At 69.7% G+C, this 219140-nt stretch carries 218 protein-coding genes, 4 tRNA genes, 3 pseudogenes and 1 riboswitch; of the genes and pseudogenes, 68 read left to right on the top strand and 157 right to left on the bottom strand.

Annotated features, from left to right (window positions below; all coding sequences use genetic code 11):
• The 8 genes from ACGGCP_RS03405 to ACGGCP_RS03370 form a co-directional block, all read right to left on the bottom strand.
• The coding region (locus ACGGCP_RS03405; RefSeq protein ID WP_392960388.1) for a hypothetical protein at nucleotides 1-645 on the bottom strand (645 nt) is incomplete at its 3' end.
• Nucleotides 646-1075: 430 nt separating this feature from the next.
• The gene (pknB, locus tag ACGGCP_RS03400) at nucleotides 1076-2989 is read right to left on the bottom strand and encodes a Stk1 family PASTA domain-containing Ser/Thr kinase (RefSeq protein WP_392960385.1); all 1914 of its coding nucleotides are present in this window, start codon (nucleotides 2987-2989) and stop codon (nucleotides 1076-1078) included.
• 70 nt (nucleotides 2990-3059) lie between these two features.
• A complete protein-coding gene (locus tag ACGGCP_RS03395) occupies nucleotides 3060-4370 on the bottom strand; it encodes a serine/threonine-protein kinase (protein WP_392960383.1) in 1311 nt (436 codons plus the stop codon).
• A 222-nt stretch (nucleotides 4371-4592) separates the two neighbouring features.
• Nucleotides 4593-6050 (bottom strand): penicillin-binding transpeptidase domain-containing protein, encoded by a 1458-nt coding sequence (locus ACGGCP_RS03390; protein ID WP_392960381.1) that lies wholly within the window; start codon nucleotides 6048-6050, stop codon nucleotides 4593-4595.
• On the bottom strand, nucleotides 6047-8053 hold the full coding sequence (locus tag ACGGCP_RS03385) for an FtsW/RodA/SpoVE family cell cycle protein (RefSeq protein ID WP_392960379.1): 2007 nt from the start codon (nucleotides 8051-8053) through the stop codon (nucleotides 6047-6049). Before ACGGCP_RS03385 ends, ACGGCP_RS03390 begins: the two co-directional genes overlap by 4 nt.
• A 54-nt stretch (nucleotides 8054-8107) precedes the next feature.
• Complete coding sequence (locus tag ACGGCP_RS03380) at nucleotides 8108-9376, bottom strand: protein phosphatase 2C domain-containing protein (protein ID WP_392960376.1); 1269 nt, start codon at nucleotides 9374-9376, stop codon at nucleotides 8108-8110.
• 71 nt (nucleotides 9377-9447) lie between these two features.
• Nucleotides 9448-9930 (bottom strand): FHA domain-containing protein, encoded by a 483-nt coding sequence (locus tag ACGGCP_RS03375; protein WP_392960374.1) that lies wholly within the window; start codon nucleotides 9928-9930, stop codon nucleotides 9448-9450.
• A 200-nt stretch (nucleotides 9931-10130) separates the two neighbouring features.
• Nucleotides 10131-10844, bottom strand: a complete 714-nt coding sequence (locus ACGGCP_RS03370) for a DUF3662 and FHA domain-containing protein (protein ID WP_205325867.1) — start codon at nucleotides 10842-10844, stop codon at nucleotides 10131-10133.
• A gap of 239 nt (nucleotides 10845-11083) precedes the next feature.
• Between ACGGCP_RS03370 and ACGGCP_RS03365 the strand changes: the two genes are divergently transcribed.
• A complete protein-coding gene (locus ACGGCP_RS03365; RefSeq protein ID WP_392960372.1) occupies nucleotides 11084-11422 on the top strand; it encodes a helix-turn-helix domain-containing protein in 339 nt (112 codons plus the stop codon).
• Nucleotides 11423-11464: 42 nt separating this feature from the next.
• On the opposite strand, the gene hisC is transcribed toward ACGGCP_RS03365, so the two are convergent.
• Complete coding sequence (gene hisC / locus ACGGCP_RS03360) at nucleotides 11465-12520, bottom strand: histidinol-phosphate transaminase (RefSeq protein ID WP_392960370.1); 1056 nt, start codon at nucleotides 12518-12520, stop codon at nucleotides 11465-11467.
• Nucleotides 12517-13389 (bottom strand): RDD family protein, encoded by an 873-nt coding sequence (locus ACGGCP_RS03355; RefSeq protein ID WP_392960367.1) that lies wholly within the window; start codon nucleotides 13387-13389, stop codon nucleotides 12517-12519. The genes hisC and ACGGCP_RS03355 overlap by 4 nt, the downstream gene beginning before the upstream one ends.
• Nucleotides 13390-13883: 494 nt before the next feature.
• Between ACGGCP_RS03355 and ACGGCP_RS03350 the strand changes: the two genes are divergently transcribed.
• On the top strand, nucleotides 13884-14561 hold the full coding sequence (locus tag ACGGCP_RS03350) for a DUF4190 domain-containing protein (RefSeq protein ID WP_392960364.1): 678 nt from the start codon (nucleotides 13884-13886) through the stop codon (nucleotides 14559-14561).
• A 54-nt stretch (nucleotides 14562-14615) separates the two neighbouring features.
• On the opposite strand, the gene nagA is transcribed toward ACGGCP_RS03350, so the two are convergent.
• Nucleotides 14616-15731: an N-acetylglucosamine-6-phosphate deacetylase gene (gene nagA, locus ACGGCP_RS03345; protein ID WP_392960361.1), complete on the bottom strand. Its 1116-nt coding sequence runs from the start codon at nucleotides 15729-15731 to the stop codon at nucleotides 14616-14618.
• A gap of 167 nt (nucleotides 15732-15898) precedes the next feature.
• On the opposite strand from nagA, the gene ACGGCP_RS03340 reads away from it, so the two are divergent.
• Nucleotides 15899-16684 carry a DeoR/GlpR family DNA-binding transcription regulator gene (locus ACGGCP_RS03340; RefSeq protein ID WP_208498914.1) on the top strand — a complete coding sequence of 262 codons (786 nt, stop codon included), beginning with the start codon at nucleotides 15899-15901 and terminating at the stop codon, nucleotides 16682-16684.
• Here the strand turns inward: ACGGCP_RS03340 and ACGGCP_RS03335 are convergent, their stop codons facing one another.
• Together ACGGCP_RS03335 and ACGGCP_RS03330 are read right to left on the bottom strand one after the other, a co-directional pair.
• A complete protein-coding gene (locus tag ACGGCP_RS03335; RefSeq protein WP_392960357.1) occupies nucleotides 16685-17014 on the bottom strand; it encodes a nucleoside triphosphate pyrophosphohydrolase family protein in 330 nt (109 codons plus the stop codon).
• A 69-nt stretch (nucleotides 17015-17083) separates the two neighbouring features.
• Complete coding sequence (locus tag ACGGCP_RS03330; RefSeq protein WP_392960354.1) at nucleotides 17084-17485, bottom strand: hypothetical protein; 402 nt, start codon at nucleotides 17483-17485, stop codon at nucleotides 17084-17086.
• Nucleotides 17486-17665: 180 nt separating this feature from the next.
• On the opposite strand from ACGGCP_RS03330, the gene ACGGCP_RS03325 reads away from it, so the two are divergent.
• Entirely contained in the window at nucleotides 17666-18316 is a 651-nt protein-coding gene (locus tag ACGGCP_RS03325; protein ID WP_392960351.1) for a LysE family translocator, read from the top strand.
• Between the two features lie 58 nt (nucleotides 18317-18374).
• On the opposite strand, the gene ACGGCP_RS03320 is transcribed toward ACGGCP_RS03325, so the two are convergent.
• The 6 genes from ACGGCP_RS03320 to ACGGCP_RS03295 all read right to left on the bottom strand — a co-directional run bounded on the left by ACGGCP_RS03320 (nucleotide 18375) and on the right by ACGGCP_RS03295 (nucleotide 23156).
• Nucleotides 18375-19664 carry a hypothetical protein gene (locus ACGGCP_RS03320; protein ID WP_392960348.1) on the bottom strand — a complete coding sequence of 430 codons (1290 nt, stop codon included), beginning with the start codon at nucleotides 19662-19664 and terminating at the stop codon, nucleotides 18375-18377.
• 17 nt (nucleotides 19665-19681) lie between these two features.
• Entirely contained in the window at nucleotides 19682-20980 is a 1299-nt protein-coding gene (locus tag ACGGCP_RS03315) for a hypothetical protein (RefSeq protein ID WP_392960346.1), read from the bottom strand.
• Nucleotides 20981-21044: 64 nt separating this feature from the next.
• Nucleotides 21045-21593 carry a DUF3180 family protein gene (locus ACGGCP_RS03310; protein ID WP_392960343.1) on the bottom strand — a complete coding sequence of 183 codons (549 nt, stop codon included), beginning with the start codon at nucleotides 21591-21593 and terminating at the stop codon, nucleotides 21045-21047.
• Nucleotides 21590-22111 (bottom strand): 2-amino-4-hydroxy-6-hydroxymethyldihydropteridine diphosphokinase, encoded by a 522-nt coding sequence (folK, locus tag ACGGCP_RS03305; RefSeq protein WP_392960341.1) that lies wholly within the window; start codon nucleotides 22109-22111, stop codon nucleotides 21590-21592. Before folK ends, ACGGCP_RS03310 begins: the two co-directional genes overlap by 4 nt.
• The gene (gene folB / locus ACGGCP_RS03300) at nucleotides 22108-22473 is read right to left on the bottom strand and encodes a dihydroneopterin aldolase (RefSeq protein WP_392960338.1); all 366 of its coding nucleotides are present in this window, start codon (nucleotides 22471-22473) and stop codon (nucleotides 22108-22110) included. The genes folK and folB overlap by 4 nt, the downstream gene beginning before the upstream one ends.
• A 53-nt stretch (nucleotides 22474-22526) precedes the next feature.
• Complete coding sequence (locus ACGGCP_RS03295; RefSeq protein WP_392960336.1) at nucleotides 22527-23156, bottom strand: hypothetical protein; 630 nt, start codon at nucleotides 23154-23156, stop codon at nucleotides 22527-22529.
• Nucleotides 23157-23214: 58 nt separating this feature from the next.
• On the opposite strand from ACGGCP_RS03295, the gene ACGGCP_RS03290 reads away from it, so the two are divergent.
• Nucleotides 23215-23287 (top strand) — tRNA-Arg (locus ACGGCP_RS03290).
• A 7-nt stretch (nucleotides 23288-23294) separates the two neighbouring features.
• Here the strand turns inward: ACGGCP_RS03290 and ACGGCP_RS03285 are convergent.
• On the bottom strand, nucleotides 23295-24953 hold the full coding sequence (locus ACGGCP_RS03285) for a peptidoglycan-binding protein (protein ID WP_392960333.1): 1659 nt from the start codon (nucleotides 24951-24953) through the stop codon (nucleotides 23295-23297).
• Between the two features lie 250 nt (nucleotides 24954-25203).
• Between ACGGCP_RS03285 and ACGGCP_RS03280 the strand changes: the two genes are divergently transcribed.
• Both ACGGCP_RS03280 and ACGGCP_RS03275 read left to right on the top strand, forming a co-directional pair.
• Nucleotides 25204-25896: a glycoside hydrolase family 11 protein gene (locus ACGGCP_RS03280; RefSeq protein WP_392960330.1), complete on the top strand. Its 693-nt coding sequence runs from the start codon at nucleotides 25204-25206 to the stop codon at nucleotides 25894-25896.
• Between the two features lie 110 nt (nucleotides 25897-26006).
• On the top strand, nucleotides 26007-26405 hold the full coding sequence (locus tag ACGGCP_RS03275) for a hypothetical protein (RefSeq protein WP_392960328.1): 399 nt from the start codon (nucleotides 26007-26009) through the stop codon (nucleotides 26403-26405).
• Between the two features lie 191 nt (nucleotides 26406-26596).
• Here the strand turns inward: ACGGCP_RS03275 and ACGGCP_RS03270 are convergent, their stop codons facing one another.
• Nucleotides 26597-26908: a hypothetical protein gene (locus ACGGCP_RS03270; protein WP_205325899.1), complete on the bottom strand. Its 312-nt coding sequence runs from the start codon at nucleotides 26906-26908 to the stop codon at nucleotides 26597-26599.
• A gap of 490 nt (nucleotides 26909-27398) precedes the next feature.
• Here ACGGCP_RS03270 and ACGGCP_RS03265 point away from each other — a divergent pair, with 490 nt between their 5' ends.
• Both ACGGCP_RS03265 and ACGGCP_RS03260 read left to right on the top strand, forming a co-directional pair.
• A complete protein-coding gene (locus ACGGCP_RS03265; RefSeq protein WP_392960325.1) occupies nucleotides 27399-27644 on the top strand; it encodes a DUF397 domain-containing protein in 246 nt (81 codons plus the stop codon).
• 119 nt (nucleotides 27645-27763) lie between these two features.
• Nucleotides 27764-28648, top strand: a complete 885-nt coding sequence (locus ACGGCP_RS03260; RefSeq protein WP_392960322.1) for a helix-turn-helix domain-containing protein — start codon at nucleotides 27764-27766, stop codon at nucleotides 28646-28648.
• 126 nt (nucleotides 28649-28774) lie between these two features.
• Here ACGGCP_RS03260 and ACGGCP_RS03255 read toward each other — a convergent pair whose 3' ends face one another.
• The 5 genes from ACGGCP_RS03255 to ACGGCP_RS03235 all read right to left on the bottom strand — a co-directional run bounded on the left by ACGGCP_RS03255 (nucleotide 28775) and on the right by ACGGCP_RS03235 (nucleotide 34472).
• Nucleotides 28775-29596 carry an SAM-dependent methyltransferase gene (locus tag ACGGCP_RS03255; protein WP_392960320.1) on the bottom strand — a complete coding sequence of 274 codons (822 nt, stop codon included), beginning with the start codon at nucleotides 29594-29596 and terminating at the stop codon, nucleotides 28775-28777.
• Between the two features lie 72 nt (nucleotides 29597-29668).
• Nucleotides 29669-30490 (bottom strand): SAM-dependent methyltransferase, encoded by an 822-nt coding sequence (locus tag ACGGCP_RS03250; RefSeq protein WP_392960318.1) that lies wholly within the window; start codon nucleotides 30488-30490, stop codon nucleotides 29669-29671.
• Between the two features lie 225 nt (nucleotides 30491-30715).
• Nucleotides 30716-31846, bottom strand: a complete 1131-nt coding sequence (locus ACGGCP_RS03245) for an LCP family protein (RefSeq protein WP_392960315.1) — start codon at nucleotides 31844-31846, stop codon at nucleotides 30716-30718.
• A 107-nt stretch (nucleotides 31847-31953) separates the two neighbouring features.
• On the bottom strand, nucleotides 31954-32895 hold the full coding sequence (locus tag ACGGCP_RS03240; protein WP_392960312.1) for a UDP-glucuronic acid decarboxylase family protein: 942 nt from the start codon (nucleotides 32893-32895) through the stop codon (nucleotides 31954-31956).
• Nucleotides 32896-32978: 83 nt separating this feature from the next.
• Nucleotides 32979-34472, bottom strand: coding sequence for a sugar transferase (locus ACGGCP_RS03235; RefSeq protein WP_392960310.1), 1494 nt, complete (start codon nucleotides 34470-34472; stop codon nucleotides 32979-32981).
• 277 nt (nucleotides 34473-34749) lie between these two features.
• On the opposite strand from ACGGCP_RS03235, the gene ACGGCP_RS03230 reads away from it, so the two are divergent.
• Complete coding sequence (locus ACGGCP_RS03230) at nucleotides 34750-35910, top strand: glycosyltransferase family 4 protein (RefSeq protein ID WP_392960308.1); 1161 nt, start codon at nucleotides 34750-34752, stop codon at nucleotides 35908-35910.
• On the opposite strand, the gene ACGGCP_RS03225 is transcribed toward ACGGCP_RS03230, so the two are convergent.
• A complete protein-coding gene (locus ACGGCP_RS03225) occupies nucleotides 35907-36608 on the bottom strand; it encodes a CDP-alcohol phosphatidyltransferase family protein (RefSeq protein ID WP_392960305.1) in 702 nt (233 codons plus the stop codon). The two genes, ACGGCP_RS03230 and ACGGCP_RS03225, sit on opposite strands and share 4 nt — an antisense overlap.
• A 261-nt stretch (nucleotides 36609-36869) precedes the next feature.
• On the opposite strand from ACGGCP_RS03225, the gene ACGGCP_RS03220 reads away from it, so the two are divergent.
• Nucleotides 36870-38366, top strand: a complete 1497-nt coding sequence (locus tag ACGGCP_RS03220) for a glutamate--cysteine ligase (RefSeq protein WP_392960302.1) — start codon at nucleotides 36870-36872, stop codon at nucleotides 38364-38366.
• A gap of 129 nt (nucleotides 38367-38495) precedes the next feature.
• Here the strand turns inward: ACGGCP_RS03220 and ACGGCP_RS03215 are convergent, their stop codons facing one another.
• Both ACGGCP_RS03215 and ACGGCP_RS03210 read right to left on the bottom strand, forming a co-directional pair.
• Complete coding sequence (locus tag ACGGCP_RS03215) at nucleotides 38496-38648, bottom strand: hypothetical protein (protein ID WP_392960300.1); 153 nt, start codon at nucleotides 38646-38648, stop codon at nucleotides 38496-38498.
• 79 nt (nucleotides 38649-38727) lie between these two features.
• Nucleotides 38728-39921 (bottom strand): hypothetical protein, encoded by a 1194-nt coding sequence (locus tag ACGGCP_RS03210; RefSeq protein ID WP_392960297.1) that lies wholly within the window; start codon nucleotides 39919-39921, stop codon nucleotides 38728-38730.
• A gap of 201 nt (nucleotides 39922-40122) precedes the next feature.
• On the opposite strand from ACGGCP_RS03210, the gene glyA reads away from it, so the two are divergent.
• Entirely contained in the window at nucleotides 40123-41397 is a 1275-nt protein-coding gene (glyA, locus tag ACGGCP_RS03205) for a serine hydroxymethyltransferase (protein WP_392960294.1), read from the top strand.
• Nucleotides 41398-41622: 225 nt separating this feature from the next.
• Nucleotides 41623-43197, top strand: a complete 1575-nt coding sequence (locus ACGGCP_RS03200) for a hypothetical protein (protein WP_392960292.1) — start codon at nucleotides 41623-41625, stop codon at nucleotides 43195-43197.
• A 230-nt stretch (nucleotides 43198-43427) separates the two neighbouring features.
• On the opposite strand, the gene ACGGCP_RS03195 is transcribed toward ACGGCP_RS03200, so the two are convergent.
• Nucleotides 43428-43646, bottom strand: a complete 219-nt coding sequence (locus tag ACGGCP_RS03195) for a hypothetical protein (RefSeq protein ID WP_208498944.1) — start codon at nucleotides 43644-43646, stop codon at nucleotides 43428-43430.
• Nucleotides 43647-43995: 349 nt separating this feature from the next.
• On the opposite strand from ACGGCP_RS03195, the gene ACGGCP_RS03190 reads away from it, so the two are divergent.
• Entirely contained in the window at nucleotides 43996-44817 is an 822-nt protein-coding gene (locus ACGGCP_RS03190) for a P1 family peptidase (protein ID WP_392960288.1), read from the top strand.
• 14 nt (nucleotides 44818-44831) lie between these two features.
• Nucleotides 44832-45716 carry an endo alpha-1,4 polygalactosaminidase gene (locus tag ACGGCP_RS03185; RefSeq protein WP_392960286.1) on the top strand — a complete coding sequence of 295 codons (885 nt, stop codon included), beginning with the start codon at nucleotides 44832-44834 and terminating at the stop codon, nucleotides 45714-45716.
• On the opposite strand, the gene ACGGCP_RS03180 is transcribed toward ACGGCP_RS03185, so the two are convergent.
• Entirely contained in the window at nucleotides 45698-47188 is a 1491-nt protein-coding gene (locus ACGGCP_RS03180) for a diguanylate cyclase domain-containing protein (RefSeq protein WP_392960283.1), read from the bottom strand. The genes ACGGCP_RS03185 and ACGGCP_RS03180 overlap by 19 nt on opposite strands.
• 233 nt (nucleotides 47189-47421) lie before the next feature.
• On the opposite strand from ACGGCP_RS03180, the gene ACGGCP_RS03175 reads away from it, so the two are divergent.
• From ACGGCP_RS03175 to ACGGCP_RS03160, 4 genes are all read left to right on the top strand, one after another.
• Nucleotides 47422-48561, top strand: coding sequence for a hypothetical protein (locus tag ACGGCP_RS03175; RefSeq protein ID WP_392960280.1), 1140 nt, complete (start codon nucleotides 47422-47424; stop codon nucleotides 48559-48561).
• Nucleotides 48546-49697: an LCP family protein gene (locus ACGGCP_RS03170; protein WP_392960278.1), complete on the top strand. Its 1152-nt coding sequence runs from the start codon at nucleotides 48546-48548 to the stop codon at nucleotides 49695-49697. Before ACGGCP_RS03175 ends, ACGGCP_RS03170 begins: the two co-directional genes overlap by 16 nt.
• Before the next feature lie 92 nt (nucleotides 49698-49789).
• The gene (locus ACGGCP_RS03165) at nucleotides 49790-50899 is read left to right on the top strand and encodes an LCP family protein (protein WP_392960275.1); all 1110 of its coding nucleotides are present in this window, start codon (nucleotides 49790-49792) and stop codon (nucleotides 50897-50899) included.
• A gap of 83 nt (nucleotides 50900-50982) precedes the next feature.
• Nucleotides 50983-52083 (top strand): LCP family protein, encoded by a 1101-nt coding sequence (locus ACGGCP_RS03160; protein WP_392960273.1) that lies wholly within the window; start codon nucleotides 50983-50985, stop codon nucleotides 52081-52083.
• 74 nt (nucleotides 52084-52157) lie between these two features.
• On the opposite strand, the gene ACGGCP_RS03155 is transcribed toward ACGGCP_RS03160, so the two are convergent.
• The 4 genes from ACGGCP_RS03155 to ACGGCP_RS03140 form a co-directional block, all read right to left on the bottom strand.
• A complete protein-coding gene (locus ACGGCP_RS03155) occupies nucleotides 52158-53006 on the bottom strand; it encodes a siderophore-interacting protein (protein WP_392960270.1) in 849 nt (282 codons plus the stop codon).
• A gap of 157 nt (nucleotides 53007-53163) precedes the next feature.
• Nucleotides 53164-55131, bottom strand: coding sequence for an FtsX-like permease family protein (locus tag ACGGCP_RS03150; protein ID WP_392960268.1), 1968 nt, complete (start codon nucleotides 55129-55131; stop codon nucleotides 53164-53166).
• Nucleotides 55128-56213 (bottom strand): ABC transporter ATP-binding protein, encoded by a 1086-nt coding sequence (locus tag ACGGCP_RS03145; protein ID WP_392960266.1) that lies wholly within the window; start codon nucleotides 56211-56213, stop codon nucleotides 55128-55130. The genes ACGGCP_RS03150 and ACGGCP_RS03145 overlap by 4 nt, the downstream gene beginning before the upstream one ends.
• Nucleotides 56210-56338 carry a hypothetical protein gene (locus tag ACGGCP_RS03140; RefSeq protein WP_392960263.1) on the bottom strand — a complete coding sequence of 43 codons (129 nt, stop codon included), beginning with the start codon at nucleotides 56336-56338 and terminating at the stop codon, nucleotides 56210-56212. The genes ACGGCP_RS03145 and ACGGCP_RS03140 overlap by 4 nt, the downstream gene beginning before the upstream one ends.
• Nucleotides 56339-56451: 113 nt before the next feature.
• Between ACGGCP_RS03140 and ACGGCP_RS03135 the strand changes: the two genes are divergently transcribed.
• Entirely contained in the window at nucleotides 56452-57654 is a 1203-nt protein-coding gene (locus ACGGCP_RS03135; RefSeq protein ID WP_392960260.1) for a sensor histidine kinase, read from the top strand.
• Between the two features lie 41 nt (nucleotides 57655-57695).
• Here the strand turns inward: ACGGCP_RS03135 and ACGGCP_RS03130 are convergent.
• Nucleotides 57696-57780, bottom strand: a tRNA-Tyr gene (locus tag ACGGCP_RS03130).
• Between the two features lie 200 nt (nucleotides 57781-57980).
• On the opposite strand from ACGGCP_RS03130, the gene ACGGCP_RS03125 reads away from it, so the two are divergent.
• Entirely contained in the window at nucleotides 57981-58472 is a 492-nt protein-coding gene (locus ACGGCP_RS03125) for a YajQ family cyclic di-GMP-binding protein (RefSeq protein WP_392960257.1), read from the top strand.
• Nucleotides 58472-58672, top strand: a complete 201-nt coding sequence (locus ACGGCP_RS03120; protein ID WP_392960254.1) for a hypothetical protein — start codon at nucleotides 58472-58474, stop codon at nucleotides 58670-58672. Before ACGGCP_RS03125 ends, ACGGCP_RS03120 begins: the two co-directional genes overlap by 1 nt.
• Here the strand turns inward: ACGGCP_RS03120 and ACGGCP_RS03115 are convergent.
• The 3 genes from ACGGCP_RS03115 to ACGGCP_RS03105 form a co-directional block, all read right to left on the bottom strand.
• Nucleotides 58669-59826 carry a DUF418 domain-containing protein gene (locus ACGGCP_RS03115; RefSeq protein WP_392960251.1) on the bottom strand — a complete coding sequence of 386 codons (1158 nt, stop codon included), beginning with the start codon at nucleotides 59824-59826 and terminating at the stop codon, nucleotides 58669-58671. The two genes, ACGGCP_RS03120 and ACGGCP_RS03115, sit on opposite strands and share 4 nt — an antisense overlap.
• A gap of 116 nt (nucleotides 59827-59942) precedes the next feature.
• Nucleotides 59943-62150, bottom strand: coding sequence for an ATP-dependent RecD-like DNA helicase (locus tag ACGGCP_RS03110; protein WP_392960249.1), 2208 nt, complete (start codon nucleotides 62148-62150; stop codon nucleotides 59943-59945).
• A 25-nt stretch (nucleotides 62151-62175) separates the two neighbouring features.
• The gene (locus tag ACGGCP_RS03105) at nucleotides 62176-63726 is read right to left on the bottom strand and encodes an alanine/glycine:cation symporter family protein (protein ID WP_392960247.1); all 1551 of its coding nucleotides are present in this window, start codon (nucleotides 63724-63726) and stop codon (nucleotides 62176-62178) included.
• A gap of 106 nt (nucleotides 63727-63832) precedes the next feature.
• Between ACGGCP_RS03105 and ACGGCP_RS03100 the strand changes: the two genes are divergently transcribed.
• The gene (locus ACGGCP_RS03100; RefSeq protein ID WP_392960245.1) at nucleotides 63833-64525 is read left to right on the top strand and encodes an exonuclease domain-containing protein; all 693 of its coding nucleotides are present in this window, start codon (nucleotides 63833-63835) and stop codon (nucleotides 64523-64525) included.
• A 406-nt stretch (nucleotides 64526-64931) separates the two neighbouring features.
• On the opposite strand, the gene ACGGCP_RS03095 is transcribed toward ACGGCP_RS03100, so the two are convergent.
• Nucleotides 64932-65660, bottom strand: a complete 729-nt coding sequence (locus ACGGCP_RS03095) for a hypothetical protein (RefSeq protein WP_392960243.1) — start codon at nucleotides 65658-65660, stop codon at nucleotides 64932-64934.
• Between the two features lie 429 nt (nucleotides 65661-66089).
• Between ACGGCP_RS03095 and ACGGCP_RS03090 the strand changes: the two genes are divergently transcribed.
• From ACGGCP_RS03090 to ACGGCP_RS03075, 4 genes are all read left to right on the top strand, one after another.
• Nucleotides 66090-66587, top strand: coding sequence for a CarD family transcriptional regulator (locus ACGGCP_RS03090; RefSeq protein ID WP_205325932.1), 498 nt, complete (start codon nucleotides 66090-66092; stop codon nucleotides 66585-66587).
• 106 nt (nucleotides 66588-66693) lie between these two features.
• Nucleotides 66694-67152 carry a 2-C-methyl-D-erythritol 2,4-cyclodiphosphate synthase gene (gene ispF / locus ACGGCP_RS03085; RefSeq protein ID WP_392960436.1) on the top strand — a complete coding sequence of 153 codons (459 nt, stop codon included), beginning with the start codon at nucleotides 66694-66696 and terminating at the stop codon, nucleotides 67150-67152.
• Nucleotides 67153-67173: 21 nt separating this feature from the next.
• On the top strand, nucleotides 67174-68022 hold the full coding sequence (locus tag ACGGCP_RS03080) for a hypothetical protein (protein WP_392960240.1): 849 nt from the start codon (nucleotides 67174-67176) through the stop codon (nucleotides 68020-68022).
• Between the two features lie 55 nt (nucleotides 68023-68077).
• The gene (locus tag ACGGCP_RS03075; protein ID WP_392960237.1) at nucleotides 68078-69172 is read left to right on the top strand and encodes a fumarylacetoacetate hydrolase family protein; all 1095 of its coding nucleotides are present in this window, start codon (nucleotides 68078-68080) and stop codon (nucleotides 69170-69172) included.
• A gap of 51 nt (nucleotides 69173-69223) precedes the next feature.
• Here ACGGCP_RS03075 and ACGGCP_RS03070 read toward each other — a convergent pair whose 3' ends face one another.
• Entirely contained in the window at nucleotides 69224-69706 is a 483-nt protein-coding gene (locus ACGGCP_RS03070) for a RidA family protein (RefSeq protein ID WP_392960234.1), read from the bottom strand.
• A 2-nt stretch (nucleotides 69707-69708) separates the two neighbouring features.
• Nucleotides 69709-69867, bottom strand: coding sequence for a hypothetical protein (locus ACGGCP_RS03065; RefSeq protein ID WP_392960231.1), 159 nt, complete (start codon nucleotides 69865-69867; stop codon nucleotides 69709-69711).
• A gap of 124 nt (nucleotides 69868-69991) precedes the next feature.
• Here ACGGCP_RS03065 and ACGGCP_RS03060 point away from each other — a divergent pair, with 124 nt between their 5' ends.
• Genes ACGGCP_RS03060 through ACGGCP_RS03050 form a run of 3 tightly spaced genes read left to right on the top strand, consistent with a single transcriptional unit; the run spans nucleotide 69992 to nucleotide 72685 of the window.
• Entirely contained in the window at nucleotides 69992-70585 is a 594-nt protein-coding gene (locus ACGGCP_RS03060) for a hypothetical protein (protein WP_392960229.1), read from the top strand.
• A gap of 14 nt (nucleotides 70586-70599) precedes the next feature.
• Nucleotides 70600-71568, top strand: a complete 969-nt coding sequence (locus tag ACGGCP_RS03055) for an ArsA-related P-loop ATPase (RefSeq protein WP_392960226.1) — start codon at nucleotides 70600-70602, stop codon at nucleotides 71566-71568.
• On the top strand, nucleotides 71561-72685 hold the full coding sequence (locus tag ACGGCP_RS03050) for an ArsA family ATPase (protein WP_392960223.1): 1125 nt from the start codon (nucleotides 71561-71563) through the stop codon (nucleotides 72683-72685). The genes ACGGCP_RS03055 and ACGGCP_RS03050 overlap by 8 nt, the downstream gene beginning before the upstream one ends.
• A 440-nt stretch (nucleotides 72686-73125) precedes the next feature.
• Here the strand turns inward: ACGGCP_RS03050 and ACGGCP_RS03045 are convergent, their stop codons facing one another.
• Nucleotides 73126-73452, bottom strand: a complete 327-nt coding sequence (locus tag ACGGCP_RS03045) for a WhiB family transcriptional regulator (protein WP_270123970.1) — start codon at nucleotides 73450-73452, stop codon at nucleotides 73126-73128.
• A gap of 343 nt (nucleotides 73453-73795) precedes the next feature.
• On the opposite strand from ACGGCP_RS03045, the gene ACGGCP_RS03040 reads away from it, so the two are divergent.
• The gene (locus ACGGCP_RS03040; protein WP_392960220.1) at nucleotides 73796-76237 is read left to right on the top strand and encodes a transglycosylase domain-containing protein; all 2442 of its coding nucleotides are present in this window, start codon (nucleotides 73796-73798) and stop codon (nucleotides 76235-76237) included.
• A 98-nt stretch (nucleotides 76238-76335) separates the two neighbouring features.
• Here ACGGCP_RS03040 and ACGGCP_RS03035 read toward each other — a convergent pair whose 3' ends face one another.
• Together ACGGCP_RS03035 and ACGGCP_RS03030 are read right to left on the bottom strand one after the other, a co-directional pair.
• Nucleotides 76336-77052 (bottom strand): ABC transporter ATP-binding protein, encoded by a 717-nt coding sequence (locus ACGGCP_RS03035; protein ID WP_392960434.1) that lies wholly within the window; start codon nucleotides 77050-77052, stop codon nucleotides 76336-76338.
• Nucleotides 77053-77258: 206 nt separating this feature from the next.
• A complete protein-coding gene (locus tag ACGGCP_RS03030; RefSeq protein WP_392960217.1) occupies nucleotides 77259-78197 on the bottom strand; it encodes an endonuclease/exonuclease/phosphatase family protein in 939 nt (312 codons plus the stop codon).
• A gap of 488 nt (nucleotides 78198-78685) precedes the next feature.
• On the opposite strand from ACGGCP_RS03030, the gene ACGGCP_RS03025 reads away from it, so the two are divergent.
• Nucleotides 78686-79348, top strand: coding sequence for a pentapeptide repeat-containing protein (locus ACGGCP_RS03025; RefSeq protein ID WP_392960214.1), 663 nt, complete (start codon nucleotides 78686-78688; stop codon nucleotides 79346-79348).
• Nucleotides 79349-79358: 10 nt separating this feature from the next.
• Here the strand turns inward: ACGGCP_RS03025 and amcA are convergent, their stop codons facing one another.
• The 13 genes from amcA to ACGGCP_RS02960 form a co-directional block, all read right to left on the bottom strand.
• Nucleotides 79359-79571 carry a multiple cyclophane-containing RiPP AmcA gene (gene amcA, locus ACGGCP_RS03020; RefSeq protein WP_392960211.1) on the bottom strand — a complete coding sequence of 71 codons (213 nt, stop codon included), beginning with the start codon at nucleotides 79569-79571 and terminating at the stop codon, nucleotides 79359-79361.
• Nucleotides 79546-80670 carry a cyclophane-forming radical SAM peptide maturase AmcB gene (amcB, locus tag ACGGCP_RS03015; protein WP_392960208.1) on the bottom strand — a complete coding sequence of 375 codons (1125 nt, stop codon included), beginning with the start codon at nucleotides 80668-80670 and terminating at the stop codon, nucleotides 79546-79548. Before amcB ends, amcA begins: the two co-directional genes overlap by 26 nt.
• A gap of 132 nt (nucleotides 80671-80802) precedes the next feature.
• Nucleotides 80803-81609 carry a WbqC family protein gene (locus tag ACGGCP_RS03010; protein ID WP_392960205.1) on the bottom strand — a complete coding sequence of 269 codons (807 nt, stop codon included), beginning with the start codon at nucleotides 81607-81609 and terminating at the stop codon, nucleotides 80803-80805.
• Nucleotides 81554-82243: a YdcF family protein gene (locus ACGGCP_RS03005; protein ID WP_392960202.1), complete on the bottom strand. Its 690-nt coding sequence runs from the start codon at nucleotides 82241-82243 to the stop codon at nucleotides 81554-81556. Before ACGGCP_RS03005 ends, ACGGCP_RS03010 begins: the two co-directional genes overlap by 56 nt.
• Nucleotides 82243-83256: a hypothetical protein gene (locus ACGGCP_RS03000; RefSeq protein ID WP_392960431.1), complete on the bottom strand. Its 1014-nt coding sequence runs from the start codon at nucleotides 83254-83256 to the stop codon at nucleotides 82243-82245. The genes ACGGCP_RS03005 and ACGGCP_RS03000 overlap by 1 nt, the downstream gene beginning before the upstream one ends.
• A gap of 348 nt (nucleotides 83257-83604) precedes the next feature.
• Nucleotides 83605-84471 carry a hypothetical protein gene (locus tag ACGGCP_RS02995; protein ID WP_392960200.1) on the bottom strand — a complete coding sequence of 289 codons (867 nt, stop codon included), beginning with the start codon at nucleotides 84469-84471 and terminating at the stop codon, nucleotides 83605-83607.
• On the bottom strand, nucleotides 84468-85298 hold the full coding sequence (locus ACGGCP_RS02990) for an alpha/beta fold hydrolase (RefSeq protein WP_392960198.1): 831 nt from the start codon (nucleotides 85296-85298) through the stop codon (nucleotides 84468-84470). The genes ACGGCP_RS02995 and ACGGCP_RS02990 overlap by 4 nt, the downstream gene beginning before the upstream one ends.
• The gene (locus ACGGCP_RS02985) at nucleotides 85295-85978 is read right to left on the bottom strand and encodes a hypothetical protein (RefSeq protein WP_392960195.1); all 684 of its coding nucleotides are present in this window, start codon (nucleotides 85976-85978) and stop codon (nucleotides 85295-85297) included. Before ACGGCP_RS02985 ends, ACGGCP_RS02990 begins: the two co-directional genes overlap by 4 nt.
• Entirely contained in the window at nucleotides 85975-86475 is a 501-nt protein-coding gene (locus tag ACGGCP_RS02980; protein ID WP_392960193.1) for a hypothetical protein, read from the bottom strand. The genes ACGGCP_RS02985 and ACGGCP_RS02980 overlap by 4 nt, the downstream gene beginning before the upstream one ends.
• Complete coding sequence (locus tag ACGGCP_RS02975) at nucleotides 86472-87014, bottom strand: hypothetical protein (RefSeq protein WP_392960190.1); 543 nt, start codon at nucleotides 87012-87014, stop codon at nucleotides 86472-86474. Before ACGGCP_RS02975 ends, ACGGCP_RS02980 begins: the two co-directional genes overlap by 4 nt.
• Nucleotides 87011-87406, bottom strand: coding sequence for a hypothetical protein (locus ACGGCP_RS02970; RefSeq protein WP_392960187.1), 396 nt, complete (start codon nucleotides 87404-87406; stop codon nucleotides 87011-87013). The genes ACGGCP_RS02975 and ACGGCP_RS02970 overlap by 4 nt, the downstream gene beginning before the upstream one ends.
• A 64-nt stretch (nucleotides 87407-87470) precedes the next feature.
• Nucleotides 87471-88160: a hypothetical protein gene (locus ACGGCP_RS02965; protein WP_392960184.1), complete on the bottom strand. Its 690-nt coding sequence runs from the start codon at nucleotides 88158-88160 to the stop codon at nucleotides 87471-87473.
• Nucleotides 88123-88728, bottom strand: a complete 606-nt coding sequence (locus ACGGCP_RS02960) for a hypothetical protein (protein WP_392960181.1) — start codon at nucleotides 88726-88728, stop codon at nucleotides 88123-88125. Before ACGGCP_RS02960 ends, ACGGCP_RS02965 begins: the two co-directional genes overlap by 38 nt.
• Nucleotides 88729-88816: 88 nt before the next feature.
• On the opposite strand from ACGGCP_RS02960, the gene ACGGCP_RS02955 reads away from it, so the two are divergent.
• From ACGGCP_RS02955 to ACGGCP_RS02940, 4 genes are all read left to right on the top strand, one after another.
• The gene (locus tag ACGGCP_RS02955; RefSeq protein WP_392960178.1) at nucleotides 88817-89287 is read left to right on the top strand and encodes a hypothetical protein; all 471 of its coding nucleotides are present in this window, start codon (nucleotides 88817-88819) and stop codon (nucleotides 89285-89287) included.
• Between the two features lie 329 nt (nucleotides 89288-89616).
• Nucleotides 89617-90477, top strand: a complete 861-nt coding sequence (locus ACGGCP_RS02950; protein WP_392960177.1) for a helix-turn-helix transcriptional regulator — start codon at nucleotides 89617-89619, stop codon at nucleotides 90475-90477.
• Nucleotides 90474-90674, top strand: coding sequence for a DUF397 domain-containing protein (locus tag ACGGCP_RS02945; RefSeq protein WP_392960175.1), 201 nt, complete (start codon nucleotides 90474-90476; stop codon nucleotides 90672-90674). The genes ACGGCP_RS02950 and ACGGCP_RS02945 overlap by 4 nt, the downstream gene beginning before the upstream one ends.
• Nucleotides 90675-90745: 71 nt before the next feature.
• Complete coding sequence (locus ACGGCP_RS02940) at nucleotides 90746-90991, top strand: DUF397 domain-containing protein (protein WP_392960173.1); 246 nt, start codon at nucleotides 90746-90748, stop codon at nucleotides 90989-90991.
• On the opposite strand, the gene ACGGCP_RS02935 is transcribed toward ACGGCP_RS02940, so the two are convergent.
• Nucleotides 90988-91335, bottom strand: coding sequence for a hypothetical protein (locus ACGGCP_RS02935; protein ID WP_392960171.1), 348 nt, complete (start codon nucleotides 91333-91335; stop codon nucleotides 90988-90990). The two genes, ACGGCP_RS02940 and ACGGCP_RS02935, sit on opposite strands and share 4 nt — an antisense overlap.
• A 196-nt stretch (nucleotides 91336-91531) precedes the next feature.
• On the opposite strand from ACGGCP_RS02935, the gene ACGGCP_RS02930 reads away from it, so the two are divergent.
• Nucleotides 91532-92374 carry a DUF2637 domain-containing protein gene (locus ACGGCP_RS02930; RefSeq protein WP_392960168.1) on the top strand — a complete coding sequence of 281 codons (843 nt, stop codon included), beginning with the start codon at nucleotides 91532-91534 and terminating at the stop codon, nucleotides 92372-92374.
• Between the two features lie 112 nt (nucleotides 92375-92486).
• Here the strand turns inward: ACGGCP_RS02930 and ACGGCP_RS02925 are convergent, their stop codons facing one another.
• The 15 genes from ACGGCP_RS02925 to ACGGCP_RS02855 all read right to left on the bottom strand — a co-directional run bounded on the left by ACGGCP_RS02925 (nucleotide 92487) and on the right by ACGGCP_RS02855 (nucleotide 103339).
• Entirely contained in the window at nucleotides 92487-92966 is a 480-nt protein-coding gene (locus ACGGCP_RS02925) for a hypothetical protein (protein WP_392960166.1), read from the bottom strand.
• A 100-nt stretch (nucleotides 92967-93066) separates the two neighbouring features.
• Entirely contained in the window at nucleotides 93067-93837 is a 771-nt protein-coding gene (locus ACGGCP_RS02920; RefSeq protein WP_392960164.1) for a hypothetical protein, read from the bottom strand.
• Between the two features lie 164 nt (nucleotides 93838-94001).
• Nucleotides 94002-94208, bottom strand: coding sequence for a hypothetical protein (locus ACGGCP_RS02915; protein ID WP_392960162.1), 207 nt, complete (start codon nucleotides 94206-94208; stop codon nucleotides 94002-94004).
• Between the two features lie 73 nt (nucleotides 94209-94281).
• Complete coding sequence (locus ACGGCP_RS02910) at nucleotides 94282-95142, bottom strand: N-acetylmuramoyl-L-alanine amidase (protein ID WP_392960159.1); 861 nt, start codon at nucleotides 95140-95142, stop codon at nucleotides 94282-94284.
• Between the two features lie 105 nt (nucleotides 95143-95247).
• The gene (locus tag ACGGCP_RS02905) at nucleotides 95248-96135 is read right to left on the bottom strand and encodes a hypothetical protein (RefSeq protein WP_392960156.1); all 888 of its coding nucleotides are present in this window, start codon (nucleotides 96133-96135) and stop codon (nucleotides 95248-95250) included.
• 9 nt (nucleotides 96136-96144) lie between these two features.
• Nucleotides 96145-96594: an H-type lectin domain-containing protein gene (locus ACGGCP_RS02900; RefSeq protein ID WP_392960153.1), complete on the bottom strand. Its 450-nt coding sequence runs from the start codon at nucleotides 96592-96594 to the stop codon at nucleotides 96145-96147.
• A complete protein-coding gene (locus tag ACGGCP_RS02895; RefSeq protein WP_392960151.1) occupies nucleotides 96591-97736 on the bottom strand; it encodes a DUF5047 domain-containing protein in 1146 nt (381 codons plus the stop codon). The genes ACGGCP_RS02900 and ACGGCP_RS02895 overlap by 4 nt, the downstream gene beginning before the upstream one ends.
• Nucleotides 97733-98635 (bottom strand): hypothetical protein, encoded by a 903-nt coding sequence (locus ACGGCP_RS02890; protein ID WP_392960149.1) that lies wholly within the window; start codon nucleotides 98633-98635, stop codon nucleotides 97733-97735. Before ACGGCP_RS02890 ends, ACGGCP_RS02895 begins: the two co-directional genes overlap by 4 nt.
• Nucleotides 98635-100788, bottom strand: coding sequence for a phage tail tape measure protein (locus ACGGCP_RS02885; RefSeq protein WP_392960146.1), 2154 nt, complete (start codon nucleotides 100786-100788; stop codon nucleotides 98635-98637). Before ACGGCP_RS02885 ends, ACGGCP_RS02890 begins: the two co-directional genes overlap by 1 nt.
• Nucleotides 100778-101227: a hypothetical protein gene (locus ACGGCP_RS02880; protein WP_392960144.1), complete on the bottom strand. Its 450-nt coding sequence runs from the start codon at nucleotides 101225-101227 to the stop codon at nucleotides 100778-100780. The genes ACGGCP_RS02885 and ACGGCP_RS02880 overlap by 11 nt, the downstream gene beginning before the upstream one ends.
• A complete protein-coding gene (locus ACGGCP_RS02875; protein ID WP_392960142.1) occupies nucleotides 101173-101532 on the bottom strand; it encodes a hypothetical protein in 360 nt (119 codons plus the stop codon). The genes ACGGCP_RS02880 and ACGGCP_RS02875 overlap by 55 nt, the downstream gene beginning before the upstream one ends.
• Nucleotides 101532-102119, bottom strand: a complete 588-nt coding sequence (locus ACGGCP_RS02870; RefSeq protein ID WP_392960139.1) for a hypothetical protein — start codon at nucleotides 102117-102119, stop codon at nucleotides 101532-101534. Before ACGGCP_RS02870 ends, ACGGCP_RS02875 begins: the two co-directional genes overlap by 1 nt.
• A gap of 12 nt (nucleotides 102120-102131) precedes the next feature.
• A complete protein-coding gene (locus ACGGCP_RS02865) occupies nucleotides 102132-102569 on the bottom strand; it encodes a hypothetical protein (RefSeq protein WP_392960137.1) in 438 nt (145 codons plus the stop codon).
• On the bottom strand, nucleotides 102569-102829 hold the full coding sequence (locus ACGGCP_RS02860) for a hypothetical protein (RefSeq protein WP_392960134.1): 261 nt from the start codon (nucleotides 102827-102829) through the stop codon (nucleotides 102569-102571). Before ACGGCP_RS02860 ends, ACGGCP_RS02865 begins: the two co-directional genes overlap by 1 nt.
• Nucleotides 102830-102988: 159 nt before the next feature.
• Nucleotides 102989-103339, bottom strand: coding sequence for a hypothetical protein (locus ACGGCP_RS02855; protein ID WP_392960131.1), 351 nt, complete (start codon nucleotides 103337-103339; stop codon nucleotides 102989-102991).
• Nucleotides 103340-103407: 68 nt separating this feature from the next.
• Between ACGGCP_RS02855 and ACGGCP_RS02850 the strand changes: the two genes are divergently transcribed.
• The gene (locus ACGGCP_RS02850; protein WP_392960129.1) at nucleotides 103408-103968 is read left to right on the top strand and encodes a hypothetical protein; all 561 of its coding nucleotides are present in this window, start codon (nucleotides 103408-103410) and stop codon (nucleotides 103966-103968) included.
• Between the two features lie 3 nt (nucleotides 103969-103971).
• On the opposite strand, the gene ACGGCP_RS02845 is transcribed toward ACGGCP_RS02850, so the two are convergent.
• From ACGGCP_RS02845 to ACGGCP_RS02815, 7 genes are read right to left on the bottom strand one after another with little or no spacing between them, the layout of a single operon-like run.
• Nucleotides 103972-104502, bottom strand: a complete 531-nt coding sequence (locus ACGGCP_RS02845) for a hypothetical protein (protein ID WP_392960127.1) — start codon at nucleotides 104500-104502, stop codon at nucleotides 103972-103974.
• A 4-nt stretch (nucleotides 104503-104506) separates the two neighbouring features.
• On the bottom strand, nucleotides 104507-105349 hold the full coding sequence (locus ACGGCP_RS02840; RefSeq protein WP_392960125.1) for a hypothetical protein: 843 nt from the start codon (nucleotides 105347-105349) through the stop codon (nucleotides 104507-104509).
• A gap of 10 nt (nucleotides 105350-105359) precedes the next feature.
• Nucleotides 105360-105980, bottom strand: coding sequence for a hypothetical protein (locus tag ACGGCP_RS02835; RefSeq protein ID WP_392960123.1), 621 nt, complete (start codon nucleotides 105978-105980; stop codon nucleotides 105360-105362).
• Nucleotides 105981-106037: 57 nt separating this feature from the next.
• Nucleotides 106038-106859, bottom strand: coding sequence for a hypothetical protein (locus ACGGCP_RS02830; RefSeq protein WP_392960120.1), 822 nt, complete (start codon nucleotides 106857-106859; stop codon nucleotides 106038-106040).
• Entirely contained in the window at nucleotides 106849-108276 is a 1428-nt protein-coding gene (locus tag ACGGCP_RS02825) for a phage portal protein (protein ID WP_392960117.1), read from the bottom strand. Before ACGGCP_RS02825 ends, ACGGCP_RS02830 begins: the two co-directional genes overlap by 11 nt.
• Before the next feature lie 17 nt (nucleotides 108277-108293).
• Nucleotides 108294-109982, bottom strand: coding sequence for a terminase (locus ACGGCP_RS02820; RefSeq protein ID WP_392960115.1), 1689 nt, complete (start codon nucleotides 109980-109982; stop codon nucleotides 108294-108296).
• 3 nt (nucleotides 109983-109985) lie between these two features.
• Entirely contained in the window at nucleotides 109986-110432 is a 447-nt protein-coding gene (locus tag ACGGCP_RS02815; RefSeq protein ID WP_392960112.1) for a hypothetical protein, read from the bottom strand.
• 787 nt (nucleotides 110433-111219) lie between these two features.
• Here ACGGCP_RS02815 and ACGGCP_RS02810 point away from each other — a divergent pair.
• Entirely contained in the window at nucleotides 111220-111819 is a 600-nt protein-coding gene (locus ACGGCP_RS02810; RefSeq protein ID WP_392960110.1) for a hypothetical protein, read from the top strand.
• A gap of 31 nt (nucleotides 111820-111850) precedes the next feature.
• Here ACGGCP_RS02810 and ACGGCP_RS02805 read toward each other — a convergent pair whose 3' ends face one another.
• From ACGGCP_RS02805 to ACGGCP_RS02705, 21 genes are all read right to left on the bottom strand, one after another.
• Nucleotides 111851-112144, bottom strand: coding sequence for an HNH endonuclease (locus tag ACGGCP_RS02805; protein WP_392960108.1), 294 nt, complete (start codon nucleotides 112142-112144; stop codon nucleotides 111851-111853).
• Nucleotides 112137-112829 carry a hypothetical protein gene (locus ACGGCP_RS02800; protein WP_392960105.1) on the bottom strand — a complete coding sequence of 231 codons (693 nt, stop codon included), beginning with the start codon at nucleotides 112827-112829 and terminating at the stop codon, nucleotides 112137-112139. The genes ACGGCP_RS02805 and ACGGCP_RS02800 overlap by 8 nt, the downstream gene beginning before the upstream one ends.
• Complete coding sequence (locus ACGGCP_RS02795) at nucleotides 112826-113488, bottom strand: polysaccharide pyruvyl transferase family protein (protein ID WP_392960102.1); 663 nt, start codon at nucleotides 113486-113488, stop codon at nucleotides 112826-112828. Before ACGGCP_RS02795 ends, ACGGCP_RS02800 begins: the two co-directional genes overlap by 4 nt.
• Nucleotides 113485-114096 carry a glycosyltransferase family 32 protein gene (locus ACGGCP_RS02790; RefSeq protein WP_392960099.1) on the bottom strand — a complete coding sequence of 204 codons (612 nt, stop codon included), beginning with the start codon at nucleotides 114094-114096 and terminating at the stop codon, nucleotides 113485-113487. The genes ACGGCP_RS02795 and ACGGCP_RS02790 overlap by 4 nt, the downstream gene beginning before the upstream one ends.
• Before the next feature lie 28 nt (nucleotides 114097-114124).
• Nucleotides 114125-114952 carry a hypothetical protein gene (locus ACGGCP_RS02785; RefSeq protein ID WP_392960097.1) on the bottom strand — a complete coding sequence of 276 codons (828 nt, stop codon included), beginning with the start codon at nucleotides 114950-114952 and terminating at the stop codon, nucleotides 114125-114127.
• On the bottom strand, nucleotides 114942-115856 hold the full coding sequence (locus ACGGCP_RS02780) for a class I SAM-dependent methyltransferase (RefSeq protein WP_392960094.1): 915 nt from the start codon (nucleotides 115854-115856) through the stop codon (nucleotides 114942-114944). Before ACGGCP_RS02780 ends, ACGGCP_RS02785 begins: the two co-directional genes overlap by 11 nt.
• Before the next feature lie 274 nt (nucleotides 115857-116130).
• Nucleotides 116131-116805: a hypothetical protein gene (locus ACGGCP_RS02775; RefSeq protein ID WP_392960091.1), complete on the bottom strand. Its 675-nt coding sequence runs from the start codon at nucleotides 116803-116805 to the stop codon at nucleotides 116131-116133.
• 118 nt (nucleotides 116806-116923) lie between these two features.
• Complete coding sequence (locus ACGGCP_RS02770; protein WP_392960088.1) at nucleotides 116924-117316, bottom strand: hypothetical protein; 393 nt, start codon at nucleotides 117314-117316, stop codon at nucleotides 116924-116926.
• A gap of 61 nt (nucleotides 117317-117377) precedes the next feature.
• Nucleotides 117378-117680, bottom strand: a complete 303-nt coding sequence (locus ACGGCP_RS02765) for a hypothetical protein (RefSeq protein WP_392960086.1) — start codon at nucleotides 117678-117680, stop codon at nucleotides 117378-117380.
• Nucleotides 117681-117769: 89 nt separating this feature from the next.
• Nucleotides 117770-118084: a hypothetical protein gene (locus ACGGCP_RS02760; protein WP_392960083.1), complete on the bottom strand. Its 315-nt coding sequence runs from the start codon at nucleotides 118082-118084 to the stop codon at nucleotides 117770-117772.
• 220 nt (nucleotides 118085-118304) lie between these two features.
• Nucleotides 118305-118523: a hypothetical protein gene (locus ACGGCP_RS02755; protein ID WP_392960081.1), complete on the bottom strand. Its 219-nt coding sequence runs from the start codon at nucleotides 118521-118523 to the stop codon at nucleotides 118305-118307.
• A gap of 67 nt (nucleotides 118524-118590) precedes the next feature.
• On the bottom strand, nucleotides 118591-118878 hold the full coding sequence (locus tag ACGGCP_RS02750) for a hypothetical protein (protein WP_392960078.1): 288 nt from the start codon (nucleotides 118876-118878) through the stop codon (nucleotides 118591-118593).
• Nucleotides 118879-119062: 184 nt separating this feature from the next.
• Nucleotides 119063-119542: a hypothetical protein gene (locus ACGGCP_RS02745; protein ID WP_392960076.1), complete on the bottom strand. Its 480-nt coding sequence runs from the start codon at nucleotides 119540-119542 to the stop codon at nucleotides 119063-119065.
• 63 nt (nucleotides 119543-119605) lie between these two features.
• Nucleotides 119606-119842 carry a hypothetical protein gene (locus ACGGCP_RS02740; protein ID WP_392960073.1) on the bottom strand — a complete coding sequence of 79 codons (237 nt, stop codon included), beginning with the start codon at nucleotides 119840-119842 and terminating at the stop codon, nucleotides 119606-119608.
• Nucleotides 119843-119945: 103 nt separating this feature from the next.
• On the bottom strand, nucleotides 119946-120221 hold the full coding sequence (locus ACGGCP_RS02735; RefSeq protein WP_392960070.1) for a hypothetical protein: 276 nt from the start codon (nucleotides 120219-120221) through the stop codon (nucleotides 119946-119948).
• A gap of 173 nt (nucleotides 120222-120394) precedes the next feature.
• Entirely contained in the window at nucleotides 120395-120667 is a 273-nt protein-coding gene (locus ACGGCP_RS02730) for a hypothetical protein (RefSeq protein ID WP_392960068.1), read from the bottom strand.
• 103 nt (nucleotides 120668-120770) lie between these two features.
• Nucleotides 120771-121043 (bottom strand): hypothetical protein, encoded by a 273-nt coding sequence (locus tag ACGGCP_RS02725; protein ID WP_392960065.1) that lies wholly within the window; start codon nucleotides 121041-121043, stop codon nucleotides 120771-120773.
• Nucleotides 121044-121165: 122 nt separating this feature from the next.
• A complete protein-coding gene (locus ACGGCP_RS02720; RefSeq protein WP_392960062.1) occupies nucleotides 121166-121477 on the bottom strand; it encodes a hypothetical protein in 312 nt (103 codons plus the stop codon).
• 159 nt (nucleotides 121478-121636) lie between these two features.
• Nucleotides 121637-122239, bottom strand: a complete 603-nt coding sequence (locus ACGGCP_RS02715) for a hypothetical protein (RefSeq protein ID WP_392960060.1) — start codon at nucleotides 122237-122239, stop codon at nucleotides 121637-121639.
• Nucleotides 122240-122320: 81 nt separating this feature from the next.
• Nucleotides 122321-122683, bottom strand: a complete 363-nt coding sequence (locus tag ACGGCP_RS02710; RefSeq protein ID WP_392960058.1) for a hypothetical protein — start codon at nucleotides 122681-122683, stop codon at nucleotides 122321-122323.
• 329 nt (nucleotides 122684-123012) lie between these two features.
• On the bottom strand, nucleotides 123013-123288 hold the full coding sequence (locus tag ACGGCP_RS02705; RefSeq protein ID WP_392960056.1) for a hypothetical protein: 276 nt from the start codon (nucleotides 123286-123288) through the stop codon (nucleotides 123013-123015).
• A gap of 187 nt (nucleotides 123289-123475) precedes the next feature.
• Here ACGGCP_RS02705 and ACGGCP_RS02700 point away from each other — a divergent pair, with 187 nt between their 5' ends.
• Nucleotides 123476-123667, top strand: a complete 192-nt coding sequence (locus ACGGCP_RS02700) for a hypothetical protein (protein WP_392960054.1) — start codon at nucleotides 123476-123478, stop codon at nucleotides 123665-123667.
• A 254-nt stretch (nucleotides 123668-123921) separates the two neighbouring features.
• Here the strand turns inward: ACGGCP_RS02700 and ACGGCP_RS02695 are convergent, their stop codons facing one another.
• From ACGGCP_RS02695 to ACGGCP_RS02620, 16 genes are all read right to left on the bottom strand, one after another.
• On the bottom strand, nucleotides 123922-125043 hold the full coding sequence (locus ACGGCP_RS02695; protein ID WP_392960052.1) for a DNA cytosine methyltransferase: 1122 nt from the start codon (nucleotides 125041-125043) through the stop codon (nucleotides 123922-123924).
• Nucleotides 125044-125138: 95 nt separating this feature from the next.
• Complete coding sequence (locus ACGGCP_RS02690; protein ID WP_392960050.1) at nucleotides 125139-125402, bottom strand: hypothetical protein; 264 nt, start codon at nucleotides 125400-125402, stop codon at nucleotides 125139-125141.
• Nucleotides 125390-125926: a hypothetical protein gene (locus ACGGCP_RS02685; RefSeq protein ID WP_392960047.1), complete on the bottom strand. Its 537-nt coding sequence runs from the start codon at nucleotides 125924-125926 to the stop codon at nucleotides 125390-125392. The genes ACGGCP_RS02690 and ACGGCP_RS02685 overlap by 13 nt, the downstream gene beginning before the upstream one ends.
• A complete protein-coding gene (locus ACGGCP_RS02680) occupies nucleotides 125919-126251 on the bottom strand; it encodes a hypothetical protein (protein ID WP_392960045.1) in 333 nt (110 codons plus the stop codon). Before ACGGCP_RS02680 ends, ACGGCP_RS02685 begins: the two co-directional genes overlap by 8 nt.
• Nucleotides 126252-126331: 80 nt before the next feature.
• The gene (locus tag ACGGCP_RS02675) at nucleotides 126332-128041 is read right to left on the bottom strand and encodes a hypothetical protein (RefSeq protein ID WP_392960042.1); all 1710 of its coding nucleotides are present in this window, start codon (nucleotides 128039-128041) and stop codon (nucleotides 126332-126334) included.
• Nucleotide 128042: 1 nt separating this feature from the next.
• Nucleotides 128043-128510: a hypothetical protein gene (locus ACGGCP_RS02670; RefSeq protein ID WP_392960039.1), complete on the bottom strand. Its 468-nt coding sequence runs from the start codon at nucleotides 128508-128510 to the stop codon at nucleotides 128043-128045.
• Nucleotides 128507-128977, bottom strand: coding sequence for an HAD domain-containing protein (locus ACGGCP_RS02665; RefSeq protein ID WP_392960036.1), 471 nt, complete (start codon nucleotides 128975-128977; stop codon nucleotides 128507-128509). Before ACGGCP_RS02665 ends, ACGGCP_RS02670 begins: the two co-directional genes overlap by 4 nt.
• Nucleotides 128970-129596, bottom strand: coding sequence for a hypothetical protein (locus tag ACGGCP_RS02660; protein ID WP_392960034.1), 627 nt, complete (start codon nucleotides 129594-129596; stop codon nucleotides 128970-128972). Before ACGGCP_RS02660 ends, ACGGCP_RS02665 begins: the two co-directional genes overlap by 8 nt.
• Nucleotides 129593-130573 carry a hypothetical protein gene (locus ACGGCP_RS02655; RefSeq protein ID WP_392960032.1) on the bottom strand — a complete coding sequence of 327 codons (981 nt, stop codon included), beginning with the start codon at nucleotides 130571-130573 and terminating at the stop codon, nucleotides 129593-129595. The genes ACGGCP_RS02660 and ACGGCP_RS02655 overlap by 4 nt, the downstream gene beginning before the upstream one ends.
• Nucleotides 130560-131000 carry a hypothetical protein gene (locus ACGGCP_RS02650; RefSeq protein WP_392960030.1) on the bottom strand — a complete coding sequence of 147 codons (441 nt, stop codon included), beginning with the start codon at nucleotides 130998-131000 and terminating at the stop codon, nucleotides 130560-130562. Before ACGGCP_RS02650 ends, ACGGCP_RS02655 begins: the two co-directional genes overlap by 14 nt.
• Nucleotides 130997-131446 (bottom strand): hypothetical protein, encoded by a 450-nt coding sequence (locus tag ACGGCP_RS02645; protein ID WP_392960027.1) that lies wholly within the window; start codon nucleotides 131444-131446, stop codon nucleotides 130997-130999. Before ACGGCP_RS02645 ends, ACGGCP_RS02650 begins: the two co-directional genes overlap by 4 nt.
• Entirely contained in the window at nucleotides 131443-131703 is a 261-nt protein-coding gene (locus ACGGCP_RS02640) for a hypothetical protein (RefSeq protein WP_392960025.1), read from the bottom strand. Before ACGGCP_RS02640 ends, ACGGCP_RS02645 begins: the two co-directional genes overlap by 4 nt.
• A gap of 5 nt (nucleotides 131704-131708) precedes the next feature.
• Complete coding sequence (locus ACGGCP_RS02635; protein WP_392960023.1) at nucleotides 131709-131831, bottom strand: hypothetical protein; 123 nt, start codon at nucleotides 131829-131831, stop codon at nucleotides 131709-131711.
• Complete coding sequence (locus tag ACGGCP_RS02630; protein ID WP_392960021.1) at nucleotides 131821-132072, bottom strand: hypothetical protein; 252 nt, start codon at nucleotides 132070-132072, stop codon at nucleotides 131821-131823. The genes ACGGCP_RS02635 and ACGGCP_RS02630 overlap by 11 nt, the downstream gene beginning before the upstream one ends.
• The gene (locus ACGGCP_RS02625; protein WP_392960019.1) at nucleotides 132069-132266 is read right to left on the bottom strand and encodes a hypothetical protein; all 198 of its coding nucleotides are present in this window, start codon (nucleotides 132264-132266) and stop codon (nucleotides 132069-132071) included. Before ACGGCP_RS02625 ends, ACGGCP_RS02630 begins: the two co-directional genes overlap by 4 nt.
• 214 nt (nucleotides 132267-132480) lie before the next feature.
• Nucleotides 132481-132693, bottom strand: a complete 213-nt coding sequence (locus ACGGCP_RS02620; protein ID WP_392960017.1) for a helix-turn-helix domain-containing protein — start codon at nucleotides 132691-132693, stop codon at nucleotides 132481-132483.
• 314 nt (nucleotides 132694-133007) lie between these two features.
• On the opposite strand from ACGGCP_RS02620, the gene ACGGCP_RS02615 reads away from it, so the two are divergent.
• The 3 genes from ACGGCP_RS02615 (at nucleotide 133008) to ACGGCP_RS02605 (ending at nucleotide 135759) form a co-directional block, all read left to right on the top strand.
• Complete coding sequence (locus ACGGCP_RS02615; protein WP_392960015.1) at nucleotides 133008-133484, top strand: helix-turn-helix domain-containing protein; 477 nt, start codon at nucleotides 133008-133010, stop codon at nucleotides 133482-133484.
• 179 nt (nucleotides 133485-133663) lie between these two features.
• Complete coding sequence (locus ACGGCP_RS02610) at nucleotides 133664-133942, top strand: hypothetical protein (protein WP_392960013.1); 279 nt, start codon at nucleotides 133664-133666, stop codon at nucleotides 133940-133942.
• A gap of 452 nt (nucleotides 133943-134394) precedes the next feature.
• Complete coding sequence (locus ACGGCP_RS02605) at nucleotides 134395-135759, top strand: tyrosine-type recombinase/integrase (protein WP_392960011.1); 1365 nt, start codon at nucleotides 134395-134397, stop codon at nucleotides 135757-135759.
• A gap of 13 nt (nucleotides 135760-135772) precedes the next feature.
• Here ACGGCP_RS02605 and ACGGCP_RS02600 read toward each other — a convergent pair.
• Nucleotides 135773-135863: transfer RNA gene (locus ACGGCP_RS02600), tRNA-Ser, on the bottom strand.
• A 107-nt stretch (nucleotides 135864-135970) separates the two neighbouring features.
• Between ACGGCP_RS02600 and deoD the strand changes: the two genes are divergently transcribed.
• Entirely contained in the window at nucleotides 135971-136678 is a 708-nt protein-coding gene (gene deoD, locus ACGGCP_RS02595) for a purine-nucleoside phosphorylase (RefSeq protein ID WP_392960008.1), read from the top strand.
• Between the two features lie 44 nt (nucleotides 136679-136722).
• Here deoD and ACGGCP_RS02590 read toward each other — a convergent pair whose 3' ends face one another.
• Nucleotides 136723-138879 (bottom strand): acyltransferase family protein, encoded by a 2157-nt coding sequence (locus tag ACGGCP_RS02590; protein WP_392960005.1) that lies wholly within the window; start codon nucleotides 138877-138879, stop codon nucleotides 136723-136725.
• Between the two features lie 397 nt (nucleotides 138880-139276).
• Between ACGGCP_RS02590 and ACGGCP_RS02585 the strand changes: the two genes are divergently transcribed.
• The 3 genes from ACGGCP_RS02585 to ACGGCP_RS02575 all read left to right on the top strand — a co-directional run bounded on the left by ACGGCP_RS02585 (nucleotide 139277) and on the right by ACGGCP_RS02575 (nucleotide 142632).
• On the top strand, nucleotides 139277-140797 hold the full coding sequence (locus ACGGCP_RS02585; RefSeq protein ID WP_392960002.1) for an acyl-CoA carboxylase subunit beta: 1521 nt from the start codon (nucleotides 139277-139279) through the stop codon (nucleotides 140795-140797).
• Nucleotides 140798-140807: 10 nt separating this feature from the next.
• Nucleotides 140808-141935 carry an acyl-CoA dehydrogenase family protein gene (locus tag ACGGCP_RS02580; RefSeq protein WP_392960000.1) on the top strand — a complete coding sequence of 376 codons (1128 nt, stop codon included), beginning with the start codon at nucleotides 140808-140810 and terminating at the stop codon, nucleotides 141933-141935.
• Nucleotides 141936-142137: 202 nt separating this feature from the next.
• Nucleotides 142138-142632 (top strand): Rieske (2Fe-2S) protein, encoded by a 495-nt coding sequence (locus ACGGCP_RS02575; protein WP_392959997.1) that lies wholly within the window; start codon nucleotides 142138-142140, stop codon nucleotides 142630-142632.
• 92 nt (nucleotides 142633-142724) lie between these two features.
• On the opposite strand, the gene ACGGCP_RS02570 is transcribed toward ACGGCP_RS02575, so the two are convergent.
• The 4 genes and pseudogenes from ACGGCP_RS02570 to ACGGCP_RS02555 form a co-directional block, all read right to left on the bottom strand.
• Nucleotides 142725-143114 (bottom strand): DUF3151 domain-containing protein, encoded by a 390-nt coding sequence (locus ACGGCP_RS02570; protein ID WP_392960429.1) that lies wholly within the window; start codon nucleotides 143112-143114, stop codon nucleotides 142725-142727.
• 164 nt (nucleotides 143115-143278) lie between these two features.
• Nucleotides 143279-144586 (bottom strand): annotated as a pseudogene (gene nhaA / locus ACGGCP_RS02565) (Na+/H+ antiporter NhaA); the annotation flags it as partial.
• A gap of 44 nt (nucleotides 144587-144630) precedes the next feature.
• Nucleotides 144631-146076 (bottom strand): alanine/glycine:cation symporter family protein, encoded by a 1446-nt coding sequence (locus ACGGCP_RS02560; protein WP_392959995.1) that lies wholly within the window; start codon nucleotides 146074-146076, stop codon nucleotides 144631-144633.
• A 247-nt stretch (nucleotides 146077-146323) separates the two neighbouring features.
• On the bottom strand, nucleotides 146324-146743 hold the full coding sequence (locus ACGGCP_RS02555) for a Fur family transcriptional regulator (protein WP_392959992.1): 420 nt from the start codon (nucleotides 146741-146743) through the stop codon (nucleotides 146324-146326).
• Nucleotides 146744-146901: 158 nt separating this feature from the next.
• Between ACGGCP_RS02555 and ACGGCP_RS02550 the strand changes: the two genes are divergently transcribed.
• Nucleotides 146902-148371 carry a catalase gene (locus ACGGCP_RS02550; RefSeq protein WP_392959989.1) on the top strand — a complete coding sequence of 490 codons (1470 nt, stop codon included), beginning with the start codon at nucleotides 146902-146904 and terminating at the stop codon, nucleotides 148369-148371.
• Nucleotides 148372-148629: 258 nt separating this feature from the next.
• Here the strand turns inward: ACGGCP_RS02550 and ACGGCP_RS02545 are convergent, their stop codons facing one another.
• Entirely contained in the window at nucleotides 148630-149229 is a 600-nt protein-coding gene (locus ACGGCP_RS02545) for a helix-turn-helix domain-containing protein (RefSeq protein ID WP_392959986.1), read from the bottom strand.
• Nucleotides 149230-149330: 101 nt separating this feature from the next.
• Here ACGGCP_RS02545 and ACGGCP_RS02540 point away from each other — a divergent pair, with 101 nt between their 5' ends.
• Nucleotides 149331-150107, top strand: a complete 777-nt coding sequence (locus tag ACGGCP_RS02540; protein ID WP_392960427.1) for a sulfite exporter TauE/SafE family protein — start codon at nucleotides 149331-149333, stop codon at nucleotides 150105-150107.
• Here ACGGCP_RS02540 and ACGGCP_RS02535 read toward each other — a convergent pair.
• Complete coding sequence (locus tag ACGGCP_RS02535) at nucleotides 150104-151204, bottom strand: calcium:proton antiporter (RefSeq protein WP_392959984.1); 1101 nt, start codon at nucleotides 151202-151204, stop codon at nucleotides 150104-150106. The genes ACGGCP_RS02540 and ACGGCP_RS02535 overlap by 4 nt on opposite strands.
• Before the next feature lie 162 nt (nucleotides 151205-151366).
• Between ACGGCP_RS02535 and ACGGCP_RS02530 the strand changes: the two genes are divergently transcribed.
• A complete protein-coding gene (locus ACGGCP_RS02530) occupies nucleotides 151367-152746 on the top strand; it encodes an aldehyde dehydrogenase family protein (protein ID WP_392959982.1) in 1380 nt (459 codons plus the stop codon).
• 1 nt (nucleotide 152747) lies between these two features.
• Here ACGGCP_RS02530 and ACGGCP_RS02525 read toward each other — a convergent pair whose 3' ends face one another.
• The 4 genes from ACGGCP_RS02525 to ACGGCP_RS02510 form a co-directional block, all read right to left on the bottom strand.
• The gene (locus ACGGCP_RS02525; protein ID WP_392959979.1) at nucleotides 152748-153221 is read right to left on the bottom strand and encodes a MarR family winged helix-turn-helix transcriptional regulator; all 474 of its coding nucleotides are present in this window, start codon (nucleotides 153219-153221) and stop codon (nucleotides 152748-152750) included.
• Between the two features lie 234 nt (nucleotides 153222-153455).
• Nucleotides 153456-155507, bottom strand: a complete 2052-nt coding sequence (locus ACGGCP_RS02520) for a serine/threonine protein kinase (protein WP_392959976.1) — start codon at nucleotides 155505-155507, stop codon at nucleotides 153456-153458.
• A gap of 112 nt (nucleotides 155508-155619) precedes the next feature.
• Nucleotides 155620-156654, bottom strand: a complete 1035-nt coding sequence (locus ACGGCP_RS02515) for an SAM-dependent methyltransferase (protein WP_392959973.1) — start codon at nucleotides 156652-156654, stop codon at nucleotides 155620-155622.
• A gap of 142 nt (nucleotides 156655-156796) precedes the next feature.
• Nucleotides 156797-156873, bottom strand: a tRNA-Phe gene (locus ACGGCP_RS02510).
• A 238-nt stretch (nucleotides 156874-157111) separates the two neighbouring features.
• Here ACGGCP_RS02510 and ACGGCP_RS02505 point away from each other — a divergent pair.
• Entirely contained in the window at nucleotides 157112-158359 is a 1248-nt protein-coding gene (locus ACGGCP_RS02505; protein WP_392959970.1) for a glycoside hydrolase family 27 protein, read from the top strand.
• A 531-nt stretch (nucleotides 158360-158890) separates the two neighbouring features.
• Here ACGGCP_RS02505 and ACGGCP_RS02500 read toward each other — a convergent pair.
• Nucleotides 158891-159292 (bottom strand): VOC family protein, encoded by a 402-nt coding sequence (locus ACGGCP_RS02500; RefSeq protein ID WP_392959967.1) that lies wholly within the window; start codon nucleotides 159290-159292, stop codon nucleotides 158891-158893.
• Nucleotides 159293-159373: 81 nt separating this feature from the next.
• On the opposite strand from ACGGCP_RS02500, the gene ACGGCP_RS02495 reads away from it, so the two are divergent.
• On the top strand, nucleotides 159374-160120 hold the full coding sequence (locus tag ACGGCP_RS02495; RefSeq protein ID WP_392959964.1) for a TetR/AcrR family transcriptional regulator: 747 nt from the start codon (nucleotides 159374-159376) through the stop codon (nucleotides 160118-160120).
• A gap of 74 nt (nucleotides 160121-160194) precedes the next feature.
• Here the strand turns inward: ACGGCP_RS02495 and ACGGCP_RS02490 are convergent, their stop codons facing one another.
• Together ACGGCP_RS02490 and ACGGCP_RS02485 are read right to left on the bottom strand one after the other, a co-directional pair.
• Complete coding sequence (locus ACGGCP_RS02490) at nucleotides 160195-162051, bottom strand: YhgE/Pip family protein (protein ID WP_392959961.1); 1857 nt, start codon at nucleotides 162049-162051, stop codon at nucleotides 160195-160197.
• Nucleotides 162048-162788, bottom strand: coding sequence for an ATP-binding cassette domain-containing protein (locus ACGGCP_RS02485; RefSeq protein ID WP_392959959.1), 741 nt, complete (start codon nucleotides 162786-162788; stop codon nucleotides 162048-162050). The genes ACGGCP_RS02490 and ACGGCP_RS02485 overlap by 4 nt, the downstream gene beginning before the upstream one ends.
• Before the next feature lie 444 nt (nucleotides 162789-163232).
• On the opposite strand from ACGGCP_RS02485, the gene ACGGCP_RS02480 reads away from it, so the two are divergent.
• Nucleotides 163233-165326 (top strand): S9 family peptidase, encoded by a 2094-nt coding sequence (locus tag ACGGCP_RS02480; protein WP_392959956.1) that lies wholly within the window; start codon nucleotides 163233-163235, stop codon nucleotides 165324-165326.
• Between the two features lie 91 nt (nucleotides 165327-165417).
• On the opposite strand, the gene ACGGCP_RS02475 is transcribed toward ACGGCP_RS02480, so the two are convergent.
• Entirely contained in the window at nucleotides 165418-165618 is a 201-nt protein-coding gene (locus ACGGCP_RS02475) for a hypothetical protein (RefSeq protein ID WP_392959954.1), read from the bottom strand.
• Between the two features lie 186 nt (nucleotides 165619-165804).
• Between ACGGCP_RS02475 and fbaA the strand changes: the two genes are divergently transcribed.
• Nucleotides 165805-166827, top strand: coding sequence for a class II fructose-bisphosphate aldolase (gene fbaA / locus ACGGCP_RS02470; protein ID WP_392959951.1), 1023 nt, complete (start codon nucleotides 165805-165807; stop codon nucleotides 166825-166827).
• Nucleotides 166828-167052: 225 nt separating this feature from the next.
• Nucleotides 167053-168057 (top strand): helix-turn-helix domain-containing protein, encoded by a 1005-nt coding sequence (locus ACGGCP_RS02465; RefSeq protein WP_392959948.1) that lies wholly within the window; start codon nucleotides 167053-167055, stop codon nucleotides 168055-168057.
• Here ACGGCP_RS02465 and ACGGCP_RS02460 read toward each other — a convergent pair.
• Both ACGGCP_RS02460 and ACGGCP_RS02455 read right to left on the bottom strand, forming a co-directional pair.
• Nucleotides 168050-168325, bottom strand: a complete 276-nt coding sequence (locus ACGGCP_RS02460; RefSeq protein WP_392959945.1) for a hypothetical protein — start codon at nucleotides 168323-168325, stop codon at nucleotides 168050-168052. The genes ACGGCP_RS02465 and ACGGCP_RS02460 overlap by 8 nt on opposite strands.
• Nucleotides 168326-168385: 60 nt before the next feature.
• Nucleotides 168386-168514, bottom strand: a complete 129-nt coding sequence (locus tag ACGGCP_RS02455; protein ID WP_392959942.1) for a hypothetical protein — start codon at nucleotides 168512-168514, stop codon at nucleotides 168386-168388.
• A 277-nt stretch (nucleotides 168515-168791) separates the two neighbouring features.
• On the opposite strand from ACGGCP_RS02455, the gene ACGGCP_RS02450 reads away from it, so the two are divergent.
• Together ACGGCP_RS02450 and ACGGCP_RS02445 are read left to right on the top strand one after the other, a co-directional pair.
• Entirely contained in the window at nucleotides 168792-170276 is a 1485-nt protein-coding gene (locus ACGGCP_RS02450) for a hypothetical protein (RefSeq protein ID WP_392959939.1), read from the top strand.
• 160 nt (nucleotides 170277-170436) lie between these two features.
• Entirely contained in the window at nucleotides 170437-170856 is a 420-nt protein-coding gene (locus ACGGCP_RS02445; protein ID WP_392959937.1) for a hypothetical protein, read from the top strand.
• A 57-nt stretch (nucleotides 170857-170913) separates the two neighbouring features.
• On the opposite strand, the gene ACGGCP_RS02440 is transcribed toward ACGGCP_RS02445, so the two are convergent.
• Nucleotides 170914-172473 (bottom strand): glycoside hydrolase family 13 protein, encoded by a 1560-nt coding sequence (locus ACGGCP_RS02440; RefSeq protein WP_392959935.1) that lies wholly within the window; start codon nucleotides 172471-172473, stop codon nucleotides 170914-170916.
• Between the two features lie 14 nt (nucleotides 172474-172487).
• Complete coding sequence (locus tag ACGGCP_RS02435) at nucleotides 172488-173489, bottom strand: LacI family DNA-binding transcriptional regulator (protein ID WP_392959932.1); 1002 nt, start codon at nucleotides 173487-173489, stop codon at nucleotides 172488-172490.
• Between the two features lie 153 nt (nucleotides 173490-173642).
• Between ACGGCP_RS02435 and ACGGCP_RS02430 the strand changes: the two genes are divergently transcribed.
• Genes ACGGCP_RS02430 through ACGGCP_RS02420 form a run of 3 tightly spaced genes read left to right on the top strand, consistent with a single transcriptional unit; the run spans nucleotide 173643 to nucleotide 177356 of the window.
• Nucleotides 173643-174881 (top strand): extracellular solute-binding protein, encoded by a 1239-nt coding sequence (locus ACGGCP_RS02430; RefSeq protein WP_392959929.1) that lies wholly within the window; start codon nucleotides 173643-173645, stop codon nucleotides 174879-174881.
• A gap of 37 nt (nucleotides 174882-174918) precedes the next feature.
• The gene (locus ACGGCP_RS02425) at nucleotides 174919-176463 is read left to right on the top strand and encodes an ABC transporter permease subunit (RefSeq protein ID WP_392959926.1); all 1545 of its coding nucleotides are present in this window, start codon (nucleotides 174919-174921) and stop codon (nucleotides 176461-176463) included.
• Nucleotides 176460-177356, top strand: coding sequence for a sugar ABC transporter permease (locus ACGGCP_RS02420; RefSeq protein WP_392959923.1), 897 nt, complete (start codon nucleotides 176460-176462; stop codon nucleotides 177354-177356). Before ACGGCP_RS02425 ends, ACGGCP_RS02420 begins: the two co-directional genes overlap by 4 nt.
• Nucleotides 177357-177474: 118 nt before the next feature.
• Here ACGGCP_RS02420 and ACGGCP_RS02415 read toward each other — a convergent pair whose 3' ends face one another.
• The 3 genes from ACGGCP_RS02415 to ACGGCP_RS02405 form a co-directional block, all read right to left on the bottom strand.
• Nucleotides 177475-177654: a hypothetical protein gene (locus ACGGCP_RS02415; protein WP_392959920.1), complete on the bottom strand. Its 180-nt coding sequence runs from the start codon at nucleotides 177652-177654 to the stop codon at nucleotides 177475-177477.
• Nucleotides 177655-177782: 128 nt separating this feature from the next.
• A complete protein-coding gene (locus tag ACGGCP_RS02410; RefSeq protein WP_392960425.1) occupies nucleotides 177783-178025 on the bottom strand; it encodes a heavy-metal-associated domain-containing protein in 243 nt (80 codons plus the stop codon).
• Nucleotides 178022-178372, bottom strand: coding sequence for a metal-sensitive transcriptional regulator (locus tag ACGGCP_RS02405; RefSeq protein WP_392959917.1), 351 nt, complete (start codon nucleotides 178370-178372; stop codon nucleotides 178022-178024). Before ACGGCP_RS02405 ends, ACGGCP_RS02410 begins: the two co-directional genes overlap by 4 nt.
• Before the next feature lie 190 nt (nucleotides 178373-178562).
• Nucleotides 178563-178734, top strand: a riboswitch (cyclic di-AMP (ydaO/yuaA leader).
• Nucleotides 178735-178742: 8 nt separating this feature from the next.
• On the opposite strand from ACGGCP_RS02405, the gene ACGGCP_RS02400 reads away from it, so the two are divergent.
• Nucleotides 178743-179681 carry an NlpC/P60 family protein gene (locus tag ACGGCP_RS02400; RefSeq protein WP_392959914.1) on the top strand — a complete coding sequence of 313 codons (939 nt, stop codon included), beginning with the start codon at nucleotides 178743-178745 and terminating at the stop codon, nucleotides 179679-179681.
• A gap of 204 nt (nucleotides 179682-179885) precedes the next feature.
• Here ACGGCP_RS02400 and ACGGCP_RS02395 read toward each other — a convergent pair whose 3' ends face one another.
• From ACGGCP_RS02395 to ACGGCP_RS02350, 10 genes are all read right to left on the bottom strand, one after another.
• Nucleotides 179886-181514 carry a beta-N-acetylhexosaminidase gene (locus ACGGCP_RS02395; RefSeq protein ID WP_392959912.1) on the bottom strand — a complete coding sequence of 543 codons (1629 nt, stop codon included), beginning with the start codon at nucleotides 181512-181514 and terminating at the stop codon, nucleotides 179886-179888.
• A 216-nt stretch (nucleotides 181515-181730) separates the two neighbouring features.
• Nucleotides 181731-183074, bottom strand: coding sequence for a cell division protein DivIVA (locus ACGGCP_RS02390; RefSeq protein ID WP_392959909.1), 1344 nt, complete (start codon nucleotides 183072-183074; stop codon nucleotides 181731-181733).
• A gap of 176 nt (nucleotides 183075-183250) precedes the next feature.
• The gene (locus ACGGCP_RS02385) at nucleotides 183251-184270 is read right to left on the bottom strand and encodes a hemolysin family protein (protein ID WP_392959907.1); all 1020 of its coding nucleotides are present in this window, start codon (nucleotides 184268-184270) and stop codon (nucleotides 183251-183253) included.
• Nucleotides 184267-185664 carry a hemolysin family protein gene (locus ACGGCP_RS02380; protein ID WP_392959905.1) on the bottom strand — a complete coding sequence of 466 codons (1398 nt, stop codon included), beginning with the start codon at nucleotides 185662-185664 and terminating at the stop codon, nucleotides 184267-184269. The genes ACGGCP_RS02385 and ACGGCP_RS02380 overlap by 4 nt, the downstream gene beginning before the upstream one ends.
• 176 nt (nucleotides 185665-185840) lie before the next feature.
• Nucleotides 185841-186185 (bottom strand): heat shock protein transcriptional repressor HspR, encoded by a 345-nt coding sequence (locus tag ACGGCP_RS02375; RefSeq protein WP_392960423.1) that lies wholly within the window; start codon nucleotides 186183-186185, stop codon nucleotides 185841-185843.
• Between the two features lie 439 nt (nucleotides 186186-186624).
• Nucleotides 186625-187563 carry a hypothetical protein gene (locus ACGGCP_RS02370; RefSeq protein ID WP_392959903.1) on the bottom strand — a complete coding sequence of 313 codons (939 nt, stop codon included), beginning with the start codon at nucleotides 187561-187563 and terminating at the stop codon, nucleotides 186625-186627.
• Nucleotides 187560-188687: a molecular chaperone DnaJ gene (dnaJ, locus tag ACGGCP_RS02365; RefSeq protein WP_392959902.1), complete on the bottom strand. Its 1128-nt coding sequence runs from the start codon at nucleotides 188685-188687 to the stop codon at nucleotides 187560-187562. Before dnaJ ends, ACGGCP_RS02370 begins: the two co-directional genes overlap by 4 nt.
• Before the next feature lie 38 nt (nucleotides 188688-188725).
• Nucleotides 188726-189481: a nucleotide exchange factor GrpE gene (gene grpE / locus ACGGCP_RS02360; RefSeq protein WP_392959899.1), complete on the bottom strand. Its 756-nt coding sequence runs from the start codon at nucleotides 189479-189481 to the stop codon at nucleotides 188726-188728.
• Nucleotides 189478-191322 (bottom strand): molecular chaperone DnaK, encoded by a 1845-nt coding sequence (dnaK, locus tag ACGGCP_RS02355; protein ID WP_392959897.1) that lies wholly within the window; start codon nucleotides 191320-191322, stop codon nucleotides 189478-189480. The genes grpE and dnaK overlap by 4 nt, the downstream gene beginning before the upstream one ends.
• A 206-nt stretch (nucleotides 191323-191528) precedes the next feature.
• The gene (locus tag ACGGCP_RS02350) at nucleotides 191529-191966 is read right to left on the bottom strand and encodes a hypothetical protein (protein ID WP_392959894.1); all 438 of its coding nucleotides are present in this window, start codon (nucleotides 191964-191966) and stop codon (nucleotides 191529-191531) included.
• 504 nt (nucleotides 191967-192470) lie between these two features.
• Here ACGGCP_RS02350 and ACGGCP_RS02345 point away from each other — a divergent pair.
• Nucleotides 192471-192962, top strand: coding sequence for a DUF1349 domain-containing protein (locus tag ACGGCP_RS02345; RefSeq protein ID WP_392959892.1), 492 nt, complete (start codon nucleotides 192471-192473; stop codon nucleotides 192960-192962).
• Nucleotides 192963-193197: 235 nt separating this feature from the next.
• On the opposite strand, the gene ACGGCP_RS02340 is transcribed toward ACGGCP_RS02345, so the two are convergent.
• Complete coding sequence (locus ACGGCP_RS02340; RefSeq protein WP_392959889.1) at nucleotides 193198-195813, bottom strand: glycoside hydrolase family 48 protein; 2616 nt, start codon at nucleotides 195811-195813, stop codon at nucleotides 193198-193200.
• Between the two features lie 519 nt (nucleotides 195814-196332).
• On the opposite strand from ACGGCP_RS02340, the gene ACGGCP_RS02335 reads away from it, so the two are divergent.
• The 5 genes from ACGGCP_RS02335 to ACGGCP_RS02315 all read left to right on the top strand — a co-directional run bounded on the left by ACGGCP_RS02335 (nucleotide 196333) and on the right by ACGGCP_RS02315 (nucleotide 202396).
• Nucleotides 196333-197676, top strand: a complete 1344-nt coding sequence (locus ACGGCP_RS02335; protein ID WP_392959887.1) for an ABC transporter substrate-binding protein — start codon at nucleotides 196333-196335, stop codon at nucleotides 197674-197676.
• A gap of 334 nt (nucleotides 197677-198010) precedes the next feature.
• On the top strand, nucleotides 198011-198946 hold the full coding sequence (locus ACGGCP_RS02330; RefSeq protein WP_392959884.1) for a carbohydrate ABC transporter permease: 936 nt from the start codon (nucleotides 198011-198013) through the stop codon (nucleotides 198944-198946).
• Nucleotides 198943-199869 (top strand): carbohydrate ABC transporter permease, encoded by a 927-nt coding sequence (locus ACGGCP_RS02325; RefSeq protein WP_392959881.1) that lies wholly within the window; start codon nucleotides 198943-198945, stop codon nucleotides 199867-199869. Before ACGGCP_RS02330 ends, ACGGCP_RS02325 begins: the two co-directional genes overlap by 4 nt.
• Nucleotides 199866-201290, top strand: coding sequence for a GH1 family beta-glucosidase (locus tag ACGGCP_RS02320; protein ID WP_392959879.1), 1425 nt, complete (start codon nucleotides 199866-199868; stop codon nucleotides 201288-201290). Before ACGGCP_RS02325 ends, ACGGCP_RS02320 begins: the two co-directional genes overlap by 4 nt.
• Nucleotides 201291-201322: 32 nt before the next feature.
• Nucleotides 201323-202396, top strand: a complete 1074-nt coding sequence (locus ACGGCP_RS02315) for a LacI family DNA-binding transcriptional regulator (protein WP_392959876.1) — start codon at nucleotides 201323-201325, stop codon at nucleotides 202394-202396.
• A 56-nt stretch (nucleotides 202397-202452) separates the two neighbouring features.
• Here the strand turns inward: ACGGCP_RS02315 and ACGGCP_RS02310 are convergent, their stop codons facing one another.
• The 5 genes and pseudogenes from ACGGCP_RS02310 to ACGGCP_RS02290 form a co-directional block, all read right to left on the bottom strand.
• Nucleotides 202453-206058 (bottom strand): FG-GAP repeat domain-containing protein, encoded by a 3606-nt coding sequence (locus ACGGCP_RS02310; protein WP_392959873.1) that lies wholly within the window; start codon nucleotides 206056-206058, stop codon nucleotides 202453-202455.
• A gap of 201 nt (nucleotides 206059-206259) precedes the next feature.
• Nucleotides 206260-209835, bottom strand: a complete 3576-nt coding sequence (locus tag ACGGCP_RS02305) for an FG-GAP repeat domain-containing protein (RefSeq protein WP_392959871.1) — start codon at nucleotides 209833-209835, stop codon at nucleotides 206260-206262.
• A 161-nt stretch (nucleotides 209836-209996) separates the two neighbouring features.
• Nucleotides 209997-210389 (bottom strand): annotated as a pseudogene (locus ACGGCP_RS02300) (FG-GAP repeat domain-containing protein); the annotation flags it as partial.
• A 141-nt stretch (nucleotides 210390-210530) separates the two neighbouring features.
• A pseudogene (locus ACGGCP_RS02295) lies at nucleotides 210531-211568 on the bottom strand (FG-GAP repeat domain-containing protein); the annotation flags it as partial.
• 2158 nt (nucleotides 211569-213726) lie between these two features.
• Complete coding sequence (locus ACGGCP_RS02290) at nucleotides 213727-216732, bottom strand: FG-GAP repeat domain-containing protein (protein WP_392959868.1); 3006 nt, start codon at nucleotides 216730-216732, stop codon at nucleotides 213727-213729.
• A gap of 213 nt (nucleotides 216733-216945) precedes the next feature.
• Here ACGGCP_RS02290 and ACGGCP_RS02285 point away from each other — a divergent pair, with 213 nt between their 5' ends.
• A complete protein-coding gene (locus ACGGCP_RS02285) occupies nucleotides 216946-219093 on the top strand; it encodes a heterodisulfide reductase-related iron-sulfur binding cluster (RefSeq protein WP_392959865.1) in 2148 nt (715 codons plus the stop codon).
• The last annotated feature ends 47 nt before the right edge of the window (nucleotides 219094-219140 follow it).

The raw sequence follows: 219140 nt of genomic DNA, 5'->3' as shown, positions 1-219140 counted from the left end.
CGCCTCCGACAGGGTGCCCTCCAGGCCCCACATGCCGTTGCCCTGCGGGGTGAGTTCGAGGCGCTGCAGGGACTGCTCGCCCAGTTCGTCGAACAATTCGGCCTCTTCGGCGATCGAGGCCCACAGCTCGTCCAGGTGGCGGCGCAGCTCCTTGAACGAGGCGTGGGCGCAGTACTGGGCCACCATCGCCTCCGGTGTCGCGCAGGACACCTGGGCGTTGAACGGCGAGGGGACCGGGGTGCGGAAGGGGGTGCGGGCGAACAGGCGCATGGCCGGGGTCTGGTCGAGCTGGCGGACAGCGTAGGCGACCTGGTCGATCCTCGCCTTCCCTGTCGTCGCCGCCTGGGCCAGGAGGCGGAACTTGCCTGAGAGGCGGGCGATGGCCGCGATCGATCCTGCCGTGGCGTAGGTGAAGTCGAACTGGGAGAGCAACAGATCCCGCAGCGCCGAGAACCCGAACTCCGAACGGTGCAGACCCGCTTCTTTCATCGCGATCACCGAAGCGAGCACCTGAGCGTACTGGGTGTTGATGAGCGCGGCCGCCTCGTCGAGAGCCGAGCGGATCGCTGCCGCCCGGGAGGGCCGGTCCGAGACCAGGGAAGGAGAGGCGACCGGGGCGCTTGGGGTGGTGATGCTTGCTGCCATTGGTCTCGCCTCCTTGCCTGTTCTCGAATGGTCTACCTGTTTTCGCTTGCTTGTTCGTACCTCAATCATGACATGCGAAGTGTAGTGGTGTCATCACTCAAACGGGTGATTCATCCATTGAGGATGATCGATGTCCCGCCCGCCTCGGCCGAAACCGCCTGGGGCGCAACATCAACCGCGACCGGGACTGCGCTCCGCGCCGCAAGGGACGCGCTGCCACTCGGCCACCCGACACACCCTCAACGGCAATCACCCTTCTGTCACTGCCCGCCTGAACCGCAAGCAAGTCAGACCTACAGAGGCGATCAAGCCCGCATCTCTCTTCCGCTGGGAATTCTTGCGGCTGGCTCCGGACCTGTCTTGCTCGCCCGGGATGCGCACGCCAAGGGCCCGGACGCTTCGCGTCCGGGCCCCTCAGCGCTTGTCTTGGTTAGTTGTTGCCGTTGTTGCAGGTCGGGTCGATCGGGTTGCAGGACTCAGACGGCGAGGTGGACTCGTCGTCGCCGCCCCCGCCGCCGTCCTCGGCCGCAGCCGTGATGGTGACTGCCGAGCCCGGCGCGACGGCCATGCCGCTCGTGATCTGGCCGTCCTCGTTGGTGACGGCCTCGATGGTCGTGGCGGTCGCGTCGCCGTCGAGCGTGACCTGGAGCCCCGCAGCCTGCAGCGTCGCTTGAAGATCGGCCGGAGTCGTCGCAGCGTCCCAAGTGATCACCACGCCTTGGGCAGTGATGACCACCGTGGTGCCCTCGGACTCGGTCGAGTCCGCGCCAGGCGTCTGCGCGTAGACGACACCCGTCGAGGTCCCGTCCTTGGTGCCGTATTCGACCTCGACGGTGAAGTTGTCCCCCTCCAGCGTCTCCCTCGCAAGCTCGACGGTCATCCCGACGACGTTCGGCACCGTGGCCTGGCCTCCCGCCGAGACCGTCAGCGTGACCTCGGTCAGCGGCTCCACCGACTCGCCGGCCTCAGGGTTCTGGGACAGGACCTGGCCGGACGGCTCGGTGCTCTCCTCCTGGACGATCTTGACCTTGAGGTTCTGCGCCTCGAGTTTCTCCTTGGCCTCGGCTTCGTCGTCGCCGACGACGTCCTCGACCGTGACGTTCTCAGGCGGCATCCTCACGGTGATCGTCACCGTGTCGCCCTCTTCGGCCTCGCTGGCGGGCTCGGGGGTCTGCTTGGTGACGGAGCCGATGTTCGTATCGTTCGGGTCGGTCGCGAGCTCCTGTTCGACCTTGAATTCGAGGCCCGCCTCCGTGAGCGTCGCCTCGGCGTCCGCCTGTTTCTGCCCGACCACGTTCGGCACTTCCACCATCGACGAGGATTCGAGCATCTTCATGATCCCCCAGGACGCCGCGGTGACCGCGACGAGCGCAAGGATCACCCCCAGCGCGATCAGCCACGGGCGGCGCTTGCTCGACGAGGTCGCGATCGGCGTGATCGGGGCCGTGTTGTCGGCGTTGGCGAGCATCTGCGTCCGGTCGCCGGCGCTCATCACGGCAGGCGCGAGCACGGCCTGGCCGCGCGCGGCGCGGATCAGGTCCTCGCGCATCTCGCCGGCCGAGTGGTACCGGTTCTCGGGGTTCTTCGCGAGCGCCTTCATGATCACGGCGTCGACGGAGGCCGGCACGTTCGGGTTGAGCTCCGAAGGCGGCCGGGCCTCCTCCCGCACGTGCTGGTAGGCCACGGAGACGGGGTTGTCGCCGGTGAACGGCGGGTGCCCCACGAGCAGTTCGTAGAGGACGCAGCCGACGGCGTACACGTCGGAGCGGGCGTCGACGGTCTCGCCGCGCGCCTGCTCCGGGGAGAGGTACTGGGCGGTGCCGATGACGGCGCTGGTCTGGGTCATGGTCGCCTGGCCGCTCGCGAGCGCGCGGGCGATGCCGAAGTCCATGACCTTGACCTGGTTGGTGTCCGAGAGCATCACGTTGCCGGGTTTGACGTCCCGGTGGATGATGTGGTGCTTGTGGCTGAAGTCCAGGGCCGAGCACATGTCGGCCACGACCTCGCACGCTGTCGCCGGGTCGAACCGGCCCTCGGCGAGCAGGACCTCTTTGAGGGTCCGGCCGTTGACGAACTCCATCACCATGTACGGGATGCCGGCGTCCTCGCCGGTGTCGAAGACCGCGACGATGTTCGGGTGGTTCAGGGACGCCGAGTTCTGGGCCTCGCGCTGGAAGCGGATCAGGAACGACTCGTCGCGAGACAGGTCGGCCCGCAGCAGTTTCACCGCCACGTCGCGGCCGAGTCGGAGGTCCCGGCCACGGTGGACTTCAGCCATCCCCCCGTAGCCGACGACCTCGCCGATCTCGTATCTGCCGCCTAGCAGGCGGGGCTCTGTCGTCATCGCGTTTTACGTCCTCGTGTTCCGTTCATCGCGGCTTGATTCTAATCGCTGCAACAGGCCCGAAAGCCCGCTATTGGTCGTTGCAATTGGGGTTGCCCCCGATGCAGTCGCCCAGGCCCGGACCGTCGTCGGTCTGCTGCCCCGGGTCCTCTGTCGTGGTCTCCTCCTCGGGCTCGCTGCCTTCGGTGGAGGTCTGCTGGGTCGGCTCCGGTGTGGTCCCGTCGTCCTCGGGCGTGCGGCCGCCGTTCAGGGCGAGCAGGAGCCACACGATACCGCCGACCACGACGAGCGCCACGACTCCGGCGAGCACCATCACAAGCTGGCGCTGCTTCGCGGGGTCGGACGCCGGGGGCGGCGCGGCGGCTCCCAGGTTGATCCCGGGGGGCGAGGAGCCGGGCGGGACCTGGCCGCCGTGGGTCATCTGGTGCGGGACCTGCGGGGCGGCGGTCATGGGGTCGGCGACGCCGGCGGGCGGGCCGCCCATGCTGACGACGCCGGCCCGGCGCGGGAGCTGGCCGACGGGCGGCATGACGGAGGTCGACATGGGGTTGGCGTCGACGGCGACGCGGGCGAGCTGGGCCATCTCAGTGGCGCTGGCGAACCGCTGGTGGGGGTCCTTGACGAGGGAGCGCTCGACGAAGGCGCGGACGCCCGGCGGGATGTCCGGGGGGAGGGGCGGGGGCGGGGTGCGCACGTGGTGGAGGGCGAGCTCGATGGGGTTCTCGGCCTGGAAGGGGCGGTGCCCGGTGAGGCCGTGGAAGGCCACGACGCCGAGCGAGTACATGTCGGAGGCGGGCAGGACGCCGGTGCCTTCGGCCTGTTCGGGGGCGATGTAGGAGGCGGTGCCCATGACGGAGCCGGTGGCGGTGAGGTCGCCGGACGCGCCGGAGCGGGCGATGCCGAAGTCGGTGAGGACGGCCTGGCCGTCGCGGTCGCGCACCAGGATGTTGCCGGGCTTGATGTCGCGGTGGATGATGCCGCGCTCGTGGGCCTGCTGGAGGGCTTCGGCGGTGGCGGCGATGATGGGCATGAGCTCGCGGGCGTCGATCCGGCCGCGTTCGGCGATGAGGTCGGCGAGGGACTTGCCCTCGATGAACTCCATGACGAGGTAGGCGGTGGTCTCGCCGCTGGGCAGGTCGGCGTTGCCGAAGTCGTGCACGTTGACGATGTGCGGGTGGGTGAGGGCGGCCACGGTCTTGGCCTCGGCGGCGAAGCGCTTGGCGAATCCGGGCTCGCTCAGGAGCGCGGGGAGCATCGCCTTGACGGCCACGGTGCGTTCGAGGACGGTGTCCTCGGCCCGCCAGACCTCGCCCATGCCGCCCACGGCAATGCGCTCGCGCAGGCGATAGCGTTGCCCGAGGAGCATCTCAGGGCTCAACACGGCGTCTCCTCATTTCTTCGGGAGGGATCAGCTCCGGGGGATCGGCGCTTCAGTCTATAGGCACGCCGCCTGGCGCCAGGCTCGTCGTGCGGCGGCGCTGCCGCGCGACACCCGGGCTGCGACCTCTCCGAACATCCACGTCCGGGCGGGCGGTTCGGTTGCCGTATCAGAGGATCGTGAGGAAACTGTGTCTTCGCCGCGATCATTCCCGGGCCGGGCGGATCATTCCTCCCCGCCTTCGAGGACCTGCTGCATGAGGTCGCCGGAGATCTCGGCGGCCTTCGACGAGGCCCCGTCGCCGTAAGAGTCGAGGAACACGGCGACGGCGACGGCGGGTTCGCTGTCCTTGTCCATGGCCCAGCCGTGGAACCAGCCGTGATCGGGCAGCCGGTTCTCGCTGGAGTCGGAATGCTCGGCGGTGCCGGTCTTGCCGCCGACGGTGTAGCCGTCGATCTGCGCGGTCCGTCCGGTGCCGTCCTCGACGACCGCTTCCATGATGATCTGCAGTTCCTGGGCGGTGTCGAGGTCGATCGAGCGGCCGAGACCCTCCTCGGCGAAGTTCTGGACGGTGTTGCCCTCGGAGTCGGTGAGCTCGGAGACGATCTGCGGGGCCATCCGGTCGCCGCCGTTGGCGATGGTGGCGGCGACGATCGCGTTCTGCAGGACGGTCTCGCGGACCTCCTGCTGGCCGATGCAGGCCTGGGCGCGGAAGGCGTCCTCGGAGATGTCGCCGGTCCGGGAGGCGACGGTGGGCAGCGGGGTCTCGAACTCCTCGCCGAAGCCGAAGGCCTCGGTCATCGCCGTGATCTGCTCGATGCTCAGCTCCTCGACGCACATCCGCGCGAACGTGGTGTTGCACGAGAGCGCGAAGGCCTCTTCGAGCGTGTACTCCGCGTTGGGGCACTGGGCGCTCGAGTTGGTGATCTCGTGGTTGGTGCCGGGGGCGGTGTAGCCGTTCCCGGCGGGGACCATGTCGCTGGCCTTGCCGCCGTTCTCGATGTACGCGGCGGACACGATGGTCTTGAACGTCGAGCCGGGCGGGAAGTACTCCTGGCGGGTCAGGTCGAGCATGTCGCCGGAGTCGTCGAGGGCGATCTTCGCGGCCTCGGCGACCTCGCCGTTGTTCGAGGAGACCTCGGTCGGGTTCCAGCCGGGGTAGGAGGCCTCGGCGAGGATGCGGCCGGTCTGCGGGTCGATGACGACGGCGCCGCCCTTGACGCCGGTGTCGGCGAGCGCGTCGTACGCGGCCTTCTGCAGGTCGGGGTCGATCGTGGTGATGACGTTGCCGCCCGCCTTGCGCTCCTTGAGGAGGGTCGCCCAGAAGTCGTCGAAGGCGACGAGGGAGCTGGTGCCGTTCAGCAGGTCGTTCTCGGTCGCCTCCAGGTTGGACGCGCCGTAGTTGATGGACTTGAAGCCCGTGATGTTCCCGAAGTAGTCGCCTTCGGGGTAGTTCCGCTTGTAGGCGTAGTCCCCGCCGTCGGTCGGGATCGACTCGGCGATGACGAGGTCCCCGGCGAGGATCTGGCCGCGCGGGACCGAGTACTCGGCGACGATGCTGCGGCCCTGGAGCTGGCCCTCGTAGTCCTCGTGGTGGAAGAAGCCCACCCAGGTCGACTGGGCGATGAGGGCGCCCAGCAGGATCAGCGCCAGGACGCCGGTGCGCCGGATGGCCGGGTTCATTGGCCGCCCTCGTTCCTGTTGTCGTCGTTGCCGTTCGGGGGCTGCGGCCACTCGAACGCCGAGGCGGGCGGTTCGGGCTGGCGCTTGTCACGGGTGCTGTCGAACGCGGACGCGGGCGGCGGTGGCGGCGTCTGCGGGGCCGGGCGCGTGGTGTTGCCGGGGGGCGGCGGCGTGCCGAAGGCCGAGCCGGGCGGCGGGGGCGGGGTGCCGTACGCGGAGCCGGGCGGCGGCGGGGGCGGCGGGTGCTGCGGGCCGCGGGCGGCCGGGTTGCCGGGCTGACCGGTGGGTCCGCCGGTCTGGCCTGTGGGGCCTCCGGGCTGACCGGTCGGTCCGCCCGGAGGCGGCGACATCGGCGGGCCGGAGACCGGGCCGCCGGGGGGCGGGCTGAGCACGTCCTCTTCCATGGTGCCCTTGGTCGGGCCGCCGCCTTGCAGGTGGCCGGGGATGATGAGCTCGGTCGGCTGGTCGCCGCCGGGGATCGGACCGGAGTCCATGACCATGGCGGCCTCGGCCTTCGCGGCCTCCTCGGCGGCGCGCTTCGCGGCCTGCTCGGCGAGGAACTCCGGCGGGGCCTCGGTCTTCTGCAGGCCGAACGAGGCCTGCCATGGTTTGCGGGCGTCGTCCGAGACGCGCACGAACAGGCCGATGAGCAGCCACGAGCCGACGAGCGAGGAGCCGCCCGCCGCGAGGAACGTCGTGGTCTGGCCGGTCATGGGGATGAGGCCGGTGACGCCGCCGAACACGACGAACAGCTGGAACGCGAGGAGGAACGCCAGGCCACCGGCCATGAGCGAGCCGAACAGGTCGCGCGACATGATCGCGGTCTTGAAGCCGCGCTCGACGAGGACCGCGTACAGCAGCAGGATCGCGACGAGGCCGATGAGTCCGGCCTCCTCGCCGAGCGCCGCGAGGATGAAGTCGGACTCGGAGGCGGGGATGCGGTTGGGGTTGCCCGAGCCGGGCCCGTTGCCCAGGAGGCCGCCGGAGTTGAGCGCGACCAGGCCCTGCACGAGCTGGTACGAGTCGTTCTCCGGGTCGCCGACATAGGCCCACGGGTCGAGCCAGATCGCCACGCGGGTCTGCAGGTGGCTGAAGAACGGGTAGATCGCGATGCAGCCGCCGATGAACATCGTCAGGCCGATGACGATCCAGGAGGCGCGGCGCGTCGCCATGTACAGCATCGAGAGGAAGATGCTGAACAGCAGCAGCGAGGTGCCGAGGTCTCGCTCCATGACGAGGATGACGAGGCTGGCGGCCCAGACGATGACGATCGGGCCGAGGTCCTTCATGCGCGGCAGCTGCAGGCCGAGGAACTTCTTGCCCGCCACCGAGAGCATGTCCCGCTTGCGCACCAGGTACACGGCGAAGAAGATGAGCAGCATCAGCTTCGCGAACTCGCTGGGCTGCACCGAGAAGCTCCCGAGGCGGATCCAGTTCTTCGAGCCGCCCGAACCGGAGATCGAGTACGGCAGGAAGCCCGGCAGCGCCGCCAGGAAGATGCCCGCGAACAGCAGGATGTACGCGTACCCGCGCAGGACGCGGTGGTTGCGGACCAGGATCAGGAGCACGGTCAGGAGGACGACCCCGGCCATGTAGTACATGAGCTGGCGCCCGCCCTGGCCCGCGAAGATCCCCGCGTCGGCCGGGAGCGGGTCGTCGGTCGCCGCGGTGCGGTCGATGCGTCTGATGTAGACGATGCCGATGCCGGTGAGGAACGCCGCGATCGGCACGAACAGCGGGTCGGCGTACGGGGCGAGGATCTTGACCGAAGTCCAGGCGCACATCGACACGATGAAGATGAGCAGCGGCAGCATGAACGTGACCGAGGTGGTGGTCCCGGTGAGCGCCGTGTCGATGGAGAGCTGCAGGAGGAACACCGCGACGCCGCCCATGACGAGCATGACGATCTCGCGGAAGACGCGCTTGGGCATGCCCGTCAACGGGGTGAGCGGCGGTTCCGAGGGGCCCGTCGCCCGGGCGGTCGCCGACATCGGCTGGGCCATCAGTTCCCCTTGCGTCTCAGTCCGGAATGCGATGTGAGCCTATATCGGCCGCGCTCACTCGTCGCGACAGTCCTTTGCAGCCGCCGGGACCGCCTCACTCCCGCCTTCCGCGGTGGCGCACAGCGGGTCCAGGCTCTCGTTGCCCGCGTCCGGGTCGACCAGCGCGTTCAACTCCTCTTCGGCGGCCGCTTCGCCGCCCACGGTGATCCCCGACTCGAGTTCGGACTCGACGGAGTCCACGGCGTCCGCGGCGGGCCGGTCGGACTCGATGTCGAGCCACGCCAACCGGTATCCCGCCACCTCAAAAGGGAGGCCCCGGTAGAGGCTGATGTTGCCCGCCTCCGAGACCCCGATGAAGTACTGCGTGCGCGCCCACCACACGCCGCCTCCGGCGACGAGCGCGAGCACGATGAACGTGGCGAGGATCGTCCGCCACACGCGGCCCTTCTTGCGGGCCTTCGGCTGGACCTCGGCGTCCGCGGACTCGCCGTCGGCGTCGCCGGGCTCGTCGGGCTCCTTGACGGCGCGGAGCACGGCCGTGTCCGACTCGGCCAGGCGCGCGTCGGCCGCGGCGCCGCCGATGATCTGGCGCTGCTCCCCCGGGTCCTCGGCGACGACGTCGGCCACGAGGACGGTGACGTTGTCGGGGGCCCCGGCGTCGAGCGCCTGCTGCACGAGGGTCTCGGCCGCCTCCTGCGGGGTGGCGGCGTTCTGCAGCGTGCGGGCGATGTCGGCGTCGGAGACGGGCCCGGAGAGGCCGTCCGAGCAGAGCACGAGCCGGTCGCCGGGGACGCCCTTGATGGTCTGGAACGCGGGCTCGACCTCGGCCGCGCCGAGCGCGCGCAGCAGCAGGGAGCGCTGCGGGTGCCGCTCCGCCTCCTCGGCGGTGATGCGGCCCTCGTCGACGAGCATCTGCACGTACGTGTCGTCGACGGTGATCTGCTCGAAGCCGCCCTCGCGGAGGCGGTAGGCCCGCGAGTCGCCGATGTGCACGAGGTTGAACCACTCGCCGTCGAACCACAGGGCCGTGAGCGTGGTGCCCATGCCTTCTTTCTGCGGGTCGTCGGCGACCTGGCGGCGGATGGCGCGGTTCGCGTCCGCGACGGCGTCGGCGAGCTCGTCGACGACCGAGTCGGCGGGCGGGGGCACGTCCAGCCGGGCGACGGTGTTGATGACGATGGCCGAGGCGAGGTCCCCGGCGGCCATGCCGCCCATGCCGTCGGCGACGGCGATGAAGTGGGACCCGGCGAACACCGAGTCCTGGTTGCCTTGCCTCACCACCCCGCGGTCGGAGATGGCCGCGTATCGCAGGTGCAAACTCATGAATCAACCGCCGTAGCGCGGGCACGCCCGCTGTTCGATGTCGACAACGCCGTCTCTCGTTCCCCGCGCTGCTAGGGACGCAGCTCGAAGGAGGAACGCCCGATCCGGATGGGCACCCCTAGCGGGACCGGCGTGGGTGCAGTGACTCTAGCGCGCCCCAGGTAGGTGCCGTTCGTGGAGCCCAGGTCCTCGACGACCCACTGGCCGTTCTGGGGGTGCACCCGGGCGTGCTGGTTGGAGGCGAAGTCGTCGTTGATGACGATCGTCGAAGTGCGGGCGCGGCCGATCGAGATGGGCTGGCCGGTGAGCGGGAACCGGCGGCCCTGGAGCTCGCCGGTCGTCACGACCAGCCACTGCGCCGCCTGCGCCTGCTGCGGGCGCGCGCCGCGCCCGCCCGGGGCCGGCGGGGCCGAGACCGGGCCCGCGCCGCCGGCGGCCGCGGGGCGGCGCTGGGCGAGGAGGTCGCGGGTGATCGTCCGGGCGGCGGCGAACACGAACAGCCACAGCAGCACGAGGAACCCGAACCGGGCGACGGTCTGGACTATCTCAGGCATTCGGCGCTCCCAGCGAATGAACGATCGGTCCCAGACACGGTAGCCCACCGCGGCACGGACGCAGAGACGAGCCGCCGAACCCGCCCGGTCATCCCACCGCTACGGGCAAGGGGCCCTAGACCATTCAGTACGGTCGGGCGTTCCGGACCCGGATGCGACGGCACCCCGGCCCGCGGGCCGGGGTGTGCCGAGATTCCGGGCTAACCCGCCTGGAGCGTAAGCGAAGTGGTGCCGATCTGGATGACGTCGCCGGGCTGCATCGAGACCGTGGCGATGCGCTGGCCGTTGACCAGGGTGCCGTTGGTCGAGCCGAGGTCGGTGACCGAGACCTGGCGGCCGTCGAAGTCGACGCGCACATGGCGGCGGGAGATGCCGACGTCGGGGAGGCGGATCTGGGCCTGCTCGCCGCGGCCGATGATCGTGGCGCCGTGGGCGACGGTGAACTGGCGGCCGTCCGCGGTCACCAGCACCGGGCCCGTGGGGGCCTGCTGCTGCGCGGGGCCGTAGCCGCCGCCGGAGACCGGCTGGTCCATGCCCTCGTTCAGGGCCGCGACCTCGGCGGTGACCCGGAACATGCCGGTGTCGAGGCCTTCGCCGCGCTCGATCTCGACGATGACGTCGCCGTAGACGGTCCAGCCGTTCTCGCCGATGAACTCGGCCTGGGACTGGGCCAGCTCCTGCGCCAGCGCCGCCGCGTACGGGGCGAGGCGGTCGTGGTCGGGCGGGGAGAGGTCGATGACGTAGCGGTTCGGCACCAGCACGCGTCCGCCCGCGAGGACCGCCTTGTGGGTCTCGGCCTCGCGCTGCATGGCGCTGGCGATCTCGACCGGGTGCACAACGCCCTTGAACATCTTGTTGAAGGTGCCCTCGAACAGGCCCTCCAGTTGTTTCTCCAAGCGTTGCAGAACGCTCACCGGTTCTCCTCCTCGTCAGACGCCATCCGGACCGTGACGCTCCCTTGAATAGCCGCGTCGTCTCCCGATGGTATCGGCTGGCTTCCAGCGACGGCGAGCGGTTGAGACGCAACCCTTCCCCGAGTCCGATTCGTATCCTCTGATCGGGTGAGCCCCATGTCGTCCGGTGGTACCAAATGTCGGGAAAGCCAGGCAGGGGCGGGTGGCGGCGAAGGGTGAAGGCGCGTAGGGTGACGCGGGTGACAGATCGCGACTTCAGCTCATTCGTCCGGGACGTGCGCAAACGCGCCCACGTCGCGACTCGTGAGCTCTCCGACTCCGCCGGGGTCTCCAACCCCTACCTCCAGGGCGAGCGCGGCGTGCGCCGTCCCAGCGGCGCGGTCCTGCGGCAGCTGGCCCTCGCGCTCCGGATGACCACCCCGATCATGTACCTGCGGGCGAACCTCGCGCCCGACAACGGCTCCGCGACGCCGCTGGCCATCGCCACCGACCGCGAGCTCACGTCGAAGCAGAAGCAGACCCTCGCCGAGATGTACGAGGCGTTCGTCGACGAGAACGAGCGGACCTCGTCCAAGTAGACCGGAGCCGGGCGCCGGTGGGGCGCCCGGACTCTCAGCTTCCTAGGCTTCGACGAACTCGCGCAGCGCGTCGAGCATCGCGTCGTTCTCCTCCGGCAGGCCGATGGTGACGCGCACCCCGTCTCCCGCGAAGGGCCGCACCAGGATCGAACGCTGCTCGCAGTGGGCGGCGAACGCGACCGCGCGCTCGCCCAAGGGGAGCCAGAAGAAGTTCGCCTGCGAGTCCGGCACGTCCGGCACCAGGTCCCGGGCGGCCATCACGATGCGCTTGCGCTCGGAGGTCACCAGCGCGACCCGGCGGCGCATCTCGCCTTCCGCCTCCAGTGCGGCCAGGGCCGCGCGCTGCGCGGCGGCGTTGACGGCGAACGGGATCACGCAGCGGCTGACGGCGTCGGCCACGTCGGGCCGGGCGACCATGTAGCCCACGCGAAGGCCCGCGAGGCCCCACGCCTTCGAGAAGGTCCGGAAGACGACCGCGTTGCGCCGTGAGGCGTAGCGCTCGATCGCGTCCGGGCAGGCCGGGTCGGTCACGAACTCCCGGTACGCCTCGTCGATGACGACGAGCACGTCCTCGGGGACGGAGGCGAAGACCCGGTCGAGCTCCTCGGCCGTGACGGCAGGGCCCGTGGGGTTGTTGGGGCTGCAGATCACGATCGCGCGCGTGGCGGGCGTGACGGCGGCGATCATCGCGTCGATGTCGTGGCGGTGGTCGGGCGTGTTCGGCACCTGGACGCTGCGGAGCCCGGCGACCGTGGCCGCGATCGGGTAGGCCTCGAAGGAGCGCCACGAGTAGACGACCTCGCTGCCGGGCTTGGCGACGGCCTGCATGAGGTGGCCGATGAGGGCGACCGAGCCGGTGCCGGTGACGATGCGCTCGGCGGGCAGCCCGAGGCGCTTCGCGAGGACGCCGCGGAGTTCGACGACGCCGAGGTCGGGGTAGCGGTGGACGTGCTCGGCCGCGTCGGCGACCGCTTCGACGACGCCGGGGAGCGGGCCGTACGGCACCTCGTTGCTGGAGAGCTTCACGGCGTCAGGGATCGCCTTGCCGGGAACGTAGCGGGGGATGGACTCGAGGTCTTCACGCAGAGGATCGCTCATCGTGAGGGCTCCTTCTCAGGGTCGGCCTTCGCGCTGCCCACCTCGACGACGGCGGTGCCAGGGGATTTGTCGTGCAGGCATTGGCGGAAGGGTTGGTCTCGGATGCACCATATCCCGTCGAGGATCCACAGCACCGCGCCGAAGGGGAAGCAGATGAGCGGCAGCGCCGCGTAGGACCACCGCAGCAGGAGCCGGCCCCAGCCGAGGTCGACGGGCGCGAGCGAGACGACCTTGATGCCCATGAGCCGCTTGCCGAGCGTCTGCCCGGTGTTCAGGGTCGCGGGGACCTCGTAGGCGAACCACAGGCCGAGGGCGATGAGGAGGACGACCCACAGCTGGTCGGACAGGCGCGAGGGGACGGTGACGTCGCTGGCGTCAGTCGCGGCGGCGACGTCGAGGAAGTACGGCCAGAACGTCTGCCACATCTGGTAGATGAAGTAGCCGTTGACGACCGCGTTGAGCGCGAGCATGCACAGGACGTCGACGATGCGGGCGACGAAGCGCTGGCCGGGGTGGGCGAGGACGCGGCCGCCGAGGATGCGGTGGATGTCGTGGCGGGTGATCCAGCCGACGGTGACCCCTAGGGAGCGGATGGGGACGGTGTCGGGCGGCTGCACCGCGCCGGGGACGCGCTGGATGACGCGCGGGGGCGGGCCGTCGCCGTAGCTGCGGTCCATGGGGAGGGTCTCGACCGGAGTGTCTACTGTGGTCGGAGGGAGCGGTTCCGGTTCGGGGTCGACCGGTTCGGGTTCGGCGGGGGGCTCGGCGTCGGCGGGGACGGGCTTGCCGATCCAGGCGCCGCCGTCCCAGTAGCGCTGCGTGGCCGGGTCGGCGGGGTCCGGGTACCAGCCGGGTTCGATCGTGGTCATCGAGGCCATTCTTGCAGCCTCGCCCGCGCATTCCCAGTCAGTTCGGCCACAGCGGGTTCGCACCCGGCTGAAGACAACGACACGGCCCAGTCGGTTACTGCCTCGACTGGGCCGCTCGCAACGTACTGCACTTCCGACCGAGTTACCAAGCGTGAAGTCTTTTATAGCGGTGACTGGCCCCTAGGTGGCTGGTCCCGCTGTGCCTCCCGACGGCTCAGGTCGCACGTGGGTGCTCGGCGGCGGTGCCCGAATCCTTCCGATCTGCGGAGAGCTTGTCCCCGGGAAGTCCTTCCGGATCCGTAACTCATTTCTACCCGCCTACTGACGGGTAGTAAACCCCTAAGCGCAAAAAATCCGAGCAGACTTCTCGAACCGGCTCATCCGCGTGACAGCGGGAGCCTGCCGGTACCCGTGAATCCCCACGGGACCGGTGGGATCTGGTCTACCTTGCGGGACATCGGGGCCGCGCGCCCGCACGAGACGAGGAGGCCGCCATGACGACGTACCCGCCTACCCCGGGGCCGCCCGAACCCGAACCGCCCGAACCGGAGAAGCCCGGTCGGACCGAGGAGGGCGGGACCCCGTTCTCGGGGAACCAGCCGGGCCCGGACCCGGCCGGACCGCAGCCGGGATGGAGCCCGCCGGGAACCGAGCCCGACCACGTGCCGCACCCGACCCACGGCGAGACGCCCGGCGAGACCCCGCGCGCGCCCTCCGACCAGCCGTTCGGCGGCATGCCGCCTGCTCCCCCGCCGCCCGGCGCCGGACCGGGCCAGCCGCCGCCCACGGGCGGCGGGTACAGCCCCTATGCGGGCGGGGCAGTCCCGCCGCCGCCTCCCCCGCCTCCGGCCTACAACGGCGGCGGGCCGCTGCGGGGCCAGGAGCCGAAGAACGGCCTCGGCACGGCGGCCCTCATCTGCGGGCTCATCGCCATCGTCCTGTCGTTCATCCCCGTGCTCAACACGTTCACGTGGCCGCTGGGCGTCCTCGCGATCGTCTTCGGCGCGATCGGCTGGGCCCGCGCGAACAAGGGGCTCGCCACGAACAAGCCGATCGCCATCACCGGCCTGGTGCTCGGCATCGTCTCGTTCTTCACGTTCTGCCTCATCTACGTCCTCATCGGCGCGGCCGGCGGCGGCATGGAGTACGACGCGATCGGACCGATGCTGTAGCGGCGCATACGGAAACGGGCCGGGTGCTGACGCGCCCGGCCCTTTCGTCTGCTCTCAGACCTGGAGCCAGGCCCCGCGGCGCATCACCGAGACGAGGTTGAAGTCGTCGTCGAGGACGACCGCGTCGGCGTACTTCCCGGCTTCGATCGCGCCGACGTCGGTGAGGCCCAACAGCTCCGCGGGGGTCGCGGAGGCCATCTGCGAGGCGGCCTCCACGGACTGGCCCGCGAGGCGCACCGCGTTGCGGAACGCGTCCAGGAGCGTGATCGTCGAGCCCGCGATGATGTCGGTCCCGGCCACCGTGGCGACGCCGTCGGCGACCTCGACCTCGTGGCGGCCGAGCATGTAGCGGCCGTCGGCCAGGCCCGCCGCGTCCATCGCGTCCGAGACCAGCAGCGTCCACGCCGGAAGGGACGTGTCGAACGCGAAGCGCATCGTGCCCGGGTGCAGGTGGACCGGGTCGGCGACGATCTCGGAGAAGATCCGCTCGTCGTCCAGCAGCGCCGGGATCGGGCCCGGCTCGCGGTGGTTGAACGCCCGCATCGCGTTGAACAGGTGCGTGGCGGCCTGCGCGCCCGCGTCGATCCCGGCGGCGGTCTGCTCGTAGCTGGCGTTCGTGTGCCCGATCGCGGGCACGACCCCGCGCTGGTCGAGGAACTCGATGGCCTCCAGCGCGCCGTTCAGCTCGGGCGCGATCGTCACCATCTTCACCGCGCCGCCGCCCGCCTCGATGAGCTCGGTCAGCTCCGACAGGTCCGGGTCGCGCAGGACCTCGACGCGGTGCGCGCCGCACTTCGCGGCCGAGATGTAGGGGCCTTCGTAGTGGACCCCGGCGAGGGTCCCGTCCGCCCACAGGGGTTTGAGCGCCCGGGTCGCGTCGAGGAGGAAGCCGTGGGTCGAGGAGACGAGCGAGGCCACGAGCGTGGTCGTGCCGCGCGAGGCGTGGAAGGCCGCGGCCCCCCGGGCCGACTCGGGGTCGCCGTTCGCGAGCGAGAACCCGCCGCCGCCGTGGCAGTGGACGTCGACGAAACCGGGCAGGACCCACCCCGTGGGCTCGCCGTCCCGCTCGAGGATCCCCTCGAAACGGTCGCCGTCGACGATGAGGGTCCCGTTGACGATCCCGTCAGGGGTGACGATTCGGCCCACGGCCGGCAGCAAGACGCCGTCCACGGCGCTCCTTCCAATCGATCCGGCGTGTATGGGCCCACCCCGGTGCGGCACAATGATCGTGAGCGCGCGAGCATGACTTGAGCACCGCCCGAGCGCCAGAAGACGTTCAACGAACACTATCGCGCAGACCGCGGCCCGCCCGCCGCGATCCCGACCCGAGGAGCGACGTGGACCGCTATGCCCGGTGGAACACCCTGCTGGAGATCCTCGCAGAGACCGGACGCATCACCGTGGAGGAAGCGGCCGAACGGCTCGGCGTCTCCCAGGCCACCATCCGGCGCGACTTCGACCAGCTCTCGCAGCAGCAGATGATCACGCGCACCCGCGGCGGCGCCGTCGCGGGCGGCATCTCCTACGACCTGCCGCTGCGGTACAAGACCGCGCGGCACGTGGAGGAGAAGCACCGCATCGGCACGGCCGCCGCCGGGCTCGTCAGCCCCGGCCAGGTCATCGCCCTCAACGGCGGCACCACGATCACCGAGGTCGCCAGGGCGCTCGCGACCCGCACCGACCTCGTCGCCACCCCAGGCTCGACCGGGCTGACGATCGTCACCAACGCGCTCAACATCGCGAACGAGCTCATCGTCCGGCCGCACCTGAAAGTGGTCGTGGTCGGCGGCGTCGTGCGCCCGCAGTCGTACGAGCTCATCGGCCCGCTCGCCGCGCCGATCCTGCGCGAGATCACGCTCGACATCGCGTTCCTCGGCGTCGACGCCATCGACATGAAGCTCGGCGCGACCAGCCACCACGAGGGCGAGGCGGCCATCAACGCGCTCATGGCCGCCCGGGCCCGCAAGGTGGTCGTCATCGCGGACGGCTCCAAGATCGGCGGGCACGCCTTCGCGCGGATCTGCCCGACCGACCGCGTCCACACCCTCGTCACCGACGGCAACGCCCCGCCCGAGCAGCTGCGCGGCTTCGAGGAAGCGGGCATCCGCGTCATCGTCGTCTGATCAGCGGTCGTCGCCGCTGCCGCCGATCACGCCGCGCTGCCGGCGGTCGGCGAGCTTGGTGATGTTGTGCTTCGCGACGTCCTCGAGCGGCAGACCGAAATGGTCGGCGAGGACGGCGAGGTACCAGAGGACGTCGCCCAGTTCCTTCTTGAGGTCCTCGGTGTCCCACCGAGAGAAGTCGCTGTCCTGGTCGCGGATGATCTTCTTCGCCTTCTCGGCGATCTCGCCCGTCTCGCCGACGAGGCCGAGCAGGAGGTCGAACAGCACGTTCGGCTTGTCGTGCGGCGCGGCGGTGCGCAGGGCCAGCCGCTGGTACTCGTCCATGTCCATCCCGCCAGCCTAGGGACGGGTTACGCCGCCGTGCCCGTGGGCACGGCGGCGTGAGTGCGGTTGCGGCGCTTAGGCGTCGAGCGCCCGGTTGATCTTCTCGGTCATCGCGGCCAGGGCCGGGCCGGGCTCGCCCTTGTGGGCGCGGGCCGCGGCGGCGAGGGCGACGTTCACGGTGGTGCGGAAGTTCTCGGCCTCGGCCGGGTCCTGCGCCCGCAGCAGCCGCACCGACTCCGAGAGCGCGGGCAGCACCTGCTCGGCGAGGGCCGCGCTGGACTTCGCGTCGAGCTTGACGTCGTTCGTCTTCTCGGCCAGGACGTAGCCGACGGGGCCGGTCGCCGCGTTGAGGGCCAGCGAGCCGTCGGTCGACATCCGGTGGGCCGACTTCGGTCCGGCCCAGGCGAGGAGGGTGACGGCGCCGTAGGCGGCGGTGCGGACGGTGGTCTTCTCCTGGGCGGTGAGGGCGATGCTCATGTTCTTGCTCCATCTTCGTTCGGTGAGGTGTTCCTCGTTGATGAAGCAACTATGGGGCGCGGGACTTGCACCGGGCTGACACTGGCCTGACAGCGCCGCTGACACGGCTCTCAGCGGGCGGGAACCCGGTGGCCGGAACCGGGAGCGCGGGATGTAATCGGGTGGGAGAAGGAGGCCGGAATGGTCGAATGGACCGCGATAGCGGGGATCGGGCTGGTCGCGCTCGGCATGGTGCTGACGCCGGGGCCGAACATGATCTACCTCGTGTCGAGGACGATCGCGCAGGGACGGCGCGCCGGATACGTCTCGCTCCTGGGCGTCGCGGCCGGGTTCGCCGTCTACCTCGTGGCGGCGGCCGCGGGGCTCAGCGCGGTCTTCGTGCTCGTGCCGGTCCTGTACACGGCGTTGAAGATCGCCGGTGCGGCGTACCTGCTGTGGCTGGCCTGGCAGGCCTTCAGGCCCGGCGGCACCTCGGTGTTCGCGCCGAAGGAGCTCCCGGCCGATCCGCCCCGGAAGCTCTTCACGATGGGCCTGGTGACGAGCCTGCTCAACCCGAAGATCGCGATCCTCTACGTCTCGCTGCTGCCGCAGTTCATCGACCCGGCGGGCGGGCCCGTCGCGGTCCAGAGCCTCGTCCTGGGCCTGACGCAGATCGCCGTCGGCGTGACCTTCAACGGCCTCTTCGTCTTCGGCGCGGGCGGCATCGCCGCGTTCCTCGGGCGGCGGCCGCTCTGGCTCAAGACCCAGCGGTACTTCATGGGCACGGTCCTCGCCGGGCTCGCCTTCCACCTCGCCCTCGGCAAGGGCCGCCCAGCCGCCGCGCTTCCGTAGCAGTGCAAGCGAAACGGCCGGTCGTCTTCGCAGACGACCGGCCGTTTTCCCTTGGTGCTCAGCGCTGCTGCGCGGTCGCGTCGGGGAGGGTCGGCTCGAACAGGCCGGTGCCTTCGGGGGCGCCGGTGTGGGGCTCGAACGGGGTCATCTCCTGCGTGTAGACGCCGTCGTCCGGTTCGGGCGCCTCCTTGGGGCGGCCGAGGCGGTCGAGGGCGAACGAGATGAACAGGGCGACGAGGAGGATGCCCGCGTCGATCGCCTGGGAGTAGGAGGCCTGCCAGGAGTTCACGCCCGCGTCGAAGACGATCTGGCCCCACAGGACCAGGCCCGCCCAGACGGCGACGAGCGCGAAGACGACGCCGAACACGCCGCCGCGGCGGCCCCACAGGCTCGTCCCGGCCAGGAGCACCACCGCGAACGCGATGAGCTGCAGCTCGATCGCGGTCGGGTAGGTCCCGTACGGGCCGAAGTTGAGGCTGCTCTGGCCCTCGATCGGGCCGAGCCCGTACATGTACACGAGGTAGCCGGACCCCGCCGCCAGGAGCATCGACAGGACCGTGCCGCCCAGGAGGAGGAACACGGACGAAGCGGAGCGCTCGCCCTCGCCGTCGGCGAGGCGCTTGACCGCGCTGAAGCCGTCGCGCATGCCCGGGGCGAGGCCGATGAAGCCGCCCGCGACCGCGAGCACGGCCGCGCCGCCGAGCAGGTAGAGGCCGTTCGGCTGACCGGGCAGGGTGTACGGGTCGGGGGTGGCGAACTCGAAGCTCGCCGGGACGGCCGCGAGGACCGCCGCGCCGACCGCGAGCCCGGCGAACCAGGCCGGGACGCGGAAGGCCGCCACCAGGAGCACGTAGAGGAGCCCGGCAACGGCGGCCGCGCCCGCGACATAGCCCATGTAGAGCCACACGTCGGTCTCGAACGGCACCGCCGCCGTGACCGCGAACGCCAGCGCCGGGACCGCCAGGTTCACCGCGCCCAGCCGGAGCGACAAGCCGATGGCCAAGGCGGCCAGGAGGATCGGCGTCAGGTAGAGGGCGTGGGCGCCGAGGGCGTCCACGAGGCCGTCGAACTCGTCGCCGAACAGGTCGTCGCGGCGGCGGTAGACCAGGAACAGGGCGTTCAGGGTCAGGAGCAGGAGGATGGCCTCCCAGACGAACTGGAAGACGACCCGGTCGCGCGGCTCCTTCGGTTCGACCGGTTCGACGGGCGCCAGCACTTGGCCCGCGAAGGGGTCGACGGGCCCGGCGTCCAGGCCCGGCTGGCTCGGGATCGGCGGCGGGGGCGTGATCTCGAGTTGGCGGGTCTGGTCGAGGGAGGGTTCGTCGCGTTCAGGGGGGACGTAGGTCATGCGTCAGTCCTTTGTGGTCATCGGCCGTGGCGCGGCGAGCCGTAGCCGTCGCGAGGGGAGTCGCGCAGGTCGTCGAAGACGCCGGAGGCGCCGAAGGGGTCGGCGTTCGCGGTCTGCTTGGGGATGCCGCCGGTGGTGCGGAAGCCGCCCGTGTTCGTCCACGGGTCGCCCGAGCCCAGGCCCGCGAAGTCCTCGTCGTACTCGCCCGTGGCGTCGAGGTCGGAGCGCTCGCGGTCGCCGGGCGGGTCGTCCTCGCGCAGGTCGGCGAGCGACCCGGCGCGGCGGGTGGAGGCCGTCTCGGTCTCGTCGGCGACGTTCATGACCTCGACGAGGCGGGTCACCAGGAACCCGGCGACGATGGCGCCCAAGGCGATCCAGCTCGGGTCGAAGGACCAGCCGCGTCCTTCGGCCAGCCACATCAGGCCGAGCACGAGCGCCGACGCGAACACCGTGCCGCACACGCCGCCGCGGCGGCCCATGAGGCTCGTGCCGCCCACGAGCGCCGCGCCGAGCGCGACCACCGTGAGCAGGATCGGGTCCGGCAGTGCGGCAGCGCCGCCGTCGGGGACGGCCGTCCACGCCGCGACCACGCCTGCCGCACCGGCGAGGGTCGAGGAGAGGAGCACGCCGAAGAACACGAGCCCGCCCCTGCCGTGGCGTTCGCCCGAGGGGGTCTCGCGGATCGGCGCGAGGCGGGCGCGCACGCCCGAGAACGCGCCGACCAGGCCGAGGAACAGGGAGACGCCGATCGCGCCGCCGAGCGCGGCCAGGACGGCCGTGTTCGGGAGCTCGGCGAGCATGAACGCCGACGGGTCGCCCGCGGAACCGGCCCACAGGCCGATCGCGCCGCCGACCGCGCCGCTCGCGGCCCAGCCGGGGGCGCGGAGCCAGGCCGTCAGGGTCGCCAGGACGATGCCGACGAACGCCGCCACGCCGAGGCCGACGCCGAGCGCCATGGCCGAGCCGGAACCGGAGGCGTCGGTGAACATCCAGGCCGCCAGCAGTGCAATGGGGCCGACCGCCAGGTTGACCGCGCCGACCCGCAGGGAGACCGCCATCGCGGAGGCCAGCATGATCACGGGTGCCAGGGCCGCGAAGAGGCCGGACCAGGAGCCTTCGGCGAACGGGCCGCCGCTGGACTGGGTGAGGGCGAACAGGACGCCGCCCGCCAGGAGCAGCAGGCCGATCTCCCACACCACGTGGACGGCCATGCGGTCGGACGGGGTCTCGTCGCCGCCCGAAGGCGCCGACTTCCCAGCGTCAGTTCTTATCAGCGTCGTCGAATCGTCGTTTCGACTTGAAGAGTCAAACTTCATGGGGCGCACCTCTAAACGCGCAGAATATTGGGGATATGGGGATGGGTTCAGCAATCGGGGTCGGTCAGGGACGGGTCGAGGAGTCGGATTCCCGCTCGTCGTCCTGCGGGGGGATGCGGCAGGAGTGTTCGAGCCAGAGCGCGGCCGCGGTGAGCGCGGCGCACGCGGCGGTGCCGAGGACCCCTTCGGGCAGGTCGTCGGCGGCGGCGGTCAGGCGTCCGGCGTTGGCGGCGAGCCACACGGTGAACCCCAGGTAGGCGCCGAAGAAAGCGGCTCCGGCGATCGCGGCGGCCTTGGCCAGCACCGCGGAGCGGGCGATCTGGAGCGCGTGCTCCGGACTCTCCACCCCGCCCGGTGCGGCCGTGCCGCCCGCGCCCGCCGTCAGCTTTCCGCTGGGGCGCAGCGTCTTCCGGGTGTTCCACGCCATCCACGCCAGCAGCAGTGCCAGCGCGAACAGGACCGCGGAGTTGTACCAGGCCAGGCTGGGGGCCTGCTGGTAGTAGCGGGCGGCGAGCAGCAGGGTCAGTGCCGCCCCGGCCAACCCGACCACCGCGAGGGTGGACGGCGCTGTCGGCCTGAGGCTCGGTCGGGGACCGTGCTCGTCGTCACTCATGATGGGTTCGACCATATCGGGTGGAGCCTGCGGAGTGCGCGCGCGTCCGCCGCGACGGACTCGTCGCGTAGCAGCTCCCTCACTCTGCCTTTGCCGGGGAGCTCGGCGTCGCGGTCGATCGCGAACCACGGGACCAGCACGAACGCCCGCAGATGGGCGAGCGGGTGGGGCAGCGTGAGGCGCTCCTCGTCGGAGCGGACGGGGGCGCCGTCGTCGCCGGTGACGGCGATGAGGTCGACGTCGAGGGTGCGCGGCCCGTAGGGGCGCTCGGGGTCGCGGACGCGCCCGGCCTCGGCCTCGAGGCGCTGGCCGAGGGCGAGCCAGTCGTGGGCGCTCTTGTCGGGGTCGGAGGCGATGACGGCGATGTTGTAGTAGGTGGGCTGCTCGTCGTCGCCGCCCCACGGCGGGGTCTCGTAGACCTCGGAGACGGCGTCGGGGCGGACGGCGGCGATGGCGGTGGTGAGCGCGGCTTCGCGGTCGCCGAGGTTGGAGCCCATGCTGAAGACGACGCGGGTCATCGTTTCGGCCTTTCGATGGTGACGGAGACGTCGGCGAAGTGCTGGTTGATGGGCGCCTGCGGTTTGTGGACGGTGACGACGGCGGAGTCGACGCGGTCGAGGGCGAGGCAGGCGTCGGCGAGCCGTCCGGCGAGGGTCTCGATGAGGTTCACGGGTTCCCCGGCGACGATGTCGGCGAGGGTGTCGGCGAGCGCGCCGTAGTCGACGGTGTCCATAAGGTCGTCGCTGGCGGCCGCGGCAGTGGTCGAGGTGCGGAGGGCGACGTCGACGACGAAGTCCTGCCCGGCTTCGCGTTCGTGGGCGAACACGCCGTGGCGACCGTGCACCCGCAGGCCGGTCAAGGTGATCAGGTCGGTATCCACGCGCCCGAGCCTACTCGAACGGGCGGGTGCGTCGAGGAAGGACGGAGCTGGGGCTACTCGGGCTCGTCGTCCTCTCTGACGCGCACGACGAGCCAGGTGGCGACGGCGAGGATGACCCCGGCGGCGAGGATCGGGATGAGGCGGAGGTTGCCTTCGAGCCAGTCGAGGAGCTCGAGGTACTGGGAGGTGGGGTCGACGAGGACGAGCGCGGTGAAGAGGGCCGCGACGCCGCCGATGCCCATGACGAGCCAGGAGCGCCAGCCGCCCGCGACGCCGAAGCGGCGGCCGAGGACCTGGGCGGCGTTGAAGATGCGTTTGGCGCGCAGGACCCGGATGGAGCCGACGAGGGTGACCAGGCGCAGGACCTGGGCGCCTCCGGCGGCGAGGACGAGGCTGACGAGGGTGAGGAGGCAGACCAGGAGCATCCACTTGTGCCGCCAGAGCCAGTCGCGCTTGCGTTCGGCGGCGAGGAGGAGGATGACGGACTCGGCCCACAGGACGATCCCGGCGGCCCAGCCGATCACCTTGCCCGCCAGGGCCATCTCGCCGTCGGCGGTGAGGGTGAGGAAGACGGCGGGCACGGAGGCGCAGACGGCGACGATGACCGGGAGCCGCAGTTTGTACTGCAGGAACCGGGCTACGACGGTGAGTTTGTCGGGGCGCCAGAAGGGGGTGGGAGGCACTGTTCCAAACTACCGCTCGGGCGCGCCGCCGCGCGGATCGGCTAGACTCTGCTCTCGCGCCCCCGTAGCTCAGGGGATAGAGCGTCGGTTTCCTAAACCGTGCGTCGCAGGTTCGAATCCTGCCGGGGGCACCGCTTTCTAGAAGTCGAGCATGCCGAAGCGCACCCGCTGGTCGAGCTGGGCCCGGTAGAGGGATGCCGGGACGAGGCCCGGGCCCTTGTTCGCCTCGATGTAGCCGGCCGGGTTGCCGGTGTACCAGTTGACGTTGTTGGCGATCCCGGTCGTGGCGATGGCGAAGTTCTGCGAGGTCGGCGGCCGCTGGACGCATGCCCAGGAGGCGTCGTCGATCCGGTTGACGGTGCAGTTCCACAGCACGCTGTACACCGACGACCAGCCCTGCTCGTCGGACTCGCCGGCGGTCTCGCGGTTGTGCAGGTTCAGGATCCACGGGTTGGGGCTCTGGCTCGACAGCTCCTGGACGTTGTCGTAGAGCAGGCCCTGGCTCCATTTGGCGTGGCCGCCCGACTCGGCGTGGCCGAAGTCGGAGCGGCAGTCCACCCAGACGTTGCCTGAGGAGGTGGCCTGGCCGCCGGAGACGAACGCGTGCCTGGCCTCGGAGGCCCACAGGTTCTCGAACAGGATGAGCTGCGCCATGTACCCGGCGTTGAAGTTGTAGCGGCGCTTGCCGATGATCTGCGAGCGCGGATCGCGGGCGCGCACGTCCCGGACGGTGACCCGGGTGCTCCGCCGCACGATGACCCCGGCATGCGCGAAGTGCAGGGCCGCGACGTCGCGGATCCAGGAGTCCTCGGTGCGGACCACGGCGATGCAGCTGTCGGCGTGGGCTTCGTCCTGCTGGAACCGGTCCCCCGCGGTCATGTCGACCCGCAGGCTCTCGACGCCCAGATTGCGCACCAGGCCGTCCTGGTCCCACACGTACACGAAGGTCTGCGAGAGCGAGCGGTCGAGGTCGTTGAAGACCGGGGCGTCGAGGACGATGACGTCCCCCTCGATCTTCTTGATGTACCGGTTGTAGACGATCGGCAGGCTGTCCGGCTGCCACGGCTCGCCGCCGCCGCCGTCGATCTCGTCGAGCCACTCCTGGGTGCACGGGTGGTGGACGATGACGTTGTCGCCGACCTTGAACGGTTCGGTCGAGGCCATGGTGAGCCGCCGCGTCCCGGCCTTCACGAGGTCGGCGACGACCTCGGTCTTCACCGCCGTCTCCAACCCGTCCTCCCAGCCTTTGGCCTTGCCGCCGACCCAGAGCGGGCATTCGACGCCGTTCTCCGGGTCCTCGAGGTTGCCCTTGGCCGCGGTCGACCTGATGACCGTGCCGGTGTCGAGCTGGCGGCCCGAACCGCGCAGCACCACGCCGCTCCTGGTCATCCACACCGTCGTCGCGACCGGGTACACGCCGGGGAGCAGCAGCAGGGCGCCGCGGAACCCGGTCACGGGATCCTTGGGCAGGGCGCCCACCTCGTCGAGCGCCGCCTGGAGGTGCGCGGTGGCGTCCTGCTCCGGGTCCGCGAGCGGGCCGATCGTCTTGACGACGGGGACGTCCGGGATCGCCTCCTCGCCGTTGCGGTACCCGGCCCAGCTGAAGTCGGGGATCCGCTTGTCGCTCACCGGGTCCGCGGGGTAGCGCAGCCTCCCGTCCGCGTCCTCCTGCACGAGCGCGGAGTACCAGGTCCCCTCCTGGGCCAGTGCCTCCCGCGGGACGGCGACCCCGATCCCCGCGGCGGCCGCGGCTCCGCCGATCTTGAACAGGTTTCGGCGCGACAGTGCTCCGGTCATGGCGACGCGGGTTCCTTCCCTCGGCATACGGTGATGAAGATACTTCACGCCGTCGCGCCGCCTCCGAAAGCGACTGGCCGAATCCTTTGCGCGAGAACGGAGTCGACCGCGACGTGCCTGCGGTCGCGTCATGCGTTGATTTCGGAACTTCCGGAGAAAGTTCCGATAGTTCTCCGAAACTTATTGACGCGCGTCGATGCACCTCGCATACTTCTCAGATCGATAGTTATCTATGCGAACCGGAGGACGCATGACCGAAGAACAGCAGCGCCAGACCCCGTTCAGCCGCAGGGGACTCCTGCTCGGAGGCGGGGCGCTCGCGCTCGGGGCCGCCTCGGCGCTCGCCGTGCCCGGGGCCGCGAACGCGCAGACCCTGACGCAGAACGCGACGGGCACCCACAACGGGTACTACTACTCGTTCTGGACCGACTCCCCCGGCAAGGCCTCGATGACCCTCGGCTCGGGCGGGAACTACAGCTCGCAGTGGAACGGCGCCAACAACTGGGTCGGCGGCAAGGGCTGGGCCAACGGCGGGCGCCGCACCGTCAACTACAACGGCTGGGTCCTCCACGGCAGCAACGGCTACCTGGCGCTCTACGGCTGGACCTCGAACCCGCTGGTGGAGTACTACATCGTCGAATCGCACGGCCCGTACAACCCCAGCAGCGGGGCCGCCCACCGCGGCAACGCCACCATCAACGGCAGCAACTACTGGCTCGGCCAGTCCACCCGCTACAACGCGCCTTCAGTGGAGGGCACCAAGACCTTCCAGCAGTACTGGAGCGTCCGCCAGAACCTCCGCAGCTCCGGCACGATCGACACCGGCGCGCACTTCGACGCCTGGGCCCGCGCGGGCATGAACCTGGGGGCCTTCAGCTACTACATGATCATGGCGACCGAGGGCTACCAGTCCAGCGGCAGCTCCAACATCACCGTCAGCTGACGGAGTCGAGAAGGGAGGCGCGCGAGGCGCCTCCCTTCTCGCCGCCTTGACAAGGCATCCGGAGCCCCGATACAGTATTTGTTCTGATGACAATATGTGCGGGAGCCGTGATGGACGAGGAAGAGCAGGGCGGGTACGTGTTCAAGGGGAACGTGCAGACCGGGGCCGTCGGGACCGGGGCCTCGGCCACGGTGGGGGCCATCGGGGACGGGGCCCGAGGGTACGTGTTCACCGGCGGGGACGGGGTCGACGCGCAGCTGCGGGCCGAGCTGCTGCGGCTCGTCGGCGAGCTCCGGGCGGCGCTGCGCGAGCAGCGGGAGCAGGTCGGCGAGGAGTACGCGCTCATCGCGGATACCATCGACGACCTCGAGGAGTCGGTCGCCGAGGCGAAGCCGCCCGCGCGCCTGCGCAGCAAGCTGAAAGCCATGGAGCGGCTGGTGAGCCCGTTCGCGGCGCTCGCCGAGCTGGTGTCGAAGCTCTTGGACCTGGTGCAGCGCAACCAGCCCTAAAGGACGCGGAAGCGGGCGGGGCCCGAGGTCCCGCCCGCCGTTCTCAGTGTGTCAGCACTGTTCGCGAATATCGAGTTCTTGCAGAGCTCGGGGAGGCCCCCACCGGCCTCCCCGAGGCTCTATCCCACCAAACAGAACAAAGTCTCGGGGCGGCGCTTCACCTGCCAGTTCAGCGCCGTCTTCTTGCGGCTCTAGCGGAACCGCGCGGTATAGATGTCCCCGTCGCGGATCCAGGCGAGCTGGAGCGACGCGAACATGTCGTCGACGATCTCCTCATCAGGGAGCCCGTAGTGCTCGCCGAGGCTCCTCCCGCGGTAGTGCCACAGGAGTCCTGCCTGGACCTGGGCGGCATCCGCGGTGTGCTTCCCGCACGAGCGGGCGCAGCGGTAGAGGACGTGCCCGCTGCGGTCGTACTCGATCGCCATCACCTGCTGGCACATCGAGCTCCGCAGCTTGCCTGCCGCGGCCGCCCCCAGCAACGTCTGGGCCTCAAGACGTTCCATGGCACCCAACCTCTCTCCGGCGACGATCGGACCTCGCCGGAACGAGTCCCGGCCAGGCTCTGCAAAACCACTGGCGTGTCCGGTTGTGCGATGCGGGTCGCCGCGAGGCGAAGGCGATTGCCGGGCCGTGGGATTTTCGCCCCATTGGCCGACGATGCGCCGTCGCGCACACGAGCGCCGGTTTGACGGCTTTTCGAGTCCGTGACCACGGTCGCACACTTTGCGCGTCCGTGTCTATGTGCATTCTCACATGAATCTTAACATGCATCAACACCGGGCAGATGCACGTGCATCCGCTCAGGCATCCTCATGTGCACTCACCCTGTGTAATGTGGGACACTTGATCCGACCAGCTATGGGGATGTCGGAAAACTCCTCCGCGCGGCCGCTCTGGTAGGGCCGCGCCCCGGAACCCTCCGGCCGACCCGGATGCCGGTCGTATGGCGAAAGATCCGGTCGGACACGCCGGCCACTGGTGGAAGGATCTCGAATGGACAAGGCACGCAACGGCGTCCTCGCAACGGAACTGCCCTCGGACCTGCGCTGGCGCAAGAGCGTCCGCAGCGGCCCGAACGGCGGCAACTGCGTCGAGCTGGCGACCCTTCCTGGTGGGGAAGAGATCGCAGTGCGAAACTCGCGTTTCCCCGAGGGCCCGGCCCTCGTCTACACGATCGCCGAGATCCGCGCGCTCGTCGAAGGCGCCAAGGACGGCGAGTTCGACGACATGATCGCTTAAACGGCCTCCGGGCGAGAGCCCAAGGGCTGCACACTCACCCTGACGGGACCGGCCGAGCGGCTACCCTGTCAGGGTGAGTTTTTCGTCCACTGCGACTTGATCTCGGAGGGAGGTGAGCAATGGCGAAGGTGAACCCCGACGACCTGCCGAGCGGCACTACGACGCTCCGGCTCATGATCGGCGGCAAGCTCAGGCAGCTGCGCCAGGACGCCGACATCTCCCGCGAGAAGGCGGCCTACGAGATCCGGGCCGACGCCTCCAAGATCAGCCGCCTCGAACTGGGCCGCGTCTCGTTCCGGCTGCGCGACGTCGAAGACCTGATGATCATGTACGGCGTCACGGACGAGGACGAGATCGCGCGCGTCGTCGAGATGGCCCGCGAGGCCAACCGGCCGAGCAAGTGGAAGCGGTACAACGACTTCCTGCCCGACTGGTTCAGCAACTACCTGGAGATGGAGGGCGCCGCCTCCATGATCCGCACCTACGAGGTGCAGGTCATCCCCGGTCTGCTGCAGCACGAGGCGTACGCCCGCGCCGTCATGATGCTCGGCTACGGCCACACCCCGCTCACCGAGATCGACAAGCGCATCGAGGTGCGCATCAAGCGCCAGGAGATCCTGGACCGCTCCGAGAAGCGGCCCGAGCTGTGGGCCGTCATCGACGAGGCCGCCCTGCACCGCCCCTTCGGCGGCGCGAACGTCATGCACGGGCAGATCAAGGCCCTCATCGAGTACTGCGACAAGCCGAACGTGCGCATCCAGATCGTGCCGTTCACCGCGGGCGCCCACTCCGGTGCGGGCGCGCCCTTCACGTGGCTGCGGTTCGCGTACGAGGAGCTCAGCGACGTCATCTACCTGGAGCACCTCACCGGCGGTCTGTACCTCGAGCGCGACAACGAGATCGACGCCTACCAGGCGGCCATGGAGCACCTGTGCATCCAGGCCACGCAGCCGCACAAGACCCAGGACTTCCTCAACCAGATCCTCAAGGACCGTTACAGCTAGTAACCGCCGCGGGGTCTGGACGTTTCTGCAGCGATTTCACGATTTCACCCGATCGGGTGAGCATCGCTCGCTCGTGGAACGGCGAAGGCGCGCGCCGTACGGCGCGCGCCCGCAATCGTCCCGGGTCTAGGCCTTGTAGCCGAGCCCGGCCATCATGATCCGCAGGTGCGGCTCGAGGTCCTCGGCGGCCGGGACCTCGCGGTCGGGCTCGCCTGGGAACCAGCGCGACACCCAGTCCAGGCCCGGCTCGACGAGCGGCAGGCCGTGGAAGTGCGCGAGGATCTTCTCGGGCTTGCGGACCCAGCCGTTGCCGAGCGATTCGAGCCCGGCCTTCTCGATGGCCTTCTGCTGCTCCTCACCGGTGTCGGCGAAGTCCGTCATGAGCAGGTAGGAGCCGCTCGGGCAGGCGTCGAGCAGGTGCTTCACCCACTCCCCCGGCTCCTCCGAGTCGTGGAAGTGCATGAACAGGCCCACGACCATGAGGCCGATCGGGCGGGTGAAGTCGATGAACCCGTTGACCTCCTCGTGGTCGAGGATGCTCTGCGGGTTGCGCAGGTCGGCCGTGACGATCGTCGTGGACTTGTTGTCCGCCAATAGGGCCCGGCCGTGCGCGAGCACGATCGGGTCGTTGTCGACGTAGCAGACCTTCGCCTCGGGGTTGATCTCCTGGGCGACCTGGTGCGTGTTCCGCATCGTCGGCAGGCCCGCGCCGATGTCGAGGAACTGGTCGATGCCGTGCCTCGCCATGTAGGCGACGCCCTTCTCCAGGCCCTTGCGGTTGTCGATCGCGACCTCGCGGGAGTTCGGCACGTGGTTCATGTACGCGGCCGCGCCCTCCCGGTCGGCCTTGAAGTTGTCCTTGCCGCCGAGGATCGCGTCGTAGACGCGGGCGATCGTGGGGCGGGAGATGTCGAAGTCGGGCACGTACTGTTCCGAGTTGTCTGCCATGGCTGCCTCTTCGTCGATGGAACGTGGGGACGCGGCGCGCACCCCTGCCGGCGCGCGCCCGGAAACTTCGGGTCAGGCCTTGTAGCCGATGCCGGCCATGATGATCCGCTGGTGCTCTTCCAGGTCGGCCTCGGCCGGGGCCTCGCGGTCGGGCTCGCCGGGGAACCAGCGGGTCGGGTAGTCCAGGCCCGGGGGCACCAGCGGCAGGCCCTGGAAGTGCGCCTCGATCTGCTCGGGCGTGCGGATCCAGCCGTTGCCGAGGGCCTGGATGCAGGACTTCTCCATCGCCTTCTGCTCGGGGAAGCCGGTGTTCGCGAAGTCGGTGATGTGCAGGTACGACCCGCTCGGGCACGCGTCGAGCAGCGTCTTGATCCAGCTGCCCGGGTCCTCGTCGGGGTGGAAGTGCATCATCAGGCCCACGACCATGAGGCCGACCGGGCGGGTGAAGTCGATGAACTTGTTGACCTCGGGGTGGTCCAGGATGCTCTGCGGGTCGCGCAGGTCGGCCGTGACGATCGTCGTCGACTCGTTGTCCGCCAGCAGGGCCCGGCCGTGCGCGAGCACGATCGGGTCGTTGTCCACATAGCAGACCTTCGCGTCGGGGTTGATGCGCTGCGCGACCTGGTGCGTGTTCTCCATCGTCGGCAGGCCCGCGCCGATGTCGAGGAACTGGTCGATGCCCTGCTTCGCGACGTACTCGACGCCCTTGGTGAGGCCGAGCCGGTTGTCCTGGCTGGCCTCCTTGATCTTCGGCACGTACTTCGCGATCATCTCGGCGCCTTCGCGGTCGACCGCGAAGTTGTCCTTGCCGCCGAGGGTCGCGTCGTAGACGCGGGCGATGGAGGGCTTGGAGATGTCGAAGTCGGGGACGTAGTCGTCTGCGTTCTCTGCCATCGGTGCAGCCTCTTCGTCGAAGGAACGGTGAAAATATCCTACGACCTTGATCACACCGCGAAATCTCGGGATCACCCCATCGGGCCACAGTGCTCACATTTGCTTCAAACGAATCACTAGGCACACCAAGCACTTCAGATGACAACGGTCCACAACGGCCGCTGGAACGCGAGGGAACGACGAAGGGCCCGAACGCATCCGTCCGGGCCCTTCGGTCAGGTCTGGCTATTCCTCTTCGTCCTCGGGGTTCGCCGCGATCCAGTCGGCGACCTTGTCGTCCCGCACGGCCTCCCACAGGCTCACGGCCTCGGGGTTGCTCGCTTCCGGGTTCTCCGGGTCGTCGGCGTAGATGACGACCGACTGGCCGCCCTGCTCGCCGGTGCCGAGGTTCGGCGTGGTCATGAAGACCAGGTCGTCGCTGCGCATGTCCATCAGGTTGATCGCGGTGGCGACCGCGTTGAACTCGGTGTCCACCTTCACCGCGTCCGAAGTGGACGAGATGAAGGAGGTCAGCTTGTCCTCGTCGGTCAGCACGCCCGCGCTCAGCGCGGAGTCCATGATGGCCTTGATCAGCTCCTGCTGGTGGCGCATGCGGGCGAAGTCGCCCTCGTTGTACTGGTAGCGCTGGCGCACGTAGTCGAGCGCCTCGTCGCCGTAGAGCTTGTTCGGGCCCGCTTCGAAGAACCGGTGCTCGCCGTGGATCGACTCGATGCCGGGCGGGTCGGTGATGTAGCCGTCCGCGTCCGCGGCCTCGACGTCCATCGTGACGCCGCCGAGCGCGTCGACGACCGCGACGAGCCCGTTGAAGTCGATCTCGATGATGTGGTCGATGCGCACGCCGGTGAGGTTCTCGAGCGTGCGCACGGTGAGGTTCACGCCGCCCCAAGCGTAGGCCGCGTTGAACTTGTCGAGGGTGTCCGAGACCTCGGCGTCGGGGTCCTCGGGGATGTAGACGTAGAGGTCGCGCGGGATCGAGATGCCGTACGCGGCGTTCCCGTCCTCGTTGACGTGCATGAGGATCGTCGTGTCCGAGCGCGCGTCGGCCTCGTCGTTGCCCTCGCGGTGGTCGGAGCCGATCACGAGGAGGTTCATGGCCGAGTTGAGGCGCTCGGGGCGGTCCTCCTCGGGGATGGCGTCGAGGTCGAACGCCCGGTCGAGGTCCTCGTTGGTGCTGTCCGCGGTGGACCAGACGGCGAAGCCCCCGCCGGCCGCCGCGATGGAGGCCACCAGGCCGATCCCGGAGCCGATGAGGCCCCGGCGGGTGGGGCCGCCGGCCGCAGCCGCGGCAACACGGGCACCGCCACCGGAGGGCGGCACCGAGGCGCTGCCGCGGTAATTGGAGCCATATTGGGTCATGTCCCCAGCTTACGTGGTGGCCGCCAGGGACCTCGGGCGTGCAAGCCCCGGTCGTGTCTCAGAATCCTCGAAGATGACGGTGAGTCCGAACACCTTCCGGACCAGCGCTAGCGCGTGGCGAAGTAGTCGATCGTGGTCTTGAGGCCCGACTCGTAGTGGACCTGCGGCTCGTAGCCGAGCAGTTCGCGGGCCTTGGTGAGGTCGGGGCGGCGGCGCTCGGGGTCGTCCGACGGGCGGTCCTTGTACTCGATCGTCGAGGACGAGCCGGTCAGGCGCAGGATGATCTCGGCCATCTCGCCGACGGTGAGCTCGAACTCGGTGCCGAGGTTGACCGGGCCGTACTCCCCCGATTCGAGGAGCATGACGAGGCCGCGCACCAGGTCGTCGACGTAGCAGAGCGAGCGTGTCTGCGTGCCGTCGCCGTAGATGGTCAGCGGCTCGCCCGCGAGGGCCTGCGAGATGAAGTTCGGGATGACGCGGCCGTCGTCGGGGCGCATGCGCGGGCCGTACGTGTTGAAGATCCGCACGATCGCCGCGTCGAGGCCCTTGTGGCGGTGGTAGGCCGCGACGGCGGCCTCGCTGAAGCGCTTCGCCTCGTCGTAGCAGGAGCGGATCCCGACCGGGTTCACGTTGCCCCAGTAGGACTCCGGCTGCGGGTGCACGAGCGGGTCGCCGTAGACCTCGGAGGTGGAGGCCATGAGGAAGCGGGCGCCGTCCGCGAGCGCGCGGTCGAGCGCGTGGAACGTCCCGATCGAGTCGACGCGGAGGATCTCCAGCGGGATGGTCTCGAAGTCGACCGGGCTGGCCGGGCACGCGAAGTGCAGGACCGCGTCGAAGGGCTCGTCGCCGACGGGCAGGCCCTCGGTGACGTCGGCCTCGACGACGGTCAGGTTCGGGTGCTCCGCCAGGTTCTCGCGAGTCCCGGTGACGAAGTTGTCGACGGCGGTCACGTCGCAGCCCTTCGCGAGGAGCGCGTCGACCAGGTGGCTGCCCACCAGGCCCGCGCCGCCCGTCACGAGGATGCGGCTGCCGGTTCCGTAAGTAGTCATCAAGATCCAAGATTATCAGGGTTGGCCTGGCGTTCACCTGGGCGCAAGCTGAGTGTTCCCTCAACGCACGTCGATGTGCCCGTCTAGTACGCGCCCTTTCGGCGCAACACTACAGCGACAGTGCGGAACAGGATCTGAAGGTCGGTCGTGAGCGACCAGTTGTCGACGTAGTACAGGTCGAGGCGGACCGCGTCGTCCCAGGACAGGTCGGAGCGGCCCGAGACCTGCCAGAGGCCGGTGATGCCGGGGCGCACGAGGAGGCGGCGGCGCACGTCGCCGAGGAAGTCGCCGTTCTCGGCCGGGAGCGGGCGGGGGCCGACGAGGCTCATCTCGCCGCGGACCACGTTGACGAGCTGCGGGAACTCGTCGATGGAGGTCCGGCGCAGCCACTTGCCGACGTTGGTGATGCGCGGGTCGTCCTTCATCTTGAACAGCAGGCCGTCGGTCTCGTTGTGCATCATGAGCGCGGCCTGGCGCTCCTCCGCGTCGATGTACATCGTGCGGAACTTCCAGCAGCTGAAGGTCTCGCCGTCGCGGCCGACCCGGTTCTGGCGGAAGAACACCGGCCCGGGGCTGTCCATCTTGATGGCGATCGCGACGCCGAGGAACAGCGGCGAGAGCAGGATGAGGCCGAACACCGAGGAGGAGATGTCGAGGACGTTCTTGACCAGCCAGCCGATGCCGGAGATCTTCGGCTCCTCGACGTGCAGGAGCGGCAGGCCCTCGACGGGGCGGATGTGCACGCGCGGGCCCGCGATGTCGGTCAGCTGCGGCGCGACCACGAGGTCGCGGCCGGTGCCCTCGAGCTGCCAGGCGAGGCGGCGCAGGTCGGACGCGTCGGCCGAGGCCGAGCCGCAGACCGCGAGCGTGTCGGCCTCCAGCTGCTCGGCGCACGTCACGACATCGGTCCCGGCGAAGACCGGGACCGGGGTGTCGAGGTTGCGGACCGAGGACGCACCCTCGGTCACGTATATGCCGACCGGGACGAGCCCGGCGGCGGAGGCGCGGCGCACCGTCCGGTACACCTCGAGGGCCTCGGGGTAGGAGCCGATGAGCAGGACGCGCTGCACGCCGCGGCCGGAGGCGCGCATCCGGTGCAGGCCGTACCGGGCGCCGTAGCGGAACGCCGAGACGAGCACGGCCGCCGCGAGCAGGATCACCGCGACCGCGACACGGGAGACGTCGGCCTTGAAGGTGAGCGCGGCGAAGGAGACGAGGGCCAGCATGAACATGGAGGCGCGGATGACGCGCTTGAACTCCTCGTTGCCCATGCCGAAGTAGCGGCGGTCGTAGGAGCCGGTGCCCCACAGGGCGAGCAGCCACGCGAGCGGCAGCAGCAGCCAGACCGTGAGGTAGAAGAAGTGCCGCTGGTCGTTCGTGTCGAACCCGGCGTCGGGGGACGCGGTCAGGTTCACCGTGATGACGGTCGCGAGCACGGCGGCGGTCAGGTCCGCGCCCACGAGCGCGGCCTGGTAGTACCGGTGCCAGTTCGAGGCCCGGACGAGGCGTCGCCAGGTGGACCGGGTGACCCCGTTGGTGACGAGCTGCGGGTCACCGGTCTCGCGAGTCCTGGCCACCGGCGTCCCCGTCCGTCCGTACGGAGCACCCCCACTTCCGTGGAGATCCTTTGCTGGGCGTTCCAGGCTCGTAGCCACTGCACATCCCTGCGGTCGTCAGCTTACGGTGGAGGTGAGTGTCCGCGGGTGGAGATGAGCGCGGCGTCTTCGTCTGCGCTCTCTCGGCCGGGCGGCCCGCCGACACGGTACCCGACAACCTACACCTATTCCGCCGCTGCGGTATGTTCGGCCGAGCTGAAAGCCGTCCGCGCCACCCCCAGAGCACCCGAGGGACCCCGTGAAGATCGTCATCGCCCACAACAGGTACTCCTCGGCGCAGCCGTCGGGCGAGAACACGATCGTGGACTACGAGATCGGGGCGCTGCGCGAGGCGGGCGTCGAGGTCGTGCCGTTCCTGCGGTCCTCCGACGAGATCGCTTCGCTTCCCGCGCATAAGAAAGCAGTACTCGCCGCGTCACCGGTCCACGCGGCCGGGACGCAGCGGGAGCTCGCCGCGCTGCTGGAGCGCGAGCGGCCGGACCTGATGCACCTGCACAACCCGTACCCGCTGCTGTCCCCTTCGGTGGTCGGCACCGCCCACAGGCACGGCGTCAAAGTGGTGCAGACCATTCACAACTACCGGCACGACTGCGTCAACGGGCTCTACTTCAGGGACGGGCACGACTGCCGCGACTGCCACGGGAAGCGCTGGAACGGGCCGGGGGTGCTGCACGCCTGCTACCGGGGGTCGCGCGCGCAGAGCGCCGTGATGGCCGTCGCACTCGGGGTGCACCAGGGGACGTGGCGCGGGGTGGACCGCTTCATCGCGCTCACCGACGCGATGGCCGAGTACCTGCGGAGCATCGGCATCGAGGACCGGCAGATCCGGGTCAAGCCGAACGCCGTGGCCGACCCGGGGGGGGTGCCGCTGGGCGAGGGGTTCCTGTTCGGGGCGCGGCTCGTGCCCGAGAAGGGCGTGGCGCTGCTGCTCGACGCGTGGCGGCGGGCGGACCTGCCCGGCCAGGTGCTGCGCATCGCCGGGGACGGGCCACTGCGGTCCCTTGTAGAGGAAGCGGCGGCCGGACGCGACGACGTGGAATACCTCGGGCAGCTCGACTCGGACGGCATGCGTGCGGCCGTGGCCGCCTCGGCGGCGGTCGTCGTGCCCTCGATCTGGCAGGACATTTTGCCGACCAGCGGCATCGAGGCGCTCGCGGCGGGCCGCGCTGTCGTCGCGACCCGCATGGGCGGGGCGCCGTTCATCGCGGGGGCCGACACCGACGCGCCCGCGGGCGTGGCGGTCGAGCCGACGCCGGAGGCCCTGGCGCGCGGGCTCGAGGCCGTCGCGAAGGACCCGTCGTTCGCCGCGAACGCAAGGGCCCGTTACGAATCGGTCTTCGCGCCGGAGGTCACGCTGCGGCGGCTCGTCGAGATCTACGAGGAGCTGATCGCGTCCTAGCGCAGTGACGCGCGGGCGTTGCTCGCGATGCTCGCCAGCAGGAACAGCGCGTTCACCGCGCCGAAGCCGACGAGGACCAGCCACATGAGGCCGGGCCAGATCAGGGCGAGGGCGATCACCACGATGATGAAGCCGTAGTCGCGAACGAGCTTGATGAGGCGCACGACGATGCTGGTGCTCTTGACCATCGAGACGCCGTCGTCCTCTTTGGCCATCACGGCGGTCACGAGGTTCGTCATCCACAGCGCCGCGAACGCCGCGCCGGCCCAGGCGGGGACCTCGGGCGTGTAGGCGTCCGCGACGGCCACGACCACCGCGACCACCGAGGCCTGGATCGCGATGTCGCACAGGATGTCGACGCGCGCTCCGGCGTCGGAGCCGGTGCGGGTGACGCGGGCGAGCTGGCCGTCGGCGCAGTCGAGCATGTAGGCGACCTGCCAGAGCACCAGCGCGGCGATCGCGACCGGCCACCACGGCGCGCCGTCCTTCGCGGCCGGGATGTAGGCGATGACGGCGGCGCTCGTGCCCAGGCCGAGGAACAGGTTCACGAACGAGATGTGCGTGGGCTTGAGTCCCATTCGCCATGCGGCGTAAGCGAAGTGGGCGGCTCCGCGCTGGTCGAGGAGGGTCGCGAGGCCGCCGCCGCGGTGGGCGGCGAGGAAGTCGGCGGGCCGGTGGGACGGACGCTGTGCAGTCACGCGGGCATCCTATAGCGCGCACGGAGCGTCCCCACAAGGCAGCGGAACGTGTCGTGCACAACGACGGCGGTGAGCTGCCCTGATACAGATAGTGAACTTCCGAAACCCTGTTGTGTCAAGATCCCGACACTACGACCGAACGCCTGTCCCTAATATGAGCGCGATCCACACCATTTGGGACGAAAGTGCTTCTCCCTTGGTAGCCAGCACATGACCGAAAGTCTTAAGGTTGATGGACCTTTCATTCCTGGGGAGGAAAATATGGGGGACGAGGTGACCGGTTCTGCCCTGCGGCACTGGGATCATCCCGCGTACACGGCGAGACTCCAGGCGGGTCGGACGGCCCTCGCGCAGCTGCTGGCCGACCGGCGGCTCGACCGGGACCGGCCCATGACGGGCCTGGAACTCGAGCTCGACCTCGTTGAGCCGAACGGCGATCCGGCCTTCGCGAACGACGCGGTGCTGGAGCACCTGCACACGTCAGGCGAGGAGGACGCGCTCTACGGCGCGCAGCATGAGCTGGGCGCCTTCAACATCGAGCTGAACCTGCCGCCCCGGCTCCTGGACGGGGCCGGGATCTCCTGGTACGAAAGCGATCTGGCGGCGGTGCTGTCGGAGGTGCGGGAGGCGGGCGACAAGGCCGGCGTGCGCGTGTGTCCTATCGGGACGATGCCGACGCTGTGGACCGACCACATGAGCGTCGAGGCGCTGTCGCGGACGAAGCGGTACCGCATCCTCAACGACGAGATCATGGCGCAGCGCGGCGAGCACCTGCGCATCGACATCCACGGCGCGGAGTCGGTGGACTTCACGTCCTCGTCGATCGCCCCCGAGGCCGCGAACACCTCCGTCCAGTTCCACCTGCAGGTGTCCCCGGAGGACTTCGCGCGGTACTGGAACGCGGCGCAGGCGATCGCAGGCGCGCAGGTCGCGACGGGCGCGAACTCGCCGTACCTGTTCGGGCGGCAGCTGTGGGCCGAGACGCGGGTGATCCTGTTCGAGCAGGGCACCGACACGCGGCGCGCGAACCAGCGCGAGTCGGGGGCGAAGCCCCGGGCGTGGTTCGGGGAGCGCTGGATCGACGGCGTCCTGGAGCTGTTCGACGAGAACTACCGTCACTTCGCGCCGCTTTTACCGCTGTGCGACGAGGAGGACCCGCTCGCGGTGACCGCGGCCGGAGGGGTCCCGTCGCTTCGGGAGCTGCGGTACCACAACGGGACGGTGTACCGGTGGAACCGCCCGGTCTACGACGTCAACTCGGGCCGCCCGCACGTGCGGGTGGAGAACCGGGTGGTCGCGGCGGGGCCGACGGCGGCGGACATCTGCGCGAACATGGCGTTCTTCTACGGCCTGGTCGCGTACTACGCGAACGCGCCGGTCCCGTTGCACGAGCGGATGGACTTCGCGCAGGCCGCGGCGAACTTCCGCTCGGCGGCGCGGCACGGCATCCAGGCCGACCAGTGGTGGCCGGGCCGGGGCCTCGTCCCGGCGCGCCAGCTGGTGCTGGACGAGCTGCTGCCCGCCGCGGCCGACGGATTGGCGTCGATGGGCGTGGTCAGCCGCGACATCGGGCGGTTCCTCGGGATCGTCGAGGCGCGGTGCCGCCGGGGCGTGAACGGCGCGACCTGGCAGGTCGCGCGCGTCCAGGTCGCCGAGCACCGGCAGCGGCTGGAACGGCGGGACGCGCTGCGGGCCATGGTGCTCGAATACGCGGCCCGGTCGGCCGACGGCAGGCCGGTGCACGAGTGGGAAGTGTGAGCGCGCGCTCTTGAGACGGCGGCGGCCGGGACCCTTCGGGTCCCGGCCGTTGCCGTGTTGCGGGTCAGTGTCGGGGTGCGGTGCTGGTCGGCGCCGCGGTGCGGTCGCCGCACTGCGCGCTGCGGCGCGCTAGTCGCCGCGGCGCTGCGGTGGGATGCGCTGCGACGCGCGGGCGTGGGTCGCGCGGCGTTCTTCGGCACCGAGTTGGTCGACGATGCGCGGGTCGTCGCCGCGCCTCGCGCGCTGCGGCGCGGGCCGGGCGTAGGGCGTGCCCCGTCCCACCCGCTAACCACCTCCGACCAACCGAAGAAATGAGACGACTCTCCCACACGGGTCCGACATCGCCCTGTGCGCGGCTTCGTCAGGCGGGGTCGTCGGCCGCGGGTTCGTCTGCGCTGAGCTTGCGGCGGCTGCGCGTGGTCTTCTTGGCGCGGCGGGCCGGTTTCTTCGTCTCCGGTTCGGGCTCGGCCTTCGGCTCGGCAGTGAGCGTCGCGCCCGGTTCCACGGGCTTGAGCTCCTGGACCCAGTCGAGCTCGGGGTCGTCCTTCGCCGGGAGGTCCTTGGTGTCGCCCTTGCCGGTGTCGTCGTAGGCGGAGGCCGGCTCGGGGACGGTCCAGCCGGGCGCGGTCTCGATGAGGCCGGTGCGGTCCTCGCGTTCGGGCTCCGGGGTGTCGTCGATCTGGCCGCCCGACTTCGGGAGCGCGCAGACGATGAGCGACCCGAGGAGCCCGGCGATCGCCGCGTACGGGCCGACCAGGAGCACCGACATCGACTCGACGTCGTCGGCCCGGGACGGCCCGGCGACCAGGTGGGCCACGGTGACGATGAGCGGCCCGGCGATGCCGGAGGCCGCCGCGATGCGGTAGCCGGAGCTGGAGATCGGGCCGCGCCGGGCGAGGACCGCGACGACGACACCGATGAGCGCCGAGCCGACCACGAACGGCACCGCGATCGACAGGCCCCGGTAGCCGAGGGCCGTGCCGGGTTCGGCCCACGAGCCCCAGACGCCCAGTTCGGTGACCGGCGACGACAGGTCGCCGACCTCCCAGAACTCCGAGAGCACGGCGAGCAGCCACACGAGGGCGACCGAGGCGCCCACGTTGACGGCGACCGAGCGCGAGCTCAGGCCGATGAGCGCCAGCGCGAACCCGACGGCCGCGCCGAGTCCGGCGGCGATGAGCGGCTCGGTCGCGAACGCGTCGAAGACCGCGCCCTCCTCGGCCGAGAGCGACACGAGCGGGCCGACCGCGAACGCGCCGAGGGCGCTCGCGAACACGGCGGTGACGCGGATCGCGGGGCCGAGCCGGGAGGAGGCGCGGGAGCCGATCGCGCCGGAGGCGAGCCCGCCGACCACGCACGAGGCGGCCGAGAACCAGGCCACCCAAGCGAGGTTCGCGTTCGAGCGGTAGTCGAGGACGGGGTCGGCGGCGCCGGGAGCGGCGTCCGCCCAGGAGAGGAGTCCGAAGCCGTAGGCCAGCCCGAGCTGCGCGAGGGCGGCGAGCGCCGCGACCGCGAACCCGGCGCCGACGGTCTTCGCGGCGTATCTAGGTGACATACGTCGCACCGTACTGCGTGTACGCAATGGAGTCTCGTATGCCCGATCGGGTGAGGTGGGCGCCGCCGGGACCGGCGGGCCCGTCTCACAGGGGAGGAAACGGATGGCGCCCAGCTCAGCGGTCCCGGCTATGCTCGGGACATCAAGGCCACCTGCCCGGTCGCCGTGCGAGATCATGCCGATCCAGCGAGGAGCATTGTCATGTCCGACGCCTACGAGGCTCTCACCGCGTCGCTCGCGGCCGTCGACCCCGAGATCGAACAGGCCATCGAGAACGAGGGGCGCCGCGAGTCCGAGAAGATCCGCCTCATCGCGTCCGAGAACTACGTTTCCCAGGCGGTCATGGAGGCGACCGGGTCGATCCTGACCAACAAGTACTCCGAGGGCTACGCCGGGAAGCGCTACTACGAGGGCCAGCAGTTCATCGACGTCGTCGAGCAGCTGGCGATCGACCGGGCGAAGTCCCTGTTCGGGGCCGACCACGCGAACGTGCAGCCGTACTCCGGCTCCCCCGCCAACCTCGCCGTCTACATGGCGTTCCTGAACCCGGGCGACAAGGTCCTCGGCATGGGGCTCCCCGCGGGCGGGCACCTGACGCACGGCGCGAAGGTCTCGGCGACGGGCAAGTGGTTCGACGCCGTGCACTACGGGGTCCGCCGCGACACCGGCCGCATCGACCTCGACGAGGTCGCCGAGATCGCGCGAGCCGAGCGCCCGAAGATGATCATCTGCGGCGGCACCGCGATCCCCCGCACCGTCGACTTCGCGGGCTTCAAGGCCATCGCGGACGAGGTCGGGGCGGTCCTCATGGCCGACATCGCGCACATCGCGGGCCTCGTCGCGGGCGGCGCGCACCCGACCCCGGTCGGGCTGGCGGACGTCGTCACCACGACCACCCACAAGACCCTGCGCGGCCCGCGCGGCGCGATGATCCTCACCAAGGAGGAGCACGCGAAGGCCATCGACAAGGCGGTCTTCCCGGGTCTCCAGGGCGGCCCGCACAACCACACCACGGCGGCGATCGCGGTGGCGCTGAAGGAGGCCGCGAAGGACTCCTTCAAGGAGTACGCGGGGCAGATCGTCAAGAACGCGAAGGCGCTCGCGGCGGGCCTGACCGCGCGCGGGTTCGACCTGGTCTCGGGCGGCACCGACAACCACCTGATCCTGGTGGACCTGACGAGCAAGGACATCGCCGGGAAGCCCGCGGCGAAGGCGCTGGACGCGGCCGGCATCGAGCTGAACTTCAACTCGGTCCCGTTCGACCAGCGCAAGCCGTTCGACCCGTCGGGCCTGCGCATCGGCACCGCCTCGGTGACGACCCGCGGCATGCTCGAGGCCGACATGGACCTCATCGCGGGCTGGATCGACCGGGCCGTGGCCGCCGCCAAGGACGGCAAGGACAACGAGCTCGACGTGATCGCCGGTGAGATCCGCGAGCACACGAAGTCCTTCCCGATCCCTGGCTGGAAGGCCTAGGCATCCGCTGCTGACAGCGGCCTCATAAGGACACAGCCGCAACAGGGGCGCTCGACCGCGACGGTCGGTCGCCCCTGTTCGCTGCGCCCGCAACCGGTCTCGGGAAGAATTTCAGGCGACATTGCAACCGGTGATCGAGCGGATGCGTCTTGCTGATAAGAGACCACCCGCCTCGCGGTACCCCTGACCACGGCATCGCAATGAATCCTCAAAGGACAACACCCCATGAGACCCTCATACCCCCGGAACACCGGAAGGCGCCTGCTCACGGCGGCCGCCGCCGCGGCGCTCGGCGCGGGCGCCTTCGCGCTCCCGGCCGCCGCGCAGGACGCCGAGCCCGTCATCGACGTCGCTATTGAGAACCCGATCTACTTCGACGGGGAGTTCTCCGACTTCTCGGCGTCGATCGACTTCGGCGACGGCTTCGACCCCGCGGGCAAGGACGTCGCCGTCACGCTCGAGTTCGTCGGGACGCTCAACGGCGACTTCGAATTCGACGCCGGAGCCGAGGAGGGCTGCACCCTGGGGCAGACCTCGGCGATGACCTGCCCCAAGGTGCCCACCGGGCCCGTGACCGAGTTCGCCTTCCAGTACAGGGCGGCGGACGTGGTCCCCGTGGGCCAGTACCCGTACCGGGTCGAGTTCGCGCTCAACGGCGAGACCGTCGCCGAGACCTCCGGCACCATGGAGGTCGACAGCGAGCCTGTCGGCTCTGAAGAGCCGTTCCTGTACGACACCACCCAGATCGAGCTCGACCCCGGCGAGACCGCCGGGGTGGACCCCGGGTACTACCAGGACGGCGCGCTTCCGTCCGACACCGAGGCCTTGGCCTTCAGCTTCACCGGGAGCTCCTACATCCTGACCGGCGCGGTGACCGCGGCCGCCGAGTACGACAACTGCGTCGACGGCGGCAGCGGGTCCAGCGTCACCTGTGTCGTCACTGATTTCGAGGACGTCCCCGGCGGGGTCTTCGTCCCGAGCCCGGTCGACTACACGCTCGACGCGGAGATCCCCGGCAGCTTCGAGGTCTGCGGCTGCGAGTTCGCCGTCCGACCGCTCGACGCCGAGACCCTCGCGTCCGAGTTCGGGGACCTCTCGTGGGACGAAGGCTCGGACCGCCTGTTCGCGACGACGCTGGCGGACCCCGACGGGAACCCCGACCACTTCGACGACACCGGCTACATCGACGTCCGCAGCACCGGCCAGCTGTACGACCTCTCGGTCGGCAAGGCGAACGCCAGCGGGGCCAAGAACACCGAGACCACCGTCAAGGTCAAGGTCGGCAACGGCGGTCCGGCCGGGGCCATCGCGTTCTTCGACGGCCCGGGCAGCTACGCCCTCTTCGGGACCCTGCCGACCGGGCTCGACCTCGTCAAGGTCTCCGGTGACGGCTGGAACTGCCTCGACAAGGCCGACTGGGCGAGCTACCTGTCCCAGGTGGATCCCGCGAAGCTGGAGAAGCTCGACTTCGTGTGCTTCTTCAGCAGCCTCGCCGACGACAAGTCGCTCACCCTCGACGTGAAGGTCAAGGTCACGAGCACAGCCAAGGCGTCGGACGGATCGCTGGAGGTCGTCGCGCTCGAGCACGACGAGTACCCGGGCCAGTTCGACAGCGATCTGAAGAACAACAAGGCCGAATTCACCGTGAACGCCACCGGCAACGGGTCCAGCACGCCGAAGCTGCCGAAGACCGGCACGTCGCTCGGGATGATCGTCGGCGGCGCCGCCCTGGTGCTCGTCGTCGGTGTCGTGCTCATGGTCGTCACCGCCCGCCGCCGCAAGGCCGGCGCCGAGGAGTAGCCGGAAACGGCTGGCACGCAAGGGAACATGAAGGGCCCCGGCCTGCGGCCGGGGCCCTTTCGCGTGTCCGGGACGCCGGAGGCGGGCCCCGTCTTCCGACTGGGCCCGCCTCCGGGAGAGCGAAACGCGCCGGGCTCTTGGGAGACAGCCGCAGCGCGTCGCGTTCTAGTGGGATTGTTGAGTTTTGCAGTCTTGCGGCCGGCGCCTTGTGGGCGCGCTCGCCTCGGTCCTTAGCGGGCCAGGCCGGCGAGGGCGCGGCCCTCGACGCGGTCGGCCGCCCGGCGCAGGACGCCGGCGGTCGAGAGGCGGACCTTCTCCGGGCGGGTGACGCCGAAAGCGTAAGGCTTGTCGGCACGCCCGTCGTCAACGACCGGGGCGTTCGGCAGGGCCGAGTTGGCAACGGTGTTGGCGGCGTCGACTGCGAGGAATGCACCTACGAACTCGTACATGATCTTTCCTTCCCGGCTGGGTAAGCCGGTTTGTATTTCTTGGGAGAACCGCTCGTCGATGACGCCATTGTCGACGGCGGGAATCGGATGCGGTCTGACCGCGTCCGGGCCGGGGGCAATACCAATTTACGACTTCGCAAGCTCCGTCATGGCCGAACGTTTGCGGGTTCACCGTTCCGTTCCTGCTCCTTCGGCTTCGTCTTCAATGCTAAGGCGTGCGCGCCCGGGAAATCCAGGGATTTCGCGTGGGTCACAGGTGTCCCCCGACACTGTCCACAAAGAGCTTAGTTACCGTTCGGTTATCGAATTTCAGAGGCAGCCGGAGGGCCCGTGACGGTACTCTGTCCGGATGCGGGACATGGGAGTTCGCGTCGGCCACTGGACCGGCGAGCACACCGGTTGCACGGTGCTGCTGTTCGAGAAGGCCACGACCGCTTCGGGCGAGGTGCGGGGCGGGGCCCCGGCCAGCCGCGAGATCGAGCTGCTCGACCCGCTCAGGGCGAACACCGGAGTCGACGCGGTGCTGCTCACCGGCGGGTCCGCGTTCGGGCTCGCGGCGGCGGACGGGGTGATGCGGTGGCTGGCCGAGCACGGCCGCGGTGTCGTCACGCCGGGCGGGAAGGTCCCGATCGTGCCGACGCTCGGGCTCTACGACCTCGACGGGTCCGGGACGGTTCCCGGTGCGGCCCAAGGCTATGAGGCGTGCGACGCGGCGATGGCGCCGTTCGAGCCCGCACTGGACGGCCCGATCGGCGCGGGCCGGGGCGCGACCGTGGGCCAGTGGCGGGGCGTGACGCTCCCGTCGGGCCTGCGGACGGCCACCGTCTGGGCCGGGCCCGTGGCCGTGAGCGCGCTCGCGGCGGTGAACGCGTTCGGCGAACCGGGTCCGCTCGACCGGGAGCTGCTGCGGCCCGAGGGCTTCGCGGTCGAAGGCTTCGGGCGCAACACGACCATCGGCGTCGTCGTCACGAACGCGCGGCTCGACAAGGTCGAATGTGCGCTGGTCGCGCAGGGCGCGCACGACGGCCTCGCGAAGGCGATCAGCCCCGTGCACACCCGGATGGACGGCGACGCGTTCATCGCGGCCTCCACCGGGCGGCTCGCGGCGTCGGTCGACGTGGTGCGGGCCCTAGCGGTCGAAGCGGTCGCCGAGGCCATCAGCGCCGAGTGACTATCCTGCGCAGCATGAGACTTCGTGCCGCGCTGCTGGTGCTCCCCCTGGTCCTCGCCGGATGCACCCAGGAGACCGGCGAGTCGGACGCGACCGCCGAGGCGGCGTCCGCGGACTGGATCTACCAGCTCTCCGGGTACGAGGACGACCGGCTCGACGCGCTCGCGGCCGCGCCGTTCGGCACGGCCGTCATCGACCTCGCCCGCGACGGCGGCGAGGACTACTTCACCGCCGACGAGATCGGCGCCCTCCAGGACTCCGGCAAAAGCGTCTACGCGTACTTCACCATGGGCTCCATCGAGACCTACCGGCCCGAGTACGACGCCGTCGCCGCCGCCGACATCGTCTTGAACCTGTGGGGCGACTGGCCCGACGAGCACTTCGTCGAGTACTGGGACCAGCAGTGGTGGGACCTGGTCATGCGGCCGCGCCTGGACCAGGCGACCGCGGCCGGGTTCGACGGCGTGTACCTCGACGTGCCGAACGCGTACGAGGAGATCGACCTCGCGCTCGTGCCCGGCGAGACCCGGGAGTCCTTGGCGCAGAAGATGGTCGACCTCGTCATCAGAGCCGACGAGCACGCCGGGGACGACCTCGAGATCCTCGTCCAGAACTCCCCCGAGCTGCGCGAGTACCCCGGCTACCTCGACGCGATCGACGGGATCGGCGTCGAAGAGCTGTTCTTCCTCAACCCCGACGAGCCGTGCGCCGAGGAGTGGTGCGCCGAGAACCTCGCGAACACGCGCGCGATCCGCGACGCCGGGAAGCTCATCCTGGCCGTCGACTACGCCGCCGAACCCGCGAATGTCGCCGCCGCGTGCGAGCGCTACGACGAAGAGGGCTTCCACGGCGCCGTCGCCGGGATCGACCTCGACGCGGTCTACGAACCGTGCCCCTGACGCGGCGCCAGTAAGGCGTTCCCCTCCCAGAAGTTCTTGCGGGACCGCTTCATCTGGTACATCGCCTGGTCGGCCGCCCACAGCGTCTGCGACGGGTTGCCGCCCGCCGCCAGGCGCGCCCAGCCGATCGACACGTCCACCGGGGTCCCCGGCACCGAGTACTCCCAGTTCTCGCTCGACACCGCCACCCGGATGCGCTGCGAGACCGCGTCCGCGTCGTACTCCGTGGCGCCCGGCAGGACGAGGATGAACTCGTCGCCTCCCGTGCGCGCCAACAGGTCCCCGGTGCGCACCACGCTCGACAGGAGCGCCGCGACCCGCTGCAGGATCGCGTCCCCCGCCTGGTGGCCGTGGGTGTCGTTGACGGCCTTGAAGCCGTCGAGGTCGAGCACCGCGATCATCCCGTCGCCGTCCACATCGGACAGGAACTCGTCGAGGCGGCGGCGGTTCGGCAGGCCCGTCAGATCGTCCGTGTTCGCCCGGTCCGCCCAGCCCGCGACCGCCCGCCGCAGCTGGTCCCGGTCCACCAGGGCCCCGGCCGAGTCCAGGTAGATCGTGTGGAACTCGTTGATCTGCTTGTACAGCGCGTACGTCGTCGCGTGCGCCGCCAGGATCGACGCCGCGTGGTCGCCCTTCGCCACCAGCGCCAGCGAACGCAGGTGCTGCGGCTCCATCACCCCCAGCGTCTCGTCGCCGATCTCCCGCGCCTCCAGCACCTCGAGGGCCTCCAGGCCCCGCGCCTGCGCGATCAGCCGCGACGCGCGCGCCAGCGTGCGCAGGTCCATCGCCTCCACCGACGACGTCTCCTCCGGCAGGAGGTGCTCCACCGTCCAGTTCTCGGTCACCGCGCCCAGCAGCCCCACCCGCGCCAGCGCGTAGTGGATCCACTCGACCTCGCGCGTGTCCAGCTCGTGCAGGCTCGGCTTGACCCGGCGGAGCTCCTTGAGCAGCAGGTAGTTGCAGGCCCGCGCGTCACCGGTGTAGTAGCGCAGGAGCGCGTCCCGCACCCGCACCTCGACGCCCTCCACAGAGGAGCGCCCGACGCCGGTGCCCTCGGCGAGGGTGTGGCACTCGTCGAGCGCCTGCGAGGCCTGCTGCTGGTAGCCGCAGTTGGAGAGGATCACGGCCAGGTCGTACCAGGCGTCGACCGCGGCCTGGCTCTCCTCCGTCATCGCCTGGAGCGCGCGACGCGACAGCACCAGCTGCTCGGCCGTGAGGCCCAGGGCCTTGATGTAGTGGTGGTAGTACCAGGCCGCGAGCGCGTGGTACTTCCCGGTGAGGCGGGCGTCCTGGCAGCGGGAGACGGCGGCCCCGGCCTGGTCGATCGTGCCGGGGATCCTGTCGGTCGCCCGCTGCGAGATCTGGCCCTGGAGGATGAACAGCCACGCCTGCGCGCGCTGGTGCACGGTCTCGGAGTTGTAGACGATCCACGTGGCCTCCGCGACGGCCTCGGCGACCTGCCCGGACCGCATGAGGGCACGCAGACGCCGGTACTGATCGGCATAATCACGCGCAGACGTGATCCCCCTCCGTGGCGTCACGCGCTCTATCCTGCCACCGCGGAGCCGATATATCCAGTGGCGCACGTCGTGGGCCCGATATGCCTTGCGTTCGCGAATGGGCAAGCGCCCGAACCGTTTTCCTCCGTGCGCTGCGCCCGGCGCATACAGTGGGAGCAGTGCCCGAAATGGAAGGATGGTGGGCTTTGCTCCCTCGAAGTCCGCACAGTGTGCGCCCGTGCAGCAGCTGCGGCGAACCGCTGCCCTCCGACCCCGACGCGCACGTCCTCTCCTGCGGCGCGTGCGGCACCGAGCTGCACGGCCGTCCGGCCGTCAAACGGCTCGTCGACCCCGACTGGACCGCGTTGCCCCCCAAGGCGACACTGCGGTACGCCGACGACACCCCGCTGCCGCTGACGGCCCCGGAGGGCATCGTGCCGTTCCGCGTCGAGCGGGCCACCGCGCGGCGGCTCCTGCGGGACTGGGCGCGGCGGGGCCACCTCGCGCCGCGGGACTTCCGCAAGATCGACGAGTCGGAGTCGTTCCGGGGCGCCTACCTGCCGTTCTGGGTGTGGGAGGCGCGCACCAGCTCGCGGTACAAGGCGGCGCGCGGCGAGTACGAGTGGGCGAAGGGCGGCTCGGGCCGGGTGCGCGGCGTCCGGTGGTTCCCGGCGGCGGGCCGGGTGGACCGGGACTTCGCGGCGGTGCCGGTGGCGGCGACGGTGCGGCTGGAGGGGACGGCGCTGGCGGACCTGCTGCGGGACTGGTCGCTGGGGGACGCGGTGGCGTTCGCGCCGGAGATGCTCGAGGGGTACTGGACGCAGGGCTTCGACCTGGAGCCGGAGGTGGGGCTGGAGCTGGCGAAGGCCCGGATGGCGGCCGAGGTGGAGCGGGAGGTGCGGGCACGGGTCGGCGGGGACGAGCAGCACGTGCCGAGCATCGAGACGGTGTACGCGGGGCTGGCGTACCGGCTGGTGCTGCTGCCGGTGTGGCTGGTGTCGTACGCGCACCGGGGGCGGCGGCGGATGGTCGCGGTGCACGGGGAGACCGGCCGGGTGGTGGGCGAGCGCCCCCTGAGCGGTCTGAAACTGGCTTTTGCAACGGTCCTCATGTTGGGTGTGGCAGGGGCCATACTGTATTTCGGCCTTTTATCCCTTTCGTCCGGTGGTTCGATCCCGCCGGGCGGTAGAGGAAACAACCACGTGACGTACATGCTCTATGGTTCCTGGGACGCTGCGCGCCTGCTCAGCCGGGCGCGCTCCCCCCCGAGCGCGCCGGCCTTCCCCCATCGGGCGCCTCGACACCCCCACGACCAGTTCCGGGAGACGCAATGGGCAGCCCGATGAAGCACGCCGTCGCCAAGGCATCGTCGCCGTGGTGGGCGAAGGCCATGGTCGTCTCCGGCTCCATGGTCATGGTGATCTCCGGCGGCGGCGCGATCGCGGCCCAGGTGGGCGTCACCGTCCTCGAGGACTCGGTGAACCAGGCGGACCTCCTCGGCGACCAGCGGGTCGAGGCCGAGGAGGGCGAGAAGATCACCGGGCCGCTCAACTTCCTGGTGCTCGGCACCGACGAGCGCGTGGGCGCCGGGGGCGAGGCCCGCACGGACGCCGACATCATCGTGCACGTCAACGAGGACCTGACGCAGGTCAGCATGATCTCGCTGCCGCGCGACCTGCTCGTGGAGATCCCCTCCGGCGTCCCGGAGTCGGAGACGAAGCTGACCGAGGCGTTCGCGTACTCCGAGGACTGGGGCGAGTCGTTCCAGAACACGGCCGAGACGATCACGAACCTGACCGGGATCGAGTTCGACGGCGGCGCGATCGCGAACTTCGAGGGCTTCCTGGAGATGGTCGACGTGCTCGGCACGATCGAGCTGTGCCCGTGGCACGAGATCACGTCGATCCACGGCGACAAGAAGACCTACCCCGAGGGCTGCGCCGAGTACAACAAGGAGGACGCCCTCGACCTGGTGCGCCAGCGCTACGGGTGGGACTCCGAAGAGGACTACGCGAACGGCACGTGGGGCGACTTCGGCCGCCAGAAGATGCAGCAGCAGGCGATCAAGAAGATCCTGGAGCGGGCCAAGGAGAAGGGGTACGCCACGGACCCGACGAAGGCCGTGGAGCTCCTCAACAGCTTCGGCGACGCGCTCACCCTGGACGTGGGCAACTACAGCCTGGTCGACATGATCACACAGATGCGCGACGTGGACCCGAACGGGATCGTCTCGATCGGCACGCCGTCCTCCGAGGGCGAGATGTACGGGACGTCGTACGTCATGATCCACGAGGGCACCGAGGAGGAGGTCGCCGCGGACTCGCTGTGGGAGGCGATCGCGAACGACACCATCAACGAATGGGCGTGCCAGAACGACAAATGGCTCTCGGGCGATTCGCAACCCGATTGCGCCGCAGTGCCGGTCGACGGCGGGACCGCCGCCGAAGACGCCACGGCGAGCGACGAGCCAACCGCGAACTGAGGTCCGGCCGCAGGTCCGACGAGCATGCAACCCCTCGCGTTTATCAAAGCGTTATGCATAGGGAATAATGCTGACCTGACCATTGGAGTTGCATGGCTGGCAAAAGCGGCGCGCCCTGGTGGGCGCACATGATGCTGTACGCGGGCGGTCTGACCATGGTCGTCGCCGGGGGTGCGGCGGCGGTGGCGCAGATCGGCTACAACACCGCGAACGGGGCGGTGGAGAACGAGGACATCCTCGGCGACCGGGCCGAGATGGACGTGGAGAACATCTCGGGCCCCCTGAACATCCTGGTCCTCGGCGTCGACAAGCAGGGCGGGTCGACCCGCTCCGACACGATGATCATGGTGCACGTCAACAAGGACCTGACCGACGTGTCGATGGTGTCGCTCCCGCGCGACCTGTACGTCGAGATCCCCGACTGCGGGCCCGGTTACAGCGGCAACACGTGCATGAACAAGCTCAACCACGCGGCGTCGATCAGCGACGACTGGGAGGGCGAGACCCTCCCGAACGTGGTGGAGACGATCGACAACCTCACCGGCGTCGAGTTCCACATGGGCGCCACCGTCGACTTCAACGGGTTCATGGACCTGGTGGACCTCGTCGGCGAGATCGAGCTGTGCCCGTGGCAGGAGATCCAGTCGATCCACGGCGACAAGCGGGTCTTCCCCGAGGGCTGCGCCATGTACGACAAGGAGGAGTCGCTCGACCTCATCCGCCAGCGCTACGGCTGGACCGACTGGGAGAGCGGCCTCGGCGGCGACTACGGGCGCCAGGCCATGCAGCAGCAGGCGATCAAGTCGCTCATCAAGGAGCTCAAGGCCGACGGTTACCACAAGGACGTCGGGAAGCTCACCGACCTGTTCGAGGGCCTGCAGGGCAAGCTGACGCTCGACCTGCCCGACGGCCTGACCGCCGTCGACCTGGCGATGAACCTGCGCGACCTCAACCCCGAGGACATCACGTCGATCCGGGTGCCGGCGACCTCGCAGGAGACCGAGGTGGGCTCCTCGGAGGTCATCATGGAGGGCGAGCAGCAGATCGCGGCCGACGCCCTGTGGTCGGCGCTGCAAACCGACACCATGGACCAGTGGATCGCCCAGTACCCGGAATGGGTCAAGCAGACCGGGAACGCCGCGACGACGCCGCCTGAGACCGAGGGGACCGCGGACGAGACGTCCACCGGGACGACCGACTGAGAAGACCTCGCACTCCGGATGCAACTGCGGGCCCGGTTCGAACGTGACTCCTACGGCATTCGCAGCCGAACCCTGGAGTGACGATGGCCGGCAAGAGCGGCGCGCCCTGGTGGGCGCACCTGATGACGTACGCGGGCGCCCTGACGATGGTCGTCGCGGGCGGCACGGCGGGCGTGGCGCAGTTCGCGTCGACGACCGCCGAGAACGCCGTGCCGACCGAGAACATCCTCGGCGACGCGCAGGCGGAGGTCGAGGAGATCAAGGGCCCGCTGAACATCCTCGTGCTCGGCGTCGACAAGCAGGGCGACTCGACCCGCTCGGACACGATGATCCTCGTGCACATCAACGAGGACCTGACCGAGACGACGATGGTGTCGCTCCCCCGCGACCTGTGGGTCGAGATCCCCGACTGCGGGCCCGGGTACAGCAACAACCCGTGCGAGAACAAGATCAACCACTCGGCGTCGATCAGCGGCGACTGGGAGGTGACGCGCCCGAACGTGGTGCAGACGATCTACGACCTGACGGGCGTCGAGTTCCACATGGGCGCCACGGTCGACTTCGAGGGCTTCCTGGGCCTGGTCGACCTGGTCGGCGAGATCGAGCTGTGCCCGTGGCACGAGATCCAGTCGATCCACGGCGACAAGCGCGTGTTCCCCGAGGGCTGCGCGATGTACGACAAGGACGAGTCGCTCGACCTCATCCGGCAGCGCTACGGCTGGTCGTGGGACTCGGACTGGCAGGAGGGCCGCGGCGGCGACTACGGCCGCCAGGCGATGCAGCAACAGGCGATCAAGTCGCTGCTCAAGGCGTTCAAGGCGAAGGGCTACCTGACCGACCCGGGCAAGCTCACCGAGATCCTCGAGGGCTTCGGCGACTCGCTGACGATCGACAAGCCCGAGGAGTGGAGCATCACCGACCTCGCGGTGAACCTGCGCGACATCGACCCCGAGAGCATCACGAGCGTCCAGGTGCCGTCGTCGACCGACCAGACGTACCTGGGCGGCGAGGAGATCTCGATCGTCATGACCCACGAGGGCGACGAGCAGGTCGCGGCCGACGCCCTGTGGGACGCGCTGCAGCACGACACGCTCGACCAGTGGATGGCGCAGTACCCCGAGTGGGTCAAGACCCCGGGGAAGACGCCGACCGAGACGGCGACGGAGACCGCCACGACGGACTAGGACGACGAAAGGGAAGGGCCCCTCCACGGATTGACGGCTCGCGAGCCACGCCGAGGCAGCAGGCCCCTTTTCGCTTACGCCGCTGCGGCTCTGGCCTCGTCCTCGTCGTCGACCTTGCGCCACTCCGTCTTGCTGGACTGCCAGCCGTCCTCGTCGTGGCCGAGGCGCCAGTAGCCGGAGACCGACAGGCGCTCCTTGGGGACCTCGTGCTCGAAGCGGAGGAGGCGGCGCAGGTCGCGGACGAAACCGGCCTCGCCGTGGACGAAGGCCTGCACGTCCCCGGCGGGGAAGTCGAAGGCGCGCACGGCCTCGACGAGGCGCTCGCCGACGCGGGCGCCGCCGCGGTGGAGCCAGGTGACCTGGACGTCCCCGGCGGACTTGAACTGCTGCTCCTCTTCAGGCCCTTCGACCTCGAGGAAGACGTGGGCGCGCGTGCCGGGGTCGAGGCGTTCGACGGCGGCCGAGATCGCCGGGACCGCGGACTCGTCGCCCGCGAGGAGGTGCCAGTCGGCGTCGTGCGCCGGGGCGTACGCGCCGCCGGGACCGGCGAAGCGCACGAGCGCGCCGGGCTCGACCGTCGCGGCCCACGGGCCGGCGACGCCCTCGTCCCCGTGGTAGACGAAGTCGATCGAGAGCTCGCGGGCGGCCCTGTCCCACTTGCGCACGGTGTAGGTGCGGGTGACCGGCCACTGCTCGCGCGGGTACTCCTCGCGGATGCGGGCCAGGTCGAACGGCTCGGGGTAGTCGACGCCCGGGGCCGGGAACTGGAGCTTCAGGTAGTGGTCGGTGTAGTCGCCGCAGTCGAACTCCGCCAGGCCCTCGCCGCCGAGCACGACTCGGATCATGTGCGGGGTGACCCGCTCGGTGCGCAGCACTTCGGCGGTGGTGACCCTGGGGGTCCGGCGTCCTCGGCCTTCAGCCATCTCGGCTCCTCCGGTACACGGCTCGTGTGCCCACATCCCAGCACGGGCAACTTAGGTTTCCCTAACTATCACACTTGGAAACTCGGCGCCGCCAGTGGGATCGGACACGGACCGGGGCCGCCACACCCCCAGCATGGCGGCCCCGGAGCTTCCCTGGCTAGTCCGGACGCGGGCTCACGTCGTGCATGACCGAGCGCAGGAGCGGGCGCGACAGGGCCCCGGCCGCGATCACGGCGGCGACCCCGGCCGCCACCGTGGCGCCGAGGATGAGCGCGCCGCTCGCGTCGAAGCCCATGCCGCCGATCACGGGCGAGGTCAGGACCATCCCGGCGAGGATCGACGCGCCGCCGATGATCCCGAGCGGCAGCAGCGTCTCCTGGCGGCGGGCCCGGTCGAGGACCCGCTGCTCCGTCCCGGCCAGGTGCAGGAGCCGGTAGGTGCGGCGGCGGTCGAGGACCGACCCGATCGCGCTGATCGCCGCCGAGACCGCCGCGGTCGCGAACACGACCGCGAGGACCACGGTGACGCCGGTGCGCACGGACGCGACGAGCCGGTTCGACATGATGCTCGAATCGACCTCCCGCTCGGGCGGGTCGCCGGGCAGGGCGGCGGTCATCACCGTCCGCACCGCCTCCAGGTCCGCGCCAGACGTCGTCGCCTCGATCACGGCGCTCTCGGCGTCGGCCGTCAGGTACCCGCTGGAGTCGACGACCGCGACCTCGGCGGTGCCGCCGAGCCGCTCGGCGAGGTCGGCCGCGAGAACGTCCGCCTCGTCCGCCGGGACCATCGCCGCCACCGACTCCGTGCCCTGCGCGCTCGTGTCCGTCTGCAGCATCGGGAACATCGCGACCGACCCGGCCACGAACCCCGCGATCGCGACCCCGGCCACCGCGCGCCACGCGGCCTTCGGGTCGTCCGCGAGCCGCCGGGCCGCCAGCAGCCGCTCCGGGCCCCGCGCGGTCCGCGCCAGGATCCGGCCGAGCCTCTGACAGATCCACGGCCCGACCAGGTTCACCGCCGCGAGCGTCGCCGCGAACAGGCCGATGAGGATCGCCACGGCGACCATGTCGCCGCCGACCAGGTTCGAGCCGACCATGAACGCGATCGCCAACACGGCGAACACGACCAGGCGGATCGCCTTGAGGCCCTTGGTCTTCACGCGCCGCGCCACCCCGAGCGGGCTGATCACGACGCTGCGCAGGCCGATGAGCGCCGACACGGCCACCAGGACCGGCACCGCGGCCGCCACGGCGAGCATCCACGGGGCGCCGGCCCACAGGTCGCTCACGTACCAGCGTCCGCCGTCGATCGGGATGAGCGCGGCCAGAGGCGTCACGAGCATCCACGCGAGCGTGCCCGCGACCGCCCCGGCGACCGCCGCCAGCGTCGTCTCGATCAAGGTGAGGCGCACGACCTGCCCCGGAGTCGCGCCGACCAGGCGCAGCGTCGCGAGCCGCTCGTCGCGGCGGGACACCGTGAGGCGCGCGGCGGCCGCGCCGAACACGGCGGCGGGCACGGCCATGAGGATCGCGGCCAGGACCATGAGGATCATGTAGAAGCCGTACACGGTGTCCGCGTTCCCGACGGCGAACGAGTCGATCTCCCTGGGGGACACGCCGTCCGCGCTCGTGCGCTCGGCGGTCATGGCCGGGTCGGCGGCGTCGCGGCCGACGACGGCGACGAGCTCGTTCGGGTGCGCGAGCGCTTCAGCGCCCAGTTCGCCCGCGACGCGCACGTCGCCGTAACGGTCGAGGAAGTCCGATGCCGGGACGCCTTCGAGGAGGTCGGCGGCGGCAGGAGAGAGCCAGACCTCGCCGGGCGCGGGGAACGCGTCCATGCCCGGCGGCACGGGCGCGTCGCCGCCCAGGGCCGCGAGGTCGACGCGGGTGATCGAGTCGCCGCCGAAATGGTCTGCGGCCGTGGCGATCACGGCCGCGCCGGTGCCGGACGCCTCCGACGGGTCGCGCCAGTCGGTGCGGTCGGCCCGCTCGGCGAACGCGAAGTTCCCGGCGACCGCGAACTGCAGCAGGAGGGTCGCGACGGCGACCGCGAGCGCGGTCAGGCCCGTGCTCAGCAGGGCGCTGCGCCCGCCCAGCCGGGTCAGCCGCCAGGCAAGCTCGGTCATCGCCACACCTCGACCACGGATTCGGGACCGAAGTCCGGACCGGGAGCGGGACGCGAAGCGCCCGAACCGAAGACCGGGCGGCCCGTGAACCGCGCCGTCGGCGCGCCGACGCCCGGCGCGGGCGACCCGTCCCCTGCGTCCGCCGCGGCCCGGCCGCCGCGCGGGCCCGCGCCGTCGCCGCGGGCGAACGCGTCGCTGCCGCGCCCCACCGCGCCCGCGGCCTGGACCGTCCCGGCGGCGAACGCCACCGGTGCCGCATCGGAACCCCCGCCGCGCACCGGGAGCGAGACCGCGCCCTGCGGCGCCGAACCGGCCCGCAGGCCCGCCCCGACCTGCTCGTCCGCGACAGGACCCTCTGCCGCGGGACCCTCTGCGAACCCGCCGAAGCCGCCCGCCGCGCCGTCCCCGGTCCGCGGCGTGCCTGAGAGGCGGCCGTCGCGGATCTCGATCGTCCGCGTGCAGCGCGAAGCGATCCGCGGGTCGTGCGTGACCACGACCAGCGCCGCGTCCAGCTCCCGCACCGTGTCGAGCAGGACCCCCATCACCTGGTCGCCCGTGGCCCGGTCGAGCGCGCCGGTCGGCTCGTCCGCGAACACCACCGCCGGACGCACCACGAGCGCCCGCGCCAGCGCCACCCGCTGCGCCTCGCCGCCGGAGAGTTCGCCGGGACGCCGGTCCTCCTTGCCCTCCAAGCCGAGCCGCTTGAGCTCGGCGCGGGCCGGGCCGAGCGCGGCCTTGCGGGACGTGCCGCCGAGCATGAGCGGCAGCGCCACGTTCTCGTCGGCCGGGAGCTCCGGCAGGAGCTGCCCGAACTGGAACAGGAACGCGAACCGGGTGCGCCGCAGATGGCTGCGCTGGCGCTCGGAGAGGGTGTCGATGCGCTCGTCGAACAGGCGCACCTCCCCCGAGTCGGGCCGCATGATCCCGGCCAGGCAGTGCAGGAGGGTCGACTTGCCGGAGCCGCTGGGCCCGGTCACGGCCACGGACTCGCCGGGGCCGACGTGGAAGTCCACGCCGTCGAGGGCGGGGGCGGTGCCGAAGCGCTTGGCGAGGGCGCGGGCGGTGAGCATCGGGGGCCTCATCGGCGGGCCTTCCTCTCGGTCGGGACGAAGGGGAGGGCCGTGCCCGCGATGAGGAACGCGAGGGTGAGCACCAGGCTCACGACCATGCTGATCTCCAGGCTGAGCTCAAAAAGGAAGTCGTTCATGGAGCCAGCTTGTCCCGCGACAGGGGTCCCCCACTTCGGCTCGGCGGCCGGTTTCGGGCGGCGCGGGTCGGCCGTTCGACCGAGGGGCCGTGAAACACGGTTACGGTCGTGGCATGACGTCCACCTCCGCCGTGCGCTCGATGCACGGCCGCTTCAACCGGCTGCTGATGCGGCTGCTCAAGATCGGCATCGTCGGCACCCTGCTGCTGATGCTCGCCGCCGAGACGTTCTCGAGCAGCGCGGACGACCGGCCGCCGATGGTCTCCTGGCTCTCCTGGGTGCAGGTGGCGGTCTCGCTGTTCGTGATCGGCGTGTACGTCTGGTACCGGCCCGGCCGCAAGCGGTGGATCGCCGCCGCCGCGGTCGCGTCGCTCGCCATGACCGGTCTCGACATGGTCTACGACCAGGGTGTGCGCGGGGTGGGCACCGCCGAGCTGTTCGCGCTGGGCCTGCTCATGCTCTTCGCGGTCCGCCACTGGGACGCGCCTCCCGGGCGGTGGGTCGCGTTCGCGACCGGCACCGCCGTGATGCTCATCGGGTTCCGGCTGTTCGACGAGGAGCTCGAGTCCGCGGCGGTCGGCGGCACCGTCCTGATCTTCATGACGATGACCACCGTGATCGGCTTCGGGGCGTACCTGCGCAGCATGGACAAGCTGCGGCGCGAGACGCAGGAGGAGGTGCGGCAGGCCGAGCGGCTCGAGCTCGCCCGGGAGATGCACGACTTCGTCGCGCACCACGTCACGGGCATGGTCGTGCTCGCGCAGGCCGCGCAGGTGACGAACACCGATCCCAAGAAGGCGTTCGCGGACATCGAGGAGGCCGGGCTCGCGGCGCTGACCTCCATGCGGCGCATGGTGAAGATGCTCCGCAACGACGCCGAAGGCGCGGGCACGAACCCGCTCGGGGACCTCGCGCAGATCGAGGACCTGGTGGAGCGGTTCAGCCGCGAGGGCACGGACGCGACGTGCTTCATCTCGCCCGAGCTCGCCGGGAACACGGTCGCGCCGGAGATCGCGGCGACGGCGCACCGGGTCGTGCGGGAGGCGCTGACGAACGTGCGGAAGCACGCGCGCGGGGCGACGCGCGTGCGCGTGGTCGTGGCGGCCGCGAGCGGGAACGGCCTCGAAGTTTCGGTGCGGGACGACGGCCGGGCGGCGCGCGGGAAACTCTCGGACTCGGGCGGCGGCATGGGTCTGCTGGGCCTCGGTGAGCGCATCGAGGCGGTCGGGGGCCAGCTCAGGGCCCAGGCGAGGCCCGAGGGCGGGTGGGAGACGGCCGCGTGGCTGCCGCGCGAGTCGGCGGTCCCGGCGGAATGAACGGGAAAGGCCCCGACCTGGTGGTCGGGGCCTTCCGCTACTGGTGGCAGGTGCAGGATTCGAACCTGCGAAGTCGATGACGGCTGATTTACAGTCAGCTCCCTTTGGCCACTTGGGTAACCTGCCGTGGCTTGTAGCGAGAGCAAGAATAACCTCCCGCCCGAGGGGGCCCGCAAGCGGGTTATCCCCAGTTGAGACGGCGTTCACTGCGCCCGGGCCGCAATGCGCCCGCCCGGGCCGGTGCGGCAGGACTAAGCTTGGCGGTCGCGCCCCTCGCGCCGCCCCTCGTACTGCGCCTTGCACCTGCACGGAAGGACCGGACTGCCATGGCCGACGCCTCGTTCGACATCGTCTCCGAGATCGACCTCGCCGAACTCGACAACGCGATCAACCAGACCCAGCGCGAGCTGGCCACCCGGTTCGACTTCCGGGGGACCGGCGCGAGCGTCGAGCGCTCCGGCGACGAGGCGGCGCTCATCACGGCCGAGACCGAGGACCGCGTGAAGGCGGCCCTCGAGGTGCTCAAGGAGAAGCTGATCAAGCGCGGGATCTCCCTGAAGGCCCTGGACGCGGGCGAGCCGCGCGCGTCGGGCAAGGAGACCAAGATCGACGTGACCTTCAAGCAGGGCATCTCGACCGAGGACGCCAAGAAGATCGGCAAGATCATCCGCGACGAGGGCCCCAAGGGCGTCAAGCCGCAGGTCCAGGGCGACAAGCTGCGCGTCACGGGCAAGAAGCGCGACGACCTGCAGGAGGTCATCGCGCTCCTCAAGGGCAAGGACCTCGAGGTGGCGCTCCAGTTCACCAACTACCGCTGATGGACGTCACCTGGATCAACGTCCTGGTCCTCGCCCTGTTCGTCGTGGGCGGGGGCCTGGTCGCGCTGATGGTGACGATCACGCAGCGCAGCTACAAGCAGGACGAGAAGTCGGAGTTCTGGGTCGTGTACCCGTCTGCCGAGCGCGGCGAGCGCCGGGCCCGCGGGGAGGACGCGGACCCGGCGGCCGAAGAGGCCTAGCGCTTTTCAGAAAGGCGCCGCAGCAGCGTCTCGAAGGGGCCGCGCCGTCCGGCGCGGCGCATCCACTCGGCGATGAGCAGCGTGGCCAGCCAGATCGCGAACGCGACGGCGAAGGAGCCCGCCATGCTCACGTCCCCGGCGAGGTCGAGTGTGAACGGGTAGAACAGCACCAGGATCGCGGCTGACTGGAACAGGTAGAACGTCATCGAGCGCTGCCCGAGGGCGGCGACGGCGGTGGCGACCGGGCCGGGGCGGGTCATGCGGGAGGCGACGAGCCCGATGAGGGCGGCCCCGCCGACGCCTCCGGCGTAGCCGCCGGCGGAGTGCAGGACGGCCGAGAGCCACCACATGGTCCCGGGTTCGGCGTCCCAGTGGCCGGTCTGGACGAGTGCGTAGGGGAGCCGGGCGGCGAGCGCGAAGCCGAGCGCGCCGAAGGCGAGGCCGCGCAGCAGCCCGAGGTGGGCTGCCGGGTCGTCGAGGACGTGGCGGCGCGCGGCCCACAGGCCCAGGAGCATCCCCGGCACGACGCCGAAGACCGAGAGCACCACTTTGAACGAGGCGACGCCGAGGCCGAGGACCACGTGCTCGCCGTAGCTTCCGGTGAACATCATCTCCAGGGAGAGCTCGCCCGCGGCGTAGCGGCGCAGCAGGTCCACTTCGGTCCAGGCGGTGAAGCCGACCGCGAGGACGAGGGTCGCGAGCGCGGTCCACAGGATCGCCTTGTCGCCGCGGCGCACGAGCCCGGCGAAGAGCAGCAGGGTGAGGCCGTACGTGGAGATGAAGTCGATCGGGACGAGCAGCACCATGTGCAGCAGGCCGATGACGAGGAGCCAGAAGCCCCTGCGGCGCATGAGCTTGCGTACGTCGGTCCATTCGGCGCCCTGGGCGGCGCGGCGGTAGGCGAGCTGGCCGAGGCCGTAGCCGAACAGCACGATGAACATGACGCGGGCCTGGTTGTCGAGCAGGTACACGCCCGCGAACTCGGCGGTCGCGTTCACCGCCCCGGTGCCCCAGTCGGTGATGAAGCCGCGCACGTGGGCGAGGCAGATCGCCAGCAGCATGAGGCCGCGGGCGAGGTCGGGGGCGAGCGACCGCGTCCTCGCGGCGGCGAAGTCGGGAGGGGCGAGGAGGCCCGCGGCGGCGGGGTGGGACATGGGTGCTCCTTGGTGAGGCGGTGGAACGTTCGTGGCGCGCAATCGCCATGAGCATAATATACATATACGTATAGTCGTTCGCAAGGCGCTGCCGCGGGCGGCCGGTCCGGCGCGTTCTAGGCGTCCAGGCGGTGCGCGAGTCCCGTGTGGCGCTTGCCGGTGCCCTTGGTACGCACGGCGACAGCGAGCGCCTGCTTGGAGCCGACGAGGACGACGAGGCGCTTGGCGCGGGTGATGGCGGTGTAGACGAGGTTGCGCTGCAGCATGGTCCATGCGCTCGTGGTCACCGGGATGACTACGGCGGGGTACTCCGAGCCCTGCGAGCGGTGGACGGTGATCGCGTAGGCGTGCACGAGCTCGTCGAGTTCGGCGAACTCGTACTCGACGTCCTCGTCCTCGTCGGTGTGGACGGTCATGGTCTGGGCGACCGCGTCGATCGCCTGGACGAGCCCGACGGTGCCGTTGAAGACCCCGGCCTTGCCCTTCGTGTAGTTGTTGCGGATCTGGATCACCTTGTCGCCCAGGCGGAAGACGCGTCCGCCGTGGCGGCGCTCGGGCAGGCCGTCCTTCGCGGGCGTGAGGGCCTCCTGCAGGCGGGCGTTGAGGTTCCCGGCGCCGGGGCCGCCGCGGTGCATGGGGGCGAGGACCTGGACGTCGCGGACGGGGTGGATGCCGAACCGCCGGGGGATGCGGTGGGCGACGATCTCGACGACGCGGTCGGCGACCTGCTCGTTGTCGTCGCACGCGAACCAGAAGAAGTCGGGGAAGCCGTCGAGCTCGGGCATCTGCCCCTGGTTCACCTTGTGGGCGTTGGCGACCACGCCGGACTCGGCGGCCTGCCGGAAGATCCGCGTCAGGCGCACGCGCGGGATCGCGGGCGCGGCGAGGAGGTCGCGCAGGACCTCGCCCGCGCCGACGCTCGGCAGCTGGTCGACGTCGCCGACGAGCAGCAGGTGCGCGCCGGGCGGCACGGCCTTCACGAGCTTGTTCGCGAGGATCGTGTCGAGCATCGAGGACTCGTCGACGACGAGGAGGTCCACGTCCAGGGGGTTGTCGCGGTCGTAGGCGGCGTCGCCGCCGGGCCGCAGCTCCAGCATCCGGTGCAGGGTGCGGGCCTCGAAGCCGGTGAGCTCGGCGAGGCGCTTCGCGGCGCGGCCGGTGGGGGCCGCGAGCATGACCTTGGCGCCCTTGGCTTTCGCGAGGGCCACGATCGAGGAGACGGTGAAGCTCTTGCCGCAGCCGGGGCCGCCCGTGAGGACCGCCACCTTCTCGGTGAGCGCGAGCTTCACCGCTTCGGCCTGCTCGGGGGCGAGCTCGGCTTCGGTGCGGCGGCCCAGCCACGCGAACGCCTTGTCCCAGTCGACGTCCCGGAACGCCGGGAGCCGCTCCTCGCCGGTGCGCAGGAGCCCGGTGAGCCCGGATGCGAGTCCGCGCTCGGCGTGGAAGAACGGCGCGAGGTACCGGGCGGGCACGGTGCTGTCCTTCGCGGGCACCTCGTCGGCGATGACGTGCTGTCCTTCTGCCGCAAGCTCGTCGAGGGCCCTGGCGACCGGCCCGGGTTCGAGGCCGAGGAGTTCGACGGTGTCGGCCACGAGGTTCGGGGCGGGCAGGAAGCAGTGCCCGGCGTCCGACGCCTGCGACAGCGTGTACTGCAGGGCGGCCTTGACCCGCTCGGGGGCGTCGTGCGGGATGCCGACCGCGCGGGCGATCGCATCGGCCGTGCGGAACCCGATGCCCCACACCTCGTTCGCGAGGCGGTACGGCTCGTTCTTGACCACCCCGATCGCGGCGTCCCCGTACTGCTTGTAGACGCGCACGGCCAGGGACGTGGAGACCTCCACGGACTGGAGGAAGACCATGACCTCCTTGACGGCCCGCTGCTCCTCCCAGGCGGCCGCGATCAGCTTGGTGCGCTTGGGGCCGAGCCCGGGGACCTCGACGAGCCGGGACGCGTCCGCGTCGATCACGTTCAGCGTCTCGACGCCGAAGTGCGCCACGATCTTCCCGGCGGTCTTGGGCCCGACCCCCTTGATGAGGCCGGACCCCAGATACCGCTCGATGCCCTGGACGGTGGCCGGGAGGACCGTCCGGTACGACCAGACCTCGAACTGGCGGCCGTACTTCGGGTGGCTCGACCAGCGGCCCGTCAGCGACAGCGACTCGCCGACCTGCGCGCCCAGGAGCGGGCCGACGATCGTGACGAGGTCGCCGCCGCCGCGCGCGGGGCTGGCCCGGGCGATCGTGTACCCGGTCTCCTCGTTGGCGTAGGTGACGCGCTCCAGGACTGCCGCTAGCTCCGTGCCGCCGGTTCGGGGTTCCGCCATGCGCCAACGGTAGAGGAGGGGTGTGTCACTCCCTGTCCGGTTCGCCGGCGAGCACCAGCTTGTGGGTGGGCTCCGGCGGGTCGTCGGTGGCGCCCTCGACGGCGTTCGTGGGCAGCAGCCGCCAGTCCGGGCGCGCGAAGAACGCCTGCGTCTCGCGGTACACCAGCGGCGTCAGCATCATCAGGCCGATGAGGTTCGGCAGCGCCATGAGGCCGTTCGCGATGTCCGAGAGCCCCCACAGCAGGTCGAGGCTGGTGACCGCGCCCAGGTAGGAGACGAGCACGTACACGATCCGGTAAGGCAGGATCAGGGCCCGGCCGGTGTACCGCTCCAGGCACTTCTCGCCGTAGTAGGACCAGCCGATGATCGTCGAGAACGCGAACGTGGCCAGGCCGACCGCGACGATGAACCCGCCGATCGCGCCGCCCACGGTCCCGGGGCCGCCCAGGCCCTCCTCGAACGCGAGCCGCGTCAGCGCCGACGAGGTGACGAGGTCGCCGTTCGCGTCGACCGAGCCGAGCACGCCCGTGACGACGATGACCAGGCCCGTCATGGTGACCACGATGATCGTGTCGATGAACGTCTGCGTCATCGACACCATCGCCTGCCGCACCGGCTGGTCGGTCTTGGCCGCGGCCGCCGCGAAACCGCCCGTGCCCAGGCCCGACTCGTTCGAGAAGATGCCGCGCGCGAAACCGATCTGGATCGTCAGCATGATCGCCGACCCGGTGAACCCCCCGACGGCCGCGCCGCCGGTGAACGCCTGCTCGAAGACCTGGACGAGCGCCGCGCCGAGCGCGTCCCAGTTGAGCGCGAGGACCAGCAGCGCCCCGGCCACGTAGAACACGATCATGAACGGCACCAGCGCGGCCGAGACGTGCCCGATCCACTTGATGCCGCCGAGGATCGTCACGCCGGTCAGGACGAAGATGACCAGGCCCGTCAGCTGCGGCGTCCACCAGGAGCCGTCGGGCAGCTGCGCGTCGATCGCGCTCGTGACGTTCCCGGACTGGACCGCGTTGCCGATGCCGAACGACGCGATCACGCCGAACACCGCGAACAGGAGCGCCAGCACCTTCCCGATCGGGCCGGGGATGCCGTCGGAGAGGTACCGCTGCGGACCGCCGGACTGCTCGCCGTGCTTGTTCACCGTCCGGAACTTGACGCCCAGCAGCGCCTCGGAGTACTTGGTGGCCATGCCGAGGAAGCCGGTCACCCACATCCAGAACAGTGCGCCCGGGCCGCCGATCGCGATCGCCGCGCCCACGCCGCCGATGTTGCCCACGCCGACCGTGGCCGCGAGCGCCACCGACAGGGCCTGGTAGTGGCTCAGGTCGCCTTCGGAACCCGCGTTCTCCTTGCGTTTGAACAGGGCCAGCCAGAGCGCGTAGCCCAGGCGCCGGAACTGGATGCCCTTGAGCTGGATCGTGAAGATCAGGCCCACCCCGAACAGGGTGAAGACGAGCAGCGGGCCCCACACGACCGCGCCGACGGCCGCGATCTCGGCGCCGAACTCCTCGTTCAGGCCGTCGGCCCAGGACTGGATGGCGTCCGTCACGGGATTCAGGAAGTCCATGAAGTCCACATGCTCCTTTCAGGGGAGGTATGCGCGGAAAGTCGGGGTGCTCCCGCGCCCGCAGAGCATATAGGGGAATGTCGGACCCTCCCGGTACGGTGTGGCCATGAGCGAACGATGGTTTGAAGGCCCCCTCCTGGGCTTCGACACCGAGACCACCGGCGTCGCGGTCGACCGCGACCGGATCGTCCAGGCCGCCCTCGTCGACGGCGCGCGGCCGGGCACCGAGACGCCCCGCACCTGGCTGATCGACCCCGGCGTGCCGATCCCGCCCGGCGCGACCCGCGTCCACGGGATCACCGACGCGATGGTCCAGGCCGACGGCCTCGCCCCCGTCGAGGCGCTCGCCGACGTCGCGGCGGCGCTGCGCGGCGCCGTCGACGCCGGAGTCCCCGTCGTGGCGTTCCGGGCCGGGTTCGACTGCACGCTCCTGTCATGGGAGCTGGAGCGGCACGGCATCGAGCAGCCCGACTGGACCAATATGGCGATCATCGACCCGTCAGTGCTCGACAAGCGCGTCGACCGCTACCGCAAGGGCAAGCGGACCCTCGGCGTGACGGCCGCGCATTACGGTGTGGCGCACTCGGACGCGCACTCGGCGGCGGGCGACGCGGTCGCCACGGTGGCGCTGGCGCGCGCGATCGGCGCGATGTACCCGGAGGTCGGGGGTCTCACGCCCTTGGACCTCCGTGCGGCGCAGGTGCTGTGGCACGCCGAGGACGCCGCAAGCCTGGAGGCATACTTCCGCCGCAAGGGCCGCGACGAGGCCGTGGACCGCCGCTGGCCGCTGTGCCGTTGACGGGTGCGGTTTGGTTCAAGACTGCTGTGCGGCGCTGCTCTTGACGGCCGCCGTGCATTGACGACTGCCGTCCGGCCCTACTTTTGACGGCCGCGGTGCGTTGACGACCGCTGTGCGGCGCTGCTCTTGACGGCCGCCGTGCGGCGCCGCTCTTGACGGCCGCCGTGCATTGACGACGGGGCCGCGATGACCGGCCGCTGTGCCGCCGCTCCGCTGCCCCTCGGCCGCGTCTCGCGCCGTGCGTCCGGCCTTAGCCCGACTACCGTCCACAAACCCCCACCCACCACTAGAGGGGAAGGACGCACCCCGATCGTGGCAGGGGGGTCCGACAGAAAACCGGCCCGAACGACGGCTGAGGGCCCCGATTCACTCGATCGGGGCCCTCAGTGCAAGTCGGGTTCGCGTTCTAGTGGCCTTCGGCTTCGCCTTCGGGCTCGTAGTACTCGCGCTCGGCCGGGTCGAGGGCCTGGCCGACCGGGAGGCTGGCCGGGACCTCGGTGCCGTCGGAGAAGTGGAAGACCACGTCGATGGTGCCGCCGGAGACAAGCGGCTCCTGCAGGTTCTCGATGAGGAAGTACACGCCGGACTCGGCGCCCTGGTCGAGGCGCACGTAACCGGCGGGGGCGATGGCGATGGGCTCGTAGGCCTCCTCGCCGTCGAGCTCGTCGACCGCGGGCTCCTCGGCGGCCCCGCTGGGCTCCTCCGTGGACTCGGCGGTCGCGGTGTCGCCGGTCGCCTCGCCCGAGGGCGTCTCGGCGTCGGCCTCGCCCGTGGACTCGCGGGCTTCCTCCATGGCCTCGGCGGCCTGGGCGGCAGGGTCGACGAAGGTGACCGTGCCGGCGGCGGTCTCGATGGACTCGAGGCTGATCTCCTCTTGGCCTTCGTTGCCGATCCACAGCCGCAGGGCGGCGTCGTCACCGGCTCCGTAGCCTTCAGCGGAGTCGAACTCGACCTGGAGGTCGCGCAGCGCGATGTCGCCCTTGTCGATGTTGACGCCGGCGATCGCGCTCTGCTTGACCTCGGTCTGCGAGCCGAGGCTGGCACCGCACGCGGACAGAACGGTCGCAGCGGCCCCCGCGATCGCGATAGCGGCCGCGCGGCGGACCGTGACCGCCGTGCTGATTCCCCTGACCACTGCTGGTCCTCCCTGAGTTCCGACAGGCATGCTGACGACAGCGTAGACGACGAGCCCTCGTCGTTTCCCTTGGCCGGGAGGGAGGCGAGCCCTGGATCTCACCCGGGCCGGTGGAACAGGCCCTTTCCTTGCGGCGCAACGGCATCGACGTGATATCGAGCCATCGAAGCAGGTAGCCGCCGCTATGCGTGGGACGGTCTCGGGCGGGCCGGCACCACTGAGGAGCAGCCAGGAGGCCGGATCGGTCGGGGCCGGACACGAAAGAGGGACGCAGGCCTCATTTGTCTCCTCTGCTCGCCGCCCGAGAGCCCAAGGTGCCGTAGAGTAATCAGTCACATACCAATTGACCAGGGAATTCGCGGCGATCCGCTGTCGGGGAAACCCCCGATCCCGTGTTAAGCTGGACACAGCGAAAGGGGTTTCGATCCTATGGGTTTTAGTGTCGGCGAGACCGTTGTCTACCCCCACCACGGGGCCGCACTCGTTGAAGCTGTAGAGACTCGCACCATCGGCGGTATCGAACAGGAATACCTCGTGCTGCGCGTCGAGCAGGGTGACCTCACGGTCAAGGTTCCAGCAAAGAACGTCGAGCTCGTCGGCGTCCGGGAAGTCGTCGGCGCCGAGGGCCTCGAAGAGGTCTTCGAGGTGCTGCGCGCCCCCCACACCGAGGAGCCCACCAACTGGTCGCGGCGGTACAAGGCGAACGTCGAGAAGCTCGCGTCCGGTTCCCCGCTGAAGATCGCCGAGGTCGTCCGCGACCTGTGGCGGCGCGACCGCGAGCGCGGACTCTCCGCCGGGGAGAAGCGCATGCTCTCCAAGGCCCGCGAGATCCTCACCGGCGAGATCGCCCTCGCCGAGGACTGCGTGAAGGACGAGGCCGACAACATCCTCGACAAGGTCCTGCTCTCGGAGGCCCCGGTCAAGTAGCCGGTCCCCCGTCCAGAACCGCAACAGCGTGACCATCAACGAGCGTGCGCTCCCCGAGCACACCGCGGACTCCCGCGAACGCGTGAGTCCTCATACGCCCTTCGTCATCGGGCACGGCAGCGACGTGCACCGCTTCGACGACGGCCAGCCATGCCGCCTCGCCTGCCTCTCCTGGCCCGGCGAGGCGGGCCTGGCCGGGCACTCCGACGGCGACGTGGCCGCGCACGCGGCCTGCGACGCACTGCTCTCCGCCGCCGGTCTCGGCGATCTCGGCTCCAACTTCGGCACGTCCCGCCCCGAGTGGGCCGGCGCCTCCGGGGCCGCGCTCCTCCACGAATCGGCCCGCCGCGTCCGCGACGCCGGATGGGCCATCGGCAACGTGTCCGTGCAGGTCATCGGCAACCGTCCCAAGATCGGCCCGCGCCGGGCCGAGGCCGAGGCCGCCATGGGCGACGCGATCGGCGCCCCGGTGCGCCTCTCGGCGACCACCACCGACGGCCTGGGCTTCACCGGACGAGGCGAGGGTCTCGCCGCGACCGCGGTAGCGTTGCTGTACACGCTCTGACCGCCGTTCGGAAGTTATCCCATGGACGCAGACCCCACCCGCCGCACTGTCGCGGAGTACCTCGAGCGCGCCGAGATGCTGTACGAGCTCGGCCAGGTCGTCGACGCCCGCGCCGAAGCCGACGCCGCCCTGCGCGTCGACCCGCTCGACCCCGACGCGAACGCCATGGCCGCCGCGTGCGCCCTCGCCGACCACGACCCCGACGAGGCCCTGACCTACGCCGGGGCCGCCCTGGCGCACCGGCCCGCGCACTCCCGGGCGATGATCACGCGCGGGTACGCGCTCGCCGACACCGGCAGGCGCGACGAGGCCCTCCAGGCGGCCGCGAGCATGCTCGACCTCGACCGCGCGTCCTGGCAGCACCACGTGCACTACGCGCTCATCACCCGCCGCGCCGGAGCCGGGCAGCCCGCGCTCGACGCCGCGTGGAACGCCGTCAACCTCGCCCCCGACCAGCCGCGCACGCACCTCGCGCTCGCGGCGATCGCCGAGAGCCTCGAGATGGACGACCTCGCGAAGCGCTCGCGGCAGGCCGCCGCCGACCTCGAACCCGAATCCGCGCCGGACATGAGCGGGCTTCGCGACTTCGACCCTGCGGGCGGACTCCCACCGGAGACGCAGCGGACCCGCCGCCGCTGGGTCGACGCCGACGCCGCCGACCCGGCCTGGCGCGGCAAGATCTTCGGCCCCGGCCTGTTCCGAGGCGCGCTCGGCCGATCAGTACTGCTCGGCATCGCCGTCGTCTTCGCCGTCCCGGCCCTGCTCGGCACCGAGATCGAGACCGGCCCGCGGGTGTTCTTCGCCGTCGTCGCCGCAGCAGCATGGGTGGGATGGTTCACAGTTCTGCGCAGGCACCGCAACCCCGAGTGACCTTTCCGGCGCGGCGCTCGTTAGTCCTTCACCACGATCTTTGGAGGACGAGCAAGTGACGACAAGCTGGGTTCCCGGGGCCGACGAAAGCCCCTACAACATCCACAACCTGCCGTACGGGGTCTTCTCGACCGCCGAGGAGACGCTGCCGCGCATCGGCGTGCGCATCGGGGACCAGATCCTCGACATGCACAAGGCGGTCCTCTCCGGCGACTGCCAGACCTGCGCCGCCTGCACCGCCCTGCGCGAGCCCGCCCTCAACCGGCTGCTGTCGCTCGGCAAGGAGGCGTGGAAGCAGATCCGGGTCCAGGCCCAGGAAGCGCTGACCGAGACGAGCATCCAGGACATCGCGAGCAACTGGCTCACGCCGCTCAGCGACGCGATCATGCACGCCCCGCTGCTCGTCACCGACTTCGTCGACTTCACGATGCGCACGCCCGACGCCGCCCGCGTCCACCCGCGCGCGTCCAACGGCCGGGCCTCGACCCTCATCCCCTCCGGGATGGACCTCGTGCGCCCGTCCGGGCACCGCCGCGGCGACGACGGCCAGCCCGCCTTCGGGCCCACCCGGGCCCTCGACATCGAAGCCGAGGTCGGGTTCCTCATCGGCGGCGAATCCGAGATCGGGCGGCCGGTGTCCCCCGACGCGTTCGAAGACCACGTGTTCGGCGCGGTCCTCCTCAACGACTGGACCGCCCGCGACTTCGCCGAGATGGAGACCGACGGGCTCGGCCCGTTCACGTCCAAGTCGTTCGCGACGTCCATGAGCGCCTGGGTCACCCCGATCGAAGCGCTCGGCGCCGCCCGCACCGCCGCGCCCGAGCCGACCGGCGACATGGCGTCCTACCTCAAGGAGTCCGACCGGTACGGGTTCGACCTGCGACTGGACATCGAGGTGAACGGCGTCGCCGTCGCCGGAGCCGACTTCGCCGAGTCCTACTGGACCCCCGCGCAGCAGCTCGCGCAGCTCACCGCCAACGGCGCGCTCCTGCGCTCAGGGCTCCTGTACGGCTCCGGCGAGGCCGTCACCGGCCAGTTCAACCTCGAGAACGGCGACACCGTGCGCGTCACCGCGACCGCCCCCGGCCCGCGCGGCACCACCATCGCCCTCGGCGAGGTCGAAGCCCGCGTCCTGCCGTCCATCTCCTAGAACGCGAACCGGCCGGTACCGCGGTGCGGTACCGGCCGGGAAGCCCGAGGATCAGACCAGGACGGTCTTCCCGCTCGGGGCGAGCCGGGCGACCAGCTCGACCTCGACCGGAGCGCCCAGCGGCAGCTCGGCGACGCCGACCGCACTGCGAGCGTGCGTCCCCGCTTCACCGAAGACCTCCCCCAGCAGCTCCGACGCGCCGTTGAGCACCTTCGGCTGCCCGGTGAACCCGGGCGCCGAGGCCACGAACCCGACGACCTTCACGATCTGCACGACCTGGTCGAGCGGCGCGATCGAAGCCACCGCCGCCAGCGCGTTCAACGCGCAGACCCGGGCCAGGTCGTAGGCCTGCTCGGGGTCGACCTCGGCGCCGACCTTCCCGGTCGCGACGAGCGCGCCGTCGACCATCGGCAGCTGCCCCGAGGTGTACACGTAGTCCTCGGAGCGGACGGCCGGCTGGTAGGCGGCCAGCGGCGGCACCACCGTCGGCAGGGCGAGTCCCAGGCGCGCCAGCGCCTTGTCCACATCGGTCACCGCTACTGCTCCTTCTTGCGCTTGAAGTACGCCACGAGCTGCTCCGAGTTCTGCCCGGGCAGGACCTGCACCAGTTCCCAGCCCTCGTCACCGAAGTTGTCGAGGATCATCTTGGTGTTGTGGATCAGCAGCGGCGCGGTGAGGTACTCCCATTTCTCCATGCGCCCACAGTACGGCGTCTTGATCCGACGGCGTCGCACCGCTACGCTCAGAGTGCGTCGCCTCCCCCGAAGTCCTTACGGTGCGCCGCCCGCGGGCCGCACCAGTCGAACCAGGGAGTTCCCCGTGTCGTCAGACACCAGTGCGCCGTCCTCGACCGCGCCATCTTCGGCTGCGCCTTCCTCCGAAACCGCGCCCCGCCACGAGACCGCGGACGCATCCGCCGATGCCCGCCCGACCGCGGCCGCCCGTACCGGGCACGGCCGCCACGAACCGCCGCGCGACCGGTCGAACCGCTTGTGGACGTGGGTGATCGCCGCGGCCTCGGTCGCGTTCTGCGTCGCGCTCGTCCTCGGCGCGACCCGCCTGTTCGTCGACACCGGCGGCGGCGACGTCACCGACACCCCCGAGCGGACGGTGGACGCGTTCCTCGAAGCGCTCCTGGACCAGCGGGACGCCGACGCAGCCGCGACGTGGCTGTGCGCCGACAAGGCCGACCGGGACCTGAGCGAGGCCGTCGCGGCCCTGTCGTTCATCGACGGGCCCGGCGAGTTCGCGTGGGGCGCGGTCGAGGAGACCGGCCGCTCGGTCGGGGCGGCCACGGTCACCGCCGAGATCAGCGTGAGCGGCGACGACGCCGCCCCGACGACGTGGGCGTTCTCGCTCGTGGCCGAGGAGGGCGAGCCGCAATGGCTCATCTGCGGGATCACGGCGGAATGACTAGACTCCGTTGAATGACTGCCTCAGCGCTCCCGGTGCCGCGACTGCACATCGTCACCGGGAAGGGCGGCACGGGGAAGACCTCGGTCGCGGCGGCGCTGGCACTGGCGCTGGCCGGGTCCGGCAGGCGGGTCCTGCTGGTGGAGGTCGAAGGGCGCCAAGGGATCGCGCCGCTGTTCGACGCGCCGTCGATGGGTTACGAGGAGCGGCATCTGGCCTCGGGCCTGGACGGCGGGGAGGTGTTCGGGCAGTCGGTGGACGCCGACGAGGCGCTGCTGGACTACCTGACCCTGTTCTACCGGCTGGGGTCGGCCGGGAAGGTGCTGCAGAAGTTCGGCGCGATCGACTTCGCGACGACGATCGCCCCGGGGCTGCGGGACATCCTGCTCACCGGGAAGCTCAAGGAGGCGGTGTCGCGCGCCGAGTCGGGGCGGATGGCCTATGACGCGGTGGTGCTGGACGCGCCGCCGACGGGCCGGGTCGTCAAGTTCCTGAACGTGACAGTGGAGTCGGGGCGGCTGGCGAAGACGGGGCCGATCGGGAAGCACTCGCGGTCGGTGGCGCGGATGCTGCACTCGTCGCAGACGGCCGTGCACCTGGTGACGACGCCGGCGGCGATGCCGGTGCAGGAGACGTTGGACGCGCACCGTGAGCTCATGGCCGCCGACCTCCCCGTCGGCCACGTGGTGCTCAACAAGGTGGCGGGCGCGAAGGCCGTCGAGGTCGGTGAGGACGAAATTCGGGCGGGCCTGGAGCGGTCGGGGCTGAACCCCGACGACGCCCTGGTCGCGGGTCTGATGGAGGAGTACCGGGGGGCGCGCGCCGAGATCGAGGCGGTCGACGCGTACCGGGACCGGCTCGAGGAGCTCGGGCGGCCGGTGGAGGAGCTGCCGCTGATCCCCGAGGGGGTCGATCTGTCGGGGCTGTACCAGCTCGCCCGGGTGCTGCGGCCCGGTTTCTCGGAGGAGCGCCGCCATGGCTGAGGTTCCCGGTCTCGACGTCGACGCCCTTTTGGGCGACGAAGGCAAGCATGTGATCGCCTGCTGCGGTTCGGGGGGCGTCGGCAAGACGACGACTGCCGCCGCGCTGGCGCTGCGTGCGGCGGAGGTGCACGGGCGGCGCACGGTGGTGCTGACGATCGACCCGGCGCGGCGGCTCGCGCAGTCGCTGGGGATGGACGCGCTCGACAACGCCCCGAAGGCAGTCGAAGCGGTGCGCGGCGGCTCGCTCGACGCGATGATGCTCGACATGAAGCGCACGTTCGACGAGGTCGTGGCTTCGCACACGACGCCGGAGCGGGCGGCTGAGATCTTCGCGAACCCGTTCTACCAGGCGGTGTCCTCGACGTTCTCGGGCACGCAGGAGTACATGGCGATGGAAAAGCTCGGGCAGCTGCGCGCGACGGGCCAGTGGGACCTGATCGTGCTCGACACGCCGCCCTCGCGGTCGGCCCTGGACTTCCTGGACGCCCCGGCGCGGCTGGCCCGCCTGCTCGACGGGCGCGTCATCCGGCTCCTCTCGGCGTCGACCCCGGGCGCGCGGCGGTCGATGCTGTCGCTCATGGGCGCGAGCGCGGCGGTGTTCACGCGCGTGTTCAACAAGGTCCTCGGCGGGCATCTGCTCACCGATGTCGCGGAGTTCACGGCGAGCCTGGAGGACACGTTCGGCGGCTTCCGCAAGCGGGCGGAGGCGACGTTCCGGGCGCTGCAGGACGACCAGACATCGTTCCTGGTGGTCGCGGCCCCCGAGCCGGCGGCGGTGGGCGAGGCCGTGTACTTCACGCGGCGGCTCACCGAGGAGCGGATGCCTCTCGACGGGATGATCCTGAACCGGCTCACGCCCGTGGCCGCCGATCTGACGGCGGAGCGGGCGCTGGGGGCGGCGGCTTCGCTCGAGGAGGCCGACCCGGAGGACCCGGTGGCGGCGGTGCTGCGCACGCACGCGGATCTGGCCCGGCGGCGGGCCGCCGAGGAGCGGGTCGCGGCCCGGTACGCGGCGGCGTGCCCGGAGGTGCCGCAGCGGTGGCTGCCCGCGTTGGGTGTGGAGGTCGTGGACCTGGACGACCTGCGGGCGTTCGGCAAGGCGGCCGCGGGCGCGTAGTCCGCGTGTTTCGTCACGGTGGGCGTAGGCGCTTGGCTCGTGTGTGTGGTGCGGGCGCACCGGCACCTTGCCGGTGCGCCCGCGTTCTTCCTCGCGAGGTGTCCTGGCAGGAGCCGCGCGGGAGTGCACTCCCGCGCGGTCTTCGGGGGCGGCCCCCGGGGTTCCCACTTCGCCGCCGGTCCTGCCAGGACCAGGTCTCCGCTCCGCACTTCCACCACCACCGGCGGAACGACCGTTTTTTATCTATCAACAATCACATGTCCGGCAACACCTGCCAAGAACTATTTTTCTGCCTGTGGATAACTATGCGAGTGTTTGTTATTTTGCCTGATGGGGTGCGATGAAGTTATCCACAGGGGTGTTTCGGGGCATGAAAAACGCGCCCGGACGGTGTCGCCGTCCAGGCGCGGTCTTCAAGCCTTTCATGAGAGGCTCGCCGGTCAGAAGTTGACGTCCACCGGTATCCGGCGCCGGTTGCCCTTGCGGGCGCTTCGCTGCTCCTCCTCAAGTGCGACCTCGAAGACCGCCCTCCAGGAGCGGACGTCGGCGTGCCTGCGCAGCAATGCTCTCCGTTCCCGCTCGGTCATGCCGCCCCAGACGCCGAACTCGATGCGATTGTCGAGCGCGTCGGCGAGGCATTCCAGCCGTACCGGACAGCCGCGGCACACTTTCTTCGCGTTGTTCTGCTCTGCTCCTTGTACGAACAGGGCGTCAGGGTCACCTTCCTGACACAGCGCCTTGGTCGTCCAGTCGATCAGCAGTCCCATCCGCATGACCTCCCCGTGAGATCTTTCCCTTCATACCCCCCGACGACTACATTCGAGTGATCTCTCGATCACACAATGTGGCCGTCAGAACGGACCTTACACCTTTCGTAAGGGTTTGACTACTCTCCGAGACGAAAATCGGACTCCATGGGACGGCTTCACCCCTACGGTTCACTATGCGATGGCAGCTCGCGATAATAACGATTCCGATACGAGCGCATCTCCCTTTCCCGATTGGGGCGTATCAATTGCGGGCATACATGTCGACCCGCATGCGAGACGCCTTCCGGTAACCGGATGCCTGCCGTGCCGCACTTCCCGACGTTCGTTCTAATCTGAGGCGGTGGAGACCTTGAAACGCGACCGGAGTCCCCTGAGGGACGGCATCGCGCTGCTGATCTGCGGCGTGCTCGCCGGCGTGCTCGCGGCCGCGGCCGCCTTCCCCCTCGTCGGGCTCGGCGGCCTCGTTGCCGAGAACAGCGTCAACTCGTTCGAGTCGCTGCCGACTGAGCTCACGCAGCCCACCTTGCCGCAGACGACCTATGTGTACGCCGCCGACGGCGAGACGCTCATCACCTCCTTCTACGAGGAGAACCGGCGCGAGGTGGCCCTCGACGAGGTCTCCCCGGTCATGATCGACGCACTGCTGTCCGCCGAAGACTCGAAGTTCTACGAGCACAACGGGGTCGACTGGGTCGGCATCGTGCGCGCCGCCGTGGCGAACCAGGGCGGCGACTCGCAGGGGGCGTCGACCCTCACCATGCAGTTCGTACGCAATACCCTGATCTACTCGGCTTCAACCATCGACGAGGTCATCGCCGCGTCCGAGGACTCGTACGACCGGAAACTGCGAGAAGCCCGATACGCCATGGGTGTTGAAGAGACGATGTCCAAAGAGGAGATCCTCGAGGGCTACCTGAACGTGATCTACCTCGGCAACCAGGCCTACGGGGTCCACGCCGGGGCGTACACGTACTTCAACAAGTCCCCGGCCGACCTCACCCTGGCCGAGGCCGCCACCCTCGCGTCGCTGCCGAAGTTCCCCTCCCTCGCCGACGGACTACTCGACGGCGAAGGCGACGACCAGCCCATTGTGGACCGACGCGACTGGGTCCTGCAGCGCATGGCCGACCTCGGCAAGATCACCCAGGCCGAGGCCGACGAGGCACAGGAACTGCCGCTGGGCCTGAACCCGCGCCCGGTCCGCAGCGAGTGCGTCGACGTCGCCACCTCCAACTGGGGCTTCTTCTGCGACTTCTTCAAGTCCTGGTGGATCGAGCAGGAGGCCTTCGGCGCCGACGAGCGCGAGCGCATGAGCCTGCTCAAGCGCGGCGGCTTCAAGATCGTCACCAGCCTCGACCCGGCCCTGCAGAACCATGCGACCGAGAAGCTCGCCGACGAGGTGAGCGTCAACAACTCCGCGACCCTCGGCTCCGTCACGATCACCCCCGGGACCGGCCACGTGCGGGCGATGGCGGTGAACCGCAACTACAGCCTCGACCAGACCGAGAACAAGCCGCGCACCGACGGCGACGACTCCAAGCCCTCGAACTATCCGAATACGACCGTTCCGCTGCTCAGCGGCAACGACGAAGTGATCGGGTACCCGGCGGGCTCGACGTTCAAGATGTTCGTCATGCTCGCCGCCCTCGAGGAGGGCTGGCCGCTCAAGACCCGCATCCCCTCGCCCTCGGAGTACCAGTCGCGGATCTACGGCTCCTACGAGCGGGAGCCCGCGTCCTGCGGCTTCCAGCGCGGCAACGGCTTCTGGCCGTGGTGCCCCACGAACGACGGCGGCTGGTCGTCGGGCCCGATGACCATGTGGGGCATGTTCGGCCGGTCCTCGAACACCGCGTTCGTGCAGCTGCAGGAGCTCGTGGGCACCAGCAAGGCCGTCGACATCGCCGAGCGCTCGGGGATCACCTTCCGCGAGGGCACCGGCGTCGCCGAGGCCAGGAAGGACGACAACCTCGACGGCTACGGCACCTTCACCCTCGGGTTCGACGCGACCACGCCGATGGACATGGCCGAGGCGTACGCCACCGTCGCGGCGGGCGGCAAGCACTGCAACCCGCTGCCGGTCATGCAGATCGTCGGCGCCGACGGCACCGAGTGGACCGATGCCGTTGCGCCGCAGTGCGATGAGGCCTACTCCAAGGACGTCGCGAACGCGGCCGTCAGCGCCGGGCGCTGCGTCATGGGCCAGAGCGCCAGCGGCACCCAGTGCGAGGGCGGCACCGCCTCGTCGTACTTCGGCGACTGGGACCGCCCGGTGTTCGGCAAGACCGGTACCTCCGACTCCAACCGCTCCTACTGGCTGCTCGCGTCGACCTCGAACGCGACCACGGCGACGTTCGTGGGCGACACCGACGCGACCTACCGCGACAACGTCGCGACCCAGAGCCTGAAGGACGCGGTCAAGATCGCGGGCGAGGCGATCCTGAAGGAAGCGGTGAAGGACCTCGAGGACGGCGGCTGGAGCAAGCCGTCGGACGCCATGAGCAACGGCAAGAACCTCGTGTCGATCCCGTCCATCGACTGCATGGACCCCGACGACGCCGTCTCGCGCGTCGCCAACGCCGGGTTCGACGCCTCCATCGCGCCGGGCAAGTTCGACTCGGACTGCAAGGAGGGCGAGGCGTTCTCGACCTCGATGACCGGGTCCGCGCCCAGCGGCAGTCCGATCTACGTCCTCGTCTCGAACGGCAAGGACTACAAGGAGGACGAGGACAAGCCCGGGGACGGCGAGACGCCCGACCCGAGCACGCCGCCGGACCGGGACTGACCCGGAAGGACCGCAAGCGAACTGCGGGCCCGTGCCTTTCGGCGCGGGCCCGCAGTCCTTTTTGGGAGGAAGGAAGGTCTGTTCGGGGGAAGGAAGGTCTACTCGGCCTTGGGCATCACGAGGGTGCCGGGGGCGGCGCGGTCGACCGGGACCGTGCCGTGGTCGTCGTGGAGGTGGTTGCCCTCGCGCAGCTGGCCGTCGCGGATGGTGACGGCCCGCTGGGCCCGTTCGGCCACTTCGTGGTCGTGGGTGATGATGAGGATCGTCAGTCCCTCGTCGTGCAGTTCGTCCAATGTGGCCATGATGGAGTCGGCGGTCTTGGAGTCGAGGTTGCCGGTGGGCTCGTCGCACAGGAGCAGGCTCGGCCCGGCCGCGAGGGCGCGGGCGATCGCGACGCGCTGGCGCTCGCCGCCCGACAGCGTGGTCGGGAGGGCGTCGAGCCGGTGGGACAGGCCCACGAGCTCGAGCTTCTCGCGGGCGATCTGGCGGCGCCTGCGCTTGGGGATCCCCTGGTACACCAGGGACATCGCGACGTTCTCGGTCGCGGTGCGGTGGGCCATGAGGTGGAACGCCTGGAAGATGAAGCCGATCTTGTCGGCGCGCAGCTGCGTGCGGTGCGCCTCCTTCATCATCGACGTGTCGTGCCCGTCGAGCCAGTACGTGCCCGCGGTGGGGGCGTCGAGGAGGCCCAGGAGGTTGAGGAGGGTCGACTTGCCCGAGCCGGAGGGGCCGACGATCGCGACGTACTCGCCGTCCTCGATGCGCAGCTCGACCGGTTTCAGGGCCTCGACGGGCGGCGGGCCGGGGTAGGTCATGCCCACGCCGTCGAGCTCGATCAGCGCCCGGCCGCCGGCCGGCCCCGCAGGCCCGGCGTCGACGCGCGCGAACACCGCGGTGTCGTCGGCGTCAGCGGCGCTGACGGCAGGCAGGATCATGGTCGCGTCGTCTTCGGTCACGTCTCCAAGACGCCCGAGCCGTCGCGGGAGGTTGCACGGACGCGACGGCCGCGTCGGAACGGCCCCTACTGGAACGCGAAGTCGGCCATCACCGGGCGGTGGTCGGAAGCGGTCGCGTCGAGCACGTCCGAGCCCGTGGCCTCCAGGCCGCGGTACAGGACCTGGTCGATCCGCGCCAGCGGCGTGTCGGCGGGCCAGGTGAACCCGAAGCCCTTCCCGGCGTCGGCCTGCGCCGAGGACAGCTGGTACGTGATCGGCGCGAGCGCCCGGTCCTGCGAGGTGCCGTTCAGGTCCCCGGCGAGCACGACCCGGTCGAGCTCCTCGTCGGCGATCGCCTCGCCCAGCAGCAGCGCGGTCTCGTTGCGCTGCGCCGACGTGAACCCCTCGGTGTTGACGCGCACCGAGAGCAGGTGCGCGACATAGAAGGCGACGGCCTCGCCGTCGATCTCGACGGCCGCGCGGAACGCGCGCGCCCAGCCGAGATTGAGGTCGACCTCGTAGGAGTCGACCACGGGGTAGGCCGACCAGAGCGCGACCGTGCCGTAGGAGACCGAGTACTCGTACGTGTCGTCAAGGACCTCGCTCCACTCGTACCGCTGCTCCTCGGTGAGCTCGACGAGGACGATCACGTCCGGGTCGGCCGCGAGGAGCGTCGCGGCGGTCGCCTCGGTCTCGGTGTTGTTCGCGTTGACGTTGTGGGAGACGATCCGGAAGTCGCCCTCGCCCTTGTGCTTGTCGGGGATGAGCCCGGCGTACATCTGGAACCAGACCAGGCCCGGCAGGAGCGCGCACACGATCGCGAGCGGCCTGCGGCGGATCGCGGCGAGCAGGACCAGGACGGGCACGGCCAGGCCGAACCAGGGCAGGAACGTCTCGATGAGGCTGCCGAGGTTCAGCCAGCGGTTGGGGATGAACCGGTGGAGGAGCAGGACCGCGGCGACGAGCAGCGACAGGGCGATGACCGCCCCGCTGAAGATCTTCCCGCCCGTCGAGGATCGGCTCACCCTGCCGCCTTTCTCCGTGTGAGCGGCGCTTGACGCGCCGTCCGCGCCCGCCCGGCGGCGCGGTCCCGACAGGTTAGCCGCCCGATGCGAGAAACGACGAACGCCGGGCCTTGGCAGACCCGGCGTTCGGAACGTTGGCGGTGGCGGTGGGATTTGAACCCACTGACCATCGCCCAAATTCTAGCCCCACTGCTGCTCAAACCTAGCAGTCTGGTCCATGTGGGACCTGCGTGGGGAATAGATGGGGAACTCACCTTGAGTTCTCAATCAATCACTCTTAGACATGGCGGCTCGGAATCCTCCCTGATCCGGGATGGTGGGCCACGAGCACGGAGAAGGGCGGGAGCTTGACGCTCCCGCCCTTCTCCGTGCCGCTAATGCTTGGGCCACGCCCGAGGCGCCTGAAGGTACCGCCACCCCTGCGATGTCTCTGAACCGAACCGCGGCTCACTACACTGCGGAGAAGGCGAACGCAGGGGGCATGTCTGATGGAGTTTCGGGAGATCAGCGATAACCGGCGCGTGCAGCGGCCGTCGATCGAAGACGAGGACCTGGAGTCGGCGTCGGTTGGCTTGAAGGGCGAGTTCTCTTTCGAGGAGGTCCACGTCGAGGGAGGCGACTTCTCGGGCACGACTGGTGAGGGCCGTTTGACCCGGTCGGTGTTGGAAGCCGTGGACTTGTCGGAGACGGTGGTCGAGCCGTTGGCGCTGGCCGATGTGCGTTTGTCGGGGTGCGTCTTGTCGAACGCACGCTGGAGCCAAGTCGATGGGCGCCGCGTCGAGGTCGTCGGTTCGCAGCTTGTCGGGTGGCGGGTGGAGTTCGAGCTCGCGCAGGACATCTACGTCGGAGACTGTAGGGCGGACTTCGCTTCATTCGATTTCGACACGGTCAAGGGCCTGGTGGTGTTCGAGCGCTGCCGGTTCAAGGAGTCCTCGTTCACCGGCAACCTCTCGAAAGTGGCATTCATCGACTGCGATCTGGCTGACGCGGACTTCTCGGCGGTGGCGGATGCGCGGGGCCTGGATCTGCGCGAGTCGAAGCTGGTCGGTGCCAAGGGGTTGCTGTCGCTGCGAGGCGCGCGGGTCACCGACGACCAGGTGCTCCAGATCGCCGGTGACCTCGCACGGGAAACGGGGCTAGTGGTCGACTAGGTCGCGACCGCTATCTCCTCTTCCCTCGGTCTTTCCAGTCTTTTTTGTCCCAGTTGTCCCAGGTGCGGCGGTTGTCGAATTTCTTGGTGGCGTTGTCCCAGGTGCGGCGGTTGTCGAACTTTCCGAGCGGGATATGAGCGCCTGGATCGGTGTTGCCGAACAGCTCGGCGAGTTCGTCTTCGGACTCGGCGATGCGGTCAGCGAGGGTTGCGGTGCCTGGCATGGGCGAGGACTCCTTCCATGAGGGTGATCTTTGCTCCGGTGCAGTAGTCGGTGCGGGTGATGTCGAGGCAGCCGTGCTCCCAGTACTTGTTGGAGGCCTGTCCACCGCCGCAGAATGCGAAGTACTCGCAGGCTCTTGCGCACTCCGCGATGCCTGCGGCGAACTCGCGCACCCACGGCGCCTGGGCGGCGCGGTCGAGGATCTCGTCGAATCCGCGCGCGAGGATGTTCCCGGAGGCGAACTTGCCGAGGCGGGGGTCGGTGTACCCGGCGAGTTCGGGTGAGAGCACGGTGACTTCGCCGTTCCATGCGACGGTCGGGATCGGGTCCTGCCTGGTGATGTCTTCGACGTCGGGCCGGAACCGGAGGTAGTCGGCGACGCGGTCGAGTTCGCGCACTTCCAGGACTGGGTTGCGGTCCCATGCGGCTGTGACGGCTTCCCAGAATCTGGTGGTGCGTTCGAGGTGAAGCGAGCGCCCGGCGGTGTTGACTCCTTCGGTCTCCTCGATGTTGATCCCCAGGCTGACGCAGCCCAGCGACGCGAAGAACTCGTAAAACTCAGGCACGCCAGCGGGGTCGGGATCGCGGACGACCGCGATGGCGCTGAACTCGATGTCGGCCTCGCTCAGCCGCTCGATGCCGCGCATGGTCCGGGTCCAGGTTTCCTTGCCCGCCAGGTCGATACGTGAGGCGTTCGAACTCATCGTGCCGTCGATGCTGACGCCGATCTTGATGTCGTGCTCGCCGATAAAGTCGATCCACTCCTGGTTGATGAGGGTGGCGTTCGTCTGGAGCACGTGGACGACCTCGAGATCGGCGAAGGCGTCGACCAGGCGGCGCATCGCGGGCAGGCCAGCGGCGGTGGGTTCGCCTCCGTGCCACACGATCTCGACCGGACCCCGGACGCGCTCGGAGGCGGCGAGAGCACGGGCGACGGCCTTCGCCACGCCCGGGGCCATGGCGAGCCGTTCACGGCGCTGCGGCAGGTAGCAGTAAGTGCAGTCGAGGTTGCACAAGGTCGTCGGCTGCATGATGACGTTGGTGACTGGCGCGAACACCATTTCGGGTGCGCCGCTTGCGGTGGCGGTGGGTGGGGGCATGGGTCCTCCCAGTGCGGGTGCCGCCCGAATGAGGCGGCGGTGGACTTGGTCCCTCAATTCTCGATTCGGATGCTTTGGCCCACAATGCACTCGTACGGCAGTGGTGTTGCAGTCGCGCTGCAACGGTGCAGGTCAGAGAGCGATGGGCGGGCGGAGGCCCCGGACGGTCGCGAGGTTCGCGAGGGCGCGGGCGACGGTGTCGGGGCCGTGGGCGGCCAGGGCCCACAGTCCGGTGATCTGGCGTGCGCCGCGCCAGACGGGGCCAGCGTCTGCGTTCGCGGCGGGGAAGGGCACGAGGTCGATGTCGGCTTGCGCGAAGCGGTCGGGGTCGACGTAGCGCAGGCCGCCGGTGCCGCACAGGTACGTCCGGGCGCCGACGGCGGCGCATAGGTCGATAAGCCGGTCGGTGCGCTCGGTCCCGGCGGTGAGGGTGCTGGCGCGGATGATGGTGCCGTGCCAGCCGATGGCGTCGAGCATCGCGGCGGTTGAGGCGGTGGCGATGTCGGTGAGCGCCGCGCTGGCGGTCAGGGCGTCGAGGGTACGGCGACGGATCTGGTCGACGGTGGCCCAGTGGGGGCTGGTGCGGTAGGCGGCGGCGAGCATCTCGCCCAGGCGACGCGCGGCTTTGGCCGGGTCAGTGGCGGCGGTGTCGCGGATGAGGGTGGCGCGCCCGGCGGGGCGGCGGGTCTCGATGGACAGCCACTGGCGCCGCTCGGGGTCGTTGAGGTCGGCGAGGCGGGTGCGGTGCTGCCAGTCGCGGCGGGCGGCCTGGACGGTGTCGAGGACGATCCAGGTGTCGGCGGCGGCGATCTTGGCGAGGGTGGCCATGCGCGGCAGCAGGTTCGGCTGGTGGATGGCACAGACGGCACTGCGGCTGGCGGGGTCAGGTGCGGAGGAGTTTGGTGCCGTATCCGGCGGCGACGAGGGTGTCGAAGGCATGGCGAAGCTCCGGGGTTTGGGGCTGTTCGATGGCGTAACCCAGTGTGGGGTAGCGGAATACGCGGTCGAGGTCGCCCACCGTGTTCGCGATGATCTCCGCCGCGGGGATGGCGTCGCGGCGCCACATCAGGTCGAGGTAGTCGCTGAGCGAGGCCCGGGAGGAGATGCAGGTGAGGTCGACCTCGGGCCACTGCGACCGGCAGGTGGCGAACGCGCGGCGCTCCATGTAGGGCATGCAGGCGACGAGGATCTGGGCCGGTTTGATGCCCTCGGCCGCAAGGAGGTCGCGGGAGTTAGTGACGTTCTCGCCGGTGTGGCGGGCGTCCTCCTCGGTGAGGATCGCTTCGGCAGGGATACCTCTCACGATCATCCTGGCGCGGTAGGCACGGGCCTCTCCATCGCCGAGGTAGGCGCGGGTGGCGGGGTGGTCGCCGCCGGTCGCGACGATGAGCGGGGCGAGGCCCTGGGCGTAGAGGTCGGCGGCGACATCGGCGACGCCGATGTCGTGGCAGCCGAGCGCGATGATGACCTCGGCCGCAATGGGTTCGTGCCCGAGCTGGTGGTAGTCCCATACGGTTTCGGCGGCCTGCCAGACCTTGGTGTCGTCGCCCGGCCGGGTCGGGTCCTCGGTCATCACCGTCGCGTCCTCCGTCCTGCGCCGGCGCGGATCGCTTCGATGCTCCGGCGTTGATGGCCCAGACCATACCGGGCGGTGACCGCCAGCGCCTCGTCCAGGATCGCCTCGCCCTCGTCCTGGGTGGCCCTGTCGGAGATCAGGACGTGGCCTCTGGCGGTCCACAGCCTGACCTGCTGGAGCGGGGTGGCGGCGGCGCCGGTGGCTTCGGCGGCGGACAGTGCGGCGTGTGCCTGGTCGAGCCTGCCGGCGGCGCGGTGGACGAGTCCGAGCTTCTGTTGGGCCACTGACCAGTCCTCGACTTCGCCGAGGCGGTCGAATGCGATGGTGGCCGCGCTCATCCATTCGGCGGCGCTCTCGTGCTGGCCTTGCTTGGTGAGGGCGGTGCCGACCCACAGGCGCGCCCTGGCCTGGTCCCGGTGGCTGAGGCGGTCGTCGTCGCTGAGGGTCTGGTAGGCGGCGGTAGCGACTTCGAGGTTCCCGCACATTTCGGCGACGACGCCGAGGACGAGTTCGGTCTGGGCGTGGCGGCGGGCGAGCCCGAGTGAGGCGAACAGGCTCGCGGCGGCGCGGTAGCAATGTTCGGCTGAGCCGGGCCCGATCACCTGGCCCTGATCGCGGCGCAGGTCTCCAGCGAGCAGGAGCGAGAGTGCGAACAGTTCAGCGCCCATGCCTTCGGTGGTCGGCGGCGCCGCGAGCCACCGCTCGGTCAGTCGGGCGGCGAGTGTGAAGTTCTGGCGGGCGACCGCTTCTCGGGCGCGTTCGAGGTCTTCGGACCAGTCGCTCAGCCCCGCACCGTCATATGGGGCAGCTCCGAGGGCTTCTCTTGTGGCAGTTGCTGCCTGGTTGTGGAAACGCTGCTGTGCGGCGGGCGAGGCTGTTTCGAGGGCGGTGTCGAGGATTTCCTGGGTCTCGGGCAGTGGCGTGATGGCGGCGCCTCGTGCCTCCCAGTAGGACACGGTGCGGGGCGCAATTCCGAGCTTGTGGGCGAAGTCCCTGACGGACAAGCGCATCGCTCGGCGCAGGCGTGCAGCCTCGGCCCCGGTCCACACCTCCACCATCGAGCACCCCCAGTTACGAAGTCCTCTCCCATTGAAGCAGGTGGGTCAAATCGGTTGCGTCCGAGCGGGAGAGGCGGGGCAGCCGCCCACCCTGGGCTCCACATCGCTGATGTGGTCCGCGGCTGCCCCGCAGAGCCGGCCACCCGATGCCGACTCGCTGGTCCGCCGTCGTTGACGGCGGTAACTAGTGGTGAGGCCGCCGCACGGGAGTCGGCGACGGCCCCACGATGGAGCGGCTGGGTCCGCTCCAGCTCATTCCCGTCGTTGCGGCGGGTGCCCCGCCACCGGGTTTCTAGGGGTTCATAGGCGTAGACCGGAGGCGCGGGCGTCGGCGAGGATCTGTGCGAGCGCGCTGGCGACTGCTTCAGGAACGGGTTCGGCGTCTTCGGCCGGTATGAGGCTTTGGAATTCGCCGCTTTCGTGGAGGATGTGGGCGGCGAGACGGTCCCGGCCGCGGGAGACGCGGGCGAGTTCGGCGAAGCCGAGTGCCTTGCCGGGCCGGATCATCCAGGTGCACCCGGCCAGCTCGAAACCCACCAGGTCGAACTCGCCTTCGCCGAGTGGACGCGCTCGGTACTGCCCCGGCTGGGGGATGCCGCGGCTGAGCATGAGCGGGATCGGCTCCGCGTCGTGCAGGCCCCGGATATCGGCCTCCAAATGCGCGAGCTCCAGGCCCTGTTGCGCCTGTTCCTGCATCCCCGGTTGCACCAGGTCGATCATTGCCATACCCCGGGCGGTCTCCTCGTCGGTCCATTCCCGGTTCGGGTCGAGGTCGGCGTAGTCGAGCAGTGCGCTGGCCCTTCCAAGGGCTTCAACGTCCAGGTCGGCCGCCTGCCGGTCCGATAGGTGTCGGAGTGCGTTGTAGATCGCGGACTGGTAGCCGATCTCGGCGGCGAGCGCCTTACCTCCGGTGTTCAGGTAGGACAGATGCTCGACAACCACATCCGACCACGCGCACACTTCGACGGCGTCGAGCTCACCGGCGAGGCAGGCACCGAGCGCACCGTGGACGTGGTCACGGGTAAGCACCGCGACCGGGACCTGCGGGACGCCGCCGATCTTCTCGGCTTCGCGGCGCAGCGCCCGGATCGCATGCCGCGGCGGGGTGCGACGCTCGATCAAGTTGGTCAGCACGGCGGTATAGCGGCGAAGGTCGTTTCGTTTCATTCTGCTCCGGCTCCCCGTTCGATCGCGGCCGTGATCGTGTCGGAGAGGACGATCGGGTTGTCCACCATCGGGAAATGGCCCGCGCCGCCGATTTGGACGACTTCGACGCCGGCGAGCAGCGCACCGAGGTGTTCGGGGTAGCCCGACCGCTCGCCCCGCAGATAGGTGCGGCGGCCCATGTTGGACCAACGTGCGGCAACGCCGCCGGAGTCGCACCAGGTGACCAGCGAAGCGCTGGCCTGCCAGAGTGTCCCCGGGTCGGCTCGTTCGATCCAGTTCCCCCAGATGCGCATGTCGGTCTGGTCGGAGCCGAGCAGTTGATCGCGGAGCACGGCGTGGCCCGCGTGCATGAACGCCGACTCGGGCATTTCGGCGATGGACCGGGAGACGAGCCCGCAGTCCTCTCCGGTGAGGTTGCCCTCGATCGCCACAAGCGCACCCACCGGCAGCGAGGGGGCCGCGATCAGCGCGACCGCCAACCCCATCGAATGGGCGACGAGGTGGACGGTCCGCGGCGCGAGCTGGGTGACTAGCTCGATCACCACGTCCGCGTAGTGCCCCATGAGGTCGCCACCGTGGCCGATCGGGGACGAGTCGCCGTGGCCGGGCAGGTCGATCGCGAGCCAGCGTCGCTGCTCGTCGCCGGTGTAGACCGGACCGAATGACTCGCGGGAGCAGCCGAGGCCGTGCAAGAGCAGCACGAGTTCGTCGGATTCGCTGGTGTTGCTGGAGGCGGCGATGGCGACCTGGGTGCCGCGGACCTGGATGCTCATGCGCGATTGCGAGGTGAATCCGGTGTGCTGGCCGGCCGGTTCGATCGAGTTCATTGGGTGCCTCCCAAGGCGAAGGTCGCGCCGAGGACGGCGGCGGCGAGGAGCGCGGCGGGCAGGTAGGTCTGGAATCGCTCGATGGCGGCGTCAGCGCCCTGCACGAGGCGCACGACGGTGAGGCTGACCGTCATGGCGCCGAACGTCCCGAGCGACGCGCTCATGGGCGAGTCGGGCAGATGCGGGACGAGCAACTTGGCGGCCAGGAACGTCCATGCGGCAATCGCCGCGATTTCTACGAATGGTGCGGCCCAGGGCTTGCGGGCGATCCAAGTCCAATCGGTGTGGTTGAGGTCTGCGTCGATCTGGTCGAGCAATTCGTCCGTCACGCCGTTCTCGCCGGCTTCCATGAGACGGTGCAGGTGGTGATGGAGAATCCGTCTCGCGCGCGATTCCCATCCCAGCAACGAGTCGCGGGCGAGGGGGCCGGGCGGGGCGGTGAGCTCCATATGGACCACGAGCGCCCAGTGCCGCAGTTCCCTGGTGGACACCGCCCCGGACCGACACGCGCCGATCGCGTTCCGCATCGCCGCCCGGTCCAACAGGACCAGCGGCGCGCCCCGGTGATGGCGAAGCACGTACGGCACGACGGCCTCGGCAGCTTCGTCGAACGGTTTTCGCAGCAGCACAAGGTCGAGCAGCACCGCCCGGATCTCGGCGTCGATATCGTTGCCGCTCATGGCATCACCGGCCCGTCGACGCGGTCGTGTTCTGCTGCAGATGCCGTCTCGGTCGAGTCGTCGGCCGCGCCGAACGGGAAGACGGCGCGGAGGACGCAGATCTCCCCTTCGTCGAACTTGTCGCTGTCGAGCGCCACGTGGCCGTGGCTGCCGTCAGCGGCGACCACCGTCCACAGGTAGTCCTCGGCCGCTTCGGGTTCGAAGATCGCCCGTCGCCCCATGCGGCTGGTGAGAGCAATGGCGACCTCGAGAGTCTCGGGCGCGCCCGTGTGTTCGGCGAAGGCCTCGAAGCCAACGAATTCAGCGAAGGCCCCAGGCCCGGAGCCGGTGGCGATCTGCGCGATGACCGGCTCGGCCGCAGCGGGGTTGGTGAAGGTGTCGCCGTCCCAGACCTCGATCCGCTCACGGGGAATCGCGAAGGCCTCGACGACCGCCGTCGCGAGGACGGCCAGGTCCACCGGTTCGATGAACACGATCGTGTATGAACGTCCCCTCACGCGACCACCCCAGTCGCCACAGTGACGATGACGCCCGCGAGCGCGGTCAGCGCCACGGCCGTGCCGCGGACGGTCTTGGCCTCGGCGTCCCGGCCGCAGGCGATGAACCAGACCGAGAGCACGGCCAGGAGCGGGACGGCGATCACGACCCAGACCGGCGGGAGCGCCGCCGCCGCGCCGGTCGTGGTGGTGTCGATCGAGGTCGCGACGTTCCCGGCCGCCTGCCCGGCCTCGGTCTTGGCCTGGTCCAACAGGACCGGGCCGAAGTACGGGATCGCGCCCGCCAAGACGAGCGCGCCGATACCGGCGGCGATGATCTTCGGCATCCGCTTCCCGACCCGTTTGTCGTGCTCGGCGTTCGCCGCGTCCCCGCTCTGCTTGAGGAACATCAGATAGAACAGGTAGGAGACGCTCAGTCCGACGATCGGCAATCCGAGGACCGTCGCCCACGGGACCGAAGCGGCCTCCCCGCCGAGGCGGTCGGCCGCGAACAGCAGTCCCAGCACCACGAGGCCGGCGAAGATGAGCTTGCCCTTCATGCGGATGCCTCCTGCACGGTCGGCAGGAAGAACCGGCCCGCAATGTCGAGGCGCAGGCCGTGCTCGTCGCAGTCGATCGGGGTGCCGTCGCGGGCCGCGTCGATCGCAAGCATGGTCCGGATCAGGCCCTTCTCGAACATCGAGCCCTTTTCCAGGCGGATGTCCGCCGCGGGGTCCTCCCACAGCGGGCTCGCTTGCTTGTCGCAGCAGACGACCTCGCCCAGGACCGTGCCGCCCGAGCCGGGGAGGGTGGCGAGTCGGTAGATCCGTCCGATGTCTTCTTCATGGATGAGGCTGATCGCGATCGAGTGCCCGTAGCGGCGGACGGTGCCGAGCCGGTCCGGGTCCCTTGGCTGGTCGGTGTTCCCGCTCCTGCGGGGCAGAGTGCTCATCGTGTGGTGCTTTCTGTACAGAGGTGTGGTGTAAAAAGTCGCTGCTGCGGGGCGGCGGGTACGGCTAGGACACGTGCATCCATGTGCGCCACGCGGCCGCGCGCAGTCGCGTCCGCGCCACGACACCGGCGCTGCTGTCGCCATCGAACTGGCCGAGCCAGTCCCGGCAGGCCCAACTGATGCGCATCAAGAACCCGTGGCGGCGTGCCGAAGCGGGGCCGCGGTCGAGCCGGTAGAACGTCGCGATCCAAGCGGGGTCGCGGCCGTCGTGATGGATCAGTTCAGCGGTGATGACCGAACGCAGGGGCCGACGAACGAGGTGAACGCGGCGGTCGCCGATGTAGATCGGCAGCACCGTCTCCCAGTTGTCGGTGACCATGGGCGAGCGCCAGTCGGAACGCCACGCCCGCAGGATTTCAGGACCTGCCGCCTCCTGCTCGTCCTCGCTCCAGTCGTTCGGGAACCCGAAATTCGGGCAGGGCCTGTCCAGGCCCTTCGGGACCATGACGGCCTTGCCGTGAGCTGGGTCGGGATGTACGCGCGAGACCGTGACGCTGTCGTCCGACGAGTCCCAGTCCGGGTGGGCATAGACCCGGTACCGGCGTCCGTCGAGGTCGAAACTGCCGATGTTCAGCTGCGCACGCTGCTGCGCCCCCATCATGACGCCGCGCCAGCGGCTGGCCGCAGACTGAAGCGTCGCGCGTGGAACATGCTCGTCATGGCCGTTCCCCGCTTCCTGCGGCGGCTTCGGCATACCAGATATGACTGGCCGCGCTCGCCACATCCGCGCCCACATCGGCGAATCCGAACACCTGGAGCCACACGCCCGTCAGCCACAACCTGACCGAGTCCCCATCGACCTCCACGACCTCACCCAGCAACCGGGCAGATGTCTCGGTGTGGAGGGAAACCGAGCGCCGTTTCAAGTCGGGTGTGAACAGAACCCGCTGGTCGTTGATCGTCAGCGCTTTCGACCAGGGCCCCGGCGGCATCGGCACCGGCAACGCGCGCGGGCGCAGGGCGCCGGGCAGGTCTACCAAGGTGCAGTAGAACGCCAGCGCCTCGTACCGAAGCGCGGCAATGCGGTACTTGCTCAAGGTGTCTCGGTGCTTGCCCTTGAGCACGCACTGCGGTTCCCCGGAGGCCAGCCGGATGACTCGCCCGAGCTTCCGGTGCGGCTTGTCGGGCGTATGGACATCGACCGCGTCGGCATCGAGATCGAACCGGAGAAGGAGAGTGACCGGATTGTGGACCCCGATTGTCACGAGCTTCTCGGGCGATGTGGGCTCGGCGGCCCCGTAGCCACTCAGGAGCGTGTTCATCGCTTCACCTCGGTGCGGCTCATGGGGCCACCACTTTCGCCACGCCGATCGCCCGGGGCGTGGCCGCCGGGACCGGTCGGGGTCTCGAATGAGGCTGCCGCGCCCGCCAGCGGCGGGCGCCGCGTTTGTGTCGTGGCGCTGCTACCTGGATTCCCCGCTCGGCCTCAGCCTGGGTGATCAGGCCCTGGTCGACCAAGGCTCGCCGCAGTTCAGTGCGGCCCACCGTCAGCGACAGGATCATTTTCAGATTCCGAAGTCGCGCTGCGCAGCCGTGCGGGGTGGAATCCCACCGCTCGTCCTCGGCGTGATGCGGGCAGACCGGCCGCCCGAGTCCCCCGCGGCGGCGGATGACCTGACCTGGGTGATGAACGCCGAGCCCGAGACGGGCCGATGTGTAGGCGGCCTGAACTCCCTCGTCCTGGACGCCGATGAGCACGCTGGATACGATCGTTACGGCCACGAGGCTTCTCCTTTCGTGTGCCTGACCGCCCGCGTCGAGAGCTCCGCCAAGAACTTCCTCGACGCGGGCGGCGTCTATGTGCGATCCGTGTCTGTGTAGCCCGCCCGCCCCACCGTCTTGTGACCAACGTCAGCAGCGGGCGGGCCGTGGGCCGCTCTTGCGGCGGGGCACGTCAGCCGGTACCTCTCGCTACTGGCTGGCGCTGTCACCACCGTTCCGGTCTCGCAGCCCTGATTGAAGATGTGATGCCCAGCTATGAGGCCAAGCACAGCCACAGCATTGCACAATTTGAGCATTGATGCAACACTTGGTCGTGCGCAACCGTGGCGTTGATTCAACGTGCAGGGTCATACCGTGCCTGCGACGGTCGTCATCGACAGGGGCGCCGCCGGTCGGTAAGATCCCGTCAACACCCGCAAGGAGGGGAAATGGCCAGAAGGTACATACCGGTTCAGGCCCTCTATATCGGTAAGTTCATCCAAGAGCGGATGGCTGAGCAGGACATCTCCCCCAAACACCTCAGCGAGCAGATCGGGAAATCGGTCTCGATGATCAGCCGCTACCTGTCGGGCGAGTACGCGATCCCTGCCGAGGTCTTCCTTGAGATCCTGGATTTCCTGGACATCACGCAGGAGGAGGAACGACAGCAGCTGATCGCCCTAAACCGCGATGCAAGGGATTTCGGGTGGGTCGAGGGCTTCGGTTCCTACGTAGGCAAGAACGCCAACAGCGCCAAACTCGAAGGTGACGCCGAGGCGATACGGGAATTCGAGCTGAGCGTCATGCCGGGAATCCTCCAGACCGAGGAGTTCGCAACGGCGCTGATGAGCGCGGGCCCCAAGCGTGACGACCCGGTCGCCGTCAAGCGCCAGGTCGAGGTGCGGATGACGCGAGCGAAGGTGCTGTCCAAGGATGAGGCGCCGTCCGCACAATTTCTCCTCCATGAATCGATCCTCCGACAGAGGGTCGGAGGTGATGGGGTGACGGCTCGTCAGTTCGAGCATCTGCTGAACCTCAGCAAGCGGCCGAACGTCGAGATTCGAGTCCTGCCGGAGGAAACTTGGAGCCACATCGCCGAGGGCATCGTTACCGGTTTCACCCTTTATCACCTGCCGAGTCCCCTCCCTGTGGTCGTTTACATCGACAACTCGACCGGCGCAATGTACAGCCAAGACCCTGACATAGACTTGTTTAAGAAGGCCTTCGATGCGCTCTGGGCCGGCGAAGCACTTACACCTGAAGCCAGCCTGGCGCGGATCGCTCAAGAGTTGAAGGACGTGACGAAGTGAGCCCGAATCGCCGGGACGGATGGCGCAAGAGCACCCGGAGCAACAACTCCGGCAACGGTCAGGACTGCGTGGAAGCACGTGCGACCGGCGCTGCGTTCGAGGTCAGGGACTCCAAGCTCGGAGAACAGTCCCCGATCTTCGACTTGTCCTCCAGTGACTTTGCCGCCCTCCTGGATCACGGCCGCCGGAACGGCTAGCCCATACGAAGCCTGAAGCGCGTCCCCTCCGTGGGGGCGCGCTTGACTATTTTCCGGGAGTACCACGAGACATGCCAGCCCACAACCATCCGCTCAAGGGCGAGTTCGACAGCAGCACGGCACGCTGGGAACGCACGCAGCATCCGGACGGCACACCGGCCGCGCTGGAGATCGGCTACGCCGACAACGGACTCGTCGCCCTCCGGATGGCCGCAGACCCTGAGGGCGACCTCCTCATCTACACCCCCTCGGAGTGGGAGGCGTTCATCGAGGGCGTCCGCGACGGCGAGTTCGACCTCGAAACTTGGGCGGCCTAGTCGTCCGTGCCAGTGAGTCCGCGGTCCAGTGCCTGCAAGGCTCGTTCGAGCTCGGTCGTGACGATCTCGGGAAGATGTGCGTTCGGCTGCACCAGTTGGGCCACGTCTGCGAACAGCTTGAGGTTGTCGTGCGCGCCGGTCGCTCGCCACACCGTCACAACGTCGTCGCAAATCTCCACGAACCGTTCGCGAGGCAGCCTCGCACTCGGAAAGGCCCTGCTGACTCTCAGCAGCGCCTCGCGCATCGCAATGGCGCAGGCCCGCTCGGTCTCGTCCCCGGTGGGTTGCCAGAGGTCCAAGCGGGCGCGGATGCCGTCAACATTCAGTCCGATTTCTTCGATCACATGTTCGAGTATGTCACTGGCGCGGAGTCCTCCCCAACGGGCCCGCCAACCAAGCGTTGCCACGTCACGGCAAATCCGGACGACCTCTGACCTGGGCAGTTAGCCTGCCTACTGAGGCTGCCTCTCGTATATACAAGGCCCCTGGCCTGGAGCTACGGTCCTGGACACACAAACGTCCTGAACCGGAGTTATCAGCATGAACCTGACAATCCCCCGCCGCGCGGTCCTGGTAGCCGCCACCATCCCGGTCGCCGGCGTCGCCGCCGCAGCCTCGTACCACCACATCCACACCCTCGCCGCCGCTCACGGGCAGCCTGAGTTCATCGCCGCGACGCTGCCGCTGAGCGTTGACGGGATGATCCTCTCCGGCTCGTACGCCATGACCGATGGCCGTACGCACCGCGGCGCGGCCTGGGCGACGTTCATGGTGGGCGTGGTGTTCTCCCTGGCAGCGAACATCCTGGTCGCCGATCCCGACCTCATCAGCCGGGTCATCAGCGCGTTCCCCTCGATCAGCCTCCTGCTGACCGTGGAGGTCCTCATCCGGTCCAACAAGGTCGGTGCCGTCGACGCCGCAGCCGCGGCCGTTCGGCGGGCGGCCGAGGACGGTGCGATGCCGGAACTGGTCGCCGAACTCGAAGCGCAGATGCCGGTCGAGGCGCACGCGATGGCCGCCCTCCTAGCCGCGAACGACACGGCGGTCAAACCCGAGGCGCACCTGCCCGAGGGCATGTTCTGGATCGCGATCCAAGACGCCGAGCCCCTGGCCGACGCGGTCCCTGAGGCCCCCGCCGAGGACCACGCGAAGAAGACGCGCGAGCGCCAGCGGAGCCTGTCGCCCGAGATCCTGGCGCAGGTCCGCGACCTTCTCAACGAGGACCCGGAGATGAGCGACGAGGAGATCGGCGAGCGCATCGGCCGCGCGCCCCGAACCGTGACCGGCTACCGCAAGGCCGTGCAGCAGGAGCGCCCGACGTCGGGAGCGAGCGAGGAGGCCGCCGCTACCTCGGCGGCCGACCCGATCCCGCGCGTCGCATAAGGATCGAGACCCCGGGGTGACGATTCACCCCGGGGCCTCGTCGGATTCGGCTGCGGCACGACGAAAGCGCCCGGCCGCCCCTGACGGGGTGGCCGGGCACGCCGTTGGTGCCTCAGCCGAGATCGACTGCGACCGCGGCGAGGAAAACGGCGCCTGCGAGGGCGATGAGTGCGAACCGGAGCAGCTTCCACTTGAGGTTATTGATGGCCCTAAGGCGGGCGCCTTCCTCGGCGCGTGCCTTCAGATCGGCTTCGGGATCGGCGCTGGCGTATTGGGCCTGGGCGAGCAGGTCCTCGGCAGTCGGGTTCCGATCGGATGGTCGCCGGGGCCAGATGACTGCGACGAGCAGTGCGACCGAGGCGAGCGCGATCCCCAGTGCAGTTTGTGCAACGTGTGTGGCCGTCTTGGGCAGGTCAGCCAGAACGGTGAAGGCGATGGCGGTACCGGCTGTGGGGATGACGAGCACGATGGAGGCTTTCGCGTCGGTCCGTTCAGACTGGTGCCGCTCTGCGGCGACGTACTGGTCGAGCCAGGCTCGGTGCCGCTCATCGTCGTTGTCAGGCTCACGTGGGTCGTTGTCGTTGGGGTGCAACAATGCTCCTTCGGACGCGTCCAGGGCCTCAGAGCCTGGCCTGAGAGGACGACGACCGCTGCCCCCTCGGCGTCCACCCACACCCGGACTTCGGGACCGCCTAGCTTTGCGGGCGCTCATCCAGCCATTCGAGTCCCTGTCGGAGTTCAGTAACGTCGAGCCCACCGTCCCACGAAACAGCCTTCACAGGAGCATCTGGATGCGATTCGAGGATCGGGATTTGGGCATAGTCCGGCATCGGGTAGTTGGTCACCAGCAAGACTCCCGAGAAGGCTCCGAGATACCAATCCAGCCGCATCCGACTTACCGTGCGCATCACATGCCGAGGATCAGCGTTAGTGAAGTACTTCGCCAAGACAGCGATGCGGTGGCCGGACGGAGTCTGGACCACGTAGTCGGCACCCCCGTCCAAGGGGCCACGCCACCGCGTGTGTTCGGGGACGATGATGGCCAGCGCGAGACCAAGTTTCACCTCATAGTCAAGCCCTCGGATCACTGGTGATTCGTTGATGCGCGGGTGGAGTGCCTTCGCCGTTTCGATGACCGCCTTCGCCTCATCAGGTTCGCCCTCATCAAGCTTCTCCTCCGCCAGTTGCTTCGTTCGCTCAACCTGCTGCCGGGTCCCGAAGCTCGCGCCGCCTCCTGCGGTAATGCCGGTCAGCGGAGTGTTCTGAAGTCCCATAACGAGCAGCACTAGCCCGGCGCCAAAGACGCCGACCGTGCCGGCTTGGTTTCCTGAGTCGGTCACCACTGCCCAGCATCCGATTACGGCGAGCACTGCCCCAAGGCCCATTGCAGCAAAGCGCGCCCAAGGCTCCAGTCTCGCGAGCACGCGCTCGGCCTCCTCCTCGGGAGCGCCGTTTTCATCCATCGGTCCACTGTACGGGTTGACATCGATGCGTGCATGACGAGAAAGTCGCCCGAGAACCGGCTCCGTGACAAGCTGCACCACAACGGAAGAGCGCCCGGCCACCCTGTGAGGGGTGACCGGGCGCTTGGGTCGGGCTCCCCGGGGCGAGCGGGGCGAGTGGGCGGTTAGGTGCGGATGCGGGTGGGGGTGTTGATGGCGGCGAGCGCGGAGGTGACGAAGCCGGGGACGGTGGCCGCGAGTTCGGTCCACAGGTCTGTGGAGACCTCGTAGATACCGGCGACGAGCAGGCCGGCGGTGGCGATGCGGTAGACCCAGGCGCGGACCTTCTGGGAGAGGTCGGCAGGCTCGGGCGGGAGGGCTGCGGTTGCCATGTGGCGCTTCCTATCTGGGGCGCGGGGCCCCGGTGGTGGGTGTGGTGAGGGGTGGCCTGCGGCGGGGGGCGGGTCAGTCGGTGACGGGGTTGCGGTACGCGGCGGCCCAGGTCTTGGGGCCGATGAGCCCGTCCGGCACGAGCCCCTGGTCGTTCTGGAAGGCGATGGCGAGGGCGCGGTACTCCGAGCCGTAGCGGCCGTCGTTGCCGTACACGGGAAGCCAGCGCTTCCCGCGGCCGATGCTCCAGCCGCGGCGTTCGAGCTGGCGGGCCCATTCCTGGAGCCACTCGGTGTCGGTGCGGCCGTTGAAGGTCCGCCCGTGGTGCCCGGAGACGGAGGCGGCGCCGCCGGTGCGGGGCCCGAAGTAGTAGTGCTGCGGGAGCGGGAAGGCGATCTCGGGGCCTGGGGCCGGGCTGCCGGTCGGGGGCACGTCCGGCTTCGGGCCGGTGCCACCGCCGCCGCCGTTGTGGTCGGCGAGGTGGTCGGTGACCCAGTCGGCCAGGCGTTCGCCGGGGCAGGCGGTGGAGGCGAGCTGGCCGTGGGTGCGGATGCGCAGGGTCTTGCCAGCGCGGCGGTTGGCCTCGTCGTAGAGCCAGGCCAAAGCGTCCTTGACGGGTTCGGGGACGGCGCGGCTGACGTAGTTGCCGATGACGCAGACACCGACGCATTCGGTGTTGTGGCCGGCGATGTGCGCGCCGACCGTGAGCCAGCCCCGGCCGTGGTAGATGGTGCCGTCGTCGCCGACGAGGAAGTTGTATCCGATGTCGGACCATCCGCGCGAGTTCATGTGGAAGTCCTGGATCTCGCGCGGGGTCTGGTCGGCGCTGGCGCCGGAGTGGTGGACGGCGAAGGTGGTCCGCTTGGACCAGGTGGTGCGCGTGGTGCCGGTGGCGCTGCGTGCGCCCCAGGCGGAGCGGGAGACGATGCGGGACACGGACCCTCCAAAGTGGTCACTAGGGTGGTGCGGGGTGCGGAGCGGGCCCGGCGCGCGGTTGTGTGCCGGGCCCGTCGAGGGGTGCGAGAGGTGCGGTGGAGTGGTTCAGGCGCTGGCGAGGGTGTGGGCGCGGACGGCTTGGAGCCATAGCCGTCCGGGGCCGCTCGTCCAGCCGTAAAGGGTGAATTCGCCCGTCTCCCCGGGGGCCCGTCCGTCGCCCCAGCCGGGGACGGTGGCGAAGGCCTCGCCGGTCCCGGTCTGCTCGCTGATGACGGTGCGGCCGTTGAAGTCGAGGCGCCAGTGGGCGCGAGTCGCGAGGCCGCTGGTTTCGGTCTGTACGCCGATGGCGATGCGGCCCTGCCAGATCGGGGTGGTGCCGGTCAGGAGTGGGACGGGGTCGCCTGCGCTGGTGGAGGGCCAGAGGGCGGGGCCGTCCGGGTCGGTCTCGGCCTCGGCGGTCGGGACGAGGTGCAGGGGCAGGGTGGGGCGGGCGAGTCCGCCGGCGGGGTCGGTGGCGACGACCGGGGTGCCGCGGTCGTCGAGGAGCGCGATGGCGGCACGGGCGCCCTGGCCGGTGCCGGTGGTGGCGGCGCGGATGGCGGGCGATCCGTTGCCGTAGTTGAGTCGCCAGAGCGCGCCGTCGGTGTCGGGTTCGCCGAACGTCGCGATGGGGATGCCGTCGTCGGTGCGGAAGCTCAGCGCTCCGGTGACGGTGGTCGAGGAGCCGGGCGGGATGACGCGGCCGAGAATCCACCAGGTGCCGGGGCCTTGCCCTGGGGCCCAGCCGAGCAGGGCGACGAGGTCGCCGACGCCGAGGCTCATCGAGGTCCCCGGCGCGATGACGGGCAGGTCGTGGAGGTCGGTCTCGCGCCAGCGGATGGTGTTGGTGCGGGCGCGCGAGTCCCAGGCGACGACGCGGCCCTGTCCGAAGCGGACCGCGGAGGCCGGGGCGGTGTCGAGCAGGGCGGCGAGGTCAGCGGCGGGCCGGGGCATGCGCGCGTCCTAGTTGTGGTGGAGGGCCATCCAATGCACTGCCCGGTTCTCCCAGGTCGAGAGTCGCCCGCCGTCCGAGGCGAACACGAAGAGCGTGAAGCCCGTATTCGAGATGTAGAAGGCTCGGGAGTGCCATCTTGCTGTTTCTCCGGCGGCCGAATTGATGTTGGTGAAGACGACCGGCTGACTGGGAAACGGCCTGCTGTACGAGACTTCGACGGTGAAGTTGTCGCGGTTCTCGAAGCTCACCCGGACCTCGGAGGTCTCGATCGAGGCGAACATGAGGTCCACGCGGCGCCGGAGGTTCTGGAGGCCATCGGCGGTGGTGGCGGCCCGATCGTCGATGGGCGCCAGGGCGGCCTCGGTGTCGTCGGCGAGCTGCTCGAACGCCACCCAGCCTTCGGCGGGGTCGGTGCGTTCGGGGTGGCGCAGGCCGTAGCGGGGCGTGGTGGCGGTCATGCGAGTACCTCCGGGGCGGTGGTGAGGGCGGTCTGGTCGCGCGTCGAGGCCGACATGGCGGCGTCGATCGTGAGGGGGACGGTGAGGCGTTCGAGCTGGTGGACCTCGAATCCGCCGTTCGCGCCGGTGACACGGACGCGGTCCCAGGGGCGCAGGCCCGGGTGGACGATCGAGCCGAAATCGATCGCGCTCGGGCGGCCCCGGCCGCGCCGGAGCATGGCCGCGGCCGCGCGCGCGGCCTGGTCCACGGTGAGGATCGCGGCCGACTCGAACACGAACGGCACCATGCCCATCGGCCCGCCCCACCGTGCGGGCGAGGCGGGGTCGGTGTCGTAGGCGACGGCCTGGACGGGCTCGCTGGTCCCAGCGGTCTCGCCGCGGGCGACGACGGCTCCGGCGGCTCCGGCCCGGGTGAGGCGGCGGCGCGTCTCGACCAGGACGCCGCCGGGTCCGGCGTCGACCGTCCACACCGGTTCGGGTGCGTCCGGGATGTCTCTGACGCGCAGGACGCCTTCGCCGTCCCACCAGGGGATCTGGCCGTGCGCGGCGGCGAGCTGGGCGAGGGTGGCGTACCGGTCGTCTTCGCAGACGATGGCGCGGCCGAGCGGGGCGGCGCCGGTGCCGGAGTCGAAGCGGATCAAGGCATCGGGGATGAGTTCGCCGATGAGATCGGCGAAGACTTCCGCGAGGGTGACCTGGGGCCCGTACTGGCGGGGTGCGATGAGGGTCGAGTCGCGGACGGTGGCCATGCGGTCGGAGCCGGTGAGGGCGATCTGGCCGCGACGCCGGGTCTGCTCGACCGTGTCGATCCGGTAGTAGCCCAACGGGGACCACCAGGTGCCGGAGGGGGTGCGCAGGCCCCGGCGGACGAAGACCTCACCACCCCAAGGGGAGAGCAGGCTGTCGGTGCCCGCGCCGGGCCAGTGGGTCCGGGCCCCTCCCCCGCCAGCGGTGCCGGACACGGTGAGACGGAGGGTGCCGTGGACGGCGGCGGTCGCGTCGAGTTCGACGTCTCCGTCGATGATGTCGAGCGCCGTCCCCGGCGGGTTGGCGCCAGTGGGGTGGCCGGTGACGGCGCGGGCTTCGATGAGCGCGGTGTGCGAGCCGCGCAGGACCGCGTCGAGCACCGCCGGGCCGCTCACCGGCCCGGCTCCAGGTCCTCGGGCACGCCGAACCGGTCGGCGACATCAGCCCAGGTTCCGTTGTCGGCCGCGAGCGCGGCCCAGGTGGTCCAGGCGCGTGCGGCACCGGCCCAGGTGAACTGGGCGCCGGGCAGCTCGGGCGCGGGCGCCGCTGCGGTGCGGCACGGCAGCTCGAAGATGCGAGGCCCTTGGACGTGCCCGTCCTGGAGGTCCCGGACGGCGTCACCGATGTGGACGTACCCGCCGGGGACCGGCCATCCGGCCGGGACGTGCAGGAGCATGACCTCGCCGGGCGCGAGGGCGGCCTCGATGCGGTCCGCCTGCGCTTCGGCGTCGGCCGCCGGGTCGCGGCGCAGGTCGTCGGTGACGAGGGTGAGCGTCCACTCCCGGGAGGAGCGCGGCGCGGTGACCACGACCGGCTCGGCCCGACCGACGACCTCGAACACGCCAGCGCGGGCAGCACGGGTCACGGTGCCCCAGGTGAGGACATCCACCGGCAGGTTCAGGAACGGGAGCACGGGGCACTTGAGCCACACCGCGTCCAGCTCGGGCGTGATCGCGGCCCCGGCGAGGGGGCGCCCGAGCTCGTCCACGATGCGGTACCGGTTCTCGACGCCGGGGGTGAACTCGAAGTCGTTGCAGCGCACGCCTCCGGCCAGGGCGATGCGGTCGGCGCCGCGGACGGACTGCCAGGTACGGCCGGTGTCGGTCGAGCGCAGCACCGCACCATTAGTGAAGCGGTCGGCGAGGTCGCCCCAGGTCGGGTTGTCGGCCGCGAGCGCGTCCCAGGTCGGCCAGATCCGGGCGGCATCGCCCCAGGAGGGATCGGCGCCGGGGAGTCCGGTCGCTTCGATGCGCACCCGCGAGAAGTCGCCGTGATAGGTGAGGGTCAGCGCCATCAGCGGACCCGCCCGGTACCGGCCAGCGCGCTACGGGCGAGGCGCGCGTCGTGGCGTTCGAGTTCGACCTCGATGACCTCGCGGACACCGTCGCCGAGGTCGATGGGGATGCGGGCGATCATGGTTCCGTCGCCGCGGGTGAGCAGTTCGCGGTCGGCGGCGGCCAGGCGCACGGTCGGCCCCTCCAGGTCGGCGCGGACCATGCCGGGCATGTCGGCGGTCAGGCCCTCCAGTTTCGTTCGGACCGTGGGGATGCGGGCGTCGAAGCCGGTCAGGAGCGAGTCGATGATCGAGCGTCCGGCCGGGGTGAACAGGCGCCGGTCCCGCTTCGGGGGGCCCTTCCAGTCGGTCATGGACGAGGTCAGGCCCTGGAGTGAGTCGCGGACGGAGTCGTAGCTGTCCTCCAGGCCCTCCAGCAGGCCGTTCACGAGGTCGCGTCCGGCGTCGACGAGGAGGCCGCCGAGGTCGCCGAGCGCCGAGGTGATCCAGTCCGGTATCCCCCCGGCCCAGTCGAGGAGGCGCTGGCCCTGCTCGATCGCGGAGTCGGCAAGGTCGCCGAACCAGCCCGCGACCCGACCGGGCAGCGCTTGGAGCCACCCGTAGGCGGCGAGGATCTCCAGGGCGTGGCTCTCGACCCACGCGACGATCCGGTCGCCGATCCCGGCCACGAAATCCACAATGGCCGACCAAATCGCGGTCGTCTGGTCCTTGATCCACTGCCAGGCGCTGCCCAGGGCCGCGACCACGGTGTCCCAGTTCTTGACCAGGGCCACGATGCCGACGATGAGCCCCACGATGATGGCGATGAGCACGATGATCGCGGCGACCACGAGCCCGATCGGGTTGAGCATCAACGCGATGTTCCATGCGATCTGGACCGCCGTGGCGATCACGACGGCCGCGCGCCAGATCGCCATGATGACCGTCGCGGCGATGACCGCGACGCGCCACAGGCCCATCGCGACCGCGGCGATGCCGATGGCGATGGCGAGCCCGACGAGGACCGGCGTCAACGGCAGCAGTTTGTCCACTAGGGAATCGAGGTATGGGAGGAGCGGGGCGATGTGCTCGGCGAGGCCGGTGGTGAAGGTCCGGCCGAACTCGGCGAGCGACGCGCGCGCGGATTCCCCGGTCGCTCCGGCGACTTCGCTTGCGGCCCCGGTGAAGTCCCCGAGCGCACTCGTGGCGGTGGAGGGGTCGACGGCCAGGAGCGCCGACTGCATCGCCGTCGCCTCTTCGCCGAACAGCTCGACCATGACGCGGGAGCGCTCGGCGGGGTCCTCGATCGCGCTGATCGCGGCCAGGAGCTGATCGAGCGCGGCCTTCGCCTGGTCGCCGCCGCCGGCGAGCTGCGCCGCGAACGCGGCCCCGCCGAGGCCGAGGGCGTCGAACGTCTCGATCCCGTCGCTCGCGTTGCCGATCAGTTCCTCGAGCGCGCCGGTGAGGGCGTCGGCCGAGGGCGCACCGGCTTCCAGGCCCTGGACGAGCATCCCGATCGCCGAGGCGCCGTCGAATCCGAACTGGCGCAGGTTCACCGCCGAGGTGGAGAGGGTGTCGAGGAAGTCCTGGCCCCGGTCTGCGCCGCCCTGGAACCCGGCGGCGATGAGGTCGAACGCCTCGTCCATCGATCCGGCGAGGCCGGTGCGGACCAGCTGCGCGGCGGTGTCGATGGTCTGGGTGACGTCCTGGCCGAACATGTTCGCCAGCGCGGCGGCATCGGAGGTCAGCGCCGCCACGTCGCCGGTCTGCCCGAGCTCGTCGAGCGAGCGGGTGACCTCGCCGACGGCGGTGCCGACTTCGGCGAGGGAGTTGCCGAGCCCGGCGGCGTAGACCTCGCCGGCGATCTGCGCCGACTCGGCGGCGGCGTCCTCGGCCAGGCCGAACTGGGCGCCGAGGACGGCGGGCAGGTCGGCTTGAGTGAGGGCCTGGTCGAACGCGGTCGCGAACAGGGCCGCGGAGCCGAAGAGGAGCCCGGCGCCGAGAAGGTTCTCCACGGTGCCGCCGAAGCCGCTGCCGAAGCCCTCCCCGGCCCGCTCCCCCGCGTCACGTCCGGCGGACTCAGCCGGGCCAGACAGTTCGCGAGCGATCGCGGCGGACCCGCCCTGAAACGACGGGATGAGGCTGACGTAGGCCGCTGCGATCTCACCGGCCATCGCGTCGACCTTCCTTGCGGGGTTGGTGGCCGCGGGCCGCGAGCGCGGCACGGACGGCGTCTTGGCTGACCTGGGGCTTGGTCGAACGGGCCTTGTCGCGCAAGGGGAACGGCCGGACGTAGCGCTCGGCCTTGCCGCGCTTGCGCTTGTCGGTGTTGACCGCGACCGTGAGGTCCCACAGGTCGGCGAGCGCGAGCGCCTCCCGGGAGGCGGGGTAGTCCCACCCGGCGAGTGCCGCCGCGAGATGGCTCGTGGGGTCGGCAAGGAGCTGCTCGGTCAGCAGCCACGCCTCATGCCAGGAGACCGTCCCGTCGAACGGTGCCGACAGGGGTAGGCCGAACCGGGCCCGCCAGTCGTAGGCCAGGGGCCCGGGGTGCTCCTCGATCAGGTCGAGGAGCCCGGCGATTCCCCCGGGGCGGCTCCGGTCTGGCGCATCCACCGGCCGATGACCCGCCCGAACTCCTCGATATTCATGGCGCGCAACGCCTTCAGCGCGGCCGGGTCGGGGTCGGCGGCGTGGAGCATGGCGATCCCCAGGCGCAGCTCGCCGACGCCCGAGGTGTCGGTGACGGCGTCGATGAGCGCCCCGGCCTCCATGCGCGCGGGCGCGGTCGCGGCGGGCGGGAGCGTGTAGCGCTGGCCGCCGTGGGTGAAGTTGAATGGGCGGGGTGCTCCGGCGGCGGCGCGGGCCTCGGTTCCGGCGGGCGTCTGGCGTGCGCGGTTGCGGTTTCGGTTGCGGGCCATCAGGTCGCCTCGCCTTCGCCCGCGTCGCCCTCGTCGCCGGTGTCGGTGTCGGTGGCGAGCGCGGAGTACCACTTCTTCGCGGCGTAGCGCGCGGATCGGTTGCGGTAGGCGGTGATGGTGTTGGTGTAGCCGACCGGGTCGGAGCTGTTGACCGTCTGCGTGTCGACCTCGGTTACCTGGACCTCGGGCATGTGGAGGCGGCAGAAGGCGTCGCCGTCGACATAGTCGACGATCATCGCCCGCCGCGGCCCGGTCTCGCCGGGGTCGATGACGATCGAGCCGTCCGCTGCGACGGGCCTGCCGTAGTACAGCTCCAGGCTGTTGCGGTTGGTCTCGATCATCGTGAACACGGTGGTGAAGCTCGCCGAGGTGACCGAGACGCGCACGACATCGGCGTTCTGCCAGGCCGTGGTCTCCTGGAGCGAGCGGGTGCGCTCCTCTTCGATGCCGTCCTCGGAGAGGTAGCCGACATCCCTCCAGATCTCGGGGAGCGGGTCGGTCGCGTTCTGCGGTGCCCGGGTGCCTACGGGTGCGAAGCAGATCGCGCCGGAGATGCCGACGCGCACGTCGGCGGAGTTCAGCGCCATCGAGTCCTCCTGTCAAGTTGTGGTCGGGGTGGCGGGGGCGGGGAGGGCGCGGCCGCGGAGATGCACGGCGGCGGTGAGGGCGTAGCGGGCCTGGCCCGAGACCGGATCGGGCAGGTTGACCGGGCCGCCGAGTTCTTCGACCCGGTAGACGGGGGTGCCGTCGAGGACCCGACCGGGCAGGGCGGCGAGGAGGCCGCGCACGAGCTGGGCGAGGCGGTGCGCGTCGGTCTCGCTGGTGCCCCAGCATTCGGCGCCGATGGTGGCGGCGTCGACCACGAGACCCCGGCGGGCGCCGCCCAGGCGCGGCACGAGGACGCACCGGTCAGGGCGCGGGTTCGGCATCGTCACGGCCACATGCACATCGGCTTCGCCGTGGGCGGCGAGTTCGGCGGTGAGGTAGTCGACCAGGAGCGCCTCGGCGTCGCGGAAGACGATCACCTCGGAGCGCATCAGCCGCGCCCGGCGTCGAGGGCGCGGGTGAGATTGCGGGTCTCGGCTTCGGCTCGCGCGGCCTCGGGGGTCGCGGTGCGCACCGAGACGCGGTAGCGGTTCCGGGCGGTCTCGGCGTCGGCTTCCATGCCCTCCCCAGCGGCGTCAGCGATTGCCTCGCCGCGCCGCTCCAGATCGTCGGCGATGCCGCTGTAGTCGCCCTCAGCGCGCAGGAGCTTGCGGACTTCCTTGCGGTTGAGGCGTACTCGAGGTCGCGCCACGGTCGTCACCTCCGTCGAGTTCGTCGGCGAACTCGCGCAGGAACAGTGCGAGCGCGGTGCGAAGGTCGCCCGAGCGAGCGATGGTGGCGACGATGTCGGCGTGGACGTTCCCGACGTTGATGCGCACGGGTATGCCGTTGCGGGCCAATGGGGGTCTCCTCATCCCTCCGCGCGGCGGAGTTCGGCTTCGAGGTGGGCGAGTGCGCCGGTCGGTGAGGGCCAGCGCCGGGGTGGGCCGGCCAGGTCGTAGACGACGCCCTGGTAGCGGACGCGGTCGCGGACATCGAGGTCGGCGCTGGCGGGGGCGAACAGGCGCAGGGTCGAGACCGCAGCGTCGCGGGCCTGGCCGGTACTGGTGAACAGGACCCGCTCACTGCTCGCGGGCTGGAGGCGGCAGCCGGTGACCTCGTGCTCGGTCGCGTTCGCCCAGTCGGGAACCGGGGTGCCGCGTTCGATGCGCGAGCCGGGTCGAAGCACCGTGATCGCCTCGGTTTTGAACGAGATTGGCACTCTGGACCCCTTGTCACTCAAGGTCTCTGCGAACACCAGCGAGCCCCGAAACCCCTACACTCAGGGTCATGTGGGAGTTTCTTGGCGGTCTTGCGCCGGCCGGAATCTGGCAGATGATTGGTGCGGTTGTGACCGCAGGAGCGGCAAGTTGGTTTGGGTACAAGCTGGGCCACAAGACCGCGCACCGGAGCGAATACCGCCAGATCCTGCGGGAGCTGCTCGAAGCGCTTTCAGAATTGCGCGATCTAGAGCTTTCGCCGCCCGATCGCTCCTCCCGGAGCCATGAGGAGCTCATCGACCTTCATCTTGGCCTGTTCCGCAAGATCGAGAACCTGGGAGAACAGCTTCCCGACCCCCTGCTCCGGATGAGAATCGAGAACATCCCCGCTCTTCTCTCGACCAATTACGAGCAACTCCGTGCAACACCCAACGGATCGCTGTTGGAAGGGAACGAAGTCGAGTTTCGACTCATGGTTATCCATGACGCGTACAGAGCCGTGGGGAAGGTTCTGCGCGGAGAATCAGTGCCTGCCCCCACCAGATTGACGCTGGTCGGTTTTGCCCAACGCAAGAATCTACAGTTCAGCGCGGAGGATATTGCGCTCATGAAGCGCGGTGTTCCGTTGTAGCCGCTAGTACAGCCGAGTGCTCCGCGGCAGGGTGGGGAACAGCGCGTCGAGTGCGTCCGCTTCGGCGCTGGTGAGTCCGGTGGTGCCTGCGTAGGCGTCGGTGCCCCAGGTGACGGACTCGCCGCCGGCCTGTTCGGTGCGGGCGCCGGTGAGCATTGCGTCGGGGATTGCGGCCAGGCGCGCGGCGATCGAGCATACGAGTTCGGCGAGCTCGTCGGGCAGTTCGGGCCAGCCGTGCTCGTAGACCACGACGAGCGGCCCGCACGCCGTCGCAGTCAGGTGGGAGCCGTTGCGGGTGAAGGGCACCGGGGTGCCGTCCGCGTCGGTGAGCGAGGTGATGGCGCGGACGGGCCGCTGCGGGAGCCGCCACGGCCCGGGCCCGGCCAGGGTGAGTCGGGAGGTTCCGGCGGTGATCTGCTGGCGGGTGTGGCGGCGGACCCGCGCCGAGGCCGCCGCCGCCTTGGTTGCGGCGGCGGCCTCGTACCCGAACCGGGCCAGGTCGGCTGGACCAATCAGGTCGGGCAGGCGCGGCACGGTGCTAGGATCCGGGGTAGGTGTAGACCTGGACGGCCTGGTTGTAGCCGGGCAGGCCCAAGACGCGTGCGCCGTATACGTGCAGGCCGCGCAGCCTGTCTGCGAATTTGGTGTGGCTGCGCATCGCTTCGACGGTGTCGATCTGCGACACGTACGCCACGGCCGGGGCCCAGAACGCGACCGCCTGCGGCACATCGGCCTCGGGCAGCGAGTTGGTCGGCACCAGGGTGAAACCGAGGTATCGGCCGATGATCGCCTCGCGCAGGCCCGCCGGGGAACCGGAGGTGTCCACGCTGGTGATCTTCGCGTCCGAGCCGAGTAGCAGGGCCTCGAACTCGGGGTTCATGAGGAAATACCGGTCGGCGGCGTCGATGGACGCTTTGGACAGGGCCTTGCGCATGTCGCGCATGACGTCGTGGGTCGAGTCGCCGTCCTCGGCGTGCACGGTCACGGTGCTGGTGGCGTCGGTGCCTTCGGCGACCATGCGGGAGGTGATGTATCGGTCGGCGTCGAGGGCGACCGAGCGGCCGGCGGCGGTGGTCCAGTCGCCGAAGCCGCCTGCGGCCTGGGTCCGGTCGATGTCGTCTACCAGGAAGTCGAAACTTTTCTCCTGGTCGATGAGGACTTGCGTGGCCGCGTCCTCGATCTCCTCGGCCTCGGTGGTGCGCCCGGCGGCCTTGTAGTCCTTGACTTCGGGCGGGATGACGCCGGTGATGTTGACGGCGTTCCCGCGTCGGGCTTCGCCCTCATAGCCCCGGTTGCACAGGGCTGCGACGACGGCGTGGTCCTGGATCGCGGCGAGCGTGGCCGCGGCCCAGATTTCGGGGATGAAGTTGTCTACGGACAAGCGGGGTCTCCTATGAGGTCTTGCCCATCAGCTGGTCGAGGTGCCCGGCCTGGCGCGCGGCGTCGATCTGGGCCGGGGTCTTCCCGTCGAGGTCGGCGCGGGTCCACTGCGCTTTACCCCCCACGTCGGAGCCGCGGTGGCCGCCGCCGAAGTCGGTGCGCTTCGCCTTGTCGGTCTCGGCGCCCTTGAGTCGCTTGGCGAGTCGTTCGGCGCGGTCGGCGATCTCCTCGGGGGTGCCGGTGCCGAGGAGGGCGAGGTCGTCCTCGGACAGGCCGTGTTTGAGGGCGGCCTGGTGGCGGGCGAGGTCGGCTTGGGCCTGTGCCGCAGCGGTCTCGGCGGCGGTGACCTGCTCGGTCAGCTTCTGGGTCTCGGTCTTGTTGGCGTCTTCGATCGCGTCGAGCTGCTTCGCCTTGGCGGCGTTGGTCTTCGCGTTCGTCTCGTGCTTGCGCGCCAGCGCCTTCCACTTCTCGGCTTCGGCCTGTGCCTGCGCGAGCAGGTCGTCGGCGTCGGCGTTCTCGTCCGTGTCGGTCGAGGCGCCCGTGTCCGTCGCGGTGTCGGGTTCGGTTCCGGCGGTGCCGGTCTCGGACTCCGGTCCAGCGGTTGGGGCGTTCGCGTTGGTGGGCTTGGACATGGCGGTGTCTCCCGTGTCGGGTTGGGTCCCGCCCCGTGTCGGGGCGGGCAGGTCAGGTCAGGAAAGGTCCGCAGGCCCGGTGAAGTCGTGGGCGGCCAGGGTGAGGACCGGGCCGAGTTCGCCGTGCTCGCGGATGGCGATCTGCGGCCAGTAGGCGGCGGCGCGGGCGGTGGCGTCGACGGCGTCGGCGCCGAAGCGCTCGGCGATGGCGTCGTGGGCGCGGTCGAGCCCGTCGGGGTCGATGACCTGGCCGGGGTCTCGGCCGCCGTAGATCGGTTGGACGCCGCAGTCGCAGCCGCCGTGGATCGCGGCGAGGTCGGCCTTGCGGTACCGCTGGGTGGCGGCGACCGCGCAGATGCCGCAGTCCTCCCGGCCGGTCAGGACCCGCCGGTAGCCGACGACCCTGTCGTCGCGGCCGAGCACGCCCCGGCTGGTGTGGGTCTTCGCGAGCTGCAGATCGGTGACGGCGAGGGATTGGGCTCGTGCCCGCCCGGCGGCGACGGCGTCGGTGAGGCGCTTGCCTTCGGACAGCGCTGTCCACAGGGTGTGGAAGGGCCGCATGTAGACCTCGGCTGGGTCGACGCCGCGGAGCGCCGTCCCGGTGACGGCGTCGAGGTCGAGCCTGGCGGGGCGGAACGGGCCGCCGTGGAGGTGCGCGGCGTACTGGGCGAGGTAAGCGCTGGTCAGGTTGGCGATGTGGCGCTCGCCGGCCTGGACGATCGGGGCAACCGCGCGGACGAACCGGGTGGCGTCGGCGTCCCTCCAGGAATCGAGTGCGGCCCAGGCGTGTTCGACGCGGGCGAGGGTCTGTGTGCGGGCCCTGGCGTCGGCGTCGAGGTAGGCGCCCACTATCCGAGCGGTCTGCGCGTCAACGGCCATCGGCGTCCGGCTCGGGCGACTGCTCCGGGGCTGGGCGACCCGGTGCAGTCGCCAGCGGCGGGGCGGGGGCGGTAGTGAGAAGGTCTTCGGCGCGTTCAATGGCCATGCGGTCGATCTCGTCGCCGTCGAACTGCATGATGCGCGCCATCTTGGTGCGCCACGGGATGTCCGAGCCCGCCTTGGAGAGGGCGTCGAGCCGCTCGGTCAGGGACTGACGTTCGGGCGGGCGCCACTGGACATCGACCTCGGGGACCTCGTTGAGGCCCTGCTCGATCTGGAGGGCCAGGCCCATCCCGAGGGACCAGGACGGCCCGGCCCGCTCCAGACGGTCGCCGGTTTTGAAGACCAGGCCCTCGCGGGCCGCGGCGGCGCCCTCAGCACTTTGGTTCGTGTTGTCGGGCAAGAGCATCGACATGGGGGTGCGGGTGAGCGCGGCAAGGTCGCGGACATCGTCGCGGGAGGCGGTGAGAATGCCCGACACGTCGGTGACCCCGGACTCCCACAGCTCCACGCCTTCGGGCAGATGCCAGAGCGCGCCGGGGCCGGGGCGAAACAGGGCGGCGTAGTCGATCGGGGTGCCGGTCTCATCGGTCTCGGGCAGGTCGCCCTTGGTCGCGCGCTGCTTGTACGCCTGCATGGCGGTGATGACCAGCCGCTGGAGCACGCCCCAGTTGATGCGGTCGATGAGGTCGAGATGGGACCCGAACTCACTGCGACCAGAGCGGTTGACGAACGGCACCAACGGGACATGGCGCAGGCCGGTCGGCTGCGGGCCGAGCCGGAAGCCCTCGGCGTCGAGCGCGGGCGCCCACTGGCCGGCAACGGTCTGGATCGGCTGCGGGATGCCGTCGCGGTTGACCGGGGTGGCCCGCTCGAACCGCTCGACGTACGCCAGGCCGTCGTCACCGAGGACGTGGACGTAGGCAGCATCCAACCCGCTTACGTCGTCGCGGTAGACCTTGAGGCCGGCGCGGACCCGGTCGGGACGGGCCGGGTCATGGTCGCAGGCGACCTGCTCGGGCCGCTCGTAGACGATCTCGGCGCGGTCGGGATCGCGGGCGTCGCGCTGGACGCACACATACCCGGCGCCGAGGCCGATCATGTCGCGGTGGACATCGGCCGCCCACATACCGAGCCGGTTGCGTTTCCAGACCGCGCGAGCCGCGTCGTCGTCCTCGTTCAAGTCGCCAACCCGCCAGCCGGAAACGATCATGCGCTCGGCGACGGCCTCCACGATCAGCTCGGCCCAGTTCGACCGGGACTTGCGCTGGAACTCCTTATAGGAGTCGCGGCAGCCTTCGGCGCCCTCAGGTAGCGGGGCGTCGCCGTCGAGGTAGCGGCGCAGCAGTGTCAGGGCCGGGCGGCGCCGGTCGAGGGTGTGCGCGAGCCGGTCGAGCCACCAGTCGGTCGGGGACAACGCGGGGCCTCCGGGAGTCAGCGGGAGCGGCGGACGGGCGAAGTGCGGCGGGTGCCGATGCCGCGGGCGAGCGCGTCAAGGCGGGCCTGCCACGCGAGGATCGCGCCGACACAGGCGTCGATCTTGTTCGGGGAGTACTCGTGTTCTTTGCCCACGGTCAGCCGCTGGTGTCGGATGCGCCTGCGCGCGTTGAGGACGTGGCGGGTCAGTGCGAACCCCGCGTCATGGGTGAGGTCGCCGTTGCGCACGGCCGCGGCGAATGCCTCCACGGCGCGCTCGACCAGGATCGATCTGCCGCCGGTCATCCACCATTCGATGGGGTGGTCAGCGCGCACCCTGACTTTCAACCTGCGGCCCCATTTGGCTTCCCAGTTGTTGACGTAGGAGCGCCAGTCGCGGGCCGGGTCGGCGTAGAAGGCCACGACCTTGTAGCGGCGGAAGGCATCCGACACGGCCGCCTCGATCTCTGGGAGCGGCGGGGTCCAATGCTCTTGGCCGGGGCCGTCCGGTGCCTCCCAGACGCCGAGGGCGACGAGGTGCCCGTCCATCGTGCAGGCCACCAGCGCGGTGGCGTCGGGCTTCGCGCGGCGCCCGCCGCGGCGGCCGCGGGAGCCGTCGAACCCCAGGGTGATGACTTCGCCGGGAAGGAGACCCCGGTCGGGGTCGGCGCGTCCGGCCCATTCGTGGTGGCGCAGGTACGCGTCCCCCGCGCTTTCGCGCACGTTGAGGAAGTACCGGCGGGAGTCGGCGGGGTCCGCGCGGATGTCGTAGAACTCGTCAACGAGCGCGTCGAGGTCGTTCCAGGCGAGGGCATCGCCGAAGGCTTCGGCGATCCCTTTGCGGAGGGCTTCCTCGTCGGAGAGGTCCTCGCACTCGCCCCACCGGTGGTCGTACAGGAGCCGGGCGCGGCGGGAGCGGCCGGACTTGATGAGCTCGCCCAGCGCGTAGGTCTGCTCGGCGACCGACTCCTCGCCGGCGGCGTACATCGTCGTGGTCTCCAAGAACCACGTCTCGGCGATTTTCTTTCGCTTGCGGAGGTTGCGCGTGACGGTGCGGTACATGTTCCGCAGCTCGGCGGTTGTATAGAGGTGGGTCTCGTCGAAGACGACGAACGTCTCCTTGCCGCCGTCTTTCGAGGCGGAGGAGGCGGTGGATGGGGTGATCTCGCCGCCGCCGGGCAGGTTGACGCGGGTGAGCCCGGCGTCGATACCGGGGACGTGGGCGAGCGGGCACTCGTCGTCGGTGAGGTTGTAGTAGACCGAGTCGAACGTGTTCCCGGCCTGGCCCTCCTCGGTGGCCATGATCCGGATGTATGGGACCGAGACGGGGCGGCCCATCGGCTCGCCGGGCTGGTAGACGTACTCGAACCCGAGGCCCCAGGGGTCGGTGTAGACCTCGCCGCCCTCGGCGAACCCGTCGAACCGGCACGGCCCCAACGCCTCGAACAACGCGAGGCGGGCGGCGAGTCCGGACTTGTCGCAGCCCTTGGGGCGGGACAGGAACGCCGAGTCGTAGAGGCGGCGGCCGTTCGCGTCGAGCCCGTAGGCGTCGACGATGAAGGCGGTGTACTCGTCGCCGTGGGCGACGGGCTCGCCCTGGACGTCGCCGGGGCCGTGGCGGGCGAAATGCTCGATCCAGGCGACGCCCAGCCAGCCGAGCGAACGGGCCCGGTCGTGCGCGGGGGCGCGCACCAGTGTGCGCGGCACTGGCTACTCCAGGAGCCGGCGGCGGCGGGCGTCGAGGTCGGTCACGACCGCGAGCCCTTGGGGTGCAGCGCCTTCGGCTTCACCCGGTACCTGCACGGTCATTCGCAGTCGGTTGCGGTCCTCGAAGGTGGCGCCGAACTTCGCGGCGCGGAGCCGGATCTCGGCGGCGTCGCCCTTCCCGGTCTCCCAGAGCCGGTGATGCAACAGGGCGGTGTCAAGCAGGAACGCCCAGTCGGTGTCAAGAAAGGTCTGCGCCATAGGTGACCGCCGCCAGTGCTCCCACCACGCCACCGTGACCGGGTGCCACTCCTGTCCCTCGGGGAGCACGTCCTCGGGGAGCGCGGGGCCGCGAACCTCGTCGTCGGCTTCGAGAATGGTGGGAGCGATGGTGTCAGCGTTGCGGCGACGGCGGTGCGCGGGGTCCTTGGGCTGGGGTCCACGTCCGGCCACAGCATCCTCCGCTCAATCGATTCCGCGCCGCCGTTAAGAAGCCCTGACCTGCGTCAACGCCTTAAGCAAAAAAATCTCTGAGAAACCCGTAACCGGGGATCGCTGAGCTCGTTCTTAATATTGAACTTGTATTGGGCTTTGATGGTCACGGACAGTGTCCGGAAGACATCTTCAGTTCTGAAGTTCCCAGTCCCCCGCAACGTCCGCGCCAGTGGCACTGCTTTTACGTGCCTCCGTTTGGTCACGGGCCGAACATCGAACGGAGAACGGCGTCGTGAACCTCTATTCCCTTGGCTCCTGGATCACGGTGGTACTTGCCGCGCCAGCGATATGCGCTGCCCTGGTTGCAATCGCCGCGCTGCGCGGAACTCGCCCAGAGGAACGCCCAGAAATTCTGCGAGCGTTGGCGGACTTCACCACTGCGCTTCAGCTTCGTCGCGTGCCATCTGCGACCACCAAGCGCCGAGTTCCCAAGGGAACAACGCCTCCCGATCAGGATTGACCAAATCCCCAGACCCGTACGGAGGCCGGACCGCAGCACCTACCCGTCGCGCTGCCGGCCCCTGGGGGTCCCGCCCCTGGGGCGGCCGTGTTAATCGCGGGCGCTTGGCCGATGCTCTGTCGTGACACCGTCCGATACCTGACCTTGCGCGCCTGTTAGAGGCTTCAAGGCCGTCGCCTGTGCCGTGCTCCAGTACCCTCGAAAGGGTGCCCCTACCCCTTGGAGCTGATACCCGTGCACGCCAAACGCTTCGGATACTGGATCTCACAAGGACCTGCGGCCAGCATGCCTGCAACCCAGCGATGGATCGAGTCAAGGATGCTCGGGCCCAGGGGATGGACCATCTACCTTGGCGTGATAGCTACTGCGGTCGTCGTGCTCGTGCTGTTCGCGACCGGCACACTGGACAGCGGCACGATTGCAACTCCGGGTCAGGGACTCTTGCTTTGCCTGCTAATCCTTGCAGTGCTCGTATGCCTCTGGGCGATCCTCGGCGGGCCCCTGTACGCGTACTTCGGTCGGCGGATCCAAGCACGGCTCCGACGGCACCCGTGGCAGGCGTGGCCCGTCCTCGCCGAGCGGCAAGGCGTCGTGGAGCTTCTTGATCCCGAGGGACAAGTGTTCAAGACGTTCGTCAACTCGACACCGATGCCCCGACCGGTCTGGGAGGGACTGACCGATGGGCTGGGGGTGTTGTGGATCTGCGGCGATCTGCGAGAGGAGATCACGATGGCGGCGCCAGGAGGTGGTCAGATCTGGACGGCGAAGGTGTTGCAGCAAGCGCAGGCTCCAGCAAGCGCCACCGCCGATCCTGGCCTGCTGGAGTCGACCATCAGCTCGGCCGCCTCGGACTTCGTGCAGGCGTGGTTGAAAGAGCACCTCTAACTCGTTCCGGCGCACGCCGATACCTGCATGCCTAGAGCTCCAGGCGTCCCGGATGCGCTTCAGGATTGCGTCGCAGGCGAGGTCTCCGTTCCAGACTCCATCGCTTGTATCCGCGCCGAATCTCCCCCGCGGTCTTGGCGTCGTGGCATGGTTCGCAGACGCCCTGCCCGTTCGCGAGCGTGTGTGCGCCACCTTCGGCGACGGGCGTGCGGTGGTCGGCGATGGTCGCCGGGCGCCCGCCGCAGATGCGGCAGACGCGGTCGCGGCGTAGGATCGCGGCCCGGATGGCGCGAGGGAAGTGCTCGCGCCGGGGCCAGTCACCCACCCTGGTGCTCGGCGATGATGGCCTTGATGGCGTCGGCGTTGCCGCGCTTGAGCTTGTACCGGCCGAGGAGCTGGAGGGATTCGGCCGAGCCCACGCCGCGGGTGGCGCGTGGCTGGGGCGGGTGCCACAGGTGCCAGAGTGGATCGGTGCCGCGCCAAGCCTTCCCGGCGAGCGTGGCCCAGGCGATGCCGGCTGCGGAGTCTTCGCCGCCCCACCCTTTGAAGCGGGGGTCGAGGGGTGCGGCTTCGTAGAGGGCGCGGTCGATGACGACGAGTCCGCCGCCGGGCATGCCGGTGTACGGCCGCTGGGCAAGGGAGGCCGTCCCGATGTCCTCCCACGCAAGGCGCCCGCCGAGCAGCCGGCGGGTGGGTAGGGGCCCGAGTCGGCGGACCTGGCGGTGCGGAATCGCCCACCTCGCGTCCCCGAGTTGGACGGCTTCGACGGCGCGGCGGGCCCCCTCGCACCACACGTCAGCGTCGGCGATGACGAGCACCTCGGCGTCGGTCTTGGCGAGGGCGGCGCCGATCGCGTGCGCTTTGATCCACGGCTCGCCCTCGAAGAGTCCTTCGTGGAGTTCCCAGTCGGGGTGGGCGGCCTGCCAGCGCGGGCGCAGGTGGCGCCAGGCGCGGGATCGGTGGGAGTGGTCGGGGCGCCAGGGGATGAGGACGGCGGTGCGTCGGGTCATAGGGGCAGGGCCTCCGCGAGGGTGGTCTGGATCTGGTCGAGGGGCCGGTCCAGGGCGCTGGCGTAGTCGAGGTATTTGGTGTCGCCGCCGCCGATCCTTTGGTGGTGCAGGCGGATCGAGGGGATGCCGAAGGCGTCGGCGACGATGAGGCCGTGGAGTGATGAGGCGGCGATGACCGCGCATGAGCCGATCTGGGCGATGACCTCGTCGACGGGTGCAGTCACGTCGATGACGAGGTCGGCGTCGGGCCAGGTGCGGGTGTCGATGTAATGGGGGACGACGCCGAGGCGGTGGCGGGTGGTCGGTTTGTCCCAGAGGGCGGAGACGAGGAGGCCGGGGTCGCCGAGCGGCACCGTGTCGGGCAGGCCGAGGTGGGCGGCGGTGGTGCGGCCGCGGACGGCGGCGACGCGGCGGTACTCGACAGGGCGGGTGCGTCGGCGGCCGGGGGCGGTGCGCATGGCCCCGGAGCCCCACACGATGGTGTCAGTGTTGGTGACCATGTGGAGGATGGAGCCGCAGGCGACGAGTTCGGCCCGTTCGGGTTCGACGCGGCGGACGGTGTGCCCGAGCCGTTCGACGATGGCGGGGCCGAGTTCGTCCCCGAAGTTGGTGGTGCGGCCGTCGCGGGGCCGCCACCACCACATGTCCACGTTCGTCATTCGGTGTAGAGCCCCTTGGTGGTGCCGTAGTGGTGGATACCCCAGGTGACGGGGCCGATCTGCCTGCGGCGCATGTTGTACGGCAGCCACGTGTACGCGGGAAGGACCGGGACGTAGGCATGGGTGCGGTGCAGGCGGGTCATGAGTTCGCCGCCGGTCGTGCGCCAGGAGGGGTGGAGGTCGGAGACTTCAGCGAGGGCGTCCTGGTAAGCGGCGAGATAGGGGTGGCCGGCGGTGAAGGCCATGACCGCGTTCGTCAAGCGGGCAGGGCGGCCGTCCGGGAGCGGGTCGAGGTTCGGGGAGTGCACGACCCAGCCGTCGAAGTCCATGAACGGCGCGGCCGCGGGGTCGGCGACCAGCTCGGTGTCGGCGTCGATGTAGACCCCGCCGAAGCGGTTGAGGATCTCGACACGCGCGATGTTCGCGGCGCCGTTCCAGCAGCCCTCGGCGGTATAGCAGTCGTAGAGCCAGCGGTGGCGCAGCCCGAGTTCGGCGATGGCGGCCTCGTCCCACAGCCGGTACGTCCAGCCGTCGAGCTCAGCCCAGGTGTCCATCCACTCGGGTCGCTTGGCGGGGCCGATCCAGATCTGGTGAATGAGCCGTTCCACGGGGTCCTTCCGGTTGCGGTGCAGTCGATCAGCGGGGGGCGGCGTGGACGGGGCAGGCGTCCCAGCCGGGCGGGCGCGCGCAATAGGGGCAGGGGTCGGCGCTGGCGCGTCGGCCCACGGCCCACAGCAGGTCGCCCTCGGCGAGGTGCGGGAGGCACTTCGCTTCGTAGTGCGGATCGAGGACGAGGCCGCCGAGGTCGGCGCGGACGGGCTTCTCGTAGGCGACCGCCGCCCGGACGAGTGCAGTCCGGTTGCGCCACTTGGGATATCGGGTATTGAGGAGGCCGGTAGGCTCGGCACCGACGACGACGCCGACAACCGGGATCGGGTTGTCGGCGTCGTCGAGGCCGCAGCAGATCGCTGCGAGGGTCGAGCCCGAGCCCACGGGCACGATGATCCGCCTGAATTCGCGGTGTTCGAGCGCGTGGGCTTGGGCGGCGACCTGGTCTCGGTACACGGGCAGGTCCATGCCGAAGGGGACGTGTGCCCAGTCGGGGTGGGCGGCGGCATCGGTGCGGTACCGGGCCCGAATGACTGAGAGGCGCCCCGGCCGGTGACGCAGCAGGGTCGCCCCGGCGGCGAGGGCGGTGCGGGTCTCGTCGGTGTCGTTGCCCCAGCCGGTGTGGAGCCGGGCGGGGATGCCGAGGGCGGCGGCGACGAGCGCGGCGCGCTCCAGTTGCGGAGAGATGCGCGCCCCCGCACTCATCAGGCCCGGCGCGCCCTCGGCGGCGGTGAACATCGCGCGGGACTTCGCGCCGGAGGCCCCACCCCGAGACCAGGCATCCTCGCGCTTGACCCAAACGCCGCCGAGCAGCTCGACCGGCGTCACGGCGGGGGTGAAGTCGCTACCGCTCATCGGGGTTGCCGATGACCTCGGTCGCGAGCTTCGGGTCGCCCTTGACGAACGTCAGCACCCACTGGTGGTGCCGCCCTGCTTTCCGCGACGCTTTCCACTGCTTCGGGGTGCGGGCCGGGACCGACCCGAGGACGTTCATCAACAGCTGGTCGTTGTAGTAGTCGGCGCCGGCGGCCACGAACGCGCTCACGGTGAGCTCGGGGAGGGCGCGCAGGCGCCCGGCCGAGTCGCGCAGGTCGCCCACGACGTAGGTCGCGAACCGGTTGGGGCGCAGCCGCTCGACGGCCAGCGCGATCGTCTCGCGGTAGGCGGCGGCGAAGTCGCCCCAGGTCATGTTCGAGATGTCGCGCGCGTCGTCGGTGTACTTCTCGAGGTTGTGGTACGGCGGGCAGCTGAACAGGAAGTCGTACTCGGCTTCGGGGAGTTCGGCGAGGGTCTCGGCCGCGTCGCCGCAAAACCAGGTGGGTTCGGTGGCGAGGAGTCCGGCGGCGGCCCAGTCGGCGGCGGCGTCGAGGTCGGCCTCGATCTGCGCGGGAGAAAGGTCGATGCCGGTGTAGTCGTAGCCGAGGTTGGCGGCGACGAGTCCGCGGGGCGGTCCGCCCGCGTAGGGGTCGAGGATGCGTCCGCCGCTGGGGCAGTACCAGGTGTAGGCGAGTTCGGCGAGGACCGGGTCGAACGTACTCAGCGTGCCGAGCCCCGGTTTGTTGAAGACCTCGCGGGCCCAGAGGGATCGGGGGTCGAAGGTCTCAACCTCTTCGCGTCCGGCGCGCCCGGCGTCGCGGGTGAGCCCCAGGTCGTTCCAGTAGCGGCGGCGTTCCTGCCAGGGGCCGCGGTCGGTGCGCAGGATCGAGTAGGGGTAGATGCCGTGCAGGTCGATCTTGTGCTTGCGGGGCTCAGTGGGCATAGGGGTTCCCTCGGCGTCGGGGTCAGGGTGGGCCGGGGGAGGCATGGGGGCTCGACCGCCGACGCGGTGGGTTCGCGCGCGGGCCCTCCCCCGATGGCGTCGGCGCGGCACGCCGGCGGTCGAGCAGCTTGCGGGGGGGAAGGAAAGAGGAGGGGTCTCGCGGCCGGGCTCTGGGCACACCGGTGGCGAGCCAGAAGAACATATCCATACAAGTGTTCGATATGCCAGTGCGAGTGACGCATTCCACGTCCCGAACCGACTGGGGCGCTTGGGATCAGGGAGTGGCGGCAGCGAGCGCAGGAGGCCGGGCAACGGTGTCGGCGGGAGCGGCGGGGGTGGCGCCGGGGGCGGGGAGGCCGCGTTTCCAACCGCAGTTGGTGCAGGAGAGCCACAGGAGTGCGTGGGCCGGGTCGGGGGCGAGGGTGATGGCGGGGACGCGGACGCGCTGGCCATCGCGGTCGTATTCGGTGACGGACTGGGTCTGACAGTGCGGGCAGGCGGCGCCCCAGATGCGGCGGCGGCGCAGCAGCGGCGGGGCGAGCAGCTCGGTGATCCGCGCGGCCCACCGTTCGGCATCGGCGGCGAGGCGCTGGAGGCGGCGCTCGTCGCCGCGGGCGGTGAGGGCGTCAGCGACGCGGCGCAGGAGCCGGGCAGGCACAGGCCGGGGGTCGGGAACGGCGTGGACGGGGCCGGGGTCGATGTCGCACGATGCGGCCCAGTCGAGGGCGGCCTCGGCGATCTCGTTCCACAGGTCGAGGGCGCCGATGTCGAGCGGGGGCGTCGAGGAGGGGACGCGGCGGACGCCCTCGGAGCGTTCGCCGGAGTTGCCGACCGAGTCTCGCAGTTGGGCAAGTAGGGGCGGGATGGTGACGGTGCGGTCGTCGAGGGTTTCGCGGGTGGCCTCGGTGAGGGCGTCGAGGGCGGCGAGCCGGGTCTGGTTGGCGCTCATGGCACTCCAGGTTTCTAGAACAGGTGTTCGAGATAGTGGAGTGTAGGCGGCCGAGGCGGTTTCGGCCAGCACGGTGCGCCCGACCCCGCGCGGGGCGGGGCCGGGCGAAGGGTTCGCTCTACCCTTCCCGGGCGGCTTCGGCGATGGCATCGCTGAGGACCGCGCGGAAGACCGCGTCCATCTCCGCGTGGGAAAGTACGTGGCCCCGGTAAGCGCCGCCGGGACCGGTGTTGCGTTGCGCGTGGCGCTGACGGCAGGTCTCGTCGATGTCGGCGAACCAGATCGAGGTGCCGTGCAATTCGAGGTGGTAAGGGTCGCCGTCGCGGGTAGCGAACAAGTGCCCGGCGGGCCGGGCCGGGAGGTCCCAGATTTCGGCGATGTAGTGGATGCGGCGGACCTCGTAGCCGCGTTCGGTGAGGACGGCCTCGATGCGGTCGTCGCCTTCCTCGTTGAACACGGTGACGATGGTGGCAGGGCCGGCTTCGGGGCCGGGATTCCGGGTGGTGGTCATGGTCGTACTTTCCTTTCGCGGCAAGGGTGGGGCCGGGCCCGCCGGGGCGGGCCCGGACTGCTTAATGCGGGTAGTCGAAGTCCTCGGCGTCGGCGCAGTAGCGGCCTGGGTCGGGATTGACGTTGTCGGCGTAGGCGTAGGCGGCGCTGGTGGCGTCTTCGATCAGGCGCAGCAGGTCGTCGGTCGCCTCGTTCTTGCCGAGGATGACGGGCGCGGACACGTTGAGGTATTCGAGGGTGTCGGCGATGGCAGCGGCGCGCTGGTAGTGGGTCTGGGGCCCGGTGGGGGCGCTGTCCAGATTGGGGTGTTCGCTGACGGCGCGGGCCACCCTGACGAGGTGGCGGAGGTGTCCGGTCAGGTCCATGTCTCCCTGCTTTCCTTGTAGGCAATGGGTCGGGTACGGGCCTGGGGTGGCGCGCCGGGCCCGTCCTAGTGGGCCCGGCGCGCGCCGCGCTAGGCGGCGAGTGCTTCCTCTTCTTCGCCTTCCTCGGGGGCGGTTTCGGCTTCGACGGCCTCCCAGAACCGGTTGGCCTCGGAGGCGGCGACGCCGAGGGCGGCGATCAGGCCCTCGGCTTCGGGGTTCGCGCCGAAGAGGGCGGGGGCGGCTGCGGCGATCTCGCCGAGGGCCTCGGAAAAGGAGTAGGCCCTCCATTCGGCCTCGGTCTCCTCCCGGCCCGCCTTCGCGGTCCGCGCCAGGGCCGCTGCGGCTTCCTCGAACTCGCCGACCGTGATCGTCTTCTCTGCTTTCCGGGTCTTCTTGGTAGCCATCGTGTTTGCCCTTTCGCTATTGCCGTTCGCTTTGTCCTGGACGACGATAGGCGTTCGTATATACGAATACGAGCCGAGAAATAGGAGAATGCGAGTTGTCCTGAGCACTCGGATAAGGCTGGGGCAGAATGCTTTGTCCAGCGGACGTTGCCCTTCGGGAATAGCGAAGCCGCGCTGGCAGTCGGGGACTGCCAGCGCGGCGGGATGGTTGGCGAACGGGTTATCCGCCCTCGAAGCGGCGGAGGACCCAGCGGGGCACCAGGTCCCCCTCGGGGGCGTCGGCGGGTCGCCCGTGTTCGCGAATCAGTTGGTACATGTACAGGTAGTACACGTCTTCGCATTCGAGGTCCAGGACTGGTTCTCCGCGGGCTTCCATGTCGGCGGCGAGGCCGTCGGCTTCCGTCTGCGCGAGGTCGCGGATTTCTTTCCAGGTCAGCATGGTGTCGGCTCCGTTCGATCAAGGGTTACCTGGTGGGGGCGGGGCCTTGCGGCCCCGCCCTGCTGCGTCACTTCCGGGGGTCGTTGATGGCGTGGGCGAAGCGCTCGACCTCGTAGACCGCGCTGTTGAGTCGGCTCTGCGCCTCCTGGTAGCGGTAGGCGACAAGGCTGTCTTCGGGGTAGCCCGCGTTGTCGCCGAACGCCTCTTTCATACGGTCGGCTACGAAGTCGAGGAGGCGGAAGTACTGCACCGCTTCGGCCGCGAGGTCGCGCTCGCCTTCCGGGCTGGCCTCGGCCGCTTCGGCGGCAATCGCGGTCGCGTTGACCAGGTTTCCCAGGGCGTCGGTGTAGCTCATGCTTTTCCTTCTCTCACAATCGCTTTCGCATTCCCTTACCTGGACGACCATAGGCGTTCGTATATACGAAAACGAGCCCTGAAGGCATGGAATACGAGTAGCCTCCAACACTCCTCAAGAGACTTTCGAGCGGAGACGTGCGGCGGGGCGCGCTGGCTGTTGCGGGCCAGCGCGCCCCGGGCGGTCAGGCGATCGAGGCGCGCCATTCGTCCTCGGGAAGGGTGACCGCCCGCCCCTCCCGGATCACGATCACTTCGGTAGCCGACTCGTACTTGTGAGGGGGACCGAGATAGGTGTTGGCCTCGTAGGCGACGACGTTGCCGAAGCTCCGGACTTGGCCGTCCTTGGCGTCGCGGAAGTCGGTCAGGAGCTGGTTGACTTCGGCGGCAATGTCGGCGCTGGTCCGGTCCTTCTCGGTGAACTCGATGTGCCAGTCGGATTCGATCGTGCCCGCCGCTTTGGCGTCGGGGTCGTCGCTGGCGTAGTCGGCGCACACGAAAACGCCCATGACCGCGTCGGGCCGCCGGGCGAGGTAGCCGGGTTCGCCTCGGGGGTCGTCGTTCTCAATCCGGACGTAGGTGCCGTTGGCGATCAGGGGCGCGATTTCAGCTTCGGGGATCGGGGGCGTGATGTGCAGGGCGTCGTAGACGTCGACGTGGTCCATGCGTGTTCCTTCGGTGTCTCGGGGTGGGGGGGCGGGCCTGGGGCCCGCCCCTTCTGGGTCGGGTTAGGGCCTGCGGAGGAGGCAGCCGCAGTCGCCGTAGTCGATGCGGTGGGCGTCGACCTCGTTGGCGTAGAAGGTCGCGAAGTGCCGCAGCCAGTCGTCGACCTCGTCGGCGTCGGGGAGATCGACGGCCCGGCCGCCCTCGCCCCGGGGGCAGGTCGCGGCGTGGGCCTCGGCGAGGTAGACCTTCCGGTAGTTGTCGTCGCGGTAGGTCCGGCCGAGCGCTTTGATGGTGAACATGGAGGATTCCTCCTGGTAATCTCGTTGTGGTTGAACGGCTTCGCCCCAGTGGCGGGGCTGGGCGGGCGGCCCCGGTGCTAGCGGGGCCGCCCGTTTCGTCTTGCTAGGCGTCCTCGGTGAAGTGCCAGTCGGGCGCGTAGGCGATGAAGCCCGGGTCGTGAAGCTCGTACCGGAGGGCCTTCACGAAGTCCTCGGTCTCTTGGGCGCTGGTGTAGCGGCCGAGGTGGTGGGCGTAGCGCATGAGGTCGCGGAGGGTGCCGGAGAACGCCAGGCAGGTCTTGCCGTACATGCCGCGACCCGAATAGGCCTCGTGGTACGTGATCTCGGCTCCGGAGAAGGCTTCTCCCTCTTCGAGAATGTGTCGATCAATAGTCGGCATTTGCTTTTCCCTTCATCCTTTGGTCGCTCGACCATAGCCAGGTCGTATATACGAGAGCGAGCCCTGAAAGGCGATAGATCGAGTGATCCTGCCCGCTCGAACCAGGACACGAAAAAGGGAGGCGATGTAAATCGACTCCCTTATCCGATCTCACTCCTGTGAATTTCGTCCCGTTATTCGATCGGGTATTCGGAAGCTACTTCGATGGTCATTCGCGCGATGGCGAGGTGGGCCAAGACGCGGTCCCCTGCCGCCCGCCCGTCGACGTCGGCGAGATGGTCCTGATAGTTGCGGGTCCGCTCGGAGGCCGTCTCGATGATCTTGCCGATGGCCCAGAGCGCATCACCGGGAGTGGTTTCACCCGGGTCGGTCACACGCTCGATGGCGGTGCGGATGAGGTTGACGGCATCCTCGAAGTTGGCGGAATTGAACGTGCGGTTGGTCATTTCTACTTGTCCTATCGGTCGTGGTTGAACGGCTTCGCCCTTGCGCGGGCCTGGCATGGGGGGCGGCCCCGGTGCTAGCGGGGCCGCCCGTGTTCAAGTGCGGCTAGTCGTCGTCTTCGGCGAGTTCCCACCCGGGGTAATACGCGATGTAGTCCGTGCCGAACTGGTCGATCCGGACGTCCTCCGCGAGGTCGCGCCAGTCGCCCAGGGAGGCCCCGAGGTAGAGGTGGAACGCGAGGAGGTTGGTGATCGATCCGTAAACCGCGAGGCACCGCTCACCGAACATGGCCCGCCCGGAGTAGTGCCCGTGCAGTTTGACTTTCTCGCCGCTTTCTTCGATGGCCTCCTCGAAAAGGAGCCGGTTGATGTACTGCATGGTCTTTCCTTTCTCTCTTGGGTGGCTCGACCATAGCCAGTTCGTATATACGAAAGCGAGCCCAGAAAGGCGAAATTGCGAGTGATCCGAGCCGCTCGGAATCCGGCTTCGGAATCGGGCGTTCACGCGCGCTTGCGTCGCCGGGATCGTTGGAATCGCACCGAGATGAGATCCTTGAAATCGATGCCGAACTCGCATCGGCTGTACTCCTTGCCATCCAGTGCGTTGTCGTGGACGTCGTACACCTTGCCCGTCAGGCTCATCTTCTGCATGGTGTCCGCCGCGTCGATGTACCAGATTGCGACGCCTTCCGCCAGACCGTATTCCTGAATTTCGGCCTTGATCGCCGCCAGTGCGGCGACGGATTCGGCGTCAAGGTGGCGGGTACTGGCATCGTCGGACGTCGAGCCGGCGTCGTTGCTCTCGGAATGCATTGTTCTTCCTTTCGGTCGTTTGCGTGGCTCGACCATAGGAGGCTCGTATATACGAATGCGAGTCCAGAGGCGGAATGATTCGAGTGTTCCGACCCGCTCCGATGTGGGCACGGAAAAGGGGGAGGCGATTGGTGATCGCCTCCCCCCTCTTGTGTTCGGTTATGCGTCGACGGCGGGCGCGTCGTTCTCAGGACCGTGGTCCTTGACCTCGAACCGCTTCAGCCATGCGGCGGCGGCTACCTGGAACGCGGCGTGCCACGTCTCCCAGGGCTCCCACTCGCCCACGTGCCAAAGCGGCCTCCGCCCGCCCCAGGCCATGTAGGCGGCGGCGGGCTCGGGCGTGGGGATCGCCGGGTGATCGGCCGGGAACCGGCGCAGCCAGTTCGACACCGTCGTCTGGCGGACGCCGAAGTGGCGCGCGACCTCGGCCGTGCCCATGTAGCGGGGGCCCTGCTCGCGGTTCCCGGTCACCGCCGGTCGCGCCGGGCGGCCCCCGGCGCGTTCGGCCGCGTTGTTGAGCGCGAGTTCGGTGTTGAACAGGCTGCCCGGAACCCAGAACTCTCGGGCTTCGCCCGCGCCGTCAAGGAAGGCGAATTCAAAGGGTCGCAGGCGGACGCGGGCGGCACCGAGGATCTGGCTGACGGCCCAGAGTGCTTGCGCGGGGCTCGCCTCGGCCGGGTCGGTCAGTCGCCGCATGATGGTTTCGATGGTGGCGATGTCCGCTTCCTGGGCGGTGGTGAGGTTGGCGTCGTGATCGGACATGGTCCGTCCCTTTCGGTTCGGGCGATCACGGCTCGGAGGCGGGGCGGGGGCTCGGCCGGGTTGCCGAGCCCCCGCGTGGGGCTATTCCTCCTTGTAGGTCACCGTCTCGGTCCGCTCGTCCCAGGCGGCGGGCGTCGCGCAGAGGTGGGTTTCTCCGCGCAGGCACGCGCCGACCAGGTAGGTCGCGATGCGGTCTGATCCGAGGTCGGTTTCGTTGCTGAGTTCAACGATTCCGGCCGCGTCGATCTTCGCCCAGATCGTGTTGGGCACGATCCGCGAGAGGGTGATCTGGCCGAGGCGGCGGCGCGCGTCGATCCGGTTGCACTTGGCTTCGTGCAGTTCCAGGACGTTCACGCACCGTCCGGCCAGGGCGTCCCACACGGGCGTCGTGAACCACCCGTAATGGATGTTCGTGTCGCCGCGCGGGTTGAGGTTGTGGCCCATCGGGCCTCCTTGCTATGATCGCTGTGCTAACAGTTGCGGCGGTCCTGCCGGGTTTTCCCGGCCGGACCGCCGTTTTTCGTCATAGCGGGCCGCTCATACACTGTTGAATTGATTTACAACGTGTCTCGCGGTGTCCCGCTTTGACTGCTCGACCATAGGCGGTTCGTATATACGACGGCGAGTCTCTGAAGCGAGAATTTCCAGGTTTTTCGATAACGTATTGGCGACTCCGTGACGCTCTTTTCGGGGAGCGGAAAAGGCGGCGCTGGCTGCGCCGCCTTCCTTGTATTCACCGGTTTCTGTGGACGCCCGGCTGGTCGTCGTGTCCGCTACCCGCGTGCGCGCAGGTGTTCCATGAGCGCCTGGTAGTGGTTCCAGGCGTCCTCGCCTTCGATGTCGTTGCCGCAGGTCATCTGGATGGTGACTTCGACTTCGTGCAGGACCTCGGCGAGGTCGCGGGCGGCCTGGGGCAGGTCGAGGGCCTCGGTGCGGCCCGTTTCCGCGTCCTCTTCGCCCGCGAGAAGCCGCTCGTAGGCCGCTCGGGCGTCGCTGCCTTCACGGGCACGGAGCGCTTCGACAAAGCGGATGTCCCGGTCGCTGTTCATTTGAATACCTCCTGGTTTCGGTCCGGGAGGCTTACAACCCGCCGGGGCGGCAGGTTGCTTTCCCGGTACTGCTCGACCATAGGTTTCGTATATACGAACCAGCCAGCCTGAATAGCGGAGTATTCGAGTCGAGTAGTTCACTCGCCGAGGTCTGGCGTGGTATATACGAACGGGTTAGAGTCGCGGTATGGCAAACAAAGACCCGTACACGACCCCGAGGGCAGTGCGCATTCCCGACGACGAGTGGCAGGCACTCGACGCGGTCGCGCGGGCCCACGCCACGAACCGAACGGCTGCGATCAGGGCGCTGATCCGCTGGTATGTGGGCGCTCCCGGCGCGACCCTGCCGGCCCGCATCGAGACGAGGGTGGGCGCATGAGCACCGAAGAGACATCGACCGGGCTCGACGCGCGCCAGCGCGAACTGGCCGTCCTCCTGGCCGCGGCCGGAATCTACCCGCGCACGGCCACGTTCGGCGAGGCCGCCGACGCGCTGGCCAAGCCCGGAGGCCGCGCCCGCCCGTCGAGCGCGGTACGCGACACCGGGCGGCGCCTTCCCGTCCCGTCCGCGCTGGCCGCCGCCCTCGCGACGCACCGCTTCGCCGACGCGGGCCCGGTGTTCGGGACCCGGCCGTCAGTGGCGACTTTCGAGGAGTTCCGCGAGCAGTGGATCGCCCTCGCTCCGAAGGAGACCCGCCCGACCCAGCAGCGCGTGCATCGCGGCGGCGGCTTGGCGGACGACGACGCCGTTGCCGAGCAGCCGTAGCGCGGCAACACGGCCGAGTCCAAGCCCGGTGACGTGGGCGGGCGGGGCGTCCATCATCCACTCGACGAACTCCGGGCGCAGTTGCGGCAGCCCGCCCGCGCTCAAGGCGGCCGGGGCCGGGGCCGCGCGGCCGGTCACGTGCTCCCACCGTTCGATGGCGGCTCGGTAGCGCCCCCAATCAGGGTGATGGCGCTGGGCAGGGTGTAGTCCCTGCGGCTGCCCCGCGACTGGTTCGCACTCCCCTTCTTCGCATCCGATGCCAGGGGCGTCGGTAGGAGCACCGCCGAGAGCGGGGGCCGCCAGCCCCGGCCCGGCCTGCGCCCGGCCGTCCCCGTGTCCGAGGCCCGGGGCGTCGGCAGCAGCGAGGCGACCTCGGCCGCGAGACTCAGCCCGTGGGTGCCGGCCTCCTGCGAGGGGGTGCGGCGGTAGACCCGCTGCTCGTTCGGCGACGCGCGCGGCGTGGGCAGCAGCCCGCCACCGGCCGACGTGTTCGGCGATGTCGCCTGCGCGCTGGCGGTCCCAGGCGAGGAGGAACCATCGTTCGCGGCGGTGCGGGGCGCCCAGACCGGACGCTGCCAGGACCGTCCACTCCGTGTCATACCCGAGCGCGGCCAGATCACCGGCGACGGCGCCCATGCCGGATCGAGTGATGGCTGCGACGTTCTCCAGGAAGACGAGTCCGGGTCGAAGTACGCCGAGGGCAGCGGCGATGTCGGGCCAGATCCATCGCTCGTCGGCCTCGCCGAGGCGCCGCCCGGCGAGGGAGACCGGCTGGCAGGGGAACCCGGCGGCGACGAGGTCGACCGGTTCGACTCGGCTCCAGTCGCATCGGGTGAGGTCCCCGACATTGGGAACGCCCGGCCAGTGCGCAGCGAGGACGGCACTGGCGTCGCGGTCGGTTTCGGCGTGCCAGGCGGGTGCGCCGCCGAGCACGGCCTGCACGGCGAGGTCCATGCCCCCGTATCCGGAGCACATGCTCCCGATCCGCATGGGCCGGAGGGGAAGAGGGGTAGGGGTGGTTGGCACAAGAGCGGCCCTCCTGTCGGCGGACAGGGAGGGCCGCCACGGAATCTAGCACATCTGTTCTATGAATCCTTGCGGTTGGTGTCTACGTCACTGAGGATGGCGTCGCCGATGGCGTAGGCGGTGAGGGCGGCCAGGCGCATCCGGTCGTGGGTGAGGTACAGGCCGGAGGTCAGGTCGATGGTGAACTCGGCGGCGCCCTTGTCGGCGGTGAGCGCGCGCATTTCGGGGTCGGCGACGTAGGACTGGAAGTCGGCGCGGATGTAGTCGTAGCCGCGCGCGAGCCGGGCGGCGGGGTCGATGGTGGAGGTGGTCAGGATGAACATAGGGATACCTCTTTCTTGAGTGCTGGTTTCGGTTCGGTTCGGGGGGCCGGGCACGGCGGTGCGGTGGGTCCGGTGGCGGCGAGCCGGCGGCCGTCCGGCCACGTCCAATAGGGGACGGGTTCGGGCCGTCCGCCGCTGATGTAGGCCAGGGCGAGGCCGCAGTGCTCGCATTGCTCGTCGAAGCGGCGGGCGGGGTCGTCGATGTCCTCGCTTTCCCAGTGCTCGCGCCATCGGTGCCCCGAGCGGGTGCCGGGGGCCGGGAGTTGGGAATCGCGCCAGGCGGCGAGCGCGGCTGCGGCGCGGTCGTGTCCGGCGTCGGCGAGAGCGGCCGCGGCGGCGGTGACGGCCTTACGGGAGGCGCCGGGCCCTGAGAATCGTTCGGGCGCTGGCAGGTTCGCCTTTCGCCAGCGGTGGAGCGTCTCGGCGCTGCCCCAGTGCGCGCCTTCGCGGAGGAAAGCGAAGGCAGCGGCGAGGGCCTCCCAGGGGGTGGCGGCGGCAGGTACGGGGCGGTTCGTTTCACGCATCGGCGGCGCCGTTCGCGGGTGCGGGTTCCGCGCTGTGGAACTCCCTGAGGAGGCGATCGGCGGTGGCGAGCGCGGCGCGGGCGTCGGCGAGGCGTTTGGTCTGCGCCGGTTCGAGCCGCCGCGGGGTGTTGGCGGCCATGTCGCGGACGCCTGCATCGACCAGGCTGGCGACGGAGAGCAGGCGCCACGCGGTATGCCGCAGGAGACTGCCGTCGCTGACGGTGCGCAGTTCGTCTTGGAGTTCCTTGGCGGTCTTGGCGATGAAGTGGCCGCGGAGGGCGAGCTCATCGCGGAAGCGGTCGGTGGCGGTCGGTGGGTGGTACACGGTGTGGCTGCTTTCAGTACGGAGTGGAGGGTGGCGGGTCGGGCGCGGCCCCGGTCGGGCCGGGGCCGCGCGGTGTTCGGTCACGACGTGGCGGGTTCGCTGGCGAGCTTGGCCAGCTCGTTGGCGTCGAGACGTTCGAGTGGGTTGGCACATTGGCCGGAGAAGCCGACGCCTTCGCGTTGGAGGAGGTCGCGCGCGGCTTCGTGTCCTTCCCGGTTGCCGCGTGGGCGGCCGGAGGCGGCGAGGACGCGGTGTCGGCCGGGGACCGCTTCGGCGTCGAGGTACGGGCTGATGACGGAGTGGCGGATGCCGGTCAGCTCGGTGAGGGTGGACATCGCGGTCCACTTTCCGACTGGGATCGCCGCGACCAGCCGCTTGACCTGTTGATGCCATTCGGGCGCAGGGCGTCGCGTCCGATCGAGGCCGCCCGGTTGGGGGCGCGGCGCGGCGATGGCTGCGCGCAGTTCATCGGCGCGCATCCGCTGGTTCGGATCGGCGACGCCTGCCCGGCTGAACCGCACCCCTTCGCGGCGTAGTCGCTTTCGGACGGTGTCGGGTTCGAGGCCGGACGTCTCCTTGCGGCGGGTCCGCCCGTTGGCCAGGAGGACTCGGTGGTCACCTGGGAGGGAGTCCGCCGCGAGGAACGAGGTGATCTCGCGGGGATGGTGTCCTGTCAGGTCCGTGAGTTCCTTGATCGCGATCCAGCGGCCCTCGGGGATCGCCGCGAGCGCGGCACGGACCGTCGCCTGCCACGTGTCGGCCAGCGAGCCCGCGCGCCGGACCTCGTCGGTGACCGACAGACGGGGCCGGACGGCCGTCAGCTCCTCCAGGTAGTCGGGGAAGCGGCGGCGCGGGCACGGCCAGTCCTCGTATCGCAGGTCCGGGGTCGCTTCGCCCGCAACCCAGTCGAGGACGAACCGGGTGTCGCCGCAGACGGCTCGGAGCGTCATCGACTTGCCGCTGGGCCCGGTTATGAATGCCGCGTGCGCGGCCCCGGCGAGGTCGTCGCGGTCGCCGCCCCGGATCAGGTCCCGGTATTCGTCTTGGCTGGGGGCGGTGATGGTGACGGTCGCGGTGTCGTCGTCGATGACGAAGGTCTCGGCGTCGTGCTCGAATGGCCGGTGCAGGTATTCGGCGGCGAGGCTTTCGAGAAGGGCGCCGATACGGACGCGGTAGTCCGAACGCCACGGATCGACGCCCGCAGGGCGGTCGGCGAGGCCGGTTGCGGCGGCGTGGTTGTCGGGGATGACCGCGCGCAGGCCCGGCGCTTCGGGGGCGTGGAGTTCGAGGGCGATGCGGGCCCCGCACACCCGCAGCGTTTGGGCCTCGCGCAGCCATCCGAGCCGGGGGTCGGTCCAGGCCGGGCGGACGCCGACGGCGATGTCGGTCTCGGCGCCGGTCGCGGCCTCGGTGAAGGCGACGCCGTAACCGAGGTCGATCACGTCGCCGGGGACGCCGGGCGGCCAGCCGGAGGTGGGCCGACCGGGCAGGTGGCCGGGTGCGGCGTCAAGGACGCGGGCGCGCAGGATGCCGCGCAGACCGGTCATGCCGGTCTCGATGCCGACGCGCTGGCCGTGGGTTCCGGTGAGGGTCAGGGTGCCCCACCGGTCGCTCATGATCTCGGCGGCCGGGATGGCGGCGGTGCCGATGCCGAGGAGGACGTGTTCACCGCCGGTCAGGTCGCGGACCGGGGTCTCCCACCATGCCGTCTGGCATTCGGGGCCGCAGAACCGGTGTCCCGGTATCGGTTTGAAGGGGGTGCGACATCGCCAGCACAGGTTGAATCCCATGTCAGGCCCCAACCGCGAGGGCTTGGGCGAGGGTGGGCCGGAACGGGCGCGGCGGCATGGTGGCCGATCGGGCGATGACGCCGACGGCAACGACCAGGTGCCCGATGTTGTCGGCGTCGAGGGCAAGGAGGGTCGCGCCGAGGTCGATCTTCAGTCCTGCGGCCAGCGATACGGCGGCCCCGGCGAGGGCCTTCTCGCCCCCGGCCAGAGGCGCTTTCGGCAGGTCCCGGCGCATCGCTCGGAAGTCGATGCACACCAGGCCGTCATAGGCGTCGATGAACCGGAGCGTCCATGCGTGGTCGAGGAGCCCGGTGTCGTCCAGGAGGCGGACGGCGGACATGAGGCCGAGGTCGCCGTTAGCCCAGGCGTGCAGGTCGGCCGGGTGAAGTACGTTCAGGTCGGCGGCGGCCGGGCAGGTCTCGGCAGCGGCGGTGTCGTGGCTGGCGCGGCAGATGGTCGGGGTGTTCATCGGGTCTCCTTGCTCAGGTCGGGGGTGTAGCGGTCGATGAACTGCTCGATCCGGTTCATGTCGGGCCGGGTGAGCCCGGTGGAGGTCGCCGGGCGGATGCCGAGGAGTTCGCGGTCGTGGTTGTCGATCTCTTCGGCGCACTCGTCGTCGGTCCAGATGACCGGGCGCGGCGATGCCTGCGCCTCCTGCCAGGCCCGCCACTTGTAGACGCGGAGGGTGGTGGGTGACATCGGGTGGGTCCAGGCCCGCACCAACTTCGGCAGGTCCCAGAGGTCTTCGAGTTTGTCGGCGACCGGGCACCAGGCGCTCGCCCACACCAGATCGACGCTCCGGTTCTCGGCGAGGGCCCTGATCCGCTTGACCAGTGTCGGCGCCCAGGTGATCGAGACGCCTACGCGGTCGACCATGACCGCGCGTCCGGTCTGGGAGGGCCAGTCGCCGTCGACGGGGTAGTTCGCGTTAATCACGCCGCCGACGCCTAGCAGCCAGACCGGCCGCCGATCGGCGTTCAACAAGTCTATGTATTCGCTGGTCAACACCAGGTTTCGTCCTCTCTTGTGGGTGGAAGTCTGCGAGACCATAGGGCTCTAAGGCGGTCCTCCCAGTCGCCGACCCCGAGACCTCCGAACGGCCGATCCCCCTGCCCGCCAGCGCTTCTCGGACCCGGGCCGCGCCGCGCCGGGCGCGGTCAGCCCGTGCCTGGCCGGTCCCGAGTTCGGGCCGTGTTCCGGTAAGTGCGCGGCCGCGGGCGGCGTCGGCCCGCCCGGCGCGCAGGACCGCGAGGACTTGCGCGTCGTAGTCGGCGGCGTCGGGGTCGAGGCCGCGCAGCAGTTCCTGTTCGGACATGCCACTGCGAGCGAGAGACCGTCGGCGCTCGCGCTTGACGCGCTGGACGACGTGGCCGACTTGCAGCCAGGTGTCGGGGGCCTCGGCGATGTGCTCGACCACGGCCCGCAGCGCCTCGTCGCGTTCGACGCCGGCGAGGGTCAAGACCATCGCCCACAGCCGGATGTCGTCGGCCGCGACCGTGCGCCGGTCGGCACGCGCGACCATCCGCAGCACCTCGGCGGCCTCCTCGGCGGTCACGGGTCACCGCCTTCGCCGAGGACTTCGGCGAGCGCGGCGTCGACCTGCCGCATCCGCACGTCGGTGGTCGCTTCGCGAGCCGGGGCCCGCTGGCGGGCGGCGGCCAGGCGCAGCCGGTCGTACTGCTTCCGCAGCGTGGTCATGCTGAGCACGTTCGCCCGCCAGAACTCATCGCCTTGGCACCAGTCGATGGCGGCGCGGATCTGCTCGACCGTGCGGCCGTCCCGGTCGAGCATGAGCCGGGCCGCGTCCTTCCAGCCCTTCGTGATCGTCGGCCGGCGCGATCCGTTCTGCTCGACGCGGTCGGCCAGGTAGGTGCACAGCTCCTCGACCTCGGGGCGCACCTGCTCGGCGGCGTCGGCGCGCGAGCGCCGACGAGAAGAAGAACCTTGAGGTGGCACGACCTTGAGGTGTCCCCCTGAACCCTTACCCCTTACCCCCGGCCCATTCGCCTGGCCATCGGCGAAGGGTTCGCCGGAGCCATCGCCGGAGGGATCGGTGGCGGGTTGCTCGATGGCGTCGGCGAGGTCGGCGATCATGCCCGCCAACGGTTCACGCGACCCGCCCGGCATCACCGCTGCCGGGTCGTCGCGCAAGCGCACCAGCTCGACCGCGAGCGCGGCGCGCAGCAGCGGCGAGGTCACCGCCGCCAGCGCCGAGCGGGCGGCGCGCAGCAGGTTCGGCTGCTTATACACACGATCATTGCGTATGTGCGTGCGCACGAGCAGCTCCTCGCGCTCGAAGTCCACGACGACGAAGCGCGCCTTCGCGAGCTGGGCGAGGTCGCCCTCGATCGCGGCGACGGCGGCGCGGAGGTTGTCGGCCCAGCGGCGCACCCGCAGCGCAACGGACCCGCAGTGGGTGAGGTCCCGTTGGGAGAGCAGGTAGACGTACATGCGCTGGGCGCTCGCCTCCAGGGCGAGGAAGTCGGCGTCGTCCCACAGGTCGGCGTAGATGCGTGCTTCAGTGCGCGCCACGGCCCACCTCCGGGACGGTGGGCCGGAGCTGGTCGTTGTCGTGGAGCAGGACCGTGGCGACGGGGATGTCGAGGTAGCCGGCGATGGCGGCGGGTGCGTGGCCGCGGGCAGCGAGCTCGTCGACCATCCGGCGGCGGCCGGGGCCGCGGCGGCGCCGCCACGCGGTCCGGTCGGCTTCGCGCTCGATGGGGCTCGCCCAGCGTCGCCAGTCGGCCGAGGCGTGCGCGCGCATCACGGGGGCGGTCGCGACCATGACCACCGTGGCGGGGGAATCGGAGTCTTCGACGTCCCAGTGGGGCGGCCCGTCGAGGAGGAATCCCGCTTCGGTGACCAGGGCGCCGAGCCAGGTGGTGGCCTGTCCGATCGCTCGGGAGCGGGGCAGGTCGGCATCGACGGGGATGCGCCAGGAGCGGACGAGCGGGGTCACGGCGTCCACACCTCGGCGCGGGCGACGAGATCGTCGGCGACAGTCTGGGCGCGGTCGGGCTCGGCCAGGTGCTGACCGACCAGGTACTCCCCCAGCGTCTTTCGGGCGGCGGCAGCGCGGGCGAGGGCTTCGGCAAGGAAGGGGCATCCCGTCTTCGCGCAGCCGGTGGCCTTGCACCGGTCGGTCGCCTCGGCTACCGCCCGGTCGGCGGCGAGCACGTCGCCGGCGAGGTCGCCTAGGGCGATCTCCTCGTCGCGGACTAGTACTTCGCCTGCGAGTGGTCCGAGTCGGTGGCGCCGTTCGGCTTCGGCCAGTTCGTTCATCGCCGCGTCGAGCCGCTTGACGGCTTCGGCGGCGATGTCGCGGGCGAGCCGGGCGTCGGTGGCGGCGCGGTCGAGTCCGGTGCGGACGGCCGCGAGGAGGCGCAGGCACTCCTGGTGGGTCATGTGTTCGGTCCTTTCGGGTCGGGGGTGTCGCCGCGGCCGCGGTCGGTGGTGTCGTCGGGGCGGTCGAGGGCGCCGGGGTCGAGTTCGCGCAGGCGCCGCGCGAGTCCTTCGGCGGCGAGCGTTGCGAGGTCGGCGCGGTCTTCGGCTTCGGCGGTGCGGCCGTGGCGGTCGGCGCGGCCGACGAGGAGCCCAAGCCCGAACATCGCTGAGGGCAGCACCAGGGCGCAGGCGCATCCGGCGCCGATCGCCCAGCCCACCCAGGTCACCGGACGGCCCCGGCGGCGAGGACGACCAGTGCGGCGGCCAGTCCGACCGCGCCGAGGGTGAGGGCGCCGATGATGACCAGGGCCCAGCCGATGACGGCGCCGAGATGCTTATGCGGCATGCGGGCCCCCGGGGGTCGGCCGGGCGTCGGTCATGAAGCGTGCGAGGAGGTCGTCGGCGCCGCCGGGGTCCGCTTCGGTCAGGTCCCAGCGCAGGCCTGCGGCGTAGACCTCGATGGCGCGCAGTGCTTCGGCTTCGCGTTCGGCGTTCTGGTCTTTCTCGGCCTGGCGGGCGACGCCGAGCTGCATGGCGATGAGCGCCAGCACGTCGGCGCCCGGCGCGGGGGCGGCGATGACGCTCATACCAGCACCGCCGCGGCTGAGGGTCCAGTCTCGCCGCACCGGTAGAGGCCGATGGGAATCTCGTGCAGCGTCGGGGCGGCCCCGGCGCGGAAGTGCTCGGCGAAGACGCCGCGCTGGTGGTGGGCGCACACGAAGTACGCGCGCGCCTCGGTTTGGATGCGGTAGGCCGCAGGGGCGGCGCAGACCGGTGTCATGGGAACTCCTGTCGCAGTGGGGGATCGGAGGCCGTGCGGTGCGTGCGCTCGCTCACTTCGGTATTGCGTTCGAGCGCACTCGAAGCGGTAGCGTCCGGGCATGTCCATGCCCGAGGGCCGCGCCCGGCGGCAAACCTGTACGCGCCGCACTCAGTTGCGGCTTGCACATGCAGAAAGTGAGGAACGTCGCACCTGATCGAGCAAGGTCGATGTGCTAGTCGGGGGCCACGACGGGAACCTCGCCGCTTTCGTGGATTTCCCGCAGGTGGTCGGCGGTGAATCGGGCGTGTCTGCCCACTTTGGTGAATGGGATCGCCCGCGCACTCACCTTGTCGCGGACCCATGATGCGGGGACGTTCAGCCAGGCTGCCGCGCCGGCGATGTCGACCAGCCCATCGGGGTAACGGATCTTGGAATCGACGCTCACTTGCCCCGCCTAGAGCGCGCGAGCTGGGGAAACCGCAGCACGTAGCCGTCGAACCTGGACAGTGGCGGCACCGCCGCTCGCGTGAACTTGGTTGCAATCATGCTATGAAACTAGCAGTCTCATAGCAATGTTGCAACCAACAGAGTAGGGTACGGGGCAGTAATATCCCCACTACCCGTGCATAGCACCGGAAACCGGTGTGATGAGGAGGTTCTCCATGCCGGAGATTGCGCTCATCGGCCCCAGCTTGAGGCCGCCGCTTGCAGCGTGCCTGCAACCACTGCGACCCAGCCGTTTCGCGTACCCTGTTGCGCATGACACCGGAGCAACAGAGCGACACCGCGGGGGCATGGCCGTACAAGGAGTTCACGGTCTACCTCGACGACGTCCTCCGCGCGGCCGGAATCCCCGACTCGAAGCGGACCGGCCGCCCGAACATCGCCGAGTTCGCCGAGCGCACCGGCATCGATGCCGCCCGGCCGGGCAAATGGGCCTCGGGCAAGCTCCGCCCGACTGCGGACGCACTCCGCAAGATCGCCGACGCCTTCGCCGACGACCTGGACATGCCCGTGGACGAGCTCTATTCCCGGCTGATGACCGCAGCCGGATTCGGCGCGAGCAGCTCCAGCTCGACCCCTCCGATCGAATGGGGCGCAATGGCCGCGATCAAGCGGCTGTACATCAGAGCAGGCGAAGAGGATCGCGAGTGGATTCGCGGCAAGCTCGCGGATCTGCAAGAGCAGATCGAGATGCGGATGACGCTCTCGCAGCAGACCAAACGCGGTAGTTGACCGAAAAACCAAGCGGCACTTCACAAGCCAGGGATCTAGTGTGGCCTACGTCAACTGTCGGCTAGTAGACAAACGGCGGTCGCACCGTTAAGTTAAGTAATCCCCCCCAAACGGGGAGTTATTACACCAAAGTTAACAATTCCCATCAAATGTCCATCCCCCCAGTGGAGCGACTGCTCATGACCAGACAGTTCAAGCGAATACTGGAGGCCGCCGCGGTCCTCTTGACTCTTGTGAACACGGCTTACTTCGCGGCGAGTTGGGAGCGCAGCCACATGCCCTTCCTTCTGGTATCACTCCTCGTGATCACGGTTATCGCCGTGGTCATCGTCCGGTGCATCCCCATCACCATGCGGGACGAAGTCCGGCGGGAGTTCGCGCGTCAACGCGTGCTCAACGGTGTCGAGAACACCACCACGAGCTCCACCGAGCTCGGCGACGACGACCCCTCCTCGTAGCGACGAGGATTCCGGCCCTCGTTAGCCGGACCCCACCTTTCCCCATCAACGCTTCACCACCGGCAGACACAAGGTGAAGACTCACGGCCACTGACCGCGCAAGGGACACGGACAGCCGCACCCAGCGGCCCCGAGCGCGGCGCCTGGACCAGTGGCCCCACACCCGCCGCCTTCGGGTCGATTAGGGCCGCAGCCAGCGGCACTCGAACGCGGCAGCCAATCAGCAACTCCCCTCAGGTGTTCCACCCGAGTCTGATGCCGTCTCTGATCAGGACGGCGTCCCCAAAAGCTCCCTTTGCGACGAACGCTTGTTCGCTCGCTGGTGCCCGCATGTCGGCGTACGGTCCTCGACCACCGCCGGCAGGCTCACTGTTTGTCGGCGTGACCGAGTGGCGCAGCCTCCCCCGAAGCCGCTGCGCCCCAACCGATCCGACAATAGGAGAGCAAGCGCTATGTGGGTTGAGCCGTACAACGGCGGCAAGCTGTACCGCATCCGCGACATGGTGAACGGGAAGAAAGTCCCCATCGAGAGCGGGTTCCCGAACAAGACCACGGCTGAAAACCGGCTGCTGCGCCTCAAGGTCGAGAAGATGGACGGCGGCCTCCTCGCCACCGGGGCCGACAAGAAACTCCTCGGCGTCTGGGTGAACGAGTGGTGGGCCAGCCACGGCAAGAAGGTCGCACACTCCACCACCCGCACCGAGGGCGGGCGCATCCGCAAACACATCGTGAGCCGCATCGGACACCTTCCGCTCAAGACCTTCGGCCCGCGCGACATCCGCGAGTGGCTCGACCAGTTGATGGAGCCCGACGACGCCGATTACGACCCGCTCGGTGCGAAGTCCATCCTGAATATCCACGGCTACTTGAGCATGGCGCTCGATGCCGCTGTCGCCGAGCGCCTGATCCGGGTCAACCCGTGCACGGTCTCCGACCTTCCGAAGTGGGAGCGGGCCGAACCACGGTTCCTCACCGAGGGCGAGCTCGCGCGCGTCATCGAGCTGACCCCGGCGTACTGGAAGCCCGTGGTGGTTTTCCTCGCCGCCTCCGGGGCGCGGATCTCCGAAGCGTTGGGGCTCCAGTGGAAGAACGTCGACCTGCTCACCGGCCGCATCACGTTCGCCACCCAGCTCGTCGACCGGGATGGCACCTTCGTAGATGCCCCACTTAAGACGAAGTACTCGCGGCGGACCATCACGGTCCCGCCCTCGGTGTGCCAGGTGCTCGCCCTGCTCTGGTCAGCTGACCGGCGCGACAGCGACTACGTGTTCCGATCGCAGAACGGCGGGCCGACCCGTTACGCCGTGGTGCGCCGGGCCTGGCGCAACGCCCTCGAAAAGACCGAGTTCAAGGGCTTGGGCTTCCACGCCTTCCGCCACACCCTCGCCTCGCAGCTCATCAAGCGCAACAAGTCGCTCACCTCGATCCAGAAGCGGCTCGGCCACTCCTCGATCAAGGTCACGTCCGACCTCTACGGCCACCTCTACCCGGAGGTGGACGAGAGCATCGCGGTTGCCGTGGAGGAGATCCTCGAAGGCGCCCACCTGGCGGGCATCGTCGAACAGGCAACCGAGGAAGCCGAGCGGGAGAGATCACTCCAAGGCCAGCCCTGGCGGCCGGGAGCTGTCCCAGACTCTGGCGACGAGCGGGAGGGATCACTCCCAGATCGGCCCTGGAAGCCCGGAGAAGCCGGAATCCGGTGGGGAAGTGATGGGGAATCGGTGGGGAATTCAACCTTGAGCAGCCCGGACGTACCCGGAATACCAGGTCAGCGGGCAAAGAAAAATCCCAGCTCATCGGCCCTCTCGGGCGTCTGAACTGGGATTACGTTGGCGGTGGCGGTGGGATTTGAACCCACGGTTGAGGGTTACCCAACACTCGCTTTCGAGGCGAGCTCCTTCGGCCGCTCGGACACGCCACCGCCGAGAACACTACCGGACCCGGGCGGCGGGCGCTGAACCGGGCTCGGCGATCCAGCTCACAGCCAGTCCCCGCAAATTCATGGGATGTTTATGAGAAGCTGGCGTCATGACTGCACACATCTCCGCCAAGCCGGGCGACATCGCCGAGAGCGTCCTCCTTCCCGGGGACCCGCTGCGCGCGAAGTGGATCGCCGAGAACTTCCTCACGGACGCGACCCGCTACACCGAGGTCCGGAACATGTACGGCTACACCGGAACCTACAAGGGCAAGCGCGTGTCAGTGCAGGGAACGGGGATGGGCCAGCCGTCCGCGTCGATCTACACCCACGAGCTCCTCGACGTCTACGGCGTCAAGACCGTCGTCCGGGTCGGCTCCGCCGGGGCGATCCACAACGACATCGAGCTGCGCGACGTCGTCGCGGGCATCGGCGCGTCCACGAACTCGTCGATGAACCGCATCCGCTTCAACGGCGTCGTCGACTACGCGCCCGTCGCCGACTTCGGCCTGCTGCGCGCCTCCGTCGACGCCGCCGCCGCGCGCGGGATCAACCTGCACGTCGGCCAGCTGTACTCCTCGGACACGTTCTACACCGACGCCCCCGAGGTCGAGGCCAAGCTCGCCGACTACGGCATCCTCGCCATCGAGATGGAGGCCGCGGCGATCTACACGCTCGCCGCGAAGTTCAAGGCGCGCGCGCTGGCGCTGTGCACGATCTCCGACCACATCCTCAAGGGCACGGAGCTGCCCGCGGCCGACCGGCAGGAGTCGTTCTCCGAGATGGTCGAGATCGCCCTCGATGCGGTTACCGCTTAAGGATTCGCCTGCGAGGCCCGGCTCTTCGGAGCCGGGCCTTTCGGCTATCCGAGGACCGCGGCGAGCTCCGCTTCGAGGTAGGGGCCGAGGGTCCGGGCGTAGGTGTTGGTGAGGTGGGCGTCGTCGCGGTAGACGAGGACGTTGCCGACCACGGGCGGACAGGCGTCGGCCTCGCAGATGTAGTCGGTGAGGTCGATCTTGCTGACGCCTTCGGGGACCTGGAGGGCTTCGAACGCGCCTTCGTCGTAGTAGGAAGTGCGGTCCACAGTGCATTCGCCTGCGTCAGGGCCGTTGAGGTCCACGCAGAGCGGGATGTCGAAGCGGGGGCTCGGGGTGTCGCGGAGGACGGCGACGGCCGCGCCGGTGTCGAGCAGCTGCTCGTAGCGGTCGGTGTAGTCGGGGAAGGTCTCGTAGGCCTCGTAGCCGACCCGGGAGCCGTAGGTGAGGACGAGGTCGGGCGCGAGATCGCCGATCTCGGCGACGACCGCGTCGTTCCAGGCGGCGCAGGACCGGTAGCGCTCCTCGCCGAGGGCCTCCTGACCGGTCTCGATGATGCAGGCGTTCTTGGTGTACGCGACGACGTGCCAGTCCTGCGACTCGGCGGCGTCGAGCACGGCCGGGAGCCACTGCCAGATCTTGGAGCCGCCGTACATGACCACGGTGGCGGTGGCCTCCTCTGCGGCGGTAGCGCTGTGCACAAGTTCGCCTCCGGCGAAGTCGCACCGGACCGGCTCGTAGCCCTCCATGGTCTGGTTGCAGCGGCCCGAGAGCGCGGGGTCGTAGTCCTCTGCGGCGTCCAGTGTGGAGGGTGCAAAGGGGGCGTCGGGGACGTCGAGGCCTTCGGCGAGGGCGGCCGCGCCCGGGTACACCGAACTGTCGGCGACGGCTGCGGCGAGCCGGTCGCGTTCGAAGGAGACGTACCAGGTCAAGGCCGCGTACGAGGCGAGGACGAGGGCGAGGCAGGCCGCGCCGAGCGCGAACGCGCCGCGCTTGGTCCGGCCGAGCCCGGTCGCCGGGAGGCGCAGTTCGAGGGCCCAGCGGGTGGCCCAGGCGAGGAGGGTCGCGGCGGCGAGGACGCCGAGACCGCCTAGGAGCGTGGCCGTGTCGCGTCCGGTCGCGGTGAGATAGCAGATCAGGACGGGCCAGTGCCACAGGTAGAGCGTGTAGGAGAGGTCGCCGAGCCACTGCACGGGCCGCGTGTTCAGCAGGCGCCCGGCGCCGCCGCCGGGGCGCAGGGACGCGGCGGCGACGACCGCGCAGGCGGCGCCGACGGGCCAGAGCGCGGCGAGCCCGGGGAACTGGGTGCTGTCGAGGACGAACCCGGCGCCGAGGAGCACGGCGACGCCCGCCCAGCCGAGGAGCGCCGCAGTCCATTTCGCCTGCGGCGCATCGGGTTCCTTGAACGCGGTGCGCAGGCGCGGGAGGGCCAGCGCGAGGAGGCCGCCGGCGGCGAACTGCCAGAGGCGGGCGCGCAGGTCGAAGTAGGCGAAGGCTTGGTTGTGGGCGGTTTCCCACAGCGCGAACGCGAATGAGGCGGTGAAGACGAGGGCGAGGGCGGCGGTGAGGACGCGGGTGCGGCTTCGGCGGGTGCGGGCGGCGGTCCAGACGGCGGCGGCGATGAGGGCGGGCCAGAGGACGTAGAACTGGGCTTGGACGCCCATGGACCAGTAGTGCTGGACGATGCTCGCGCCGTTGTTGGAGGAGAGGTAGTCGACGGAGTGGAGTGCGAGGTTCCAGTTGCCGTAGTAGAGGGCGGAGGCGAGGATGTCGCCGAGCTGCTGGTTCCAGGTGGCGCGGGGGAGCCAGAGGACGGTGAGGAGGACGGTTGCGGCGGCGACGACGAGTGCGGGCGGGAAGATGCGGCGGACGATGCGGGCGGCGAAGGCGAGGGGTTGGACGGAGCCGGTGCGGTCGACTGAGCGGAGGAGGCTCGCGGTGATGAAGAAGCCGGAGAGGAGGAGGAAGACGTCGACGCCGCCGGAGACGCGGTCGAACCAGACGTGGTAGGCGGCGATGACGGCGATGGCGAGGCCGCGGAGGCCGTCGATCTCGCGCAGGCGCGGCGGGCGGGGGGCCGTGGCGGCGGGGCCGGGAGACGGAGGGGCGGTGGGCGCGGGGCCGGTGGCAGCGGTGGTGGGGGCCGCGGGGTCGGGGGCGGCGGCCGGGGCGGCGGCGGCTGAGGTGCTCGCGGGGTTGCTCATCGAACTCCGGGGAGGCGTGCGGGGGCGCGGCGTGAGGAGCGCCGTGCGGTGGTGCATCGAGGGTAGCCGCGGCGGGTTGCGGGGCGGCGGGAGGCAGGCGGCGGGGAGGGGAACGCGGCGGGTTGCGGATGCGGCGGGTCTCGGCGGTTCTTCGCATTTCGGGCATCCGCGGGCACCCCCGAACCGAGGGTCTCATGCGGGTGCGACACGGGGATCGGTGTCGTGGGCGCGGCGGGCCGGGCGGCTGACTGTCTGCCCGGCCGGGGGCGAACGCTCTTGCCGGTAAGTCAGTGAATGACCGGGGGCGGGAATGCGTTGACAGGCGGGGGTCGGCGGGACACAATATGCTTACCTTAACGATCGTTAAGGAACACTGTTCCGGCAAGGAGGCCGTGCCGTGGAATTCGGGGACTACCCGGCGGAGCGCGAGCGGATCGAGCGCGGCGGGGCCGACAAGTACCACCAGGCCGCGGCCGCCGCGGGCAAGTACCACGCGCGCGAACGCATCCGCCGCCTCTGCGACCCCGACTCCTTCCGCGAGGACAACCTCTGGGCCAACCCCGACCCGTCCCTCCCCGCGGACGGCGTCGTCGTCGGCACCGCGACCGTCCAGGGCCGCCCGATCCGCCTCGTCGCCAACGACTCCACCGTCAAGGCCGGGTCCTGGGGCGCCCGCACCGTGGAGAAGATCATCCGCACCGTCGAGGCCGCCCAGCTCGAGCAGCACCCGATCGTCTACCTCGTCGACTCCGCGGGCGCCCGCATCACCGACCAGGTCCAGCTCTTCCCCGGCCGCCGCGGCGCCGGGCGGATCTTCCACGAGCAGGTCCGCGCCTCCGGCCGCATCCCGCAGGCCTGCGCCCTGTTCGGCCCCAGCGCCGCGGGCGGCGCGTACATCCCGGCGTTCTGCGACATCGTCGCCATGGTCGACGGCAACGCCTCCATGTACCTCGGCAGCCCCCGCATGGTCGAGATGGTCACCGGCGAGAAGACCACCCTGGAGGACATGGGCGGCGCCCGCGTCCACTGCGAGCAGTCCGGCGTCGGGCACTTCCTGTGCCGCAACGAGGACGAGGCGATCGCGTCGGTCCGGCGCTGGCTGTCCTACCTGCCGTCGAACTGGACGCAGCCCGCGCCGGTGCGCGCGGCCCGGCCGCCGCTGCCGGTGGACCTCGCCTCGGTGGTCCCGGCGAGCGAGTCCGCGCCGTTCGACATGCACGCCTTCGTCGACGGCCTCGTCGACCGCGACTCGGTCCTGGAAGTCCAGGCCCGCTGGGCCGGGGAGCTCGTCACCGCGTTCGCCCGGCTCGACGGCAGGCCCCTCGGCATCGTCGCGAACAACTCGGCCGTGCGCGGCGGCGTCCTCTTCTCCGACTCCGCCGACAAGGCCGCCCGGTTCGTCGCCACCTGCGACGCGTTCAACGTGCCGCTGCTGTTCCTCGCCGACGTCCCCGGCTTCATGGTCGGCTCGGCCGTCGAGCACGGCGGCATCATCCGCCACGGCGCGAAGATGATCGCAGCCGTAGCCGAGGCGACGGTGCCGAAGCTGTGCGTCGTCGTCCGCAAGGCCTACGGCGCGGGCCTGTACGCCATGGCCGGACCCGCGTTCGGCTCCGACGCCACCCTCGCCCTCCCGACGGCGCGCATCGCCGTCATGGGCGCCGAAGCGGCCGTGAACGCCGTGTACGCCAACAAGATCGCCCAGATCGACGACCCCGCCCAGCGCGAGCAGTTCGTCGCCGACAAGCGGGCCGAGTACGAAGCCGACGTCGACCTGCGCAGGCTCGCAGGGGAACTCGTCGTCGACGACATCGTCGAGCCCGCACACCTCCGCGACGACCTCATCGCCCGATACCGCCGGCTGACCCACAAGGACCGCCGGTTCGCAGAACGCAGACACCCGATCACACCGGTGTAGGAGCACAGCCATGAAACTCGACCTCGAGCAGACCGAATTCGCCGCCGCCGTCCGCGCGTACGCCCAGGAGCACATCAAGCCCGTCATCGGCGACTTCTACGAACGCGGCGAGTTCCCCGCCGACCTCGTCCGCGGGCTCGGCAAACTCGGCGTCCTCGGCGTCACCCTCCCCGAGGAGCACGGCGGCGCCGGCGCCGGACTGTTCATGCTCGGCCTCGCCCTCGAGGAGATCGCCCGCATCGACGCCTCCGTCGCCGTCACCGTCGAAGCGTCGGTGACCCTCGGCGCCGAGGGCATCGCCCGCTACGGCACCCCCGAGCAGCAGACCAAATGGCTCCCGCGCCTCGCCGCGGGCCAGGGCCTGGTCGCGTTCGCGCTCACCGAGCCCGGCGGCGGCACCGACGCCGGGCACACCGACACCAAGGCCCGCCTGGAAGGCGGCGAATGGGTCATCGACGGCGCGAAGTGCTTCATCACCAACGCGGGCACCGAGATGACCGACCTCATCATCGCCACCGCCCAGACCGGCCCCGGCGAGGTCTCCTGCATCGCCGTCGAACCGGGCACCCCCGGGCTCGAGATCGGACCCGAGTACTCGAAGGTCGGCTGGCGCGCCTCCGACACCAGGCCCGTCTACTTCGACGGCTGCCGCGTCCCCGAGGCGAACCTCGTCGGCCAGCGCGGCCGCGGCTTCGTCCAGTTCCTGGAGCTGCTCGACGCGGGGCGGGTGGCGCTCGCGGCGCTGGCGACGGGTTCGGCGCAGGGCTGCCTGGACGAGGCGCTGGTGCACGCGAAGGAGCGGGAGGCGTTCGGGCGGCCGATCGCGGAGAACCAGTCGATCGCGTTCATGCTCGCGGACATGCGGCTGCGCGCGCACACGTCGCGGCTGGCGTGGCAGGACGCGGCGGTGAAGGCGGACGCGGGCGAGCCGTTCGGGACGGACGCGGCGCTGGCGAAGCTGCACGCGTCGCAGGCGGCGGTGGAGAACGCGCGGGAGGCGACGCAGATCTTCGGCGGGTACGGGTTCATGAACGAGACGCCGGTGGCGCGGGCGTGGCGCGACTGCAAGGTGCTGGAGATCGGGGAGGGCACGAACGAGGTGCAGCGCATGCTCATCGCGCGTTCGCTGGGGCTGTAGCGGCCGGGGTGGGCGCGGGGGTCTGTGAGCTTCCTGAGAACTTGATGAAGCTTCAACTAAAATCCTTGCTTTCCGCGCCCAACGCGTGACAAGCTCGGCATTCGGGCGTTAGCGTTGCGGCCGCAGGCGTCGCGACGCACGGCACCGGCTCGCAGGCAGCCAGGACCGGGCACGGCGCCCCTCAGCGCTAAGGAGCTTGACAATGACCGACACCAGGGCCGGATCCGATCTGGCGAAGCACGTGCTGGCCAAGGGCGTCAGCTCGCGGCGCGGCGTGATGTGCGGGCTGGCCGGGCTGGGGGCGGCGGGCGCGCTCGCGGCCTGCGGCACTGCCGAGTCCCCCAACGGCACCGAGTCGACGACGGGTTCGACCGACGCCGGGACCTCCGCGGAGGGCTCGACGGGCGGGACGGGGAGCACGGGGATCGCGGCGACCGCGGACGTGCCGGTGGGCGGCGGGATCGTCGTGGACGAGACGGTGATCGTGCAGCCGACCGCCGACGAGTTCCTGGCGTTCTCGGCGGTCTGCCCGCACCAGGGCGCGATCGTGGACGCCCCGGACGCGGACGGCAACATCGTCTGCCCCCGGCACCAGTCGACGTGGACGATCGACGGCGAGCTGGAGGAGGGCCCGGCGGAGACCGGTCTGTCCGCAGTGGAGATCACCGTGGAGGACGGCCAGATCTCGCTGGCTTAGGCATATGAGCGGCGGCGGCCGGGGAGCTTTCGCTTCCCGGCCGCTTTCGCGTCCGCGGCCCGCCTCTCCGGCGGGTCACTGTGGACGGTCTGCTACGTCAGGGCGTCGGCCGCGGCCGGGTCCGAGTCGCGCAGGAACTGGGCGCAGCGGGCGGCCTCGTCGGCCTCGCCGATCGCGGCCGCGGCGCGCGAGAGCTGGTGCAGGGACTTGAGGAACCCGCGGTTCGGCTTGTGGTCCCAGGGGATCGGGCCGTGGCCCTTCCAGCCGCTGCGGCGCAGCTGGTCGAGGCCGCGGTGGTAGCCGGTGCGCGCGAAGGCGTACGCGGCGACGTCGTCGCCCGACTCCAGGGCGTTCTTCGCCAGGCGCGCCCAGGCGGCGCAGAACCACGGGAAGCGGCGGACCGTGTCCTCGGGCGTGTGCTCGTCGAGGAACTTCCTGGCCTCGTCGTCCTCGGGCAGCTTCGTCGCCGGAGGCTGGGACATGAGATTCTGCGGAGCCAATACGCTGTCCTCACTCTAGGGTCGAGTCGCTGTGAAAAGCAGTCGGCCAAGCCTAACCCCGCGTTCGCGGCGTCCTCCACAGCCTGGTCGTCGTCGGCCTCCTGCGCGGCCTTGGGCGCGGTGAGGTGGACGGCGAGGGCGCCGAGGATCGCGGCGAGGAACGACGCGCAAAGGACGCCGATCTTGCCCTCGTCGGTGAGGAGCTGGGCGTCGCCGCCGCCGAACGCGAGCTCGGTGATGAACAGCGCCACCGTGAAGCCGATGCCGGCGACCATCGCGATCGCGGCGAGCAGCGGCCAGGTGGTGCCGGTGGGCATGCGGCCCCACCCGAGCTTGACGACGACCCACGTGACGGCGGTGATGCCGACGAGTTTGCCGACGACCAGGCCGAGGATGATGCCGAGCGTGACGGTGGAGGTGAGCGCGGTCGCGAACAGGTCGGAGGAGAGCGCGACGCCCGCGTTGGCGAGGGCGAACAGGGGGAGCACGACGAACGAGGAGAACCGGTGGTTGCGGGCCTGGATGCGCTCGGTCGGGGGCACGGCGTCGCGCGCGTACTTGACGAGCTGCTCGGTCTCCTCGGCGCTGAGGTGCCGGTCCTCGGCCATCTCCTGGGCTTTGGCGGTCGCCACCTGCGGGTCGAGGAGGGGCTTGGCGGAGATGATGAGGCCCATGACGACGCCCGCGATGGTCGCGTGGACGCCCGATTCGAGCATCGCGACCCACAGGAGCACGCCGATGACCAGGTAGACGGGCCCGGACCAGACGTTGAGGATCCGCAGGAGGATCGCGACGGCGACGAGGCCCCCGGCGACGGCGAGCCAGGACATCGACAGGTCGTCGGTGTAGAAGACGGCGATGACGGCGATCGCGCCGAGGTCGTCGACGATCGCGAGGGTGAGCAGGAAGATCCTTGCGGCCGAGGGGATGCGGGAGCCGAAGAGGGCGAGGACGCCGACGGCGAAGGCGATGTCGGTGGCCATGGGGATGCCCCAGCCGCCCGCTCCTTCGCCGCCCGCGTTCAGGGCCGCGTAGAGGAGCGCGGGGGCGGCCATGCCGCCGAGCGCGGCGGCGATCGGCGGGACCGCGTTGCGCGGGTTGGAGAGCTCCCCGGAGACGATCTCGCTCTTGATCTCGACGCCGACGACGAAGAAGAAGATGGCCATGAGGCCGTCGTTGATCCAGTCCTGCAGCGTGTGGTGGAGTTCGAAGTCCCCGAACGCGAACGTGATGTCGAGGCCCCACACGGCCTCGTAGGAGTCGGCCCACGGCGAGTTCGCCCACAGCATCGCGAGGACGGCGCAGACGACGAGCACGACGCCGGCGGCGGGTTCGATCTTGAGGAACTCGGCGGCGGGGCGGCCGACGTAGCGGGCGAGCGGGCGGCGCGAGTACAGGAATGCGGGCTCGTCCCGCCAGATCGGCGACTTCCAGGGTTCCTTCGACTGCGTCATGCGGGTGAGCCTATCGATGCGTCACGCAAAGCCGAGTCGGGTCGTCACTTTTCGGAGGCCCCGGCCACCGGCGCCGCCGCCTGCTCCGGCTCCCACACCTGGAGCCCGGTCAGGCCGGGCACCGAGTCGCGGGTGAACACCGGGTCGAGCCCGGCCTTGCGCTGCCGGTCGTAGTCGCGCAGCACCTTCACGGTGACGCCGGTGAGGCCGAGGACGGCGACGAGGTTGACGGTGGCCATGACGCCCATGGTCACGTCGGCGATGCTCCACACCGTCTGGAGGGACGCGACCGAGCCGACCAGGACCAGGCCCACGACGGCGACGCGCAGCGCCCCGACGGTCCAGCGGCTGTCGCGCAGGTACCGGACGCTCGTCTCGCCGTAGAAGTAGTTGCCGATCACCGACGTGAACGTGAAGAGCACCAGGATGAGCGCCATGACCTGCAGCGCCCAGCCGCCGAGCGCCGCGTCGACGCCGCGGGTGACGAGGTTGACGTCCGGGTCGCCGTACACCGGGTTCGTGGTGAGGATGATGAACGCCGAGATCGAGCAGATGAGGATCGTGTCGAAGTAGACGCCGAACGCCTGCGTCAGGCCCTGCTTCACCGGGTGGCTGACCGTGGCGGTCGCGCCCGCGTTCGGCGCCGAGCCCATGCCGCCCTCGTTGGAGAACATGCCGCGGCGCACGCCCTGGATGATCACGGTGCCGAGCGCGGCCCCGGCGAACTCCTCGATGCCGAACGCGGAGTTGAAGATGCTCGCGATCGCGCCGGGCAGCTCGTCGGCGTTGATGATGACGATCGCGGTGCCGAGCCCGAGGTAGACCAGGGCCATGACCGGGACGGCGAGCTGCGCGAAGTGCGCGATGCGCTGGAGCCCGCCGAAGACGACGACGGCGGTGACCGCGGCGAGGACCACCGCGATGACCCACGTGGTCGTCGAGCCGGTGTCGACGCCCATCCCGTCGAGGGAGTCGTTCACCGCGCCGGTGAACGTGTTGGCCTGCACCATGTTGAAGGAGAACGGGTACGTGAAGATGAGGACGACGGCGAAGACCGCGCCGAGCCAGGGCGCCTTCAGGCCGTGCTTCATGTAGTAGGACGGCCCGCCCTTGAAGCCCTCGGGGGTGCGCTCCTTGTAGACCTGCGCGAGCGTCGACTCCGCGAACGCGGTGGCGGCCACGGTGATCGCCATGATCCACATCCAGAAGACCGCGCCCGGCCCGCCGACGGCGATCGCCGTCGAGACGCCCACGATGTTGCCGGTGCCCACGCGGGCCGCCGAGGAGATCGCGAACGCCTGGAACGGGGAGACCTTCCGGTGGCCCTCGGTGCCCTCGCCCGGGTCCTCGCGCAGGCCCCGGATCATCTGCCCGAACAGCCGGAACTGCACGCCCCTGGTCAACACCAGGTAGAGCAGGCTCGTGGCGACGATGAGCGGGATGACCACCCAGGCCCAGTACCGGTCGTTCCAGGACAGCAGCAGGTCCACTTCGGGCTCCTTCGGTCAGGCGCGCAGGCGGGGCCTGCGGTCGGGCGGTCAGGCTCGTGGCCTGAACCTAGCGGTCCGCCGAGGGTGCTCGCTGGGATTCGCAGGCGAGGCGGCCCGATGACGATAACGGAGCAGAACAGGACAAGGCAAGGCAAAGCGATGGCCGTGACCGTATCGTCGCCGAAGCGCGACTAGAGCGCGACAGTCGCCGACCGCGCCGACGCCGCCGGGAGAGGGCTTGCGCCCCTTACGAACCCGCCTGACACTCGGGGCACAGGCCCCGGTAGGTGATCGAGGCGCGGGTGACGCTGAAGCCGTGGCGCTCGTCGCCGGGCAGCCAGTCGACCGGGTCGGCCATGGCGTGCACGTCCTTCATGAGACCGCAGCCCTCGCAGATGAGGTGGTGGTGCTCGTGGTCGGCGTTCGGGTCGTACCGCTTCGAACGGCCGTCGAGGGTGAGCTCAAGGACCTCGCCGAGCGCGACCATCTCGTTGAGCGTGTTGTAGACCGTGGCGCGGGAGAGCTCGGGCATGCGCTCGACGGCGCGCTCGAGGATCTCCTCGGCGGTGAAGTGCACGTGGGAGCCCTCAAGGGTCTCGGCGATGACACGTCGCTGAGGCGTGATGCGCCAGTTGTGGCGCCGTAGGCGGGTAACGAGGTCGCTCATGCTGTTCTCTCACGCGGTCGGGGCATTGGAATCCACTCTAGCAGGCGAAACGCTGTGGCACTCCTTACCTGGGACTGGTTCTTAGTTTAGAACTAGTCTAAGCTAGGATCCAGTCTCAGAACAAGTACAGCCGTGAACAGCTAGAGAGGGCCTGAGCCATGAGCGAGCAGTTCGACAACACTGCTGGGCCGCTGACCACCGAGTCCGGCGCGCCGATCTCCAACAACAACCAGAGCGAGGCCGCCGGCGTCGGCGGGCCCCTGCTCATCCAGGACCAGGTGCTGCTGGAGAAGCTCGCGCACTTCAACCGCGAGCGCATCCCCGAGCGCGTCGTCCACGCGCGCGGCGCGGGCGCCTACGGCACCTTCACCGTGACCGCCGACGTCACGAAGTACACGAAGGCGAAGTTCCTCTCCCAGGTGGGCAAGGAGACCGAGACGTTCCTGCGGTTCTCCACCGTCGCCGACTCCCTCGGCGGCGCCGACGCCCGCCGCGACCCGCGCGGCTGGGCCCTGAAGTTCTACACCGAAGAGGGCAACTACGACCTCGTCGGCAACAACACCCCGGTGTTCTTCATCCGCGACGCCATCAAGTTCCCCGACTTCATCCACACCCAGAAGCGCGACCCGTACACCGGTTCGCAGGAGGCCGACAACGTCTGGGACTTCTGGAGCCTCTCCCCCGAGTCGACCCACCAGGTCACCTGGCTGTTCGGCGACCGCGGCATCCCCGCGTCCTACCGCCACATGGACGGCTTCGGCTCCCACACCTTCCAGTGGGTCAACGAGGCCGGCGAGCAGTTCTGGGTGAAGTACCACTTCAAGACCGACCAGGGCATCAAGAACCTCACCCAGGACGAGGCCAACAAGCTCGCGGGCGAGGACCCCGACTCCCACCAGCGCGACCTGCGCGAGTCGATCGAGCGCGGCGAGTTCCCGTCCTGGACCGTGCAGGTGCAGATCATGCCCGCCGCCGAGGCCGCCGCCTACCGGTACAACCCGTTCGACCTCACCAAGGTGTGGCTCAACGAGGACTACCCGCGCATCACCATCGGCAAGCTCGAGCTCAACCGCAACCCGCAGAACATCTTCGCCGAGGTCGAGCAGTCGATCTTCTCCCCCGCGCACTTCGTGCCGGGCATCGGCCCCTCGCCCGACAAGATGCTCCAGGGCCGCCTGTTCGCCTACGGCGACGCGCACCGCTACCGCGTCGGCATCAACGCCGACCACCTGCCGGTGAACCGCCCGCACGCCACCGAGGCGCGCAACGGCAACCGCGACGGGCTGGGCTACGACGGCCGCCACGGCGGGCAGAAGAACTACGAGCCGAACTCGTTCGGCGGCCCGTACGAGACCGGCCAGCCCCTGTGGGGCCCGTCGCAGCTCAGCGGCCAGACCGGCGAGTGGGAGACCCCCAAGCACGCCGAGGACGACGACTACGTCCAGGCCGGCAAGCTCTACCGCCTCATGAGCGAGGACGAGCAGGACCGCCTCATCGCCAACCTCTCCGGGTTCATCGCGAAGGTCAGCCGCGACGACATCGCCGAGCGCGCCATCGCGAACTTCGCGAAGGCCGACGAGAACTACGGCAAGCGCCTCGCCGCCGCCGTGGCGGAGCTGCGCAAGTAAGAGCGTGGCGGAGCTGCGCAAGTAAGACGCCGAGAGCCTCGGGCCCACAGAAAGAAGCCGCCGGGCCCGCGGTTTTTCGACAACGACCCGCGCGCCGGCAGCCCCCTGTCGGAAGCGCCGGAGCACGGGTCACGCGCCCGGCCGGGGCCTTGGGAAGGGCACCCCGGCCGGGCCGCTTCGCGTTCCGGGCCCGAAGGCGGCCCGGAACGCGAAGCGGCCCGGCGGTGGTGCACCGCCGGGCCCGTCCGCTTCGCGGGGCTAGTCCTCCAGGACCCGCCCGCACTCGCCGCATTCCGGCGGCTTCTGCCGGGGCACCTCGATGAACTCCTCGGCCACGATCCACAGCATCCAGCGCCCGTCACTCTCGCGGTTGACGGTGATCGAGGTGATGTCGTCGCGGCTGGGCCGCTCCAGGCCCCACATGATGTCCAAGGGCGCCTTGTGCTTCGCGAGCTTCACCTCCCGGCCCTTCAGGTAGTACCCGGCGCGCGAGTACACCAGCTGCGTCTGCTCGCCGTGCTCCTTCGGCACCGGTTCACGGCTGCGGCCGTTGAGGAACGAGTGGTACTCGGTGTGGAGCTGCCGGGCGATCTGCTGCAGCGGCACCGACGAATAGACCTTGACCCAGCGGTTCGCGGGCTGGTTCTTCCACTTGGTGAGACGGGCCGAGATCTCGGCGTACGAGATCTTCTCCCCCTTCGCGCGCCATTCGCGCTGGAACACCGACAGCGACCAGTTGTACACGGCCCGAACCGCTTCGAGCGTCTCCTCCAGGTTCCGCCGCTGCTGCTCATCGGGGTCGAACGTATACTCGTAGCCGCGTTTCACCAAGTGGGTCATAGGCTTCGTCATGTCCATGACCTGTTGATATCAGACGATTACACACCGACACGTGTTCCTCACCTCATCGGCGTGTCTGCCAGCCGCGCGGCAAGTAACTTGGCGTGGTGCCCTTCGACATCGACCCCGGCCTGTTCGCCCTGCTCATCGCCGCGGCGATCTTCGCCGGATGGGTCGACGCGGTCGTCGGCGGCGGCGGCCTCATCCAACTCCCCGTGCTCCTGGTGGCCTTCCCCACAGCCCCCACCGCGCTCATGCTGGGCACGAACAAGATGGCGTCGGTCTTCGGGACCGCGACCTCCGCGATCGCCTACGCCCGCAAGATCAAACTCGAGCACCGGCTCCTGTGGCCCACCGTCGGCCTCGCCCTCCTCGGCTCCGGCGCCGGCGCGTTCGCGGCCCTCGCCGTCTCCTCGGAGGCGCTGAAACCCGTCATCATCGCCGTCCTCCTCGCCGTGCTCGTCCTCGTCGCCGCCAAACCCCAGCTCGGCCTCGAGGCACGCCCGGAACTGCGCACACGCTGGCGCGGCGTCGCCGTCCTCGTCGTCTGCGGCCTGCTCATCGCGTTCTACGACGGCATCATCGGCCCCGGCACCGGGATCTTCCTCGCCGTCGCGTTCACCACGATCTACGGCATGGACTTCCTCGCCGCGGCCGCCCACACGAAAGTGGTCAACGTGACCACCAACCTCGGCGCGCTCGTCGTCTTCGCGCTGCAGGACAACATCTGGTGGCTCCTGGGCGCCGTCATGGGCCTGGGCACCATGCTCGGCGCCTGGTTCGGCGCCCACACCGCGATGTCCAAGGGCAGCAAGTTCGTGCGCGCCGTCCTCGTCGTCGTCGTCCTCGCGCTCCTGGCCCGGCTGAGCTGGGACGTCTGGAAAGCCTGGAACTAAGGGTTCACGGCCAGGAACAGGTACGCCGCCAGCAACACCAGGTGCACCCCGCCCTGCAGGCGCGTCGCCCGCCCCGGCACCACCGTCAGGACGCTCACGACCACAGTGAGGCCCAGCAGCACGATCTCCGTCGAACCCAGGCCCAGCAGCAGCGGGCCGTCCATCCAGAACGACGCCACCGCGATCACCGGGATCGTCAAACCGATCGAGGCGATCGCCGAACCGTAGCCCAGGTTGATGCTCGTCTGGATGCGCTGGCGCGTCGCCGCCCGGATCGCCGCGATCGACTCCGGCAGCAGCACCAGCAGCGCGATCGCCACGCCCACCGACGAGGCCGGGAACCCGGCCGCGAGCACGCCCGCCTTGATCGCCGGGGACTCCATCTTCGCCAGGCCGACCACGCCCACCAGCGCGACCAGCAGCATGATCAAGCTCAGCAGGGCGGTCCTCCCGCTCGGCGGGTCCGCGTGGTCGTCCTCGCGGATCGCACGGCCCTCCTCGGTGACCGGGAGGAAGAAGTCGCGGTGCCGCAGCGTCTGCGTGAACACGAACAGGCCGTACAGCGACAACGACGCCAGCGCCGCGAACACCAGCTGGGACGTGGAGTACTCCGGGCCCGACTCGCTCGTCGTGAACGTCGGCAGGACCAGGCCGAGGGTCGCGAGCGTCGCCACCGTCGCGAGCGCCGCGCCCGAGCCCTCCGGGTTGAAGTGCGTGAACCCGAACTTGAGCGCGCCCACCAGGAGCGCGATGCCGATGATGCCGTTCGTGGTGATCATGACCGCCGCGAACACGGTGTCGCGGGCGAGCGTCGAGGCGTCGTCGCCGCCAGCGGCCATCACCGTGACGATCAACGCCACCTCGATGACCGTGACCGCGACGGCCAGCACGAGCGACCCGTACGGTTCGCCGACGCGGTGGGCGACGACCTCCGCGTGGTGCACGGCCGCGAGCACCGTCGCGATGAGCGCCACCGCCGCGAGGACGACCCAGAACGCGCCGAGGTCCCGGCCCCAGACCGCGGCCAGCACCGCCATCCCCAGGATCGGTGCGATGACGGTCCAGGAGAGCAGCGGGTTTCTCGTGACGGCGGCCATGGGCGCATGGTTTCACAAACGGGCGGCCCGACAGTGCATGTTCACAGATCGGATGGAACCGCCCACAAACCGTTGATCGTCCCCATTGTCCCTGGCAGCATTGGAGGGTCGCGCCGCCGGACGGTACTCCCGCCCGGAACCGGTGCCCGCTAGGCTCATGTCATGACCGGCAACGACATCCGCGCCGCCGTCGAACGGCTCCGCGCCCACTACGCCACCGGCCGCACCAAGCCCCTCCCGTGGCGGCTGGAGCAGCTCAAGGGCCTCGACAGGATGGTGCGCGAAGCCGGGGACGAACTCGCCGACGCGCTGCGCGCCGACCTCGGCAAAGCCGCCCCCGAGTCGTTCCTCGCCGAGATCGACTTCGTCGCCGCCGAAGTGCGGGCCCTGCGCAAGCACCTGCGGACCTGGTTCCGGCCCAAGCGGGTCTACACGCCCCCGCACCTGCAGCCCGCGAAGGCGTACGTGCTGCGCGAACCGCTCGGCGTCGTCACCGTCATCGGGCCGTTCAACTACCCCGTGCAGCTGCTCCTGGCGCCGCTCGCGGGCGCGCTGGCCTGCGGGAACGCGGTCGTCGTGAAGCCGAGCGAGGCCGCGAACACGACCGCGGCCGTCCTCGAGCGGCTCATCGGCGAGTACCTCGACCCCGACGCAGTCGCCGTCGTCCAGGGCGGGCCCAAGGCGACCGAGGCGCTCCTGGCCGAACGGGTCGACCACATCTTCTTCACAGGGTCGGCGCGCGTGGGGCGGATCGTCGCCAAGGCCGCGGCCGAGCACCTGACGCCCGTCACGCTCGAACTGGGCGGCAAGAGCCCCGCGATCGTCGAACCCGGCGCGGACCTGGCGACCGCGGCGCGGCGCATCGCCTGGGGCAAGTTCATGAACGCCGGGCAGACGTGCATCGCCCCCGACTACGTGCTCGCCGTCGACGGCACCGGCCCCGAGCTGGAGAAGCACCTCGCCGAGGCCGTCCGGGAGATGTACGGGCACGCGCCCGCCGACAGCCCCGACTACGGCCGCATCATCGACCACCGCGCGTACGACCGGCTCGCGCCGTTCCTCGACGAGGGCCGCCTCGTGTGCGGCGGCGGGCGCAACCGGGACGAGAAATACATCGCGCCGACCGTGCTCGCCGACATCACCCCCGACGACGCGGTCATGGGCGAGGAGGTGTTCGGGCCGATCCTGCCGATCCTCGCCGTCGACACCCTCGACGACGCGATCGCGTTCGTCAACAAGGGCGAGAAGCCGCTCGCGCTGTACGCGTTCACCGGCTCGGACCTGACGCGCCGCAAGATCCTCACGCGCACCTCCTCCGGCGCCGTCGGGTTCAACGTCCCGATGGCGCACATCGACGTCCCGGGCCTGCCGTTCGGCGGGGTCGGGCACTCCGGGCTCGGCGCGTACCACGGGAAGGCGTCCATCGAGACGTTCAGCCACGCGAAGTCGGTACTGGACAAGCCGCTCGCGCCCGACACGCTGAAGGTCGTGTACCCGCCGTTCACCGCGATCAAGGAGCAGGTGCTGCGGCGCCTGCGCTGACTCAGCCGCTCGCGAGGTGCGCGTTGACGACGCCGAGCAGCCGGAACAGCTCCCGGCGCTCGGCCCCGCTCAGCGGCGCCAGGATCCGCTCGTTGACCCCTTCGAGGACCGCGTCCAGTTCGGCGAGGCGCTTCCCGCCCGGGCCGGTGATCGTGATGACGTTGCGGCGCTTGTCGGCCGGGTCCGGGTCGCGGCGGATCAGGCCCGCACCCTCGAGCTCGTTGAGGACCGCGACGAGGTCGCTGCGGTAGACGCGGGTGCGGTCCGACAGCTGCGACTGGCTCGCCGGGCCCAGCTCGGCCAGCGCGGCGAGCACGACGTAGTGGTCCTTGCGGGCGCCGACGTCGGCGAGGGCGCCGCCGGAGACCTTGCCCATCTGCGCGCTCGTCATGCCCGTGAGGCGCTGGATCTGGCGTTTGAGGCGCTCGGGCGTCGCGTCGCCCTGGTCGAACCGCAGTTCAGCGTCGGTGTCCATGGGACCACCCTACCCGAGCGGCGTTAGCGCCACTAACGATGCGGTTCCCCGGCCGGGGACGGAAAAGAGCCCTGGCCGGTGTCGCCACCGGCCAGGGCCCATACCCCTCGAAGACAAGTCTGCAAAGATCATACCAACCCGCTTGCGCGCGCTAGCGCAGGGCCGGTTCGCACTGAACACGCACGCTCCCAAGCGAACTGTGGGAAACAGCCAACCTCTTGAATCCACTGAGGACTAGAGGTACCGCCAGCAGACCGTGTACGCGTGATCCGGGAAATCCGAGTTCTCCCACGTACTCCACCCGTCGTCACCGCACCACTCCAGGTTCTCGTACTCGTTCACCCGGCCCGTCACATACGTGTTCGCACTCCCGCAGTCAGCGAAGTAGAACAGCGCCGTCCCCGCATCCGGATCCCCCGACATCGACATGCAGTCGTCCTGCACCGCATACCCCATGTCGTCCGGATAGATCATCTTCAGACACAGCACCACGTCCAGATACTCATACCCGGTCGTGAACGTGTAGTTCTGGTTGTAGTACACCGACTCCGAGCACGACGCCGGATCACTCACGCCCTCAAGGCGCTCCAGCACCTCGAACGCGCCCTCCTGGCAGTCCAGCGGATACCACTCCGAAACCGAGTCGTTCGGGCCGTACACGCACTCGCCGACCTCAGCGTGGTACGCGTCCCCGTTCGGGTGCAGGTAACTCAGGCACAGCACCAGGTTCCCCGCCGACGACGACACACTCGTCGTCATGTCGTCCACCGCATCGCACGACGCCAGATCCGTGGTGTCGTAATAGATGTCGACGACCTCGAAACTCCCGTCCTCGCAATCCGAAGGCTCCAGGTCAGCGGTCGTCGCATCCCCGTAGTCCCAGAAGCAGTCGCCCACCACCGCGCCGGCCACCGGATCCGTCTCCGTCTCGACCGGGTCCGTCTCCGGATCGGTCTCCTCGCCGCCCAGACCCGAATCCTCACCGTCGGAGGACTCGTCCGACGAGACGCCCTCGCTCAGGGCCGCATCCGGATCCTCCCCGCCTTCACCACCCAGGTTCGGCAGGATCACGATCAGCGCGATCACCACGACCGCCACCACCGCGAGCGCCGCGTACAGCATCGTCCGGTCCGGCTGCCGCCCCTGCGGCGGCAGATACGGGCCCCCCGGAGGCAGCACCGGCCCGCCCGCCGGAGCGAACCCCGGACCAGCAGGCGCATACCCCGGCGCGACCGGCGAATACTGCTGCGGCGCAGACGGATACCCGCCGGGAGGCACCGGCGAATAGGCGACCGTCGACGGCTCAGAAAGCCCCGCCTGCGGCTGCGCCGCGACGAAACCGGGACCGAACACCACGACCGTCCGGTTCGGACGCACCTGCGTGTCCCAGCCGTGGCGGCGCGCCAGGTCGGCGACCTCGGCGCGCTGGCGCTGCTCGACCGCGGCGATCGCGGGCGGCCAGGGCGCGGCGAGGGGCTCCCCGATGCGCAGGACCAGCTCGGCGGCGGTGACGCGCTCCTGCGGCTGCTTGCGGACGCACGGCTCGACGAGATAGCGCAGGGCCTCCGGCAACCGGTCCAGGCCGGGATCGCCGTTCACGACCCGGTTCATGATCTCGTACAGCGCCTCGGCGTCGAAGGGGTTCGCGCCGGTGGCCGCGGTGATCACGGTGGTGCCCAAGGAGAACAGGTCGGACGCGGGACCGATGTCCTGGCGTGCGATCTGCTCGGGCGACATGAACGCGGGCGCGCCGATGAGCGCGCCTGTCTGGGTGATCGAGGCCTCGCCGCCCGCCTCCTCCATGGCGCGGGCGATCCCGAAGTCGATGAGGCGCACGCCGTCGTCGGTGAGGATCACGTTGGAGGGCTTGAGGTCCCGGTGCACGACGCCGAAGGAGTGGATCTCGGCGAGCGCGGAGGCGAGCCCGTGCATCAACCGCCGCGCCGACGCTTCGTCCAAGGGTCCGTTGGCGCTCAGGGCCTCCGCGAGGGTCGGCCCGTGGAAGAACTCGGAAGCGAGCCAAGGCGAGGGGGCGTGCTCGTCGGAGGCCAGCACCCCTGCCGTCCAGCGGCTCGCGGCCACCTCCCGGGAGGTGATGACCTCGCGGCGGAACCGGTACCGGAACTGCGGGTCGTGCATGAGGTGGGGGCGCATGACCTTGAGCGCCACCAGCTGCCCGTCGCCGGCGGCGGCGAGGAGGACGCGGCCCATGCCGCCCTCGCCGAGTTCGGCGAGTACCCGGTACGGCCCGACCTCCCGCGGGTCGTCGGCGCGGAGTGGCTTCATGCGACGGCTCCTGAATTCGGCGGTTCCCAATGATGCGCAACGCTAGAACCCCCCGTCACAACTCTGTCATGACGAGCCGACGCCTATATCCCCGTTTCAGGCCAGGTCGCGGTCACCCGAACCGGCGGAGCACGACCGTGATCTCGTTCCGGTTGTGCCGCAGCTGCCTCGCGAACTCGATGTCGTACTCGGCGCCGAGGATCGCGAAGGCCTCGTCGATCTGCTCGAGCACGCGGTGGCTGCCGGTCTTCAGCGTCGTGACGGCGACGCCGAAGGACTTGAGGAGCCGCGCGGAGTCGACCATGAGGCGGCTGGAGCGGTCGGGGCTCATCTTCATGTCGTTGACGATCAGATCGAACCGCTCATCGCTCTCCCGCAGGAAGTTCCCGGCAGTGGTCCGGACATGGACCACCCCGGGCAGCTCCAGGACCCGCGCATCGAGGTCCCCTGGGTCCACGGCGGTGGTCCGATACCCCCGCCCGGCAAGAATCCGAGTCCACCCGCCGGGAGCGGCCCCGTAGTCGAGAGCGGCGCCCTTCGGGTCGATCCCCTCGTCGATCGGGAAGACCTTGAACAGCTCCTCGAGCTTGAACTCCGCGCGGGAGACCTGCTCGGGCGACTTCGAAAGCCGCACCTCCCCGCCGGGCCAGGAGGAAAGGCTGTCCGACACACGGTTCACCCCGACGATCGCGGTCTTAGGCGTAAAGCAAACTGAGACGACGACCGAACCCCCCGCCCGGGTGACGGAATACCCCCGCTCGGAAAGCACCCGTGAAGCCCCGGCCCAGGCGTCCTGCTGGCTGAACTTGTACGACGTCTTGCCGCTCAACCAGATCTGCAGCGAGACCTCGTCACCGACCGCCTGCTCCCGAAGCGCCGAGTCGACCAGGTCGACGACCGCCTCCAAACCCTCGGCGGCATGGTCGTATTCAGCTACGACATCCGTCAGATGCCGGGGAAAGACAAGGGGCACCCGCCGAGCAAGCAGAGCCAGATCCCTGACACCAGTGCGTTCGGCCTCCAGAACCGCCGACTCCTCACCGACCCGCCGGACCTCGACGACGTCCTCGACATGACGGAGCAGCTCGTCCTTGGCGACCGGCCAGGAATCGGCCGCCATCGAAAGCAGCGTCTTACGTGTCGCCATGCGGGCAGCCCCTCGAGGTCGCGCGGACGCCCGCCGCGTCTGGGGACGTTCGCGAACAGTGTATTCATCGGCCCGCCGGCGCCGGCCGAGCAAAAAGAATCCCCGCCACCGGGACGCGAGTCCTGGTAAACGGGGATCGATCTGGTGGCCAGGGCCGGGATCGAACCGGCGACCTACCGCTTTTCAGGCGGTCGCTCGTACCAACTGAGCTACCTGGCCAGGAGGCGCGTCATGTGCGCACCGCCGTGAACACTGTACAGCACCCCCGGTCACACGCTCCATGCGGTATTGCCGCCGACGTGACCCCGGCCCCTGCCCGCCCCCGGTCCTGCCGCCGCCCCCGCGCCACGCCCCTGAACAGGCCGAACCCAAGGGCCGCAACCCCTTCCGGAGGCGTGATCACGGCCACTGGAGGACGCGGGTAGCGTAATGGGACCCGACCCCCGAGGAGGTTTCTGTGACCCGACTCGCTGCCATCCCACCCATGGGCTGGAACTCATGGGACGTGTTCGGAACCTCGGTCACCGAGGCCGAGACCCGCGCCAACGCCGCCTTCATCGCCGAGCACATGGCCGGGCACGGCTGGGAGTACGTGGTCGTCGACATCCAGTGGTACGACCCCGCGGCCCGCGCCGGCGGCTACAACCTCGGAACCCGCCTCACCCTCGACGAGTACGGCCTCCCCCAGCCCGCCCCCAACCGCTTCCCCTCCGCCGCGGGCGGCGCCGGGTTCAAACCCCTCGCCGACTACGTCCACTCCCTGGGCCTGAAGTTCGGCGTCCACATCCTCCGCGGAGTCCCCCGCCAGGCCGTCGCCGCCGACACCCCCATCAAGGGCAGCGAGTACTCAGCCGCGCAGATCCCCGACCGCGAGCGGGTCTCCTCCTGGATCGACGACAACTGGGGCATCGACCACTCCCACCCCGGCGGCCAGGCCTACTACGACGCGCTCGTCCGCCAGTTCGCCGACTGGGGCGTCGACTACATCAAGGCCGACGACATGATCGCCCCCTACTGGGAGGACGAGGTCGAGGCCTTCTGGCACGCGGTCGACCGCGCCGACCGCGACATCGTGCTCAGCCTCTCCCCCGGCATGAGCCTCTCCACCGAACACGCCCAGCACCTCCAGGCCCACTCCCACCTGTGGCGCATCTCCGCGGACCTGTGGGACCGCTGGCGCGACATCGACGCCCAGTTCGACCTCCTCCGCGACTGGGCCCCCTTCGCGGGCCCCGGCCACTGGCCCGACGCCGACATGCTCCCCCTGGGCCACATGGGCATCCGCGCCGAAGTCGGCGAGCCCCGCCAGAGCCTGCTCACCCCCGACGAGCAGCAGACCATGCTCACCCTGTGGTGCATCGCCCGCTCGCCGCTCATGGTCGGCGCCGACCTGCCCACGTCGAGCGCTGAAACGATCGAACTGCTCACCAACCCCGAAGTCCTCGCGGCCCAACGGCACCCCGCCGGGGCCCGGGAGGTCTGGCGCGAGGGGCGGCACGTGGCCTGGGCCTCGGAGGACGGCGCCTTCGCGGCCGTCTTCAACCGGGGCGCCGAGGCTGCCGAGCTGCAGCTGCCGTGGGCCTCACTGGGACTGGACCAGCCGGCCGAGGTGCGGGACTGCTGGAGCCGCTCGGACATCGTGCCCGGCGATCACCTGCGGGCGAAGCTCCAGCCCCATAGCGCGGCGCTGTTCCGCCTGTCCTGAGCGGCCGTCGGCCCGGGGCCGTTGCGCCCCAGCGGTAGTCGTGCTGCGACCGCCGCGTCGGCGGCCGGTGTGCAGTGGTTGCAGTAGTCGTGCTGCGGGCGGCCGGTGTGCGGTGGTTGCGGTACTCGTGTTGCGGGCGGCCGGGCTGGTGTGCCCGGCCGCCCGCTGGCGTTCCTCCATGGAGGAGGTGTGGCCCGTGCGGGGACCGCGCGCGGGTGGGTTCCCGCGCGCGGTCTCGGTATGGCGACGTTCGCGATACCCTTTGTGTCGCCGCCATCCCGCAAGGCCAGATGGCTTTTTTGTATCAAGGCTGACACTCTCCGTGAGCTACCCGCAACAAGAAGTTTTTGCCTGTGGATAACTTTCGCCCGAACCGCGTCCACACCGCACACAGCCTTGTGGATCGAGGCGGCGGTGCTGGTCTCACGGTTCATTCGGCGCATGTACCAACGGTGTCACGGCCCGTAGCCATCTGTCGACTGCGAGTTTCCTTCGTGTGGATAACTTTGTGGATCGCGGTCGCGCCGCAGGTCAGGCACTTGCAGCCGCTTCCGGTTCGGTCATCCACTGGACCAGCTGGATGATGACGCCGTTCGGGTCCGCGGTCTGGAAGTAGCGCTCTCCCCATTCCTCGGTCTCGATGGGCGTGGTGATCGCGACACCCTCGGACTTGACGCGCTCGTACTCGGCGTCGATGTCGTCGACGACGAAGGCGAGGAGGAGGCCGTCGGCGTGGCCCTTCGCGCTTTCGGGCTTGAAGGTGGGCAGGCCGGTCTTTAGGAAGATGACATTGAAGCCGGCGTCTGGGCGGGAGAGCGAGACGAAGCCTTCGGCGGCCATGTCCTCCTCGAAGCCGTAGTGGCGCTTGAGGAACTCGGCCGAGGCGGTCGGGTCGGCGACATTGAGCGAGACGGCGGACGAGGTGATGCGCATGTGCGGCTCCTTTTCTTCGTACGTTGTATATTGTACAACGTACGTCGTACGGCGTACAAGTTCGTCGGATAGGATTCTTCCGTGACTGCCGCCACTGACGCACCGAAACCGAACCTGCTCGAACTGCTCTGGAGGGCCGCCCCGGAGACCGGGCGCGGGCCCCGCAAGCAGCTGACCGTCGACGAGGTCGTCGCCGCGGCGATCGGGCTCGCAGATGCCGAAGGGCTGGAAGCGGTCACGGTGCGCCGCCTCGCGCAGGAGCTGGGCAAGGCCCCGATGACGCTCTATACGTACGTGCCGGGGAAGAGCGAGCTCGTCGCCCTCATGCTCGACTCGCTGTTCGAGCGGATGGAGCAGACGGCCGAAGACGGGCCCTGGCGGTCCCGGCTCGCCTCCGTGGCGCGGGACAACTACACGCTCTACCGGTCGCATCCGTGGGCGGCGGCCGCCTCGCCGAGCAGGCCGCCGCTCGGGCCCGGCCAGTGCGCCAAGTACGAGCATGAGCTGCGGGCGCTGGAGGGCCTGGGGCTCAGCGACGTCGAGATGGACGACGCCCTGGCCTACCTGCTCGCCTTCGTGCGCACCGCCGCGCAGGACGCCGCCCAGTCCGACGCCGAGCGCGCGGCCAGCGGCATCGACGACCAGGAGTGGTGGGAGGCCAACGGGCCGCTCCTCGCGAAGGTCCTCGACACCGAGCGCTTCCCGACCGCCGTGCGCGTCGGCCAAGCCGCGGGCGAGGCCCACGACGCCGCTTACAACGCTGAGCACGCGTTCGAGTTCGGGCTCGCCCGGACCCTCGACGGGCTCGCGGTGATCATCGAGCGGTAGCCGAAGCGCGAGCCGAACGGTGAGCCTGAGAACGAACGGCGCGGATGCCCGACGGGCATCCGCGCCGTTCGTTCTCAGACTTGCAGCGGTTCGTTCAGGCGGTCCGGCTTCCAGCTTCTGCGCGCTGCGACGACGAGTGAGGAGAGGGCCAGGGAGCCGATCAGGTAGGCCGCCAGGACGAGCAGCGCCCTCACCACGTGGGCGGTTTCGCCGCCGCTGATGGTGACGCGGAGCGCGTCCACTACGTAGCTCATCGGCAGTAGCGGGTGCAGGACCTGGAAGAACTTCGGCGTCGTCTCGACCGGGTACAGGCCGCCCGCGCTCGTCAGCTGCAGCATCAGCAGCACGACGAGGAGAAGGCTCCCGGCGGTGCCGAACGCCAGCTTGAACAGGTGCGCCATGGCCGTGAACGTCAGGATCACCAGGATCGACAGGCCCACCGTGTCGAGGGCGTCCTTCGGGTCGAGGCCCAGACCGAGCTCGACCGCCAGGTAGAGGACGAGCGCCGAGAGGATCCCGAGGAACGCGCCCGGCAGCCAGCCGCCGAGCGCGATCGGGACGGAGCGCAGCGGCCCGGCCAGCGCCCGGCTGTTCACCGTACGCAGTACGAGGTAGCCCATGAGGCCGAAGACCCACAGTGCGATGGCGATGAAGAACGGTGCGAGGCCGCGGCCGTAGGTGCCTGCGGGGTTGAGGTTCTCCTCGTCGATGGTGACGGGGCTGCCGTAGGCCTCGGCGTTGTCGGCGTCGTCGGCCGGGTTGGTGCTGGGGACGGATTGGGCGGCGGTGGTGAGGGAGTTGGCGAGGGTGTCGGCGCCGTCTTTGAGGTCGCCGAGGCCGTCGGCGAGGTCGCCGGCGCCGGTTTGGGCGGTGGCGGCGCCGGTGGCGACCTGGTCGGCGCCGGCGGCGACGTCGGCGGCTCCGGTCTGGAGGGTGGTGAGGTCGGCGGAGGCTTGGTCGAGGGTGTCGGTGGAGGTGCCTTGGACGGTGGTGTTGGCGTTTTGGATGTCGTCGTTGACCTGGTCGGCGTCGTCGATGTAGGTCTGGAGTCGGGCGCAGGCGTCGGGGTCGGCGGTGTCGGCGCCGCAGAGGGTGCTGTAGACGGTGTCGAGGTCGGTGTTGGCGCGGTCGGCGAGGTCGGCGGCGGAGGCGGCGCCGGTCTGGATCTGGGTCCAGTTGTCGGCGAGGGTTTCGACGACGGGTTGGGCGACGCCGACGGCCTGGTCGACGCCGTCGCTGACTTGTTCGGTGCCGTCGGCGACTTGCTGTGCGCCGGTGGTGAGGTCGGCGAGGCCGGTTTCGAGGTCCGCTGCGCCGGTCTGGGCGGTGCCGATGCCTTCGGAGAGCTGGTTCGCGCCGTCGGCGGCCTGGGTGAGGCCTTGGTTGAGTTCGGTGAGGTCGCCGAAGATGGTGGTGGCGAAGGTGACGTAGACGGCGGTGTTGATCTGGTTGCGGAGTTCGGCTTCGACGGTGGAGGCCATGATGCCGGCGACGTAGCCGTTGGCGTCGTTGAGGTCGAATTCGACGGTGGCTTGTTCGGGGTCGGTGCCGGAGAGGCTGGCGAGGCGGGCGGAGAAGTCTTCGGGGACGGTGATGACCATGTAGTAGTCGCCGTCTTCGAGGCCTTGGCGGGCTTGGGCGGCGTTGACGAACTGCCAGTCGAAGATGGGGTCGGCTTTGAGTTGTTCGACGAGTTGGTCGCCGCCGTTGATGGCGGTGGTCTGGCCGTCGGTGTCGACGGTGGCGCCGGTGTCCTCGTTGACGACGGCGACGGGCATGTGCTCGAGCTTGCCGTAGGGGTCCCAGGCGAACCAGAGGTAGAGGCCGCCGTAGACGAGTGGGATGAGGACGATGGCGACGAGGGCGGCGGTGCGGATGGGGTGGCCGCGGAAGCGGCCGAGTTCGGCTGCGGCGAGTTTGAACGGGCTCATTGCTGCGGGTCTCCGTTTCGGCCGCGGCCGTGGCGGCGGGCGTCGGGTGCGGGTGCGGGTTGGGCGCGGAGGTCGACGACGGTGTCGGCGGGCGGGTCGGGTCGGGTGCAGACGGCGAGGACGAGTTGTCCGGCGTCGGCGACGGTGCGGAGGGCGTCGAAGACGCGTTCGGCGCCGCGGGTGTCGAGTCCGGTGTCGGTGTCGTCGACGGCGATGGCGGGGGTGCGGCTGGCGGCGGCGCAGGCGATGGCGAGGCGGATCTGGTCGATGCGGGGGAGGAAGCCGTAGGTGTCGCCGGTGTCGATGTCGACGGCGAGGCGGTCGAGCCAGGCGTTGATGTTGGCGCGGGTGGCGGTGCCTTTGGAGACGGTGGTGGTCTCTTTGATGCAGGTGGCGACGGTGGCGTAGGGGTCGAAGCGGATGGGGGGTCCGGCTTGGGCGATGGTGAAGCGGCGGCGGATCTGGCCGGGTCTGGTCTGGCCGTCGACGCGGAGTTCGCCGCTGCGGAAGGGGAAGCGGCCGGTGAGGGCGAGGAGGAGTGAGGAGCGGCCTTCGCCGCCGTCGCCGCAGAGGGCGACGATCTGGCCGAGTTCGGCGGTGAGGTTGATGTCGGTGAAGACGGGGCCTTGGCGTCCTGCGGCGGTGAGGGCGGTGGCGGTGAGGAAGGGGGTGCGGTCGGGGACGACGGGTTGGATCCGGGTGGGGGTTTCGGCGGGGGTGGCGGGAGTGGTCGGCATGACGGCGGTGTCGCCGGTGGACTGGGCAGCGTCGGGTCCGGGCGGTGGGGTGGTGTCGCCGTCGGCGGGGCGGGTTTCGTCGTGGGGTGCTTCGGGTGCTGGCGCGTTCAGCGAGGTTTGCGAGCCGGCGGGTAGGGCTGCGGGCGGTGCCTGCGGGCCGTCGGTCGGAACGGCGGGTGGTGCCTGCGGGCCGTCGCTTGGCTTCTGCGGTGCTGCTTGCGAGCCGTCAATTGGCCTCTTCGGCGCTGCTTGCGAGCCGTCGGTTGGCACTGCCTCGTCACTCCTGTCGCTCATGGACACTATCCTCACAGGCCGGTGCGCCCGGTTTCGGGCGATTTCGCGGGTTGGTGAACACAAGTATGTTACTCATGAGTAACTTATGTGCGGAGCGAGGCGGCCGTGCTGTGACCGGCGCGTCCCGCGCGCGGCCCTTACAGTTGAGGCATGTCGGAAACGCAAGCAGCGAAACCAGCGGCTCCCCGCCGCGACCACCCGCGAACCCACCACGGCGACACCGTGAACGACCCGTACGCCTGGCTCAAGGACCCCGAGGACGCCGCCACGGTCGAGTACCTCAAGGCCGAGAACGTCCACACCGAAGCGCGCACCGCCCACCTCGCGGCGCTGCGCAAGAGCATCTTCGGCGAGATCAAGTCGCGCACGCAGGAGACCGACCTCTCGGTCCCCGTCCGCAAGCGCGGCTGGTGGTACTACGGCCGCACCGAGGAAGGCAAGCAGTACGGCATCCAGTGCCGCCTCAAGGCCGACGGCGACACGCCGCCCGAGATCGAGCCGGGGACCGCGATCGAGGGCGAGGAGATCCTCGTCGACGGCAACGAGCTCGCCGAGGGCCACGACTTCTTCTCCCTCGGGACCTGCGACGTCTCCCCTGACGGGAACCTGCTGGCCTACGCCGTGAACTACTCCGGCGACGAGCGGTTCACCCTGCGGTTCAAGGACCTGCGGACGGGCGAGGACTTCCCCGACGACATCCCGAACGTGTTCTACGGCGGGTCCTGGTCGCTCGACGGCTCCGTCTTCTTCTACACCAAAGTGGACGACGCGTGGCGGCCGTACCAGGTGTGGCGGCACGTCCTCGGCGAGCACGAGGACAAGGACGTCCTGGTCCACCAGGAGGACGACGAGCGGTTCTGGACCGGGATCGATCTGACCCGCTCCGAGCAGTACCTGTTCATCGTCTCCGGCTCCAAGATCACCACCGAGGTCCGCTACCTCGACGCGGCCGACCCGACCGGCGACTTCCAGGTCTTCGGGAACGGGCGCGTCCAAGGCGTCGAGCTGTCGGTCGACCACCAGGGCGACCGGTTCTGGGTGCTGCACAACAAAGACGCCGAGAACTTCACCCTCGGGTGGACCCCGGTCGACGACACGACCCAGTTCAACGAGGTCATCGCCCACGACGAAGCCGTCCGGCTCGAGTCGGCGGACGCGTTCGCCGACCACGTGGTGGTGTCGATGCGCCGGGCCGGGCTGTCGCAGGTGGCCATCCTCGATAACGGTCGGTTGACCGAAATCCAGTTCGACGAGCCGCTCTACGCCGTCGGGCTCGGGGACAACCCCGACTACGACTCGCGGCAGATCCGGCTCGGCTACACGTCGCTCGTCACGCCGTCCTCGGTGTACGACTACGACATCGACGCCGCCGAACTGCACCTGCGCAAGCAGACCCCCGTCCTCGGCGACTTCGACCCCGCCGACTACGTCCAGTACCGGGAGTGGGCGACGGCGGCGGACGGCACGAAGGTGCCGATCTCGATCGTCGCCAAGCAGGGCGTCACCGCCGACGGCACCGCCCCCTGCCTGCTGTACGGGTACGGCTCCTACGAGCACTCCATCGACCCGTACTTCTCGATCGCGCGGCTGAGCCTCCTCGACCGCGGCGTGGTCTTCGCGATCGCGCACATCCGCGGCGGCGGCGAGATGGGCCGGCACTGGTACGAGCAGGGCAAGCTGCTCCACAAGCGCAACACGTTCACCGACTTCGTCGACTGCGCCGAGCACCTCGTCGACGTCGGCTGGGCCGCGCCCGACCGGATCGTCGCCCGCGGCGGGTCCGCCGGCGGCCTCCTCATGGGCGCCGTCGCCAACCTCGCCCCCGAGCGGTTCGCGGGCGTCCTCGCCGATGTCCCGTTCGTCGACGCGCTCAACACGATCCTCGACCCGACGATGCCGCTCACCGTCATCGAATGGGAGGAGTGGGGCAACCCGCTCGAGTCCGCCGAGGTCTACGAGTACATGAAGTCGTACTCGCCCTACGAGAACGTCAGCGACGTGCGGTACCCGTCGATCCTGGCCGTGACCAGCCTCAACGACACCCGCGTCGGCTTCCACGAGCCCGCCAAGTGGATCGCGAAGCTCCGGTACGAGAGCCCGGAGTCCGACGTGCTGCTCAAGACCGAGATGGAGGCCGGCCACGGCGGGCGCTCCGGACGGTACGACGCGTGGGAGGAAGAGGCGTTCAACCTCGCCTGGGTGCTTGACAAGCTGGGCGCAGCCCAGATTGCCTTGGCAGAGTAGCTGGGCGCAGCCCAGCCTGCATTGGCGCAGTAGCGGCCCTATCAGGCAGTGAGGCCCGGTCCCGTGAGCGTTCACGGGGCCGGGCCTTCCGCTATTCGGGGTGCTCGTCGTCCTCCTGCGGGACCTCGCGGCGCTGCTCGGCCGCGTCCGCCGGATCGACCTCGTCCGGCAGCGCCTCCGGCTCCTCGACGGCCGCCTCCGGATCGTCCTCGGCCGGGGGCTCCGCCGAGTCCGCCAGGTCGAACTCGGACAACTCGCCGGACTCGTCCGCCCATTCCTGGTGATAGTTCATATAACCCACGGTAGACGCGCCCGAAGCCGCCCGGCCAGTGAACCACCAGGTAGCCTGAGTTATGCCTTCACACGGCTGTGGGCAATACTTCATCTCGACGCAATAGTTCGAGGCCATCAGACAGCGGCGTCTGGGCACCGCCCCCGGTCGGGGAGCAATCAACGACTTGTCTAAGGAGCAGGCAGCATGCCTATCGCAACACCCGAGGAATACAACGAGATGCTCGACCGGGCGAAGGCTGGCTCCTTCGCCTACCCGGCCATCAACGTGACCTCGACCCAGACGCTCAACGCCGCGCTCGCCGCGTTCGCCGAGGCCGAGTCCGACGGCATCGTCCAGGTCTCCACCGGCGGCGCCGAGTACCTCTCCGGCCCCACCATCAAGGACAAGGTGACCGGCTCCGTGGCTCTCGCCGCCGCCGCGCACGAGATCGCCAAGAACTACCCGGTCAAGGTCGCCCTCCACACCGACCACTGCCCGAAGAACAACCTCGACTCGTTCGTGCGCCCCCTCCTCGCCATCAGCGAAGAGCGCGTCGCCCGCGGCGAGCTCCCCCTCTTCCAGTCCCACATGTGGGACGGCTCCGCCGTGCCGATGGCCGAGAACCTGGAGATCGCCCAGGAGCTCCTCGCCCGCACCGCCAAGGCCAACATCATCCTCGAGATCGAGATCGGCGTCGTCGGCGGCGAAGAGGACGGCGTCGAAGCCGAGATCAACGAGAAGCTCTACACCACCGTCGAAGACGGCCTCGCCACCGTCGAAGCGCTCGGCGCCGGCGAGAAGGGCCGCTACATGACGGCCCTGACCTTCGGCAACGTCCACGGCGTCTACAAGCCCGGCAACGTGCACCTGCGCCCGGAGATCCTCAAGGAGATCCAGGACGCCGTCGGCGCCAAGGTCGGCAAGGACAAGCCCTTCGACCTCGTCTTCCACGGCGGCTCCGGCTCCACCGCGCAGGAGATCTCCGACGCGGTCGACCACGGCGTCATCAAGATGAACATCGACACCGACGCCCAGTACGCGTTCACGCGCCCCGTCGTCGACCACATCTTCAAGAACTACGACGGCGTGCTCAAGGTCGAGGGCGAGGTCGGCAACAAGAAGGCCTACGACCCGCGCGCCTACGGCAAGCTCGCCGAGGCCGGCATGGCCGCCCGCATCGTCGAAGCCTGCCAGCAGCTCCGCTCCGCCGGCAACAAGATCAAGTAAGACGAAGCACGGCTTCACGAGCCCGGACCGTTCTCACGGTCCGGGCTCGGTCCTTTCCGCGGATCCACATCCCGCTACGTCGCCGTATCACTTCATGTGTCCAAATTGTTCTTGAGCGGACCAGGAACTCGCAGGTCAACGATGTGAGACTTCTGTTGACTCGACCGTGTCGAAGTCGTTACGATGCAGGCCCCTGTTCTCACACCGGCCTCCACAGGAACATACATGCTCTCGCCCCTCGGGATCGACACAGAAACACAGCGGCTCTACCTCGCCATGCTCGCGTACCCCGACCGCGGCGTGGACGACCTGACCCGGATGCTCGGCATCGACCGGTCCGCTGTCACCAACGCACTCGAGACCCTCGCCAGGGCCCGACTGGTGGAGACCGGCTCCGAGGACACAGGAGGCTGGCGAGCCGTCGACCCGCGGGTCGGACTCCTGACGTTGATGGACTCGCAGCAGGCGGTGCTGGAGGCACAGCAGAACCAGCTCGCGGAGGCCCGCACCGAAGTCACCGAACTGCTACTCGATCTTAACGCCCACAAGGACTTCGCACCGCTCACCATCGGTGTCGACCGGGTCATCGGAGTCCCGGCGGTGCGTGAACGCATCGCGCAGATATCGCAGTCGTGCCAGATCGAGGTGTGGTCGTTCAACCCTGGAGGTCCGCAGACCGAAGCCGGGCTGACCGCCGCCCGCACCCTGTCGCAGGAGACCCTCGACCGCGGTATCGACATGCGCTGCGTCTACTTGGAGAGCGCCCAGAACGAGGAACTGACGCGCCAGCACGTGCAGTGGATCGCCGAGCAGGGCGCACAGGTGCGGCTCGCGCCTTCGCTGCCGAACCGGATGCTGATCGTCGACCGGCGGATCGCAGTGGTGCCCATCGACAACGAGGACTCCGCCTACGGAGCGCTGATCATCTCCGAGCCGGGCCTCGTCGCGAATCTCGTCGCCCTCTACGGCTGCTACTGGAAAAGCGCTCGGCCGCTCGGCGCGCGCAAGCGGCGCGACGAGAACGGCCTCTCGAAGCAGGACCTCGACGCGGTTCGACTGTGGGCGCAGGGCCACACCGACGGATCGGTGGCCAGGAAACTCGGAGTCTCCGAACGCACCGTCCGCCGCCTGCACGACCGCTTGACGGCGTACCTCGGCTCATCAAGCCGATTCCAGACCGGGGCACTGGCCGTGACGGAAGGGCTCGTCGAACCGAGTGACCTCATCTAGCCTCGCGGATGCGGGTGATCGTCCAGCCGCTTGCGGGAGCCGCGGCGACCAGGGCCCGCCGGATGAGCAGCGCGGTGTCCGCGGCGGGCGCGCACGGCTCGGTATGGCTCATGTAACAGCAGATCGCCATCGCATCAGAGCTGGTCCGCTCGATGAAGACATGTTCCACCTCTGTCGTGGAGGAACTCTCGGAGACGACTGCGCCGACCACTGCCTCCATTTCCGGAGACCGGTCGGCGAATTGCACATCGATGACCCACAGTTTCATGGAACATCCACCGCACGGCCTATCCTGAGCCGGGCTGAGAACGCTGCGCGACGCGCACGGCTACTCCCAAATCCAGTCACCCGCGGTCGATACAGCAGCGGCGTCGACCGTAGCGGCCTCGACGACGGTGGCCTGGGCCAGCGCGAACAGGGCTGCGAGAGCGATCACGGAGGCGGCGATCTGGCGCATCGGGGTTTCCCTTCAAAGGTTCGAATCCGCTTTTCGGATTCAATTCGTTCTGTAGGAACCTTCTCGCGAAAACTGCATCGGCGACAGTGGCCAAAACTGTCCATGGCCGGTTCAGGACACCTCGGAATTTCTTGTCATGAATCGGCCAAGACCTTTATGAGGCCGAAAGTGACCACTAGCGAAGACGGTTTCAGTGGGACAAGATTTCGTCATCGAACACCGCGATCGAAGTCAATTCATTTCGCGTATCTCCCTCGAAGACGAAAAGGAAACGGTCATGAAGTCGCTCAGCCGCCGCCAGATCAACAAGTCCCTCCTCGCGATCCCCGGTGTCGCATTGGTCGGTTCGGCCGCCGCCGCCTTGGTGGCTTCTCCTGCCGCAGCGGCATCCACTAAGGGAGGTTCTATCGGCACGACGGAAATCGTGAACCGCGCCAAGAACTGGCTCTCCCGCGATATCCAGTACAGCCAGACGAACTACGCCACGGATGTCGAGGGGAACGACTCGTACCGTACGGACTGCTCGGGCATGATCTCGATGGCATGGCATGCCACCGACAACTCCTTTTGGACCGGCAGCAACTGGGGTTCCATCGCGAGCACGGTCAGCAAGGGCTCGATGCGTCCCGGCGACGCGCTCATCACGACTTCGAACGGCCACGCGGTCATGTTCATGAACTGGATCGACAAGGCCGCGGGCAAGTTCAAGTTCATCCACATGTCGAACCCCAATACCGACATGGTCACCGGCACCGGCTACACCGGCGGCAACATCTCGAGCTACTCGGCCGGCTCGTACACGGCCTGGCGCTACGACAAGTCGTTCGACGACACCGTGGCTGTGGCGCGCGACTGGAACATGCAGATGCTGGTGAACTCCGTTTCCGGGTCCTTGGAGCACAAGATGCGTTTCAACAGCGGTTCCTGGGGGGAGGGGTTCGGCTATGTGGAGGGCCAGTCCGGCGACCAGGGCGTGCCCGCCGCGATCGCGGCGGCGGGAATGTACGACGATCTGCATGTGGTCATCGCCAACGGCGACGACACCGTAACCCACTGCGTGCGTGACGCGGACGGCTCGTGGACGCCCTTCCGCAACGTCGAAGGGCAGGTCGGCTCGATCTCCTCGATCACCAGCATCGCGGCCACCTCTGCCGGGTCGCAACTGCACGTCGTGGCCGTCTGCGCGGAGGGGCTTCGCCACACCTTCCGCAACCATGACGGGTCCTGGCAGGAGAGCGGCTGGGGGAACGTCGAGAACGCGGCGGGCACGCTGCCCGGTACCAAGACGAAGGTCGCCGCGACCCGGATCGGCACGACGCTCCACGTCGTGGTCGTCGCCGGCGGCTACGTCCGCCACTGCTCTCGGACCGAAGGCGGCGACTGGAGTGCGTGGGGCAATGTCGAGAACGTCGCCGGCGAGATCGGGACGATCACCGACGTGGCCGTTGCGGGCGTCAACGGCGAGATCCAGATCATCGCCCAGACCTCCGCGAACGCGCTCTACCACACCCTCCGCAACGCAGCAGGCTCCTGGCAGAACTTCATCAAGCTCTCGGACTTCTCGTCGTTCGTCCCCGAGTCGATCTCCATGACTGAAGTGGACGACGACATGCAGTTCGCCATCGTCACGTCCAGTGGTTCCATCAAGCACACGATCCGGTACGCCAACGGCTCGTGGCAGGAGAGCCCCGGCACGGTCAGCCTGTCGGGCCTTTCGGGGGGCGCCGCCGCGCAGCTCGCCATCACCGGTGCGCTCGACTAGCACCGAACACGCATGAGCGGGCCCGGCGCAGATCGCCGGGCCCGCTTGCCGTTCAGGTCCTGCTGTCTGATCGGACCGTGAGCCCACCCGCGGGCCACTTCGAAAGCGACCTCGAACAGCGGGGACACATGGAGACCGCACGGCCTGGTAGATGTGGACGATGACGTTCAACGTGCGAATCGCCCTCTGGTTCCCGCTGCTCATCGGCAGCGTCCTCGGCACCGCCGGCGTCGCCAGCGCGGTCTCCGGTTACCGCAGCGGCGACCGGTTCGACCTGGTGTGGGGTGTCAGCGCGGTGTGCTGCGTGGCCGTGATGCTGGTGGTCGTGTTCCGCGGCTTCTCGCTCGTCACGATCACGCCCGAGCGCTTGCGCAGCCGCACGCGCATGGGCGTCCACTCCGTCGCCCTCCACCCGACCGACCGGCTGTACATCTGGGACGACCGGCTGTTCGTCTTGCACGCCAACGGGCACTCGAGCGAGATCCCCGTCTACCGGATCCTCTTGCGTGACGCCGACTGGCAGCGGTTCAACGCCGAAGTCGCCCGCCGCTGGGCGCCGCCGCCCCACATGCCGCGGTGAGACGCGGAAGCGGGGCGGCAGTCGAAAGACTGCCGCCCCGCTTCGGTTTGCCTTGGGTTACTTGGCGAACCAGACGGTCGCGCCCGCGGGGAGGGTGCCGTTCTCCAGGGGGGTGCTGGCGAGGAGGACCTCGGTGCCGTAGCCGGCGACCGGGACGGGTTCGTCGCTGAAGTTGGTGACGCAGACGAGGGCGCCGTTGTCGAACGCGAACGCGTCGTCGCCGGGGTCGGCGAGCCAGGTCAGGTCCGTGACGGAGCCGCGCAAGGTCTTGCGGAGGTTGATGGCGGCCCGGTAGAACTCGAGCGTGGAGCCGTCGACGCCGTCCTCGGCCTCGACCGAGCGGTCCGCCCAGTCGGCCGGCTGGGGCAGCCAGGAGCCGCCGGTGCCGAAGCCGAGGGAGTCGCCTTCGCGGGTCCACGGGAGCGGGACGCGGCAGCCGTCGCGGCCGATCTGCTCGCCGTTGGTGCGGAAGAACGTCGGGTCTTCGCGGACCTCTGCCGGGAGGTCGAGCACTTCGTTGAGGCCCAGTTCCTCGCCCTGGTAGACGTACACGACGCCGGGGAGGGAGAGGAGGAGCTGCGTGGCGGCCTTCGCGCGGGCCAGGCCGACCTCGCCGCCGCCGTAGCGGGTGACGTGGCGCTGGACGTCGTGGTTGGAGAGGACCCAGGTGCAGGGGGCGCCGACGCCGGCGTTGTTGGCGATCTCCGCGTCGATGGCCTTGCGGAAGTCCGCGGCCTTGAACGGGGCCAGGACGAGGTCGAAGTTGAACGCCTGGTGGAGCTCGTCGGGGCGCAGGTAGAGGGCCCGGCGCTCGGCCGAGTCCGTCCACGCCTCGGCGACGAAGATCCGGTCGCCCTCGTACTCCTCGATGATCGGGCGCCAGGTGCGGTAGATGTCGTGCACGCCGTCCTGGTCGAAGAACGGGGCCAGGGTGGTGCCGATCATCTCGATCGTGCCGTCCCCGCCCGTGTCGGGCAGGCCGTCGGCCTTGACCATGCCGTGGGCGACGTCGATGCGGAAGCCGTCGACGCCCCGGTCGAGCCAGAAGCGGAGGATCGACTTGAACTCCTCGTGGACTTCCGGGTTCTCCCAGTTCAGGTCGGGCTGGGTGGCGTCGAAGAGGTGCAGGTACCACTGCTGGCCGTCGTCGGTCTTGGTCCAGGCCGGGCCGCCGAAGATCGACTGCCAGTTGTTCGGCGGGGTGTCCGGCTGCGCGGGGTCGACGTCGCGGAACCAGTACCGGGCGCGCTCAGGTGAGCCGGGGGCCGCGGCGAGGGCGGCCTTGAACCAGGCGTGCTCGGAGGAGGTGTGGTTCGGGACGAGGTCGGCGATGAGGCGGATGCCGTGCTCGTGGGCGGTCTCCAGCATCCGGTCGAAGTCCTCGAGGTTCCCGAAGCGCGGCTCGATGGCCCGGTAGTCCGAGACGTCGTAGCCGGCGTCGTTCTGGGGCGAGGCGAAGAACGGCGAGAGCCAGATGGCGTCGACGCCGAGCTCGGCGAGGTAGGGGATGCGGGAGCGGATGCCCTCCAGGTCGCCCATGCCGTCGCCGTTCGCGTCGGCGAAGGAGCGCGGGTACACCTGGTAGATGACCGCGTCGCGCCACCATTGTTGGCTCATCGGTTGGTTCCCTTTCAGTCTTCTCGGGGCGCCGCACCGGTGGAACCGCGTACGACGAGTTCGGGTCGGAAGAGGTATTCCGAGTTCGGGGTGGGTTGCCCGGCGATCTCGTCGAGCAGTGCCCGGGCGGCGGCGGTGGCGATGTCGCGCACCGGCTGCCGCACGGTCGTGAGCGGGGGGTTGGTGTGGGCGATGAGGGGCGAGTCGTCGTAGCCGACGACGGAAAAGTCTTGCGGGACGTTGAGGCCGCGCTCCTCGGCGGCGCGGATCGCTCCCAGCGCCATCATGTCGGAGCCGCAGACGACGGCGGTCGCGCCGCGGTCGATGAGGCGCGACGCGGCGGCGTGCCCGCCCTGCTCGCCGAAGAGGGTGAGCTCGATGAGCTCGGGGCCGACGCCCTGCATCGCGGCGCGGTAGCCGGAGATCTTGCGCCGCACGGGCCAGTACCGGTCGGGGCCGGAGACCAGGCCGATCTTCTTGTGGCCGAGCCCGGCGAGGTGCTCCACGGCGATGCGCGCGGCGACGGAGTCGTCGCAGGAGAAGGACGCCGCCTCGACGCCCTCGGGGTGGCCGGTCACGAACGCGACCGGGAGGCGCTTGTCCTTCAGCTCCTGGTAGCGCTCGGTGCTCGCGGTGGTGTCGGCGTGGAGGCCGGACACGAAGATGATCCCCGCGACAGCCCTTTCACGGAGCATCTCGACGAACTCGTCCTCCGAGACCCCGCCGGGGGTCTGCGTGCAGAGCACGGGGGTGTAGCCGGAACCGGCGAGCACATTGGAGATCGTCTGCGCGTAGAGCGGGAAGATGGGGTTCTCGAGCTCGGGCACGACGAGGCCGATGAGGCCGATTGCGTGCTTCCGCAGGGCCTGGGGGCGTTCATAACCGAGCACGTCGAGGGCAGTGAGGACGGACTGTCTGGTCTGCTGACCGACCCCGGGTTTGTCGTTGAGGACCCGGGACACCGTAGCCTCACTGACCCCGGCCTGCCGGGCGATGTCAGAGAGTCGAAGCCGCATGATGACAGCGTAGCCTATCTGAAATTTGGCAACAGTTTGGTTGCAAGGGTTTCCTGTTTCTGAAACATCTTGCTAACCTTCTAGGGAGTTCGGGGCGCGAGCCCCCGGTCACCGGCCCCCGCCCCGGGGCCCCTCAATGAGGAGAGAACAGACATGCGTAGAAGGACCCTGGGTATCACCGCCGTCTCGGCCGCCGCCCTCGGCGCGGCCGCCGCCTGCGGTTCCGACGACGGCGACTCGTCGTCCGAGGAGACCACCGCGTTCTCCGGCGAACTGGTCATCTGGGCCGACGAGACCCGCACCCCCGTCCTCAAGGAGTTCGTCAAGAACTTCGAGAAGGAGGTCGGCGTCAAGGTCACCGTCGAAGAGCACGTGGAGACCCTCCGCGAGGACTTCCTCGCCGCCGCCGAACAGGGACAGGGCCCCGACATCGTCGTGGGCGCGCACGACTGGTCCGGCCAGCTCGCCGCCGACGGCGTCATCGCCCCCATCACCCTCGCCGAGGACAAGAAGGCCGCCCTCAACGAGACCGCCGTCAAGGCGTTCACCGTCGACGGCCAGGTCTACGGCGTCGCCTACGCGATCGAGAACATCGGCCTCATCCGCAACACCGACCTGGTCCCGACCGCCCCCGCCACCTTCGAAGAGCTCGTCGAGCTCGGCAAGGCCGCCGGCACCCAGGAAGTCCTCACCGTCGAGACCGGCGTGGACGGCAACGCCTACAACGCCTACCCGCTGTTCGCCTCCATGGGCGGCTACCTGTTCAAGGACGACGGCACCGGCACCCTCGACCCGAACGACGTCGGCGTCGACTCCGAAGGCGGCATCGCCGCGTTCGAGAAGTTCGCCCAGCTCGGCAAGGACGGCGTCCTCAAGACCACCATCGACGCCACCAACACCATCCCGTTCTTCGTCGACGGCAAGACCGCCCTCATGATCTCCGGCCCGTGGGCGCTCACCGACGTCCAGACCGCCGGCCTCAACTACGAGGTCACCGCGATCCCCGGCTTCGAGGGCCAGGGCCCGGCCTCCCCGTTCCTGGGCGTCCAGGGCTTCTACGTCTCCAAGACCGCCGCGAACGCCGTCTTCGCCCAGGAGTTCGTCACCAACTACGTCCTCACCGAGGACCTGCAGCTCGCCCTCGCCGAGGCCGGAGGCCGCCTCCCGGCGCTCACCGCCGCCGCCGAGGCCTTCTCGGCCGACAACGCCGACGTCCAGGGCTTCGCCGCCGCCGGCGAGAACGGCGTCCCGATGCCGAACATCCCCGCGATGAACTCCGTCTGGGAGCCCTTCGGCCGCGCGCAGGCCGACGCGATCGACCAGGTCATGCCGGGCGAAGAGGCCGCCAAGACCGCCGCCCAGGCGATCCGCGACGCCGTCGCCGCCTCCTAACCAGCCGGAAAGCCTCGACGAGCGAAGGAACGCATACGTGCTCGACCAACGTTCCCGGACGGCCGGCTCTGCCACCGCCGCGGGTCTGATCATCAAGATCGCAGTGCTCGCGGTGGTCGCGGCGCTGGCCGTCTGGGCGGCGTTGCCGCTCATCGCCGCCGAGGCCTGGTGGGGCCTCGCCCTGGAGGCTCTCGTAGCCGCCGTCCTCTTCTACGTCTACCTCCAGAAGCGGGCCATCCAGCTCAAGTACCTCATCCCCGGCACCCTGCTGCTCCTGGCCTTCCAGATCCTCCCGGTCGTCATGACCGTCGGCACCTCCTTCACCAACTACGGGGACGGGCACCGCGTCGACAAGGAGCAGGCGATCGAGGCGATCGTCGCCGCGGGCGTCCAGCCGACCGGCGGCGCCACCTACCTCTTCTCCGTCGGCGAGTCCTCCACCGGCGAGCTGACCCTCCTGCTCACCGACCAGGAGGACGGCAGCACCTGGGCCGGAACCGAAGAGGGCCTCACCGAGCTCGACGGCGCCACCCTCGACGCCGCCGGGCGCGTCACCGCCGCCCCCGGCTACACCGTCTGGACCCTCCAGGACCTCAACGAGCGCCAGGCCGAACTCGCCGAACTCGCCGTCCCCACCGGGCCCGAGTCCGGCATCAAGGTCCAGGGCCTCTCCGCCTTCGAAGGCACCTCCACCAGGTCCTACTCCGAGGCCTGCGACTGCATCACCGACTCCGCCACCGGCACCGTCTGGACCGCCGACAACGAGACCGGCACCTTCCTCACCGAGGACGGCGACGCCGCGCTCGTCGGCTGGCGCGTCAACATCGGCGCCGACAACTACCTCGACGTCCTCACCGACCCCGACATCCGCGGCCCCTTCCTCGGGGTCTTCACCTGGAACATCATGTTCGCGGCCGCGTCGGTCCTGTTCACGTTCGCGATCGGCCTCGGCACCGCCATGGCCCTCAACAAGCCCTCGATGCGCGGCACGAAGCTCTACCGGACCTTCATGATCCTGCCGTACGCCATGCCGTCCTTCGCGATGCTGCTGGTTTGGGCGCAGATGTTCAACCGCGACTTCGGCCTCATCAACGAGCTGTTCAACCTCAACGTGAACTGGTACGGCGGCACCTGGTCGGCCAGGGCGATGGTCATCATCGCCAACACCTGGCTCGGCTGGCCCTACATGTTCCTCATCTGCCTCGGCGCGCTCCAGGCGCTCCCGTCCGACTCGCTCGAGGCCGCGAAGATCGACGGCGCGACGGGCGTGACCGCCTTCCGCAAGATCACGCTGCCGCTGCTGCTCATCGCCCTCACGCCGCTCCTGATCTCCTCGTTCGCGTTCAACTTCAACAACTTCAACGCGATCGAGCTGCTCTCGGGCGGCAACCCGTTCACCGCCGGCGACGCCGTCGGCGGCACCGACATCCTCATCACCTACGCGTTCCGGCAGGCCTTCGGCGCCTCCAGCGCCGACTACGGCTTCGCCAGCGCGATCAGCGTGTTCATCTTCCTCATCGTCGCCACCATCTCGGCGTTCATGTTCCGCTTCACCCGCAACCAGGAGGACGTGTACTCATGACGGACAACGTTCCCTTGCAGCGCAAAGGCAGGCACCCGTTCCTGAAGTGGGCGGGAGACACCGGCTGGCGGCACGTCGTCGCCATCGCGGTCCTGGTGTTCGGGCTGGTCCCGATCGTCTACGTGGTGTCGGCGGCGTTCAACCCGAACGGCACCATGTCCTCGACGAGCCTGCTGCCGACCGAGTTCGGGCTGAACAACTTCCAGAAACTGTTCACCGACGACAACGTGCCGTTCGCGTCGTGGTTCATGAACTCGCTGGTGATCGCGATCCCGGCGGCGTTCATCTCGATCTTCATCTCGTCGCTCGCGGCGTACGCGTTCAGCCGGTTCCGGTTCAGGGGCCGCCGCCCGATGCTCTTGTTCCTCCTGCTCATCCAGATGTTCCCGGCGTTCCTGGCCGTGGTGGCGCTGTACCTGATCTTCGGCAGCCTCGGCGAGTACTACCCGATCGTCGGCCTGAACACGAAGCTCGGCCTGATGCTGGTGTACATGGGCGGGGCGCTGGGCGTCTCGACGTGGCTGATGAAGGGCTTCTTCGACACGATCCCGAAGGAGCTGGACGAGGCGGCGACGATCGACGGCGCGACGCACGCGCAGATCTTCTTCGGCATGATCCTGCCGCTGGCGGCGCCGATCATCGCGATCTCGGGGATCCTGGCGTTCGTGGGCACGATGAACGACTTCGTGCTGGCGAGCCTGTTCCTGACCGACCGGCCGGAGATGACCCTCGCGGTGGGGTTGAAGACGCTGACGGCGGACAACTCGCCGGCGAGCTACTTCGGGATCTTCGCGGCGGGGACGCTGCTGACCTCGGTGCTCACGGTGGGCGTGTTCATGAGCCTGCAGCGCTATATCGTCTCCGGCCTGACGGGCGGAGCGGTGAAGGGCTAGCGGCTACGAGAGACCAACTGCTCGACACAACAAATCCTGTCCCCCAGGGCAGGTGAACGAAGGCCCGGATTCTGGAGAGCCTCCCTCTCCGGGGTCCGGGCCTTTTTCGTGCCTGGGGCTACCAGTGCGGGGGGCGTTCGGCGAGGAGGTCGAGGTCGCGGGCCGAGAACTCGGACTTGCGGGGGCGGCGTACGGGGGTCTCGCCCCAGCCACGGTCGGTGTCGTCGGAGGTCTGGTCCGGGAGCACGGAGAAGTCCTCGTCGAGCTCTACGGAGCGTTCGTCGTCGGAGACTGCCATGTCACCGACTGTACTTCAGGGACACCCGGCCGCGGCAACGAAGAGGCGGCCTTGGCGAAGCTTGCGAGCCATAAATTTGCCCTGAACACCCGGTGAACGGGTGTTCAGGGCCTTTCCGGGTGTGCAGGCTAGGCCTGGCCGACGAGTTCGTACCCGGCCTCGTCGACGGCTTCGCGGACGGCGTCGTCGGTGAGGGGGGTCTCGCTGGTGACGGTGACCTTGCCGGTCTCGAGGACGACGGCGACGTTCTGGACGCCGGGGAGGGCGGTGAGCTCCTGGGTGACGCTGCCGACGCAGTGGCCGCAGGTCATGCCCTTGACTTCGTAGACGGTCTCCATTGGTTCTCCTTCGGTGGGCGCGGTGGTGTTCAGGTTCTGAGCAGTCGGGCCACCGCGTCCGAGGCCTCTTTGACCTTGGCTTCGGCGGCGGTCGGGTCACCCGAGGTCTGCGCTTCGGCGACGCAGTGGGCCAGGTGGCCTTCGAGGAGGTTGAGCGCGACGGCCTGGAGCCCCTTGGTGGAGGCGGAGATCTGGGTCAGGATGTCGATGCAGTACTGGTCGTCGTCGACCATCCGCTGGATGCCCCGGATCTGGCCTTCGATGCGCTTGAGGCGGCGGGTGATGGCCGCCTTGTCGCCGTGGTACCAGTAGTGGTCGTGGCCGTCGTGCGCGGGCGAACCCTCGGTCGGCTCCGCTGTGTCGGTCGGTTCGTTCGCCATGTTCGTTTCCCTCCGGTCGCCAGTCTATACCCCTTAGGGGTATCTCGGCAACTGCTCGTCAGCTCAGTGCAGCGGCCCGTAGTATTCCGTGCCATTGTGTGAAAAATTCTCCCCCCGCCCTTGTCAAGGGCCACAAGGGCCTCTAACGTGAACCCGTCGCGTCGGAAACTCGGGGGCACCCCGCACCCGCCGAGCGGCACCGCCGAGTCGGAGGGGCACCCCAGTCCCACTGAACCGGGGAACCAGCAGTCGGCGTCCAACGCAGAGCCGACGGGGTGAATCGCGTCCCCGGGCGCGTAGGGCGACCCTTCCTTCCGCCCGAACCCGACAGCTAACCCGGTAGGCGGCCAAAGGAAGGAGCGCCTCCCTGGTGCGTACCCGGCGAATCACTGCCGCCGTCATGGCCGCAGCACTGATCCCCGTGACCGCCTCGCTGTTCACGACCTCTTCGGCGAACGCGCAGACGAGCGAGGAGATCCAGGCCGAGATCGACGAGCGCCACTCCGAGCTCGAGAAGGTCATCGAGGACTACAACGCCAAGCGCGAAGAGCTCGACGACGCCAACCGGCTCATCGCCGAGATCGAGGCCCAGCTGCCCGACCTCGAAGCGTCCACCGCCGCCGCGAACGAGGCCCTCGCCGAATACGCCGCCTCGGCGTACACCGCGGGCGACTTCGCCATGGTCAACTCCGTGCTCGCCGGCGACCCCGCCGACTTCGCCGACCGCCTGATGTACCTCGACAACCTCACCGCCGCCGAGAACGAGGCGCTGCAGGCGAACCTGACCCAGGTCCAGGAGCTCGAGACCCGCAGGACGGAACTGGAGACGCTCAAGGCGAGCGCCGACGAGATCCTCGGGGACATCGAGAAGCAGCAGGAGGAGATCGAGGACGAGATCGCCGCCCTCGAGGAGGAGTACGACGACGCGTACGCCGAGGAGAACCCCGAGCCCGACTGGGGCGACTACACCGGTTCCTCCGGCGTCGTCGACTTCGCGTACGACCAGCTCGGCGACCCGTACGTGTACGGCGCGGCCGGGCCGGACGAGTGGGACTGCTCCGGCCTCACCCAGGGCGCGTGGGGCGCGGTCGGCGTCTCGCTCTCGCACAACACCGAGATGCAGTGGAACGAGACCGCGCGTATCTCCCGCGACGAGCTCCAGGAAGGCGACCTCGTCTTCTACAACGGCCTGAGCCACGTCGCCATCTACATCGGCGGCGACCAGATCATCCACGCCCCCAACTCGACCACCGTCGTCAAGATCGCCGACATCGACATCATGGGCATCGACGGGTACGGGCGCCCCTAGCGGCAGCGGAAGCTCCCCCGGGCCCGGCGGGGCCCGGGACGCAGACTCCCCGGCGGCGGCACCGGCGGTCCCGATTGCTGACCCTGCTGCTGACCCGCAATGCGCCGATACCGCCGTCGGGGACTGATTTCATAGTAGAGAAACCCGTGCGGGCCGATCCTTCGGCCCGCACGGGTTTCGTTTCATACCAAGACGTTTCGGGGGCTACTCGACCTCGGGCGCGGTGAACTCCCAGTCGAAGCGCTCGTACCGGCCCGTGCCGCCCTTCTGCCACGGCTTCGGGCCCGTCAGCGGACGGTAGCCGATGCCCATGGCGTGCAGGCGGTCCAGATGCGCCTCGAGCCGGTCCAGGACCGGGTTCGCCTCGCGCACCTGCTGACCGGTCCACGCGACCTCGGCGAACACCGCCAGGCGCGGGAACGCCGCGTACTCCACGTCGCGCGGCTCGGGCAGGTACTCCGACCACAGCTGCGCCTGGACGCCGAGGATCCTGGAGGCGTCGATGCCCGGCGGGACCGGGTCCCACTCGGCGACCTTCGCGATCGGGGTCAGGCCGTGGATGCGAAGGCGCTCTTCGGGATCGTCGCTCTCGTAGTGGTCGAAGTACACGTGCGTCTGCGGGCTCACCAGCACCTCGTGCCCGGCCTCCAGGGCCTTCTCCACGTAGGCCTCGTTGCGCCACACCTGCACCGCGGCGTCCGCGGGCGCGCCGCCGTCGAGGATCTCGTCCCAGCCGATCACCCGCTTGCCCATGCCCGTGAGGTGGTCGCAGAACGCCTTCGTGAACCACGCCTGCACGCCGCGCACGTCGGTGATGCCCTCGCGCTCCATGAGCTCGCGCGCGACCGGCGACGACTCCCACTGCGTCATCGGCACCTCGTCGCCGCCGATGTGCACGAACGGGCCGTCGAAGACCTCCCCGATCGCCGTGTACGCCTCCAGCGCGAAGTCCAGCGCGGCCTGCGTCGGCTCCAGGACCTCCTCGAACACGCCGAACGTCCCGGAGACCGACTGGTCCTGCCCCGCCCCGAGCTCGGGGTAGGCGGCGAGCACCGCGCGGGCGTGGCCCGGCAGGTTCACCTCGGGGACGATCATGATGTGGCGCTCGCGCGCGTACGACGCGATCTCGCGCAGGTCCGAGACCGAGAAGTGGCCGCCGTGCGGCGTCCCGTCGTAACCCGCCTCGGTGCGGGCGTGGCCGAGCTTCGTCTCCGGCCGCCACGACCCGACCTCGATGAGCTTCGGGCGCGAGGGCACCTCGAAACGCCACCCCTGGTCGTCGTTGAGGTGCAGGTGCACGACGTTGAGCCGGTGCAGCCACGCCCGGTCGATCATCTTCAGCACGAAGTCCTTCGGCTGGAAGTGCCGCACCACGTCGAGCATGACGCCGCGCCAGCGCAGGCGCGGCTCGTCCCGGATCGCGACGAACGGGAGCACGGGCTCGGCGGCGGGGGCCTCGCGGAGCGCGTCTGCGGGGAGGAGCTGGCGCAGGGTGGCGATGCCGCGGGCGATCCCGGCGGGGTGGGCGGCGACGAGGTCGACGCCGTCGGCCGTGACGTCGAGGCGGTAGGCCTCGGCGGCGGTCGTGAAGTCCTCGGGGCGGTCGCCTTCGAGGGCGAGGCGCAGGACGCGGCCTCCGGCGGCGTCTTCCGCGGCGGCCTGCACGACCGGGAGGCGCAGGCCGGTGCCCCGGTTGAGGAGGTCGGAGAGGAGCCAGGCCAGGGGGTGCAGCCCGGGGTCGGCGCTGATGGCGCTGAGGATGCTCAAGTCGAGGTCGCCGTCTGCGGCGTTGAGCTGCTGCGGCTGCGGGATCAGCGAGATGCGGCGCTGCATGTGCGGGGGCTCCTGTGCTGGTTGTGGCGCTGTTCGGCTCGCGCGGCTTCGCGGGCCCGGGGGGTGTGCGGGGGCGGTGCGCCGCCCCCACCGAATTAGTTCAGTTTATTTATAATATAGGGCCGCGCCGCGGTCGGCCAGTGCTGAGAGCGTTTTCGCTCCCTTCCCGGCCGACCGCGGCGCGCGGCCTTGCTCTTCTTTTTGCGGTACTGCGGCCTAACGGACCACCGGCAGCTGCTGCGTGCGGTCGATGTCCGAACCGTCCCGCTGCTTGTTGATCGGCAGCGGCGCCGACTCCGACTCGAAGACCCCCAGCGACGCCGGGGACTCGTAGCCGCTACCTGCCGAAGGCAGGTCGAAGCTCGACCCGCTCGACGACGACCCGGCGGACGACCCCGCGAGCGTCGGCTCCTCCTCGCCCGAGACCAGGCCCAGCTGGCGGCGCAGGTCCGTCAGGTTCGAGCCCGCACTGTCGCGCTGGCGCGAGAGCGCCTCGACCTCTTCGGCGAGCGGCTGCACGCGCTCGGCGGCGCGCTCCTCCGCGTTGCGGCGCAGGCGGTCCGCCTCCTTCACCGCGTCGGCCTTGACGACCTTCGACTGCTCGACGGCGCGCTGCAGCGCGTCCTTCGCCTGCTGGTCGGCCTCCTCGCGGCGCTCCACCGAGCGGTTCTCGGAGCTGCGGGCCCGCTCCTCGGCGAGCGCGAGCCGATCCTCGGCCTCCGAGACGATCCGCTGCGCGGTCGCGATGGCCTGCTGGTGCCGGTCGGCCTCCTCCTTCTGGGCGCGCTCGCGCCGGTCGGCCTCGGCCAGGATGAGCTCCTGGGTCTTCTTCTTGCGGTGCTCGGCGGCCTCGGCGAGGAGCCGCTGCGCGGCGTTGCGCTGCTCGTCCGACTCGCGGGCGGCGTGCGCCTTGAGCTCGGTGACCTCGCGCTCGGCCGTGGCCCGCTGGACCGCGATCTCGCGTTCGGCCTGCGAACGGGTCTTCTCGGCCTCGGCCCGCGACTGGCTCTGCGCGGTCTGCGCCTCGCGGTGGGCGTCGGCCAGGGCCAGGTCGTGGTTGCGGCGGGCGTTCTCGCGCAGCTCGGTCGTCTCGTTCACCGCGCGGGCGCGGATCTCGGTGACGTCCTGGTCGGTCGTGGCGGTGATGTCGGCGGCCTCGGCGTGGGCGGTGCGCATCATCGACTCGGCCTCGGCGCGGGCCTCGTTCAGCATCGCGGCGGCCTGGCGCTTCGCGTCGGCCTTCTGGACGCCCGCGTCCTGCTCGGCGGCGCGCAGGATCTTCTCGACGCGCGCGCCGAGCCCGGCCAGGGTCGGGGCCTCGGCCTCGGCGATCTGCGTGGCGCGGTCGGCGACGCGCCGCTCCAGGGCGGTGATGCGCTCCTCGGCGCGGCGCAGCTGCGTCTCAGCGGCCTCCAATGCCCGCGACGCCTCGTCGCGGTGCTGCTCGTGGGTCTTGATGTTCTGGTACAGCCGGGAAGTGAACTCTTCGACCTGATTGCGGTCGTAGCCGCGCATGGCGACAGCGAATTCGGGCCCGGATTCCTCGAAGAATTTCGACATGGTCTTCCAGAGTCACAGGAAACGGTTGATGAATCATGATCACGCCTGAAGGGCCCGAAACCGGAGACGAACACGCCCGCGCCGCGTGTCGCGCCGAAAACGTCTAGAAGTAGAAAAATGAAAGGGCCTCAACCAGAGTCGCAACCCTGGCGAGGCCCTCTACTGTGTTCGACGCGTTAGCGGAGCTTGTCGGTCTCGTCGTAGAAGTCGCCCATGATCTCCTCGAGCAGGTCCTCCATGGCGACCAGGCCCGTGACCTCGCGGTCCGCGCCCGTCACGAGCGCGAGCTGCGCCCGCTGGCGGCGCATGAGCGCCACCGCCGCGGCAACGGTCGTCTCCGCGCCCACCAGCAGCGGCGCGGCGGCCAGGTCGGCGACCGCGGCCCCCGGCTCGGCCTGCACGGCCTCGCGCACGTGGACGAGGCCGACCGGGCGCTCCTGCGCGTCGACCACGACCAGGCGCGAACGGCCCGTGTCGCGGCTGCGCTCCTCCGCCTGCACCGCAGTGGAACCGGCCTTGATCGTCACGACCTCAGGCCACGGGATCGACAGCTCGCCGACCGGACGGCGCTGCACTTCGATGGCGTGCGTGAGCATCTGGTGCTCAGGCTCGCCGAGCACGCCCGCCTCGGCCGAGGACCGCAGCAGGTACCGCAGCTCCTCCGGCGAGTGCGCCTGCGCCTTCTCGTCGGCCGGCTCGACCTTGAACGCCCTCAGGATCGCGTTCGCGCCGTGGTTGAGGCCCAGCAGGATCGGCTTCGTCAGCCACACGTAGCCGGTGAACGGCCAGATCAGCGCCATCGCCGACGACTCGGGGTGGGTGATCGCCCACGACTTCGGCATCATCTCGCCCACGACCATGTGCAGGAACACGACGACGAGCAGCGCGATCGCGAACGCGATCGGGTGCGCCGCCGACTCGAGCCCGACGGCCTCCAACGGGACCTCGATCGCGTGCGCCAGCGCCGGTTCGGCGAGCGCGCCGAGGCCGACGGTGCACGCGGTGATGCCCAACTGGGCGCCCGCGAGCATGAGCGACAGGTTCCTGGTGCCGCGCAGGGCGGCGCGGGCGGCGCGGGAGCCGTCCTGTTCGAGCCGGTGCTGCCGGGAGGCCACGAGGGCGAACTCGGCGGCGACGAAGAACGCGTTGGCGGCCAGGAGGAGTACGGAGATCAGCAGTGCGGGTCCGGTGCTCACGCGTCCACCTCCGCCGAGGCTTCGCCCACGGGCGCGGGCCGGAGCTCGATCGCCTGCGGCACATGACGTGCGCAGGAGACGACCACGAGTTTCACGGTGCGCGGGGCCGGGTCGGCCAGGCCGTCGCCGTCCGCGTCGTAGATGCGGTCGCCCGGGACGGTGTCCACTTCGACCGTGTCCCCGGGGTGGGCGATGCGGCCGAGCAGGGCCATCACGAGGCCCGCGATCGTCTCGTAGTGCTCGCCTTCGGGGAGTTCGATGCCGGTGGCGTCGGCGACCTCGTCGATGCGCCAGCGCCCGGGGATGAGCCAGGCGCCGCCCGCGAGCGAGACCGGGACGGCTTCGAAGCGGTCCTGCTCGTCGCGGATCTCGCCGACGAGCTCCTCGGCGAGGTCTTCGAGGGTGACGATCCCGGCGAAGCCGCCGAACTCGTCGACGACGCACGCGAGCTGGCGGTGCTGGCTGCGCATGCGCTCCAACAGGGTGGGGAGCGGCAGGGACGCGGGGACGAGCAGGGCCGGGTCGGCGACCTGGCCGACGGTCACGGTGCCGCGGTCCTCGCGGGGGACGCCGATGATCTGGCTGATGCCGACGACGCCGCGCAGGTCGTCGACGTCGTCGCCGACGACCGGGAAGCGCGAGTGGCCTCCGGCGAGCGCCTCGACGGCGTCGGCGACGGTGGCGTCGGCGGGGAGGGTGTGGACGTTGACGCGCGGGGTCATGGCCTGGTCGGCGACGGTGGTGGTGAAGTCGAGGCCGCGGTCGAGCAGTTCGGACAGGCCCCGGTCGAGGGCGCCCTCGTCGCGGGAGACGTCGATGATGCGGTGGAGGTCCTCGGGGGTGGCGTTGTGCTCGAGCTCTTCGACGGCGTGGATGCCGATGAGCTTGAGGAGCTTGACGGAGGTGACGTCGAAGAAGCGGATGACGGGCCCGAACACGGTCATGTAGGCGCGGGTGGGGGCCGCGAGGGCGAGCGCGAGCGCTTCGGTGCGGGCGATCGCGAGGTTCTTCGGGCCGAGTTCGCCGAGGATCATCTGGACGACGTTGGCGAACACGAACGCGATGGTGACGCCGAGGGTGACCGAGAGCGCGGCGGGGACTCCGGCGACGCCGAGGAGGTCCGCGAGTCCTTGGCCCAGATACGGTTCGGCGAAGAAGCCGACGAAGAGGGCGGTGACGGTGATGCCCAGCTGCGCGCCAGAGAGGACGAAGGAGAGCTGGGAGCAGATCTGGAGGGCCCGGCGGGCGCGGGCGGCGCGGCGGGCGTCGGGGCCGTCGGCGATGTCGTGGAGCTTGGCCCGGTCGACGGCGGTGTAGGCGAATTCGAGCGCCACGAAGAAGCCGGTGGCGGCGGTGACGGCCAGGATGATGACCAGTCCGATGGCTATGAGCATTGCTCACGCCCCTGGTGCCGTGCGGCGGCACTGTTCGGTTCCGTTGCCCGGAGCGGGTCGCCGCTTCCGGGCCGGGGACTTCGATGTCGGGCTCGGCGCGGCTTGCCTGCCGCGATGGAGCGTCGTTTTCGTCGCATGGGCCCGATCTTAACGGGACGGAGCAGGGAGGCAAGCGGTCATCGTTGTTCGCCGCGCCACAAGACGATGTCGGTGGTGCGGCCGAACGGACCGGCCATCGCCTGCAGTTCGGCGAGCTGCGCGCGGGCGCGCTGGAGTTCGCGGGCGAGCTCCTCGACGGCGGCCCCAGCCTCGGCGCGCACGGCCTGGACCTCGCGTTCGAGGTCCATGATCCGCTTGATCCCGGCGAGGTTCACGCCCTCGTCCTGGGACAGGCGCTGGATCTCGCGCAGGCGCGTGACGTCGCGGACGGAGTAGCGGCGGCCGCCGCCCGGTGTGCGGGCGGGTTCGACGAGGCCGAGCCGGTCGTACTGGCGGAGGGTCTGCGGGTGCATCCCGGCCATCTCGGCGGCGGCCGAGATCGCGAGGATCTTGGCGTCGTAGTCGATCTCGTCGCCGCTGCCGCCGGGGAGGCGCTGGTGGTAGGCGATCTCGATGCGCACGTGGTGGCGGGCGCTCATGTCGGCGGGCCGGTCGGCCGGACGGCGCGCGGCGGTCTCGCCGGAGCGCGCGGCGGTGCGGTCGGTGTCGTGCGGCCCGGGGCCGTGCTGGTCCGAAGCGGTCACTGTTCCCTCCCTCGCTCGTTCCTCGCCTGCCGCGCCGCGGCATCCCGGCGGTTGCCGGGACGCAGCACGCCGGTGCGGCGTCTGCCGGTCGCGGCGGGGTTCCCGTCGCGGGTGCCGGGCACGGCGGCCCGGTCTGCGCCGGGCACGGACGGCTCCGCCGTCCACGGGAGACGGGCGAGTCGGAAGCGCACCTTCTGCATCATCACCGGTTGCAACATCATCGGGCCGCCAAGTCTTCCGGGTTCGCGCCATCGTTCGCCTGAACGGGAACGGGCGTCGGGCGGGCAGGCCTGGGGCGGTAGGCCGCCGGGTTCGCGAACCGGGCGGGGTCCGGCTCGCCGCGGCCGCCCGCGGGCGGCGTGGAGCCGAGCGCAAAGCCGTTGCCCGCGTTGGCGGTCCCGGCGTCTGCGGCGGGGGCGCGGAACGCCGAGACGACTCCTGCGGCCTTGTCCTTCGCCCGGATGACGCGATGCGCCACGGAGATGGCGCTGGTCGCGGCTACCGCGACCTTCACGTACGGGCGCAGCACCGGAACGGCGCTCGCAGCGGTGAGCCCGGCCCGCAGGATGCCCTGGTTCTCGGCGACGACCACGGCGACGGCGGTGCCCACGCGCACGGCCCGGGACCGGGGCAGCGCGCTCGCGGCGGAGCCGACCGCCCGCGCCACGCGGTAGCGCACCGGCACCCGCTCGGCGGCGGCGGCCTCGCGCGGCGCGCGGACGAAACGCGGCCGCAGGCGCAGCAGGCCTCGGCGGGTCGTCGTCTCGGGCTGCGGCTCGGACGGTTCCAGTCGCTCGCGGCGCTCGACCGTCTGCACGGGGACGACCGCCACCGGGTCGGTGGCGGCGCGGCGGCGCACCCGCCGCAGCAGCGCCGAGTCGCCGATCGCGTGTTTCGCCTTGGCGGCCAAGGACGACCCGGCAGGGTCCGTCAGCGGCGCGGGCGGGACTGCCGCGTTCACGGCTTTGCCGCGCGATCGGCGCAGCAGCGCCGAGTCGCCGATCGCGTGTTTCGCCTTCGCGATCACCGACCGCGGCTCGCGCTCGCTCGGCGGCGCAGGGGCGAACGCCGCCGGGCGTGCCGCTATCGCGGCGTCCCGGCGTGCCCGGCGCAGGAGCGCCGAGTCGCGGATCGCGTTCCCCGCCAAGGCGATCATTGGCCCGTCAGCTCTTCCAGCTTCGAGCGGTCGGCCGCCGGGGACGCGGCCGCGTACTTCTCCAGGGCCTCGCGGGCCTCGGGCGAGAGCACTTGGGGCACTTCGACGTCGACGGTGACGAGCAGGTCGCCCTTGCCGGGGACGCCGCGGCCCTTGACGCGCAGCACGCGCCCGGTCGGGGTCCCCTCGGGGATCTTCAAGGTCACGGGGCCGTCCAGGGTAGGCACCTTCACCTTCGCGCCCATCGCGGCCTCCGGGAAGGAGACGGGCAGGCGCACGGTGACGTTGTCGCCGTCGCGGGCGAACAGCGGGTGCGTGCGGACGGCGACCTTCACGAGGAGGTCGCCCGCGGGACCGCCGCGTTCGCCGGGCGCGCCGCGCCCGGCCAGGCGGATCGACTGGCCGTCGCCGATGCCCACCGGGACGCGCACGGTGATGACGCGGTCCTTCGTGGTCGCGCCCGTGCCGCCGCAGTCGGCGCACGGGTCGGTGACGACGGTGCCCGTGCCCTCGCACTCGGGGCAGGGCTGGGCGAAGCTGAACGCGCCCTGGTTCTCGGTGACCAGGCCCCGGCCGTTGCAGCGGGGGCAGGTGCTCGGGGCCGTACCGGGCTTCGCGCCCGAGCCGTGGCAGGTCTCGCACTCGCCCGGCGCGCGCATCCGCAGCTCGGTCGTGGTGCCCTTGACCGCGTCGGCGAAGTCGAGCGTGATGTGGGTGCGCAGGTCGTTGCCGCGCTGCGCGCCGCTGCGGCGCCGGTGGGCGCCGCCGCCACCGCCGCCGAACAGGCCGCCGAAGAGGTCGGAGAACCCGCCTGAGCCGCCCGAATTGGCGAACAGGTCCTCGAGGTTGACGCCGCCGCCGCCCGGCATGCCGCCGAAGCCGCCGCGACCCGACTTCATCAGCTGGATCTGGTCGTACTCCTTGCGGGCCTTGTCGTCGTGGAGCACCGAGTAGGCCTCCGAGATGCCCTTGAAGCGCTCCTCGGCGGCCGGGTCCGGGTTGTGGTCGGGGTGGAGCTCGCGCGCGAGCTTGCGGTACGCCCGCTCGATGTCCTTCTTGGAGGCGTCCTGCGGCACGCCGAGTATGGCGTAGAAGTCCTTCTCAAGCCATTCCTGCGATGCCACCGGACGCCTCCTTTACTCGCTCATCGGTAGGGCGGGACCTAGGAGTCCTTGCCGCCCTTGTCCTTCTTCTTCGCCTTGTCGGACCGCTCGTCCTCCGACGGCTCGGCTTCGGCCGCGGGGGCCTCCGCCGGCTCCTCGGACCCGTCGCCCTCGGCCTCGTCGGCTTCCGCCTCCAGGACCTCGGCCTCGGCGACCTCAGGCTCCGCTTCCGCTTCGGCCGCAGGCGCTTCCGAGTCGTCGTCGGCGGGCTCGGCGACCGCCACGAGGGCGGGGCGCAGGAGCTTGTCGCCGAGGCGGTAGCCCGAGCGCATCACGTCGATGCAGGTCGGTCCGTCGACCCCCGGCATCTGCATGTGCGCGACGGCCTCGTGGACCTGCGGGTCGAACGCGTCGCCCTTCGTGCCGAAGGACTCCAGCCCGTGCTTGGCGAGCGCGTTGACCAGCTGTTCGGCCACGGAACCGAAGGGGCCGTTGAGGTCCCCGTGGTCCCGCGCCCGGTCCATGTCGTCGAGCACCGGCAGCAGGCTCTGCAGCACCGCGGCCGTGGCGAGCTCGCCGGAGCGGGCCTTGTCCCGCTCGACGCGCTTGCGGTAGTTCTGGAACTCGGCGGTGATCCGCTGGAGGTCCCGTGTGCGCTCCTCGACCGTGGACTGGAGGACGGCCACCGCGTCGTCGGCGGCCTGCCCGTCGTCCGAAGCGGCCGCGAGGATGTCGTCCACGGTCAGCTCGTCCCCGCCGTTCTCGGCGTCGGGCTGCTGGCTGTCGTCGGCTTCCTTGTTGCCTTCGTCCGTCACTTCTGGTCCTTGTCGTCGTCGACGATCTCGGCGTCGACGATCGTCTCGGAGTCACCGGCCGCGTCAGCGGTCGGCGCGGACGGGGCCTGCGAGCCCTGCTCGGCCTGCGCCGCCGCGTACATCGCCTGACCGGCCTCCTGGCTGACCTTCGACAGCTCCTCGGTGGCGGTCTTGATCGCCTCGATGTCGCTGCCGCCCAGGGCGCCCTTGAGGGAGCCGGTGGCGTCGTTGATGCGGCCCTTGAGGTCCTCGGGGATCTTGTCGCCGTTCTCGGCCAGCAGCTTCTCGGTCTGGTAGACCAGCGACTCGCCCATGTTGCGGGCCTCGGCCTCCTCCTTGCGCTGCCGGTCCTCCTCGGCGTGCTCCTGGGCCTCGGCCATCATCCGCTGGATGTCGTCCTGGGCCAGGCTGGAACCGCCCGAGATGGTCATCGACTGGGCCTTGCCCGTCGCGGAGTCCTTCGCGGAGACGTTCACGATGCCGTTCGCGTCGATGTCGAAGGTGACCTCGATCTGCGGGACGCCGCGCGGCGCCGGCGGCAGGCCGGTGAGCTCGAAGGTGCCGAGCTTCTTGTTGTAGGCCGCGATCTCGCGCTCGCCCTGGAAGACCTGGATGAGCACCGAGGGCTGGTTGTCGTCGGCGGTCGTGAAGACCTCCGAGCGCTTGGTCGGGATCGTCGTGTTGCGCTCGATGAGCTTGGTGAAGATCCCGCCCTTGGTCTCGATGCCGAGGGACAGCGGCGTGACGTCCAGGAGCAGCACGTCCTTGACCTCGCCCTTGAGGACGCCGGCCTGCAGGGTCGCGCCGATCGCGACGACCTCGTCGGGGTTGACGCCCTTGTGCGCGTCACGGCCGATGAGGCGCTTGACCAGGTCGGAGACCGCGGGCATGCGGGTCGAGCCGCCGACGAGGATGACGTGGTCGACCTCGGAGACGTTGATCCCGGCGTCCTTCACGGCCTGCTCGAACGGCTTCTTGCAGCGGTCGAGGAGGTCGGAGGTCATCTGCTCGAACTCGGCGCGCGAGAGCGAGACGTCCAGGTGCAGCGGCCCGTCGGGGCCCGCGGTGATGTACGGCAGGTTGATCGAGGTGTTCATCGCGGACGACAGCTCGATCTTGGCCTTCTCGGCGGCCTCCTTGAGGCGCTGCATGGCCATCTTGTCCTTGGACAGGTCCACGCCGTACTGGCCGTTGAAGGTCTTGACCAGGTGCTGGATGACCCGGTCGTCCCAGTCGTCGCCGCCGAGGTGGTTGTCGCCCGAGGTGGCCTTGACCTGGATGACGCCGTCGGCGATCTCCAGCAGGGACACGTCGAAGGTGCCGCCGCCGAGGTCGAAGACGAGGATGGTCTGCTCGTCCTCGCCCTTGTCGAGGCCGTAGGACAGCGCCGCCGAGGTGGGCTCGTTGATGATGCGCAGGACGTTGAGGCCCGCGATCTCGCCCGCCTCCTTGGTGGCGGTGCGCTGCGCGTCCGAGAAGTAGGCCGGGACGGTGACGACCGCGTCGGTCACGTTCTCGCCCAGGTAGGCCTCGGCGTCGCGCTTGAGCTTCATGAGGATGCGCGCGCTGATCTCCTGCGCGGTGTACGACTTGCCGTCGATGTCGACGGTCCAGTCGGTGCCCATGTAGCGCTTGACGGAGCGGATGGTGCGGTCCGGGTTCGTGACCGCCTGGCGCTTGGCCACTTCGCCGACCAGCACTTCACCGTTCTTCGCGAAAGCGACGATGGACGGGGTGGTCCGCGCCCCCTCAGCGTTGGTGATGACCGTGGCTTCCCCGCCTTCGAGGACGCTGACCACGGAGTTCGTCGTGCCGAGGTCGATACCGACCGCACGTGCCATGTTGATCTCCTGACGTAGTCGAACAGATGTCTCCGAGTCCGGAGACCAGTCTCTGTCTCAAGCGGCCGGGCGGGAACCCCGAACCAAGTTGAGCCGGATAGACTCAATGTTCGAACGACAGGTTTCGGCTGTCAAGCCGATCTCGGGAATTGTGATGAATCGCACGAAAGTTGAGTCGGGTCGACTCAACTCTGCGACCGGTGGGGCTAGCGGGCTCCGGCGGGGGCCTCGCCCGCGGCTTCGCAGCACTCGGTGAGGAGGTCGTCGGCGATCTTCCACGTGTCGCACGGCCAGGCCTGCTTGCACGAGGCGCAGTCGATGCCGAGCAACTGCTCGGGCAGGTGGTCGCGCCACATCGCCGAGGCGAGCGACCAGCCGGTGATCTCGGTGATCCCCAGGGGCGCATCGAGCGGCGGCGGCTGCTCCAGGGAGAAGAGCTTCGAGGGGCCCTCGCGGCGGGAGCGGCGCGAGCGGGCCGGGATCGGCACCACCATCGACGGCGAGTCGACCGGGGCGGCGACGGATTCCGCGGTGTGGCGCGAGCGGCGGGGCGGCGGCGTGCGCTCCTGGCGCGGCAGGCCGCGGCCCGTCTCCGGCGCGTCGGCGTCGTGCGGCGCCTGCCTCGCTGAATGCTGCATGCTCACGCTATCCCCTCATTCGCCTTCGCTTCCGTGCACTGCGTACGCCTCTTACCGGATTAACGGTCGAGCGGGCCGCGAGGACACGGGTATGAGCACTCGGCACTCTAGTCCGTCCGAGACGGATAGGTACAGAGGCGAACTCGCGAGACATTCCGGATCACACGCAACACGAATTTCACTTGTGTTTCGGCGTTTGCATTCGGGCGGCCGCGGAGTAGCCTGGTGCGCATCGCCCCGGAAATCGCGCGGCACGCGAACTATTGGGCGGCAAGCGTTTCGGCGTACGGCCGGAGGGCTCGGACCGCGCTCTCCAAGAAGCGTAACGGAAGCCGCACTCTGCGGTGCATATCCTGGTTGAGCTGGCATTACAGGTTTGTGACGGACCCGAAGACTGGATTAACTTTGGGTTACCATGCCCGTTTTGCCGGAAAACGTCCCAATCACGTGTGGCATCATGGGATCATGCAGTCTCCTTCTGAAGAAGTACAATGGACGGTTGACGGTGGATTGATCACTCCCTACTTCGAGATCAAGACCACCTTCAACCGCAGCGCCGGATCAGAGCAGCTGACCGAGCACGTCTACATCTACGGCCTCGAACTCCAGGGCGACGGCGAGATCGCCATGCGGTTCCGCCCCGAGCACCGCCACCAGCACGCCGAGGCCTCGCTCACCATCCGCGTCGACGAGTCCAACTGGATCAAGACCGGCGCCGAATACCTTGGGGGCCAGCACCTCGTCTCCACCGTGACCACGCGCGAGCACACCAACTGGTCCCTGTCTCCTGTGGACACCGAGGCCGACGAGATCTGGCTGCGGCTCATCCGCGCCGGAGGCACCGTCACCGTCGCCCACGCCGACGACGGCGTCGACTACACCACGATCGCCTCCACCTACCTCCCCGGCGGCGTCCCGGTCATGGCCGGCATCGCCAGCGCCCGCCCCGTCTCCGAGAGCTTCTGGGACGCCGCGCAGGACCTCGACATCGACGTCGACTAGCTGCTGAACCTCTTGCAGCGCACTGGCGGTGGGGCCAGGAAGCGCTGAGCATAGAGGTCGGGCCCGGTGGCGATCCCCTCGGACCCGACCTGTGTGCTCAGCTTGAGACCCCAACGGGTGCAGGCATGAAGGCAGGAGAACGGCGCGGCCGGAAGCTGATGCAACCGATCGCGCCGTTCAGTGCGTATTGAGGTGTGCGGCGCCCGGTTTGGTCACCGGGCGCCGCTTCACGGGTCTACTCGAAGAGCGAGGCGTAGGTCTGGAAGGCCGTCGCGACCTCGACCTGGTGCCAGTACCGGTGGTACTGGAACTCCGGCGCGGGGCCGGTGCAGCCGCCGTCGATGTACGCCTGGACCTGGTCCCAGCCCTCGAACTCCTTCATGAAGGAGCGGGTCTCGATGAACGTGACCCCGTTCTCCAGCACGTCGCCGTTCGGCATGGTGCCGGTGAAGCCCGGCGGGATGTAGACCTCGTCGCCGAAGCGGCAGTAGTCCGCCCGGCCCTCGGTCTGCGTCACGCCGACGCCGTCGTTGACCGCCCAGAGGCCGTCGAGCAGGTTCGCGGCCGCCGTCTGCGAGGCCGTGTCGCCGCTGGCGGCGGCGTGGTACGACAGGATCTTGGCGAACGCGCCGGCCACGCCCGGGTCCTTGGACATGGTCAGCACCGAGGCGGACAGGCCCGCCCCCGGCTCGCCGTTCCACTCCAGGTCGCCCGGCAGGCTGTAGTCGGTCGCGCTGATCTCGGACTCCGAGAGCGCCCAGGCGACCCACTTGTCGAGCATGTCGCAGGCCCGGGTGTCACCGGTCTCGTAGCAGTACTGCGCGACGCGGTCCATGCCCCAGACCTGGAAGCCGAACCAGCGGTTCGACGGCGGGTCGTGCCACACGGGCTGCTCGTCGTAGTACAGGCCGTTGTGCTCGGCGGTGGTGGTGGGGTTGCCGTAGTTGCCGCCCCAGTTGTTGGTCGCGCCGCCCGCGATGGCGCCCGCTCCCTGCGACCCGGCCGGGACCTGGAGCCACTCCAGGAAGTCCAGCTGGGCGTCGAGGCTCTTGGCCCAGTCGTCGTCAGCGGTCGGCGAGTCCGGCGCGAGGCCGCCCTCGGAGAGCGCGTACGCCGCCATGAGGTTCTGGTAGCCCTGGTGGACGCCGGAGCCGCCGATGCGGAAGGACCAGTCGCCGTTCATGCCGGCGCCCCAGGAGTAGTACCAGGAGAGCAGGTAGTGGAACGAGGACTTGCCGGTGCCGTCGGGGCAGGTGCTGATGCCGATGCAGTCGCCCGCGATCTGCTTGAAGTACTTGTCCGCGAAGGCGTACCGGAGGTAGTCGCCCATCTTGGACGCGTTGTCCAGCGATCCGGAGATCTGGCTCTGGGCGCCCTGCTCGGTGGCCCACTTCTGGGCCATCCACGCGACCTGGACGGCGCGCGCGTCGGCGTCGGGGGCGGCGGTGTAGCGCTCCTGCTGGGAGTACTGCGAGTCGCCGACGAACAGCGGGAGGAAGCCGTTCGGCCCGCCGAAGTCGAAGGTCTCGCAGGACGGGTGCGCCACGGTCTCCCAGGTCGACTCCTGGGAGCCGCGCTGGAAGGTGTTCATGTACGCCGGCTCGGTGGTGCCGTCGCCGCACTCGCCGAAGCCGTAGGCGTTGTCGACGTCCAGGATCCAGTGCATCCCGTACATGCGGTTGTTGCCGTAGGTGTTGCGCAGTTCGGCGCCGAGCGGGTCGTCGCCGACGGGCGCGTTGAAGTCCAGCTGCGTCGGGTAGTCCGTGACGTCGTCCGATTCGGGCGCGTACGAGGCCGGCGAGCTGGGGTTGTAGTTGGTCGGGTTGAGGTCGGGGATCGCGTACGTCTCGGCGGTCTCCCAGGCCTGGTTGTACCCGGACCAGTCGCCCGTGACCTGGCCGTAGGCCGCTTCGAGCCACATCTGGTAGCTCAGGGCCTCGGAGGTGGTCTCGTGGCCGTAGTCCGGCGCCTCGACGATGAGCTCCTCCACCGAGTGGTAGGGGACGCCCGTCTGGTGCAGGTACGGGGAGTCCGTGCCCGCCAGCTGGTCGTACATCGCGAGGAAGCGCTCCTCGTTCTCCGTGACCTCGCCGATGTCGGCGATGCTGACGACGACCTGGAGCGGGTCGAAGCCGGGGGACGAGACGGTGAACGTCGCCGAGTCGCCCGGAGCCGCGTTCGCGGCGGCGGCGAAGGTGACCGGCTTGGTGTTGGTGTCGCCCGCGGCGAAGCTGAGCGAGCCGCCCGAGGCCACCGAGATGGCGGTCGAGCCGGAGGTGCGCGCGGTGGTGACGGTGGCCGCGGCGTTGGTGGCGGCCGAGAAGCCGACGTCGATCGCGGCGGTCCCGCCCGCGTCGACCACGACGTTGGCGCGGGAGACCTCGAGCTCGGGGTCGACGGGGATGACGGGCCCGCCGCAGGTCTCGCCGTTGACCTTGACGCCGGTGGGGGCCGTGGCCGAACCGGATCCGATGAAGCCGAAGACCTCCCTGGTCTGGCCGGACGCGACGGTGCCGTTCCAGCCGACGTCGCCGCCCTTGAAGGTGGTGCCGCTCTGGCTCCAGTCGACGTTCCACGCGCTGGAGACCGTGGTCCCGGCGGGGAACTGCCATTCGAGGTCCCAGCCGTTGAGACCGGCGGTGCCGCCCGTGAGGGAGACGTTGGCCTGGAAGCCCGAGCCCCAGGTGGAGACCACGTTGTACTTGAAATCGCCGCAGGTCGGATTGGCGAAGGCCTGGGGGGCGGCCACCGCCGCGAAGGTGCCGACGAGGGCGATCGGCAGCGTCACCGCGGCGGCGGTGCGCCATCGGCGTCTTGCGCGCCGCGGCGGGGCCAGGTTGTCGAGATCCATTTGGCTAACTCCTGTGGGTGGTGTGTCCGATTTCCGTGGGAGCGCTCATGCCGGGATGGTCGCCTTCGAACCGCACGAGTGGAACGAAACGGACCGCTTTGCGGAAGCGCTCCCAAGTCATGCTGCCAAGTTTCCGGCCCGAATGTCAATACATTGACATCTCTAAATTTCTACTTGGACCGGGACATACACCCCCGATTGGCAAACATTTTTCCAGCTCACGAGCTTGTTTCCAGATGATCACAGTTATAGATCTGCGACCTTCGATTTCCTGGCCGTGGGCGGCGCTGTAACAAGCGAGTAACGACCCTCACACCCGGGCTTGCGTTGTGGAACACGCTCCCGTATGGTTCTGGTATCGCTCCCAAGGGCGATCGCCTCGGCGGTTTCAGTCGCGGGCCGCCGTGCACCCACGGCGGCCCGCACCTCCTCCGCCTAGGGCGCCAAGGCAAGACGAGTCCCTCAACCCCTCTGGAAAACGCAAGGCGCCGCCGAGGCGCTCGGAAGGAACCAGCAAAGATGCATCTCCTCAATCGCAGGCACGGCAAGACGGCCCTGGCGGCCGCGGCCGCCGGCGCGCTCGCCCTCTCCGCCGCCGCGTGCGGCGGCAGCGGCGACGGCGGCGACGACTCCACCGGCGAAGACGGCAAGATCAAGCTCACCGTCTCCGTGTTCGGCACCTTCGGCTACACCGAGGCCGGACTCGAAGCCGAGTACGAGGCCGCCAACCCCAACATCGACGTGGTCATCGAAGGCGACGGCGTCAACTTCGAGCAGGAGTTCCGTCCCGCTCTCCAGACCGCGCTCGAGACCGGCTCCGGCGCCGGCGACGTCGTCGGCATCGACGAGCAGGGCGTCACCCAGCTCTTCGCCGACTCCTCGCACTGGTACGACCTCGCCGAGTACGACGCCCGCTCCGCCGACTACGTCCAGTGGAAGTGGGACCTCGGCAAGTCCGAGGACGGCACCCTCGTCGGCTTCGGCACCGATGTCGGCGGCATGGCCATGTGCTACCGCACCGACCTCTTCGAGGCCGCCGGCCTCCCCACCGACCGCACCGAGCTCGCCGCCGCATGGTCCACCTGGGACGGCTTCAAGACCGTCGCCCAGCAGTTCGTCGACGCCGACACCGGCGCCGCGTTCCTGGACGGCCCCACCCAGCTGCAGAACATGCTCCTCGGCCAGCTCGCCGGCCAGGGCGACGGCGCCATGTACGTCGACGCCGAAGGCGAACTGACCCTCGACTCCGCCGCGGCCACCGAATCGGTGAACACCGTGCTCGAACTCCAGGAGATGGGCGCCATCGGCAACTTCGCCTCCTGGACCGACGAGTGGAACGCCGGCATGGTCGAAGGCGGCTACGCCGTCATGCCGTGCCCCGGCTGGATGGCCGGCGGCGTCATCGAGCCCACCTCCGGCCCGGACAACGCCGGCAAGTGGGACATGGCGGCGGCCCCCGGCCTCGCCGGCAACTGGGGCGGCTCCTGGCTGGGCGTCCCCTCGCAGTCCGAGCACCCGGAGGAGGCCGCCGCGCTGGCCGCGTGGCTGACCGCCCCCGAGCAGCAGATCAAGGTCTTCGAGGCCGTCGGCAACTTCCCGTCCTCGCCGGTGGCGCAGGCGGACCCGCGCGTCGCCGACAAGACCAACCCGTACTTCAACGACGCCCCGGTCGGCCAGATCATCGCCGCGTCGGTGCAGAACTTCCCGGCCCTGACCTACTCCTACTACCACCCGCCGGTGAAGGGCGCGGTCGAAGGCGTCCTCAACGGCGTCGCCGACGGCACCTTCAAGGCTGAAGACGCCTGGAGCGAGATCGAGTCCGCCGCCACCGAAGCGGTCGAACTCGCCAGCGCCGGCATGTAGCCCCCGGCGGCCCGGCCCGGCGGAACCTGCCTCCGCCGGGCCGGGCCGAAGGTCCGGTCCCTGCCAGCCAGGGCCCCCGGATCCAGTGCCGCCCAGCGAGGACCGGCGCCGAACGCCTCCCAGCATCCGTTCGGCGCGACCCCCCAGGACCCGGTCCTCCAGGCGGCACCGTGTCGGCCCGCCGCGCCCCAACCCGCGGCGGGCCGGCTCCCCGAATCCGTCCGTCCCGCCCCTGCGGCACCGTCCCCGCAGGCCGTCCCGGCGAACGGCACGCAAGCGCACACAGGCGGTCGGCCCGGCGGGCCAACGCCGCGACCGTCCCAAGGAAGGCCTCATGACCACCCGCAACGCCGCACCGCGCCTCACCTGGCGGGAGAAGCTCAACCGAGCCGACGCCAAGGCCATGCCCTACGCGCTGGTGTCCCCGTACTTCATCCTCTTCGCCGTCTTCGGCATCTTCCCCATGGCGTACACGCTGTACGCCTCGCTCCACGCGTGGAAGCTGGGGAGCCAGACCAAGGAGTTCGTGGGGCTCGACAACTACGAGTTCCTGCTGACCACGTACGACCGGTTCAACTGGTCCGTGGTGAACACCCTCGGCATGTTCCTCATCGCCACCGTGCCGCAGATCGTGTGCGCGCTCATGGTCGCCAACGCGCTGAACAAGATGATCAAGCGGGCGATGCTGTGGCGGATGCTCATCCTCGCCCCCATCGTGACCTCGGTGGTCGCCGTCGGCGTCATCTTCGCGCGCATCTGGGGCACCGAGTACGGCATGGTGAACGGCGCGCTCGAGCTCGTCGGGCTCGACGGGATCGACTGGCAGACCGGGCGGTTCTCGTCCTGGTTCGCCGTGTCGTCCATGGTGGACTGGCGGTGGATGGGGTACAACTCCCTGATCTTCCTGGCGGCCATGCAGACCATCCCGCGCAACCTCTACGAGGCCGCCACGGTGGACGGCGCGACGCCCCGGCAGCAGTTCTGGAAGATCACCATCCCCCAGCTCAAGCCCATCCTCATCTTCACGGTCTTCGTGTCCTCCGTCGGCGGCATGACCCTCTTCGTCGAACCGATGATGTTCGGCGGCGGGCGGCTCGACGGCGGGGCCGACGGCCAGTTCCAGACCACCGCGATGGTCCTCGTCGACATCCTGCGCACCCACGGCAACTACGGCATCTCCGCCGCCGTCGGCTGGCTCCTGTTCATCGTCATCGGGATCGTCGCCGGCATCAACTTCCTCGTCGTCAACCGCATCCAGGGGAACAAATGAGCACCGCCACCGCGCCCCGCGAGACCGCCGCCGCCCCCCGGCCGCCGAAGGCGCCCAAGCCCAAGCGCAGCACCGCGACCCACAACCCGTCGGGCGGGATCCTCGCGCCGACGATGCTCACCCGGATCGGCCTCATCGCCGTCGCGGCCCTGTCGATCTTCCCGCTGTACTGGATGGTCGTCATCGCCTCGCGGACCACCACGGACGCCTCCGGGTTCCCCCCGGCGCTCCTGCCGGGCGGCAACCTCGGCGAGCACATCCAGGAGGCCCTCACCAACCCCGAGGCGAACCTCCTGCTGGGCCTGCGGAACTCGCTCATCATCACCGGCACCGTCACGCTCTCGGTCGTGCTCATCTCGACCCTCGCCGGGTTCGCGTTCGCGAAGCTCAGGTTCCGCGGCTCCAAGGTCCTCATGGCCACCGTGCTGTTCTCCATGATGGTGCCGCTCCAGCAGCTGGGCATCGTGCCGCTGTACATGGTCATGGTCGAGCTCGAACTGCTCGACACGCTCACGGCCGTGATCCTGCCGTTCCTCATCAACGGGTTCGGGATCTTCCTCATGCGCCAGTACGTCGAGCAGTCGGTGCCCGACGAGATCATCGAGGCCGCCCGCATCGACGGCGCCACCACGCTCGGGATCTGGTGGCGCATCGTGCTCCCCGCCCTGCGCCCGGCGATGGTCGTGCTCGGCCTGCTGACGTTCATGCTCACCTGGAACGAGTTCCTCTGGCCCTTCATGGTGCTCAGCGACGAGAACCCCACGGTCCAGCTCGCCATCCGCCAGATCTCCACCGCCACCTGGGCGGCGGACCTCTCGATGGTGTTCACCGGCACCCTGATCTCGATCATTCCCATTGCGATCCTGTTCGTCGTGTTCGGGCGGCAGATCGTGCACGGCATCATGGAAGGTTCTGGCAAGTGACAACCAACGAAACCGAAACAGCCGCGCTCGCGGCCCGGTTCCCGACCGGGTTCACCTGGGGCGCGGCGACCTCCTCCTACCAGGTGGAGGGGTCCACGGGCGCCGACGGGCGCGGCCCGTCCATCTGGGACGCGTTCGTCAACGAGCCCGGCCGGGTCGTCGACGGCTCCAACGGCGACACCGCGATCGACTCCTACCGGTCCATACCCGAGGACGTCGCCACCATCAAGGCCCTCGGCCTCAACGCCTACCGGTTCTCGCTGTCGTGGCCCCGGATCTGCCCCGACGGCTCGAGCCGGGTCAACGAGGCGGGGCTCGCCTACTACTCCAACCTCGTCGACGCCCTCCTCGCCGAGGGCATCACCCCGTGGATCACCCTGTACCACTGGGACCTCCCGCAAGCCCTCGAAGACGCCGGCGGGTGGCCCGTGCGGGCCACCGCCGAGCGCTTCGGCGAGTTCGCGCAGATCGCGCACGCGGCGCTGGGCGACCGCGTCAAGCACTGGATCACCGTCAACGAGCCGTGGTGCTCCGCGTTCCTGGGCTACGCCTCCGGCGAGCACGCCCCCGGGCGGCGCGAGCCGGCCGCGTCCATCGCCGCAGCCCACCACCTCATGCTCGGCCACGGCCTCGCCGCGCGCGCCATCAAGGCCGCCGACCCCGAGGCCACCGTCAGCGTCGGCCTGAACTTCTACCCGATCCACGCCGCCACCGACACGCCTGTCGACCTCGACGCCGCCCGCCGCATCGACGGCGTCCAGAACCGCTGGTTCACCGACGCGGCGCTCCTGGGGGCCTACCCCGAGGACATCGTCGAGGACTTCAAGGCGATCAGCGACTTCGCGTTCGTCGAGGACGGCGACATGGAGGTCATCAACGCCCCCGTGGACGTCTTGTCGGTGAACTACTACAGCCGGTTCACCGTTACCGGTAACGGGGGCGCGACCTCGGCTTCCGCCGCCCCCACGGGCGCCGGATCGGCGTGGCCGGCCAACGAGCACATCGGGTTCGTCTCCTCCGGGCTGCCCGTCACCGACATGGGCTGGGAGATCGACCCGGGCGGGCTCACCGAGATCCTCACGCGCCTCCACGCCGCCTACCCGGGCGTGGACCTCGCCATCACCGAGAACGGCTCGGCGTTCCCCGACAAGATCGAGGACGGCGAGATCCACGACCCCGAGCGGCAGGAGTACGCGCAGGCGCACCTGGCCGCGTGCGCCGACGCCGTCGCCGCCGGCGTCCCGCTCGTCGGGTATTTCGCCTGGTCGCTGGCTGACAACTTCGAGTGGGCCTGGGGCTACACGAAGCGGTTCGGACTGGTGTACGTCGATTTCGAGACCGGCGAGCGCACGGTCAAGGACTCCGGGCGCTGGTACGGCGACCTGGTGCGGCGTGCCCGTACGAACCGTGAGGCAGAATAGACCAACACAAACGTTGCCCGAGGTGATGCACGATGACCGAGACCCAGCTTGAGGCGCCCGGCGAGCCCTTGAAGAGCGAACGCCGCCGCCGTTCCGGCGGCCGGCCGACCCTCGACACCGTCGCCCGCCACGCGGGCGTCGGCCGGGGCACGGTCTCGCGCGTCATCAACGGCTCCCCGAAAGTCGCCGAGGACACCAGGGCGGCGGTCCTGGCCGCGATCAAGGAGCTGGGGTACGTCCCCAACCAGGCGGCCAGGACCCTCGTCACCCAGCGCACGGACACCGTCGCGCTCGTGGTGACGGAGTCGCAGGAGTGGTTGTGGTCGGAGCCGTTCTTCGCGGGGGTGCTGCGCGGGATCACCGAGCAGCTCGCCGAGGAGAACATGCGGCTCATGCTCACCTTCGCCCCGCGCGACGGCAGCCGGGCCGACCTCGAGTCGTACCTGCTCGGGCAGCACGTCGACGGCGTCATGATGGTCTCGAGCCACTCCGGCGACCCGCTGCCGGAGCGGCTCGAGGACGCCGGCATCCCGATCGTCCTCTGCGGCACGCCCGCCGGGTTCCGCCCCATCGCGTACGTCGACTGCGACAACCGCTCGGGCGCGCGCCAGGCGGTGGAGTACCTCGCCGAGAAGGGCCACAAGCGGATCGGCCTCATCGCCGGGCCGCAGGACATGGCCGTCGGCGTCGACCGCCTCTCCGGCTACCGCGACGGCCTGCGCGGCCACCGCCTCCCCGTGGAGGAATCCCTCGTCTCGGTCGCCGAAGGCTTCGACGAGGCCAGCGGCATCAAGGCCGCACGGCACCTCTTCGACACCGCCGGGGTCCTCGACGCGGTCTTCGCCCACTCCGACCCCCTCGCGATCGCGACGCTCCGCGTCGCCCGCGAGCGCGGCATCCGCGTGCCCGAGGACCTCGCCCTCGTCGGCTTCGACGACTCCCCCCTCGCCGAAGTGGCCGAGCCGCCCCTCACCACGGTCCACCAGCCGACCGAGACCATGGGCCGCGAGATGGCCCGCCTCCTCTGCGGCCGCATCCGCGGCGAGGAGGCCGGCCCCCTCGTCACCATCCTCGGCACCCGCATCGTGGTCCGCGAATCCGCTTAGACCCCATACGAAAAGGGCCCGGCTTCAGAAGAAGCCGGGCCCTTTCGCCTTGCCTGTCAGGCGATGTACTTCCCGGTCCAGCTCGAAGTGCTGATCTGCGGACGGGACGAGTACCCGCCCGCACCGTTGCCCCGGTACAGGAACAGGGCGCCGTCGCTCTTGCGGCGCGCGATCCAGTCCTCGTGGCCGTCGTGGTCGTAGTCGCCGACCGCGGCCAGCGAGTCGTACGACGCCCAGCCGCAGCTCATCTTCACCCTGGACTTCAGGGTGCCGTTGCCGTTGCCGCCGTAGAAGTAAAGGCAGTTGTCGGCGGCGCGGATCGCGAGCAGGTCTGCGTGGCCGTCGTGGTCGAGGTCGCCGGGCGCGGTGATGTCACGCATCCCGTTCCAACCCGAGCCGATCTTGGTCCGGGCGCCGAAGGTCCCGTCGCCTCGGCCAGGATAGAACCACAGGTACCCGGTGGACTTCTCCCGGGCGAAGAGGTCGATCTCACCGTCGCCGTTGTAGTCGTGCCCGGAGGCGATGGCGCTCATGGAGTTCCAGCCGGATCCGACCGTGATCCGCGGTTCGTCCCCGAAGCCCCCGTTGCCGGGGTACACGTACAGGACGCCGGTGGAGCCCTTGCGGGCGAGGAGGTCGCTGTAGCCGTCGCCGGTGAGGTCCCCGGCGGTCTCCAGGAGGCTCCAGCCAGAGCCGGACATCGGGTTCATCCAAGCGCTGTCGAGCTTGCCGGTGTCGCCGATGAAGTAGGTGTAGATGGTGTTGGTACCGGGATCGCGGACTACGACCTCCGAGCTGCCGTCGCCCTGGTGGTCGTAGGTCCAGTCGTCCACGACGGCAGGCAGCCGCATCTTGTTCCAGCCGCCGCCGACCACGGTGCGCGCGTAGAGGTCACCGTTTGTGGGGTTGAAGGACCTGATCTCGAGACTGCGGGTCTTCCCGTTGACCGCCAAGAGGTCCCAGTATCCGTCGCCGTCGTAGTCGCCGGTCCCGGCGACCTGGTCGAACCGGAGGCCGAGGTCGGAGTCCGAGAGGTTCCAGCCGAGGTGGTCGTAGTCGTCGACGTCGAAACCTCCCTTGCCGTCGCCCAGGTAAACCACGTACGCACTGTCTCCAGGACTGTGTGCGAGGAGGTCGTCGTGGCCGTCGCGGTTGAGGTCGCCGAACGTGGTGATGGAGTCGTGGGTGTCCCACATCTGCATCCAGCTGAAGGCGGGCGCCGTGCGGGAGCCGAAGGTACCGTCGCCGCGGCCGGGGTAGAAGAGGATCCTCCGGTCGGAGTGGCGCAGCGCCATGAGGTCGGTCTTGCCGTCCTCGTTGTAGTCGCCCGCGGAGGCGAACGAGACCATGCTGTTCCAGCCGGGACCGACCGTGATGCGGGACCCGAGGCCTCCGGTGCCGTTGCCCGGGTAGGTGTACAGGACGCCGGTCTTCGCGTTGCGGGCGAGCAGGTCGGCCTTGCCGTCGCCGGTGAGGTCGCCGGACATGACGATGTCCATCTTCCCCCACCCGTAGCCGAGGGAGACCGCGGTCTTGAAGGTGCCGTCGCCCTTGCCCGCGTAGAACATCAGGTACCCGTCGGACTTGCGCACCGCCATGAGGTCCTGGTGGCCGTCGCCGTTGTAGTCGTTGCGGGAATGGGTGGCCTCGATGTAGTAGGCCTCCCTGGAAGTGATGTTGCCGGCCTTGTCCTGGACTCGCACGTCGATCCGGGTCTCCAAGTCCTGCAACGGGATCGCGAAGGTAACGACGCTGCCCTCGTTGATCGTTTTGGAGAGGTCCGGAGTGCCGTTCCAGCTGTCGACGACGACCGTCAGGGCGTTCACTCCGTCGGGGAAGCCCGCGTCGGACACGGCGACTTCGACGGTCGCCGACCCGCCGATGTAGCCGGTGCCCGAAACGGTCGACACGTCGAGCAAGTCCGGGGTGACGGTGTCGATGACGGTGTGGCAGGTCTTGGTGCTGTTCAGGCCCGGTTCGGTCGAGACGAACTCGTAGCGGGTCTCGTAGTGCCCGTCGGGCAGGCCGGGGACGCTGACCGTGGGGACGGCCGTGCCGGTGAGCTCGGTCGGACCGGACGATGCCACGGTCTTGCCGGTGCCGCGGTTCACGACCTCGGCCGCCCACGTGAAGGAGTGGCCGAACAGCTCGGGGCGCCAGACTTTGGCGGTGAAGCCGCCGTAGGAGAGCCCTGAGGAGCGGGTGAAGCCCGGAGCGTCCGCGCTGGTGCTGCAGACGGGCGAGGGCGCCCGGAAGTAGTCGACCGAGAAGTACGCGTCGAGGCGGGCGGAGCCGCCGTCGAAGCGGGCGGTCTCGGCGCCGCCCGGCATCGCGAGGGTCAGGAACTGGCTCCAGGTACTGGCGGCGACGCCGGACACGTCGTACACGGCGGTCCCGTCCTGGCAGGTCCCGGCGATGAGGTCGGTGCTCAAGGGCACCCGGTAGTTCCAGGAGCGCCCTGGCGTGTAGATCGACGAGGCGCGGTACAGGTCCGGAGCGACACATGCGGCTCCGTCCGCCGCGTCGACCCGGAAGGTCGCCGACTTCGCGGTGAAGGCGAGCCAGTTCGCGTCGGCGGGGGCCAGCCGGCTGAGCAGCGGCGACCAGAACGCCCAGTAGGAGGCGGCCTCGGCGGTGCCCGTGCAGGAGGGGTCGGCGAGGGCGTCGCAGTAGGCGCCCGCGACCGCGGTCGCCGACTGTCCGGCGGCCGTGAAGTAGGGCTGGTCGAGCCCGGCTTCGCCGCGGTAGACGGAGAGGTCGGGGTGGGCGGAGGTGGCCGAGCCCCAGGACGTCGCGCCCGGACCGAGGTCGGTGAAGGCCGTCGTGAGGGTGAGCGGGTACGCGGCGTCGCCGAGCGCGCTGTCAGGAAGGGTCACCGTGAGTGCGCCGCCGTCGCCGAGAGCGAGGCCGGCGCGATAGGCGGTCCCGTCCGCGTCGCGCACGGTAAAGGGCGAGGAGAGGTCGTAGCCGGTCGTACGGCCGGCGTCGTCGGTCTCGTAGGCGAGGATCGTGTTCTGCCCGATCCGCGGCGCTTCCGCACCTCGGCGGGTCACCGTCAGCCCCGTGTCGAGGGCGTCCCATGCCGTGGCGTCCGCGATGGCGAACGTGAGCTCGACGGCCGTGGCGGTGGACTCGGCGGTGAGGACGAGACCGGGTGCCAGCTCGCCGTATTCCGCGACGCTCCCGGAGTGAGCCGGGACCGGCTGGACGCCGACCCAGTCGATGAAAGCGGCCTCGGTCCGCAGGAGCGGCGCCGCGGTGTCGGTGCCGCTGAGGGCGATCGGCCACTCGGTGCCGACCGGGACGAGAGTGCCGGACGACGCGGTGAGGGTCGCGTCCGCGGGGCCGTGCGAGCCGTTGCCCTGCACGGGGTCCGCGGTGCCCACGTAGTGGAGCTGCCCGGCGGGGGTGGCGTACACCGTCGCGAAGGGGGTGGCGCGGCTCGCGATGCGGACCTCCACGCCGCAGGCGACCGCGGTTTCGAGGGCGGCTTCGAGCCCGTCGGCGATCGGGTCGGCGCCGAGGGCGGCGCAGTCGGTGCCGGTCGGGGCGTCCTGCGCTCCGGCCGCGCCGGGGTATGCGATCAGCGCTGCGCCGAAGACCACGGCGGTGGCGGCGGCGATCCGTTCGAGGAGGCGGCCCCGGGCGGGGATGCGGTTCATTCAGGTGTCCTGTGGGTGCAGAGGGGGATCGGGCATTGAGGCGAATCGGGGCATGAAACGCGCACTTTACGTGAGCGAATGATCGCGTTACGGAGTATAAGCAGGTCATGGTGACGAGTCCACAGCGGATTCCTTCGGGCCTGAGCGGCCTTCGTGCGAGCCCCGCCCGGCGCAGGGCACCGGGCGGGGCTCAGCGGTCCGCTAGGCGAGGTGGCTCATCGCGTTCCAGCCGGAGGCCCCGATCTCACGGCGGGACGCGTAGCCGCCCGCGCCGTCGCCGAGGTACAGGAACAGCTTGCCGTCGGACTTGCGTCGCGCGACCCAGTCGGTGCGCCCGTCGCTGTCGAAGTCGCCGACGGAAGCGACCTGGTCGTAGCCGATCCAGTTGCAGGACTTCTTGACTCTGGGCTTCAAGGTGCCGTCGCCGCGTCCCGCATAGAAGTACATGCAGTTGTCGGCGGCGCGGATCGCGAGGAGGTCGGGGTGCCCGTCGTGGTCGAGGTCCCCGGCCGCCGTGATGTCGCGCATCCCGTTCCAGCCCGTGCCGATGCTCGCCCGGGTGCCGAAGGAGCCGTTGCCCCGGCCCGGGTAGAACCAGAGGTTGCCGGTCGACTTCTCACGCGCGAAGAGGTCGGCCTTCCCGTCGTTGTTGAAGTCGTGCCCGGCGGCGACGGCGCTCATGGCGTTCCAGCCCGTGCCGACCCGGATGCGGCGGCTGTAGTCGAACTCCCCTTGCCCGGTACCGGGCATGACGTAGAGCGTCCCGGTCGAAGCGGCCCGGGTGAGCAGGTCGGGGATGCCGTCGCCGTTCAGGTCGCCTGCGGTCTCGACGAGGTCCATGCCCGTCATCGGGGTCCCCCATTCGATGCGGGGACCGAAACCGCCGGACCCGTTGCCGGTGTAGACGTACACCGCTCCGGTGCTCGCCCGCCGGGCGACGAGGTCCGGGGTGGCGTTCCCGTTGTAGTCGTGGGTCCGGTCGACGGCGACGCCCGGGAGTCGGTTCCCGCCCCATCCGGTCGCGAGGACGCGGCGCGGGAGGACCGGGTTGCCGAGGGCGTCGAACGAGTGCGCGACCAGGCTGCCGGTCATCGCGTCGACCGCGAAGACCTCCTTGGTGCCGTTCCCGTCGTAATCGCCGGCGGCGACGACCTCGTTGTACTGGAACGTGCTCATGCTGCCGGACTCGAACACGTCGGTGACCCGCTCGCGGGCGCCCAGCCTGCCGTCGCCCAGCCCCGGGTAGAGGAAGTACTCGCCCTCGGACTGGCTCCTCGCCAGCAGATCGGCGGTGGCGCCGTGGCCGGAGACGACGGTGAGCGTGTCCATGTCGCCCCAGCCGGATCCGAGCGCGGTCCGGGCGCCGAACCTGCCGTCGCCCAGCCCGGGGTAGAAGTAGAGCTTCCCGTCGAGCCTGCCGGTGGCGTAGAGGTCGTTCCTGCCGTCGCCGTTGAAGTCGCCGCCGGACGTGAAGACGCCCATCCGGTTCCAGCCGGAACCGACGGTGATGCGCGCGCCGAAGCCGCCGGACCCGTTGCCCGGGTAGGTGTACATGTAGCCGGACTTGGTGTCGCGGGCGAGCAGGTCGGGCTTGCCGTCGCCGGTGAGGTCGCCGGACATGGCGAGGTCCGTGCCGCCCCAGCCGGTGCCCTTGGAGACCCCGGTTGCGAACGTCCCGTCTCCCTTGCCCGCGTAGTACATCAGCGCGCCGTCGGACTGGCGGACCGCGAACAGGTCCTGGTGTCGGTCGCCGTTGTAGTCCCAGCCGTTGCGGCCCGCGACGATCTGGATCTCCTCGCTGTAGACGTTATGGGTCGCGAAGCCGTCGTACATCTGCAGCATCCAGGAGTTGGCGCCCTCGGTGTAGATCTCCATCTCGAAGGTCACCGTGGTCGTGTCAGTGAGGACCACTTCCTCGGGCTGGCAGTCGTCGGACCCGAGGCACCAGATCGTCAGTTTGCTGACCCCGTTGGGGAAGCCGGCGTCGGCGACGGTGACCTCGACCGGGACGACGTCGCCGACGAAGTGCGGGCCGGGCGGCACGGTGATGTCGACGAATTCGGGCTTCTGCGTGTTCACGAGGTAGTGGCAGCTGAACCGCTCGACCACGGTTCCCGCGCTGTCGCGGAACTCGTATTTCACCTCGTGCCTTCCGTCGTCCACAGGGAACGACGACGACGGCGCCTTTCCGGCCACCACCTCAGCCGGTTCCGACGAGACGACGGGATCGCTGCCGACGAGGGTCGCGGTCCAGGTGAAGTGCTGCTCCACCAGGTCCGGCCGCCACAGGTTCGCGGTGAAGCCGCCGTATCCGAGCTCCGACCAGTACCGGTTCAGCGGGTATGCGGCTGTGCCGCAGCCGCCGGACATGTAGAAGTCGTACGCGCGGATGTCGAAGTAGACGTCGAGTCGGGCGGACTCGCCGTCGAAGCGCGCGGTCTGCGCGCTCTCAGGCATCCCGAGCCCGTAGGGCGGGTGGTCGCTGAAGGCCTCGCCGATCCCCGTGATCGCGCTCGAGACGTCGTAGGTGGCCGTGCCGCCCTCGCAGGTCCCGGTCATCGCGGTCCCGCTGAGCGGGCGCTTGGCCCACAGCGTGCTGGGAAAGAGCGAGGCAGTTGCGCGCAGTTCCGGTGCGACGCAGTCGGTTCCCTCGGCCGCGTCGACTCGGAACACGGCGGAGTCGGTGACGAACCTGAAGGAGAAGCTGGAACTCGGCTCGTCGCCCGGGTTCGCCAGCAGGGGGAGCCAGAAGTTCCAGTACGAGGCGGCCTGGGCGGGGGCCGCGCACTCGGGGTCGGTCACCTTGTCGCAATAGGGGCCGACGACGGCGTCGCCGCTTTCACCTCCCGCTTCGAAATACGGGGTGTCCAGTCCGCCTTCGCCGCGGAGCAGGTTCTGGTCGGGCGACGAGGAGGTGACCGAGCCCCAGTCGTTCACGGCCCGGTTGCGCTGAGTCCACTGTGTGGAGAGGGTCAGCGGGTATGCGGCGTTAGCAACGGTGCCTTCGGGAAGGGTGAGCGTCAGCATGCGGTCGCTGCCGATGGCAGGTGTGACCGGGGTGATGGTTCCCTCGGCGTCCCGGACGGTGAGCGGGGTGGTCCAGTTCTGGTCACTGGTGTAGTCCCCGTTGTCGTGCCACCCTTGCAGGATGCCTCGCCCGGCGGTGAGCCCGCTGGTCGCGATCCCGGTGTCGAGGGCGTCCCAGGCCTCCGCGCTGTCCGCGGTGAAACGCAGCCCGGCGGAGGAGACGCCGACTTCGACGGTGAGGTCGAGGCCGGGCGCGAGCTCGTCGTACACGGCGGTCGCGCCGGAATAGGCCGGCACTGGAACGGTCCCGGTCCAGTCCAGCTCGGTGTACTCGGTCGCGAAGAGCGGCGCGTCGGCATCGTCGTACCGGAGCGTGAACGGCGTGCCCGACAGGGTCTGCGCGAGGGTTCCAGAGCCGAGCGTCAGCGTCGGGTCGGGGACGCCGACGTCCTGGAGCTGCTGGACCGCACCGGAGGTCGCGACCAGGTGGATCTGGCCTTCGGGGGTGGCGTACACGGTCTCGTAAGGGCCGGAACGGGACTGCACGCGGATTTCGACCCCGCATTCCTGCGCGAGTTCGAGGGCGGCGGTGATGCCGGCTGCCATCGGGTCGGTGCCGGGGGCCGGGCATGCGCCGGTGTCCTGGGCGGCCGCGGTGTGCGGGGCCGCGATGAGGGCGGCACCGAGGACCGTGGTGGTGGCTGCGGCGATCCGCTTGAGGAGGCGGACCCGGGAGGGGATTCGGTTCATTCGGGTGTCCAAAGGGGGTCGGGCTATGGGCGCGAAAGCGCTGTCTATGAAACGCTCACCGTGTGCGATCGGTTGCAGGTGGACTTGAAGGAAACCTGCCGGATCCGGAACGCCGCGGGGCTCATCTCGGCTGAGACGGGCCCCGCGGGGTTCGGTTCGCGTCAGGCCACGGTCATGCCGTTCCAGCCGGTGCCGACCGAGGTGCGCGCGGTGTAGCTCCCTGCCCCGTTGCCGGCGTATAGGAACAGTGCGCCGTCGGACTTGCGGCGGGCCATCCAGTCGACGTGGCCGTCGCGGTTGAAGTCGCCCACGGCAGTGATCTGGTCGTAGCCGCCCCAGCCGCAGCCGATCTGGACGCGGCTCTTCAGCGTGCCGGTTCCGGTGCCGCCGTAGAAGTACAGGCAGCCGTCGGCGTTCCTGACGGCCAGGAGGTCCGCGCGCCCGTCATGGTCGAGGTCGCCGACCGCGGTCACTTCCTTCATCGCGTCCCAGCCGCTGGCCCCGATCGTGATCCGCGACCCGAACGTGCCGTCGCCCTTGCCCGGGTACAGGTACAGGCTCCCGGTCGAGGCGTGGACCGCGATGACGTCGGCCTTGCCGTCCGAGTTGTGGTCTTGGCCGCCGGTGATCGCGCTCATCGCGTTCCAGCCGGTGCCGATGGTGACGCGGCCCGCGGTGTTCAGCGCGCCGGTGCCGGTGCCCGGGTACAGGTACAACGTGCCGCCCGAGGTGCGGGCGAGGACGTCGGCGAAGCCGTCGCCGTTGAGGTCACCGGCGGTCGCGATGAGGGTCATGCCGTTGAGGGCCGTCCCCCACGAGACGCGGGAGCCGTGGGTGCCGGTGCCGGTGCCCGGGTAGAGGTAGGTCGTTCCGTCGGAGTTGCGGCGTGCGACGAAGTCGGTCGCGCCGTTGCCGTCGTAGTCGTAGACGCGTTCCTCGTTGACGCCCGCGAGGCGGTTGCCGCCCCAGGTCGACGCGATGACTCGGCCCGAGTGGACGGCGGTCCCGTTCCCGTTGAGCGAGTGGAGTTCCAGCTCGCCTGTGCGGGAGTCGACGGCGACGATGTCGGTCTTGCCGTCCCGGTCGAAGTCGCCGCCGGCGGCGATCTGGCTGTACCGGTCGGAGCCCGAGCCGTCCAGCGATGCCGCGATGGCGACGCGGCTGCCGAGGTTCCCGGCGCCGTCGCCCTTGTACAGGTAGTACTGGCCGGTGCGGGAGTCGTGGGCGAGCAGGTCGGCCTTGCCGTCGGCGGTCAGGTCGCCGACCGAGGCGATGGTGTCCATGACGCCCCAGCCGGTGCCGAGGGCGACGCGAGGATTGAACTTGCCGCTGCCGTTGCCCTGGCCGTCATAGAAGTACAGCTTCCCGTCGGCCTTGCCGACGGCGAAGAGGTCGATGTCGCCGTCGCCGTTGAAGTCGCCGCCGGAGGTGAACACGCCCAGGGCGTTCCAGCCGGATCCAGCGGTGATACGGGTGCCGAAGCCGCCGGAACCGTTGCCGGGGTACGTGTACAGGGTCCCGGTCTTGGTGTCGCGGGCGAGGAGGTCGGCCTTGCCGTCGGCGGTCAGGTCCCCCGCCATGACGACGTCCATGCCGCCCCAGCCGGTGGCCTTGGAGACCCCGGCCGCGAACGTGCCGTCGCCCTTGCCCGCATGGAGCAGCAGCGCTCCGTCCGACTTCCGGACGGTGACGAGGTCGTCGAGGCGGTCGCCGTTGTAGTCGCGGAAGTCCATGTCAGCGGCAACTTCGACGGAGGTGAGGGAATCGCGTCCTGCCCGGTCCTCGGCCTGGACCCACCAGCGGGTGACCGGACTGGTCAGCTTCGCTTCGACTACCGCCGTGCCGGGTCCGGTCAGGTTCGCGCTGTCGAGAACGCCGAGGTCGGTGCGGTTCTGCAGATAGACGACGATCGAGTCGTATTCATTGGCGAAGTCCTCCTCGCCGAGAGCGACCTCGACCGAGACGGTGTCGCCGATCCGGTGCTGGCCGGGCTCCACCGTGATCTCAGGCGAGGGATTCGAATTGTCGGATACGAAGTGGCATACCGGGGAGACATAGGTGAAGGGGACTTCGGTGGAGGAGATCTCATATTCGACCGTGTAGGAGCCCTGCGGGAATTCCGAATGGATTGCTCCGACGGATCCGTTTTCTTCCAGCACGGGCGCGGGCTCGGTCGTGAGCACGGTATCGCCGGTGCCAGGGTCGGTCACCTTCGCGGTCCAGGTCGCATGGAGGTCGATGAGGTCCTCGCGCCAGCCTTCGACGTGGAGGCCGTAGTCAACCCCGTAGGAGTAGAAGTCGGGGTTCGCCGGATCGGTGGAGCACCACTGGCGCACGTTGATGCCCGCGATGTCGAAGTAGACCTCGAGTCGCGCCGAGCCGCCGTCGAAACGGGCGGTCTGCGCAGTCTCGGCGGTCGCGAGCGTGATCCCCTCAGCGGTGTCGGTGTCGCCCCAGGCCTCGGCGATCGGCTGGGTCAGGTCGTAGACCGCGGTGCCGTCCTGGCAGGAGCCGGACGCGGCCGACCCTGCCACGCCGGGGCGCTGGTTCCAGGTGGTCGCGGTCGAGTAGCCCTCGGTGAAGTCGAGGTCGGGCGCGACGCACTCGGCGCCTGCGGCGGCGTCGACGGTGAAGACCGCCGAGGTAACCGGGTAGTCGAACTCGTAGCTGACCGAAGGGGTCTGCACGTCGATCACGCTCGACCCGAAGGTCCAGTAGGCCGCCGCCTCGGCTGCGGTGCAGTCCGAGCCGTGGACCGAGTCACAGTACGGTCCCGCGATCGTGTCCGCGCCCTGTCCGGACGCAACGAAATACGGTTCGTCCAGGCCTGCCTCGCCTCGGTACAGCGGCAGGTCAGGGGAAGCTGAGCTCACCGAGCCCCATTCGTTGACCATGTCGTCGCGGTTCGCCCACTGGGTCGAGAGGGTCAGTGGGAACACTGCCTCGGCGAGGGTCTGGTCGAGCAGTTCGACCATGACGGCTCCGCCCTCCTGGAGCGACAGGTGGGCTTGGTGGGTCGTGCCTTCCGCGTCGCGAACCGTGAACGGGGTGGTCCATTCGACGAGGTGCCCGTCGTGGTTGTCCGTCCGCAAGGAGTTGTCGACCGCTTCGACGGGTTCGTAGGTGCCTACGGCGCGGAGACCGACGGAGAGTGCGTTCCACGCGTCGATGTCAGCGGCGGTGAACTGGAGGCCCACGGTGGAGAGCCCGACGTCCACCGACAGGTCGAGCCCTGCCGCCAGTTCGTCGTAGACAGCGGTCGTGCCGGTGAAGGTGGGGACCGGGGTCTCCCCGGACCAGTCGAGGGTCGCCGCCCGTGTCTCCATCAAGGGGAAGGCCTGGTCGGTGTACCGCAGGAACGTCGACCAGTTCGCACCGTGCCGGGTGAGCGATCCGTCGTACTCGGACAGTGCCGGCTCGGGGAGGCCGTAGTCCTCGTACATCTGAGTCGGCTCGGCTGTCGAGACCAGGTGGAGCTGTCCGTCCGGGGTGACGGTGACCGTTGCGTGGTGCCAGGAGCTGGAGGCGACTCGGACTTCGATATCGCAGGCGACGGCGAGGTCGAGAGCGGGACCGATGCGGAGGGGATCCGGGTTCGGGCCGTACGCGTCGCAGTCGACGGTCTGCGCTGCGGCGGTGCCGCCGGGGTAGGCGAGCAGGGTCGCGCCGAGTGCGGCCGCGGTGACGGCCGCTAGACGACCGGCGCGGCGGGGCTTCGCGGGGGAAGCGTCGTTCATTCAGATGTCCAGGAGAGTTCAAGGGGGTATGGATTGCGGAGCCGGGAACCGGCTTCGGATACACGCGACACGGATGGAACCGGTTGCACTGCGTGCATGCGAAAGGGAGCCCCGCTGATACGGGGCTCCCTTCACTCAGTGCGGTGTGCGGCGGTCAGGCGATGTTCATCCCGTTCCAGCCGGTGCCGATCTGGACGCGCGAGCCGTGGCCGCCCTTGCCGTTGCCCGGGTAGAGGAACAGGACGCCGTCGGTCGCACGGCGGGCGAGGAAGTCCGCGTGGCCGTCGCGGTTGAAGTCGCCGACGCCGGTGACGGCGTCGTAGGACTTCCAGCCGCAGCCGACCTGCACGCGGGACTTGAACGCGCCCTTGCCGTTGCCCTTGTACAGGTACAGGCAGTTGTCGGACTTGGCGATCGAGAGCAGGTCGGCGTGGCCGTCGTGGTCGAGGTCGCCGACCGCGGTGGTCTCGCGCATCCCGTTCCAGCCGGTGCCGACCTTGATGCGCGACCCGAAGGTCCCGTCGCCCTTGCCCGGGTACACGTACAGGGTCCCGGTCGCGGCGTGGCGGGCGATGAGGTCGTCCCTGCCGTCGCCGGTGTAGTCGTGCCCGCCGCTGAGGTCGCCCATGGCGTTCCAGCCCGAGCCGACTGGCGTGTACGGGGACCACTGGAACCCTGGCTGGCTCGCGTCGCTGCCCGCGATCGTCCGGAGCTCGCCCGCGTAGGTGCGGATGAGCATGTCGGTGCGACCGTCGGAGGTGTAGTCGCCTCCGGGGATCGTCGCGGTGATGCCGTCGCAGTTGTCGCAGATGTTCACGCGCGAGCCGTGGCCGGTGCCGGTCCCCCAGTAGAGGTAGAGGTCCCTGTCGGACTTGCGCTGCGCGAAGAAGTCGCTGAATCCGTCGTAGTCGATGTCGTAGGTCCGGTCGAGCAGGGTGACGGGGAGGCGGACGGTGTTCCAGCCGCTGTTGCCGATCACCGTGCCGTCGAGCGAGGTGGCCAGGTTCGGGTCGAAGGAGCGGGAGAGCAGCTTGCCCGACTTGAGGTCGGCGGCGATGAAGTCGGGGCTGCCGTCGCGGTCGAGGTCGCCCACGCCGACGGCCTGCTCGAAACGGCCGTCGGTGTACGTGTGGAGCTGCTGGTTGAGCTGGTAGACCTCGCCTTGGGACGAGTAGATGTAGTAGCGCCCGTCGTAGTTCCACCGGCTCAGGAACTCGTCGTAGCCGTCGCTGTCGACGTCGCCGATCGAGGTGATGACGTCCCAGCCGTCCCACTGCTCGCTGACGAGTTCGCGGGCACCGAACTTGCCGTTGCCCAGTCCGGGATAGTAGTTGAGGTCCCCGTTCGTGAACGCGGTCGCGTAGATGTCGGGGATGCCGTCGCCGTCGTAGTTGCCGACGGAGATCTGGCCGACCTTGCTCCAGCCGGTGCCGACGGTGATGCGGGTGCGGAAGCCGCCCGTGCCGTTGCCCGGGTAGGTGTAGAGGGTCCCGGTGGTGTTGTCGCGGGCGAGGAGGTCGGGGATCCCGTCGCTGGTCAGGTCGCCGGCCATGACGATGTCCATCTTGGCCCAGCCGGTGGCGACGGTGACGGCCGATCCGTAGGTCCCGGCACTGTTGCCCGGGTAGAGCCGGAGCGCCCCGTCGGACTTCCGGATCACGAAGAGGTCCTCGTAGTCGTCCTGGTTGTAGTCGTAGCGGGCCTCGTACGCGTCGACGTAGACGGACGCGAAGTCGCTCCCGGGATTGCCCTCGTAATCGTCGCCGTAGACCGCTCCGATCTCGACCGCCCCTTGGAACGCGGTCATGTCGGTGATCTTCACGGTGTACGTGATGTCCGGCTGGGCGCCGAACCCGAACTTGTCGAGGGCGCAGGCGAAGTCGAACCTCGCAAGTGCGGTGGTGGTCGCCGCGTGGAGCGCCTCGAGCTCGGCGGGGTCGTAGCAGTCCCACGCCCCCTGGCCGTCGCTGTCCACGCGGACCAGTTCGGTGCCCTCGGGCAGCTGCGCGCGGACGAGGTAGGAGTCGCTCTCCGGGTTCAGGTCCGGACCGCCAGCCGGGCCGTTGTTGACGATGTCGGTGGTGACCGTGACGTTGTCGCCGACCATGCCCTCGATGACGGTCTCCGAGACCTCGAGGTCGTAGGTGCTGTCCTTCGTGGTGAGGGTGAGGCCGCCCCAGTAGTAGGCGACGGACTCTTCGGCACCGTCCCAGCCCTCGGGCGCGGTGGTGAGGCGGATCGCCGTCCCCGCCCAGGACAGGTCGTCGTACTCGGCGAGCGCGGCGGCGTCGATCGTCTTGACGCTGTAGCGGCAGTCGCACACGTCGAGCGGGCCGACCGCACCGGAGGCGATCTTGTAGAGAAGCGCCGACGTGAGGGTCAGGAACTGGCCCTTCGCGTCGGGGAACTCGGTGATGACGCACTCGGCGCCGGTGGCGGTGGCGCCGTCGTAGGTCGTCCGGCAGTTGTTGTACGTGTCGTACGCCGAGGCGAGGCCCGTCGTGTCCAGCGCGCCCCCGGGGAGCGGGTTGGTGAACGTGATGACCACGGCCGCGGCGGTGGGGGCCAGGTCGAAGTCCTGGTAGAACACCGGCTTGACCTTGACGGAGTCGCCGCCGGAGACATCGGTGGCCGTGAAGTCGCCGTGAGCGTACGGGTTGTGGACGTCGTAGTCGGCCACGACCCCGTAGCCGCCGGTCGCGCTCTTGACCTCGGTGCCGTCGACCGCCGCTTTGAAGGTGTAGTCGATGGTGTCGTCCTCGGCGCTGGCGGCCGGGGCGACCTCGAAGAGGAACTCGGTGTGGGGACCGGCGTCGGCGGAGCAGACGATCGTCGCGGGGGTGGAGACGTCGCAGGCCGGGTCGGCGGTGGTGATGTCGAGGACGCCGTAGGAGTCGTCGAAGACGAGCTCGGTGACGACCGCGTGGGTCGTGGTGTCGCCGGTGACCTCGTACGTGTAGTCCACGGTCATCGAGCTCGGGGCCATCTCGGTGGTGTCGAGGTCGGGCGCGAGCGAGACCGCGGCGACCGGGTCGCCGTAGATGCCGGGGATCGCCGCGGAGGCCGGGGCCGCGAGGGCGGCCGCCGCGGTGGCTCCCGCCGCTGTCGCGGCGAGCAGGCGCAGGCCTGCCCGACGGACCCTGGGGGAATCAGGGGACATGGGGCTCCTTGTTCAGTTAGCCGTTGAGCTGGGGGTTATGGGGGCCGGAAATCCGGTGATGACTACACGCGCACTGGTGGAGACCGGTTGCAGTCGAGTTCACCGGGTGCCCATGCCACAGTCGGGCCGCTTCTGGCATGCCGGTTCGACAGGCTGGCTACTGATCAGTAACATGTATCGTGATCGGGAACACCGCACTGCCGAGAGGTCGCCATGGGAGTCGTCCAAATCGTCACGGCCACGGTCGCGTTCGCGTACACCGCGGTCGCCATCGGGCTGTTCGTCCGCGCCGGGCTCGGGATGCTGGGGCTCATCAGGCTCGGCGCCGCCGACAGGACCCGGAAGGGCGAACGCGACGCGCGCGTCAAGACCATGCTGCGGGAGACCCTGGGGCACACCAAGATGCTCAAGTGGACCTGGGTCGGCCTGGCGCACTGGGCGGTGTTCTTCGGGTTCTTCCTGCTGTTCCCCGCCCTGCTGCAGTCGTACTTCGAGGTGATCAACCCGGAGTGGAGCCTGCCGATCGTCGGGCACTGGAGCCTGTGGCTGCTCGGCTCGGAGATCCTCACCGTGCTCACCGGCCTCGCCATCGTCGCCCTCTTCGCGATCCGGCTCGCCCGGCAGCCCCGCGCGCACCGCGTGGATCCGCAGGGCACCGCCTCGGACGCCGGGCAGCGGCGGTCGTCGTCGCGGTTCGAGGGCTCGCGGCAGTGGATGGCGTTCTACATCGAGGCGACGATCTTCACGATCGTCGTGTCGCACATGCTCATCCGCTCGTTCAAGGTGGCGCTCGGCGAGATCGACCACGAGTGGACGTCGCCGGTCTCCACCCTCATCGCGGACTCGTGGAACGGCGCCTCGCCGGAGTCGCTGCACACCGCCGTCACCCTCATCGCGGGGCTCGACATCCTCGTGTCCTGGACGTTCTTCCTCATGCTCGCGCTCATCCCGTCGATGGGCATCGGCTGGCACCGCGTGACGGCGTTCTTCAACATCTACTTCAAGCGCAGCGCCGACGGCGCGGTCAGCCTGGGCGCGGCCAAGCCGATGCTCATCGACGGCGAGCCCGCCGACTTCGAGACCGCCGACCCCGAGACGCAGCCGTTCGGCGTCGCCACCATCAGCGACTTCTCGTGGAAGGGCCTGCTCGACTTCTCCACGTGCACCGAGTGCGGGCGCTGCCAGTCGCAGTGCCCCGCCTGGAACACCGGCAAGCCGCTGTCGCCGAAGAAGCTCATCACGGACCTGCGCGACCACCTGTACGAGCAGGCCCCGTACCTCAAGGCGGCGGCGATCGCGGCCGAGCGCGGCGGCGAGGACCCGCACCAGAAGATCAACATCATCGGCAACGTGATCGACCCGGACGTGCTGTGGTCGTGCACGACCTGCGGCGCGTGCGTCGAGCAGTGCCCGGTCGACATCGAGCACGTCGACCACATCCTCGACCTGCGCCGCAACATGGTCATGATCGAGTCGGACTTCCCCGACGAAGCCCAGACCATGCTCCGCAACCTCGAGAACAAGGGCAACCCGTGGGGCGAGAACCCCGCCCACCGGCTCAAGTGGGCCGAGCCGCTCGACTTCGAGGTGCCGATCGCCGAAGCGGGCGGGGACTTCGAGTACCTGTACTGGGTCGGCTGCGCCGGCGCGTACGACCCCAAGGCGCAGAAGACCTCCCGCGCGGTGGCGCAGCTCCTGCACGACGCGGGCGTGAAGTTCGCAGTCCTCGGCGAGGCCGAGACGTGCACGGGCGACTCGGCGCGGCGCATCGGGCACGAGTTCATGTTCCAGATGCTCGCCGAGCAGAACGTGGAGACGCTCAACGAGGTCGGCGCGGTGAAGATCGTCGCGACCTGCCCGCACTGCCTCAACACCGTCGGGAACGAGTACAAGGACCTCGGCGGCAACTACGAGGTCGTGCACCACACCGAGCTGCTGAACGACCTGGTGAACGCCGGGAAGATCACGCCCGTCGAGGAGCACGAGGGCAAGCTGACCTACCACGACCCGTGCTACCTGGGCCGGCACAACCGGATCTTCACGCCGCCAAGGGAACTGCTCGGGTCCTTCGCGGAGGTCACCGAGATGCCGCGCACGGAGGAGCGCTCGTTCTGCTGCGGCGCGGGCGGGGCGCGAATGTGGCTCGAGGAGCCGCTCGGCAAGCGCGTCAACCGGGAGCGGGCCGACGAGGCCGTCGCCACGGGCGCGAAGACGGTGGCCGTCGGCTGCCCGTTCTGCTCGACGATGCTCCGCGACGGCGTCGCCGACGCGGGGAGAGAGGACGTCGAGGTCATCGACATCGCGCAGCTGCTGGCGAGGACGCAGGAGAAGCGCCAGGAGAAGGCCGTGGCGGCCGAGTAACGGCCGATCACGTCAGGAACGATGTCGGACCCCCGTGCCACCCTTGG

It is taken from the genome of Glycomyces sp. NPDC048151 (assembly GCF_043202775.1).
In the GTDB taxonomy this organism is placed as follows: domain Bacteria; phylum Actinomycetota; class Actinomycetes; order Mycobacteriales; family Micromonosporaceae; genus Glycomyces.
This window is presented reverse-complemented; position numbering and strand designations above follow the sequence as displayed.

Coding starts and splice junctions, on each gene's coding strand:
- pknB (WP_392960385.1), bottom strand. CDS start 2,989: ATGACGACAGAGCCCCGCCTGCTAGGCGGCAGATACGAGATCGGCGAG.
- ACGGCP_RS03390 (WP_392960381.1), bottom strand. CDS start 6,050: ATGAACCCGGCCATCCGGCGCACCGGCGTCCTGGCGCTGATCCTGCTG.
- ACGGCP_RS03385 (WP_392960379.1), bottom strand. CDS start 8,053: ATGGCCCAGCCGATGTCGGCGACCGCCCGGGCGACGGGCCCCTCGGAA.
- ACGGCP_RS03380 (WP_392960376.1), bottom strand. CDS start 9,376: ATGAGTTTGCACCTGCGATACGCGGCCATCTCCGACCGCGGGGTGGTG.
- ACGGCP_RS03375 (WP_392960374.1), bottom strand. CDS start 9,930: ATGCCTGAGATAGTCCAGACCGTCGCCCGGTTCGGGTTCCTCGTGCTG.
- hisC (WP_392960370.1), bottom strand. CDS start 12,520: ATGAGCGATCCTCTGCGTGAAGACCTCGAGTCCATCCCCCGCTACGTT.
- ACGGCP_RS03355 (WP_392960367.1), bottom strand. CDS start 13,389: ATGACCACGATCGAACCCGGCTGGTACCCGGACCCCGCCGACCCGGCC.
- ACGGCP_RS03350 (WP_392960364.1), top strand. CDS start 13,884: ATGACGACGTACCCGCCTACCCCGGGGCCGCCCGAACCCGAACCGCCC.
- ACGGCP_RS03335 (WP_392960357.1), bottom strand. CDS start 17,014: ATGGACATGGACGAGTACCAGCGGCTGGCCCTGCGCACCGCCGCGCCG.
- ACGGCP_RS03330 (WP_392960354.1), bottom strand. CDS start 17,485: ATGAGCATCGCCCTCACCGCCCAGGAGAAGACCACCGTCCGCACCGCC.
- ACGGCP_RS03325 (WP_392960351.1), top strand. CDS start 17,666: ATGGTCGAATGGACCGCGATAGCGGGGATCGGGCTGGTCGCGCTCGGC.
- ACGGCP_RS03320 (WP_392960348.1), bottom strand. CDS start 19,664: ATGACCTACGTCCCCCCTGAACGCGACGAACCCTCCCTCGACCAGACC.
- ACGGCP_RS03315 (WP_392960346.1), bottom strand. CDS start 20,980: ATGAAGTTTGACTCTTCAAGTCGAAACGACGATTCGACGACGCTGATA.
- ACGGCP_RS03310 (WP_392960343.1), bottom strand. CDS start 21,593: ATGAGTGACGACGAGCACGGTCCCCGACCGAGCCTCAGGCCGACAGCG.
- folK (WP_392960341.1), bottom strand. CDS start 22,111: ATGACCCGCGTCGTCTTCAGCATGGGCTCCAACCTCGGCGACCGCGAA.
- ACGGCP_RS03285 (WP_392960333.1), bottom strand. CDS start 24,953: ATGACCGGAGCACTGTCGCGCCGAAACCTGTTCAAGATCGGCGGAGCC.
- ACGGCP_RS03280 (WP_392960330.1), top strand. CDS start 25,204: ATGACCGAAGAACAGCAGCGCCAGACCCCGTTCAGCCGCAGGGGACTC.
- ACGGCP_RS03275 (WP_392960328.1), top strand. CDS start 26,007: ATGGACGAGGAAGAGCAGGGCGGGTACGTGTTCAAGGGGAACGTGCAG.
- ACGGCP_RS03270 (WP_205325899.1), bottom strand. CDS start 26,908: ATGGAACGTCTTGAGGCCCAGACGTTGCTGGGGGCGGCCGCGGCAGGC.
- ACGGCP_RS03265 (WP_392960325.1), top strand. CDS start 27,399: ATGGACAAGGCACGCAACGGCGTCCTCGCAACGGAACTGCCCTCGGAC.
- ACGGCP_RS03260 (WP_392960322.1), top strand. CDS start 27,764: ATGGCGAAGGTGAACCCCGACGACCTGCCGAGCGGCACTACGACGCTC.
- ACGGCP_RS03255 (WP_392960320.1), bottom strand. CDS start 29,596: ATGGCAGACAACTCGGAACAGTACGTGCCCGACTTCGACATCTCCCGC.
- ACGGCP_RS03250 (WP_392960318.1), bottom strand. CDS start 30,490: ATGGCAGAGAACGCAGACGACTACGTCCCCGACTTCGACATCTCCAAG.
- ACGGCP_RS03245 (WP_392960315.1), bottom strand. CDS start 31,846: ATGACCCAATATGGCTCCAATTACCGCGGCAGCGCCTCGGTGCCGCCC.
- ACGGCP_RS03240 (WP_392960312.1), bottom strand. CDS start 32,895: ATGACTACTTACGGAACCGGCAGCCGCATCCTCGTGACGGGCGGCGCG.
- ACGGCP_RS03220 (WP_392960302.1), top strand. CDS start 36,870: ATGGGGGACGAGGTGACCGGTTCTGCCCTGCGGCACTGGGATCATCCC.
- ACGGCP_RS03210 (WP_392960297.1), bottom strand. CDS start 39,921: ATGTCACCTAGATACGCCGCGAAGACCGTCGGCGCCGGGTTCGCGGTC.
- glyA (WP_392960294.1), top strand. CDS start 40,123: ATGTCCGACGCCTACGAGGCTCTCACCGCGTCGCTCGCGGCCGTCGAC.
- ACGGCP_RS03200 (WP_392960292.1), top strand. CDS start 41,623: ATGAGACCCTCATACCCCCGGAACACCGGAAGGCGCCTGCTCACGGCG.
- ACGGCP_RS03195 (WP_208498944.1), bottom strand. CDS start 43,646: ATGTACGAGTTCGTAGGTGCATTCCTCGCAGTCGACGCCGCCAACACC.
- ACGGCP_RS03190 (WP_392960288.1), top strand. CDS start 43,996: ATGCGGGACATGGGAGTTCGCGTCGGCCACTGGACCGGCGAGCACACC.
- ACGGCP_RS03185 (WP_392960286.1), top strand. CDS start 44,832: ATGAGACTTCGTGCCGCGCTGCTGGTGCTCCCCCTGGTCCTCGCCGGA.
- ACGGCP_RS03180 (WP_392960283.1), bottom strand. CDS start 47,188: ATGCGGTCCGGGCAGGTCGCCGAGGCCGTCGCGGAGGCCACGTGGATC.
- ACGGCP_RS03170 (WP_392960278.1), top strand. CDS start 48,546: ATGGGCAGCCCGATGAAGCACGCCGTCGCCAAGGCATCGTCGCCGTGG.
- ACGGCP_RS03165 (WP_392960275.1), top strand. CDS start 49,790: ATGGCTGGCAAAAGCGGCGCGCCCTGGTGGGCGCACATGATGCTGTAC.
- ACGGCP_RS03160 (WP_392960273.1), top strand. CDS start 50,983: ATGGCCGGCAAGAGCGGCGCGCCCTGGTGGGCGCACCTGATGACGTAC.
- ACGGCP_RS03155 (WP_392960270.1), bottom strand. CDS start 53,006: ATGGCTGAAGGCCGAGGACGCCGGACCCCCAGGGTCACCACCGCCGAA.
- ACGGCP_RS03150 (WP_392960268.1), bottom strand. CDS start 55,131: ATGACCGAGCTTGCCTGGCGGCTGACCCGGCTGGGCGGGCGCAGCGCC.
- ACGGCP_RS03145 (WP_392960266.1), bottom strand. CDS start 56,213: ATGAGGCCCCCGATGCTCACCGCCCGCGCCCTCGCCAAGCGCTTCGGC.
- ACGGCP_RS03140 (WP_392960263.1), bottom strand. CDS start 56,338: ATGAACGACTTCCTTTTTGAGCTCAGCCTGGAGATCAGCATGGTCGTG.
- ACGGCP_RS03135 (WP_392960260.1), top strand. CDS start 56,452: ATGACGTCCACCTCCGCCGTGCGCTCGATGCACGGCCGCTTCAACCGG.
- ACGGCP_RS03125 (WP_392960257.1), top strand. CDS start 57,981: ATGGCCGACGCCTCGTTCGACATCGTCTCCGAGATCGACCTCGCCGAA.
- ACGGCP_RS03120 (WP_392960254.1), top strand. CDS start 58,472: ATGGACGTCACCTGGATCAACGTCCTGGTCCTCGCCCTGTTCGTCGTG.
- ACGGCP_RS03115 (WP_392960251.1), bottom strand. CDS start 59,826: ATGTCCCACCCCGCCGCCGCGGGCCTCCTCGCCCCTCCCGACTTCGCC.
- ACGGCP_RS03110 (WP_392960249.1), bottom strand. CDS start 62,150: ATGGCGGAACCCCGAACCGGCGGCACGGAGCTAGCGGCAGTCCTGGAG.
- ACGGCP_RS03105 (WP_392960247.1), bottom strand. CDS start 63,726: ATGGACTTCCTGAATCCCGTGACGGACGCCATCCAGTCCTGGGCCGAC.
- ACGGCP_RS03100 (WP_392960245.1), top strand. CDS start 63,833: ATGAGCGAACGATGGTTTGAAGGCCCCCTCCTGGGCTTCGACACCGAG.
- ACGGCP_RS03090 (WP_205325932.1), top strand. CDS start 66,090: ATGGGTTTTAGTGTCGGCGAGACCGTTGTCTACCCCCACCACGGGGCC.
- ACGGCP_RS03080 (WP_392960240.1), top strand. CDS start 67,174: ATGGACGCAGACCCCACCCGCCGCACTGTCGCGGAGTACCTCGAGCGC.
- ACGGCP_RS03065 (WP_392960231.1), bottom strand. CDS start 69,867: ATGGAGAAATGGGAGTACCTCACCGCGCCGCTGCTGATCCACAACACC.
- ACGGCP_RS03055 (WP_392960226.1), top strand. CDS start 70,600: ATGACTGCCTCAGCGCTCCCGGTGCCGCGACTGCACATCGTCACCGGG.
- ACGGCP_RS03050 (WP_392960223.1), top strand. CDS start 71,561: ATGGCTGAGGTTCCCGGTCTCGACGTCGACGCCCTTTTGGGCGACGAA.
- ACGGCP_RS03045 (WP_270123970.1), bottom strand. CDS start 73,452: ATGGGACTGCTGATCGACTGGACGACCAAGGCGCTGTGTCAGGAAGGT.
- ACGGCP_RS03035 (WP_392960434.1), bottom strand. CDS start 77,052: ATGACCTACCCCGGCCCGCCGCCCGTCGAGGCCCTGAAACCGGTCGAG.
- ACGGCP_RS03025 (WP_392960214.1), top strand. CDS start 78,686: ATGGAGTTTCGGGAGATCAGCGATAACCGGCGCGTGCAGCGGCCGTCG.
- amcA (WP_392960211.1), bottom strand. CDS start 79,571: ATGCCAGGCACCGCAACCCTCGCTGACCGCATCGCCGAGTCCGAAGAC.
- amcB (WP_392960208.1), bottom strand. CDS start 80,670: ATGCCCCCACCCACCGCCACCGCAAGCGGCGCACCCGAAATGGTGTTC.
- ACGGCP_RS03010 (WP_392960205.1), bottom strand. CDS start 81,609: ATGCCTTCGACACCCTCGTCGCCGCCGGATACGGCACCAAACTCCTCC.
- ACGGCP_RS03005 (WP_392960202.1), bottom strand. CDS start 82,243: ATGACCGAGGACCCGACCCGGCCGGGCGACGACACCAAGGTCTGGCAG.
- ACGGCP_RS03000 (WP_392960431.1), bottom strand. CDS start 83,256: ATGCGCTTGTCCGTCAGGGACTTCGCCCACAAGCTCGGAATTGCGCCC.
- ACGGCP_RS02995 (WP_392960200.1), bottom strand. CDS start 84,471: ATGAAACGAAACGACCTTCGCCGCTATACCGCCGTGCTGACCAACTTG.
- ACGGCP_RS02990 (WP_392960198.1), bottom strand. CDS start 85,298: ATGAACTCGATCGAACCGGCCGGCCAGCACACCGGATTCACCTCGCAA.
- ACGGCP_RS02985 (WP_392960195.1), bottom strand. CDS start 85,978: ATGAGCGGCAACGATATCGACGCCGAGATCCGGGCGGTGCTGCTCGAC.
- ACGGCP_RS02975 (WP_392960190.1), bottom strand. CDS start 87,014: ATGAAGGGCAAGCTCATCTTCGCCGGCCTCGTGGTGCTGGGACTGCTG.
- ACGGCP_RS02970 (WP_392960187.1), bottom strand. CDS start 87,406: ATGAGCACTCTGCCCCGCAGGAGCGGGAACACCGACCAGCCAAGGGAC.
- ACGGCP_RS02965 (WP_392960184.1), bottom strand. CDS start 88,160: ATGCCGAAGCCGCCGCAGGAAGCGGGGAACGGCCATGACGAGCATGTT.
- ACGGCP_RS02960 (WP_392960181.1), bottom strand. CDS start 88,728: ATGAACACGCTCCTGAGTGGCTACGGGGCCGCCGAGCCCACATCGCCC.
- ACGGCP_RS02955 (WP_392960178.1), top strand. CDS start 88,817: ATGAGGCTGCCGCGCCCGCCAGCGGCGGGCGCCGCGTTTGTGTCGTGG.
- ACGGCP_RS02950 (WP_392960177.1), top strand. CDS start 89,617: ATGGCCAGAAGGTACATACCGGTTCAGGCCCTCTATATCGGTAAGTTC.
- ACGGCP_RS02940 (WP_392960173.1), top strand. CDS start 90,746: ATGCCAGCCCACAACCATCCGCTCAAGGGCGAGTTCGACAGCAGCACG.
- ACGGCP_RS02930 (WP_392960168.1), top strand. CDS start 91,532: ATGAACCTGACAATCCCCCGCCGCGCGGTCCTGGTAGCCGCCACCATC.
- ACGGCP_RS02920 (WP_392960164.1), bottom strand. CDS start 93,837: ATGGATGAAAACGGCGCTCCCGAGGAGGAGGCCGAGCGCGTGCTCGCG.
- ACGGCP_RS02915 (WP_392960162.1), bottom strand. CDS start 94,208: ATGGCAACCGCAGCCCTCCCGCCCGAGCCTGCCGACCTCTCCCAGAAG.
- ACGGCP_RS02905 (WP_392960156.1), bottom strand. CDS start 96,135: ATGCCCCGGCCCGCCGCTGACCTCGCCGCCCTGCTCGACACCGCCCCG.
- ACGGCP_RS02900 (WP_392960153.1), bottom strand. CDS start 96,594: ATGACCGCCACCACGCCCCGCTACGGCCTGCGCCACCCCGAACGCACC.
- ACGGCP_RS02890 (WP_392960149.1), bottom strand. CDS start 98,635: ATGGCGCTGACCCTCACCTATCACGGCGACTTCTCGCGGGTGCGCATC.
- ACGGCP_RS02885 (WP_392960146.1), bottom strand. CDS start 100,788: ATGGCCGGTGAGATCGCAGCGGCCTACGTCAGCCTCATCCCGTCGTTT.
- ACGGCP_RS02875 (WP_392960142.1), bottom strand. CDS start 101,532: ATGGCCCGCAACCGAAACCGCAACCGCGCACGCCAGACGCCCGCCGGA.
- ACGGCP_RS02870 (WP_392960139.1), bottom strand. CDS start 102,119: ATGGCGCTGAACTCCGCCGACGTGCGCGTCGGCATCTCCGGCGCGATC.
- ACGGCP_RS02865 (WP_392960137.1), bottom strand. CDS start 102,569: ATGCGCTCCGAGGTGATCGTCTTCCGCGACGCCGAGGCGCTCCTGGTC.
- ACGGCP_RS02850 (WP_392960129.1), top strand. CDS start 103,408: ATGTGGGAGTTTCTTGGCGGTCTTGCGCCGGCCGGAATCTGGCAGATG.
- ACGGCP_RS02835 (WP_392960123.1), bottom strand. CDS start 105,980: ATGTCCAAGCCCACCAACGCGAACGCCCCAACCGCTGGACCGGAGTCC.
- ACGGCP_RS02830 (WP_392960120.1), bottom strand. CDS start 106,859: ATGGCCGTTGACGCGCAGACCGCTCGGATAGTGGGCGCCTACCTCGAC.
- ACGGCP_RS02810 (WP_392960110.1), top strand. CDS start 111,220: ATGCCTGCAACCCAGCGATGGATCGAGTCAAGGATGCTCGGGCCCAGG.
- ACGGCP_RS02800 (WP_392960105.1), bottom strand. CDS start 112,829: ATGACCCGACGCACCGCCGTCCTCATCCCCTGGCGCCCCGACCACTCC.
- ACGGCP_RS02795 (WP_392960102.1), bottom strand. CDS start 113,488: ATGACGAACGTGGACATGTGGTGGTGGCGGCCCCGCGACGGCCGCACC.
- ACGGCP_RS02785 (WP_392960097.1), bottom strand. CDS start 114,952: ATGAGCGGTAGCGACTTCACCCCCGCCGTGACGCCGGTCGAGCTGCTC.
- ACGGCP_RS02780 (WP_392960094.1), bottom strand. CDS start 115,856: ATGCCCACTGAGCCCCGCAAGCACAAGATCGACCTGCACGGCATCTAC.
- ACGGCP_RS02775 (WP_392960091.1), bottom strand. CDS start 116,805: ATGAGCGCCAACCAGACCCGGCTCGCCGCCCTCGACGCCCTCACCGAG.
- ACGGCP_RS02770 (WP_392960088.1), bottom strand. CDS start 117,316: ATGACCACCACCCGGAATCCCGGCCCCGAAGCCGGCCCTGCCACCATC.
- ACGGCP_RS02765 (WP_392960086.1), bottom strand. CDS start 117,680: ATGGACCTGACCGGACACCTCCGCCACCTCGTCAGGGTGGCCCGCGCC.
- ACGGCP_RS02760 (WP_392960083.1), bottom strand. CDS start 118,084: ATGGCTACCAAGAAGACCCGGAAAGCAGAGAAGACGATCACGGTCGGC.
- ACGGCP_RS02755 (WP_392960081.1), bottom strand. CDS start 118,523: ATGCTGACCTGGAAAGAAATCCGCGACCTCGCGCAGACGGAAGCCGAC.
- ACGGCP_RS02750 (WP_392960078.1), bottom strand. CDS start 118,878: ATGAGCTACACCGACGCCCTGGGAAACCTGGTCAACGCGACCGCGATT.
- ACGGCP_RS02745 (WP_392960076.1), bottom strand. CDS start 119,542: ATGGACCACGTCGACGTCTACGACGCCCTGCACATCACGCCCCCGATC.
- ACGGCP_RS02740 (WP_392960073.1), bottom strand. CDS start 119,842: ATGTTCACCATCAAAGCGCTCGGCCGGACCTACCGCGACGACAACTAC.
- ACGGCP_RS02735 (WP_392960070.1), bottom strand. CDS start 120,221: ATGCCGACTATTGATCGACACATTCTCGAAGAGGGAGAAGCCTTCTCC.
- ACGGCP_RS02730 (WP_392960068.1), bottom strand. CDS start 120,667: ATGACCAACCGCACGTTCAATTCCGCCAACTTCGAGGATGCCGTCAAC.
- ACGGCP_RS02725 (WP_392960065.1), bottom strand. CDS start 121,043: ATGCAGTACATCAACCGGCTCCTTTTCGAGGAGGCCATCGAAGAAAGC.
- ACGGCP_RS02720 (WP_392960062.1), bottom strand. CDS start 121,477: ATGCATTCCGAGAGCAACGACGCCGGCTCGACGTCCGACGATGCCAGT.
- ACGGCP_RS02715 (WP_392960060.1), bottom strand. CDS start 122,239: ATGTCCGATCACGACGCCAACCTCACCACCGCCCAGGAAGCGGACATC.
- ACGGCP_RS02710 (WP_392960058.1), bottom strand. CDS start 122,683: ATGGGCCACAACCTCAACCCGCGCGGCGACACGAACATCCATTACGGG.
- ACGGCP_RS02705 (WP_392960056.1), bottom strand. CDS start 123,288: ATGAACAGCGACCGGGACATCCGCTTTGTCGAAGCGCTCCGTGCCCGT.
- ACGGCP_RS02700 (WP_392960054.1), top strand. CDS start 123,476: ATGGCAAACAAAGACCCGTACACGACCCCGAGGGCAGTGCGCATTCCC.
- ACGGCP_RS02695 (WP_392960052.1), bottom strand. CDS start 125,043: ATGCGGATCGGGAGCATGTGCTCCGGATACGGGGGCATGGACCTCGCC.
- ACGGCP_RS02690 (WP_392960050.1), bottom strand. CDS start 125,402: ATGTTCATCCTGACCACCTCCACCATCGACCCCGCCGCCCGGCTCGCG.
- ACGGCP_RS02685 (WP_392960047.1), bottom strand. CDS start 125,926: ATGCGTGAAACGAACCGCCCCGTACCTGCCGCCGCCACCCCCTGGGAG.
- ACGGCP_RS02675 (WP_392960042.1), bottom strand. CDS start 128,041: ATGGGATTCAACCTGTGCTGGCGATGTCGCACCCCCTTCAAACCGATA.
- ACGGCP_RS02670 (WP_392960039.1), bottom strand. CDS start 128,510: ATGAACACCCCGACCATCTGCCGCGCCAGCCACGACACCGCCGCTGCC.
- ACGGCP_RS02645 (WP_392960027.1), bottom strand. CDS start 131,446: ATGACCCACCAGGAGTGCCTGCGCCTCCTCGCGGCCGTCCGCACCGGA.
- ACGGCP_RS02635 (WP_392960023.1), bottom strand. CDS start 131,831: ATGCCGCATAAGCATCTCGGCGCCGTCATCGGCTGGGCCCTGGTCATC.
- ACGGCP_RS02630 (WP_392960021.1), bottom strand. CDS start 132,072: ATGAGCGTCATCGCCGCCCCCGCGCCGGGCGCCGACGTGCTGGCGCTC.
- ACGGCP_RS02625 (WP_392960019.1), bottom strand. CDS start 132,266: ATGACACCGGTCTGCGCCGCCCCTGCGGCCTACCGCATCCAAACCGAG.
- ACGGCP_RS02615 (WP_392960015.1), top strand. CDS start 133,008: ATGACACCGGAGCAACAGAGCGACACCGCGGGGGCATGGCCGTACAAG.
- ACGGCP_RS02610 (WP_392960013.1), top strand. CDS start 133,664: ATGACCAGACAGTTCAAGCGAATACTGGAGGCCGCCGCGGTCCTCTTG.
- ACGGCP_RS02605 (WP_392960011.1), top strand. CDS start 134,395: ATGTGGGTTGAGCCGTACAACGGCGGCAAGCTGTACCGCATCCGCGAC.
- deoD (WP_392960008.1), top strand. CDS start 135,971: ATGACTGCACACATCTCCGCCAAGCCGGGCGACATCGCCGAGAGCGTC.
- ACGGCP_RS02590 (WP_392960005.1), bottom strand. CDS start 138,879: ATGAGCAACCCCGCGAGCACCTCAGCCGCCGCCGCCCCGGCCGCCGCC.
- ACGGCP_RS02580 (WP_392960000.1), top strand. CDS start 140,808: ATGAAACTCGACCTCGAGCAGACCGAATTCGCCGCCGCCGTCCGCGCG.
- ACGGCP_RS02575 (WP_392959997.1), top strand. CDS start 142,138: ATGACCGACACCAGGGCCGGATCCGATCTGGCGAAGCACGTGCTGGCC.
- ACGGCP_RS02570 (WP_392960429.1), bottom strand. CDS start 143,114: ATGTCCCAGCCTCCGGCGACGAAGCTGCCCGAGGACGACGAGGCCAGG.
- ACGGCP_RS02555 (WP_392959992.1), bottom strand. CDS start 146,743: ATGAGCGACCTCGTTACCCGCCTACGGCGCCACAACTGGCGCATCACG.
- ACGGCP_RS02550 (WP_392959989.1), top strand. CDS start 146,902: ATGAGCGAGCAGTTCGACAACACTGCTGGGCCGCTGACCACCGAGTCC.
- ACGGCP_RS02545 (WP_392959986.1), bottom strand. CDS start 149,229: ATGGACATGACGAAGCCTATGACCCACTTGGTGAAACGCGGCTACGAG.
- ACGGCP_RS02535 (WP_392959984.1), bottom strand. CDS start 151,204: ATGGCCGCCGTCACGAGAAACCCGCTGCTCTCCTGGACCGTCATCGCA.
- ACGGCP_RS02530 (WP_392959982.1), top strand. CDS start 151,367: ATGACCGGCAACGACATCCGCGCCGCCGTCGAACGGCTCCGCGCCCAC.
- ACGGCP_RS02525 (WP_392959979.1), bottom strand. CDS start 153,221: ATGGACACCGACGCTGAACTGCGGTTCGACCAGGGCGACGCGACGCCC.
- ACGGCP_RS02520 (WP_392959976.1), bottom strand. CDS start 155,507: ATGAAGCCACTCCGCGCCGACGACCCGCGGGAGGTCGGGCCGTACCGG.
- ACGGCP_RS02515 (WP_392959973.1), bottom strand. CDS start 156,654: ATGGCGACACGTAAGACGCTGCTTTCGATGGCGGCCGATTCCTGGCCG.
- ACGGCP_RS02500 (WP_392959967.1), bottom strand. CDS start 159,292: ATGCGCATCACCTCGTCCGCCGTCTCGCTCAATGTCGCCGACCCGACC.
- ACGGCP_RS02490 (WP_392959961.1), bottom strand. CDS start 162,051: ATGAGCCCGTTCAAACTCGCCGCAGCCGAACTCGGCCGCTTCCGCGGC.
- ACGGCP_RS02485 (WP_392959959.1), bottom strand. CDS start 162,788: ATGCCGACCACTCCCGCCACCCCCGCCGAAACCCCCACCCGGATCCAA.
- ACGGCP_RS02480 (WP_392959956.1), top strand. CDS start 163,233: ATGTCGGAAACGCAAGCAGCGAAACCAGCGGCTCCCCGCCGCGACCAC.
- ACGGCP_RS02475 (WP_392959954.1), bottom strand. CDS start 165,618: ATGAACTATCACCAGGAATGGGCGGACGAGTCCGGCGAGTTGTCCGAG.
- fbaA (WP_392959951.1), top strand. CDS start 165,805: ATGCCTATCGCAACACCCGAGGAATACAACGAGATGCTCGACCGGGCG.
- ACGGCP_RS02465 (WP_392959948.1), top strand. CDS start 167,053: ATGCTCTCGCCCCTCGGGATCGACACAGAAACACAGCGGCTCTACCTC.
- ACGGCP_RS02460 (WP_392959945.1), bottom strand. CDS start 168,325: ATGAAACTGTGGGTCATCGATGTGCAATTCGCCGACCGGTCTCCGGAA.
- ACGGCP_RS02455 (WP_392959942.1), bottom strand. CDS start 168,514: ATGCGCCAGATCGCCGCCTCCGTGATCGCTCTCGCAGCCCTGTTCGCG.
- ACGGCP_RS02450 (WP_392959939.1), top strand. CDS start 168,792: ATGAAGTCGCTCAGCCGCCGCCAGATCAACAAGTCCCTCCTCGCGATC.
- ACGGCP_RS02445 (WP_392959937.1), top strand. CDS start 170,437: ATGACGTTCAACGTGCGAATCGCCCTCTGGTTCCCGCTGCTCATCGGC.
- ACGGCP_RS02440 (WP_392959935.1), bottom strand. CDS start 172,473: ATGAGCCAACAATGGTGGCGCGACGCGGTCATCTACCAGGTGTACCCG.
- ACGGCP_RS02435 (WP_392959932.1), bottom strand. CDS start 173,489: ATGCGGCTTCGACTCTCTGACATCGCCCGGCAGGCCGGGGTCAGTGAG.
- ACGGCP_RS02430 (WP_392959929.1), top strand. CDS start 173,643: ATGCGTAGAAGGACCCTGGGTATCACCGCCGTCTCGGCCGCCGCCCTC.
- ACGGCP_RS02420 (WP_392959923.1), top strand. CDS start 176,460: ATGACGGACAACGTTCCCTTGCAGCGCAAAGGCAGGCACCCGTTCCTG.
- ACGGCP_RS02415 (WP_392959920.1), bottom strand. CDS start 177,654: ATGGCAGTCTCCGACGACGAACGCTCCGTAGAGCTCGACGAGGACTTC.
- ACGGCP_RS02405 (WP_392959917.1), bottom strand. CDS start 178,372: ATGGCGAACGAACCGACCGACACAGCGGAGCCGACCGAGGGTTCGCCC.
- ACGGCP_RS02395 (WP_392959912.1), bottom strand. CDS start 181,514: ATGCAGCGCCGCATCTCGCTGATCCCGCAGCCGCAGCAGCTCAACGCC.
- ACGGCP_RS02390 (WP_392959909.1), bottom strand. CDS start 183,074: ATGTCGAAATTCTTCGAGGAATCCGGGCCCGAATTCGCTGTCGCCATG.
- ACGGCP_RS02380 (WP_392959905.1), bottom strand. CDS start 185,664: ATGCTCATAGCCATCGGACTGGTCATCATCCTGGCCGTCACCGCCGCC.
- ACGGCP_RS02375 (WP_392960423.1), bottom strand. CDS start 186,185: ATGGCCGGGATGCACCCGCAGACCCTCCGCCAGTACGACCGGCTCGGC.
- ACGGCP_RS02370 (WP_392959903.1), bottom strand. CDS start 187,563: ATGATCGCCTTGGCGGGGAACGCGATCCGCGACTCGGCGCTCCTGCGC.
- dnaK (WP_392959897.1), bottom strand. CDS start 191,322: ATGGCACGTGCGGTCGGTATCGACCTCGGCACGACGAACTCCGTGGTC.
- ACGGCP_RS02340 (WP_392959889.1), bottom strand. CDS start 195,813: ATGGATCTCGACAACCTGGCCCCGCCGCGGCGCGCAAGACGCCGATGG.
- ACGGCP_RS02335 (WP_392959887.1), top strand. CDS start 196,333: ATGCATCTCCTCAATCGCAGGCACGGCAAGACGGCCCTGGCGGCCGCG.
- ACGGCP_RS02330 (WP_392959884.1), top strand. CDS start 198,011: ATGACCACCCGCAACGCCGCACCGCGCCTCACCTGGCGGGAGAAGCTC.
- ACGGCP_RS02325 (WP_392959881.1), top strand. CDS start 198,943: ATGAGCACCGCCACCGCGCCCCGCGAGACCGCCGCCGCCCCCCGGCCG.
- ACGGCP_RS02315 (WP_392959876.1), top strand. CDS start 201,323: ATGACCGAGACCCAGCTTGAGGCGCCCGGCGAGCCCTTGAAGAGCGAA.
- ACGGCP_RS02310 (WP_392959873.1), bottom strand. CDS start 206,058: ATGAACCGCATCCCCGCCCGGGGCCGCCTCCTCGAACGGATCGCCGCC.
- ACGGCP_RS02305 (WP_392959871.1), bottom strand. CDS start 209,835: ATGAACCGAATCCCCTCCCGGGTCCGCCTCCTCAAGCGGATCGCCGCA.
- ACGGCP_RS02290 (WP_392959868.1), bottom strand. CDS start 216,732: ATGTCCCCTGATTCCCCCAGGGTCCGTCGGGCAGGCCTGCGCCTGCTC.
- ACGGCP_RS02285 (WP_392959865.1), top strand. CDS start 216,946: ATGGGAGTCGTCCAAATCGTCACGGCCACGGTCGCGTTCGCGTACACC.